This window comes from Bifidobacterium sp. FKU (genome assembly GCF_026016385.1).
Taxonomy (GTDB): domain Bacteria; phylum Actinomycetota; class Actinomycetes; order Actinomycetales; family Bifidobacteriaceae; genus Bifidobacterium; species Bifidobacterium infantis.
In genome coordinates, this window is record NZ_CP092888.1 from 1,845,105 (window position 1) to 2,075,790 (window position 230,686).

Consider the following 230,686-nt stretch of genomic DNA (forward strand, 5'->3'; position numbering starts at 1 on the left):
CTCTGCCAGAACGAATTGCACGGCGAGGCCTCTCCCGCCGCATTCCCCGCGCAGCAGATCTATCTGCGTCCGAGGCGTCTGACGGTGGAGATCATCACGTTCGTCGCCGGTGCGATCCTGTTGCTGCTCGGGTTCTTCGCCTATCTGTGGTCGTGGCCGGCGCCGATCGTCGGCGCTTCGGCGGCCGCGCTGATCATCAGCGTGCTGTTCATCAACAGTGCGATTCTGCACGCGCCACGGCCGCTTCGACTCATGTTTCGATATTTCTATATCATGCTGGCGATTGCGCTGGTCTGGTTTGTCGCGACGATGAATCATGTCGTCACCATGTTCGTCATACCGATCACGTGTCTGGTTTCGCTGGTCTTTGACGTGGTGCTGCTTATCGTGCTGCGGACCAAGGCCATTGACCAGTACGCCAAGTATCTGGCGTTCGACATCGTCGCTGGTCTGCTGCCTCTGACGTTCATTCCGCTCGGCTGGGCTCCGTGGGATGTGCTGGTGATGGTCAGCGGGCTGGTCTCCCTGCTGATGCTGCTCGGCCTGCTCGTCTTCGCCCGCCGTCAGCTCTTCTCGGAATTCGGCAAACAGTTCTCGGCCTGATTGCCTCGTGCGCTCAATCGCCCGATTTAGGATGGAAACCATGAGCGAACATGTGGAGCATGGGTTTGGGCCGGTGTGGGATGGCGAGTCGCGGGTGCTGATTCTGGGGTCGATGCCGAGCCCGAAATCCCGAGCGGCGGCGTTTTACTATATGCATCCGCAGAACCGGTTTTGGCCGGTGATGCAGGCGCTGTTTGCCAACTCCGCTGATCCTGCCGACGCCGTCGGCGATTCACCTGAGTCCCGTCGTGCGTTTGCTCTGCGCCACCACATTGCGTTATGGGATGTCATTGCTTCTTGCGATATCACCGGAGCCAGCGATGCCAGCATCCGCAATGCCGCGCCCAACGACTTGACACCAATCTTGCGCGGAGCTCCAATCGCCCACATCTTCACAACCGGCGCGAAATCAGCGCAACTTTACCGCAAACTTATCGAGCCGCGCCTGACCGAAGCCGGTATCGCCATCGGCATGACCCAACTGCCCTCCACCAGTCCGGCCAACGCCTCAATGCGTTTGCCGGACCTTATCACCGCCTATCGCGAAGCTTTTCAAAAGGCAAACGTACTAGAGAATGCGTATTGGAAAAACTAAAAGTAGATACCTAAAAGTATGGCGAGACCATCAATCTCGGACGGCAAACCCAGCATCACGAATCCTATCTTGCATCTCATTGGCAATAGCAATACAGCGCGCCCGCGAAATACCAGCCTTCACACCGACACCAGTCAAATCCGCAATAGTGATGTTCTTCCCCTTTCCGTTCACCGAAGCAGTGTGCTCGCCGTTGATTCCAGGGTTTTCCGTTAAATCATATCCAGGCGACAATCTCCACGCTTGGCGAGAACGATCATAGAGATAAGAGAAATTCTTCGCATGATCGTCGCGGTTTCCGATGAACACGTTAAAGCACATGAGACGGTACAACCGCTCGCACTCCTCTGCGCTGTTGCACACACGCATAGTCAGCCGCATCAATAGTCCGTAATCCAAATTGGGAATACGATGCGACGTTTCCAGCAATCCGCCGGCGGAAATCATATGCACCTTATGTTCGGTGCCATCGTCATCCCGCGTACGGTCAAACCGCCGGACACCAAAATATCCAGAACATTGCGCTGATGCGAACAGACGAGTTTCCGGCATATCAATGCCGCACTCGCGCGCAAGTACAGAAATTTGATACTCCTGTTCTCCGATATTCGCCGAGTCTACGGATGAGGGGAATTTGATAATCCATTCTTCTCCATCAACCTCAGTCAGAATTTTCGGCCGCGCGCCACCGGACGAGCCACCAAGGGCAAAAAGCTGATCCAAATCCTCAGAAAAATCAGTTTCCAGAAGATTCGCGCACTCTCTCGCTATATCGTCCAAGTCAGTAGCTGCAACACCATTTTCAATGACCGCCGCTGGTTCATATTCCAAGGCTCCCATACCGCTTGATCCCACAATGGACAGCCTCGTCAAGGTTCCGATAGAGTAAGGGTCTATTCCTCTCTGACGCAGAAGACGATCCGTGAGCAAACGCCCCCACCCATCCGGCATACTGTCATCGAACGCCCCAAACAAACCATGCAATGGATCTCTTTTGGCGACAAAGACCCCCTCACGCAATGGCAGACTCAGCGGACTTATGCTGAATCCACTGGACAACCACGAGCTTTCGTACGAGAACGCCACTGTTTTTGCCGGCGACAGTGTCAGCGAGCCAACAATTTCACCATCCAAAAACACCCGTACCCGATCAACCGATAAATCCAACGGCACTGTCTCGCTCATCGCGCTTCCCTCTCCCGCGCAGCAATGACATCATCGATAGTTGCATAGTACGGCTGTGAAAACAGTGTCTCAAAATCCTGCTCGCAACTCAGCGCAAACGCGATATTGATGAGCGCCGTCAACGAAATTTCGTGCTGCTGCTCGAACCGTCTGATTGAGCCAAGACTCACACCGGATTTTTTAGCCAGAGCCGTTTGCGATAACTGATGCTCTTTGCGCCTGGCAACCATGCGTTCGGCAATCGCAGCCGAAACATCCCCAGGCATAGGCTCATCTAACAAAGAAAACATACTAATATATTAGCAATTTATGCCTAAAAAGCCAATAACTACTCATATTTTAGTAGTTATCGATTGCGGCAAGTTGGTCACGGGACTACAACCGGCGTGTCGCAGTAGCCGCCAATTTGCGTCCAAGCGGGGTTGAGCTGCCTCAATAAGAATTGTTAACGCTCACGACTGGCTATGGAAAGACGGCGGTGGCGATTGGTCAGTAAGGAGCACATATGCAGTATCGCAATGTTGGCAAGTCGGGACTGAGGATCAGTGAGGTCGCGCTGGGCAGCTGGGTCACGGATCTCAAGGGCATAGCGGCCGAGGATATGGCCAAGTAGACCGTGAAGCTCGCCTACGATTCCGGCGTCAACTTCTTCGACTGCGCAGACGCCTATTCGGGCGGCGCTGCCGAACGCTTCCTCGGCGAGACGCTGAAGCAGTATGAGAGACCTGGTCGCCCAGGGCAAGGTGCTGTACTACGGCGTCTCCGAAGAGTGGGGTTCGGCTCGCCTCGAGGAAGCCCGGCGCATCATCGACCGCTACAACCTGTACCCGATCACCGTGGTTCAGCCGCAGTACAACCTGAACGACCGTTACATCGAGCACGAGATCATGGGCACCTGCCGCAAGCTCGACATCGGCATCATCACCTTCTCCCCGCTCGCACAGGGTCTGCTGACCGGCAAGTACCGCAAGGGTCAGCCGCTGTCGGCCGGTTCTCGCGCCACGTGGGCTGACGAATCTGAGACTTCCTCCAACGGGAGCGATTGTTAAGCACCGAAATCGGTATCGCCTTGGACTTCGGCCTGAGCGATGGCGGTTTCGGCGTTTTTTGCTGTTTGCTTGATGACTTGGTTGTAACCGGTCAGGGCCGCGAACGGCATGAACTGCGCGGCCCGCTGGTGGCGGGACATGTGCGGATGCTTGCGCGACTGGTGATGGGGCAGGTCGATGATGTCGTCGTATGCCCGGGTCTCTTGCAGGGTCATGCGCGATGGCCTCCGATCTGACGGTTGCGGTCCTGACCGGTGGCGCCGTCTTCCATATCCATGGCTTTGATGACGGCGTTGCGGCCGAATTTACGTTTCACATCCAGCAGCGCACGCTGGATATCATGCTCTCGAGCCAACGTCTGTGCGGCGGCATCGTCCCCACAAGCCGGCATACGCCCGCTTCCGTCGCCACCGGATTCCGTGCTATCACAGTCATATCGCATATCGCCATCATCACCGAACAAATCAAGCTGCTCATAGCGTTTGCCCGCCGCCAGTTCTTTGGGCGTGGCCACATCATCGGCAACAACCGTGAGTCGACGCACCAGCAACCGCGCATCCACAATACGCTCGTACAGCATGGTCATCGCCTCGCGAATACGTGCGGCAGACGACGTAAAATCACCCAATCCAATCGACCCCACGGCCGACTTAGGCACCCGACGACCGAAACGGTCAACGGTCACCGGCCCTTGATAGGTCTTTGCCGCGCGTTCGGCGGCACGCCTCATCGCCCGGTCTGCGCATGAATCAAGCTTCGAAGCATCGAGACTGCCAATGTCATAGCCGACCGCCAGTGTCAGCCGATTCGTCATCACCCCCTTATCGACCAAATCGAGGGCGAGCGCATCGGCCATCTCCTTGGTGATCAGCCGGGCCGTGGCATAGTCGGCGGGACCGGTGAGCACCTGACCGCTGCTGATGCTGTGCGCACCTGGCTCATAGGATTGGATGTCCGCGATTTCGCACGGCTCCCAGCCCCACGCATGGTCGATGAGCAGTTCGGCATTCACGCCGAACATGCGATATAGCAGGTCTTCGTTGTAGTAATCCGAAGCACGACCCACCGAACATCGGGCGATATCGCCCATGGTCATCAGTCCGGCATGCTCGAGCTTCCTGGCATAGCCGCGCCCAACCCGCCAAAAATCGGTGATCGGACGATGGCTCCAGAGCAGCCGACGATATGACATTTCATTCAGTTCGGCCACGCGCACGCCGTCCTTGTCGGCGGGCATGTGCTTGGCGACGATATCCATGGCGACTTTGGCCAGATACATGTTGGAGCCGATGCCGGCAGTGGCGGTGATGCCGGTTTCATCGAGAATTTCGCGCACGATGGTTCGCGCCATGGCATGCGGCCCCATACCCAGCGAGCGCAGATATGGCGTGACGTCGATGAACACCTCGTCAATCGAGTAGACATGGATGTGCTCGGGTGCGGCGTATTTGAGGTAGATGCCATATACCTGCCCGCTGACCTCCAAATAGTGCGCCATGCGCGGCTTGGCGATGACCATCGAGGCTTTGAGTCTCGGCGAGCGTTCCAGGTCGCGCGCATCGCAGGACTCCCCGATTAATCGGCCGCCGGGAGCATGGACCGCGCGCTCGATGTTGACTCCATTCAGGCGCTGTTTTACCTCGAATAGCCGCGCACGACCGGGAATGCCATAGTTCTTCAGCGAGGGTGAGACCGCCAAACATATTGTCTTATCGGTGCGGGTTTCATCGGCCACCACCAGATGCGTGGTCAACGGGTCGAGTCCGCGCGCCGCGCACTCCACCGAGGCATAGAAGGACTTGAGATCAATGGCAATATAGGTATGCTCGCGTTGCGTCGATACCGTTCCGCTGCCCATCGCCATCACCTCCTTACCACCGCCGGCCCGACCAGCATATCAATACGGTCGAACATTTGTTCGATACAACATGTCTGTTCGAAGCTGCCGAAGTCGACGCACGCAACGCGCCCAAGCATGCTCTTCACCCACACCACACGCGCAGCGGCATGCATGCGTACCATGGGAATATGAAGAAAAGCATTACGGCAGACAGCGATTTTGCGGCGTGGGCGGCAGCCCGATCCCAGAAAACGAATCGATCACTGGCAGGAGCCCGCCTCGCGATTCCGGAGCCGCAGAAGCATGCCGAAATCAAGTCTCAGGCCCAGCAATGGGGCATGACCGTCGAAGATGCCACGATGACCGACGGACACAGCGAGGAATTCCTATGTGACGGCACACAAAGCATTGATTCCATTGCCGACATGCGCACGGCAAGCGGGCTGGAGGCAATGGAGTACGCGGAACAGCACATGCCGGTATTACGCGACACCATGGATGACCTCACCACCCGCGTCGATTTCTCAGGCATTCGTATTGCCGTCTGCCTGATACTGGAGCCAAAAACCGCGATTCTGCTGCGCAAGCTCAAGGCCGCCGGCGCAATCGTCGGCGTATATTGCGGCCCGGATTCCACGGATCCCCGAGTGGCGGAACAGCTGCGCCGAGAAGGAATCACGGTCGAATCCAGCCGAGCCTGGACCGCGGAACAGGCGCACGAGGCAGCCCTGCGCCTGCTGGACAAGATACAGCCGAACATCATCATCGACGATGGTGCCAGCTTCGCCCGTCTCGCCTCGCTCGAACGCCCCGAGCTCACGGCGAATCTCATTGGAGTGGCCGAGGAAACGACCAGTGGCGTACGCGCGTTCCAGCAGATGCAGGAAGCGGGAGCCCTCACCTACCCGGTCGTAGCTGTTAACGACAGTGTGCTGAAAACCGGATTCGACAACGCCCACGGCACTGGGGAGACATGCGTGACCACCATGCAGCGCATTCTCGGCGAGCATGCATTCGACGGTAAGAACGTCACCGTCATCGGCTACGGCCCGGTCGGCCAAGGCTTCGCACGGCGTATTCGCGCGCTTGGAGCCGAAGTCACCATCTGCGATATCGATCCAGTGGCTTCACTCAAAGCGGTGTTCGACGGCTTCGCCGCACAAGACATTGACGAGGCACTCCCTTGCGCGGATATGGTGGTGTCCGCCACTGGCGTGAGACATACAGTCACACTTGAGCACATGCGCGCAATGCACGAGGGCGCGGCGCTCGCAGTGATCGGCGGCATCGCCAACGAAATCGCCTTGGACGAGGTAAGCGACTTCACCCCACAGGTCAACAGGGACACCGCGCAACTCATTGTTCCCGACGGGCCAACGCTCACGCTAATCGCCGACGGCGATGGCGTGAACTACACGGTGGGAGGCGGCAATCCAATCGAGATCATGGATCTGAGCTTCGCCGTACAGGCCAGCGCCGTCGCATATCTTCTAGAACATCGAGGCACACTGGATCACACGCTTATCAGACTTGACGCAGCGACCGACCAGCGCATCGCCGCCAGCGCGCTCAAGGCGCGCGGATACCGAGCCAGCCATGCCGTGGAGGACAACGGCTACGATTGGCGACTGACCAGATTCGCGGAAAACGACCGAGAGAACGCCGACCGATAGCCATAGACACGGCACCGAACACAACGCAGCGAGGAGAATATGACCGACAACACCTGGCCGACCGTCGATACCGAGCTTATCGATGATGTGACACTGTATTCCGCCAAACTCATCATCCCCGTGACGGGCCCCGTCATCATCGATGGCGCAGTTGCCATACATGGCGACCGCGTGGTTCATGTAGGTAAACGCCGCTGGGTGCTGGAGGCGCTGAAGCAGGAAATGACGTCTCACGGCACCATCCGTGAACGGCATTGGGATGGGGTGCTCACCCCCGGATTGGTCAACGCGCACACTCATCTGCAGTACAGCGGCATGGTGCAGGTCGGGCAAGGCACCTACGATCGGTTCCGCGCCTGGGAACTGGCATTCAACGAGGTGTACGCCGAGGCGCAGAAGACCCAGCCATGGAAGCAGTGGGCCGAGGACGGTGCTCGCCAGATGGTCGAATCGGGAACGACGGCCGCCGCAGACATCGTCACCGATTTGGACGCCGCCGGCGCGCTGGCTTCGCAGGGCATGCACGGCATCGCTTATTGGGAGGTAATGGGCTGGCACAACGACGAATGGATGGAAAAGGGCCGCACCGAGCTCATCCGGCAGTTGCGACGGATGAACGAGGAGCAGCTGCCGAACCTCGGCATCAGCCCGCATGCTCCGTATACGCTGGAGTCCGAACCGTTCGTTGATCTTCCAGACATTGCTCGTCAGCTGAACATGCGACTGCATATCCATCTGGCGGAGACCCCGCTCGAGGCCGGCACTTATCCGCCGGTGCTCACCACTTATTCGGCGTCCGACTGGCGTGACCACGATTGGGAAAGCTACCGGCAGCTCAAGGACGTGGGCAAAGGTGCCTCCGCCATCCAGTTCGTCGATCAGCTTGGCTCGCTTGGCCCGGATGTGCACATTGCACACGGCGTGTGGGCCAATGGCGAGGATCGGCGTATTCTACGTCAGCGCGGCGTGGGCGTGGCCTTGTGCCCCCGATCGAATCGCATTACCAACACCGGCAAAGATGCACCGGTGCGCGAATACCTCGAGGAAGGTAATCTGGTAAGCGTGGGCACCGATTCGCTCTCCAGCACGCCGACCCTCGATCTGCTTGATGACGTGTCGATGCTTTACGGCCTGGCCCGCGAACAAGGCTATGCCAGCGACGATCTGACACATCGCCTGATTCGTATGATGACGCTGGGCGGTGCCGCCTCCATGGGCATGCACGTGGGCCGAAACCGCATTGGACAGATCAACGCGGGCGCATTGGCTGATTTCGCGTTCTTCGACATCCCCGTCGACACATCATCTCCGGCCGGCATCGAAGAAACGCTGGAAACACTGGTGAAGCACGGCGCAGGCACGAACCGAGCCACGGTGATATCCGGGCGCGAAGCCTACAACAACATCTGGTGACACCGCTGACCTGACCTGACCTGATATCAAGAAGCCAAAACCAGCAAACCCGCCAAGAACAGGAGATCTCATTATGAGCGTCGCTTTGCAAGACATGAGTCCATACGCCCGGTCCATAGTGGAACGCCTTGGACTGGAAGCCCACCCCGAAGGCGGCTGGTACACGCGTGACTGGCAATCCCCGCACACGGATGAGGCCTCAGGCCGACCGCTATCGTCACTGATTTACTTCCTGCTGCCCGAGGGAGATGCCAGCACCTGGCATAAGGTCGATGCGGATGAGGTCTGGCTGTGGCATGGCCCGGCATCGGTCAAGCTGGAACTCGGCGGCAGCGGCGAGACTCCGGAATCCGACGAATCCAAGCGAACCGTAATCACCCTGGGTTCCGGCATCACCACCGATCAGGCCGACGTAACCGTATCGGGACATGCGGTCGTACCGGCTGGCGTCTGGCAGCGCACAGTGCCTGGCCAGGGCGATGCGCTGGTCTCCTGTGTGGTCAGTCCGGGATTCGTATTCGACGGCTTCACACTCGAACAGTGAACGCCATTTCGCTCTGCGCCAATATGAGATATTCGTTCGCTTACGCGCCAGATTGCGCGGCTCTAGCCGGCCATAAGCAATGGAGATAACCAGCATCCGAGAATATCGCCGTTTTGTAGTAACCCAATAGCCATACAATTGGCGCGCATGCATCAAGCACGACTTTGAACCGTGTGCATGACGAACACTTGAGGAGAGGAAGCCCATGTTCAATAAGCAACACATCGTCCGTACCATTGCGTCCACCGCCAGCATCCTGGCTCTGTCGTTCACCGCAGCCTGCGGTTCCGGCCAGTCCACCGCATCCAATTCCGCCGATTCGAACGACATCACCCAGCAGACGTACAAGCCGGGCAAGCTGACCATCGCCACCGGACAGCCGGCCTACGAGCCGTGGGTTATGAACGACAAGCCGGAAAGCGGTGAGGGCTACGAGGCGGCCGTCGCCTACGCAGTGGCCGACAAGCTCGGTTTCAAGAAGAGCGACGTGGTGTGGACCCGCACCGCATTCGACACCGCCATCGCTCCCGGCGCCAAGGACTGGGATCTCAACATCCAGCAGTTCGGCATCACCGACGAGCGCAAGAAGGCCGTTGACTTCTCGTCCAGCTACTACAACGACAGCCAGTCCGTCGTGGTCAAGAAAGACAGCAAGTTCGCCAACGCCACCAAGGTATCCGATCTGAAGAATGCGACCGTGGGCGTCATGGTCGGCACCCTTGCCTACGACTACGCCAAGGCGAACATCAAGGACGACATCCAGACGTTCAATGATGATGCCGCACTGGCTCAGGCACTTGACGCCGGTCAAATCGACGCACTGGTCACCAGCACCGTGGAATGCGTGTACATGGTGCAGTCCGAGCAGGTCAAGGACGCCAAGGTGCTCGGCCGTCTGCCTGACTCCGAAGACAAGAGCGGCATGGGCATCGTGCTGCCGAAGGATTCCAAGCTGACTGCAGCCGTGACCAAGGCAGTGGATGACCTGAACGCCGACGGCACCATCAAGAAGCTTCAGGACAAGTGGCTGGCCGAGTACACCACCGACCTGACCGAACTGAAGAAGTAAGTGGAGTAGGCTCACATCATAAGGTCACAACACCTTGGCCGGGCGCTGCGGAAATTTTCCTGTGACACCCGGCCATTCCGGCATTCAGGAAGCGAGCGACATTCATCACATGACCGCAGCACCAACCGAAACCAGGCAGCACAATGCCCCTGACGGACACGAGGTAAGTCAGGTCGAGCTCAAACGACGCCAATATCGTGTTCATCAGCAAATTCAATCGACGATTACCAGTCTGATCAGCACCATTGTGTTCGTTGTGGTCATCGTCATCGGCCTGAAGCTCTCCCCCGGCTGGCCACGAGTCAAGGAGACCTTCTTCTCCGGCGAATACTTCGTCAAATCGTTTCCCCATGTGCTTGACGGCCTATGGCTCAACATCCGCGTTCTGCTCGTCGCAGTGGTCGGCGTGGCGATTCTAAGCACGCTGATCGCATTGGTGCGCACCAGCCGCTCCCCTATTCTGTTCCCGCTGCGTATCCTGGCATTGATCTACACGACTGTGATGCGCGGCGTGCCTATTATCGTCGTGCTGTATCTAATCGGTTTCGGCATTCCCGGCCTAGGCTTGTTCGGCCGTATCGATCCCTCGGTACTCGGCACCATTGCAGTGGTAATGGGATACAGCGCCTACGTCTCCGAGGTGCTGCGTGCCGGTTTTAACGACGTACATCCTTCTCAGCGAGCCTCGGCCCGCTCGTTGGGCCTGACCTCCGGCCAGACGACCCGACTGATCGTCATTCCTCAGGCATTGCGCAAAGTGGCGCCCGCACTGATGAATGACTTCATCTCCATGCAAAAGGACGTCGGCCTGATTTCCGTGCTGGGTGCGGTGGATGCCGTGCGCGCCGCACAGATCGACGTGGCCAGCACCTACAACTTCACGCCGTATGTGGTCGCCAGCCTGCTGTTCATCCTGATGAGCGTGCCGTTCATCCTGCTGAACGACTGGTACACGGAACGTCTGCGTAAACGCGAACTCAGCGGAGGAACGGTATGAGCGGAATAACCAATATCACCACCGAGGCGAGTGACTCCCCCGTGAGCAACAAGACGGTGCTGCGTCTTGATGACGTGCGCAAATCCTTTGGAAACACGCAGGTGCTGCGTGGCATTTCCTTTGACATTCACCAACATGAGGTGGTGGCTTTGCTGGGGCCTTCCGGTTCGGGCAAATCCACATTGATGAAATGCGTCAACCTGCTTGAACAGGTCGATGACGGCCAGATTTGGCTGGGCAATACCGATATCACCGACCCGCGTGCCGACCAGGACAAGATTCGCGCACGTATCGGCGTGGTGTTCCAGCAGTTCAACCTCTTCCCCCACATGTCGGTGCTCAGGAACGTGACCCTTGCCGCAATCAAGGTTCACCACTGGAGCAAGGATCGCGCCGAAACCCGCGCTATGGAACTGCTTGAACGCATCGGCATGCGCGATAAAGCCAGCGCCTACCCTGATCAGCTCTCTGGCGGCCAGCAGCAGCGCGTGGCGATTGCGCGCGCACTGATGACCGACCCGGAACTGCTGCTGCTTGACGAGATCACATCTGCTCTTGATCCGATGCTGGTCGGCGAAGTGCTCAACATGGTTGCCGAGTTAAAGGCCCAAGGCACCACAATTCTCATGGCCACGCACGAAATGAGCTTCGCCCACGACGCGGCCGACCGCATCGTACTGCTCCGTCACGGCGTCATCGCCGAGAACGGCACACCCGCCGAGGTGATGGACGAGTCGCAGGATCCCGAGACCATCGAGTTTTTCAGCCATTTTAGGCACTGAGACGAAGCCGAAGAACAAGCACCGGATTCATACGCCGAAAGGCCAAAATACTAAACCACTATTCACACTCCACTGATCTGGTGCTTAAACCGCGTCCGCGAACCCCAACAAGTTTCACCACCACCCCACAACACGCGATGTAGCCGCCGATTGGTAGGGTTGACGGATAGTTAATCCCCTGTTTGAAAAAGGAGCTTTGGCTTGTCGGCTGAACTCGAAGACATTCACGAGGAATGTGGCATCTTCGGCGTGTGGGGCCACCCTGACGCCGCCCGACTCACCTATTTCGGCCTGCACGCGCTGCAGCATCGCGGTCAGGAGGGCGCCGGTATCGTCTCCAACGATAACGGCCATCTGACCGGCCATCGCGGACTCGGCCTGCTCACCCAGGTATTCAGCGACGAGCGCGAAACCGAACGACTCAAGGGAGACCGGGCCATCGGTCACGTGCGCTACGCCACGGCCGGCTCGGGCACCACGGACAACATCCAACCGTTCATCTTCCGCTTCCACGACGGCGACGTGGCCCTGTGCCACAACGGCAACCTGACGAACTGCCCGTCGCTGCGCCGCAAGCTGGAGGACGAGGGCGCGATCTTCCACTCGAACTCCGACACCGAAGTCCTGATGCACCTCATCCGTCGCTCCCTGCAGCGCACCTTTATGGACAAGCTCAAGGAAGCGCTCAACACCGTGCACGGCGGCTTCGCCTACCTGCTCATGACCGAGGACGCGATGATCGGCGCGCTCGATCCGAACGGCTTCCGTCCGCTCTCCCTCGGCAAGATGAAGAACGGCGCCTACGTGCTCGCCTCCGAGACCTGCGCCCTCGACGTGGTCGGCGCCGAACTGGTGCGCAACATTCGCCCCGGCGAAATCGTGGTGGTCAACGACCACGGCTACAGGATCGTGCAGTACACCAACAACACGCAGCTGGCCATCTGCTCGATGGAATACATCTACTTCGCCCGTCCGGATTCCGACATCTACGGCGTCAACGTGCACTCCGCCCGCAAGCGCATGGGCGCGCGTCTGGCGCAGGAGTCCCCGGTCGAGGCCGATATGGTCATCGGCGTGCCGAACTCCTCCCTGTCCGCGGCCTCCGGCTACGCGGAAGCGGCTGGGCTGCCCAACGAGATGGGTCTGATCAAGAACCAGTACGTGGCCCGTACGTTCATCCAGCCCACACAGGAATTGCGCGAGCAGGGCGTGCGCATGAAGCTGTCCGCCGTGCGCGGCGTGGTCAAAGGCAAGCGCGTGGTCGTCATCGACGATTCGATCGTGCGCGGCACCACCTCCAAGCGCATCGTCCAGTTGCTGCGCGAGGCCGGCGCCGCCGAAGTGCACATGCGCATCAGCTCGCCGCCGCTCAAGTACCCGTGCTTCTACGGCATCGACATCTCCACCACCAAGGAGCTCATCGCCGCCGAGAAAAGCGTCGAGGAGATCCGCGAATACATCGGTGCCGACTCGCTGGCCTACCTGTCGCTGGACGGTCTGGTCGAATCGATCGGCCTGAACGCCGACGCCCCTTACGGAGGCCTGTGCGTCGCCTACTTCAACGGCGACTACCCCACCGCGCTCGACGACTATGAGACCGACTTCCTGAAATCCCTCACGCCCGAAGACCGCGTGCGCCTGCCCGAATTCGCGCTGTACAAGAGCAAGTACATCGGCAACGAGTACAACACCGTGCAGCCGGAAGCCGAATAGCTCACCACCAATCCACTCAATAACAATTCTTTGAACCAGAGGCGCTTGCCTCCCCTCAGTCGGCTTTGCCGACGGCCCCCCTCCAGAGAGCGGAGCCAAAATAAGTAGAAAGGCCAACCAAATGCCAAAAGCATATGAGAACGCCGGCGTGAGCGTCGAAGCCGGGTACGAAGTCGTCAAGCGTATCAAGTCGCACGTGGCCCGCACGAACCGCCCTGGCGTAGTTGGCGGTATCGGCGGTTTCGGCGGTCTGTTCGACCTGGCCTCCCTGGGATACAAGGAGCCGGTTCTCATCTCCGGCACCGACGGCGTGGGCACCAAGCTCATGGTCGCCAAGCTGGCCAACAAGCACAACACCATCGGCATCGACTGCGTGGCCATGTGCGTCAACGACATCGCCGCCCAGGGAGCCGAGCCGTTGTTCTTCCTTGACTACATCGCCTGCGGCAAGAACGACCCGGCACTGCTTGAGCAGGTCGTGGCCGGTGTGGCCGACGGCTGTGTACAGGCCGGTTCCGCGCTGGTCGGCGGCGAAACCGCCGAAATGCCGGGCATGTACGACGAGGACGAGTACGATCTCGCCGGATTCTCGGTCGGCGTTGCTGAAAAGTCCGCCATCGTGGACGGTTCCACCATCGTTGAAGGCGACGTGCTCATCGGCCTGCCCTCCACCGGCGTACACTCCAACGGCTTCTCCCTGGTGCGCAAGGCCCTGTTCGAGCAGGCTGGCTACACCGTGGACACCAAGCTCGACGAGCTGGGCGGCGAAAAGCTCGGCGACGTGTTGCTCACCCCCACCAAGATCTACGTCAAGGCCCTCTCCCCGCTGTTCAAGGCGGGCGTGGTCAAGGGCGTGGCCCACATCACTGGCGGCGGCTTCATCGAGAACATCCCGCGCATGATCCCGGACGGCCTGGCCGCCGAGATCGAGCTCGGCACCTGGCCTGTGCTCCCGATCTTCGACGTGCTGGAGAAGGCTGGCAACATCGATCACAAGGAGATGTACAACATCTTCAACATGGGCATCGGCATGGTGCTGGCCATCGACCCCGCTCGCAAGGACGAGGCGCTGAAGCTGCTCGCCGACAACAACGAGCCCGCCTACGTGCTCGGCCAGATCACTGCCGACACCACCGGCACGCAAATCGTACTGAAGTAACTCGCTTTCCGCAGGAAAGGAACAACATGGGTCAGAAAGTATTGGTTATCGGCTCCGGTGCGCGTGAGCACACCATTGCCTACACGCTGCTCAAAGCGCCGAGCGTCGATGAGGTCACCGTGGCTCCCGGCAACCCGGGCATGCTCAAGGACGGCATCCATACCACGCAACTGAGCCAGTCGAACCACGCCGCACTTATCGAATTCGTGAAGAATAATGGCTATGACTGGGTATTCGTAGGCCCGGAAGTCCCGCTGATCGAAGGCATCGTGGACGATTTCGCCGCCGCGGGCATCAAGGCGTTCGGCCCCTCCAAGGCCGCCGCCCAGATTGAAGGCTCCAAGAACTTCGCCAAGCAGCTCATGGAGCGTCATGACATCCCGACCGCCCACTACCAGACCTTCATCGACCTGGAGATGGCGCAGGCGTACGTGCACGAGCATGGCGCCCCGATCGTCATCAAGGCCGACGGTCTGGCTGCCGGCAAGGGCGTGACCGTAGCCATGGACGAGCACACCGCCCAGCGCGCGCTCGAGGACATCTTCATCGACCACCGCTTCGGCGCCGCCGGCGCCAAGGTCGTCATCGAGGATTTCCTGGAAGGTCAGGAGTTCTCCCTGATGAGTTTCGTCAACGGCACCGATTTCTGGCCGATGCCGATCTCGCAGGATCACAAGCGCGCCCATGACGGCGACGAGGGCCCGAACACCGGCGGCATGGGTGCCTACAGCCCGGTGCCGCAGATTCCGCAGTCCGTGATCGACGAGGCCATCGAGAAAATCGTGCGCCCCACCGTCGAAGGCATGGCCGAGGAAGGCACGCCGTTCACCGGCATCCTGTACGCCGGCCTGATCGCCACCGCCGACGGCCCGAAGGTCATCGAATTCAACGCCCGTTTCGGCGACCCGGAAACCGAAGTCGTGCTCCCGAAGCTCACCTCCGACCTCGGTGCCGGCATCTCCGCCATTCTCGACGGCGAAACCCCCGAATTCACGTGGAATGAGTCCAACGCCACCCTCGGCGTGGTCATCGCCTCCAACGGCTACCCGGAGAATGTCATCAAGGGTGCCCGTGTGCCCGAAATCGAGGTCGACGAGAATTCGCATGTCTACTATGCCGACGTCACCTCCGACGACAAGGGTGGTCTGATTGCCAACTCCGGCCGTGTCCTGCTCGTCGAAACCTCCGCCCCGGACATCAACTCCGCCCAAGACAAGGTCTACGCGATCATCGACAAGCTCGAGCTGCGCGGACTGTTCTACCGCCACGACATCGGCTTCAAAGCCCTGAAGTAGCAGAAGCGGCGCATCTGCCGCATATTTTTGGCCCGGTAGCCATGTCAATCGATTGACGTGGCTACCGGGCCAGATTTTTCTGTCCCGGTAGCCGATTTCGGCTCTTTTCCGCAAACCAGGACAGTTGAACACCTCGAATATAGGAATATTTGGAATTCCCTTCCATGCAAAACCGCACTATTCCGCCATTTTCGTAATACGCGGACGATACTTTCGGCGTCAGTTTTGTCCCGGTAAGCAGAAAATGACTCGAAATCAAATACCAGGACAGAAAAATCTGGCCCGGTACACGAATCAATCGATTGACGTGGCTGCCGGGACAGCGAACGTCACTATGACAACGCCATCACCCAATATCAGCGAGCGATATCACGCTAGCTGAATTTGGCGATGATGTTGAACAGTTTGGCCTTGGCTTCATTGAAGGGCGGGTACACGAGGCGCAGAGTGTCGGGGAACTGCGGCTTGGTAACCACGGTTTTGACGTGGCTGAAGGTGAGGAAGCCTGCTTTGCCGCGGTAGGCGCCGATACCGGAATCGCCCACACCGCCGAACGGCAGTCGGCTGGAAAGCAGATGGCCCAACGGCAGCGAGTATCCAAGAGCACCGGAACTGGTCTGACGTTCGAAAGTCAGCCGCACCTCGTGATCGCGCGAGAACACGTACGCAGCCAACGGTCGAGAGCGCTTGTTGATGAATCGGATTGCGGACTCGGCATCCTCGACCACCAGAATCGGCAGAATCGGCCCGAAAATCTCCTCCTTCATTACCGGCGCATCTGGCGACGTGCCGTATAGTACGGTGGGCGCGATATATCGGGCGGCGCGATCGACCTTGCCGCCGCAAACGATTCGACCGGCCGGGTCGAACACGCCGGGCACCTTGTGAATCTCGCTCGGCTCGACAGCGGCCGAGGCAGTCGCATCACTATCAGCGGCTGCCGTATTCGAACCGGCCGCCGGCTTCGCCGCATTGTTCGCGCTACCGGCACCGCCACCGGCTGTCTCCCCCGCGCTTCCGCGTCCGGCAGCCACGACATTGAAGCGCCGCCCGACCATATCCATGGCCGCGCCTACCGCCGATGCCACCTGCACCAGCGGCGAGCTCGGCTCCTCAGGCGGCACGGTGCCGACGGGCAATAGCTTGCACAGTCGTTCAAAATGACGATCGTTGATAATACGACCAAAATCAGGCGAGGCTTTCGGATCTTCACCATAGAATTCGGTGATGGCTACGGCGATGCGCTCGGCCAGAGCCTCGGCCACATCCGGCGTGGCGAGCACATAGTCGGGTGCCACGCAGGTCTGTCCGGCATTGGTGAACTTGCCCCATGCGATACGTCGTGCGGCCACATTGATATCCACCGTACGGTCCACGAAGCACGGTGATTTGCCGCCAAGTTCCAGCGTGACCGGCGTCAGGTGCTTGGCCGCCGCCCGCATGACGATTTTGCCGACGTGACCGCCGCCGGTGTAGAAGATATGGTTAAACTGGCACTTCAGCAGTTCGCCGGTTTCCTTGGGCCCGCCTTCGACCACGCGCACGGCCTCGGGGTCAAGGTACTGCGGCACGAGTTCGGCGATAAGACGCGAGGTATTCGGCGAAAGCTCAGAGGGTTTCAGACAGATGGCATTGCCTGCGGCTAGCGCGTCGGCCATGGGCTCCAGAGCCAACAGCACCGAGTAGTTCCATGGCGAGATGATGAGTACCACGCCTTTGGGTTCGGCGATCGTCCAGCCGACGGCGGGCTGCAGCATCCAATGCATTGCCTTGGGATGGCGAGCGGCCCATAAACCGAGCCGATTACGGACGAACTTCGCCTCGCTGGCCACCAGATTGAGCTCCATCAGTATGGTTTCCGCCGCGGGTTTGCCCAAATCGGCCATGGCCGCGGATGCGAAGGCGTCGCGATTGTCCGTTACCAGCCGGCGCAGCGCATCCAATTGCGCCCGCCGCCAAGCCAATGGTCGGGTGCGGCCTGATTCATAGGCGTGACGTAGCCGGGTGAATTCCACATTGACCATGACGCTTCCTTCCCACACACCCCCGGAATGGTCTTCCCGGGTGCCGACCTACCCATCGTACGTCATCGCGCCCGCGTCCCGCCGTCGCGCCGGCGCGCGCCGCCCGGGTTTACGGCAACGTCATGAAATCAGTGTCTTTGAGGTAGTTTTTGCCGGCAGTGATGTCGTATTGGATGAGCTTGTAGTCGGCAAGCAGCTGCTTGGTTTCCTTGTCGAAGTCATCGGTGGACATCGGGTTGCCGTTCTGATCAAGGTAGATGCTCTGGCCTTCGGGGATACGGTCCCAGCCTTGGATCTTGTTGACCACGGGCGGTTCCATGGCGGCGATCTTGGAATGCATCTCGGTTAGGAACGCCAGATACGGGCTGACCTTGGCGTTCATGTGATCGGCGGCCTGCGCCACGAAGAAGTTCGGCGAGGAGTAGGCTGCATCACTTGCTTTATTGCCTTGGGAACCAGAGACCTTGTTCGACCAGATGAAGTAATCGGTCAGGTGCAGGGCCAGGGAATTATTGTCATCCTCACTGGCGGACGAGTAGATGCCCGGCAAGTGGTCGCCATAGAACACCACGGTGACGGGCTTATCCAGCGCATCCAGTTCATTCAGGAACTCCTGAGTGGCCTGATCGGTAATCTCCACGCCCTTTTGATAGGTCTCAATCGACTGCTGTTCATCATCACCCAGCGGCGTACCCGTGGTGGATTCGGCGGTGTAGTCGTTATTCTCATACCACTCGTGGTAGGGCATGTGATTCTGCATGGTGATGATCTGGATGAATTTGTTCGTCTTGCCGGACTTGATGCCTTCCAGCGCAGAATCATAGGAAGACTTATCAGAAACGTACGGCGACTCGTCGATCTTGTCCTGATACTTGATCACGTCCGGACCGGTCAACGTGTAGAAGTGCGAGAAGCCGAACTTCTTGTAGTTCGTGGCACGCGAGTACATGCTGGATTCGTACGGATGATAGCCGAGCGAGTTGGCGGGCGCGCCCCACATCTGGTTGATGGTGGGGGTCCAATGCTGGCTCGGGACCAGCTGCTGGTACGGGCTGGACAGGGAGGAATCGAAATTGGCCATGCTCAGGCCGGAAAGTCCCATGTATTCGAGGTTGGCCGTACCGCCGCCGTAGCCGGAGGAGAGCATCAGGCCGGAGGTGGTGCCCGCCTTGATCTTGCGGATGCTGGGCATCGCATCCTTGCTGGTCTTCAGTCCCGGCACGCGGCTCGGGTCGGAGAAGGATTCGGACAGCACGTACACCACTGTCGAATCAGTAAGATTATTGGTGCGGGAGGCGTTGATCGTCCCCGCTTTCTTCTGGTAGCGAGCGGCGACCTTCTTCATGGTCTCCTCGGAGTAGTTGCTCGGCTTGTCCATGATCTTCGGGTCAAGCTGGCGGGTGAAGGCCACGAGCGGGCCATTGCGCTGCGCGTCATACACGGAATCCCACATGGATGGCGTGTCTCCCAAGGCGCTGGAGAATTTGTTGGCCAGCGAATCGGTGGTGCTCACATGCATGCAGTACAACGTGAACAGGAGTATCGGCAGCAGCAGCAGAATCAGACGGGACGTGAGGTTCAGACGGCGGTCATCCGTTTGAATCATGCGGCCCTTGCGCCCGTCGACGTAACGCAGCGCCAATACCGGGACGAGCAGCACGGCGAACACGGCGAGCGCGATGAGGATGGTCACGTGCGCGCCGGCCGGGGCGAAGGTGAGCATGTTGCCGGTATTGGAGCCGAGGAACCCGAGATCGGCGGGCAGGATGGCCTCGTAGCGGATCTCGATTTTGAAATGCTCGATGACGGCCACGATGATCCCGGCCGCGAGCATCACGATGCTCGACGCCCAGAACCGGTTGAGCAGCATCAGGAGCATAAGGTACAGCAGCGCGACAAGTATCACGTTGAGCACGAACACGAAATTGCCGTCGGTCCACATCTTGCTCACGAAGCCGAATCCGACGGTCGGACTGGACAGCTGCACGCGGGTGGAGCTGGACGAAACGCCCACTTCGAGCGCCGTCACGACGATGATGTCGAAGATAACGAAGAGCACGCCGTACACCCAGCCGGGGAAGGGCTTGTGGGGGTGCTGGGGCGTGACTTCATTGGCTTCGGCCTTTTTGGCCCAAAGCTTGAAATGGGGTTTCACTGTGGTGGTACTACTAGTGTTCTCGCTCATTCGCCTGTTTCCGTATGTGACTTTTCAAGTGCATATTGTTGCCACTGAACTTTGGAAAATCCATAGTTCCACTATTTTCTTACCGTTTCCTAACTATTCACCCTAACGCAAAGGGTGCCTCGGGACATCCCCGAAGCACCCTGATATATAAGGAGCCTTCCCTGATAGCGAAGTGTTCTGTTCTCCCCTAGACAACGCCTCGCTATCTGACTTGGCTATTTCCCTTATCGCTGTTGCGGATTGCCGGCTACTGCCGCATTACTTCACGGCGGCGGCGAACTGGTCGACCAGCTCGCTCATCCAGTCGAGCAGGTTGGTGTACTGCTTCGGCATCTGCTCGGTGAGCTCCACGATCGGCACGCTGGCGTCCTTGGCGGCACCGGTGATCTGGTCAGTGGTGGAGGTGGCTTCCTGACTGTTGAAGACGAGCATCTTGATGGAGCCAGCCTTCAGGGTGTCCTGGAAGTCCTTGATGTCGGCCGGGGTCGGCTCGCTCTCGTTGGCGGAGGCCTGGGCGTAGCCCTTCGGGGTGGCGTCGGTCATCTTGAGGTCGTCGGCCAGGTACCAGGCCACGGATTCGGTGGCGGCGTACGGCAGGCCCTCGGTCTTGGCGGAAGTCTCCTTGATCTTGGACTCAAGCTGGTCTTCCTTGGCGTGCCAATCCTTGTTGAGCTTGGCGTAGTCGTCCTTGTGGCTCGGGTCGGCCTTCTGATAGGCGGCGGTGATGGCGTCGGCGGTGCTGGAGCGCACCTTGGCGGAGAACCAGACGTGCGGGTTGTCGCCTTCCTTGATGCCGGTGGTCTCGGCGGCGGTGACCAGCGTGGCCTTGGTCGACTTGGCGGCCTTGGTGGCCCACGGGTCGTAGTCGGCGCCATTGACTACGGCTACCTTGGCAGTGCCGAACTTGGCGACATCCTGGCTGGTGGGCTCGTAATCGTGCGCCTCGACGTTGGTCTTGGCCATGATGTTGGTGACTTCGACGTTGCTTCCGCCGAGGTCTTCGGCCACGGAACCCCACTGGTTGATGGAGGCGACGACCTCGATCTTGCCGGAAGACGCGGCGCTGCTGGAATCGGACTTGCTGCCGGCGGCATTGCTGGAACCGCAGGCGGCCATCGAGAACAGGGTCGCCGAGGCGGCCGCGATGGCGAGCGCGCGCTTGGCGTTGGACATGATGGACATGATTGGATTTTCCTCTCTAATTCAGCTGTTTGGCTGGGCGATGTTGCTGTTGCTGCATCATCGCTCGGCCACCCACACGACAGAATAACATGTATTGAGAATTATTATCATTTGCATTTATATCGGCGTGTTGCACGCGCACACCCGCGCTGCTGGCGGAAATCCCGCGCCCCGACGACGGCAACGCGGGATCCCGCCGTTTTCGGCAGACGAAACGGCAGTATCCCCGCGTCCGAACGATACCCGCGCGGGGTTCTGCCATTTAAGGCCTCGGAAACGACAGAAATCCCGCGCCACCTTCGTTCGGACGCGGGGGTTCTGCCGTTTGCCGCACATGTCACAACGGCATCGCGGCACAGACCGACGCCTGCACCAGGTCGACGAGCCCCACGGTGTGGGCATCCTCACAGACCAGCGCATCACGCAAGGCGATTGCACGGATGATGTCGCGGCAGGCGCACTCCCCGTCTGTATCCAAATGGCATGCCAGGCAACCGGCACCAATGACCGGCAATTCGAGCACGCACGAGGCCTCACGGATCAGGCGGGAGACCACTACGCCGGTCGAACGCTCGTCATAGACGCCGTTCTCCTCGCCCATGCCGTACAGGCACAAACGGTCGTCGTCAAAGAATCGCTCTTCGAATTCGTCAAGGCCTACGGCATTGGCCACCGCACCCACGAACATCGACTCACCCCACTCGTTGAGACGGAAGGAATCGGCCAGATACTGCGCGACCGGCGTGGCCTCAAGGCCCACAGGCAGCGAGACCAGAAACGCGCCGGCCCGCCCTTGCAGCGATCCGAGCGTCCATTCAAGGTCATGTTTGACCGTGCAGCTCATGCAGCACCCCTCGAGCCCGAACGAATCGGACTCGCCGAACACCACCCCGCTTGCCTGGGGCTTCGCGACGTTGCGCACGATATCGAGACCGGATTCCACGGCTTCGTTCGGGCGCACGTCATAAGCAATCGAGCATACGGACGGGAAGGAATCGACCAACGAGAACGCCACGGAGTCCAGGCTCAGGCGGTCGGCGCCGGCGAGCAGCACCACGGGCGTGCGCCCCTCCGCGTTTCCCTGTGATTGCAATGCCGGATGTATCATGACAGCCTTTCTGATTTGATAATGGTTATCATTATGATATAGTTGCAGGCATGTCCAAAACATGTCAAATTCTGGGAACACGCGCCGGGGTCGGCAACCGCGTCTCCCACTCGCACAGGAAAACACGCCGAACCTTCGCCCCGAACTTGCAGTCCAAGCGGTACTGGGTGCCGTCCTTGCAGCGGCACGTCACGCTTACCGTGAGCGCCAAGGGCATCAAGACCATCGACCGCATCGGCATCGAGGCGGCGATCGCCCGCATCCGCCGCGATCAGAACGTCAACTGAACCGGCCACGGCATCACCCCCATGCTCGGGCAGTCAGTAGGCCCGCCACTGTGCCGGCGCGTAACCGCGCAACAAACCGCGCTAACGAGCTGCATCACCCACATGGCACCGCGACGTACGCGACATACGTGACATAACAGCGTGACACCCACACATAGAAAGCACCACTCATGGCAAGCAAATCCTCCGCAATCCGCCCGGTCATCACCCTGAAGTCCACGGCCGGCACCGGATTCACCTACACCACCACCAAGAATCGTCGTAATACGCCGGACCGTCTTGAGCTCACCAAGTTCGATCCGGTAGTCCGCAAACGGGTGCTCTTCCGAGAGACCCGCTAATCCATCTGTTCGTTCATTGGACACCAGTCGCGAGGCGAGGAAGAGGCTTAAGCACCCGCCGAAATCGTTTCCTTGTTGGCATTCCGGCGGTTTCCTCTATCACCATTTCATGAACTCATCTTCCGAACCTTGCGGCATGCGCCCAATGAACGAATGCACTCGTCCCAGCTCCGGCCGGCGCGATTCCCGCGCCCCGGAGCCTTATCAAGGAGCCGGACATGGCCAAAACCAGTAAGATCAACCGACAATTGCAGCGCGAACGCATGGTCGCCAAGTATGCCGAACGCCGCGCCGAATACAAGCGCGACAGCGTCAACCCTCATCTGACCGCCGAAGAACGCGCCGAGGCGATGCGCAAGCTGCAGGCCCTCCCCCGCGACGCCAGCCCCACCCGTCTGCGCAACCGCGATTCCATCGACGGCCGCCCGCGCGCCTACAACCGCAAGTTCGGCCTGTCACGTATCAATCTGCGTGAGAAGGCACACAAGGGCAAACTGCCCGGCGTGGTGAAATCCAGCTGGTGATCGGGCCGGCACAACCGGCCGTCAGGCCGTCTCAGGCCATCTCAATTCACCGGATTCCACCCGCGCGTCCGACGCCATTCTCATCCATATCACCACACAACACCACACAACCAAAGGTCCATAACCATGCAAGAGGGCATCCACCCCGAATACGGCCCCGTGGTCTTCTATGACCGCTCCGCCGACAAGTACTTCCTCACCAAGTCCACACTGGTGGCCAAGGCCGTAAACCTGCCGACCATCGACTGGGAGGACGGCAACACCTACCCGCTCGTCAATGTGGAGGTGTCCAGCTACAGCCACCCGTTCTACACCGGCAAGAATGTGGTGATCGACGCCGCCGGTCAGGTGCAGAAGTTCAACGCTCGTTACGGGCGCAAGTGATTCGCCGCACATTCCGCAAAGACCGTAAGACAAGAAGAAAGGAACGGACATGAAGGTCAAGGCATCGGTCCGCTCATTGGCCCGCAAGGATGGCTCCTATGTCGTCCGCCGGCGCGGCCATCTGTATGTAATCAACAAGAAGAACCCCCACTGGAAGGCGAGGCAAGGCTGATGGCACTGCCCAAGTACAAGGCGTCCCGAGCAAACACGCATTCGCGCCGAGCCAACTGGAAGGCCAAGGTGCCTCAGCTGGCCACGGTCAGAACGCCTGAAGGCGAAGTGGTTCAGGTTCCGCAGAATCTGGCCGCAGCCGTACGAAAGGGGTATATGAAGCCATAACCAACATCGTGGATTCCGCAATCCATCAAGTCTCGTAACAACAACTCGACGGTCCGATCCACAGGCCGGCGGCGTACGTTCTTTCTCCCATTTCCTTCCGTATGCCGTCACCTGCCGGGGCGAACCGCCGTTTTATGAGGCCACCGCATCCGATCTGGCCAAGCTCGCCAAGGCAGACATCGTGGCTCAACGTCGCCGGCTACGACGGTTGGGCGGAAAGGCGCAGCTTGACAAGAAACGCCAGACCATCGTGAACGTGGGCGGCCTCATGGGCGTCACCGCCACCGACGAGCACGAGCATTCCCACGACCACGCCGAGGGCGAAGAAGGCCGCCATCACCACCATGGTGCTACGAACCCGCACCTGTGGTTCAGCCCGGAAGCCGTGCTAAAGGATGCCGAAGCCATCAACGCCGCCTACGCGGACAAGGCCGGGGCCGGTTCTGCCACCGCCGCCACCGCGCAACGTCACTTCAACGACAGGAAGAAACCCTCAAGAAAATGGACAACTGGCCCACGTATTACCCGGCATCCATGAGCAAGGAGGAAGTGGCCACCGAGATGCTGGCCCACCGATTCGCCATCGGCCCAGGCAACCATGTGCAAAGTTCCCCGCATATCGATGTGTACCATCGGTATGCGGGGAACTCGCATATTATCTCGACCACTATCATGCGTACGGTGCTAATATGACGGCGATATGGCAGGTGATATTCGCATGAAAGAACCTCGCACGCAGCGCACGGAACAGGTGAACACCGCGCAACAGGACCATTCGGCGAACTATCTGTTTCTGATTATCGGCACGCCGCTGGTGGCGTTCCTGATTGCGGCTTCCGCGATGCTCGAGTCGCGTGGGTTTCCGGTTCCGCTGGTGCGTATCGGCACCGGTGCCGCGGGGCTTATCCTGCAGGCGATTCCGTTCATGCTGCTGGGCGCGATGATGTCGGCCGCGGTCAGCACGTTCGTCAGCGCCGATTTTCTGGCCCGCCACATACCGAAATCGTTGGCCGGCGGACTGGCCGCGGCATTAGTGGCCGGTCTGTGCCTACCGGTGTGCGATTGCATGGTGGTGCCTACGTTCGCGAATCTGATGCGCAAACGCCTGTCGCTGCCGTGTGCGGTGACGTTTCTGTGCGCAGTGCCGGTGATGAATCCGATGGCGATATGGTCCACATGGTTCGCATTCACCGACAAACCAGGGATGATGGCGGCCCGCGTGGGGTTGGGCATGGTAGTGGCGATAGTCGCGGGGGTGTCGTTCGCGGTGTGGCCGCCCCGCTCCCCTGCGGTGCGCGAGAGGCCGCTGAAGATTGGGCGGTCGTTGGTTTGCGAGGATTGTGCAGGGGCGACGGGTGATTCGCCTGAGAGCCACCCCCAGTCGGCTTTGCCGACAGCCCCCGCCGGCGGGGGCACGGGGCGCGGATTGGAGCGGTTCACGCATTTCATTCGGCATACGCATGACGACTTTATGCGGATGATGCCGATTCTGCTGTTCGGCACGATCATTGCCTCCATCATGCGCACCGCATTGTCGTCGTTGACCAACGGTTCAAGCACGCTCGATGACGCTGGTGCCATCGTACTGATTCTGGCGGCGATGGGACTGGCGTTCCTGTGTTCGCTGTGCTCTACGTCCGATGCGGTGATCGCCGCCAGCATGATTGGCGCGCTGCCGGTCTCCGCCATGCTTGCCTTCCTGGTCTTCGGCCCGATGCTCGACCTCAAGAACACGCTGATGCTGGCCACGGAATGCCGGCCACGGTTCATCATCCGGTTCATCGCGACCGTGGCGGCGGCCTGCTTCCTCGCCGCGATTGCCGCCCATCTGGTGATGGGAGCGTAGCCATGAAGCGCAAAGTCACACTCCCCGACCGCGTGGAGGCGCTGTGTTTCGCGTCGCTGGGCGCGGCCATCGCCTATGCAGCGGTGGGCGGATCATACACCACGCTGACCACGCCGCGTTCGCTGCCGTATCTCATCATCGGTGCGGTACTGCTGTTCGTGCTGGCGACCGCAGCATGGCTCGGACTGTTCCACGCCACGGAGCGTTCGGTTTTACGGTTCCTGATCGCCTTGATTATTCCGGCGCTGCTGATCGCCGTGCCGTTCCAGCCCAGCAGCGGCAGCGGCGGCTTCGACGAGTACGCCGGCGGCCGCGCTATCGTCATTCCCCGCAGCTCGCACAAGCCTGATGGCTCCTCGCAGCTGCACGGACTCGACACGGCGAACAAGACCCTGACCATCAGCGACGACGAATTCGGCTCATGGTTCGAGCAGATCGACCATAATCCGCAGCGTTACGTCGGTTACCATGTGCAGGTCACCGGGTTTGTGAGCAAGTCGCGTACGTTCGACGCGGACGAGTTCGAGCTGTCCCGCCAGTTCATGTCCTGCTGCATTCTCGATATGACCCCATTCGGGTTCATAGCCAGCTCCGGCAAGGCCGGCACCCCGCACAATCACGACTGGGTCACCGTCGACGCCGTCATCAAGCAGGGCGTCTACGGCTCCGCCGGCCACGAGCGCCAAGGCCTGATACTGCAGGTCCGGTCGGTCAACAAAGCCGCAGCCGCCCCGACCGGCTACTTCTACTGGCAGTAAATGACGCGTCTCCCGAAATGGAAAGCACTGCGCTGCGCCATGACTCGCCCCATATCGGCAGAAATCCCGCGTTACAACGAAAGGTACGCGGGGGCTCTGCCTTTATAGGGCTCAAAACTGGCAGAAACCCCGCGCAGGCCTCGTTGAAACGCGGGATTTCTGCCAGTTGATTCAAATCATGTGACAACATGCCGGGCATCTGATTTGCTTTAATAACGATAATGAATATCATTTGTTAACAGAAAGGGGCAGAACGTCATGAGCATCGAGCAAACCGCGACCACTCGGCGCGTGACGCGACCCCGACTCCTCATCACCCAGGTCCTGGCGGAACTATCCCGATTCGCCACGGCCCAGGAAATCACCGACATCCTGCGCGAGCGCGGCACGCGCATCGGCACGGCCACCGCCTACCGCAATGTGCAGATGATGGCCTCCCAAGGCGAGCTCGACGTAATCCACGTCAACGGCGAGGCCCTCTACCGCGAGCGCTCGGACCAGCATCACCACCATCACATCGTATGCCACGAATGCGGGCGGACCATCGAAATCGAGATTCCCGGACTTGAGCAGTGGATCGACAAAGCCACCAAGCAGTTGAAGTACCAGACCATCGCCCACGAACTGGAGATTTTCGACCTGTGCCCCAAGTGTGCGGCGAAGCATGCCATCGAACCGCCTCTTAGCGTCGGCACCTCACCAAAGGATGGACCACTGACGACGCCAGACGATACTGGCCGTCGGCGCTCGAACAAATAATGGCGCAGTCCCGATGCTACTGGCCTTCAGCATCGGTGCCCTTCCAATCCTTGGCGCAATAGCGACGATATAAGCTCCACTCGCATCGTTAGATTGCCAACGCTTGGCGCAGCACCGACGCCAGACACGCTCATCGTCGTCGTTCCACCAATATTTGGATTGGTACCGCCACCACCTATACCAGGCGCCGGCACTTGTCCAACAATCGGCCCGTTACCGACACAAAACTGCATGAGGTCTCATTGCTCTTAATAGCAGCAATGGGCCTGATAATCACTTTCACCAACTTTCGCCGCTGCCGTCTGCCGCCCTACAGTCACAGACGAACAAACGCTGAAAGGAACAACAATGACTATCAAGACCATCGATGAGCATGCTTACGAGATCGTTACCGAAGAGGGCGCCTTCGCCGTCTGCAAGGACACGCTGGCCAAGTTCGACGCCACCAAGCACGAGCACGGCGTGGCCGCCTGTGGCCGCTGCGGCTGCTGCTTCACCGGCGACTGCTGCGACGACACCGGCTGCGAGCACAACCACACCGATGAGTGCGGGGGGCAAGGCTTGCCTGCACGCTTGCCACGAGAACCGCGAAGGCCACGAGTGCGCCTTCTGCCACCTTGCCTTCGACACCAACGAGAAGTGCCACGATGAGATCCTGGCCGACCTCAAGGAACTCAAGGCCGAGCTGGCTGTCTGAGTTTTAGGTTTCCGATTTCTCCTGCGGATTGGCTCCTCTCAGGGAGGGGAGCCAAATTCCGACACGAACCACCGCGCTTACCGTATGATGTCTACGGGCGCGGTGGTTTTGTTTTTCTCGATGATGGCGCAGATTTGCTCGGGCGCCTCCTTGCAGCCGCGCCGGATCCATAGCCAGATAATCGATGAGACGGCGGAGACCAGAATTTCCAGCGCATAGTCGTGCGGAATGCCGCTGTAGCTCAGCTCGGCACCCACACGGGCCGCCTGCCCAAGCAGCATCTGCTTCAACACATCCTTGACCCGGTCATACATCTGCATATCGTTGCCCGAACGGGACAGCGCGTCGAAGAACGCATACTCACGCTTGACATAGCGCAACGCCTCGGCTTCGTGTTCCAGTTCTACAATCTGGTGGCCAACCTCACGGCCAAGGAGAACGTGGAGCTCGCCTCCGAAATCATGAAAGACGCGCAGGAACCGACCAACCTTACGCCCGCGACCGACTCCGCAGCCGATTCCGCCACAAATTCAGCAAACGACTCCTATACCGCGCCCGGCAGAACGCCCCACGCGCACAAGGCCAAGCGCAACCGCCGACGCAACGGGTCATTCCATAAGCGCATGCTATGGAAAGACATCCGCGTCACCATGGCCAAATCCAAGGGTCGATTCGCCTCCATCGTGAGCCTGATGACGCTTGGCTCCTTTGCGCTCGTAGGCTTGTTCGTCACCGGCCCGGACATGCAAATAACCGGCACCGACTTCTTTAATCAGAACAATCTCGCTGACATAACCGTCATCAGCGATTATGGCCTGACCAAAGCTGACGAAAACATTATTCGCAGCGCGCCGAAGTGGCCAAGGCGATGAAGGGCGGGGCCGTCTCCGAGTCCGCACCGATCTACTACGAGGAGATGTCGAAAGTGGCCGGCAAGGAGAACGACAAACAGTCGATTACCCTGATCGCCACTGATGACGCCTACAATTTCGGCGACTACATCACCCTGCGTTCGCGCACCGGGCACAAGCCGCAGGTGCTCACCGACCGTGGTGCGATCATCTCCGAACGTATGGCGGAGATGATGGACGCCAAGGTAGGCGACACGATTACCGTCACCGATTCGAGCGGCACCGAGCGCAAGGTGCGCGTGGACGGCATCACCGAAATGCATATCGGGCATTTCATGTTCATGACTTCGGGTGGCTATAAGCACGTGTTCGGCGAACAGTACCAGTCGAACGCCTATATGGTGAGGCTCAAGAACCATGAGACCTCCAATGTGGAGTCGCGTAGCGCCAAGCTCATAAAGTTGGACGGCGCGAAGGGCATTGTGCAGAACACGACTTCGAAGAAACAGGTGGCCACAATCGTCGACTTGCCGGATCAGATCATGGAAGTGCTGATTCTCGCGGCTGAGCTGCTGGCCGTGGTGATCCTCTACAATCTGACGAATCTCAACGTCTCCGAACGTATCCGCGAACTGCCGACCATCAAGGTGCTCGGCGGACTCGGCGTGCTGGTCTACCGGCGGTTGAAGACGGTCGACATGCTCGGCGCCCTGAAGTCGGTGGAATAGCAGCGGAATAACAAATGGGATCGGCTTTGAAGCCGATCCCATTCAATTATTCGCTCACTGCTTTCTGAGCCTTCTGCGCTTTCTGCTCCTTTTGGCAATCAGGGCATAGTCCGAAGACCTCCAGGGTGTGGGATTCGACGGTGAAGCCGTGGCCGTCGGCCACTTTGCGCAGCCAAGCCTCGCTGGGCGGGTCGATTTCCACGGTTTTGCCGCACCGCTTGCACACCAAGTGGTGGTGATGTCCGTCGTCGCCGCATAGGCGGAACAGCTGCTGGCCGTCCAGGCGGATCGTGTCGGCGGCACCGGCATCGGCCAAGGCGTTGAGCTGGCGGTACACGGTGGCCAAGCCGATTTTCGAGCCTTCGTCCTCCAGCCTGCGGTGCAGGTCCTGAGCGGAGATGAACTCCTCACAGTCGGCCAAGGCGGCGCGAATCGCGTCCTTCTGCTTGGTCTGGCGTTCGATATGTTCAACCATCGATAAGGTCACGCCTTCTTTTTCAGGTCGTCCCAGCAGCCGGTGGCCTCAAGGTCAGCAACCGTGGCATCAGGGTTGTCGGTGAGCACGGTGATGTGGCCCATCTTGCGGTCGTGGCGCACTTCGGCCTTGCCGTAGTCGTGCACATTCCACTCCGGGTGGGTGGCGATCAGCGCGCGCGTCGGCTCCACATGCTGGCCGAGTACGTTGACCATCACGGCCGGCGAGAGCAGCTTGGGCTTGGGCATGGGCCAGCCGGCGATGCCGCGGATGTGGGCGTCGAACTGGTCCATCGAGCAGGCCTCGATGGTGTAGTGGCCGGAGTTGTGCGGGCGCGGGGCGAGCTCGTTGACGATGACCTGATCGTCCTTGGTGATGAACAGTTCGATGGCCAGCGTGCCAGCCAGTTCGAAGCCCTTGGCCAAGCGAATCGCCAGTTCATGCGCTTCGCGAGCCACATGTTCGGACACTTCGGCGGGGGCGATGGTCATGTGCAGGATGTTGTTGCGGTGCTCGTTACGCACGATGGGGAAGGTGACGAAGTCCTTGCCGTTGCCGGAGACCAGGATCGAAGCCTCGAATGCGAAGTCGACGAAGCCTTCCAGGATGCTCGGCGGGAAGCCGCCACCACGGTCGGAACGGGAGCGGATCTTCTCCAAGTCGGCGTCGGAACGCAGCACGAGCTGACCGTGGCCGTCGTAGCCGCCGGACACGGTCTTCAGCACGGCCGGATAATGAATATCATCCAATACGGCGTCAAGCTCATCGAAGTTGTTGACAGCGCGCCACGGTGCGGTGGCGGTGCCGTGGTCGTTGATGAACTGCTTCTCGTGCACGCGGTGCTGGGTCACGCGCAGCAAGTCGGTGCCCTGCGGGGTGGCGGTGATGCCGCGCACCTCGTCGATGGCGTCGGCGTCCACGTTCTCGAACTCGTAGGTGAGCACGTCGGACTGCACGGCCAGATCATGGATGGCGGTTTTGTCATCGTATTCGGCGGTGATCTGGAAGTCGGCCACCTGACCGGTCGGGCAGTTCGGCGTCGGGTCAAGCACGCCGACGCGGAAGCCCATGTAGCGGGCGGACAAAGCCATCATGCGGCCGAGCTGGCCGCCGCCGATGATGCCGATGGTCGATCCCGGCATCAGCATCGAAACACGACCGCCTGTTTCCTCAGACAAGCTGGGCATTGGATTCAGCCACCTTTTCTTTCATTTCGTTACGGTAATCCTCAAGCTTGTCGGCCAGTTCGGGCTCGAAGGCGGAGAGCATCTGCACGGCGAGCAGGCCGGCGTTGGTGGCACCGGAGTTGCCGACGGCGGTGGTGGCCACCGGAATGCCGCCGGGCATCTGCACGATGGACAGCAGCGAATCCCAGCCGGACAGGGCGTGGGAGCGCACGGGCACGCCGATTACGGGCAGTGTGGTCTGCGCGGCGATCATGCCCGGCAGGTGGGCGGCACCGCCGGCACCGGCGATAATGACCTTCAGGCCATTGGCGCGGGCGTTGTGCGCGAACTCGGCCATGAGCTCGGGCGTGCGGTGCGCGGAGATGACCTGCTTGTGGTAGGCGACGCCGAACTGGTCGAGAATATCGCAGGCGCGCTTCATGGTCTCCCAGTCGCTGGCCGATCCCATGACCACTGCGACTTCGGGCTTGGATTCATTTGCCATTATCATTTACTCCCTAGTTATTGAGAATAAGGCCCACTGTACGCTTGGGCGCTTACTTCGGCAACGCCTTGCGGTTTTCCCCGGGTCCGCCCCGCCGACCCGCTCCCCCGGCCCGTGAAGCCGGGCTCCTACAATGCGATGACGATCTTGCCGAACATGTCGCCGGCGATCATTCTGGCGAACGCCTCGGGGGCGCGGTCCAATCCGTCGACCACGGAATCGATCACCGGATGCAGGTCGGCGTGCTCCACGAAGCGCAGCAGCCGGGCGAAATCCTCGCGCGAACCCATGGTGCAGCCCTGCACGCGGATGTCCTGGAAGAACAGTCGCGTGAGCTCCGCACCGGGCTGGTCGCCGGTGGTGGCGCCGCAGATGGCGATGGTGCCGCCGGGACGCACCGACCGCACCGAATGACCCCATGTGGCTGCCCCCACGGACTCGATCACCGCATCGACCTTGCGCGGCAACCGCGCACCGGTCTCCAGCGCGGCCTGCGCGCCGAGTTTCAGCGCTTTGGCGCGCTTGTCCGCGTCGCGCGAGGTGACGAACACCTCCAGACCGGCGGCATGGGCGAGCTGGATGGCCGCAGTGGACACGCCGCCGCCCGCGCCCTGAATGAGCACGGAGTCGCCCGGCTTGATGCCGGCGGCATCGAACAACAGCGAATAGGCGGTCAGCCAGCTGGTGCCGAGTGCGGCCGCCTCAGCCGTGGTGAGGTTTGCGGGCTTGGCGAACACGTTGGCGGACGGCACGGCAGTCTTCTCAGCCATCGTGCCGGGGTATTTCTCGGAGAGGATCGTGCGGCGCTCGCCCGGGGCCACGCCCGCGCCATCGGTGCCGACGAACGTGTACAGCACCACTTCGCTGCCGGCCTTGAGCCCATGCTTGCCGGGGATGTCCTCGTCCAGAATGCCCACGGCATCGGTGCCCAGGATCATCGGCGTCTGTTCGGCGGCGAGACCCACACCCTGTAACGACCAGACGTCGTGATGGTTCACGCTCACCGCACGCACCGAGATGGTCGACCAGAACGGGCGGGCCTGGGGTTCGGGCTGCTCGCCCACCGCCAACGCGGCAAGCGGATCAGCATGGTTGACGGTGGATGCGTATACGGCCTTCATTGCGCGCTCCTTGGTATCAAGGGAATTACCGCATTCATTGTTCCACATCGCGCAGCGAACGAATCACCCATTTACGGAGATGTTGGGGGCATTGCTTCGTCATGTGGACCTCGGACAATGCCGGGCGTTAGCATTCAACTTCGGAAAGATTAGCGAAGGGAGATTCGAGGGTATGCGCAACGCGTCAGGAAACGGATTTGATTCAAGCGATTCCTTCGCCGTCTCCGGCGCCGCCGAGGGGACCGCGCGCCTTCACGACATCCCCCCGAGCATTACCCCTTCCCATGGCGACGACTCCCATCTGCTGAGCCGCATTGCCAGCCCGGCCGATGTCAAGGCCCTTGCCCCCAACGAGCTCGCCGAACTATGCCGCGAGATTCGCGCCACGCTGTTGGCGTACGGCCATCGGCACGGCGGTCATATCGGCTCCAATCTGGGCATGGTGGAGGCCACGGTGGCCCTGCACCGCGTATTCGACTCGCCGCGCGACCGCATCGTGTTCGACGTGTCCCACCAAAGCTACGTCCATAAGATGCTTACAGGACGGGCCGGCGCGTATATGGATCCGAACCGTTTCGGCGAGGTGACCGGCTTCACCAACCCCGACGAAAGCGAACACGACCAGTTCGTGCTCGGGCACACCGGCACTTCGATCTCCTTGGCCTGCGGCCTGGCGAAAACCCGCGACATGGAGGGGCCGGGCAGCGGCATCGGCAATGTGGTCGCCGTGATCGGGGACGGTTCGCTCAGTTCGGGCGTGGCGTTCGAGGGGCTGAACAACGCGGCCGAGCAAGGCGGCAACCTCATCATCGTGTTCAACGACAACGAGATGTCGATCGCCGGCGATTTCGGCGGCATGTACGGCCCGCTCGCCCGTCTGCGCGCATCCGGCGGCACCGCCCAGCCGAACCTGTTCAACGCGTTCGGTCTGGATTACCGGTACGTGGAATCCGGCAACGACGTCGCCGCGCTGGTCTCGGCCTTCGAAGAGGTGCGCGGCATCGATCATCCGGTGGTGGTCCATATCCACACGCTGAAGGGCGCGGGATACGACGGCGCCGGTCACGTGGCCGGCGCATCCTCGGCCTCGGTCGGGAACGTCCATGAGCCGGATTCGGCAGTCTCCGACACCGGCGTGCGCCCCACGAGCAACGTGCTGCACAGCGAACCGTGGCATTCGGATCACTGCAACCTGTCCGATCACGAACCGCATGAGGGCCAGTGCGAGGCCTCGCACTGGCAGAACCCGGATTCGGCCGTCGGCAAGGCGGACAATCCGCGCAAGCATTACGGCAAGATGGCGATGGCGGCCCTCGAGTCCCGATTCGCCGACGAACCGGGGCTGGTGGTCATCTCCCCCGCCACGCCGGGCTCCAACGGCATCACCCACGAATTCCGCGAACGCGCGGGCTCGCATTACGTGGACACGGGCATCACCGAATCGCATGCCGTGGCGTATGCCGCCGGCATCGCGCGGGCGGGCGGCACCCCCGTGGTGGCCACCACGGCGTCCTTCTTCCAACGCGCCTACGACCAGTTCTTCCAGGAGATGAGCCTGAATCGTTCGCGGGTCACGGTGCTTGATTTCCTGGGCGGCGTGTCCGCCTCGGACAATACGCATTCGGGCGCATATGACGTGGCGATGTTCGCCAACATCCCCGGGGTCACGATGCTGGCGCCGACCTCGGCCGACGAGTATCTGGCCGATCTCGCGTGGGCCACCGCGCCTTCCGGCGCCACGCACGCCCCCGACGGGCCGGTGGTGATCCGCGTGCCCGGAGAGCCGCTGCTGTCAGCCGAGCGAGACCCGAGTCTGCTGCCGCTGACCGGCGGTCGGTTCGCGGCGCACCCCCGGCCGGCCGCAAGGTCCCACGGCGACGACGGATACCGCATGCTGGACTGGCGCGTCAACCAGGCCGGGTCGGCGGTCGCGCTCATAGGCCTGGGCAACGCCTATCCGCTGGCCGAGCAAACGGCCGCCGCGCTGTGCGCGGACCACGGCATCATGGCGACGGTCATCGACCCGCGTCAATGCTCATCGCTGGACTGCGCCACTCTGGAATCATTGCGTGACGGCCACACGCTGGTCGTCACCCTCGAGGATGGTCAGCGTGAAGGCGGCTGGGGCGAGAAGGTGACCGCATACTACGCGAATCATCACGTGTCCGAATGCGGTGCGGCCGGCCACGATCGCAATCCGCGCGTGCTGAACTTCGGCGCGGACAAGGAATTCACCGACCGCGTGCCGCTGGACGTCTTGGACGAGCGGTATGGCCTGACGGTACATCAGGTGGTCGAATCGGTCACTCGTTGTTTTTGATGGCGTCTAGGGCCGGGATTTTAACGGCTTTATTGGCAGGGCCGAAGCCGAACAGCAAGCCGATCAGCGTGGAAAACAGTACGGCGAACAGGAACAGCCACCACGGAATCACCGAATAACGGGTCACATTCTCGCCACCAACTATCGCCTGCCAGAGTATGGTCCAGATAGATGTTCCGTCACCGGTATGGTCGCCGGAGCCCCCGCCTGCACCGCTGACCATACCGTCAGACATGCCGCCGCTCATGCCGCCCGCATACAACGCGCCGACAACGTTGATGCCCAGCGATATCAGTCCGCTCAGCACGCAGCCGATCAATCCGCCGAAGAATCCGATCGCGCCGGCCTCCGCAAGAAACATGACGCGAATGTCACGAACGTAGCAGCCAAGCGCCTTCATAATGCCGATCTCGCGCGTGCGCTCGGTTACGGACATAACCATTGTGTTGGCGATGCCGATGGCCGCGACCAACAGCGAAACCGCACCGATACCGCCCAGAATCAGCTGAATCGCGCGCGACTGTTCTTCCAACGACTTACGCATGTCTTCATAGGAGGAGGTCTCGTAGCCCAACGCTTTGATCTGTGATTCGACTTCGGGCACGGACTTGAGGTCGGCGGCCTTGACCAGCACTTGATCATAAGCGGTGGCTTTTTTGGCGGCGGCTGGATCGACTTTGGCGGCCAGTTCCTTCAACGCCTGCAAATCCATGACCAGACCGTCGGAGGTGGCATAGCCCTTGTTGTAGTCGCCCGCCACAATGCCGGAAGCCCGCACATCGAGGGTGACGTTTTCCGACTGACCCGCGGCGCTGCCGCTTGCGCCGCCCGCGCCGCCTGTGCCGCCGCCACCGCCGCCGGACATGTTCATGGTGTACTGGTCGCCCTGATAATTGGTGCCGGTGGTCAGACTGATTTGCGTGGCGAGCGGGTCGAAGAACGGATCTTCGTCCTGATCTTCCTCGCACTGGCCGGTGGCCTGGTTAAACGTGCATGAGGAATACTGACCGCCACGTGTGCTGGTGCGTTGTTCGCCGTTCTTCAGGGTGTCCATGAAACCATAGGCGAACCATTCGCCGGCAAGCACCTGGTCTTTTTTGACCGGTTTCTCGCCACCGACGAGCTTGTAGCCCATCTGGTCGAGCTGGGTCATGTCGATGCCCATGATCTGCACGTAATCATAGATGTAACGGCCGCCCGCGCCTGCTCTGGCCGTCACGTTATAAGGGAAGTTCATCATCGGCGTCACGCCGGATACGCCGCTCATCGCGCGGAAGGATTCCACGGCCTTGTCGTCGAGCTTGGTATCGCCCATCTCGGACGAACCGCCACCGCCCATCGGACCGGCATAACCGTTGGTGTACACGGTGACGATGGACAAATCGCCCATCGATTTGAGCATCTTCTCGTTCTGCTCGTTAATGCCCTGACCCAAAGAGACCATGAGCACAATCGAGCAGCAGCCGACGATAACGCCCAGCACGGTCAGAATCGTACGGGATTTACGCCGCCATAGGTTTTGTCTGCAAAGCCGCAGTATGTCGCCGAATCGCATGGTCGGGCCTTTCAGGCCTTGTGGGACGGGCCGGCCGGTGAGGCCGGTGAGACTGGTGCGATAGGAGCGGTGTCTGCCGCAGCACCATCCGTCACGCCGGTATCTGTCTTATCATCCTTGCCTTCGGACCAATCATCCCAGTCCTCATCAATATCGTTCTTCTTGGCCTTCTGCTTGCGCCTGCGACGCACGAGCAGCACAATCACCACGATAATGACCACGGCGATCACGACGATGACCACATACACCAGCACCGGCAATCCCTGATTGGCGCTCTGGTCCATGTTCGGATCGGCCGTGCCGGAATTATCCATCGGCTGCATATCAGTTACGGGTATGGTGAGCGGGAATTCCTTGGTTTTGGTCTGTCCGTCGGAATCCTCGTACGTGACTTTGAGCGTGGTCTTCAGCTCGCCTGACGCGTGCGGCGTGAAGGCGTACCCGATCGTGCCGGTGGCGCCGGAAGCCACATTGCCCACGTACTGGGTTTTCATCGTGGCATCGAAACCTTCGCCCTCCATCGTGGCCTCGACGTTGGCGATATCGCCTTTGCCCTTGTTCACATATTCCATCGTGACCGTGTTTTCCTGGCCGGCGATCACCTGGTCGGGCACTACGGGATCACTGATTTCGAACCGGTCAGGCTGGCTGATCGGCACGGAAATCTTGACGTCGGACTGGCTTGAGGAGCGGGCGCCGGCGTCCACATATTCGTACCGGAAGTTCACGGTCACGGGCTGCGCGCCGCTTTTCGCGGAGGCGAGCGCCTGCATGGGCACGGTCTGCGTCATCGCGTACCCGGCCCACAGCGCGTCGACGTAGAACGTGTTCGTGCCGCCCGCGATGGCGAATCCCTCCGCGCCGTCCACGGTGACGACCATGTTCGTCACCGCCACCTGTCCCTTGTTCTGGAAGGTGAAGTCGAGGTTGAATTTGGATCCGGCGGCCACGGAATCACCGCCATACGCGAAGTTGGTGATGATGATGTTGGGCACCGGTCCGGCGAGCGGCGTGGCGCCGCCGTCGCTTCCCTGCGCGGCGCCTCCCGCGTCCGTGCCATCGACCGCATACGCCTGGCGCGGCAGGGAGACGACGGTGAGCGTCAGCGCGAGTGAGGACAGCAACGCCACGATGATGGCGATGGTGCGGCGGGTGAGATGCTTCATCGGTCTGCTCCTTGCATGCCTTGGCTGGATGGTGTGGATGATGCGGATGATGCGGATGGGCGGGGAGGAGGGGATCCGGCACCGAGGAGCCGGTCGCCGGTGATGCGCCCATCGAGCAAGGTGACGATGCGATCGGCGTATGAGGCCATCTGCGGATCATGGGTGACCAGCACGATGGTCTGGTTGAAGTCATGGGCAAATGCGCAGATCATCGTCATGACCTCGGTTTTGGTTCTGGAGTCGAGGTTGCCGGTCGGCTCATCGGCGAACACCACCTCGGGCTTGGTCACAAACGCCCGGGCGATGCCGACGCGCTGCTGTTGGCCGCCCGACATCTGGCGCGGGTAATGGCTGAGACGATGGCCGAGCCCGACTCGTTTGAGTACGCCACGCGCCGCACGTTCGCGCTGTTCCTTGGGCACGCCGTGGAACATCAGCGGCATTGCCACGTTTTCCAGCGCGGTCAGATTGGGTAGCAGGTTGTACGACTGGAACACGAATCCGAGATGCTTTTGGCGGAAGGCCGCCAATTCGCGTTCGTCGAGCCTGCTGACGGGCACACCGCCGATGCGCACGCCGCCGCGCGTCGGTTTTTCCATGCCGGCCAACTGGTTGAGCAGCGTGGATTTGCCGGAGCCGGACTCGCCGAAAATGCAGCAGATCTGGCCTTGCGGGATACTGAGATTGACACGGTCAAGCGCCACCACCGTCTCATCCTCGACGGGGTATTCCTTGCGTAGGTTTCTTACCTCGATGATTGCTCGCGGCACGGGCCCTTCTTCCTTCGTTCGTCGCCATTGGCGGACGCGCGATAGCTGGTTATTATCCAGCACATCTCAAATCAGAGTATAGCCGTTATGCAGGAGCCGCACCCCTTAAGGGTGTTCCCGGATGGCAGTGATAAGCATATAACCGCTGAGCTCGAGGTCGACGGTTCAGGCTCCAGACGGACCCAGACCGGCATAATGCCCAAAAGCCCCTGGCCCCCACAAACGATGAGGGACCAAGGGCTTATTACATCGTGACCCCGGACGGGCTCGAACCGTCGACCTTGAGATTAGAAGTCACATGCTCTATCCAGCTGAGCTACGGGGCCAAACTCATGTAAGTCTAGCCGTAGGGGTGTAAAACACCTCGGCGTAACGTCGGCTTGCACCGGTACCATCGGCGATATGGGGACAACGGAGAGCAACATAGATCACACCGTATCGGGCCAGACCGTCGCAGGCGATAGTGGTGAGCTCACTTTCACATACGCACAGGGTCGTTTTGCCAGTGAAGGCAGGGATTGGGAAAGCCCGGTTGTGACCAACATGACTGCATCCGTCTCTGCCGATGCCGGTAATGCCCTCGCCGGCAGCATCATCAACACCGGCTCCAACAACACTTTCACCAGCACCACCGAATCGTCGCTTGCCACCCTGCTGTCCGACCAATGCCCGTTCGTTATCAAGGCCACCATTTTCGAGGGCAATGGCAAAAACGCCATTCGCGAACGTCACACATTCACCGGCTCGGTGCTGCGCCAGCTCGACCAAGCCAGCGCCCTGCTGAACGGCATCAACGAATCCGGCCAACACCCGGCCATAGCCCTGCGCGAAGCATTGGTCAACGCACTGGAACATCGCGATTACACGTACTCCGGCCCCACACTGATCAATATCTTCGATTCCCGCTTGGAGATCGTGTCGCTCGGCGGCCTGACCGATGGTTTGGAAATCAACGATCTACTCAACGGCGTATGCCAGCCACGCACCCCGCGTTTGGCTGAATTGTTCGCCGATCTGGGCCTCTGCGAGAACTGCGGTACCGGCATTCAACGCATTATGGACGCCTACGCGCAGAGCGCGGTCAGTCCGCAACTGCGCGTGGGCCCCACTTCGGTGGCAATGGTGCTGCCCATCCCGGTATCGGCCGAGGCCGCATCCTCGCATCAAACCGATACCGATGCTTCCGCCGCGCCCAGCACCACTGACGAGGCGCAGCGCGCCAAAATGTACTCATTCCCCACGATTCAGCGCATGACGGATAACGCCGCAGATGCTTTGGCCGGCGCACGCATCATCGGCTGCGCACCATTGCAGACACTGATTCTCGGCAGCGGATTCGGCGAGCGCCCGGACGGTGACGATCAGGTCAGTACCCGCCCGCTCGATACGGCAACGCTGGAACCGTCGCCTCAAACGTTGGAGCAGTTCACGCTCAATTTCCTCGCGTTCCGCGGCGTGAAGCTCAGCCGTAAAACCATGCAGAAAGCGCTTGGTCTGAACAAGGATCAGATGACGCAGCTCTTGGACCAGCTGGAGTTGAGCGGCAAGATCGAACGTCATACACACGCCAAGTCCACTACGTATTCGCTGGCACATGCCTCAGGACGGTAGCGACCAGGGCGACAACGACCAAATCGTCAACAACCCAAGCAGCAACGACCAGAGCAATACAGCCCAAGGCTCGATAAAGCAGCAGCTCAGTTCTCGAATACGCGATCGCGAATCATGCGACCGGATTCGTCGAGCGCGGTGGAGAACCGGCCGTAGTCGGACAGAATCACGCCCATGTACAGCATGTCCACGAGCGCGGTATCGGCCACGCACGAAAAAATCGCATTGCCATAAATCGTATGCGAGTCACGACCCGTCAGCAACGTCACGTCGGCCCAGCTGGCCAGCGGCGCGCCGATGGCATTGGTAATGGCGATGGTTTTCGCACCATGCGATTTCGCCAATCGCAACGCTTTGACCGTATCCGCCGAACTGCCCGAATGAGAGAAGGCGACGGCCACAGCGCCGTGGGTCAGGTGCCCGGCACCGATCTGCTGCAGGTAAGCGTCAGTATTGAGACGGCACGTCAGTCCCAGGTAGCCGAGCTTGGTGAACAGATCCATCGCCGGTGTCAACGAGTTCTCCACGCCGAAAATGTCGATGAACTCCGATTCGGCGAGTAGGGCGACCGCCTTGCGATAGGCCTTGGGGTCCAACGCACTGTGCAGCTCATCGATCAGCGCCTTCGCGCCATCGGCCGCTTTGCTGGGAATCTCATCCTCGCCATCCCACGGATTCAGATCGAATCCATCCAACGGATTGAAGGTCACTTTGTGCTCGGCGGCCGGATGGCGCAACACGTACCGCAGTTCACGGTAACCGCCGAAGCCGAGCTTGCGGGCGAACCGAATCACCGTCGGCTGGCTGACGTGGGCGATGTCGGCCATCTGACCGACGGTCAGGTCGGCCGCCTCCTCGATATGATCCCGAATATACTGGGCCACGGCGCGCTCCGCCGGACGCAGCGACGGATACACGTGGTCGATGCGCTCGCGTATTCCCACCGAGGACTGCACAGCCACGCTCCTAGTCGCCCGTATTTTCCATTCCCGTTTCGAGGGTACCGGCTGTATACCGGCGAACAGTCGACTTGGATTGACCGCAACATGAACGGTGAGCGAACTCTTCCGTTTACCTTTCCGCTCCATGCCCTCTACAATCGAAACCATGGTGCGGATTAGCGTGGGAAGCCCCACCCATCACACAAGCGGGCGGCTGTACGGCGTGTTCCTCGAGGACATCAACCATGGTGCGGATGGCGGGCTGAACGCCAACATGGTGAACAACTACAGTTTTGACGGCGTCTATCTCGACCATCACACGTGGCGTATGGCCGGCGCCGAACGATGGCGTACACAGGCCGATTCCCTGCGTTTCTGGGATTTCATCAACTGTTCCGCCGCCAGCCTCGGCAGTGAGATACGCGGGATTCACGGCCAGCGGGTGACCACCGACTGTCCCGCCCCGCCAATTCACGCACATAGCCGATACGCTCGCATCACGTCCGATGTTCCTCCCGAAACCGGCCCTGCATATCTGGAAAACCTCGGCTATAACGGAGGCGGCGACAACGGGGGCGAGCCCGCGTTCTCCATCGTCGCCGACCACACCTATTCCGTCAGTCTCGCGGTACGTCCGGTTCATGGGCGGGCCGAGCTGTCCGTCGGCGTGGTCGATAGGTATGGCCTGCCGCTCACCAGTATCACTCGATTGTCGTATATCGTGGACTCCGATCCGCTTGACGGTACGGAAGAGACCGGTCTGAGGCAGGACGATGGGGCCGATGCGCAGGATTCCGGCGTTTCGATCAGTCCGGATTCGTCGGATGATGCCATCGTCATCGGTCGTGACGGCTGGTACCGGTTCAACGCCGACGTAACCGGTCTGAACACCGATTACGGCAAGCTGCGTATCACCATTGACGCCGGCGAACGCACCACGTTCGATCTTGATCTGGTGCAGTTCATGGATGCGGACTATTGGGGCGCGGGCGACCCGAAATGGCGTTACGGCAAGCTGCGCCGCGATTTGGTGGAGACCATTCAGGCGTTGCATCCAGCGTTTCTGCGATTCCCCGGCGGCTGCATCGTCGAAGGTGTGACGCCCGGCAATGAATATCGCTGGAAGGATACCGTCGGCTCTCTGGCCGCGCGACGCCAACAGTATTCGATGTGGTCGTTCAAGATGCCGGATGGTTCCAGCTATTCGCAGAGCTACCAGATCGGTTTCTACGAATATTTCTGCCTGTGCGAGGACCTCAAGGCCAAGCCGCTGCCTACCCTGTTCGCCGGCATCGCATGCCAGTCGCCCGGCCGCGATCCGCGCCACATGGATATCAATTCGGCAACCTTCCGCAACAATGTTATTCAGGACTACCTGGACCTTATCGAATTCGCGAATGGCGATCCGGAGTCCAGCTCGTGGGCCGCGGTCCGGCGTGATATGGGCCATCCAGAACCGTTCGGCCTGGACATGATCGGCGTGGGCAACGAAAACTTCGGGGCTGACTACGTGGCCAAGTTTGACATGATCAGCGAGGCCATTCACGAACGATACCCGGATATGCTGTGTGTGATGAGCGCCGGACTGTTCCCCTTCCAGCCGGCGATGAAGCGCATCTGGGACCATGCGCGAGCGTTGGCCGCAACCGATTCCGGGGCACATGATTCCGCCACCAGTGACGCGATTATCGTCGACGAGCATTCCTACCACTCCCCCGAATGGTTTGCATCACAAGCGTCACGATTCGATACTTACCCGCGTTGCGGCGCCGGCGTCTATTTCGGCGAATATTCAGCCAACGGCTATTTTGCCGGCCAACCACAGACCGAACAAGGCGCGAACACGTGGAAGTCGGCACTTGGCGAGGCCGCGTTCCTGACCGGTTGCGAGCGCAATTCCGACGTGGTGCGCATGACCTCCTATGCGCCGCTGCTCGCGCATATCCCGGCTAAGGGGTGGGCGCAGAATCTTATCGAATTCAATCCGGCGCATGTGAACCCCACGGTGAATTATGAGGTGGAGCGGCTGTTTTCCACGCATCTGGGCGACACGACGTATGCCGTATCCATCAAGCAGACCGCGTCACGCCCCACCAAACATCTGTATGTCAGCGCCACCGGGCATGACGGGGATGACGCCTGCCGTTACATCAAAATCGTCAATACCTCCGATTCCCCGGTGGATGTGACGTTGGAAATCGCGCGCGGACTGGCCGGGCTGGGCACCTCGCTATCGCGACCGGTGCGTTTGGAGGTGACGACGTTAAGCGCCAGTCCGATGGCGAAGACCACTATCGGATACCGCGGCGAGGCTTCGGGGGCGATTGTGCCGGAACGTCAGGCTTACACATTGCCGTCGCCGTCTTCATTGCTGGCGATGAAGATCAAGCCGTACAGCGTCACGCTGGTGGTTTCGCGCTGATTGGCATCGGCCATTAGGCCGATTCCTTTGCCGTTAGAATCACCCTCAAGGATGAGGAGAATCGTACAGATTCAGGGAATAATAGGGGCTATCCCCCATAGCGAATACAAGCGCGGGAGGGCAGGATGGAAACCACGGCGGCCAGAAGACCGCCGGCCAACGATGAAGGGGTGTGCGGTATGTTTATCAATCTGTTCCGCAGGCAGCGCCCTGCGCTCGCCCGGCTGGCCCGCAACTCCAACGCCTATCGTCAGCCGATGGTTGCGGCCGTATCATCGTCCGCAGTCGGCGTATCCAGCATCACCTCTGCATCCACCACAGCCAACACAGACGGCGTATCCGGCGTATCCACGCTGGATGCCACCATCGGCCGCATTCATGACATCCCGCAGTCGGCCATGAGCCGACTGACCGGCTCCCCCACCGTATACGCGCGGTAGACCACCCCAGTCGGCTTCGCCGACATCCCCCGTCAGCGGGGGCAGAGATGGCACAGTCGGCTTCGCCGACAGCCCCCGCCAGCGGGGACAGAGATGGCTGGGCTCAGAAACTCGGCTCGATAATCCAGCTCAAGGTCAGCAATACGGCCAAAAACAGTACGTTCACGGCGGAGTAGAAGGCCAGATACCGGCCTTTCTTGTTACCGATGAAGATGAAGAACATGCAGAAGGTGAGCGGCAGTCCCCAATCCACGTATTTGAATACGCGCCGATCGGCGAACAGGAACACGACGACCACGTGGTCTGCCCCGTTCGCCCGACAACGCTATGCGCATGCCACAGCGAACTGATGATGGCTTCCTCGCTTATTCATTCGTCGAATGCACCCATCGATGTGGGTATGTAGCCACCAAAAAAACTCGACAACCGCAATGAGCCAGTCACTTGGCTACATCTGTGCTATCGTCTCGCCAATGATTCGAATGCCGGTATCAATGTCAGCAGCATCCGGGCGCACAAAGTTGAGACGGATGTGGGAATCATCCATTTCGTCAACGTCGAACACGCTGCCCGGCATGAACGTGACGCCTTGGGAACGGCAGGATTCCAATACATCCAGAGAGCGCACGCCGTCCGGTAAGGAAACCCAAATATAGTAGCCGCCTGCAGGCACGGTCCAATACACTTCATCCGGCGCATACCGCTCCAATGCTGCGATTGCTGCATCTCGTCGAATGCGGTAAGCCTTAATCAAACCGCGCAAATGTTCGGCGACACGGCCTTCTTTAAGCAGTTCCAGGCAGATGCGCTGCGATGACGTGCTCGTATGCTGGTCGACCATGCGCCGCAGAGCCGCCAGCCGGTTGATCACATGCGGGTCGGCCACAACCCATCCCGTGCGCAGGCCCGAAGTGACGGTTTTCGAGAACGTCGACAAATACATCACGTATCCCGCATTCTCCATGCCCTTAAGCGGTATGGGGCGATGTGCGTCGGATGATCCCCCGCCGTACCACAAATCGCCGTAAGCATCGTCTTCCACGATCAGACACTGATAGCGCCGCGCCACGTCGATGAGTTCACTGCGTCGTTCGGGCGGCAGCGTGGTACCGGTGGGGTTTTGGAACGTCGGGACGGTGTAGATGAGCTTGGGCCGGAATCGCGCGCAATAGCCGTCCAACAGGTCTGTACGCATACCGTGCTCGTCCACTGGAACGCCGATGATGCGCGCATCCGCCGAGCGGAAGGTCTGCAATGCCGGGAAGAACGTGGATTGTTCGACCAGCACGCAGTCGCCGGGGTTGATGAACGCGCGCACGATGAGGTCGATGCCCTGCTCGGAGCCGGAGAGCACCATCACGTTGCGGACGCCGCATTGTACGCCTCGTGTGCGCATATGTTCGGCAAGTAGCGCACGCAACTCTTCGAATCCCTCGATAGGTGATTCCGGTTGGCCGTCGAATTCCCGCGATTCGAACGCCTCGATGCTCACCTTGCGCAACAAATCGTCCGGGATATCCGCCGGGTTCGGCGAACCGGTGGCGAAGTCAATAATGGTGTCGCCGCGCTGCGCCCGCTCGGCCGAGGCGATGTCATGGTAGGTAAACCGGTTGGAATAATCAGAGAACAACACCGACCATGGCGGACGCACAACGCTCGGTTTCGGCTCCTCGTCAATCGGCTTATGTCTCACTACAGGAATCCGGGCAGTCTCAGTATGCTGCAACGGCAGCACGAACGTGCCTTTGCCGACTTTGGAGGCGATAAGACCTTCGTCCTTGAGCTGCTGATACGCCTGCAACACCGTGGTGCGATTGACTTCGAGATGTGAGGACAGCTCGCGTTCGGGAGGCAGGCGGTAGCCCTCGGCCATCGCGCCGGAGACGATCTGTTCACGCAGCCCGGCAGCCAGCTGCCGGTACATCGGCACCTTGCTGCGTCGATTCAGCTCAAGCTGCATGGCAGATCGTCTCCTTGATTCGTCAGTCGGATACCAGTCTAGCGGCAGACGAATCGACTACAGCGACAGGAAGAGCTCGTGGATGCGGGTATCGTCCGTGAGTTCCGGGTGGAAGGCGGTGGCCAGGATATTGCCTTGACGCAAGCCCACCACGTGGCCATCGACTTCGGTTTCGACCGTGGCCTCAGGGCCGACCGACACCACGTACGGTCCGCGGATGAATACCAGTGGGAAGTCCGTGATACGCTGCGGATCATCCGCTGCACCAAAATCGGCAGTGGCCTGGAAACTACCGAGCTGACGACCATAGGCGTTGCGGCGTACGACGGCGTCGAGCGCGCCAAAGTAGACATTGTCGTCATTGTCGAGCTTTTTAGCCAGCAGAATCATGCCGGCGCAAGTGCCGAATACCGGTTTTCCTGCCTTGATGTGGACGGCGATCGGCTCGAACAGTCCGGTCGAATGCAGGAGCTTGCCCTGTGTAGTGGATTCTCCGCCGGGTAGAATCACGCGGTCGATGGATTCATCGAAATCCTCGGTCGCGCGCAGCAGTTTCCACGGCGCACCGAGCTTGTCCAGCACCGCCGCATGTTCGGCGAATGCGCCTTGTACGGCCAGGATGCCGGTCACGCCGTGCTTGGCGTTTTCGGCGTCCTCGGACTCTTCTTTGGAAATATATTCAACAGCTACAACCATGTTGTCTCCTTGGGCCTTGACTCCCGCTGGCGGGAGCGTCACCTTTTCTTGGCTCCCCTCAAAGAGGGGAGCCAAGGTGATGCACTCACTCGCCGCGAGCGGCCATGATGGTCTGAATCTCGTCCTCGTTGATGCCGACCATGGCTTCGCCGAGGTTTTCGGACAGCTTGGCGAGCAGATCGGCGTCCTGCCAGTTGGCGGTGGCCTTGACGATGGCGGCGGCGCGCTTGGCCGGGTCGCCGGACTTGAAGATGCCGGAACCCACGAACACGCCCTCGGCGCCGAGCTCCATCATCAGGGCGGCGTCAGCCGGGGTGGCCACGCCACCGGCGGCGAAGTTCACGACGGGCAGACGGCCGTTGTCGTGCACGTACTTGGCCAGATCATACGGCACGGCCAGCTGCTTGGCGGCCTCGTACACCTCGTCGTCGCGCAGGCCGACGAGCTCGCGGATCTGCTTGTTCATGGTGCGCATATGACGCACGGCCTGAATCACGTCGCCGGTGCCGGGCTCGCCCTTGGTGCGAATCATGGCAGCACCCTCGGCGATGCGGCGCAGCGCCTCGCCCAGGTTCTTCGCGCCGCACACGAACGGCACGTCGAACTGGTTCTTGTCGATGTGGTACACGTCGTCGGCCGGGGAAAGCACTTCGGATTCGTCGATGTAGTCGATTTCGATGGCCTGCAGAATGCGGGCTTCGGCGATGTGGCCGATGCGCACCTTGGCCATGACCGGAATCGAGACAGCTTCCTGAATGCCCTTGATCATGGCCGGGTCGCTCATGCGGGAGACGCCACCGGCGGCGCGAATGTCAGCGGGAATGCGCTCCAGCGCCATCACCGCACACGCGCCGGCGTCCTGCGCGATTTTCGCCTGTTCGGGCGTGGTGACGTCCATGATCACGCCACCCTTGAGCATCTGGGCCAGATTACGGTTGAGTTCCGCACGATTCTGCGTCATGAGTTTCCCTTCGTTTCGACGCTGCTTGGTATCGCGCTTCATTATTGAACGAATCGGATTGGCCCCACCCAGACCAGTCCAATTTGGATGGGGCCAATCCGCAACTTCTGCACCCATCCAATCCGGCAACCGGTTGTATGGCCTTATGCATCCGGCACGTATTCGAAGATGCGCGCAATCAGTGGGAGGTATTAGCCGACGGTGTTGCCGTAGATTTGGGCTTGGAGGTCTTTACGGGCGGTTTCCATGCGGGTGATCTGGCCGAGGAGGGTTATCTTCTCTTCGCCGTCGGGCAGCTGGGCCATGCGGCGTTTGGCCAAGCCGATCTGGCGCATGAAGCCCATGTCCAGTAGCCGGGTGAGCAGTTCGGTGGCATAGCGCTGCTCTTCCGGCGTGGCAGGGCGTAGCTGCACGGCGGCCGCACCACCGCCGACTCCCCCGGGCGCGTTCGACTGCGGAGGTTGTGCGCCATTACCACCGTCGTCGCCAGGCAGTGGCAACGGCATGACGGCCAGCTCGTTGATCACCTGATTGAGCATCGGCCCGCCGGCCTTGGTGAGGTTGTGCATCCACAGCCCCTGCGGGGTATCGTCGGATGGCAGTCCGCCAGCGGCCGCGATCGCCTGAAACAGGGTGCGGAACACCGAAGTCATGAAATGCTCGATGGTCAGCTGCCCGAACATGGTGCGGTCGATGGCGCGCGGCACCTGAATCAACACGGCCATGAACTGCTGTTCGGCGATGAACACGGCGTCGTCGATCTTGAAATATGCCTGTTCGGCGGCGTCACGGCGCTCCAAAGCCTTGCGCGTGGCCGGATTGGCGTACGGGTTGGTGCCGGGTTCCACACGCGGCTCGTCACGCTCGAATCGACGTTTGGGCGCATAGGCGTCCTCATCGCGCACGTGCATCTGCCGGCGCGCGTTCATCACCTCGCGGCGCATCACCTCAAGGTCCACGCCGATACGGCCCGCGGACTTGCGCGCGTAAGCGTCCCACAGGGAGCGGTCGCGAATCTGCGCCACCAGCGGGGCCACGGCTTTCATCGCACCCACCTGTCCCGGGGTGTAGGTCAGGTCGAACCGGCCGATGGCGGCGTCGATCACGAAATCATACAACGGTTTGGCGCGGGCGATCAGCGAGCGCACCGCCTCGTTGCCCCGTTCGATGCGCAGGTCGCACGGGTCAAGATTGTCGTCGGCCACGGCCACGAAGGTTTGGGAGAGGAAGGCCGAATCAAGGCCGAAGGCATGCAGCGCGGCCTTCTGGCCGGCGGCGTCACCGTCGAACGTGAACACAATACGCGAGCTCAATGGCTGGTCCTTGACCTTCAGCGGCCCGACCAGCTGGACCGCGCCCAGCGAATCGTCGGCGATCAGGCGGCGCACGATCTTGGCGTGCTCGGCGCCGAACGCCGTGCCGCACGTGGCGATGGCGGTGTCGATGCCGGCCAAGTGCATGGCCATCACGTCCGTATAGCCTTCGACGATCACGACCTGCCGCTTCTTGACGATGGCGGATTTCGCCAAATCGATGCCGTAAAGCACCTGGGTTTTGCGGTAGAGCTGCGTGTCCGGCGTGTTGATGTATTTGGCGGCGATCTGGTCGTCTTCGTATAATTTGCGCGCACCGAAGCCGAGCGTGCGGCCGGTCGAATCGCGGATGGGCCACGTCACGCGGCCACGGAAATAGTCATAGATGCCGCGCTGGCCTTGACGGGCCAAGCCCGCGTCGAGGATTTCCTTCTGCGTGAAGCCCTTGGAGGCCAAGTGGCGCACAAGATTATCCCAACCTTGGGGCGCGTAGCCGCAACCGAAACGTTCGCAATCAGCTTGGGAGAAGTTGCGGCCTCCGAGCAGCTTGCGGGCGGGCAGCGCTTCCTTGGTCAGGATCTGGGAGACGAAGAAGCGCTGGGCTTCCTCGCAGGCTTCCAGCAGTCGCGTGCGCTTGGAGCCGGTGTTCTCACGGCTCGGGCCGTTGTCGCTGTTCTCGTAGTGCAGCTCGATATGGTACTTGTCGGCGAGCAGTTCCACGGCTTCGCGGAAATCGATGTTTTCGGATTGTTCGACGTATTTGAATACGTCGCCACCCAAGCCACAGCCGAAGCAGTGCCACACGCCGAGCGAGGGACGCACGTTGAAGCTGCCGGTTTTCTCGTCGTGGAACGGGCACAGGCCCACGAAGGTGCCGGTGCCGGAGGGCTTAAGCGTTACGGTCGCAGATACAATGTCATACAGGTCCGCGGCGGCGCGCACCTTCTCGACATCTTCTTTCTTAATCATTCCGACCATAAGTCTCTAGAGTACCGCCTCACCTGAGACACAGTAAATTTTTGCCGTTGGACACCAGTTCTTCTGGGTTCTACTCCCCTCAGACTCAGCGAGGCCCCTTCCAAGAAGTGAACCCGCAGGGCGGAGTATCGCACCCGCCTGACACAGCCTCAGCACAAGATGGAGTGCAGGGCCAGGGCGGAGTTGTCGGTCAGGCTTGCGACCTGATCGATGGCGACGCGCAGGCGCTCGTCGTCGTTGGTGGATTCGTTCCAATCGGCCAGGAACTGGCTTTCCAAAGCGTCGGAGGGGAGCGGCGAATCGGCCATAAGCACATCGACCAAATCCGATACGATCTTGAGCTCCTCCTGATGGAATGGCTCGCGCTCGCGAGGCGCCATGACGAAGTACACGGCGATGCCCTTCAACGCCACGATCTCGTAATTCGTGTCCTCGGGAATCACGATGTTCGAGGAATACCGGGTCAACGGCCCGGGCCCATACGTGTCGCGCGTGGCGGTTTCCACCGACCAGCAGAAGCGGCCGATCAAATCGGACGTAATGTTCTTGAGCTGCGCCAACGATTCGCGCGAACCATTGAAATGTGCAGGGAACAAATGCTCTCGACGCAATCGCATGAACGCGGCCAGCAGCTTGTCGGCATCCCACTTCGCCCCATACCATGCGCGCGTCTGCTCGATGATGTGGTCCAGCATCTTCGGATCGGCGAGCACAATCGGATCGAACGCGCCGGTGGCGATGGAATCCTCGACATCATGCACGGAGTAGGCGACATCATCCGAAAGGTCCATGATCTGGCATTCCATGGGCTTGGTGGCCTGGGGAGCGCCGATTTTGAGCCAGCGGAACACCGGCTCATCATCCGGGTAGACGCAGAACTTCTTCGACCGCTCCCCCTTGGGGTGTTGGTCGGCTTCGGCCAAGGTCCACGGGTATTTGACGGCCGCATCCAAGGCCGCACGGGTCAGGTTCACGCCGGCCGAACGCCCGTCCGGGTGAAAGATCTTGGGTTCGAGCCGGGTCAGGATACGCATGGTCTGCGCGTTGCCCTCGAAGCCGCCGATATTGCTGGCAATGTCGGCGAGCGCACGCTCCCCGTTGTGCCCGAACGGCGGGTGACCAAGGTCATGGGCCAGACAGGCGCAGTCGACCACGTCCGGATCGCAGCCGAGCAATGCGCCGATTTGGCGACCGATCTGGGCGACTTCCAGCGTATGCGTCAGTCGGGTGCGGGCGAAATCGTCGGTACCGGCAATCAGAATCTGGCTTTTCGCGCCCAAACGCCGCAAAGCGGACGAATGAATCAGTCGCGCGCGATCGCGTTCGAAAGCCGTGCGCGACTTGGATTTGGGCGGCTCGGGTGCCCATCGCTCCTCGTCGAAGGCGCTGTAGCCCTCATCGCTCATCACCTGTTCCCCATCCAACGTTGTTTCCATATGCCAAGCATAGGCACACATATCGGCCGTAGTAATCCCGACTTCCCGAATATGTGCCACTGACGTCAACTCAACGGCACATATTCGGGAGATTGGGGCCGATTTCCCGAATATGTGACGCTCAGCACATGTCAGTGGTACATATTCGGGAAGAAGGGATTACGGGGTGCCACCGTATGGCGGTAATGCACCTTATAGCAGCGTGGCCGGGTCGAGTTTGGCGAGGTCGGCGGCGGGCAGCACTTCGGCAGCATGCTCGTAAAGGCGCGGGATGCGGTTGCGCAGGCAGGTGAAGATCTCGTAGCTGATGGTGTCGGCGGCGCGGGCCCAATCGTCGGCGGTAGGCTCAACGTAATCCTCGCCGCGGCCCGGGCCGAACAGTTCGACCGTGTCGCCCTCGTGAACGCCGAGTTCGGCGGCGGACCCATGCAGATCCACGATGAACTGGTCCATGCACACGCGACCGCACACACGGTACAGTCTCGGGCCTTCGGCGGTCATGATGCGCACCGGGCCTCCCGGCTTCTCCACGTGCTTGGCACCTTCCATATCGAAACCGGAGGCGGAGCGGTGGATGCCGTCGGCGTACCCCAGCGGCACTATGGCGGTGGACGTGTTGTCCGGGGTCAGATAGGTACGGCCATAGGAGATGCCGTGACCCGCCTCCACGTCCTTGACCGTGCCGAGCTGCGCCTGCAGGCGCATGGCCGGGGTCAGATGCCAGTCGCGTGGGGTGCCCATCGCGGGGTCGGGTTCGTAGCCGTACAGGCCGATGCCGGGGCGGGTGAGTTCGAAATGGATCTCGGGTCGGTCCAGTGTCGCCGCCGTATTGGCCAGATGTCGGATCTCGGGCGGGATGCCGGCCAGCTCCATGCGCCTGGTGAAGTCCTTGAACGTTGCGATCTGCTGGTCAGTGGAGGCGACGAATTCGGGCACATCGGGCGAATCGGCCACGGCGAGATGGCTCCACTGGCCCACGATGCGCAGCACACCCTCCTTGGCGAGGGGCACGAGCGCGGCGAGCGCGGCGTCGAATCCGGCCGGAGTGAACCCGTTGCGACCGAAGCCGGAATCGACCTTGACGTGTACGCGGGCGGGCTTGCCGAGCCTGCGCACGGCGGCGGCCAGCGCCTCGATGCCGGACAGGGAGCCGACCGACACGTCGATGTCGGCGGCGATCAAATCATCGAACGGCGCCGCGGCGCCGTTGTATACCCAGGTCAGGATATGGCACCGGTCGGGACCGATGCCAAGCCTGCGCAACAGGAGCGCCTCATGCGATTGCGCGGTGCCGAGCCATGTGGCCCCGCCGGCGAGCGCGGCCAGGGCGGTGGGCAGCAGGCCATGGCCGTATGCGTCGGCCTTGACCACGCCCATCACCGCCGTGCCCGATGCGGGGCCGCCCACCACGGAGACCAGATGGGCCATGTTGTCGCGCATGGTTTTAAGGTTCACGATGGCCTGCGCGGGGTATTGCCGGCGGGCGGCCTCGTAATTGGCTTTGCCCCGCTCGGAGGAGAATGCGATTTCCGGTGCTGCGTTCATGCTCATGGATATCTATTGTTGCGCGGGAATATGACGTGCGGTCGTTTCGACCGCATGACGTCGTCCCGGCGTGCGGAACGGCGGGCACCGTTTTCGCCGGGCAGTCGTACACTGATGTCCAATGTGCGGTTTTCAACACAGGACCGCCTATGATTCCCGGCGTTGAGGCGTGCCGGGATCCCGGAAATCCGTCCGGTTCAGCCCCATAATCCTAGATTTCATGAGAGAAGAACATGGATCTGTTTCGTAAGAAAAGCGTGGATCAGCTTGTCGCCGAATCCACTCCCCTGAAGCGCACGATGCGCACCTTCGATCTGACGATGCTCGGCATCGGCGCGATCATCGGCACCGGCATCTTCGTACTCACCGGCAAGGGCGCGCTGACCGCGGGACCGGCCCTGTCCGTATCGTTCCTGCTGGCCGCCATCTGCTGCGGTTTCGCCGGCCTGTGCTATGCCGAGTTCGCCGCCATGGCTCCGGTCTCCGGCTCGGCCTACTCCTACGCCTATCTGGCGTTCGGCGAACTCGTCGCCTTCGTGATCGGCTGGGATCTGATCCTGGAATACGCCCTGCAGGCGGCCACCGTGTCCGCCGGCTGGTCCGGATACTTCAACAAGCTGCTGGAAGGCTTCGGCCTGCATCTGCCGGTCGAACTGACCGCCGCCTACGGCACCAACCCGGACGTCACCACCTACTTCAACCTGCCCGGCTTCGTCATCGTGCTGATCATCACGTGGGTGCTGTCCATCGGCATCAACCAGACCAAGCGCACCAACGACGTGATGGTGCTCATCAAGCTCGCCATCATCGTGCTGTTCATCGCATGCGCCGTGTGGTATGTGAAGCCGTCCAACTGGCAGCCGTTCTCCCCGTATGGCGTCTACACCTTCCAGCCCGGCTCCACCCAGCCGTACGGCATCGTGCCGGCCGCATCCATCGTGTTCTTCAGCTTCATCGGATTCGACGCCGTGTCCTCCTCCGCCGAGGAGACCATCAACCCGAACAAGACACTGCCGCGCGGCATCCTGCTGTCCCTGGCCGTTTCCACCGTCCTATACATCATCATGACCCTGATCATGACCGGCGTGGTGCCCTACAAGGATTTCGCCAAGTACATCGACGCCCCAGTGGCCGGCGTGATCCTGGAGACCGGCATGAACTGGCTCGCGGTGATCGTGAACCTGGGCGCCCTCATCGGCATGACCACGGTGATGCTCGTACAGCTGTACGGCCAGTCCCGTATCTGCTACGCCATGAGCCGTGACGGCCTGTTCCCGAAGTTCTTCGGCCACGTGCACGAGAAGTACCGCACCCCGTTCAAGGGCACCTGGTTCTTCGGTCTGCTGACCGCGTTCGCCGGCGGCTTCATCAACATCAACGTGCTGTTCGAGCTGGTGAACATCGGCACGCTGTCCGCGTTCATCATCGTGTCGGCCGGTATTCTATGGATGCGCAAGACCCAGCCGAATGCGCCCCGCGGCTTCCGCGCGCCGGGCGTGCCGGTCACCCCGATCCTGTCCATCGTATTCTGCTTCGTGCTCATCGCCGGTCTGAACTGGGAGACCTGGGTGCGTTTCGCCATCTGGTTCGGTCTGGGCCTGATCGTGTACTTCGGCTACAGCCGCAAGCGCTCCAAGCTCGGCCTTGAGCAGAAGGCCGGGGCTGACGCCAAGGTCGCTGCGACTGAGGACTGAGGTCTATCGGCTGACCGATAGGCGATGGCTGCTTTCGTGAAAACCGTACGCTGAGTTACTTTCAGCGTACGGTTTTTGCGATATGCACGAGTTTGAACGGGCGGCCGACGGACCGTACGTGCGCGACGACGTGGACCTTACCTGACCAGCTCCACCGCGGAACCGAACACGCTGGCGACAGCCACACTCACCACTCGTGGCGCTGATAGGCGATTCTGGTGGTGTCGACCGGCCGGTCGAGCAGCTGGATCAGGCCGCAACGGGCGAAGCCGGAGCTTTCGAGCACGTGCTGCATGGCCTTGTTATTGGGGTGGGTGTCGGCGCGCACGTTGCCGTAGTGCTTCAGGGCCCACCTGATGCAGTCGCGGGCCGCGTGGCGCACCAGACCGGATGCGGCGATGCGGTGGATGGTCACATAGGTGTCGTTGTCCAGCCAGGCGCCTTCGATTTTGGCGTAGGTCGGATCCTTGCCCGGGCACAGGGCGAACTGGGCCAGAATGCGTTCGTGGCCATTGCAGGTGTCGACCAGCAGCATCGTACGCTGGTTGGCGATGTCGTCCTCAATCACCGATTCACGCGGAAATTCGTTGCCCCACTGGGTGGGGTTGCCGTTGGCGGCCATCAACGCGCGTGCGCGTGCGTAGATTTTTTGCATCTGCGGCAGATCGCGCATGGTGGCGTGGCGGAAACGGCGGCCTGTCGCCTTGTTTGCAGCGTTCGACTGAGTCACTTCTCACCTCTCCGACATGCCGGGTTGCCGGCACGGTGACCGGCGACTAACTGACGGCCAACCTACCATGCCGTAGGCACAAGAAATCCCCTCCGCGTTGCATGACGGACACTAATAAACAATGGCTTCCGTCCGCAGGAGCCGGACAGTCCAGCCGAGTTGAGGACAGCCACCCTCAGTCGGCTTTGCCCCCAGCTCCCGCCAGCGGGAGCCGAATCAGAATTGGATCGAATCAGACGAATCAGACGACCTTGCGTTCGAACGGGTCGGAACTGATGCCTTCCTCAAGGATCTGCTTGGCCCATTCCTTGGCGGCGAACAGGCTGTGGTCGCGATAGTTGCCGCAGCTCTTCTCAGTGGTGGCGGGCACGTCATCCCACGTGGCCTTGTATGCGATGAACTCCAACGATTCCTTCAACGCCTTGGCCACATCCTCGGTGGAGTGGGTGCCCCAGGTCAGCAGGTGGAAACCGGTGCGGCAGCCGAACGGCGAGCAGTCGATGTAGCCCGGGATACGTTCGCGCAGCAGCACGGCGATGGTGTGTTCGATGGTGTGCAGGCCGCCGGTGGGGATGGCCTGCTTGTTCGGCTGGGTCAGGCGCAGATCGTAATTGGAGATCACGTCGCCGTGAGGGCCCGTTTCGGTGTCGATGTAACGCACGTACGGTGCCTTGACCTTGGTGTGATCAAGCTGGAATGATTCGACGACGGGCTTTTCGGCCTTGTCCTCTGCCATGCTGTTGCCTTTCTACTTGCTGACTGTTCGGTCATGAAGTATCGAACAGTCATCGTAGTCGCGCCAGCCCAAGAACGCCCGCAAATACTCCGCGGTTCGCTATAGGAGATTGTTATGACGCACTCCCGGCATTGAACGAGGCGATGGTTTGCATGAAGCGCTGGCCGTAGAGGTCGAGCTTGTGTTGACCGACGCCGTTGACCGCCAGAAATTGCGCGTTGGTAACCGGCTTGATGCGGGTCATGTCGCGCAAGGTCTTGTCGGAGAACACGATGTACGGCGGCTTGCCGATTTCCTGGGCGATGGTGCGTCGCAGTTCGCGTAGCTTCTGGAACAGCGATTCCTCATCATCGTCCGGGATATACGAGCCCAGCGCATCGCCGGGAACATTGGCGGAATCGGCAGTATCAGCCACTCCCCCGCTCCGACCGGAACCGGCCGCCGCCGACTTGCGTTCCACCCGTTTGATCTCATAGTGGAAGTCGGGAGCGGCGGTTTCGGCCGCCCGCGCACCGAACATGACGATTGGCATACGCCCTTCGGCGATTGACAGGTACCCGTCCGTGGCCATCTGGCTCAACACGTCGCGAACGCGAGCCTCGTTCACGTCCTTGAGCATGCCGAAGGTGGGCATCCGCTCCGGGTTCAGCCATGCCAGATCCTGTGCCCGCGAACCGCGCAGGATCTTGACGATCTTGCCGGAACCGACGCGCTGCCCCACGTCATGCACGCAACGGCTGATCGCCTGCGCCACGCGGGTCACGTCGATGGTCTCGAACGTGCTTTCGCAGTTCGAGCAGGCACCGCATCTGCCGGACTGCGAAGAGTCCGCCGCAATGTCTTCACCCGCCGTGGAACCAGCATTCGACGACAATTCCTGACCGAAATACCGGGTCATATACCGGTGCAGGCAGTCGGTGGTGCGGCAGTAGCCGACCATACCGTCCAGCAGCCGGCGCTTGGACTGGCGAACGATTTCCTGCTCTTCGGGAGTCAATCGCTCGTTCTCATAATCGTTATCCAGCAACCGACGCCGGGTGACGATGTCTGACTCATTCCACAGCAGCGTGCATCGGCTGGGCTCGCCGTCACGGCCCGCGCGGCCGGCCTCCTGATAGTAGGCCTCAATGGATTCGGGCAGATTGTGGTGGATGACGTAACGCACGTTGGACTTATCGATGCCCATGCCGAAAGCGTTGGTGGCCACGACCACCGGCACCTTGTCGGTGATGAAGTCGCGCTGGGCCGCCTCACGCGCGTCCGGCGACATGCCGCCATGGTAGGCGACAGCCGGATGCCCCATCTGGTTCAGCGTGTCGGCGAGTGCTTCGGTGGTCTTGCGGGTGGCGCAGTAGACGATGCCGGATTCGTCCGGATGGTCGGCCACATACCGCGCCACCCATGCGGCCTTGTATTTGGTCTCCAGTTTGACCACATCAAAATACAGGTTCGGCCGGTCGAATCCGGTAACGGTGACGGCCGGATTCCGCAATCCCAGCAGTCCCACGATGTCCCGGCGCACCCGTTCGGTGGCGGTGGCGGTGAACGCACCCACCGGTGGACGCTGCGGCAGCCCGGCGATGAAATCGCCGATACCTAAGTACGACGAGCGGAAGTCCTGACCCCACTGGGAGACGCAGTGGGCTTCGTCCACGGCGATCAGCGAGATCGGCGTACGGGCGGCAAAGTCGCGGAATCGCCCGGTTTCCAAGCGTTCCGGGGCCACGTACAGCAGTTTGATCTGTCCGGCGGCGGCTTGGGCGAACACCATCGCCTGCTCGTCGGGAGTTTGAGTGGTGTTGATGAACGCGGCCGGCAGACCGAGGTCGTTCAGCGCATCGACCTGGTCGCGCATCAGGGAAATCAAGGGAGATATGACCAAAGTCGCACCCGGGCTGAGCGCGGCGGGAATCTGGTAGCACACGGACTTGCCTGCACCGGTGGGCATCACGCCCAAGACATCGCGTCCGGCAAGCAAAGCCTCGACAATTCCTTGCTGTCCGGGCCTAAACGAGTCATAGCCGAAGTATCGTGTGAGCGCCTCCAGCGCCGCCTGATGTGCTGTCATAAACGACCAGTGTAGGCCGACCGCGGATGGATTTCATCGTATAACGGAATACCTCGTAACGATGTACGTAGCCCTTCCGTATTATTATGCGTCGAGGAACGTTATTCCCGGCATATCGCACGATATGCCGCTTTGAGAGAACTAAGACGGGGCATTTTATGGCCAACGATACATTTTCCTTCTCCTCTCCTGACGATCAGGAGACGGCGGTGCTGCAGCCTGTGGCCGCCGATGGGCTGTTCGCAGCCGCGGCCACAGGTACCGCCACACCACAGCAAAGTGACAATGGCACCAATAACCATGCCGACAATACAGCCTATGTGGGTGAACATGTCATGGCATCTACCACCGCTAAATCACATGGCAAGGCCGCACGGATCGCCATCATAACCATATTTGCAGTGTTGCTTGCCGCATTAATAGCCTATTTCTTCGTCGGACGTTGGTACTTCCAAGACAAGGCTGCGCCCGGTGTTCATTTGGGCAATGTCTCTGTCATGGGCCAGACCCGCGAAGAACTTGCGAATACTGTGAAGCAGCAGCAGAATAACACCACGGTGACGTTCACCGCCGAAGGCAACAGCGTCAAAGCCTCGCTGAAGGACCTTGGTGTCACCGTCGACACGGATAAAACCGTAGATGCGCTGTTGAACGCGAAGACCGGCGACGTGGCCAAGCTCAATATTTTCGATCAGCCGCATATCGCTCTGACCGCCACCACGGACAAAGAGACTGCCGAACAATTCGTCACCGCCGGCCTGGTCGACGAGACCGACCGAGCGCAGATTGCCACCGTTGTCTACAACAAGAGCACCAAGCAGTTCGATTACACCGCGGGTCAGGATGGCAAGGGCCCGGATATCAATGTTGTCAATGCTGCAGTCAAGGAGGCCGTCGCGACCCCGGGCGAAAATGCGACGGTGCCGGTCAAGATACAGACTGTAAAGAATCCGATTGATGAGGCGAGCGCACAGCAAACACAGTTTGACGCCAATGCCAAGCTTGGCCTCAAACTGACCGTGGACAACGGCGTGAACAAGAGCGTCACCATCCCGGCCGATACCATTGCCTCATTCCTCAAGCCCACGGTGAATAAGGCGGATGACACCATGAGTCTGGTAGTCGACCGCGATGCCATCACCAAGTACGTCACCAGTGACAGCGTAACCAAGGAACTGACTGTTCCCAAGGTGACACGCGAGGTCTACATCACGCCGAAAGACGAAGGCGGCGTGGAAATTGGTGCCGATAAGACACTCGGCGTGGATGGTATTGAAGTGACTGGTGCCGGGGACGCCCCCGAACGTCTGGCTACCGCCATCGAGCAGAACCAGTCCACTGATTCCACTGTGGCTGTGAAAGACAGCCCATATGATGTCAAGCAGGTCGAGGTGCCTCATAACTTCGATACGGCAAATGGCGATAAGTGGGTTCATGTTGATCTGACGAACCAGACTGCCACTGCATATCAGGGCACCACGGTGGTCAGGAAGTTCAACATCGCTTCTGGCAAGCCCACCGCCGATGGTTCCATGCTGTCCGATACCGGCACGTTCTACGTGTATCTCAAGTACGAATCGCAGACCATGGTTGGCGAAGGCTACAACCAGCCAGGCACGCCGTGGATTTCCTACTATAACGGCGGCGAGGCCCTGCACGGTGTTCCTGCATACATGTGGGGCGAGCACCCCATCTATGTGCAGCAGGGTATCCCAGGCTCGCACGGCTGCATCAACATGCAAGTGGCCGACGCCAAGTGGATGTACGACTTTGCCACCATCGGCACTCGTGTGGTCGTTGATGGCACCACACCGACTTCCGGTCAGGCGTTGCGCCCAGCTGGTGCGGATGCCACTGGATGGCAGGGCGGCGACGCCAGCTGATTCAATCCATGTTTAATCGATAACGAAAAAATCCCCGACCCTTGTGGGCCGGGGTTTTTTGTAGGTACCAATCGATAGCGAGTCCGCCGATAAGCGTGGTGGCACCGTCAATACGGTGCCACCAGTACCGTCAGTACGGTCAGATACGATCCAACGCCTGCTTGAGATCGGCGATAAGGTCGTCGGCGTTCTCGATACCGACCGAGATACGCACCAGGTTGGCGGGCACCTGCAGGGTAGTGCCGGCCACGGAGGCGTGGGTCATGGCGGCGGGCACCTCGATGAGGCTTTCCACACCGCCGAGCGATTCGGCCAGTGTGAAGATCTGCGTGTGGTCCACGAAGTGCTTGGCTGCCTCGGCGCCGCCCGCGAGCTGCACGGAGACGATGCCGCCGAAGCCGCCGTGCATCTGGCGGGCGGCGATTTCATGAGCAGGGTGGGACTCGAGGCCCGGGTACCAGACGCGCTCAATCACATCAGAGGGCTGGGATTCGAGCCATTCGGCCACCTTCAGGGCGTTGGCACTGTGGCGCTTGACGCGCAGATCCAGGGTCTTCAGGCCGCGGATGTCCAGCCAGGAGTCGAACGGGGAGGGCACTGCGCCGGCGGCGTTCTGCAGGAAGGCGACCTTCTCGCGGGTCTCCTCGTCGTTGACCACCACGGCACCGCCGACCACGTCGGAGTGGCCGCCGATGTACTTGGTGGTGGAGTAGACCACCACATCGGCGCCATCGGCCAGCGGGTGCTGAAGGGCGGGCGAGGCGAAGGTGTTGTCGACCGCGACCTTGGTGCCGTACTTGTGGGCAACTTCGGCGGTGGCCGCGATGTCGGTGATGTTAAGCAGCGGGTTGGACGGGGTCTCGACCCACACATACTGGTAGTGCTTGGAGGCCAATGCGGTTTCCACGGCTTTCAGATCGGTGATGTCCACCACGTCGAGGCCCACATCCCACGGCACGAACACCTTGGAGAGCAGGCGGTAGGTGCCGCCGTACACATCGTTGCCGAGCAGGATGTTGTCGCCGGGCTTGATGGTGGAGCGCAGCAGCACGTCGATGGCGGCCAAGCCCGAGGAGAAGCTCAGCGCGTACTTGCCGCCTTCCACGGCGGCGAGCTGCTCGTCGAAGCTGGTGCGAGTGGGGTTGATGGAGCGGGAGTAGTCGTGGCCTCCCCTGAGGCCCAACACGCCATCCTGCTTGAAAGTGGAGGTGGCGAAGATCGGCGTGACGACCGCACCGGTGGTCGGGTCGGGCTCCTGGCCGGCGTGGATGGCGCGGGTGGCGATGTCGGTGTTGGCGAACTTGGCGTTGTATTCAGCGGACATGATATCGGGTTCCTTTCGGGATTGTTCCGTATTCGAAGGTAAAACAGGTGCGGTTGGCCAGTGCGGATATTGGTATTGATTCTTTTGATAGCTAGTTATGGAGTCCGTCCCCAGCTCCCTCATCAGAGGGAGCTCCGTCAAGGTACTGCTCGGCGAGGGAGGGTTTGCTGGTGCGCTCCACAATATCGCCGTAGCCGTTGGCGCGCATCCAGTCGTCATTGAAGATCTTCTCCAGATAGCTGCGGCCGGAATCAGGGGCGAGCACCACCACGATCTGGTTCTCGTCCAAATCATTGGCGAGCGCGTACTTGATGGCGCTGGCCACGGCCATGCCGGACGAGCCGCCGACCAGCAGCGCCTCCTCGCCGGCCAGACGGCGGGTCATTTCAAAGGCTTCGGCGTCGGATACGCGCACGATGTCGTCGGTGATGTTCCGGTTGAAGGCCTTGGGGTAGAAGTCCTCCCCCACGCCCTCGATGTCGTACTGGTGGACTTCATCGCGTGAGGAAGCGGAGTAGATGGAGCCTTCCGGGTCGGAGCCGATGACTTTGACCGCGCCGTTGGAGGCTTCCTTGAGGTACTTGCCGGTGCCGGAGATGGTGCCGCCGGTGCCGATGCCGGCCACCTGCGGGATGTGGTTGAGTTTGACGAGTGGGGCGTTGCCGATGAGTTCTGCGAGGCTGTTGTGGATGGTCATGTGAAGTCCTTCGTTGCTGGGGTTGTGGCGTTTTGCTGCGTTGCGTTCGTGAACCGACGTTCCCAGACGAATGGACTGTGGCTTTGGTTTGAAATCGAGTATTCCCACTCACTGTACGGTGAAGCCGAAAAGTGAACCGGTTTTTCATGTTAACCACGGCTCGCGCGTTACACGGTTACGCTCGTGCCATCAATTCCATGAAAATTCATGCGACAGATTTGCCGCGATTCGAATGCTCTATCTCAAGTTATGCGTCACTGACCGCTCGCCCAGGGGCGTCGGTTAGCGACAACAACATGAGATAATCTGCATGTCCCACACCATAGCACAACCCGCGACAAGCGCGTGTCGCCGGCGTTCATATGGTGGCCAAGATTCTTTGACAACGATTCCGCCACGCCTTCAAGCAGAACGCTTCCATACCGCCAATCATGCTCTTGTAATGGCAGAATCGTCAATCCGAAGTGATGGCAAAATACAACAGTTCGGGGCATAGACAACGATGAGGGCCGGCACAAGCCGGCCCTCATTTCACTTCGCCACGACCTGACGGCCCTGCACCCACACTGCGCGGATGTTCTCGGGTACGGCAAGATTGAGGATCTTCTGGAAGATGTCGGCGGGTGGCTCCTGCTCACCGTCCGGGATGCGGCGGTATACGCCATGCCGCCGAGCTTCGTCCCGCTCGACGGCATACCGTTCGGCATCCGGCTGGAGCACGGACGTGATGATGCCCCGGCCATCAATCAGGAACAGGGCGTTGTGGAAATACGCGACCTCGTCGCACGTGCGCGCGGTGAAGCCGGATCCTTCAATGGCCAGGGGCAGCGTCATGGCATCAGTCCTGCGCGTAGATCTTCTTGCGGAACACGAGGAACACGATCAGGCCGAGCGTCATGACGCCGGCGCCGATGAGCAGCAGGTTCGCGTATCCGGCCGCGGCACCGGTGGTGCCGGTGATGCTGGAACCGGCGAGCGCCTGCGATCCCATGAGTCCGCCGATGATGGAGATGCCGATGGAGGCGGTCACGTTCATCAGCAGATCGTTCATGCCCACGCCACGGCCGGACTCCTCCTGCGGAATCGTGCTCAGCACGGTGGAGACCACGGGCGAATACATCAGACCCACGCCGCAGTAGAACACGCATGCGGCGATCGTCAACGCCAGGAAGCCGGCGTTGACGGCCAGGGCGGCGGACACGAAGCCGGCGATCATGAGGCATGCGGCGATGATCAGCGCGGCCTGCTTGCCGATCCTGCCGATGATCAGGCCGGAGCAGGTGCCCACGATGGCCGCGCACACGAACGCCCACACGACGTACGTGGACACCTGGGCGGTGGTCATGCCGTACACGGTGGTGCCGATGCCGTTGAACAGCGGGGAGATGCAGTAGTTGGTGAAGTAGAACACGAGGATCAGCGACATGGCCGCCAGCCAGCGCGTGTTCTTGAAGAAGGCGGGGGTCACGAACGGATCGGAGGCCTTGGCGATGTACACGGCGAAGACCGCGAACAGCGCGACGGCCACGATGAGCATCCACCATGCCATGTAGGAGAAGAACAGGGTGAGGAACGCGCTGGCCAGGCCGAAGATGGTGAAGCCGATCCAATCGACCTTGTCGCCGCTGCCCTGACGTCCGGGCAGGCTCTTGAGCAGGGTGGGCAGGAAGAGGATGGTGACGGCGGGGATGAGGAACAGGTACTGCCAGGCGATGGAGCTGAGCGCGCCGGCGGCGAACACGCCGATGGAGGCGGACAGCTGGTAGCCGGCGGTGTACAGGCCGAAGAACACGACCTTGAGCTCGTTCTTCAGATATTTGGTGGTGATGACCAGATACACGGAGCCGGCCACCTGTTCGCCTGCGGTCTGCAGCACGCGGGCGACGATGACGGTCCACAGGTTCGCGGGGAAGAAGAAGTTGGCCACGAACCCGAAAACGGAGCCGACGAACAGCATGATCAGGCCGACGATGACCAGTCGCTTCAGGGAGACGAAGTCGCCGAGCGAACCGTAGATGAAGCACACGATGCCGAGCACGATGCTCGGGAAGGCGGTGATCAGCGAGGCCTGGGCCGGGGCGCCGACGTCTTCGCCCACCTGGGTGAACACGAGGTTGAAGCCCTGCAGGCACAGGGTGCCGAGGATGAAGGTGATGAGCAGCAGCACCAGGGCCTTGACGGCCGTTTGGGTGGTGACCTGCTCGTCGGCGGACTTGACGTCCGCGGTGTTGGTCGATGATGTCATGGGATTCCTCTCTGTTCTCTGTTTGCTATGCTCTGTTTGCGGTGTTCGGCATGTTCCGTGCGCCGACGCCGTTACCCGGCGTGCTTGGCGAGCGCGGTGATGCGGGTCATGAACTCGTGCAGGAAGCGCGGCACGTCGACGCCGACCGCGGCCTTCATGGTCTTGACCGGATCGTTGAGGCGCGTGTTGTCGCCGATGGTGCGGCCGCGCGTGGGGCCGTCCACATCCACCTTGAGGTTCATGGACAGGGTGTCGACCAGCGTGGGATCCACGGCCACGCCGACCGCCAGGGGATCGTGCAGGCCGCAGCCGCCCAGATGCGGGGAGGTCGTCTCGTATGCCTTGATGTAGAAGTCGGTCATGTCCGCCAGGAACGCACCGGCCTTGGTGCCCAGATCACGCCACTGCCGGGTCTCCCGGTAGGTGAGCAGGGTCTGGAGCGTCACGTCGAGGCCGATCATCGTGGCCGGGGCGCCCGAACGGAACAGGTAATCGGCGGCGTCGGGATCCTGGGAGATATTCGCCTCCTCCCAGGCGTTCACGTTGCCGCAGACGGTCAGCGCACCGCCCATAAGCACGATGCGGCCGATCTCGTCCTTGATCTCCGGCGCCTTGCGCAATGCGGCGGCGATGTTGGTCATCGGGCCGGTGGGCACGTAGACGAGCTCCTTGCCGTACGTCTTGGCCGCGTCGATGATGAAGTCGACCGCCGGCTCGGATTGCGGTTCGCGGTTCGAATCGGGGATCGAGACGTCGCCTATGCCGTTGGCGCCGTGGATGAACTTGGAAATCTCCAGCACCTCGAACGAGTCGGTGGTGCTGGAGTGCGGCAGACCCTTGTACACCCCGACTTCCGGGTGGCCGAGCAGATCGGTGATGGCCAGCGCGTTGCGCACGCCCTGGTCGAGCAGCACATTGCCGTATGTGCCGGTGATGCCGATCAATTCCACTTCCGGACTGCCCAATGCGTATGCGATGGCGAGCGCGTCATCCACACCGGTGTCAAGGTCGAGAATGAGCTTTGTCATGAAACACCCTTCCCTTGGGGGGCGAGACCGAATGGCCGTCACTGATTCCCCCGCAAGCATCATCTATGATAGCCGCCATGCCGCGATGGTGCGCGTCAGAGCGAGGCGGCCTCGATAAGCCGTCTGGTGTAATCGGATTGTGGGTCGCCGAGCACCGCGGAGGTGACGCCCGTCTCCTCGACCCGCCCGTCATGGAGCACCACGATACGGTCGGCGATGTGCCGTACCACGCCGAGATCGTGGGAGACCATGATGATGGCGGTGTCCGGGCGGGCCGCACGGATGGCGGCGAAGGTGTCGAGTATCTGGATGCGGGCGGCCACGTCGATGGCGCTCATCGGCTCGTCGGCGAGTATCACTTTGGGTTCGTTGATGACGGCGCGAGCGATGGCCACACGCTGCGCCTGTCCGCCGGACAGGTCGATCGGGTATCGTTCCAGGAAGTCCGCCGGTTCGAGGCCGGCCATGGTCAGGGCCGAGGCCACCCGTTCGGCGATGGCCGCGGATCCAAGGTCACGCCGTTGCAGGGTCAGCGGTTCGGCCACCGATCTGGCGACCCGCCATCGTGGGTCGAGCGAGGAGAACGGGTTCTGGAACACCAGACCGGATTCGCGGCGCAGGGCCCGCCCTCCCGGCGACCTGCGGCCCGGGGCCACGGATTGGCCCTCGTAGTCCACGCTGCCGGCGTCGGCGGGTTCCAGGCCCAGCATGATGCGGGTCAACGTGGATTTTCCAGAACCGGAGCCGCCGATCACGGCGAGGCATTCGCCGGCATGGACGTCGACGGAGATGTCGAAGAGGACTTGGTGGCGTGCGGCGCGCGGGCCGAAGGATTTGGTGATGGAGTGGGCGGAGAGGAGCGGCACACTGCTGTTACTCATGCGAATCCTCCTTGGGAGTGTGGAGGGTGAGGGTTTGGGCGGCGGCGACCAGGCGCTGGGCTTGTGGTGTGGTCGGCGCGGCGAGCAGATCGGCGGTGGCCCCTGATTCGATGATGCGGCCGGCGTCCAACACGTAGCATCGTTCGGTGGCCCGCGCGAGCACGGAGAAATCGTGGGTGATGAACAGCATGGATGCGCCGGCGTCGTCCACCAGCGAGGTCAGCAGGTCCACGATCTGGCGTTGCGTGATGGAGTCGAGCGCCGTGGTGGGTTCGTCGGCGATGATGAACCGCGGCGAGGTGATCAGCGCCGTGGCGATGCCTACGCGCTGCTGTTGGCCGCCGGAGAGTTCATGCGGGTATTTGCCGGCCACGTCACGGCCCAGTCCGACCTTGTCCAACATGAAGGCCACCCGGTCGGCGCGTTCGGCTTTGCTCAGATCGTAGTGCATGCGCAACGGCAGGGCGATCTGCTGCGCCGCGGTCATCACCGGATTGAGCGCATGGGCCGGATTCTGGAATACCGTGCCCACATACCGGCCTCGCAGGTCGGCGAGGACATGCTCGTCGGCGTATGCGCAACGCGCGTTCCCCGCCAGCCCGTCCGCGCCGCCGTCTTCGCCGGACAGCACGGAGGCGTCCCCCATCGTGATCTCGCCGGACGGCACGGCCTCATGCGGCAACAGGCCGAGCAGCGATTTGGCGATCATCGACTTGCCGGAGCCGGAGGCCCCTATCAGGCCCACCCGTTCGCCGTCCGCGATGGACAGGTCGACGTCCCCGATAATCGGCGTGCCGCCGATGACGATGCGCAGTCCACGGATCTCAACGCTCATCGTCTGCCTCCTTCGCCGCCGACGCGGCGTCTGCGCGCACGGCGCGGCCGACCCCGGCCGATCGCCGCAGCGCGGGGTTGGACACCGGGTCGGTGGCGTCGCGCAACGCGTCGCCGAACAGGTTCAGCGCGACCACCACCAGGGTGACGATCAGACCGGGCCACACCACCGTCAGCGGAAACACGTTGATGAGTTTGACCGAGGTGGCCAGCGAATGGCCCCAGCTCGGCACCCCCGCGCCGACGCCCACGCCCAGATAGGTCAGACCCGCCTCGGCCAGCACCGAGGTGCCCGCCGACATCGACGATTGCACCATCAGCACCGGCGTGATGTTCGGCACGATGTGTCTGACCAGTACGCCGAACCCGCTGGCGCCGTTCGCCCGGGCCGACTGCACGTATCCCGAGCGGGCGGCGAGCAGGGCGGCCGGACGGGCGACGCGCGCCAGATGCAGCCCGTAGCCGATGGAGCATGCGCCGATCACCACGGCCGCGGATGCGCCGAACGGCACGGCGAGCAGCAGGGCGATGAGCACGGTGGGGATGGAGATCAGCGCGTCGACCACGGCGACCGACGCCGAGGCGAGCACCGCGGAACGGGCGACCATAAGCCCGACCAGCAGCATGCCGATGCAGGCCGAGCAGATGACGGTCAGCAGGGCGATGGCAAGGTTCGTGCGTGAGCCGGCCATCAGCCAGCTCAGCACGTCCGCGCCGGTGCCGTCGGTGCCCAGCCAATGCGCGGACGACGGCTTGTCCCACACGTGGTAGCCGTCGGTGGCCAGCAGCGACTGCGGGGTCCAGAACAACGACACCAGGGCGACGACCATCCACAACCCCAGCACGATCAGCGAGTAGCGGCCGGTGCCACGGGACCAGATGGTGCCCAGAACCACGCCCGAACGACGCCATCGACCATTGCGATCAACCATCATTCCTCCTTTCCGGCGGCCAGACGCGGGTCAAGCAGCGCGTGCAGCAGATCCACCGCCAGGCCGATCAGCAGGAAGAACGCGGCGAGCAGGAACAGCTCGCTTTGCACGGCCACCAGATCGCGGTTGCCGACGTCGCCCACCAGCAGGGCGCCCAGACCGGGCAGGGCGAACAGGTTCTCCACCACCATCACGCCGGTGATCATCGAGGCGAACGCCAGTCCCACCACCGAGACGAGTTGCGGAGCCGCCAACCGCAATCCCACGCGCACCAACGCCTGGGTGCGGGTCATGCCGCAGGACATGGCCATATCGATCGGACCTCCCTCATCGGCGATGCCTTCCAGAATGGAGCGCGTGTAACGCATGATGCCCGCACCGGACACGAATCCGGTGGCCAGCGCCGGCAGGATCAGGGACGAGACCGCCCGCCCGGGAGCGCCCCACCCAGCGGCGGGGAACCCCTGCGAGGGCAGCAGACCGACAAGGCCCACGCCCCGCGCGAACAGGAGGATGAGCAGCAGGCCGCTCCACAGGGCCGGCACGGCGCCGCCCACGATGGACAGCACGCGCAGGAAACCGCGCACGGCCGGCGACCGGGAGATCACGGCGGCGGCGCCCATGGACAAGCCGAGGGTGAGCGCGATGGCCAGACTCATCACGATCAGCGGGAACGTGATCGTCGCACGTTGGCCGACCTGGGAGGTCACCGCCCGTCCGGTCAGCGCCGACACGCCGAGGTCACCGTGCAGCAGCCCTCCGGCCCAGTCGAGATACTGCACGACATACGGCCGGTCAAGGCCGAATTCGGCGCGCAGGGCCGCCACACGCGCCGGTGATGCGTTCATGCCGGCCATCACGACCGCCACGTCGCCCGGCAGGATGCGCAGCATCGCGAACACCAGCACCGAAATGCCGAACAGCGCCGCCGCGAACAGCAGCAAGCGTTGCATCAAGAACCGCATAACGCCTCCCTTATCGATTCCCTCGGATTCCCTCGCCACCGCCCGTGGCGTCACCGGCCGGATGGGCCGTCCACGGTCGGGCGCGCCACGGAATCACTCCCGCGCCGCGCCCGACCGATGGATTCCGGGACTACTTGGTGTAGGTGATCCGCCAGAGGGGCAGCACGGTCTGGCTCAGGTTCTGCGGGAAGCCGTCCACGCCCTTGGCGTAGGCGATGGTGACCTTCCAGCTGAACAGCCAGTCGGCCGGCGCGTCCTCGGAGACGATCTTCGCGGCCTTGGCCAGATACTTCGAGGCCTCGTCGTCGGAGGTGGCCTCCAGCGCCTTGGCGTACAGGGCCTGCACGTCCTTGTTGTCGTAGTGGAAGTAGTAGCTCGGCGTGGTCCATCCGTAGAAGTCGTGGCTTTCGGCATGGTCCACGAGCGAAAGATCATAGTTGCCGTTGGCGTGCACGTCCTGCAGCCAAGTGGAGAACTCCACGTAGTTGATCTTCAGGTCGATGCCGATGGGCTTGAGCTGGCTCTTGAGCTGGTCGCCGAGCTCGGTGCCGTACACGTTGGCGTAGGTGAGGGTCAGGTCCAGCGGCTTCGACTCGGAGTATCCGGCCTGCTCCATGAGCTTCTTGGCCTTGGCCACGTCATGCGGGTACAGGCCGCTCAGATCCTCGTAACCGGGATCGACCTTGGGGATCGGACCGCCGAGGGGGGCGTCCACGCCGCCGCGCGAGGCGATGATCTGCTTATGGTCGATGGCGTATCGGATGGCCTGGCGGACGCGCTTGTCGGAGAGCTTGTCGTTGGCCATGTTGAAGGCGAGCACGAACTTGTCGGAACCGTCACCGGACTTGACCACATAGTTCGGATCCTTGCGGAACGGATCGGCAAGGGTGGCGGAGATGGGCGAAAGCACCTGCACGTCGCCGCTCTTGAGGGCGTTGATGCTGGCGTTCTCGTCCGGCAGGAACCGGACGATCACGTTCTCGGTCCTCGCCTTGTGCTCGGTGCCCCAATACTTGGGGTTCGCCTTGAGCACGATCTTGTCGTTCGGGTCGAAGGAGACCACGGTGTACGGGCCCGAGCCCAACGCGCCGTTCTTCTGATCCCAGGTGGCGTCCTTGTCGTAGACCAGGCCGGGACGGCTGGTGAGGTACCACAGCATGTTCGAGTTGGGCGCGGAGAGGGTGAGCCTGACCGTGTTGGCGTCCACGGCTTCGGCTTTGTCCAGGCTCTTGACCTGCTCGTAGTCGTAGTACTTCTGGGCCTTGAGCTCGTTGATGGACCACGCCACATCCTCGGCGTCGAGCTTGTCGCCGTTGGAGAAGTTCATCTTCTCGTTGAGGTGGAACGTGTAGGTCAGGCCATCCTTGGAGATCTCCCAGCTCTTGGCCAGACCGGGGTGGACCTTGTTGTCCGAGCCACGCGAGACGAGACCCTCGTACACGTTGCCGATGAGGATCTGCTCAAGGGCCGAACCCGACTGGTGGCGGATGTCAAGATTGACCGGGGCGAGTTTGAGGCCGACGGCCACAGTGTCGGATCGGCTGGCCGAGCCGGAGACGTTCGCGTCCTTGCCCTTGCCTTTCCCGCCGAAGACGGTGACGCCCACGATGAGCGCCGCGGCCACGACGACCGCGATCAGCGTCCACAGCCACCATTTCGGGCCGCCGTTCTTCTTGTTTGATGATTTCGCGCGCGCGTTCAGGCTCGCGTCGGTGCTGGCGGCCTGATTCGCGCCGTCGATGTTCCTGTCTTCGGTTGCGCCGGACTCGCCGTGCACACCATTGTTCTGGGACATGGATACTCCCTGATGCATTCGGGCATGCTTACGCCCGAATATGGTTTCGTTGTTATCTTGCGTGGTTGACCGCCCATTCGGGTCGATCACCACGTTCTACTATATCCCCGGACACGCCGGAGGCAATGGCTATACTGGATTGCGGCGCCGACGGAGGGTCCGCGGCGACCACAACACGCGGCGCATCGTCGGGCAACGACGCGGGAAGCGCTGGCGTGGGCACACGTGCGGCCTTGGCATAAGGCCGGGAGGCAGCTATGGCACATATTCTTCTGGGCGTCACCGGCAGCATCGCCGCATTCAAGGCCTGTCATCTGGCATCCGATTGGACCAAGGCCGGCCACGAGGTGCGGGTTATCGAAACCACAGCGGCCGAAGGTTTCGTCACTCCCCTGACCTTCACCGCGCTGACCCATCAGCCCACCCGTACCACGATGTTCCCCGTTTATCCGGCCGCGCACGGCGACGTGACGGCCAATCCGACCGTGCCAACGACCATCAATCATGTGGCCGATGCGGCCTGGGCCAATCTGCTGGTGGTGGCCCCGGCGAGCGCCGACGTCATCGCCCGCATCGCCTGTGGATTGGCGAACGATACGCTGACGTCCACCATTCTGGCCTATGAGGGGCCGAAGATCCTATGCCCGGCGATGAACGTGCATATGTGCAACAATCCGGCCACGCAGCGCAATCTGAAAACCTGCGCCGAATTGGGCTGGCAGATTGTGGAGCCGGAGGAAGGCAATCTGGCTTGCGGCGACGTGGGACGAGGCCGTATGGAAGAGCCGGCGCGCATCGAGGAAGTGGCCGCTCGGTTGCTGGCGGATGCGCAGGATGACCAGGCTCCCTCATCTTCCCCGCTCAAGGGGCTGCGCGTGCTGGTCACTGCCGGGCCAACGCAGGAGCCGCTAGACCCGGTCCGCTATCTGACGAACCATTCCACCGGCAAGATGGGGTATGCGATTGCCTCGGCCGCAGCCGAATTTGGTGCCGACGTAACGCTGGTCTCCGGTCCAGTCGCCTTGACTGCGCCCGATGCGGTGGATGTGGTGCGCGTCACGACCGCGCAGGATATGTTCGATGCGGTGGCCGACGCCTTCCCGGCGGCGGATATCACGATTATGGCCGCCGCCGTGGGCGATTTCCGCGTGGCCGAGATTGCGCCGGAGAAAATCAAGAAGGCCGGCCGCAGCAGCATCACCGTGGAGCTGGTTTCCAACCCGGATATTCTGGCGTGGGCCGGCGAACGCAAGCGCGACGACGGCTCGCAGATCCTGTGCGGATTCGCGATGGAGACCGAGCATCTGATTCGTAATGCGGAGAAGAAGCTGACGTCCAAGCATTGCGACATGCTGGTGGCCAACAATCTGCGCGACGCCGGTGCCGGGTTCGGCACCGACACCAACGTTGTCACCGTGCTCACGTCCGGAGCGGAGGATGCCGGTACCCCGAAGATCGAGCATTGGGACAAGATGGACAAAACCGTGCTTGCGCAACGACTGTTGCTGCGGCTCGCAGCGTTGCGTTCCGGCGGCGCGAGCAATGTCGATGACGAGAACAAGGAGGCCTGACCCATGCTGATGGCGGTCGATATCGGCAATACGAATATCGTGATCGGTTTTCTGGAGGGCGACCGCATCGTCGGCTCCTACCGCATCACCACCAAGGCGACGCACACCTCAGACGAATACGGTCTGATGATCACGCAGTTCCTGGCTTTGAGCGATTACACGGCCGACGATGTGGACGATGTGATCGTCTGCTCGGTGGTGCCGAAGGTGATGTATTCCTTCCGCGCCTCGCTGATCAAATTCCTCGGATTGGAACCGATGGTGGTGGGCCCTGGCGTCAAGACCGGCATGAACATTCGTCTCGACGACCCCAAAACCTTGGGCTCTGACTGCATCGCCGACTGCGCCGGCGCCTACCACACCTATGGCGGCCCGGTGCTGGTGGCCGACTTCGGCACCGCCACCACGTTCAACTATGTGGACAGTTCCGGCACGATTCGTTCCGGCTTCATCACCACGGGCATCCGCACCGGGGCCGAGGCGTTGTGGGGGCAGACCGCCCAGCTGCCGGAAGTGGAGATCACGCAACCACAGTCGATTCTGGCCACCAATACGCGCACTGCTATGCAGGCCGGACTGTATTACACGTTCCTCGGTGGCATTGAACGCACGATTCAGCAGTTCCGCAAGGAAATCGATGAGCCGTTCCAAGTGGTAGCCACGGGAGGGCTCAGCCGCATTTTCAAGAACAACACCGACATGATCGACGTCTACGATTCAGACCTGATCTTCAAAGGCATGGCATACATCTACTCGCGCAATGTGAAGTAACGCGGCGTGCAGGAATCAGCCGCGCATAGCGCAGTCGATTCCGTCCCTCCCCGAAAACCAACTCAAAACCCTACTTAATCGTAAAGCCCTGATTGAAGCCGTATTCTCGGAGGTCTTTCTGCCATCGGGCCAGGCCGTCGGAGAGACTGACTTTCTTGCCGGGCTTCTCCAACGGTTCGAGCGGGTTGCCTTTCTCGTCCTTCATGCCCATCTCAATGGCTTCCTGTCGCTGCTGATAGTCGTGGAAACTGCTGGACCATTCGTATGCCTGGCCCACCGTCGATTTGAAGTCACTGCGCGCATACACTTCGAACGGCAGATACTGGTATCCGATCGGCACATCCTCGGCGGCCTCCGACAGTACACGGTTGAACTTCTGCCCGCCGAAATACGGGATTTCAATGCCACGGTCATTGGTAACCGTGGTTTTATCCAAAAAATCAGCGGAATTCAGGGTGGCATAATCGGCCGGGAAAGCACCGCCATCCACACGCGCGCTAATGCCTTGGGCGTTATGCGCCACAAAGTCCACGAAACGATAGGCCGCATCCGGCTTACGGGTCAGCTGCAACACGGTCAGCGCCGATCCGCCGTTTTCGGCATTGGCGGGCTGCCCACCATAGGTGGGCATGGGAGCCACGCGCCACAGACCGGCCGCGCCCGGCACATTGGACAGCAGCAGCGACGGCATCCAAGCTCCGGAGAACACGGAGGCGATGGTGCCGGTGCTCACGCTGCTTTTCCACCGATCCGACCATGTGGCGGAGGTGGTATCGACAAGCCCCTCATCGATCATTTTCTGCCAGAATTCGGTGAACCGTTGGGTGCCGGCATCCTCATCCAAATCGATGGTCACGGTTTTACCGTCGGCCGACGTGTGGAACGGCTGACCACCGGCAAGCCAGACCATCGCGTCATAGAAACTGCCATCACCCGAGTCGGCGGCGATGTACACGCCGATCTCCTTGAGCTTTTTGGCGGCCTCATAGTAGTCATCCCAAGTCTTGATCTTGGTGGCGTCCACGCCGGCTTGGCGGAACACGTCTTCGTTGTAGAAGAAGCCCATCGGGCCCGAATCCATGGGTAGCCCGTAGATACGGCCGGCGAGCTGCACGGACGACCATGTGCCGAGGGTAAAGAAGTTGGAATAATCCGAGCCGATCTTGTCGGTCAGATCAAGCAATTGGCCGGAGACCGCGTACTGCAACAGTGCGTAGTATTCGATTTGAGCCACGTCCGGCGTGCCGTAACCGTCCTGAATGGCGGTATTGAGATTGTCGTAGCCGGAGATGTTGGTCCATTTCACGCGGATGTCCGGATTGGCTTTTTCGAAGCGGCGGATGACCTCCCCCATGCTCGGTTCCCAGCTCCATACGCTGATCTCCGTACGGTTGTCGTCCGTAGCCTGCCCGCACGAGGCCAGGGATACGGAAAGGATGGCAGTCACTGCTATGGTTGCCATTCTTTTGATTCGCTGTCCGATCACTCGCATGGTGACGAGTGTACTAGGCGGGGCTTAAAACGGTAGATGCATCCTGCTCATGACCACCCTACCCGACTTTGCTGCCCGGATTCAACTTGTAAGTGCAACGGCTGGTTTCGGGTCGGCTTGTTTTGATTGTAGCTTGGCCATCTCCTCGTCCCATACCTCGTTGGGCGTTTTGTAGCCGAGGAGCTTCATCGGGGTGTCGTTGATCTCCCCGACGATCGCGTCGAGGTCCTCCTGGGCCAAGTCCTCGAAACTGGTTCCCTTGGGCAGGTAGCGGCGGATCCTGCCGTTCCTGTTCTCGTTGCTGCCACGCTGCCAGGAACTGTACGGGTCGGCGAAGTACGTGAGCATGCCCAGCGCCTCGTCCACCAGCATGTGCAGGCTCGCCTCCGTGCCGCTGTCCCACGTGCGGTCGACGCGCGCGGCCGGCGGCATGTCCTTGAAGATCTCGTATTCGGCCCTGGCCGTGGCGGACGCGCTCTTGTCGTCGACGAGCCGGGCGAACAGCCTGCGGCTCCTGCGCTCCACCTGCGTGTTCACGCAGCGCCTCGACGGCGCGGCGCCGACCACCGTGTCCGACTCGAAATGGCCGAACCCCTTCCTGGATCCGACCGCCTCGGGCCGGTCCGCGATGGGCACGCGCATCGGGATGCGCGGCCCCTTCGCCTTCCTACCCTTTCTCCTCGTCCGGCGTTTCCTGCCGCGCGCCAGATACTGGCGCAGGTCCAGCGCCCGCTGCGGCTTGGCGTAGATCCACTGGTAAAGGCACTCGTGGCTGATCCGCATCGACGGGTCGCCGGCGTGCCGGGCCTTCAACCGTCCCTCGATCAGTTCCGGGCTCCACCCCCTGCGCAGCGCGTCAAGCACCCAGGCGCGCAACGGGCCCGAATCCATGCGACGCGGTTTCCTGGACTCGCGCCGACGCCGGTCGGCCTTTCTCTGCGCGGCCAGCGCCGAATAGAACGGACCCGAGGTCCACGGCCCGGTCTTCAGCCGTTTCGGCCGGTAGGGCCGGTACGACCCGTTCTCGTTGGACGCGAACCACAGGCCGCGCCTCAGCTCGCGGCTCACCGTGGACTTGTCCCGGCCGATCCTCTCCGCGGTCCGCCGAATGCCCGGATGCCGCTCGCAATGCAGCTTCTCGATCAGGATCCTCTCCTCGGACGACAGGTGCGAATACTGTTGACCCATGAGTGCAACACCTTCTTAAGTTAGAAACTGAACACTTCCAACCCTAGACAAGGTGTTGCACTTCTATCTAGAACCCGGGTCGGAGAAACGAAAACGACTCCCCTGCTACGATGAGCAGCAAGGGAGCCGTTGAGTAATTAGGCGCTATGCGCGGTTTTACAGCTTGACGACGAGTACGCCGTTGGGCTGGATGGCGGCCGTGTGCTCGGACTCGTTGACCTGGGCCAGCGAGGCGACCAGCGGTTCGCCTTCCACGTCCACGACCGCAACATCGTGGGTGCGGTTGAACAGGAACACGAAGTGGTTCTCGCCAGTTTCGTCCGCACGCTCGACGCGCAGCACTTCACCGCGATCGTCCTCAGCCGAAGTCTCGATGCCGAGTTCCTCCAGCAGCGCGGGCAGGCTCTTGGCCAAGCCCTCACGGCCGAGACGGGCACCGACGTATGCGGCCTTGCCGTCGCCGAAGTCGTTGACGGTGATGGCGGGAGCGCCGTCAAAACCGGTCCACTTATCTGCCTTGAAGGAGGCGACCACGTGAGCGGTATCGGCCACGGAGGTGATCACGTCGGCGAAATCGTGCGCCACGGTTCCGTTGTCCAAGTCAAGGTGGTCCATGGTGCCGGGGGCGTCGGTGCCCATCGGGGCGAATTCCTCGACGCGCACGCCCACCACGTCGCGAATGGAGCCGGGGTAGCCGCCCAGCCAGACGTGATCCCTGTCGTCCACCAGACCGGTATAGTAGGTCACGAACAGCTTGCCGCCGTTCGCCACATACTCGCGCACGCGGCGCGTGGTCTGCTCGGACAGGATGGCCAGGCTCGGCAACACGACGGCCTCGTACTCATCCCAAGGACCGCGGACCGGCACCACGTCGGCGGTCAGGCCATTGTCCGCCAGCGCGCGGAACCAGTCCAGCGGCTCGGTCCAGTGGCGCACCTCCTGCGTGGGGGTGGCGGTGTGCTCGGTGGCCCACTGGGACTCGTAATCGAAGACGACGGCGACCTTGGACTTGACCAGCTTGGTGCTCAGCAGGCCCTCGTCAGCAAGCTTGTTGAGGTCGGCACCCAGCTCGCACACATCGCGGAAGATCTGGGAGTCGGGGCCCGCGTGGGGCACCATGGCGGAATGCCACTTCTCGGCGCCGGCCTTGGACTGACGCCACTGGAAGTAGCAGATGGCGTCGGCGCCCATGGCCAGATGGGCCAGGGAGTCGCGCACCAGCTCGCCGGGCTCGAGCCGGTAGTTGGTCGGGCGCCAGTTGACGGCGGACGTGGAATGTTCCATGAGGAACCACGGGTTCTTGCGGGCGATGCCGTCGGTGAGGCAGGCCGCGTAGGCCATCTCGTCGAAGTGGGCCTCGCCGGGCGAGAAGTAATGGTCGTTGGACACGAAGTCCACGTCGTGGCCCCACTTGTCGTAGTCGAGGACGGTGCAGCCCGCGGAGACCATGAAGTTGGTGGTCTGCGGCTTGGGGGCGATCTCGAGCAGGGCGTCGCGCTCGGCCTTGTAGAAGTCCAGCAGCGCGTCGGAGCTGAAACGCTTCCAATCAAGCAGCTTGCCCGGGTTCATGAAGTTGCCGTCGCCGATGAATCGTGGCGGGATGATCTCGGAGAAATTGTTCATGCGCTGCGCCCAGAAGGCGGTGCCCCAGGCGTCGTTGACAGCGTCGATGGTGCCGTACTTCTTCTCGCACCACTTCTGGAAGGCGCGCTCGGCGTCTTCGGAATAGTCGAAGCGGTTGTGGCAGCCGTACTCGTTGCTCACATGCCAAGAGACCACATAGGGGTTGTCCTTGTAGTGCTCGGCCATCTTGCGGCACAGGTTGAGCGCGTAGTCAAGGAAGACCGGGCTGGTGGCGCGCCAGTGCTGGCGGGCACCGGGCTGGCAGACGTCGCCGCGGTAGTCGACCCAGAGGATCTCCGGGTGGGCCTGGGTCATCCACATCGGCGGGGATGCGGTGCCGGAGGCGAGATCGACGGCGATGCCGGCCTTGCCGAGCTTGTCGATGACGCGGTCGAGCCAATCGAAGTCGTACACGCCTTCTTCGGGCTCAAGCTTGGCCCAGGAGAAGATGGCTACGGAGACGAGGTTGACGCCGGCCTGCTGCATGAGGGCTACATCTTCGTCCCACACTTCCTCAGGCCATTGGTCGGGGTTGTAATCGCCGCCGTACCAGATGCGGGGCTTGTTGCCCGCAAGTGGCTGCGGCCACTTGAACGCTCTATGTTCCATGATGATTCGGTTCCTTTATTGCATTGCATCGATAGTGTGCATGTACGCGAGTGGATTTTCTCATGTCACACAGACACACGGGACGACGCCGGACGGGGCGTCGCGGTCAGATCAGCAACGGTTGCCGGGAAACGAATTCCCGCTCCTGCCCCGTCACCGGATCGGTGAACCGCAGCACACGCGCCACCAACTGCAGCGGCTGGCTGAAATCGTCGTACCGGCGCGCCTGGATGCATGGATAGAAATCATCGCCCACGATGGGCAGCCCCAACGCATTCATGTGGACGCGCAGCTGATGGGTTTTGCCGGTATGGGGGCGTAGCGTGTAGCGGCAGACGGGCACGGCCGACGGACGGGGGCCGCCCGCCATCGGCATGCACGGCTTCACACCGGGGAAAGGGGACACGGGTTCGCCGCGTTCGATAAGGGTTTCGGCGTTGACCAAGCCCGGCGTCTCGAAGGCGGCCAGAACGCCACGCTCCTTGACGATATGCGAGCGGCGCAGCAACGGGAACGGACGCGGCGGGTCGATCCGGGTCACGGTGCCGTATCGAGGCCGCACGATCGGCCGGCATGGCGCCAGACACTCGTAGACCTTGACCGCCAGCCTGTTCTGGAACAGCATCTGATACGCGCCGCGGCAGGCCGAATCCCGCACGAACACCAATACGCCGGCGGTCATGCGGTCCAATCGGTGCGCTGGCGTGATGTCCGGCTCCCCCAGCCGCTCACGCAATCGGATCAGCGCGGTCTGCCGATACCACATGCCGCGTGGCATGGTGGCCAGAAAATGCGGCTTGTCCACCACGATGATCCGCTCGTCCTCATACAGCACGTCCATCTCAAACGGAATATGAGGCTCGTCAATCACATACCGATGTGGCTTACTCAACGGTCACGGACTTGGCGAGGTTGCGGGGCTTGTCCACGTCGTAGCCCTTGAGCTTTGCCATGTCCATGGCGAACAGCTGCAGCGGCACCACGTCAACCAGCGGGCTCATCAGCGTTGGGCAGGCGGGGCGCCAGAACACCACGTCAGCGTACCGTTCCACATCCGGGTCGCCCTGCTCGGCCACGGCGATGATGTACGCGCCACGAGCCTTGACCTCCTCGATACCAGAGATCACCTTGGCGTGCAACACATTGCGGCCGCGCTGCGGCGGCACGATGAACACCACCGGCTCGCCCTCGTCCACCAGCGCGATCGGTCCATGCTTGAGCTCGCCGGCCGCGAAGCCCTCGGTGAACGTGTAGGCGATTTCCTTGAGCTTCAACGCGCCCTCAAGCGCCACCGGGTACCCCACGTGGCGGCCGAGGAACAAGAAGGAGTTGGCGTTCACCATGCGCTCGGCGGCCGCCTGGATGGTCTTGGGCTGGGTGTCGAGCACCCACTGAATCTTGCGCGGCATGTCTTTCAGGGAGTCGAGCATCTGATGAATCTCATCGCGGAACATCGCGCCCTTGACCTGCGCCAGATACAGGCCCAGCAGGTAGGCGGCGGTAATCTGCGCCACGAACGCCTTGGTGGATGCCACGGCAACTTCCGGGCCGGCGTGTGTGTAGAGCACGGCGTCGGATTCGCGCGGAATGGAGGCACCCTGCGTGTTGCAGATGGCCAGCACCTTGGACCCCTGTTCGCGCGCGTGGCGCAGGGCCATCAGCGTATCCATGGTTTCGCCGGACTGAGAAATGGCCACCACGAGCGTACGCGGGGTCAGAATCGGGTCACGGTAACGGAATTCGTGCGCGAGTTCGATTTCCACGGGGATACGCACCCAGTGTTCGATGGCGTATTTGGCTACCTGGCCGGCGTAGCTGGCGGTGCCGCAGGCCACGACGATGATTTTGTCGATGGCCTTGAAGTCGTGTTCGTCGATACGCACTTCATCAAGGGTGATGTCGCCATTCGTGTCGAAGCGGCCAAGCAGGGTGCGCTGCACTGCGGCAGGGTCTTCGTGAATCTCCTTGTCCATAAAGGAATCCCAGCCGCCCTTTTCGGCGGCCGAAGCATCCCAATCCACGGTGTAGGTCTTCGGGTTTTCGACCACGTTGCCGTTGAAATCGGCGACGATGACTTTGTCGGCGGACACGCATACGGCCTGATCCTGGTCGACTTCCATGGCGCGCTTGGTGTAGGCCACGAATGCGGCGACGTCGGAACCGAGGAAGTTCTCCCCCTCGCCAAGGCCCACGACCAGTGGCGAATCATGGCGGGCTCCGACCACGATGTCCGGCTGGCGGCAGTCGGTGGCCAGAATGGTGAACGCGCCTTCAAGCATGCGGGCCATGCGGCGCACAGCCTTGAACAGGTCTGGCTTGCCTTCATCCGCGATAATCTTGTCCACGATCTTGCCGAGCAGCTTAGCGGCCACCTCAGTGTCGGTGGCAGAGGCGAATCGGTAGCCTTCGGCCTGCAGGTCGAGACGCAGCTGAGAGGCGTTTTCGATGATGCCGTTATGGATGATGGCCACCTTGCCGTCCATGCTGGTGTGCGGGTGGGCGTTCACGTCGCTCGGCTCGCCATTGGTGGCCCAGCGCGTGTGGCCGATGCCCACCGTGGCAAGCGGCATCGGCTTACGCTCGATGTCTTCGACCAGGTTCTTCAAACGGCCGGCCTTCTTGCGCACGACCACCTTATCCATGCCGGGCGCGGTCAGCGCCACACCGGCCGAGTCATAGCCTCGGTATTCCAGACGTTCCAGGCCTTGCAGGCAGACCTCCAAAGGCCTACCGCATGCCGTTTCAATATTTCCCGCGTATCCAACGATTCCACACATGGCTCACCAGCCTAGCGGACGATTATTGCGCAAAGCGAATCCAACCCGCCGTATTCGCGCGATCGGAGCATGCGGCGCGGGCGAAACACCCGGCGTGTCCGCCCGGCTTGGCATGGCCTACAGCACGTGCTGTAGGCGGAGCCGTAAAGCGGGGAGCCCAGTGGGCTCCCCGTAGGCGACGCCGAAGCACGACAGTGCTGAGGTAATATAACAGCCTTCCTACAGCACGTGCTGTAGGAAGTCCTTAAACCTAGGCTCGGTGGGGTGGTCGATGATGTCGGGGCCGCCCTGCTCCACGACCACGCCGCCGTCCATGAACACGATCTGGTCGGCGACTTCGCGGGCAAAGCCGATTTCGTGGGTCACGCACACCATGGTCATGCCTTCCTTGGCCAAGGAACGCATGACGTTAAGCACCTCGCCCACCAGTTCGGGGTCAAGGGCGGAGGTCGGCTCATCGAAGAGCATGATCTCCGGCTTCATGGCCAGAGCACGGGCAATGGCCACGCGCTGCTGCTGACCACCCGACAGCTGGGAGGGGTAATAGTCCATGCGATCGCCCAGACCGACGCGCTGAAGCTCGGCCACGGCCAGGTCACGGGCGGCTTTCTTGGACTGGTGCTGCACGTGAATCGGGGCTTCCATCACGTTTTCCAGCGCGGTCATGTGCGGGAACAGGTTGAAGCGCTGAAACACCATGCCGAGGCGAGAGCGCTGTGCGGCGATCTCCTTATCGTCCAGGGTCTGCAGCATGTCCTGGCCGTTTTTGGTCACGTGCTTGTAGCCGATGAGTTCGCCGTCGACCTCGATGGAACCGCCGGTCAGGGTTTCCAGCTGGTTGATCAGACGCAGGAACGTGGACTTGCCGGAACCGGAGGGCCCCAGAATCACGGTCACAGTACCGGGCATAACGGTTAGATCGATGCCCTTGAGCACATGCAGCGGCCCAAACGCCTTGTGCACCTGCACGGCCTTGACAGCAGGAATCACGGAACCGTCAGCCGCCTTGCGCACGACCGGGGCAACACTGGTGATGTCATTCGTAGTCATAATCGCGCTCCCGCCTTATGCATTCAATCCGACAAATGTGGTCTGGTTGAGCTTGTCCACGTCATCCTTCGGTTCACCGTCGGTCTTACCCGGCAATGGCGCCTGCTTGCCCTTGGTGCCCACCGGTCGGGCATCGAAGCCCTTGCCGAAGTGCGCCTCGAGGCGGGACTGCACAACCATCAGAATGGAGGTGATCAGCAGGTACCAGAAGCAGGCCACGAGAAGCAGCGGAATCGGCTTGTAGATACGGTTGGCGATGGCGTTGGTGGCGAACTGCAGTTCGAGGGTGAACGGCACGGCGGTGACCAGCGAGGTGGTCTTCAGCATGCCGATGGTCTCGTTGCCGGTGGGCGGGATGATGATGCGCATGGCCTGCGGCAGCACGATGCGGCTCATGATGAGCGTGCGGTTCATGCCCAATGCCTTGGCCGCCTCGGTCTGGCCGGGGTCCACGGCTTCAAGGCCGGCACGCACGATTTCGGACAGGTAGGCGGCCTCGTTCAGAGCCAGACCGATCCATGCGGCGTTGAATGCGGTGACCACCACGTTGGAGTCGATGCTCCAGAACTCCACCGAGGTGAACGGAATGCCGAGGCTGATCTTGGGAATCAGCACGGCGAACAGACCCCAGAAAATGAGCTGCGTGTACACAGGCGTGCCGCGGAAGAACCAGATGAAGAACCAGCTGACGCCGCGCAGCACCGGATTGATGGATTTGCGCATGATGGCAAGAATCACCGACAGGATGATCGCCACGACCATGGAGATCACGGTAAGCTCCAAGGTATAGCGAATGCCTTCAAGCACGTTCTCGTTGAACAGGTACTTCCAGACGGTGGGCCAATCCAGTCGCGGATTGGTAATCAAGCCTTGAATGAGCATCGCGGCGAGCAGTACCACGATCACTGCGGCCACAATCGGGCCGGGGCGCTTGACCGGCAACGCCTTGATGCGGTTGGGGATGTTCAGCCCCTCACCGTCGACTTCTTTCTTCGCCATAATCTGGTTCCTTGGATGTGTTGGGCAGCCTGAACTGCAAGTTGCAACTAGCGTTGAACCTTAGTGCACGAATGGGGCGACTGTGTTACAAACAGTGCGCCCCATCTGGATTGCTGGGCGTCGTGTGGACCACCCTCAGTCTCGCTCCGCGAGCCAGCTCCCGCAAGCGGGAGCATTCTTGGGGTGACTATTCGACGGCCGGGTTGATTTCGGCCTTGTCCAGTGCGCCGGATTCGACGCCCCAGTGCCGGAGGATCTTGGTGTATGTGCCGTCGTCCATGAGCTTTTGCATGGCCTTCTGCACGGCTTCGGTGGTCTGGGAATCGCCCTTCTTGATGGCGATGGCGTTCGGCACTTCATCGAAGTCCTTGCCGAGCTGTTCCAGCTGACCATCGGTCTGGGCGATGGCGTAGCCGACAACCGGGGAATCGGCGAAGAAGACGTCGGCCTTACCGGTCACCACAGCGGTGGTGGCGTCGGTCTGCTGCTTGGAGGACTGGATGGTGATGTCTTTCTTGCCGTCCGCCTTGCACTGCTTGGCGGTCTTGTTGATGGCCTCTTCCTCGACGGTGCCGGTCTCGACGGCAACGTTCAGACCGCACAGGTCGTTCTCGTCGACATTCTTGGGGTTGCCTGCGGCCACTGCATAGCCCATGCCTGCGGTGAAGTAGGAGACGAAGTCGACGGATTCCATGCGCTCCTTGGTGATGGTGAAGGCGGCGATGCCCAGATCGTACTTGGAGCCGATGGCTGGAATGATCGTATCGAAGTTGGAGGAGACGATTTCGGTCTCGAGACCGAAGATGTTGCCCATGGCGCGGGCGAGATCCATGTCGTAGCCGATCTGGGTCTTGCCGTCGGCGTCGAGGAATTCGGCCGGGGCGTAGGAGGGGTTGGTGCCGATGGTGAGCTTGCCGTCCTTGGTCACGGATTCAGGCAGCAGTGCGGCGATTGCATCGTCCTTCTTCACGGAGCTCACGTCGTAGCTGGTGATGGTGACCGACTTGGAGGAAACGCCCTTATCGGAACCGGAGTCGCTCGCCTTGTCGGAGGTGCCGCAAGCCGCGGCGGAGAACAGCATGGCCACGCTCAAGGCGGCGGCCGCAATGGTCTTCAGCTGGTTGAACTGCATGATCTCTCTTCTTCTCTGTGGAGCCGCCCTATAGCGGCTATCAATGATCAGGTATAAATATACATTATAGCGTATACATATACGAATGCTCCCGCTGGGAGGCCGTCGCATAAGAACACAACTGCTGGTGGCTGTTATGCTACAGCCCACCCTCAGTCGCCTTCGGCGACAGCTCCCGCCAGCGGGAGCGAACAGGGATACCTGGCAATCAGGCGGCGTCGGCCGGGTTGATCTCAGCCTTGTCGATGGCACCGGAGCCAACACCCCAAGTGTCGAGGATCTTCTTGTAGGTGCCGTCGTCCATCAGCTTTTGTATGGCCTTCTGCACGGCTTCGGCGGTCTTGGTGTCGCCCTTCTTGATGGCCACGGCCTCGGGCACCACACCGGTGTTTTCACCGAGCACCTCCAAGGTGTCGCCGGTCTGCTTGATGGCGTAGGCGGACACCGTGGAATCGGCGTAGAAGATGGAGGCCTTGCCGGAAGCCACGGCGGTGGTCACATCGGTCTGCAGCTTGGAGGACTGGATGTCGATGTCATCCTTGCCGTCCGCCTTGCACTGCTCGTTGGCCTTGTTGACTTCCTCTTCCTGCGTGGTGCCGGTCTGCACGGCCACCTTCACGCCGCACAGGTTCGAGGAGTCGACCTTGTTCGGGTTGCCCTTCTGCACCACGTAGGTGGAGCCGGTCTTGAAGTAGGTGACGAAGTCGACGGCCTGCATGCGCTCCTTGGTCACGGTGAAAGAGGAGATGCCAAGGTCGTACTTGGAGCCCACGGACGGAATGATGGAGTCGAAGGTGGAGGAGATGGTTTCTCCCTTCAGGCCGAATACGGCGGCGATGGCCTTGGACAGGTCGACGTCGAAGCCAACCGGGGTCTTGCCGTCTTCGGCCAGGAATTCGGCCGGAGCGTAAGAGGTATCGGTGCCGACGGTCAGCGTGCCGTCGCTGGTGACGGAATCAGGCAGCAGTGCGGCGATCTCGTCGTCCTTCTGGATGTTGCTGGTGTCGAAGCCTTGAATCGAAGTGCTGGACGAGTCCTTGGATGAATCGCCGCTCTTGGATGCGGTGTCGGTACCGTCAGTCGTGCCACAGGCCGCCACGGCGATCAGCATGGCCGCGCTCAGGGCGGCGGCCGCAGCGGATTGTATTCCCTTGCTTAGAGACATTGGATTTCCTCTCTCCGGATAGTCAGCTGGGCGGGTATGTTTCCCAGATGGTTCCAGAGCGTAGGAGTGCAATGCTACGGAAGCGTTAATCGTGGGCGAAATGGCCCACAACGTGGATATCCTACTCTTGGCTCCCCCTCCGGAGAGGAGCCAAGAGGCGGGACTAGTGGCGCATGTTGGCGTAGCGCATGGCGCGTAGGGCTTCACGCTTGTCCTGCTCTTCGCGCAGGGCCTGGCGTTTGTCGAATTCCTTCTTGCCTCGGGCCAGTGCGATCTCCGCCTTGACGCGACCGTCCTTGAAGTACAGGCTCAGCGGCACAATCGTGTATCCCTTGGCCTCGATGCCGCGGGCGAGCTTGGTGATCTGCAGTCGGTGCAGCAGCAACTTGCGCTTGCGCTTGGGCGCATGGTTGTTCCATGTGCCGTTCAGGTATTCGGGGATGTTCGCGCCCTCCAGCCACATTTCGCCGCGGCGGTCGATGGAGATGAACGCCTCGGACAGCGATGCGCGGCCTTCGCGCAACGACTTGACCTCGGTGCCGGTCAGGGCCAGCCCTGCCTCATACTTGTCTTCGATGGCATAGTCATGCCGGGCCTTCTTGTTCTGGACGATGAGTTTCTCACCGGTTTCCTTGGGCATGTCTCCTCCTTTCGTGGGCAACAACTCGTGGGTAGCAACTCGTGGGTAGCAACGCAACATCCGACGATATCACGGACCGGCATCGAATACGAAAAAGGGTTCCTCTTCAAGAGGAACCCTTCAACCGTATATATCGGCCGAACCAACCGATCAGTGGACAAACCAGTACTGACCCAAATTGGTCAAGGTGCGGTAGTTCATCATCCACAGGCCGCCCACGTTCATCTCGGAGATCTGGAATGTGCCGTCGCCATACACGGCTTCAACCACGGCAACATGGCCCCAGGTACCGTCGGCACCGTCCTGACCAGGCAGGAAGGAGAGCGCGGCGCCGACCTGAGGGTTGTGGTCCACGCGCAAGCCGTACGAGGGGGCGCTGCGCCACCAGTCGCCGCCATTGCCGAGATAGGACGGCGTGCCAATGCCCATCTGCCTACGGCGTTCATACGCCCAGTACGTGCACTGGCCAGCGGCATAGGCGTTGCCGTAATCACCGTTCGACGTGCCTTGGCCGCCGACGCTGGGGGCGGGGGCGGGAGCGGGGGCGGGCGCCGGAGCCGGCGCCGGAGCCGGAGCCGGAGCCGGAGCGGGGGTCACCGGAGTGGACGGCGTGCCGCCCTGGTTACCGGTATCCACCCGGTTGGCGGCGTCCTGCTGCTCCTTCTGGAACTGACGGTTGTAGGAATCGACCTGGGAGGCGATCAGTACGGTCCGAGCCGCCTGCTTGGCGGATTGGGAATCCAGACTGTCGATCATGGAAGACAGTTCGTCACGCCTTGTTTCACCCTCCTGGCGTAGCTTGTCCAAAGCGTCACGTTCGCTTTGCGCGGTTTCGGCGGCGGTCTGTGCGGAAGCGGCCTTCTCATCGGACTGGGTCTTGAGCACAGCGATCTGCTTTTCGATGGCCGCCAGACGTTCGCCACGGTTCTTCGACGTGCTCAGTGAGGTCGCGGCGGAGGAAGCCGCATTCGCCTCGTTGCGGGACAACGCGTCCCGGGACTGCATGGAGTTGACGAAGTCCTGTGTGCTGGTGGCACCCGTCACCACGCTCATCACGTCGGAAGCATTCGAGCCGTGCATCTCGTCACGGGCCAGCTGGGCCACGGCGGCGTGCGCGTCATCGTAGTCCTTGCCGGTCTGCTTGATCTGTTCCTCGAGCGTCTCCTTGTCTTTCTGCGCGGCGGAAAGACGTTTGGATGCGGCGTCGGCCTCGTCCTGAGCGGTGGCGGCATCCTCGTTGGCCTGCGTGACCTTGTTCTGGGCGGCGACAATCTTGTTGTTCGTCAAATCATCCAGCTCAAGTACCTTATCCGCCAGTTCCTGGCTGGCACCGGCCAACTGCTGCTTGAGTTCGGCCTCGCGCTGTACCGACGCGGTGTGCTGGTTCTGCGCAGTAATCAGGTCGGAATAGGTGTCTGCCTGGGCAGGCTGTGCCGAGCTGAACGCCAGACCTCCCGCACAGGCTGCGGCGGCCACCAATGCCGCCAGTGCGGGCTTGATCACACGTACATTCGTCATATGTGAATAGTCCTTTCGCTCACTTAAGCCAATACCATAACATGTGAACCTGAGAGGCTTGCACACGATATCATCACATTTCTTGCGGGTAAGCTGGTCGCGTTACGCCCTCAAATAACGCCGCAACGAGATGGTTGAAGCGATGATGGACAGCAGTATCGCGCCCACAACCAGGAACGGCGATATCACCAGTACCGTGAACTGATTCACATAAGGAATCCAGGTAATGGATTTCGCCAGCCAGCCGGTGATGAACACATTCACAATGGCCGAAAGCATCAGGCACGAGAGCACCGAGCCGATCAGCGAGGCGATGGCGCCCTCCAGAATGAACGGCAGACGAATCGTCCAATTCGAGGCACCCACGTACCTCATGATTTCGGTTTCGGTTCGTCTGGATGCGGCGGACATGCGAATGGTGGTTCCGGTCAGCAGGATGGCGACCACCACCATCACGCCGGCGAGCACGGCCGTAACCGCCGTGGCTCGGTTGAGCACGGCGAACACCGGGTCGAAGATCTGGCGCTGGTCGGTGACGTCCTCCACGCCCTCCTTGCTGGAGAGCACTTCGGAGACCACCTGATATTTGGTCGGATCCTTCAGCTTGAGCCAGAGGGAGTCCTGCATATCGTCCGCGGTCAGCGTACGGCCTTGGAATTCGCCATTCGGGTACTGCTTGGTGAATGTGTTGTCGTAGAAGTCCTGCTTGCTGACGTAGTCAATGTTGGAGACCACGTCGTTGAGTTCGTCGCGAATGGTTTTCTGCAGTGCCGTGATCTCATTGGCTGAGGGCGATTTGCCGGAAGCGCAGTTCGCGGATTGGCTGGTGCCGTCGGGGCATAGCCATACCACGACCTCGACCTTGTCGTACCAGTCGCCCTTGGCTTTGGTGATCTGCGCCTGAGTAAGCACCGAAGCGCCGATGAACAGGAACGAGATGAAGGTGACCAGCGTCAGAGACAGCAGCATCGACAGGTTACGGGTGAGGTTGGCCCACGTTTCGGACAGAATGAATCGTGCTCGCATGATGATCCCCCTTACTCCTTAGCGCCCTCAGCGGGTTGATCGTCGGATGTTTGGTCTGCGGCGGACTGCTCGCCGGCGGACTGCTCGTTGGCCGGCGGTGCGGGCGGTGCGGGCGGTTCCGGCGGTGCGGGCAGTTCCGGCGGTTCCGGCAGTTCCGGCGGTTCCGGCGGCTCGGCGGCGGATGACACGGACGTATCGGCAACCGCGGCGGTCTCGCCGGACTCGTCCTTGAACGGGTCGAACGCCTGGGTGCTTTCCAGGGCGGCGGCCTGCTCGTCCAGCGGAATGCCCTTGCCCCAGGTCAGCGTGTTTTCCAGCGGCGCAAACGTCTCGCCATAGCGGCCGGTGCGGCCGGAATGCACGGAATTGGCCAAACGGGCGATGCCTTCGGACGGCTCGTCACCGCCCTCGATGGCCTTGGTTGCCGCCGCCAGCACATGATGGGCGGCGTCGGACTTGGCTTCGACTTCGGCATCCGGGAAGAACAGGGCGGAATCATAGGATCCATGAGCCTCGTCACGCACGATCTTGCCGTTGTGCAGTTCGACCACGCGCTTGCGCATCGAGTTGACGATCTCTTCGTTATGCGTGGCCATGACGATGGTGGTGCCGGTGCGGTTGATGGCGTCCAGCACTTCCATGATGCCCAGCGAAGTGGTCGGGTCGAGGTTGCCGGTGGGCTCGTCGGCCAGCAGAATCTGCGGGTGATTCACGTAGGCGCGGGCGATGGCCACACGCTGCTGCTCGCCACCGGAGAGCTCATGTGGGTAGTTCTTTTCCTTGCCGGTAAGCCCCACGGTATCCAGCACCTTGGGCACCAACGATTTGATGGTGGACCGCCGCGTGCCGATCACCTCAAGGGCGAACGCCACGTTCTCCCATACGGTTTTGTTATTGAGCAGCTTGTAATCCTGGAACACGAAGCCCAGCGAACGGCGGTACTGCGGCACTTGACGGTTGGTGATGCGCCGCAGATCGTTGCCGGCCACGCGAATCTCGCCGTTGGTGGCCTCTTCCTCGCGCAACAGCAGGCTCAAGAGCGTGGTCTTGCCGGAGCCGGACGCACCCACAAGGAACACGAAATCACCGCGTTCGATATCGAGGTTGATGTCGTCAAGCGCCGGTCGGGTGCCTTTGGGATAGATCTTGGACACATTGTCCAGTGAGATCAGTGCCATAATGCTACTTACTCCTCGGTTTCGGCGGCGCGGCGCTGTTCATGGCGCCAGCGGATGCCGGCCTCGATGAACGCGTTGATGTCGCCGTCGAACACGGCCTGGGTCTGGCTGGTTTCGTAGCCGGTGCGCAGATCCTTGACCATCTGGTAGGGGTGCAGCACGTAGGAGCGCATCTGATCGCCCCAGCTGGCCTTGATGTCGCCGGCGAGCTCCTTCTTCTTCTTGGCCTCCTCCTCGTGGCGCAGCACGAGCAGTCGGGACTGGAGCACGGCCATGGCGGAGGCACGGTTCTGAATCTGCGAACGCTCATCCTGCATGGTCACCACGATGCCGGTGGGAAGGTGGGTGATGCGCACGGCCGAGTACGTGGTGTTCACGCCCTGGCCGCCGGGGCCGGAGGAACAGTAGGTGTCCACGCGGATGTCCGTATCCGGAATGTCGATGTGATCGGTGGCCTCGACCAGCGGCACCACTTCCACGGCGGCGAAGCTGGTCTGGCGGCGGCCCTGGTTGTCGAACGGGGAGATGCGCACCAGACGGTGGGTGCCGCCCTCCACGGACAGTCGGCCGTAAGCATAGGGGGCGTCCACCTGGAAGGTGGCGGACTTGATGCCCGCCTCTTCGGCGTAGGAGGTGTCCATGACCTTGGCCTTGAAGCCGTTACGCTCGCAGTAGCGCAGGTACATGCGCAACAGCATCTGTGCGAAATCGGCCGCGTCGACGCCGCCGGCACCGGAGCGGATGGTCACCACGGCGGAACGTTCGTCGTATTCGCCATCGAGCAGGGTCTGAATCTCCATCTGGTCGAGATCCTTCTGAATCTCGCCGATTTCGCTTTGCGCCTCGTCCAGAGAGTCCTGGTCGCCCTCCTCGTGGCCGAGTTCAACGAGCGTTTCCACATCGTCGATGCGCTGGGAGGCGGAGTTCAGACGCTTCAGCTGCGATTCCGCGGCGGACAGCCGGCTGGTGATCTTCTGGGCGTTTTCCGGATCATCCCACAGGCCCGGGGCCGCGGCCTGCGTTTCGAGATCCTTGATAGCGGCCTTGAGCCGGTCGACGTCCAGCGCCTTGGCGATGGATTCGTATTTGGCGCGGGCTTCGCCGATCGCCTGGGTAAAGTCAAATTCTGCCATCGTGGTTTACCTTACTGTTGGTTCTTTGAGATTCCTTGGGAAGTCACGTCCTTGTTGGCAGCCTTCGCACATTCCTCTGGCGTTGGCGGGCACTGCCGCGCCACACACGCATTCGCCTGCAATCCATGCTGCCAGAAGGTTCCGGGGCCTGCCTTGCCGATAGCCGGCCGGGCGACCTCACGAATCCCTCGCATCAGACGTGTTCAACTGCGGGCACGAATATGCGAAGGCAACGTCAAAGCCCCGCGTAGATCGCCGGGATAACCAAGGAGCCGAGCATGGCCACAGCTATGACGACGCACACCACACGCACGATGGTGCGGCGGCGGTTCTCACGCTGCTGTCGGCTGTCCTGATAGTCACTCACGAAGCCAATAGTGTACTCACCGCTTACGACCGACTACAAACCGATACAATCCGTTCACGGCGTAAACGCCTATTCAGATACCGATGCAAATCTGCACGACCGCCACGCACGAAATGTTCTTTTAACTTGACCAATCAGTACGCGGGCTTCACCGCACGTATGTCGCACCATGTTTAGAACTCAAAAAGGCGTGTTTACCCCAAATATAAAACCTTAGAAACGTGCAATTTAGTGATATGATAAAACCTTAGAAACGTGCAATCAAGGAGTGTTGATGTTCCGGAGGAAGGCGTACGACAGACTACTGGCATGGAAGGGAGCTGATGACAGGACCGCCATGCTAATCGAGGGTGCCCGCCGCGTGGGCAAGTCCACAGTCGCCGAAGAGTTCGCCAAGAACGAATACGAGTCATATGCTCTTATTGATTTCACGCGAGTGGACGCCGAGTTCAAACAGACGTTCCTGGACCTACGCAACGACCTCGACGGCCTGTTCCTGTACCTGAGCGCGGCGCTTGGCGTAACGCTCACGCAGCACCAGTCACTGGTCATCTTCGATGAGGTCCAGATGTTTCCCCCCGCGAGGGAGTTCATCAAACATCTGGTCGCCGATGGACGGTTCGACTACATCGAGACCGGTTCGCTGATCTCCATCAACGCCAACGTGAAGGACATCCTGATCCCCTCCGAGGAGGAGTCCATGCGCATGGGACCGATGGATTTCGAGGAGTTCTTGTGGGCGATGGGCGAGGATGCCCTGGTTCGGATGATCCGCCACGCGTTCGATTCCGGCGTGGCATTGCCGGACTCATTGCATCGTAAGGCATCGCGTCTATGGCGCGAGTACATGCTGGTCGGAGGCATGCCCCAGGCGGTGGCGGCCTACGCTCCCGCCCGCAACATGGCCGCGGCGGACAGGGCCAAGCGCCTGGTACTCAAACTGTATCGGGAGGATATTGGCAAGTACGGCGGACTAGCAGCGAAGCGCGTGCGCGCAGTGTTCGACGCGATTCCCGGACAGCTGGCGAAGCACGAGAAGAAACTGGTCTACACCCAGGTCGAGGAGGGGTCACGCTCACGTGACTTCATGACGGCCTTTGCATGGATGCGCGAGGCCGCGACTGTCAACCTGTGCACGCTGGCCGAGGACCCGTCGCTGGGATTAGCACTCAGCGCCGACGACACGGTCGTGAAATGCTATATGGCCGACACCGGCCTGCTGTCTACCATGGCGTTCTCCGCGGACGGCCCGTCGCTGCCGGATGTGTACCGTCAGGTGCTGCTGGGTGCCGACGGCGTGAACGAGGGCATGCTCGCCGAGAACGCGGTCGCCCAGCAGCTGGCCGCGGCCGGCCATGACCTGTATTTCTATGCGAAGTCGTCCAACGTGCGTGAAGAGCGCATGGAGATCGATTTCCTGATCGTGCGCCCGTACCCGGACGCCGCGATGAAACCGCGGATCAGCCCCATCGAGGTCAAGTCCGGCAAACGATACTCGACGATATCCCTCGACAAGTTCCGCGCGAAGTTCGCCAGCAGAACGGGAGAGGAATACGTGCTCCACCCACGCCCCATGGCGAAGAAAGACCATCGCCGTTTGCTTCCCCTGTACATGTCGTTCTGTCTGTAACTGCTGCTCCACATGTTCAGCGAGAACGGCAAGACTTGCCGCCGACGCCAGCCCTGCCGGCGGGCCCCCACGGCCCTTTCCCTTGCGCTTTCAGCGCCGCCAGATGGTGTTTCATGGCCACCAGCATGATGTGCGAATCCTCAAGGCCCAAGTGGCGTTCGTTGTGGGCGGAATCAAGCGCACCCTGACGTTTGGCGTAGGCGTCGAGCGTGTTGTCTCCGTAAGGATGCTCGTTGGTGGGTACCGCGCCGGGGTCCCACTGCCGGCTCATCGGCAGGGTATCGATGATGGTGATGCGCCCGGCACGGTAGCTTTCCGCGTATCCGGCGACGTTCAGCATGAACCAGCTATGTTCGAAGGTGGCGTTATGCGCCACGTACGGCTGCTGGGTAAGCCGCGCGAGCAGGCCGGCCTGGGCTTGGGGCCATTCGTCGAAGAGTCGGTACCCGGCCTCGCTGCTGCGGCCGCGTACATCGATGCCGGTGAGTTTGGCGATGAGGGCGTTGCCGAGCGCCGCGTTTTCCGGCGGCACGCCAAAAGCGAGACGGGACTGGCCGTAGGCGTCGCCGGCGGCGTAATAGCCCTGCTCATAGGCGTATGTCTCGGGTTCGCCGGCCGGGCGCGGACTGGCCATGTTCATGAACTCGAAGCCGACGTCGATGATGTAGTCACGCGCCGGATCGATGCCGGTGGTTTCGATGTCGATGCCCATCACCGCGTCCACGTCGCGGCCGGGCAGATAGGCGTCGCGCCAGTCGGGCTTGGGATGGTGTCCGGTAGCGTTGCCAGACGCGGCGGCACCACCCGGCAGAGCGGCACCACCCGGCGAAGTCGCGCCGGAGAGATTGGCGCGGGCCATCGCCGCATCGCCCGCACGCTTCTGGAAGCGCTGGGCCTTACGCCGTTTGGCGCGTGCGTCAAGAATCGCCGCCGTACGATCTTGGATATCGTCCAAGGCGACTGTTGTGGGGAACTTGACATCGCTGTTTTCGGCGGCAGTATTTCCGGCAGATGCGCCACCGGCTTCGCCGCTCAGATCCAGCATGCCTTGGTCATCGTTCGACGGGCCGCTGCCGGAGTACGGCTTGAGCACGGCAATGGTGGCCCTCCCCCGCCGTTCGCGACTGACCGCCCATAGGTGTTGCTGTTCGCCCAGATGCAACATCGTGTTGATGTTGTCGTTGAGCCGGCGATTGGCGTAGGCGAGCGCACGAGGCAGACGATAGGAGCCGATGAGCCGGTCGAAATCGGTCATGAATGCGCTGTTGCATTGGGCGATGATCGATTCTAGACACTCGCGTGTGGCGTAGTCGGCCTTCAATGCGTCGTGGATGGACTGTGGGGTGGATTCCGGTATCGTGCCGACGCCATGCGCCAGGTCCAGAGAACGCACCCAGTCCCAGTCGATGGTGGTGCCATCGGCGTCCTTGGGCATGGACGCCGCCCATTGGGGAATGTCTCCCTTGGCGGCGTCGAACCATGCGCGGTCGGTCATAGTGCGAAACCGAGCTCTTCAGCGGCCTCGGTGGGCACCGGGTCGTCGCACCAATAGTCCTCGAGGTTCTCGTTGGTGGTCAGCGAACGGATTTCGGCGCGATCGATATACAGCTCGCCGCTCAAATGATCGGTTTCGTGCTGGAAGATGCGTGCGGGCCAGCCGTGCAGCGGCTCGCTGTGGTGTTTGCCGTCTTCATCATCCCATTCGGCGGTGATGTCGAGCCAACGCTTGCGCACGGCTTGGTATCCGTCGAAGCTCAGGCAGCCTTCGTAGAACGAGGCGGTTTTGTCGCTGGTGGGTTTGTAGCTCGGATTGATGATCACGTGGAAGGGGAATTCCGCGATTTCGCGCGGATCATCCTCGTCGTCGCGCACGTGGTCTTCGACCACGGCGAGCGCGAGCCCCAAGCCGATCTGGGTGGCGGCGAGCCCCACGCCGGGTGCCTCCAGCATGGTGGTGTGCATCGTATCGATGAGTTTGGCGAGCGTACGCTTGGAAAGCTGGCCATTGAAGGCCACTGTCCGTTGGCGCAACACCGGTTCGCCGGCCTGCACGATGGGCAGAATCTTCTCCTTGCCGCCGGTTTTGATGAGTTGTTCGACGTCACGGTTGAGTTCGAGGTCGACTTTGGCGTTCTTTCCAAACATTGTTTTTCCTTAGGGAAGGGTGCTACAGCGCGAGTTCTTCGGCGACGATCTTGGCGAGGCGGGTGCAGACTTCGTCGGCGTAGGCCTGGGTGGCGGCCTCGGCCATCACGCGCACGAGCGGTTCGGTGCCGGAGGGGCGCAGCAGCACACGGCCGGTGTCCCCCAGCAGTTCCTCCTCGTGCGCCACGGCATCCTGGATGCGCTTGTTGGTGGCGGCGGCTTTCTTGTCCACGTTCGGCACGTTGATGAGGGTCTGCGGCAGCTGTGGGAAGTCGGCGGCGAGCTCCTTCAGGCTCTTGCCGGACTTGACGACCTCGTTGCACAGGGTCAGTGCGGTCAGGGTGCCGTCGCCGGTGGTGGCGAATTCGCGGTTGATCACGTGGCCGGACTGCTCGCCGCCGAGCGAGTAATCGCCCTTGAGCATCTCCTCAAGCACGTAACGATCGCCCACGGCGGTTTCCACGGTCTTGATGCCCATGTCTTTCAGGGCGAGCTTCAGACCGAGGTTGCTCATCACGGTGACCACGAGGGTGTCGTGGTTGAGCTTGCCTTCGCGCTGCTTGGCGCGGGCCAGAATGCCCATGATCTGGTCGCCGTTGATCATGTTGCCGTCTTCGTCCACGGCGAGGCAACGGTCGGCGTCACCGTCGAAGGCCACGCCCATCACGGCGTCGGTGGCCTTGACCATGGCCTGCAGCTGCTCGGGGTGGGTGGAACCGGCGTTCTTGTTGATGTTGTAGCCGTCCGGCGAGGCGTTGATCACGATTACATCCGCACCGGCACGGCGCAGGGCTTCGGGAGCCACCACGGAAGTGGCGCCGTTGGCGCAGTCGGCCACGATCTTCAGGCCCTTGAGTGGCTTGGGCTGGGTTTTGTCATCGTTCAGCGGAGCGATGGTGGACACCAGATGATCGATGTACAGGTTGGTGGCGGTGGTCTGGTCGTGGCTCACGCGGCCCACGCCGGCACCGGTCGGGCGGTCCCAGTCCTGGCCGAGCACGGCCTCGATCTCATCCTCCTTCTGGTCGGGCAGCTTGAACCCGCCGCGCGCGAAGAACTTGATGCCGTTGTCGGGCATCGGGTTGTGGGAGGCGGAGATCACGGCACCCATCTCGACGTTGAGCACGGAGGTCAGGTAGGCCACGCCCGGAGTGGGGATGATGCCGGCGTCGATCACATCAAATCCGCCGGCAGACATGCCCGCGGACAGGGCGGAAGCCAGAAAATCACCGGACACACGGGTGTCACGGCCCACGAGCGCGCGGCGGCGTCCCTCAGGCTGATCGTCTTGGGTGCCGGCGTCGCCGAGCACGCGCACGGCGGCATCGCCCAGATCCAGCGCCAGACGTGCGGTCAGATCCCTATTGGCCAGTCCTCGAACACCATCGGTTCCAAACATCTTCGGCATATGAAGTTCCACTCCTTGTATCGCGTTACCCGCACCATCGTAGTCGTTGTACCGCGGCGCGGGGCGCGACTCGGCGAAAAACCGCCACGGAATCCACTCCGGGGCCGCGCGGGGACGATACGGGAACGCCCGACGTATACGTGATCGAGGCAACCGTTAATAAGCCATGAAAAAAAAAGAATACTCCGTTAATCAGCGAAATGACCGCAATTCAGCTCAATACCATTGACCCGGGAAACACAAGAGACTTCAGAAAAGGATTAATCCCATGCGGGATGAAAAACCTCCGAAAGGATTTACGCATATGGACAAAACCAGAATGCGCACATCGGAAATACAGGTACGCACACGCAATCGGATAGCCGGCGCACTGTTGCTGACGCCAGGTCTACTTCTGCTTACGGTGTTCGCCTTTGTGCCGTTGGTGAAGGTCGTGGTGATGAGCCTCCAGAGCACCGACCTCTTCGGCACGCCCACCGGCTTCGTCGGCCTTGCAAACTATGTCACCGTGCTCACCGATCCCTCGTTCGTCAGCGTGCTGGTGCGTACCATGGTGTACGCGATCGCCGTGGTGCTGGGACGATTGGTGTTCGGCACGCTGCTCGCCATCCTGCTGACCCGGCAGTTCCATGGCAGCAAGCTGTTCCGCACGCTCATGACCTCCACCGTGAGCGTATCCGTGGCGGCCGCCTCTCTGGGCTTCCTCGCCGTGCTTTCCCCCACGGGCATCGTCAACATGCTGCTGGGCAGGCTGGGAGCGCCGGCCGTCGGCTGGCTCACCGACGCCAAGTGGGCGTTCCCCACCATCATCATGGTCACCATCTGGACGGGGCTCGGCTTCGACCTGATCCTGATCTGCTCCGCCATCGACGGCGTGGACCCGGAGATTCTCGAGGCGGCGCGCGTTGACGGTGCCAGCGAGGCCCGCATCCAGTGGTCGATGGTGGTGCCGCTCATCGCACCGACGCTGTTCTACGTCGCCATAACGGCCTGCATCGGGACGCTTCAGGCCTTCGCCCAGATCAGCATCCTCACCAAAGGCGGCCCCGGCTCGGCCACCACCACCATCACCTACAACATCTACACCGCGGCGTTCAACGCCGGCAGCGCCAACTTCGGCATCGCCTCGGCCCTGGGCGTCGTGCTGTTCGTGTTCGTGTTCGCGTTCACGCTCCTCCAGTTCAAGTTCCTCGACAAGAAGGTGGATTGCTGATGCCGCACCGTTCCCGTATCTCCCATGCCGCGTTGTGCGTCGTGTCCTTGGCGCTGACGCTGGTGATCCTGCTGCCCGTGCTCTACATCGCCGTCGGGGCGCTGTCCTTCGACGCCAGCGGCGGGATGCACGCGCCGTCCCTGCGCAATTTCGCGCAGGCCGCGAACTCCATGCCGTTGGTGCGTCAGGTGTTCAACTCCATCCTGGTGACGGTATGCCAGACCCTCGGCCAGATCGTCACCGCCATCCTGGCGGCGTACGCCATCGTGTTCTGCGATCTCAAGCGTCCGCAGCTGTGGATGATGGTGTTCCTGGTGAGCATGATGATACCCGGCGAGACCACGCTGCTGTCCAATTATCTAAGCATCACCGACTGGGGGCTGATCGACACCATCCCCGCCATCTTCCTGCCCTACCTGGTGCAGGGCTTCACCGTGTTCCTGTTCCGTCAGGCGTTCCAGACCTTCCCGAAGGAACTGCACGAGGCGGCGCTGCTCGACGGCGCCGGGCATCTGCGCTTCCTGCTTTCTATCCTGCTGCCGGTCACGCGTTCCACGGTGATCGCCGCCACGATCAACGCCGCGGTGGCCGCCTGGAACGGTTATTTCTGGCCGTTGCTGGTCACCAACTCACCGGAGAACCGGACCATTCAGGTGGGCATCACGCAGCTTTCCGGAACCGAGTCGTCGAACATGGGCGTCGTGCTGGCCGGGTCGGCCATCGCGATCATCCCCACCTTGGCGCTCACCCTGATCTTCAACCGTCAGCTACGCGGCATGAACGTCGCGAGCGGCATCAAATAAACATTCATCCCAACATGATGATAATCACTGAAAGGAAAAAAGAGATGCATAAACATCGCTTCGCCGCCCTCGTCATGGCGGCATCGATTTCACTACCTGCTCTGAGTGGATGCGGCGCAAAAACAAATTCCAATACCACTGCCACCTCGGGAGAACAGGAAATCACCTTCTGGTATTCGAATTCCGGCTCAGGAAAGGACGCCATCAACCAGCTCGTCAGCGAGTTCAACGCCGCCAACAAAGGCAAGATCAAGGTGAAGGCCTCCTACCAAGGCTCCTACGCCGACGTGCAGCAGAAGTTCTCCGCGGCCGTGCAATCGAAGTCCACGCCAGCCATCCTGCAGATGAGCGACATCTCCACAGGCTTCATGCTGGACAGCAAAATAACCACACCAATCTACAAGCTCGACGAAAAAGGCAGCGATTCCGCTGAATCCGATATTCCCAAAGTCATCAGAAAATACTACAGTGACGACAAAGGCTTATTGTCCATGCCTATGGCGGTTTCTGAACCGGTGATGTACATCAACAGGCAGCTGGCAGAACAGTCCGGGCTCGATGTCGCCAACCCACCCAAAACCTTTGATGAGGTCGTGCAGTGGGCCAAGACGATCCACGACAAGACCGGCGCCTACGGTTATTCCATGATCATGACAGATTCATGGATCCTCGAACAGCTCAGCGCCAATGCCGGCATCGATATCTGCACCCCGGGCAACGGGCGCTCGGGCAAACCCGTGAACGGCATCATGATGAGCGACGCCAGGCAGGTGAAGGCCTTCGAGCAGATCGCCGACATGTTCCGCTCCGGCGTGGGGCTCAACCCCGGTAATGGCTCCAGCGCCATAAGCTCCGCGTTCACCTCGAATCAGCTGGGACTGGCGTTGGCTTCGTCCGGCGGCTACACCACCATGCAGCCGGGAAGCTCACCCGACAACGTCGTGGTCGCCCGTTTCCCCAAGCTCGACGACTCCAAGGCCGCCGGCACCCCCATCGGCGGCAATTCCCTCTGGGTCGTGTCCGCCGAGCACAGCGAGGCCGAGCAGAAGGCCGCCTATGAGTTCGCGAAGTTCATGTTGACCCCACACGCCCAGGCGGTGTTCTCCAAGGCCACCGGCTACCTGTTCGCCAATGGGAAGGCCGCGCAGGAGAAGGAGGGCAGGGAGGAACTCGCCGATCCGAATGTCAAGGTGTTCTACGATCAACTGAACGCCAACCCCGCCTCCAGCGCATCCCTGGGCTGCCGCACCGGCGCCTTCCCCTCGATCCGCAAGGATGTGATCGCCGCCTTCAACGAGGCGTTGAACGGCAAGGACATGAAGACGGCCATGAAGGACGGCGAGGCCAAGGCCGCGCAGGACATCGCCACCTACAACAAGGCGGTGACGCGATGAGGAGCTTCGGACGGGAGCGGTATGCGACGGTAAACGCCTTCCTCAACAAGTCCCTGGCGAATCATCCCTTCGCCATCGCCGCCCATCGCGGCGCGCCGCGCGGCGACATCAGGGAGAACACGCTGCGGGCCGTCATCGCGTCGAAGGTGGTGGGGGCCGATATCGCGGAGATCGACATCATACGTTCCTCCGACGGCGAGTATTTCGCCTTCCATGACGGTTTCGAGCCGTCCCGGCTCGGCGACGTCGGCAGCCTGCTCGGCAGGACGGGGGAGGAGATCGCCGCACTACGGTACAGCGATTATCCCGACACATACTATGGTCATGTCGAGCGTGCGGGAGACATCCTGAAAGGGATTCCGGACATCGTCGTGAACATCGACCGCTCCTGGCGGTACTGGGACACCGGTTTCCTCGACTGGCTCGACGGGCTGCATCTGGAGGACAGGCTGCTGCTCAAGTGTCCGGCGGAGCCCCGGTATCTGTCGGCGCTGGCCGATCACGCGGTCAAGTACATGTTCATGGGCATGATCGAACGAACGGAGCAATTGGAACTGTTCGTGGAAGATGAGCGGATCAACACCGTCGGAGTGGAACTGATTGCGAAAACATGTGATACGCCGTTCAACGATTCATCCGTGTTCACACGGTTGCACGAGCGCAACCTCTTCGCCTTCGTCAACGCACTAGATTTGGGCAACGAACAGAACGGTCTATGCGGGTATGATGACACCACATCCATTATTCGTGGTCCTCAGTATGGGTGGGGAAAAATGCTGGCTCTGGGCGTCGACGTCATCCAGACCGATTGGCCCGAAATGTGTAGTCTGTACCGTCAACGTATTTCCTGAATACGATTGGACGCAGCAGTAAGGAAATAATAGAGAACCGGCGGAGTTCGTGCGAAATTCTCACAAGGATTTCGCACGAACTCCGCCGGTTTGCATGCCCGACGAGGTAAACCGCATTGACGACACGGGGCGAGTGTCCCATGGCCGATGAAGTCGGCGCTCACCGGTCAGAGGGCGTCGTTGTATTCACGAACCTTGAGGGTGCGGTGGGAGGAGGCCACGTTCTCGATGATCAGACGCCTCAGGGCGTTGTCCGCGGCGCCATGCTCGTCCAGCCATGCGTCACCGAGCCGGACCAGCGTGGCGGGATCGGCGTAGCCCGGGTACAGGCCGTTGAGCAGGGCCTCGGCCATGTGGTAGGTCTTGTTCGCCCAGATCCAGTCGACGGCCTCGAAATACCGGGCGGCGAATGGCTCGGCCAGGTCGTGGCGCGGGGTGGCGGAGAAGCCACGGGCCACGGCCTCAAGCTGGGAGTTGGTCAGCTCGTCGTTGTGAAGCGCCTGATCCCACGCCCATTCCTTGGCTTCGATGGTGGCCATGGAGGCGCGGGCGCCGTAGGCGAACTCGCGGTTTTCCGTGGTCTCCTTCCTGGCGAGCTGCGCGTCCACGTCGTCGTTGGTCATCTCATTGACGGAGGTGAGCGCTTGGACGATGGTCCACGTGAAGTTGTTGTCGATTTCGAGGCCTTCAAGACGCACGGTGCCGTCCAGCAGACCGTGTGCGTTGGCGGCGAATGCGGCGTCGCCCTCCTCGCCATAGCCCAGATAGGCGGTGGCGAGCTGGAACTGGGTGTCCGAGCCGGCTTCGGCGGCGTTGGCCAGGGTCCACAGTTCTCGGGCCACGTGGCGCAGCACGTCGTCGCGGCGGGCGGACGCCACGTAATGATGGGCGGTGGTGCCCATGCAGGCCAGCGCGTAGCGGAAGGTGGTGGACTCGGTTTCGGTGGACAGCAGGCGCAGGGTCATGTCCACGAAACGCTCGGCCGGGAACTCGCCGTCCCGGGTCATGTCCCAGAAGGCGAGCCAGGTCACGGCGCGGGCCAGGGCATCGTCGAAACGATGCAGGTTGGCTTCGGCGAATGCCTGGGATTCGGCGTCGAAACGGATCTTGGTGTAGGTCAGGTCATCGTCGTTGACCAGCACGAATGCCGGGCGCGGCTTGCCTGCCGCGGCCTCGACGATGGTGGTTTCGCCATCCACGTCGAGTTCGAACTGCTCGGTGCGCACGATCTTGCCGGTTGCGGCGTCTTCATTGTAGAAGCCGACGGCCAGGCGATGCGGGCGCAGCACCGGGTGTTCGGCCGGCGCGCTCTGGGTGAGCTTCAGTTCGGCGATGGTGCAGTCCGCGTTTACGGTCAGGTCGGTGGCGATCGTGTTGATGCCGGATTCCTCCAGCCACTTGGCGCTCCAGGCCTTGAGATCGCGGCCGGAGGTCTTCTCCAGTTCGCTCAGCAGGTCGGCCAGGGTGGCGTTGGAGTAGGCGTGGCGGTTCAGGTAATTGTGGATACCTTCGAAGAACTGCGTGCGGCCCACATAGAATGCCAGCTGCTTCAGCACGGAGGCGCCCTTGGCGTAGGTGATGCCGTCGAAGTTGACATAGGTGTCATTGAGGTCGTTGATCGGGGCGACGATCGGGTGCGTGGTGGGCAGCTGATCCTGGCGGAGCGCCCAACTCTTCTCGCCGGAGCAGAAGGTGGCCCAGGCGTCGTGCCATTCGGTGGCTTCGGCGGTGGCGAGCGTGGAGGTGAATTCGGCGAAGGACTCGTTGAGCCACAGGTCGTTCCACCACTTCATGGTCACGTAGTCGCCGAACCACATGTGCGCGAGCTCGTGCAGCACGGTCACCACGCGGCGCTCGGCCAGCGCGTCGGTCACCTTGGACTCGAACACGTAGGAGTCGCGGATGGTGACCATGCCGATGTTCTCCATGGCGCCCGCGTTGTATTCGGGAACGTAGATCTGGTCGAACTTGGCGTACGGGTAGGGCACGCCCCAGGTCTTGGCGTAGAACGCGAAGCCCTTCTTGGTGATGTCGAACAGGTAGTCGACGTCCTTCGCGAAGGCCTTGGCCAACGACTGGCGGCAGTACTGGGCCATCGGCACGACGCGGCCGTCCTCGTTGTGGTATTCGGTGTGCCATTCGGCGTACGGGCCGGCGCAGATGGCGGTCAGGTAGGAGCTCATCACCGGGGTCGGCTCGAAGTCCCACAGGCGGGTGCTTTCGTTCGGCTTGTCGCCGAGGGTGCCGTCGAGGGTTTCGCGCGGATCGTCCTCGATGGTGGCGACCGGCATGTTGGAGGTGACGATCCAGCTGGCAGGAGCGAGCACTTTGAAGTCGAACGTGGCCTTCAGGTCAGGCTGGTCGAACACGGCGTAGACGCGGCGAGCGTCCGGCACCTCGAACTGGGAGTACAGGTAGATGTTGCCATCGGACGGGTCGACCGAGCGGTGCAGGCCCTCGCCGGTGTTGGAGTAACGGCACTTGGCTTCGACGGTGACCTCGTTCTTCTCCTTGAGGTCGGTCAGTTCGATGCGGTTGTCTTGGAAGGCCACGGCCGGGTCCAGGGACTTGCCGTTGAGGTCGATGGAGGTCACTTCGTCGGCGATCAGGTCGAGGAAGGTCGACGAACCGGGCTTCGCGTTGAAGCAGATGAGCGACTTGGAACCGAAGTTCTTCGCGCCGACCGTCAGGTCAAGGTCGACGTGATAGTGAATCGGCGCTTCGATAACGGCCTTACGTTCTTCGGCTTCAATACGAGTGAGATTCGAACCGGGCATGACTTCAATTACTCCTTACGGTCGTCCCTGGATAATCCGGACTACTTGGTTTCTACGGTTTCGACGTCCTGGGCGATGTCGGCCACGACGGGCACGATCATCGGCTTGCGGTGCAGCTGGCGTGCAACCCAGCTGCCGAGCGTGCGGCGCATGGTCTGCTGCAGCTTGTAGGTGTCGCGCGTGCCCTGCATCATCTGGTCGTTGAGCTGTTCGACGATCTGGTGACGGACCTTGTCGAACTCGCTTTCGTCCTCGGCCACGGCGTTCAGGTAGATCTTCGGGCCGGTGACGACCTCCTGGTTGTCGGTGTCGACCACCACGAACGCGGAGACGAAGCCCTCGGTGCCGAGAATGCGGCGCTTCTCCAGCTCCTCGTCGGTCAGCTCGCCGACGGAATCGCCATCGACGTACACGTAGCCGCACGGCACGGAGCCGACGACCGCGGCCTTGCCGTGGTAGAGGTCGACCACGTCGCCGTCTTCGGCCAAGACCACGTTCTGCGGGTCCACGCCGGTCTTGACGGCAATCAGGCCGTTGGCCACCAGGTGGCGGTTTTCGCCGTGGATCGGCATGGCACACTTGGGCTTGACGATGTTGTACATGTACAGCAGCTCGCCCTCGTTGCAGTGACCAGACACGTGCACGGCCGCGTTGTCGCGGTTGACGACCTTGGCACCGAGCTGCACGAGCTTGTTGATCACCTTGTAGACGCCGTGCTCGTTGCCCGGAATCAGGGAGCTGGCGAGGATCACGGTGTCGAATTCGTTGATGTGGATGTCGCGGTGGTTGCCGTCGGCGATGCGGCCGAGTGCGGCCATCGGCTCGCCTTGGGAGCCGGTGCACATGAAGACGAGCTTGTCGTCCTGAATGTCGTTGGCCTGCCTCAGGTCCACGACGGTGCCTTCGGGGATGTGCAGGTAGCCGAGATCGGCGGCGATGGACATGTTGCGCACCATCGAACGGCCGACGAACACGACCTTGCGGCCGTACTTGTGGGCGGCGTCCACCACCTGCTGCACACGGTGCACGTGGGAGGAGAAGCTGGCGACGATGATCTTGCGGGTGGCCTGGGCGAACGCCTGGTCAAGGGCCGGGCCGATGGAGGTCTCGGGCTTGACGAAGCCGGGCACCTCGGCGTTGGTGGAGTCCATCATCAGCAGGTCCACGCCCTTTTCGCCGATCTTGCCGAATTCGACGAGGTCGGTGATGCGGTGGTCGAGCGGCAGCTGGTCGAGCTTGATATCGCCCGTGTCGATCAGGGAGCCGGCCGGGGTCTTGACATAGACGGCCAGGGCGTCCGGGATGGAGTGGGTGACGTTGACGAATTCGAGGTCGAAGGGGCCCACCTTGAGCTTCTCACGGCCGGCAACCTCAACCTTGGTGGGGTTCTGGTGGTGTTCCTTGCACTTGGCGTCCACGAAGGCGAGGGTCAGCTTGGAGCCGATCAGCGGGATGTCCGGGCGCAGCTTGAGCAGGTAGGGCACGCCGCCGATGTGGTCCTCGTGGCCGTGGGTGAGCACCAGGGCGTCGACCTTGTCGAGACGGTTCTTGATGTAGCTGAAATCGGGCAGGATGAGATCCACGCCCGGCTGCTCCTCCTCGGGGAAGAGCACGCCGCAGTCGATGAGCAGCAGGTGACCGTTGTATTCGATCACGTTCATGTTGCGGCCGATTTCGCCCAAGCCGCCGAGCGGCGTGATGCGCATGGAGCCCTTGCGGTACTTCGGCGGGGCGATCAGCACGGCATCCTGCTGAGGTGCGGTGGCCTGCCGGGTGGCGTTGATCTTACGGGACGGCGTACGGCTGTTGGATCCGTTGGCGTTGCGGCCGCGCGCGGAACCGCGACGGCGAGAATTCGTGTTCTTGCTTGTTTTCTTTTGTTCTTGTGCCATAACCTTTTTGGGATTTCTGTTGTGGTGCCTCTGCTCTGTCATGCAGGGGCGGCGGGCTGGCAACCCGTATGCAGCGTTTCGGGCTTACAGCAGTCCGGCAGCGCGCATGCCCTCTTCAGCCTTGTCAAGCTGAGTGGCGTCGGGACCGATGTTCGGCAGACGCATGGTGGTGGAGGGGATAACACCCTTGACCTTGAGCGCAGCCTTGGCCATGACGGCCTGATAGCCGTCGCCATTCAACGCGTGGACAAGGGGGGCGAGCTGGTTGGCGAGGCGACGGGCGGTGGTGATATCGCCGCGATCGAATGCCTGGACAAGCTGCTGCATGGGGTTGGAGGCGACGTGGGCAATCACCGAAATGATGCCGACGGCACCGATGGAGAGGAACGGCAGGAACAGGCCGTCATCGCCGGAATACCAGGCGAGGCCGGTGCGCTGCTGCTTCTCCACTGCGGCTGCAAGATCGCCGGTGGCGTCCTTGACAGCCTTGACGTGTTCAAGTCCGGCCAATCGGTCGTAGGTTTCGACCTTGACCTTCAAGCCGGTACGGCCGGGAACATCGTAGACGATGATCGGCTTTTCGGCGGATTCGTCGACGGCCTTGTAGTGGCCGACGATACCGTCCTGCGAGGGGCGGGAATAGTAAGGCATGACGACGAGCACCGCGTCGGCGCCCGCTTCCTGAGTCTGTTCGACCATACGCACGGTGTGTGCGGTGTCGTTGGAGCCGGCGCCGGAAATCACCGGAACGTCGACGACCTCCTTGACGGCCCTGACCAGCTCGACCTTCTCATCCATATGGGTGACGGGCGATTCACCGGTGGTGCCATTGACCACCAGACCATCCGCGCCATCGGCGACGAGGTATTTGGCGAGCTTCTGCGCGGCGGCGAAATCGACGCTGCCGTCGGATTTCATCGGGGTGACCATAGCCGGCAGAATGCGGCCGAAAGGTGCTGGCTCAAGAAGGTGCATGTCATGCTCGCTCATAGTGTTCACCGTACTTCCCATTGTGGACTCTTATATTACGTACCTTGATTGTTGCTGAATGCGTGGCATTATGACCGGAACCGGCGGCAATGCCGTGATGCGCGTCCCGGCGCGCTTCCCTGACCGAATTGCGGGGTCGACTGCGGGTCGATTACAGGTCGAGGAAGTGGTCGAGGCCGATGGTCAGGCCGGCCGGAGCGTCGCCGGCGAGCTTGCGCACGGCAAGCAGGACGCCGGGCATGAAGCTGGTACGGTCGAAGCTGTCGGCCCGAATGGTCAGCTGCTCGCCGGCGTTGCCGAAGAGCACTTCCTCGTGGGCGTTAAGGCCGCGCAGACGCACGGCGTGCACGTGGATGCCGTCGACCACCTGGCCGCGTGAGCCGCCATCGGTCTCGGTGGCGTCCGGCACGGGGGCGAGTCCTGCGGCCTTGCGTGCTTCGGCGATGCCGTGGGCGGTGTGGATGGCGGTGCCGGAGGGGGCGTCCACCTTGGTGGGGTGGTGCAGTTCGATGACTTCGGCGGATTCGAAGTATTTCGCGGCCTTGGTGGCAAAGTAGTCGGCCAGCACGGCGGAGATCGCGAAATTAGGTGCGATGAAGACCTTCTGGGTTTCGGGCTTCGGGCCGTTGGCGATGGCGGATTTGACCTGGGTGAGTTTCTCGTCGGTCCAGCCGGTGGTGCCGACCACCACGTCCACGCCTTGGCCGATCAGGGTCAGCACGTTGTTCAGGCTGACGGACGGCACGGTGAATTCGACGACCACATCGGTGTTGTCGGTGGTGACCTGGGTCAGGTCGTCGCCGGCATCCAATGCGAGCGCCAGCTGCGTATCCTCGGCCTTGTTCACCGCTTCGACCACGTGCGAGCCCATGCGGCCCTTTGCTCCGACCACCGAAACCTTGATCATGTCTTCTTCCCTGTCTACCCGTACCTGCCCGGCAATGTACCCGGGACGTTTTCCAATCGGCAATCAGCCTATCACCGCCAAGCCGTCACGCCAATATCCCGTCCACAGAATCAAGCTCCCTCTGATGAGCCGAACCGTGAAGAAAACGCCGGAGGCGTTTTTAGGTGAGGGCGAACGACAGTGAGCAATAATTCAGTTGGCTGAAAGCCATCATTTAATTGCGTTCGAGCTGGCCGTGAAGCGGACTGAGGGAGAGACCCCGGCGAAGCCGCCAACCATCCATCGGGCGTAGCCCGATCCCGTTTCACCCACGCCGCTTGGCCAAGGCCCATCCGGCCAACGCCAATGGCACGGACGCCAGCGTGAAGATGAATGGCAGCATCATGCCCACATGAGGGTTGGAGGCGTCAAGCACAATACCGGCCACGGACGAGCCAATCGATGTGCCGACCGTGCCTGCGGTGGTTACCCAGCTCAGTCCTTCGGTCAGGGATTCCGCCGGCACCAGATCCTTGACGATGAGGTTGCCGGTGGCGAACGTCGGCGAGACGGTCAGGCCGGAGAGAATTTCGAAGACGCCCAGCAGGATGAGATTGTCCATTGACAGCCGGAAGAACACGTAGCCGACGGTCAGCAGCGACAGGAACATCACCATATGCGCCCAATGGGAGCCTTTGAGTTGGCGAGAGCCGAACACCAGCGCGCCGATGCACGAGCCGACCGCGAACATCGCCAATTGCAGACCGAGGAAGGGCTCAAGTCCCATGGATTTCATGGTGGCGGTGATGGACACGTCGAAGGACGTGAAGCTCATATTGAACACGATGAACACGGCGAGCAACGGCAGTACGCCGGTATAGAGCAATACGCTTTTGGGCTTGGCACCGCTGCGTTTGAGCTGGCGCAGGGTCAGCTGGTCGGCATCTTCGCTTGCAGCGGGGCTGCCGTCATCGTGCGCGGCCACGGTGACCTGTTCCACGATGACCGGCGGCTGGGTGGATTTCAGCGAGAAGAATATGGTGCCGCCGATACCGCATGCCACGGTGGGCACGAACAGTTGGGATACCGGATGCACGGAGGTGGCCAGCCAAGCCGCCAGAATCGGCCCCAGAATAAAGACGATCTCGTCAATGGCGGCTTCCATGGCGTAGGCCGTGTTGAGCAGCTGTTCACCATCTTCCACACCGCGCAACGCATAGGACCAGCGTGTTCGGACCAATACGCCGAATGAGAACTGCGTCAGACCCATGATGATGGCCAGGACGAACAGCAGCGGAATCGGCACGCGCACCAACGCCGCGAAGGCGAAGGCGAGCATGGCCACGATCTGTACGGCGAGCGCAAGCCGGCCCACGCGGGCTTGGCCGAAACGGTCGAAGGCGCGGGCGTAGAACGGGGTGACGCAGCTCATGGCCAGCACATAGGCGGCGCTCATGGTGCCGGCGATGGTCCAATTGTCGTAGAGATGGTTGAGCGCCAGAACGATGCCGAGACTCATCATGGAGATCGGCAATCGTGCCACCGCGCCGGACAGGCAGAACGCCTTGGCTCCGGGCAGCATGAACAGGCGCTGGTAGGGCGAGTGGGCAGCGGACGACTTCGAAACCGCGCGAGTCGTGGACACAATAACTCCTTACTGGTGCGTTGTCCGGCACGTGCGCCCGCCCACACGTGCCATCCGAGGGTAGCGGTTCCCGAGCAACGTCACGCGGCGCGTTTCAACCGCGGACCGGTACGTGGCCAGTCGTCTTCATCGTCGGAGATGCCTTGCGATGCATAAGGTCTCTCCGCCGGTGAAGGCCGTCCGATGGTGCACAGGTCATGAGCCTTTGGGCTCAGTCGTTGTCAGATTGTTCGGGAATGCCGGAGCTCAACTCGGTAAGGATTTCCTGTTTGGTTTTCGCACGGGCGTGAAGCTCGCGCAAGCCCTCGTCGGGCTCACTGACATAGTAGAGAGTGGCGTCGATACTGTCCAATTCCACACCTTCGACCGCTGCCAGCAGCAGTCGGTACATGTCGAGCTGGGCGAGTTTGCGGGTGATGTCGTCTGGCTTGGTGGGCCGACGACCGGTTTTCCAGTCGACCACGGTAAAGCGTGCGGTGGTGCTGGACGGGTCAAGTCCACCGATGAATACCGCATCGAGTTTGCCATTGACCAGGCCCACGCCCGGCACGTCCACGACGATGGCACGCTCCGTCCACGCCGGGATGCGCTTGGCCCACGATGATTCGGCCAGTCTGCGCTGCCACGCCACCAGCTTGGACTCGGTGGCATTGTCGCTACTTATGGAAGTGGCGGAGGCGGCGGATGCGGATTGTTGAGCCGTGGACTGTGGGACAGCGGGCTGCCGTGTGGATGGCTTGCGACATTGCCGCTCCCGTTCGGCCAAATCGGCCAACATGGCTTCCCGGGAAACGAATCCAGCATCCTGACCTGTATGCGGCATACTTGATTCGGCTTCATATGCCAGTACCGCTTCATCCGGTTTACCGGCATTGATGAATTGCTCGGCCCACGCATGGAACTGCGTGCCGGCTTCGGCCGCCGGAGACGATATTCGTGGAATCGGACGGATAATGCTACGCCAGTAGAGGCGCTCCTCCCGTTCGCTCATGCCACCTACGCGGGCTTGCAGGCTTGTCACGTTCTGGCGTCCGGCGGCCAGAATGCGTTGCGCCTTGGCTTTGACTGCCTCATCAAGCGACTGGCCGCTGGTGGCATCGGCCATCAAATCGGCGTCGTCCACCAGCAATTGCGCCCGTTGCAGCAGTGGGCCGACGTCTTGGTGCTGCTCAAGTGACGAGGAATCCGCGGCGATGACATCGATGCCACGTGACAACTGTTCATGCACCGCGTCGCTGAGGGTAGCCGGCCACGGCAATTCGACAGCGGCATCCGTCTGCGTAATCGGCGTTTGCCATGACTCCCCCACCACGGCGTCACCGTATGCCGCGGCATGCTCTCCGATAAAGAACCCTTCGGGAGGGGCAATCGCTTCGCCTTGCGCCGAGATCAGCATGGGCTTCCCGGCATTGGCGGGTTGCAGCCGTTCCACACAGTCCTGAGCCGATATCGCATGTTCACGGGCTTGGAACGCGTCATGCACTTCAAGCCAGAAATTGGATGGCTGAGCGGCGCGAGAGCCTTTGGGCACCACTGACGGGTCCCGCCCGGATTCGCCCGTATAGGCGCAATAGGTCATCAGGGCATCTTCCCGCGCACGGGTAAGCGCCACATACATCAATCGACGTTCGTCGGCATGCAGCCGGCGCCCATATTCCTCCGCCTGCGTCAAATACCAGCCGGATGCATCCACTTCTTCCACGCCATCGCCGAATTCGCGCATGGAGCCGAACACTTCATCATCGATAAGCTCCACCTCATCCAAAGCCGCCAACGATGCGATGGGGTTGGCTTCCACATCGGCATCATGGGGGAATCGCGGCAGAATGCCGGCATCGGCGCGCATAGGCACGGGTACGGCGGTGGGGTTGGTGAGCCAGGAGTCGGCGGTCTCATGATATTCGGGTGCGGTCCAGCGACCTTGCTCGGCACCTCCCGTATGGTGTTCGTCCAGCACGATCTTGAGATGGTCGCCCTGGTTGCTGGGGAATCCGCCGGCGGTAAGCCCCACTACCGCAACGGCATCCCATTCCAACCCTTTGGACTGGTGTACGGTCATCAGTTCCACATCCACCGGAGCGTCGGGGAGACTGGCGGCTTCATCCTCCACCGAAGCCAGATGATCCACCCATGTGATGAACCCATGCAACGAGGGAGTTTGCTCAGCGGCAATCTCTTGCGTGTATGTATCCACCAAATCCACAATCGCATCCATAGGCATATGCGCCAAAGCGGGATTGGCGCGGTGCTGCGGATTATGCAGCACACCGGCCAATACGGTGTCGATGTCAAGATCCAACGCTTCTATGCCGGCGCGAATCACGTCGCCCAGTGGCCGCCCGACGGCATCATGCACCTGACTGAGCATCACCGCGGCCCGGGTTATGGCGTTGCGCCCGTGTGCGCTCAACCGTTCAAGCAGTTTTACCAGGTCGCCGCGTAGCAATACGTCTGGCAGGAATACCGCATTGGCCACCTGATCGCGGTACTCACGCACCACAGCCGCCCATTCATTCGCTGGTGTATCCGGTTGGGCAAGGCCGGCCTGCACCAATGATTGGAAGCGTTGTTCCGTGTTCTGTTCTTCAGCGAAACGGGCCGACATGGTCAAATCCGCTGCGGACATGGTGAATCGTGGCGTGGCCAGCAAGCGCATCAGCGATCCCGTATCGGTGTGGTCGGCGGCCACGTGCAGCAACGCCATCAGATCGCGGATTTCCGGACGTTCCAGCAGCGCGGAATAGCCGACCACGAATGTGGTCAATCCGGCCTGTTCCAATGCCGCCTGATATTCGGGCATATGTGATTTGGACCGAAACAGCACGGCGACCGGCGCTTTCTGTTCGCCCGGCATCTGTTCCTGTTGTTCGGCTGCGGAACGGTGCCGTGTGATGGCCGTCTTGCAGAAACGCACTACGGCGTCGATCTCCTGCCCGGCCGTGGCGAAGCCCAGTACTCCCAATGTTCCTTCGGGGGCATCAGGCATGGGGTCGAGCGATGAGACATCGACCTCACGCATCAATGAGCTGGAGGGACGCGACGGATTGGAGCGCAACGGCAGCGTGAGATTATTGGCGGCTTCAAGTACTATACGGCTGTTGCGCCTGGTGACGGACAACGGGAATGGCTTGTATCCGGCAGGCAGGTGGAAATCTTGCTGGAACATACGGAATGCACCAGGGCTGGCACCACGCCATGCGTAAATCGACTGGAACGGATCACCCACCGCGTTGACGGCGGACCTCCGTGACGCATCCACATGGAACAGTGCTGCCAGCAGAGCGGCCTGCGTGGTGGAGGTGTCCTGATATTCGTCGAGCAGCACATGGCTGTACCTGCGGCGCGTGCGCTCTCCGATGGAGGGGAAGCGCTCGATAAGCTGATACGCGGCAATGGTGAAGTCGGAGAATTCGGCCATATTGCGTTCCCGCTTGGCTTGGGCATAGGCCTCCACCAGCTGGAGCAGAATATCGCGTTTGCGCGTGGTCTCCAGCAGCGCACCGCAATGATAGGTGCAACGGGCGTGCAGATGTTCGGCACGGTCATCGAGCTTGGCTTGCCAGCTGGCGTCGGTATCTTTCTTCAGTCGTTTGATCTTGGGGATTTTCGGCTCGTCCTCGGGCATGGGTTCGTCTGCGACGGCTTGTTGCAATCGATTGATGAATGCCGAATCCCATTGCCGTACTCGATTGATCGCATCATCGAAGCTGGTGCAGCCGGCACCGATCATGGCACTGCCAATGGCATCCGACAACGCCAGAACACGGTTCGCCAAACTGGAGAAGGCGCCAAAATCCTCACTGAACGCCAGATCCATGTGACTGTCGATGACTTCGGTGGCCAGTTGAAGCGCTCCGGCTGCGCTCAATGGTTGCGTGTTCTGATCGAATCCGACAAGCAGTCCATATTGGCGCACGATGGTCTGGAAGAAGGCGTCATACGTGAAAATGGCCGGCTTGAGGAATGCCCGATCAGACACCGTGGCGGTCGTAGAGCCCGCCATATCACCGGCCACTGCGGCGGAGACGCGTTCCAGCAGTTCGCCTGCGGCCTTGCGTGTGAAGGTCAGGCCAAGGATGCGTTCAGGTGCCACACCTCGATTGATAAGCGCGATGATGCGTTGGGTCATCGTAAAGGTTTTGCCGGAACCGGCACCGGCAACCACCAGTACGTCAGCATCGACTGGCGCATCGATGATGGCGGCCTGTTCCGCACTGGGAGTGAACGTGCTCATGCTTGCCTCGTTTCGAAAATCGTGTCGATCTGGCCCGCACAGGCAGGGCAGACGTTCTTCATACGGCAGAATCCGATATGGGTGTCTTGCGGATGGGCCTCGATGATGGCCGACCTGCTGGCCGCCGCGGCATAGAATACGCGGGCGATCATGGTCAGCGACCATAACGTCTGCGTACCGGCGAGCGCGGCGAATTGCGCCCACGCTTCGGCACTCACACCTTCGGGAGGAGTAGCCGGATCTATGGCGGGTATGTCGAAGAAACGGTTGGGGTCCTTATACCAGTATCGTGGCGTGAACGGTTCGGCATTCAACGAACCATCAGTGAACAGCGGCGGCTGGAAGGCACCTTCCGGAGCATAGCTTCTGGCTGGTGCCGTATTCTGCCCGACATGGAACAGCGCGCTTTGGCTGATATGCGGCATTGCGGCAAGTGCCTTGGCACCGCGCGACCCGTCTTCGGGGAATACGAGGCCAAGCTGATAGCATACGAGCTGCAAATCATTGAAAATCTGTTTGACCGTGGGCGTTCTGCCTGTTTTGTAGTCAATGAGGCGAATGCATTCGCCGCCGTCTGCGAGTACGCGGGTTTCCATACGGTCGATGCGCCCGGACAGTCTCACGGTCAGATGCTCGTCCATGCCTTCCGGCCATCCTCCGACCAGTGCTCCCATCAGACGGACCAGCGTGTTCCGATCAATCGGGTGCATGCCGGGCACGGCATTGTATGCGTCGAGTATGTCACGCACATCGAATCGTGCGGCAAACTCCCGTTCGCATTCGGCACCGGCCAATGCGCCAATGCTGAAGTTGCTGGAGTTCTTGCCAAGATACGTTTCCGGATCGGCGTCGCTGCGCACAAAGTAATCGGCGATGTTGCGCAGGGCATCCGCCGCGGACTCGTCCTTACGGGTGGCCTCATAGCGGTTCCGGGTGTCGGCTATGGCATTCGGATCAGGACGTTTGCTCTGATAGATGGCATTAAGCCGTGCCGTGACAGCCTCGATGCGGCGTTCCGTGCCGGCCGTGGAGTCCAAGCCCAGTGTGGCCAACGACTGGGCATTGTGGGAAAGATGGTCCAGCCCTTCCTCGCTGCCTTGCTGCGCAACCGCATGGATGAGGGTTCCGAAACTGGTGGCCACGGAGCTGGGGCGAGGACCGGCGAACCGGTTCTCCAGCATCCAGCACACCGGGCACGCCCATAGGCTGTCGACCGCCGATGGAGACAGGGTGACCATGGGTGCGGCCTGCGCATCCGTCTTGCCTTTCCCCGTTTGGATACCGTCAGACTGTACACCGCCAGATGACGCGCTGTCGGATGAGGCACTGTCAGATGAGGCACTGTCAGATGAGGCACCGCCAGATGACGCACCGCCAGATGACGCGCTATCCGATTGGGCCGGCGATTCCACGAACGCCCAGCTCTGCGGATTTGCGGCGCGCACACCATGCTCCGACAGGAGTGTCAACGCAACCGCGGCGTCCTTTGCGGCAGCCTGCTGCGGTTGAGCAGTGGCCAGAACCGCGCGGGCGGCGCTGACCAACCCACGTGGGTCGGCGTCCAATCCGGCCAGATCATATTCGGCGGATCCTGTATGCGCCCCCACTGTGGTGAAAGGCGCCTGTTGCCGGTTGCGCGGATAGTATTCCGGCAGATACCCGAAAAGAAAGTCCGATGGGCTCATGCTGTCGTTCCATACCGCGCTGATCATGATTCGCCGTGCACGGGTCAGCGCGACCAGGAAGCTCTTCTTCTCGCCCGACAGCACAGCCGCGAACCGCGGATCATGACCGGTTTTGTCGCTTTCTTCAAGCGCTCCCCTCAGCACGAGCTCGGCAAGGTCTTCACCACCGAACATGGTGTTGCGCCCGGCGAGGTTCGGCCACACGTCTTGCTGGACCACCGGTATCCACGCATATTCCCAGTGGCGTCCGGCCGCGCCTGCCGGCGTGGTCAATGTCACCGCGTCTTCCACCGGCCCTATTTGGGCCAAGGAATCGGCCTGCACTTCCATGCCCCGAACCTGTGCCATGAATGACGTGACGTCTCGGCTGGCGGTGGAATCATCGGCGAACTGGAACAGGCGCATTGCCGCGTCCAGCCGGTCATTGGCCGTACGCCCTTCTGCCGTGTTGAATAATGCCGCACGCTGCCAGACCGGCGCCAGACCGGTGGCGTTCCACGCAACAGACAGCGCATAGCGCGGCTGTACGCGCTGGCTTGCCGGCAGCCGCTCCAAGCCGGAAGCAACACTGCCCACCAGATGCCACAGATTCGCAAAAGCGCGGGCCTGAGAGTCGTTGCCGAGCACCGCGTGGATGGATGCGAGCGCAGCCTGAGCCGGCGCGGCGGCATCATCAACGGCAAGCATCACGTACAGCGCGTCAACGCCAAAGGCCAAGTCATCGTCGGAGGGCTCACCGAGTATTTCGACAGACACTGGCGACGAAGTCACTGACGACGAAACCGCTGACGAGGATGTGTCACGACCTGTTTCATGCCGTGTTTCACGGTATGTTTCACGCAATGTTTCCCATGCCGTCGTCAGGGAGGTCAGCATGGCATCATCCGTGGCGAGATGCGCCAGCGACTCCAACGACCCCATGGCCGATTCGATCGGCGCAAGCCTTGCGGGACGCCCCTGACCGGGTCTGGCCCCGGCACTCACCAACGGGCCGTCCATCAACGTGGCCACTCTAGTCCTTACATATGCCGCGCAGGAAGCCAACGTCATCTGACATTCCGCCATTCCCTCGGCACGCAATCGGGCAAGCTCCACAAGCGCGAACAACCCCTGCACGAAAGTCTCGTCCTTCAAAGGACGGGTAACCGACGAATACCGCACCGGCACACCATCTCGGCGCAGTCGTTCGCCGAACAGCCGCACGGCGGCGTTGTCGTGGGCGATGACCGCCATGTCGTTCCACCGAATATGCCGGTCAAGATGCGCCCGCTTGATGCGCCAGACCACATCATCCAGCTCCTCACGTGAGGATCGGTACAGGCCGGCGGTCACTGTGCCGTCCGACTGATAATTCGCTGCATCGACTCCGCCCAGTATGGCGGTCAGCTTGCCGGGACGCTCGGCCGGAGGCAGCGGCTCGTCTTCCGGCGAGGGAATCGACAGCGAAATACGAGACGCGATCACACCAGCCATCGTCATGTGCGACTGATCAGCGCCGGTACTGCCGCCAACCAGCTGTTCTTCCTTGGCTTTCAGCCGCCCTTCCACGGCACGGCGCATCAGATATTCCGGATACGATCCACGGAAGGTCTGCACCGATTCATCCGAGTTGCCGACCAGCACCAACTTGACGCCGGCATTCCCCAACTCCTCCAAGAAGCGCATGCCGGCCAGCGTGGTGTCTTGAACATCATCCACAACCAGCAGCCGGGGCAAGCCCAACGCCTCCATACGCATAGGCCGGCCGGAATCATCCGCGTGATCGGCGGCGAATGCCTCATGCACCACACGAGCGCCTGCCACCAGCAAATACGAGGCATCCAAACGGTATTGCCCCGGATATGCCGCGCTTTGGGCTGCAATATATTCACGGCGCAACGCAAAAGCCAAACGCCATTGCACCGACAATCGCGCGTCCTCCGTCACGGCGTCCAAAAGACGTGGCTCTTCGTGAACGCCTACACCGAGCTCATCCAATCGGGCCAGCATATCGCGCAACTGGCTGATAAACGCATCTGAAATACCTCGAGTGAACCTATCCGCGCTGGTCGAGCCGCCTGCCGACGTCGGAGACGGTGAATCCGACCCTTGTTTCAAGAGGCTTGATTGTGCGGAAGCGGCCGAGCCGGGCATCTCGCCGGCACCGGCATCGCGTATGAGTTTCGCCCAGTCATCCTGGGCAAAGTAGATGCGTAGCAGATCACAGGTGCCGCAATCATCTCCCGCTACGGCATGGCGCAGATGCACGGCCATGACTTGACGCAGCAAAGCATCCTGTTCCGCACCGTTCAACAATCGAGGCGACGGCAATCCAGTTCCCTCGCGCGAAGCTGATATGGCCCGGAATGACACGGCACCCAGCGTGGTGACCGGCCTGGCCTGCACGGAAAACCCGAGCTCACGAATCACCCGATTGCCCAATGCGTCGGCGGCCACACGGCCGGATACGGCCATCACCACCTGCGCGCCACCGTAGCGGCGCAGCCCCGCCATCAACACCGATAAGGCGAATTCAGTTTTGCCGCTTCCAGGCGTGCCGACAATCAGCCTCGCCGCTCCATCACGGTCGATGCCGTCCAGCACTGTTCCAGGTTCAAGTCTCGTCATCATGGCTCCAGCCTAAACCCGACCGTCACAGAGGGAAAAATTTTACCGAACCCAACGAAGAATCGTACCCTTGACGGTATCCTGTAGAACGAATGCAGGGAGAGTGCATTTTCCAAGGAGGGAGGGAACAGATGGCCAATATTCCGATGAGGCCGCCGAAACTGCCCGGATATGATTTCGTCCAGATGTTGGGAAGCGGTGCCACCGCCACGGTGTACCTATATAACCAGCGTATGCCCGCACGCCCGGTGGCGGTAAAGGTCAGCGCCAAAACCCTTGACCCACGGGCCGCTGCCCTGTTCAACCGCGAGGCCAACTTCATGGCCAAGCTGTCATCCCACCCGTACATTCTGCCGGTATATGATGCCGGCGTCACCTCCGATGGCCATGGCTACATCGTCATCGAATATGCGCCGGGCGGCACCTACAACAGCATCATGAAGGCCCGGTCCATGACCTGCGAGCAGGTACTCGACCTCGGCATCAAGCTGTCAAGCGCGCTGTTCACCGCGCATCGCAGCAATATCATCCATCACGACATCAAGCCCAGCAATATTCTCATCACCTCGAAGGGCTTGCCTGTTCTGGGTGATTTCGGTATCTCCACCGATGTGTATGACCGTACCGAAACCGGATTCTCGCCGCCGTGGGCACCGCCTGAAGTGCTTCAGCATCTGACCAATGGTTCGGAAGCCGCCGACATCTATTCACTGGCGGCCACCCTGTACGCCATGTTCGTCGGCTGCTCGCCATTCCAGCACGAATATCATCCGCGTTCGCAATCAGAACTGATTTCGCTGATCGTCAACCAGCCATTGCCTCGCCTCAACCGCCCCGATGTGCCGGCCGATGTGGAAGCGGTGCTGCGCCGGGCCCTGAACAAGGACCCCGACCAGCGGTACTACTCCGCGTTGGAGTTCGCACGTGCCATGCAGCGTGTGCAATTCGCATATTTCGGGCATGCCACTCCCGTTACCGTGGAAGGGATGCCGGCCTATCCCAAAGACATCGAGCGTCGGCGCCGGGCCACGGACCAGCGAGATCAGATCACCCATTCGTCACGGCGATGGGTCAAACCGGTGGGCATTACCGTCGGTATACTTGCGGCGATCACCGCGGCGGCACTGATATTCGCCTTCGTGGTCGTTCCCCGCATGGACAGCGCCACCGGATCAGATACCAAACAGGTGGCTACGCCCGGCACCAAGGACGATGACAACAACCGCAATAATCAGGATGACGTGATCACCGATACCGCGAACGCCCAGATTCCTTCCCCGGAGAATCTGAACGGCACCTATGCGGCGGATGGGTCATCCGTGACGTTCACCTGGACGAATCCAGACCCGCAAAGCGGTGATACCTATGCGTGGGCCATAGTGCAGGGCAGCAATACCGACCAGAGCGCGCAAACCGTCACAACGTCAGATCCCACGGTGACCGTCAACGCGCAGGAAGGCTCGCAGACCTGCATTCAGGTGTCCATTGTGCGCAAGAACCGCCAGATGTCCGTCAGCCCCGCCATCGCCTGTGCGGCCAAACCGCAAGAGTGATCCGCTCGCCACTGCCGGGCATGCCACCTTGGCATTGCGTATCGCATCAGGCATGCGCCCGGCAGTGGCGAATTCACCAAATGGACAACAGGAACGGCAGGTATTGGAACCGTAAAGCGTTGTCATTACACCAGCAACCAGAGAAACCAGGGTTCAGGGAGTTCAGATGGCCACATCATCCCAGTCATACGGTCGTCGCCGACGCATCAGCGCGGCTCTGCGCCGCCTTATGCCCTCTGGAGGGCATACGTGGACGGTTCCCGCAATCACGCTCCTGCTGCTTCTGGGACTTGTTGCCGGCGCGGTGATCATGAGCACCGTCACACGCCGCCAGGTGCAACTGGACGATGGCACCGTATGGGTCACTTCGCTGAAGAACCAGAAGGCCGCACGATTCAACGTAAAGAACAAGGAGGCCGACGCCGGCGTCTCCTCCTCCGCCCCACGATTCGACATCGCACAGCATAATGGCGACACCATCCTGACCGAAACGACCAAAGCCTCCACCATCAAGGCATCCACGGTCAGCACCGGTGTCAAGACCGACATCAAAGCCAACACCACCACTGTGGTCGGCGGGGATACCGTAGCCCTGATCAACGAGAAGACCGGCAATGTGTGGACCGGCTTGTCGGAAAACCTTGATTCCGTGACTCCCACCACTTCCGATCCGAAAATGAAGCTGGGCGAGGGCGGGCGCATCGTAGTAACCCACGATGGCAAGATCTACGGATACCGTCCATCCGACGGTATGGTGCTGCGTCTTGACAATCCCAGCAGCGCCAAGGCCAGAACCCTCGAATCGCTGACCGACGGCAAGCAGAAGACCGTTGAAAGCTTTACCGTCATCGGGAGCACGCCGGTAATCGCAACCGGCAAAACCGTCATATTCAAGGGCGGCCGCGTCGATGTCGACACGACCGGCACCCTCACCCTTCAGGAGCCTCCCACCGATGACGTACAGTCCGATTGGGTGGCCGCGGCATCACCGAGAGGCCTTGCGCTTATCCCGTTGAAATCCAATGCCAAGGCGAATTTCATAGCCAACGGGGGCAAGGCGAATCCGGCACGACCGGTATCGTCCAAGGGCTGCGTGTACTCGGCTTGGAGCCAGAAGGCCAGCAACTACATTCGCGCCTGCTCCCCCACGGATACCAGCGTCAAGCCGCAAACCCTCGAATCCGTCAATGCCACTTCCGAATTGGTGTTCCGCACCAACCATCGCCTTGTGGTGCTCAACGACACGGTTAACGGCAATGTGTGGAACCCTGAGGATTCCACCACAGTCATCAAAATACAGTGGAACAAAATACAGACCGAGCAGACCGGGAAAGAACAGCAGAACAACGACTCAGCCAACAACCACCACGACTTCTCCAAGACCTGTTCCGCGCAATCCGGCCAAATCAAAGCCGAGGATGATGAAATCGGCGCGCGAGCCGGTTCGGAACAGATTCTCGACGTGCTGCGCAATGACGAGCAGACCGATTGTTCCGTACTGAAAATCACCAAGGTTGGCGCACCAAACGACAAAGACGTCACCATTTCGCCGATTTACGATGGCCGGTATCTGCAACTCGATGCCTCCGCCGCATCCGCAGGCACCGTTACCTTTACTTACGATATTTCCGATGGCCGCGGCCAGACCTCTTCCGCCACGGTGACCGTAACCCTGAATGATGGCGGCAACCACGCTCCCGTACAGTTCGACACTCCTCCCGAGATCGATGTGGAGCAGGGAGCCAGTTATACCGCCAATGCGCTGAGCAGCTTCAACGATCCGGATGGAGACCCGCTCACTCTGGTCTCCGCTGTGGCCCAGAACACCGACCAGGTGCAGGTGTCCACCCGAGCCGACGGCCAGCTTACGTTCAACACCGGTGCGCTGGCGTCGGGACGTGTGGGCGTCGAGGTCACCGTCTCCGACGGCACGGCGACCGGCACCGGCATGGTGTATTTCTCGGTCAAGCCCGCGAACACCTTGGCCGCGGTCATCGACCCGGTAGCGAAAACCACCGTTCCCAACACGGATACCGTCGTCAAGCTGTCCTCTTACGTGCATGGCACTTCCTTGCAGCCGGCACAACTGACTCAGGTGGATACGCCCAACGGCGCTTCGACGACCACCAATGCGGCGGATATGTCGCTGACGTTCAAGGCCACCAATCCCGGCACCTATTATGTGCCCTACACCATTACTCAAGGCTCGATTCCGGCCACCGGATTGGCTCGCGTCGAGGTGCAGCCCGCCACCGGCGAAGCCGCCAAACCGGTTGCCGCCAACGATGTCGCCCTGCTTGGCGCGGATAATACCGCCATTGTGGAGCCGCTCACCAATGATGTCGATCCGATGGGCGGCGTGCTATCCGTCACCACGGTGAACGCACCGGCCGGCTCCGGCATCAAGGTTGGTCTCGTCAGCCATAAGCGCGTGTATATCACCGCGCGTCAGGTGCCCACGAAACCCGTCGCCCTTACCTACACCGTGGCCAACGCCTCCGGAACCGCCAAGGGCACCATCGTGTTGCAGCCACCGGCTCTGACCACCTCGAATTCAGTGCCCAAGGCCAGCAATATCAATGCCCAGGTACGTACCGGCGGCATCGTGTCCGTGGATGTGCTTGACCATGTGTCCTACTCGGATGGCACCACGGTCAAACTCAAGAACAACCTGCAATACGACAAGGAGACGTTCAAGGGCCTGGCTTTCGTCTCTGGAGACACGGTCCGTTACCAAGCATCCAGCGAGACCGGCAACTTCCCCATCACCTATACGGTTGAAGACAATCTGGGCAATGTGGCTTCCGCCAATATCACCATTACCGTGCATAAGAGCGACGCAGCGAGCAAGGCCATGCCAACCCCGCATGACGCCGAAGCGCAGGTTGCCGCCGGGCAGAAGGTCCGCATCCCCATCATGCTGACCGGCATAGACACGGATGGCGACGACGATCAGCTGTTGGGTCTGGGCAACAAGGCACCCACGCTGGGCCGCATATCCGAAGTCGGTTCCGACTACTTGGTCTATGAAGCGTATCCGGATTCGTCCGGCACCGACACCTTCTCCTATGCCGTGGAGGATTGGACCGGTCAGCGCGCACAGGCGCAGATCCGCGTGGGCGTATTCCAAGGATCGTCCGACTCCGGCGTATACGCCAGGGATGACGAAATCACGTTGAGGCCCAATACAGCCGCAACCGTGCCGGTCGCGCAGAACGACATCTCCGGCGACAACACCAATCTGACCGTCGACAAGCATGTCGAGGTCCAAGGTCTCGACGGGGTGAGCGTGAAAGACAATATGATCTCCTTCACCACGCCCGGCAGCGCCACCACCGCCTATATCGCCTATACGGTCAAAGACAAGGCCGGCTTGTCCGATACGGCCACCCTCACGGTAAACGTGGATCCGAATGCCGCCATCGAGCCGCCTACCGCCTACGACTATCGTGTGCCGTCCGCCGCCACCATCGATAAGAAGTCCGTGGATGTGGATGTTTCCCAGTGGATCGCCAATCCTTCCGGCACAGCCAATGAGCTCAAGGTCGGCGTGCATCCCTCCGCCAGCGCTCACGCTCACGTCAAGGGCGGCGAGCATTCGACCACCATCACCGTCGACCTGACGTCACAGGCGCGAGCCGTGCCTTACACGGTGACCAATACGAAATACAACATCACCTCCACCGCGTTCATCCAGGTACCGGCCTATGGTGTCTTTCCGCCCACGTTGCGTCCCAAGGCACCGGAATTGAAGGTCAATTCGCGCGAAACCATTGAAATCAACATCAATGACTATGTTCGCGTCGGCGCCGGCAAGGAACCGTATATCAAAAGCACTGATTCCATCAGCGCCACCAAGGCTTCCAACTCCGATTTCTACGTGAACGACAAGACCCTGAAGTTCACTGCTGCAAAAGACTACGCAGGCCCCGCCTCCATTACCTTTACCGCTGTGGATGGCAAGCAGGGATCGGATAAGACCAAGATCATCAATTCCGCAGTGATCACTCTCCAGATCACAGTGATAGGCCGCGATGTGCCGCCGCCCACGTTCTCGTCCTCCACTATTGATGTCGAGGCGGGCGCGGACCCCAAGACCGTTGATCTGGCGGCGCTCACCCATGCACCGTCCGGCGTGTATGACGACGAAAAGCAATACACGTATTCCGGCGGAAGCTCATCGTCCAGGCAAATCACCGCAAACCTGTCCCGTTCCGGTAGCTTGCAGGTTTCCGCCACCAAGGATGCCGCTCCTGGCACCACCGCGTCCATTCCCGTGCAAATCGCATACGGCGCGGGCACCGTGAATGCCGGTGTGACCGTGCGCGTAGTGTCTTCGACCCGTCCGCTGGCACACGTCGGCGACAAGACGTTGAAGATCATGGCCGGTGCCAGCGATGTCGTGAACGCGCTTACCGGCGCGTACAATCCGTTCCCCGATTCCTCGCTGACCGTCATCAGCTGCAAGGCGGATGACGCCGCCAAACTCACCATCGCCGGATGCGATGCCTCCGGAAACGTCACCATCGCCGTCGCATCCGATGTGGGTGCTTCCACGAATACCGTGCTCGTCACCGTGCAAGACGGCACCAAGTCCAAGGATCGTGAAGTCACCGCATCGATTACCGTGTCCGTGATCGACAAGCCCGAGCCGCCACTGCTCTCCCCCGTAGCCGGGGAACCGCAGAACAGCGCGGTCAGCCTCACATGGACGCCCGGTGCCGCCAATGGCAGCCCGATCACCAACTACAAGGTCAGTTGGACCGGTGCCGCCACCGGAGAGAAGGATTGCGGTGCCGTCACCTCATGCCAGGTCACTGGTCTGAAGAACGGCAAAACCTATTCCTTCACCGTCGCCGCGCGAAATGACGTCGGCTGGTCCAAGCCGTCCACCGCCGTCGAAGCCACACCGGACAAGGTGCCGTCCGCTCCCACCGATGTTACGGTCACGGGTGGCAATAAAACCGCCAAGGTGACATGGAAGGCACCGAGCGGTGATTTCAGCGCCGTCGACAACTATTCGGTGACCGTCACCGGTGCAGGTGCTCCGCAGACCAAGGAAACCGGCAATACGGCCACCGAGCTGTCGTTTACGTTCAACAACAACGACATTTCCGATGGCACCGCCATCACGGCGACCGTCAAAGCCCATAACAAAATCAATTGGAGTGCCGAGTCCGCCGCATCGCCGTCAGAGAAGATCTGGGGAGACCCGGATGCGCCGAACATTGCGTTGTCGAACAACGACACCACAGTAACGGCGAAAGTCACTCTCGGCAACAACCGCAATGCCGGCTGCCGGAAGATATCCTTTGGTGGCGACGCTGGCGGCGAAGCCTCTTGCGAGTCACCGAGCTCCCGGTCGTTCTCCATCGATGAGTCATTGCTCAACACCACAACAATCACCGTAACGGCCACCGTGGTGCCGCAGCGCGATGCTTCCGCCGGCACGGGCGAGAGCAGCTTTGTCCCGCAGTACAAGGTCCAGCCGCCCACTGACGTCTACACCACCGGATCCGGCAGTACATGCACCGTGCATTGGACCAAGCAGGGGCATGCGCAGTCCTACAGCGTGACTGCCGATGGCATCGATTCCGGTACAGCTACTAACCGGAACTCACTCGACTTCCGAATGAGTCCTTGGGCCAGATGCAACACCGCATCGGTGCAACAGGTGTTCAACGGCGCTACCAGCGATGCCGCCACCGGAGGCCCGCGCAATGGCGCTCCCTACACCTATGAGAAGAAGGCTGTAATCAACAAACCGCAGGGGCTGCGCTGGTCAGACAACGCTCACGTCATTAACGTCACCGGCGGTTCGGTTGATGTCTATGGCAAGCCGGCCACTGTACAAATCATCATCAATGGTCAACCGTTCACGTGGAACTCCGGCCAGCCATTGGACGTCACCGACTTGGCCGTGGCCGCCGATGGCAACTACGCGTGGAGCGTCAAAGTCACCGGCGGGCCGGGATACTCCGGTCTCGACAACACTGCGGACGGAGACAGCGTCGCGGGCACACGCCCCTCTGGCTCCTCGGAGGGGACCGAATCGCTCAAATCCGGTACCGGTGTCATCACTTTGGCCAAGAACCCCTGGATTCTTGGTTTCGGCAATACCCCAATATCGTCAACCACCATTCACAAGCAGTAGGAGAACATCCATGAGCGAGAACATCGACGACGCGACGCAGTTGTCTGACACGACCCGTCTGTCCGACAGCACGCAGCTATCCGACGCCACGCACTTGTCCGACGCCACGCACCTGGCATCCGCACCACACACCGGCACGACCCCAAGCACCGCGTCGGTGCCGCAGCCCGTTGCGCTGCCTAACCTGCCGCAGTGGCCGTCACAGGCGTCGTCAGAAAAGCCGTCTCCTACTACTGATGCCGCCTCCATCCCTGCGGGCGATGACAGCACACCTCAATCCCAACCGCAGCGTCAGTCGAGCAAAGCCGCGCAAGCAGCCGCATCGGCACTGCCCGCCAACATCAATTCCGGACTACTGTCCCAGCCCATGGCTCAGGTCCGGGATTTCCAGCAGTCCTTCAATGCGCTGGTCGAGAATGTCTCCAAGGTGGTTATCGGCAAGACCATCCCCATCAAGCAATGCGTCACCGCACTGATGGTCGGTGGCCATATTCTGCTTGAAGACAACCCCGGCACCGGTAAGACCCAGTTGGCCCGAGGCTTGGCCAACTCCATTTCCACCGGTTTCAAGCGTATTCAGTTCACGCCCGATCTGCTGCCTTCGGATGTGGTGGGTGTGACTTTCTACGATCAGAAGCGCGGAGAATTCGAGTTCCGCGAGGGCCCGATTTTCGCCTCCATCGTGCTGGCCGATGAGATCAACCGCGCATCGCCGAAGACGCAGTCCGCACTTCTGGAGGTTATGGAAGAGCAGAAAGTCACCGTTGACGGCGTCACCTATGATGTGCCGCAGCCGTTCATCGTGATCGCAACCCAGAACCCCATCGAGCAGCTCGGTACCTATAAGCTGCCTGAGGCGCAGATGGACCGATTCCTTATCAAGACGTCGATTGGCTACCCGGGCCATGATGTGTCCGTCGATATTCTCAAGCAGGTCGATATCACCGACCGTGCGCAGACCATTTCCCCGGTGCTGAGCGGTGACGATGTCATGCGGCTGCGTCAGGTGGCCACCGAAATCTATGTGGATGATGCGATTCGTGAATACATCGTCAGGCTCGTCGAGGCGACCCGCCACAACGAGAAGATCACGGTCGGCTCCTCCATGCGTGGAGCTTTGGCACTGACCCGATGCGCCCGTATCTGGGCCGCGGCCGATGGCCGTGCCTACGTGGTGCCGGATGACGTCAAGGACCTTGCAGTGGCCGTGCTCGCACACCGTATCACGCTGACTCCGGAAGCCACCTTCGATGGCGCGACTCCGGAAAGCCTGATCGCACAGGTGCTCGAAGACGTTCCCTCCCCCACCATCGGTTCCTGATAGGGCCTGGAAAGGTATCCGACCATGGCATCTGCATCCGCCTCATTACGCCGTCGCCGGCGCGCTGAACGCATGTTCAAGCGCGCGGTAAGACGCATCAGACGGTTCTTCGCATCCTACGTCTCGCCCTTGGGCTGGGCGGTAACGGGCACAGGCATCGCATGTCTTATTGCGTTCCTGCCTCTGGGCTGGCATGAGCTGCTCGTATTCGGCATCGTGGCGATGGTGATGATGCTCGCGGCAATCGCGCTTTCCCTCGGCAACACACGCTTCCACGCGTCCATCGCCGTATCCAATCATCGCGTGACCGTGGGAGACCCCGTATCCGTTATCGTCGGCATCGACAACACCGGCAGAACGCCGACGACCACGGCACGCGGATATCTGCCAATCGGCGATGCGCGTGAACGATTCAACATCCCCATGCTGGCTCCCGGGCAATCCAAGCAAACCGATGTGGAGTTCCGTACCGTATCGCGCGCAATACTGCCCATCGGCCCGTTGCGCATCCGCAAGGGAGACCCGTTCGGCCTGGTGCGTCACGAAAAGGAGTTGGCCGACCGCATCACCGTATTCATCCATCCTCGTACCGTGCGTCTCGATACCCTGAATGCCGGCGTGCCCCGCGATCTGGAAGGCCAACCATCCGGCCAGATCGTGGATGATGATCTCGACTTCTACGGATTGCGCGAATACGAGCCGGGCGACGACGTGCGTAACGTCCACTGGCTGAGCTCCGCGAAAACCGGCACGTTGATGATTCGCCAATATGAGGCCACGCGCCGCACCGACACCTCGGTGACCATCAGCGTGAACCCGGATGAGTACGTCAACGGCGAGGAATTCGAGATGGCGGTGTCCATCCACTCCTCCATCGGCGTCAAATGCCTGCTGCAGAATCGCCCGCTGGTCTGTCACGCGGGCAACGCGCATGGCCAACCGCGCAACGCCATGGAGTTCCTCGACAACGCCAGTGCCATAGAGCCTGATCGTGAGGATAATCCGAATCTCGCCGAGGGCACGCTGAAGCACAGTCCTGATGCTTCGTTCTATTTTTTCACTGTTGGATCGCTGAAAGACATCGAGCAAATCAAGCGCATGACCTTGGCCTTGCCCCGATCGGCCAGCTGCGTGGTATTGCAGGCCAGCGCCGGCGCCAATCGCGGCATCAGAAGATTCGCCAATTTCACATTGGCCACCATCGGCGAACTCGATGATCTCCCGCTGATCATGGGGGTGCTCGCATGACCTTCGACCAGTCCAGTATCACCACTACCAATACCGCTGCGTACGCCGGATCGAGCGGCACATACACCGGCACTTCCTCCGGCACGTACACCGGAACCTCCACCACCACCGGCTCCTGGGCCGACTCCACACATTCGGTTATCTGGATGACCAGAGGCAATGTGCTTCGCGGCATGGGCCTCAGTCGCCAGCCGTGGGGCAAACGAATCGCCAGCCTTGTACTCATAGCGGCGATGATGTTGCTGGCGCAAGCCAATCTCATCGACGTGTACGGCGGCGTGGCCACTTGGACGATCGCCGCCGTACCGGCCACCTTGCTGGGCGCGATCATCGCTCTGGCGGGCATGTTGCCGGCGTTGCGACTGTGGTGGCAAATCGTGTTTCTGGCGTTTGCCCAATTCATCATCGGTCCGGTGGTAACGCTGAGTTCCACCACGTCCCGTTACGTGATTCCCACCTTGAAGACCTTGAGTTCAGGTTGGGAAATGACGTTTGGCTCGTTCAAGTACATTATTTCCGTCGATCCGCCTCTGGGCACGCAAGACGGCGTACTGATGGCGGTATGGACCATCGGCCTGTGGCTTACGTTCCTCACCGGCGTGTTTGCCATTAATGCCAACGCATGGTTGTCTCTGGTGGGAGTGCCGCCCCTTGCGGCGGCCGTGGCCGTATGTGCTCTGCTGGGTACGGACAGCGGCTGGCAACGTGCCATCTGCGGCATTGCCTTTGCCTTGCTGCTGATTATCTGGCTGTCTTGGCGTCTTGAACTGCTGGAATGGGGGCGCTGGATATCCGCGCTGATCATCGTCGTGCTCGCTGCCGGCCTTGCTTTCGGGGGCACGTTGCTGGTGTCGCAGGACCGTTTCGTGCTGCGTGACCGCTACGATCCGCCGTTAAGCCCCTACGATTACACCAGCCCGCTCAGCGGCATGCGATCCTATATCAAGGACCACAAAAAAGACGTGTTGCTGACCGTCCATAATCTACCGGCCGGAACACCGGTCAAACTTGCGGTGATGGATCGATTCGACGGCACAGTATGGAACCTGTCCGATTCTTCCGAAGCCACGGACTCCTCGAATTATCATCGCGTGGGCACCACGATCAAGGCGGATGAGCAGGGTAAATCCTTCACTGCGACCTTCACCGTCGATCAGGGACTGACCGACACCTGGCTGCCGCTGGCGGGAGCGGCCGCTGGCGTGAGCTTCGCCAACGATGCCGACAACGGCAATGACACGTTCTACTACAACACGGATACCGATTCCGCCATTATTCCCGCCGGCACGCGCAAGGGACTCACCTATACCGAATCCGGCATCATAGCCCACAAGCCCACCGATAAGCAGATCAGCAGTGCGGCCGCGGCCCGCATCACGCAGCCTTCAGCCCAGGATGTTCCCGATTCGGCCAGCAAACTGGCCACGTCCATTGCCGGCGGGCAGTCCTCGGGCGGTGCCGCCGCCACGGCCTTGGCCGACACATTGAAAGACTCCGGATGGTTCTCACACGGTCTGGAAGGCGATTATCCTTCCGATGCGGGCCATGGCAATTACCGTATCAACAAGCTGCTGGCAGGCACGGCCATGGTGGGTGATTCCGAACAATATGCCTCCGCCATGGCACTGATGGCTCGTGAGCTGGGACTGCCCTCCCGTGTGGTCCTGGGATTCCTGCCGAAAAACGAGGATGGCGAAATCACCGATGCCCGCACGGAGAAGACTTCAGGCAATGGCACCAAAATCGAATTCACCGGCAATGATGTGACCGCTTGGGTGGAAATCAAATTGCAAGGCCTGGGATGGGTGGCGTTCTATCCGACGCCCAAGGAGACCAAGGTGCCTGATGAAAACCAGAACCTGACGCCGCCGAATCCGCAGACACTGGTCCGGCAACCACCAGTGCCGTTGACCGACCCGCTGCGCGATCAGACGCAGGCCAAAGGCCAGAGTTCGTTGGCCGGTACCGACGCCGATGATTCGCCGTCCAACCTGTTCTGGGTGCGGTTCTGGCGAGTTACTCGTGCGGTAGCCATCTATGGAAGCCCCCTGTGGACTCTGCTCATCGTTTGCGGACTAATCCTGATATTTAAAGCTGCATTGCTGGCACGTGCACGACGGCACGGCAGTCCGAAAGCCCGTGTGGCAGCGGGGTGGAATGCCATACACATACTTGCCGAGCAAAGCGGCATCACAGCCAAAGGCACTCGTCGCGATCAGGCCGGCGCAATCGCCAGTCAGCTCGGCACGGACGATCAGGCACTGATTCAACTCGGTCGGGAAGCCGACTACGCCACGTTCTCGGGGCAAGACATTGCATCGGGCCAAGCCACCACATATTGGAATGGAGTCGACCGGTTGCGCAAGGCAATGCTCGCTTCTTTGCCGCGTTTCAGGAGGATACGTACACGGCTTTCGCTGAAAAGCGTGTCTATATTGGCAAATAGACACGCAGCAAAGCCTCATACAGCGCGAGTCAAGCGCAAGCATAAGAAGGGGAAAACGTCATGACCACAGGTTCCATCCGTGTCGCGATGACCAGTGACGTGGGTCTTAGGCGCAACAACAACCAAGACAGGAAGCCGTGGACGCCTTGGTGGCGGCCGCGCTCGATGCGGGCGGAACCGACAATATCACTGTGATTGTGGCCGATATGCCACTGACCGAACCCGAACATCACGCGTTCAGCGCTTTTAGACTGGACGAGGGCGAGGACATTGGCGCCATTGAAGACGCAACACTGCAAACACTACGGACCATACGTTCGGCATAACCGAGCGAACATAAGGAGGTAATCCCATGGTTGATTATGATGCTGCGGTCGCTGCCGTACAGGATCCGAACGCGGACCCGATTCTGTTGGCAAAAATCGCCTACGAGAATCCGGAATTCGGCGCAAACGTCGCCGTGAATCCGCGTTGTTATCCCGGCTTGAAGCGTTGGATCGCCGAATTCGGCGATGAGCGTGCCCGCGAAACCCTGGCACAATACGGGTTCACCGCCGACGCATTCGGCGGCCCGGTTCAGGATCAGGAGGCTCCGGAACAGGCGGCCCAGCAGGCTGCCGAGCAGCAGCCTGCAGACGCTTACGCCGCCGCCCAGTACGCCGCGGCTCAGCAGACTGCCGCCGCCCAGCCCGCCGCCGACCAGTACGCGGCCCAGCAGCCCGCAGCTCAGGCGGCATTCGAGGAGCCTGTGGCCACCAATCCTTATGGCTTCACCGCCGAACAGGCCCTGACCACCACCGACCAGATGCAAATCGCCCAGATTGCCCAGTACGCGCCTGAACTACGCGCCTGCATCGCACGTAATCCCAACACCTATCCGGCACTGATCGAATGGCTGGGCCAGCTCGGCGACCCGGCAATCAACGCCGCTCTGGCTTTTCGTCAGTGAAAGGACGGCATCATCATGGCCAAACTTCCCTACCCTCCAGCACCTGAACTGGGTTGGTATTCCGACGATCCGGTGGAAGGCACCACGGATTCCGCAGTTGGCACAGCCGAACCGCAGAACGACTATGGGCAGCCCAGCTCTGCGGAAACCGCGGCCAATACCGCTTTTGCGGCAGAGCCTGCCGCCACTGCCGCTACCGCCGCCGCTGAGCCCGCTGCCACCGCTCCGGCAGACACCACACTGCACGCCGCCGAAAACGACATCGAGGATTGGGACGGCACCGTGCTCTCCTCCTCGTTCACGTCCAAGGCACCGAAGAAGACGTACCTGCTGCATAACGATGTCACCGGCCAGACCATTGTGATCGATAAGAGCACGTTGCTGGGCCGCAAGCCTTCCATGGATGTGCCGCAAGGTGCCAAGGCGGAGCGTATCAAAGACCCGACCCGCACCACGTCCCGCAACCATGCCGCCATCAGCATCGACACCGATGGCGCGCTGTGGATCGAGGACTACGGCTCGTTGAACGGCACCTACATCATCACCAATGGCCAGGAGACCCAAGTCACCAAGGGCACAACGCTCAAGCTCAGTGCACCTTCAACGGTGCGTATTGGTGATCAGTTCTTCCAGTTCACCGAAAAACAGGCCTGAGTGATCAAGCAACGAGCGGCTGCCTGCTCTTGTTCAACAGGAAAATCACAATGGCAAATATACGGATGGCCCGGAACTGATATAGTTCCGGGCCATCTTATTGCGATTAACGCAAGATCTGAGTCCTAGAAAGGACATCCTTTCTAGGACTCTCTCGCTTACTCCTCGATGTCAGGCTGACCGCCCTGATCGGAGTAGAAATCATCCGGGTTGAAGTCGTCGCCGAGCTTCAGATCACCGAACTCGAGATTCGAGAAGTTCAGGTCAGACAGGTCGGCATCGGAGAAGCTCGCGTCGCCGAGATCGCCATCGCCGCCCAGACCGAAGTTCGGGTAGATGGTGTCGCGGATGGCCTTGTCGGGCTCGACCACGGCGTTGCGGTAGCGGGCGAGGCCCGTACCGGCCGGGATGAGCTTACCGATGATGACGTTCTCCTTGAGGCCCTTGAGGTCGTCGACCTTCTCGGAGAGGGCGGCTTCGGTGAGCACGCGGGTGGTCTCCTGGAAGGATGCGGCGGACAGCCAGGAGTCGGTGGCCAGCGACGCCTTGGTGATGCCCATAAGCGCCGGACGACCGACGGCCGGACGGCCACCGTTCTTGACGATGTTGCGGTTGATCTCGCGGAAGCGGGCATTGTCCACCAGCTCACCCGGCAGCAGGTCGGTGTCGCCGGAGTCGATGATGGTCACGCGGCGGGTCATCTGGTGCACGATGACCTCGATGTGCTTGTCGTGGATATCCACACCCTGGGAGCGGTACACGGTGTGCACTTCCTCCACGATGTTGACCTGGGCGGCGCGCTTGCCGAGGATGGTGAGGATCTTCTTGGGATCCACAGAACCTTCGACCAGCTGGGTGCCGACCTTGATGTGGTCGCCGTCGGCAACCTTGAGCGGCACGCGCTTGGAGACCTGGTAGGTGATCGGCTTGATCACGCCGTCTTCCTTCGGCGCGCCGGAATCGGCGTCCGGGGTCAGGATGATCTGGCGACCGCGATCGTTCTCCACGATCTTGATGCTGCCGGCGAACTCGGTGATCGGGGCCTCACCCTTCGGGGTGCGGGCCTCGAAAAGCTCGGTGACACGGGGAAGACCCTGGGTGATATCGGAGGCCGCGGCCACACCACCGGAGTGGAAGGAACGCAGCGTCAGCTGGGTACCAGGCTCACCGATGGACTGGGCGGCGACGATACCGACGGTCTCGCCGACATCGACCAGCTTGTTGGTGGCCAGGGACCAGCCATAGCACTTGGCGCACACACCGCGCTTGGACTCGCAGGTCAGCACGGAACGGCACTTGACTTCCTCGACGCCGTGGGCCACGAGGTCGTTGAGCACGTCCATGGACAGGGCGTCGTCGCGCTTGTACAGCACGGTCTGTCCGTCGGCCGGGTCGATGACGTCGGCGGCGAGCAGACGGGAGTACGGGCCACCGTCGGCGGCCTTGACGAGCACCAGGTTGCCGTCGTTGTCGCGCTCGGCGACACGGATGGGCAGACCGGCCTTGGTGCCGCAGTCCTCTTCGCGCACGATGACGTCCTGGGAGACGTCGACCAGACGACGGGTCAGGTAACCGGATTCTGCGGTACGCAGTGCGGTATCGGCCAGACCCTTACGTGCACCGTGCTGGGAGATGAAGTACTCCAGCACGGACAGGCCGTCGCGGTAGTTGGACTTCACCGGTCGGGGAATGATCTCACCCTTCGGGTTAGCCACGAGGCCTCGCATACCTGCGATCTGGTTGATCTGCATCATGTTGCCTCGTGCACCGGACTGCACGATGATGGCCAGGTTGGAGGTCGGGTCGAACTTCTCCTCGACTTCCTTGGACACCTCGGCGGTGCACTCGGTCCACAGGTCGATGAGTTCCTGACGGCGAGCTTCCTCGGTCAGCAGACCCATCTCGTAGTTGGCGTTGACCTTGTCGGCCTTGGCCTCGTACTCGGCGATCTTCTCGTCGCGCTCGGGCGGCTCGTTCACGTCGGAGAACGCGAAGGACACACCGGACCACGGTGCGCGGGTGAAGCCAAGATCCTTCAGGGCATCCAGCGTGGCGGCCACCTGCTGGGTGGAGTAACGCATGGCGATGTCATCGACAATCTTGGACAGACGGCCCTTGGCCACCTGCTCGTTGACGAACGGGTAGTCGGTCGGCAGGGTCTCGTTGAACAGGATGCGGCCGTAGGAGGTGGCGAACAGCACGGTGCCGTCGTGGAAGCGCTCTTCCTTGACGACCTCGTCCTCACCTTCGCGCGGGTCGAGCACCTTGACCTCGCCGGGCTCCCAGTTCTTCGGCAGAACGAAGCTCTCGGGCAGGCGGATGAGCACCTTGGCCTGCATGTCGATCTCGTGGCGGTCGAGGGCCATTTCGGCCTCTTCCAGCGAGGAGAACACGCGGCCCTGGCCCTTGGCGCCTTCCAGCACGGTGGACAGGTAGTACAGACCGAGGATCATGTCCTGGGACGGCATGGTCACGGTGTGACCGTCAGCCGGCTTCAGGATGTTGTCGGAAGCCATCATCAGCGAGCGGGCCTCGGCCTGGGCCTCGGCGGACAGGGGCAGGTGGACTGCCATCTGGTCACCATCGAAGTCGGCGTTGAAGGCGGCGCAGGCCAGCGGCGGCAGGTGGATGGCCTTGCCTTCCACCAGGATCGGCTCGAATGCCTGAATACCCAGACGGTGCAGCGTAGGTGCACGGTTGAGCAGCACGGGGTGCTCGGAGATGACCTCCTCGAGCACGCCCCACACTTCGGCGTCGCCGCGGTCCACGAGACGCTTGGCGGACTTCATGTTCTGTGCGTAGTTGAGGTCAACCAGGCGCTTGATGACGAACGGCTTGAACAGCTCGAGGGCCATCGGCTTCGGCAGACCACACTGGTGCATGCGCAGGGACGGGCCGACCACGATCACGGAACGGCCGGAGTAGTCGACTCGCTTACCGAGCAGGTTCTGACGGAAACGACCCTGCTTACCCTTGAGCATGTCGGACAGGGACTTCAGCGGACGGTTGGAGGCACCGGTGACCGGGCGACCACGACGGCCGTTATCGAACAGGGAGTCGACGGCTTCCTGAAGCATGCGCTTCTCGTTGTTGAGCATGATTTCAGGGGCGCCGAGCTCGATCAGTCGCTTCAGACGGTTGTTACGATTGATCACACGGCGGTACAGGTCGTTGAGGTCGGAGGTGGCGAAGCGGCCACCGTCGAGCTGGACCATCGGGCGCAGGTCCGGCGGGATGACCGGAATCACGTCAAGCACCATGGCCTCCGGCTTGTTGCCGGTGGTCAGGAAGGCGTTGACGACCTTGAGACGCTTCAGGGCCTTGGTCTTACGCTGTTCGGAAGCGTCCTTGATCTCCTCACGCAGTTCCTTGGAGATGGTGTCCAGGTCAAGGGACTGCAGGCGCTTCTTGATGGCTTCGGCGCCCATGCAGCCGTCGAAGTAATCGCCGTAGCGGTCCTGCATCTCGCGCCACAGGTCCACGTCGTCGACCATGTCGCCGGGCTTGAGCTTCTTGAACTTGTCGAAGACGGCGTCCACACGGGCGATCTGGTCGTTGTAGCGGGTGCGGATGGCGGCCATATCGCGCTCGGCACCGTTACGCAGCTTGGTGCGGGCCGGGCCCTTGGCCTCGCCGGCCTCCTCAAGGGCGGCGAGATCCTCTTCGACCTTCTTGGCGCGGGCTTCGATGTCGGAGTCACGGCGCTGCTCAAGGCGTTTGATCTCGGAATCGAACTCGTCCTGCAGGCCGGGCAGATCGTTGTGACGCTCGTCCTCGTTCACCTCGGTGACCATGTAGGAGGCGAAGTAGATCACGCGCTCCAGATCCTTCGGGGTGACGTTCAGCAGGTAGCCGAGGCGGGAAGGCACACCCTTGAAGAACCAGATGTGCGTCACCGGGGCGGCGAGCTCGATGTGGCCCATGCGCTCACGGCGCACGCGGCTGCGGGTCACTTCGACGCCGCATCGCTCGCAGACGATGCCCTTGAAGCGCACGCGCTTGTACTTGCCGCAGGCGCATTCCCAGTCACGGGTCGGACCGAAGATCTGTTCGCCGAACAGACCGTCCTTCTCAGGCTTCAGCGTACGGTAGTTGATGGTTTCAGGCTTCTTGACCTCACCGTGGCTCCAACCACGGATGTCATCGGCGGTGGCAAGGCCGATGCGAATCTTGTCAAATGCGTTGACGTCCAGCACTTGTTAATCCGTTTCTGTTCTTGAGACCTTCCCGAGCTCCCCTTGTCAGGGGAGCTGTCAGCCAAGGCTGACTGAGGGGTAGTGCAAACCGGAAAGGTCTCTGTACGTTATCTATTTCACGTTGGCGGGGCTACACGCGGCGTATTGACCGCATGCAGCCCGAGGGATCACTGGTATTCGGGCTCTTCGGCCTTCTGGTCTTCCTTGGCGGCCGCGTCGGAGCGGGCGCCAATGTTGAAGCCGAGGTCGTCAGCGGAGCTGGCCGGATCGTCATCCTCATCCTTCATGTCGATGGCCACGCCTTCGGCGTTGAGCACTTCGACGTTCAGGGACAGGGACTGCATTTCCTTCAGGAGCACCTTGAACGACTCAGGGATGCCTGCCGGCGGCAGGTTATCGCCCTTGACGATGGCACCGTAGACGCGCACGCGGCCGTCGACGTCATCGGACTTGGTGGTCATCATCTCGTGCAGCGTGTAGGCGGCACCGTAGGCCTCAAGGGCCCACACCTCCATCTCGCCGAAGCGCTGGCCACCGAACTGGGCCTTACCACCGAGCGGCTGCTGGGTGATCATGGAGTACGGGCCGGTGGAACGAGCGTGAATCTTGTCGTCGACCAGGTGGTGCAGCTTCAACATGTACATGTAGCCAACGGAAATCGGCTTGGTGTACGGCTCACCGGTACGGCCATCGAACAGGGTGGCCTTGCCGTCGGGGCCGACCAGACGGTCGCCGTCACGGTTCGGCAGCGTGGTGGACAGCAGGCCCTTCAGGACCTCGGGCTTGACACCGTCGAACACCGGGGTGGCGACCGGGGTGTTCGGCTCGGCCTTCTCGGCACCGGACGGAACCAGCTTCTTCCACTCGGCTTCCATGTTCGGGTCAAGGGAGATATCCCAACCGGAGTGGGCGATCCAGCCAAGGTGCAGTTCGAGCACCTGACCGAGGTTCATTCGGGAAGGCACACCCAGCGGGTTCAACATGATGTCGACCGGAGTACCGTCAGCCAGGAACGGCATGTCCTCTTCCGGCAGGATGCGGGAGATGCAGCCCTTGTTGCCGTGGCGGCCGGAGAGCTTGTCGCCCACCGTGATCTTGCGGTGCTGGGCGATGTAGACACGGATCATCTGGTTGACGCCGTTGGGCAGCTCGTCACCGTCCTCCTCGGCATCCTCGCGGGTGATCTCCTTGACGCCGATGACGGTACCGGTCTCGCCGTGGGGCACACGCAGGGAGGTGTCGCGCACCTCGCGGGACTTCTCGCCGAAGATGGCGCGCAGCAGGCGCTCCTCCGGGGTCAGCTCGGTCTCACCCTTCGGGGTGACCTTACCGACCAGGATGTCGCCGGCCTCGACCTCGGCGCCGATGCGGATGATGCCGCGCTCGTCGAGGTTGGCCACGGCGTCCTCGCCGACGTTCGGCAGATCGCGGGTGATCTCTTCGGCGCCCAGCTTGGTTTCGCGGGCGTCGATCTCGTACTCCTCGATGTGGATGGAGGAGAGGGTGTCGTCCTGCACGAGGCGCTGGGAGATGATCACAGCATCCTCGTAGTTGTAGCCGTTCCAAGGCATGAAGGCGATGAGCAGGTTCTTGCCCAGGGCCAGGTCGCCCTTCTGGATGGCAGGACCATCGGCCAGCACCGAGCCGGCCTCCACACGTTCGCCATCATGGATGATCGGGCGCTGGTTGTAGCAGGTGGTCTGGTTGGAGCGCTGGAACTTGGCCAGCTTGTAGGAGCTGGTGGTGCCGTCGTCGTTCATCACGCGGATCAGGTCGGCGGACACGTAGGTGACCACACCGTCCTTCTCGGACTTGATGACGTCGCCGGAGTCGTTGGCGGCGCGCCATTCGGAGCCGGTGCCCACCAGCGGGCGCTCGGATTCGATCAGCGGCACGGCCTGACGCTGCATGTTGGTACCCATCAGTGCACGGTGGCCCTCATCATGCTCCAGGAACGGGATCAGGGAGGCGCCGAGGGAGACCATCTGACGCGGGGAGACGTCCATGTAATCCACGGAGCTCACCGGCACATCGACCGCCTCTTCCTCGCCGACTCGGGCAAGGGCGGACTTGGAGACGAAGTTGCCGTTCTCGTCAAGTTCCTGGTTGGCCTGGGCGATGACGTGGTCGAGATCACGGTCAGCGGTCATGTACTCGACCTCGTCGGTCACGTGGCCGTTGACGACCTTGCGGTACGGGGTCTCGATGAAGCCGAACGGGTTGACGCGGCCGAAGGTCGCCAGGGAGCCGATCAGACCGATGTTCGGGCCTTCAGGAGACTCGATCGGGCACATACGGCCGAAGTGGGACGGGTGCACGTCGCGCACTTCCATGGAGGCGCGGTCGCGGGACAGACCGCCGGGGCCCAGTGCGGAAAGACGACGCTTGTTCGTCACACCGGACAGTGGGTTGTTCTGATCCATGAACTGGGAGAGCTGGGAAGTGCCGAAGAACTCCTTGATAGTGGCGTTCACCGGGCGGATGTTGATCAGGGACTGCGGGGTGATGGCCTCGGCGTCCTGAGTGGTCATGCGCTCGCGCACCACGCGCTCCATACGGCTCAGACCGGTACGCAGCTGGTTCTGGATCAGCTCGCCGACTTGGCGGATACGACGGTTGCCGAAGTGATCGATATCGTCGACGTCCACGCGCAGGTCAACGTCTTCGCCGTTGCGCTTGCCCGGGAAGGTCGCCGCACCGTCGTGCAGGGCCACCAGATACTTGATCGTGGCGATGATGTCTTCCTGGTGGAGGGAACGGTCGTTGAAATCGGCCTCGACACCCAGCTTGCGATTGATCTTGTAGCGGCCGACGCGGGCCAGATCGTAGCGCTTGGTGTTGAAGTAGAAGGAGTCCAGCAGGTTCTTGCCGGCCTCGGGGGTCGGGGTGTCGGCCGGACGAATCTTGCGGTAGAGGTCGACGAGGGCCTCGTCCTGGGTCTCGAGGGTTTCCTTCTCCAGGGCGTCGAGCACCAGCGGGTAGTCCTTGAAGGCCTGGGCGATCTCGGACTTGGTCATGCCGATGGCCATGAGGAACACGATGGCGGACTGCTTGCGCTTGCGGTCCACGCGCACCTGCGGCTGGTCCTTCTTGTCGATCTCGAACTCGAGCCATGCACCGCGGCTCGGGATGATCTTCGCGCCGAAGACCTCCTTGTCGGAGGTGCGATCCTGCTGGCGGTCGAAGTAGACGCCCGGGGAACGCACGAGCTGGGAGACGATGACTCGCTCGGTGCCGCCGATGATGAAGGTGCCGTGCGGGGTCTGCAGCGGGAAGTCGCCCATAAACACGGTCTGGGACTTGATCTCGCCGGTGTCGCCGTTCTCGAATTCGGCGTTCACGTACAGCGGAGCGGAGTAGGTGTAATCCTTCTCCTTGCACTCCTGCACGGTGTGGCGCGGCTCCTCGAAGTACGGGTCCGAGAAGGTCAGGGACATGGTCTGTGCAAAGTTCTCGATCGGGGAGATCTCGTTGAAGACCTCGTCGAGACCGGAGGTGTGGGCCACGGTGTTGGTGCCGTTGGCCTCATCCTCTTCGACGCGCTTCTTCCAGCGGTCGGAGCCGATCAGCCAATCGAAGCTGTCGGTCTGCACGCCCAGCAGGTAGGGCACATCGATGGGTTCCTTGATGGAACCGAAGTTCACGCGATCCGACGCCTTGTGCAGGTCAATGTCATGCTGGTCGGCGCGTGCGATGATGGTGGTGGTGTTCGTCGTAGACTCAGTAGCCAATGGACGTTCCTTATCGCTCGCTAATATGTGGTAATTCCCCTGGGAGCGCCGGCATGGCCACCATATGCCTATGCGGACGCTTCATTGTCGACGGCATGCCCGCAATATGACACACCTCATGCAAAGTCAAAAGAATACTGATATGCGAGGACATCTTTAGCTCCCGCTGACGAGGGAGCTGTCGAGCGGAGCGAGACTGAGGGAGAGACCCAGCGTCCAAGCACCAACCGCAGGTCCTACCCCACCGTAAACGTCACCGGATCGCTCTTCACCTTCGGATGATCTTTCAAACTCAACTGCGCCACGTACGTTCCCGCATTGACCTTGGCCCAACCCGACTCATCCGTGCATTCGGTGAGTGTGGCGTTCGCATTGGTATTCCACGTGACCTTCTGAACGTCCTTATCACCCTTAGCCATCAGCAGCAGACGCGAATCCGCCGGACACACATCGGACTTGTAAATCGTTTCCTGACCGGAAGTAATGGTGAGCATACGGCCGGAATCGGACCCGTCCACCAAACAGTTGCCTGACCCCTCGTGCACGATGGTCGCGGTGAAATCAAGCGATCCTCCTACCGGCACGGATTGGGAGGCCGCGGAAAGCTGCAATGTCACATCACTGGCCGAGCAATCCTTGACGTTGCTGACTTTCTTCGGCGCCGGCGTGGCGTCGCGGGAAATCGCATACACCTCGTCATGGTGAATCATCGTGTTCACGGCACCGATACCCCGGCCAAGGCTGTACACGCAGAATACAATCAGCGCGATTATCAGCAGCAACACCGTACCGGCCACGATACGCCGACGACGATAGATGGCCTGCTGCTTTTTGCTGATCTTGCGCTTGCGCGGCTTGCCGGAACGGTCGTTTCGGGCGGGCCCGCCGGATGGCCCATTAGCCCCGGCACCGGCTCCGCGTGCCGTTCTCGCGCCTGATGTGTTCCTCTGCACTGCCATAACTCTTCCAGTCTACGGTCACCACACCCATACACGCTTGGGGAGCCCACCATTTTTCACAATGTCAGTTGGGTAGTCGCAGTCCGCCGTCCAGAATCTCGATTAGGCCATCATCGTCAAGGCTGGTGATGCAGGCGGCAAGCTGAATCTGGTCCTTCCAAAGCTTGTCGGCATCTTCCCTGGGCAACGTGACTCCAGCGGGAAGCTCGCGCAGCGCGGCGAGCACCAGACCGCGCACCTGACGATCAGTGCCTTGGAATCGCTGCCGCGGGCGGGTGCGCCGCTCCCCCAGTCCGGGGCGACCGGCTTTGAGAAATGCACAATCATCCGCAATCGGGCAAATCTCGCATAACGGCGTCTTGGCTGTGCAAACCACCGCGCCCAATTCCATCACCGACTGATTCCACGTGACCGATGGAGGTTCGCTGCGCTGCAGGAAAGTGTGTTCGCCGGATCGATATGCATGGTCCGTGCAATCGGCACCGTCCCCACAAACCCTGTCTTGGGGCAACATGCGGTTGGCGAGCGCGCGTTCGGCCGGGCTCGCCGCTCCCCCGCGAGATTCGGTGCCGAGGAATACGCGGCTCAGCACGCGGCGAATATTCGTATCGATTACCGCAATGCGCTCACCGAATGCAAAGCTCAGCACGGCGGAGGCGGTGTAGTCGCCGATACCGGGCAGAGCGACGAGCTCGTCGTAGGTGCGAGGCAGCTCATCGCCATATTCTTCCGCCACCACGCGGGCGCATTCCTGCAATCGCAGCGCACGGCGAGGATAGCCAAGCCGGCCCCATGCGGTGATCACATCGGCTTTAGGTGCTGCGGCAAGAGCACGGGCGTCAGGCCAGCGTGCCATCCAATCGTGCCAATACGGCACCACACGACTCATCTGCGTCTGCTGGCTCATCACCTCACTGACCAGCACGCCCCACGGCGTGGCTCGTCCGAAGCGCCATGGCAAGTCACGCGCATTGGCCTCCCACCATGCGCCGAGCCGTAAAGAAATTGCTGTGTCGTTCATCGTTCTTATTCTTAGCAGCTATGACGAACGAGGCAGAACAGAATTCGCAGAACGCGCAGAATCCCGAAACAAAAGTCGAGAAGATGTTCGAGTACGGGTACCGTAAATCGAATTACGGACCGGACGAACTCGTAACCGACGCGCATGGCAACCCCATCTCCGTGGTGGACGCGATGCTTTCCGCCGAGAAGGCCGCCGCCACCGAAACCGTGACGCCGCACCTGTGCTATTACTCGCCGCGTATTCCCGGCAACACCGGTTCGGCCATCCGCCTGTGCGCGGTGACCGGCACCATCCTGCATTTGGTGGAGCCGTTGGGTTTCAACCTGCGCGACACCAAGCTGCGCCGAGCAGGCCTCGACTACCACGACATGGCCCACGTGGTGCTGCACCCGAATTTCGACAACCTGGTGGAGTCCATGCCCAATTCGCGCATCATCGCGTTCACCGCACATGCCACCAAGCTGTACACCGAAGTGGAATACAAGCCGACCGACATCCTGCTGTTCGGCCCCGAACCCGGCGACATCCCCGACCCGATGGACATCATGGAAGGCCCGCATGTGGCCGAACAGGTGCGACTGCCCATGCGCCCGTCCTTGCGTTCCCTGAACCTCACCAATTGCGCGTCCATCGCCATCTACGAAGCCTGGCGCCAACTGAATTTCAAGGGCGGAGCGTGAGGAGAAGGCCCGGTGGGCCTTCGAGTAGCGACGCCGAACGAACACCGACAGGCATGAGAGAGGAAACCCTGAGCCTCGCGCAGCGAGACCACAATTGCAGGACGGAGCGTGAGGAGGAAGCGCAGTGCGCTTCCGAGTAGCTCCGCCAAGTGAAGGCCGATAGGCCTGAACGAGGAAAAGTGACAGTCCGGCCGCAAGCCGGTCAATAATTGCAATCGGAGCGTGATGCATAAGCGCCCAGTGGGCTTATGCATAGCCCCGCCGAACGAGACCCGATAGGGTCGAACACGGCAATTTCTCCCATCCGCTGGTTTCTCACCGGCAGAGCCAACGGAACCTTGGTGCAGCAATCAGCAACGCTTGTACACCTTGCTCCTGTGCGCGACATCAATCACAAGAATCAGCAGAACCTCATCCTCTATATCGCACACGATACGATAGTCCCCGACACGGTAACGCCACAGCCCTGCCAGATTACCGGCAAGAGCCTTGCCGGTGCTTCTCGGATCTTCCAACTGTGAAATTTCCCTAAGCTTTGCGATGATTCTCTTGGCAACATTACGATCCAGCTTCTTCATCGAACGCTGGACGCCCTTGTCAATCTCAATCCTCCAAGCCAAGGCTTTCCTCCAGCTCGTCGAGCGTCACGGTTTCGAGTCTGCCGGCACGCCAATCCTCGACCTTTTTCATAATGCCGTATTCATACTCAAACCTATCGATCGATTCGGTAAGGGCTTCGTTCATGTAAAACGTCTTCGTACGACCAGTCGCTTTCGCCAGACAATCGTAACGAGCCGCCAATTCGACAGGCATCCTTAATGCTGCAGTAACCGTGGCCATAGTGCACCTCCCAAACGTTTACGTGTTATACATGTTAACACTTTTGTGATTCTCACAAAGTGCCTCGAAGACTGTTGCTCTCCTAACTTGGGGAAATAAGCAAAAAGAGCAGATGCTGAAACGCATTCGCAAGGCTCCGAAGGAGAGCGGCGCAAGGACGTGCTTGCCGCTGCGGTTGAACATTACTGGCGTCGCAAGAAGATCACCGAAAAACTCTGATGGCAAGTACTTTGCGACCTATCCAATGAACAGATTGACATACCAGTTGCCGAGCAGCGAACGGTTGCCGGCCATCGTGGCCTCTGAGCGACTAATTTGGAGAAGTATGAAAACCATCGAGTCATGGTGCACAAGACTATTAAGATTCTGATTATATGTACGTGTTCATGGACGGTGGATAAGGGGCTGCGGACGGTGTGGGAGATGCCTATCAGGCTTTGCTTTCATCACTTCAAAACTGCGTAGAAAACATCTGCAGCTTCTTATCCTTCAGTTGCTGATAGTTGTAGATATATGATGTACAGAATATTGCATCATATGCTTTTAAGCCCCTAACATTGCAATTTGGCATCTCATCGATGTTCATGCTGTTTGAGAGTTGTTATGCATGCATGCTGTCGTTAGTATGAACTGTTTCCTATGCTCTTTGTCTTGCAGTATTCTCCATTCACCAGTGACAGAAGGAATCGGTCCATTTACCGTTGTACCGTAAGAACTTCTAATTGATTTCAGACGAAATTTGCGAATAGGTAACAGAGAAATTTCTATATCCGTAAAGGGTATAGCAGTATTTTCTGCGTATGAGATTGCCTTGTATACTGCTTCTTTTGCAGAAAAGAATAGTCTATCCCAAGCAACAGTAGGATTGCTATTTTTTAACCTACTGATAGTTTTAATTTCATTATCAAACAAAGAAAAATGTATAATTTCTATTGGTAAAAAATAATTTTCTTCGATATCGATTCCTATAGATCGATAATAATAGGTATGAGCTATAGCTGCTCCCACGCACCCTTCGCAATGAGATAGACTGCCGATTATCCCTTCCGGCCAAACAGGTTTTCCATATATGTCAGAAAGAATCTCACTTCTTGTAATGTTGTACTCGCTAAATGCATATCGAGCGCAAGTTCGGGCGTCTAGAGACTGCTGGTAGAAACGTTGGGTATAGCCATTCTTTCCTTCGACAGCTTCAAACTCATGTGATCTAGGAAGATTTTTCACATACGTATAAATGGTAGTAATATTTCCTGTATGAATTATGCTATAGGGATTATCTGTGTAAGATGAGATCATTTTTGAACATTTACCGTAATTTACGATGAGAGGTTTCAGGGCCAAAGAAGATAACAATTACCATTGCGGCTATAGCTAAACCACTAATGCTTACATATATCAGTCCTTCTTGTTTCTCTGCTAGGAGAAAAGCTATAAACAGTGGCATAAAAACATTTCCTGATTTTGCCGCAGCGTTTACTATGCCGACGCAGCGGAAACGGATTCGTGTTGGAAATAATTCTGGAACATAAACAGCCGTAACAGCAGCAGTAAGTATATACAAAAACAATACCAAAAAGAACCCCAGTATTATCGCTGAAATTGTTGTTGCTTGCTTTGCATAAGCTATTCCTAGAATCGCTGTCATCAGAAAAGCCAATACAATCATCTTTTTTCGACCTATTTTATCAAGTAAAAGCAGGGCCATTAAGCAGCCAAAAGGTGCCCCAAACATCATTAAGCTACTTGTTAAAAGTGAACTCGATAAGCTAATTCCTTTTGAAACTAAGATTGTTGGTACCCAAGTTGTGAAAGTGTAGGAGCATACGTTTGCTGCAACCGCTGCTACAACACCTACAGTAAGCATAACGAATAAATTATCCTGTTGATCGGGATTCTGCAACGCAGTCCTTTTTAACTTATCGTTATTTCCATAATTTGTTGCTGTGGATGCACTGCTCAACTGTTCCACGATAAGAGCTGCTTCCCTATACCGTCCTTTGCTGATTAGCCACCTGGGTGATTCAGGAATGTCCTTACGAAAAAACCAAAGCACAATGGCCAATATGCCCACGGCAAAGAAAACTACGCGCCAAGAAGTGTTTGGGATTATCACAGCTGATAAAAGAATCGATGTAGGCAACCCGCAATTAGCGCCAAGTGAGACTAGTCCACACCACCTTCCCCGTCTTGCTACAGGTGCAAATTCGTTAATGAAAGCAAACCCTGTCACTATTTCTGAGCCAAGACCGATTCCCGCAAGGAACCTGCAGACTATCAGCATGTCCATGTTAGGAGAAAAAGCACCGAGTACAGTAAATCCACCGAAAAGCAACAAATTAATTTGATATGCTACTTTTCTTCCTTTGCAGTCTCCTATTAGGCCAGCAATTAGAGAACCGATGAGTAGTCCTAAAAAGTTCGCTGAAAGAAACATGCTGGTTTCTTGAGATGTCGACCATTTTGATGCAGTCAGACTACCTGCTACTGCACTTCCCATATAGACGTCAATACTGGCTTCCAACATCCCTAGCGATACTAGTATCACTATTTTACGGAAGAGTCTAGATTCAGTAGAATTATCAATTCTACATAATAATTCGTCATATATAGAACCTGCTGCAGAATTAGTCACAATTACCCCTCTGTAAAAAGTTAATTTTACTCATTATATTGACTATTTATAAGATAATTAGAACGTTGAATAATCTCAGATTCATTATTGCCGGAAATAAGGAATTTCCTGTCAGAATCAACAGAGTTATGAGCGATACCTTTTTTCTTGCCCACAGATTCCAAAACCGCCCAATCCGGGATTTCTTTTTCCTTTGGCCAGTTCAATCCGGCGGTTTCCAGCAGTATGCCATACTGAGATGATCGCGTAATATTCGCATCCGCATCGACAAGACCAAGTTCCAATAGGAAGTTGGCCTTGCTTTGGTCTATGCCATAGGCGGCTGCCAGCTCCTGCTTGATGAGACCGCCTCCTCTGCGTGCCGCCATTTCCCCGAATACGAAATCACCGGTTTCATTCTTATAGAATTCGATATGCATCACATTCGGAATTGTCTGATCGCTGAAAGATGCAATTAATTGCTTTGTCAGTCGGAGCAGCTCGGAGTAGTCGGCATCGTTCTCATCCAACATCACGGAACCGGTGTTTTGTTTCTCGAAATCCAGTGGCGGGACAAGATACCGTGATGGTGAGATCAGAATCGAACCGGAATTGATATAGACTACATCCACATGGTAGACGGAAACGGAACAATATTCCTCTAAGTAATACTGGTTTGAATGCACGTTTCGTATGAATTCCGGCTTGGTAGCTAAAGCGGGCAGGTCATCTTTCGAATGCAATATCGTAATGCCTGCAGACCCTGCGCCCCATCGAGGTTTGAGAACAACCGTCTCCCAATGATCGAACGCCGAAATAATATCTCCAAAGCCTTGGCAGGTGGTATAGGGAATAATCTTTAATCCGGCATCAAGGGCCGATTGTTTCATCGTGACTTTATCTCGACAGCTTAACGCCAGTTCATGCTGTAAACCGGGAATTCCAAATAAACTTCTCGCCTCTGCAACCCTCAGTACGTCTTCCTCTGAGCTGGAAACTATCCTATCTGGTTTAAATTTCCTGACAATATCAAAGAATTTTGCGGTAGCGCTATCAGAGGAATAATCGGAAACCTCGATTTCCTTGATGACGGAGCTCGGCCAACTATGGTGTGCGGCTCGATCGTTCGAGGTGAAGACCATAACTTCTAAACAATCGAAACGTTCTTGGCCCTCTTCGATCCATTTTGGATAATTCGAGAAAGATTTGGGTTGTTGCATTAGTAGTACTTTCATATTATTCCCTTTCTAGTGCATTTGCTAAAACATGAGATACTAAAAGGATATGCTCCTTAAAAAAATCTAAAAATTGTTCTATCGTCTCCTTGCTAAAATATGCGTTGTTATACGAGATTCTAACTTTGGCCTCATCATTAAAATATTGTATCCTCACTTCAATTGGATAACCATATGAATACGGATACGTGCTTCCTCGGATTAAGCTTGTTGAAAGTGGAGATGCTTCGTTCTTATGGGAAGAGCGCGTTACGTTCAGAAAGAATGTGGGGCAAGCTTCTGGATATACATGAGGAGAGTTTGAACGGAATGAGTTCCAAGCAGTCTCTTGCTGCAACATTTCTTCATACTCTGTATTAAGGGCAAGCAGCTCTTCATCGACTGAATTAAATCTGCAGTGTTTGTGGAAAAATGGAACTGAGCTGCTAATCCACCCTGTCATTGAAGGAAGAACAGGACAGTCAGCTTGTTCGCGCCCATTTCGAGTTACGTCGACAACAATGTTGTCGAGGTTGAGGCATTCTGAAGCTGCATTAGTCAACGCCGCTAAGGATAGCTTATCTAATAATCCATATTGTCCATCATCTCTTTCTTGCAACAAACGAATAGAGTGATCTCTAATATATAGTGGTGGTAAAATTTCAGGATTACTTCCGTTGCTTTCGCGATACCAAGAAGCAGAGAGACTGTCGTGTCTTTTAATATCAGGAAGTTGCTCTATCTTTTTTCTTCCTTTGTCTGAGTTATAAAAATCCTCCAAGAACCCAGCATACTGCAGGAATCCGGGAATCTCTTCTACCGGTTCAGATATGCCGATTCCTGCTCTTTTTGTTTCTGCTAACTCTTTTAATGCAGACTCGTATTCATGAATAGTCAATGCATCGCATGCCCAGTGATGGATAACTAGCACTAATAAATGAGTATCACGCTTAGTGAAATAATGGAGCACGGCAATGGGGCCGTTCTTGATGTTTAAATTTGAAGCTGACGTTTCAAGAGTCTCATCGATCTTTGACTGGATATCATCAGTTGGGCTAAGCTTAATAGTTTTAACCATAATAGGCTCATCAATCTTGACGAGATTCGGATGTTGTTCTCGACCTTTGAAAGATAACCCATATGAAATTTTCGGGAACTTTTTTACCAGCATTTCAGCGCAAACTTGCAAATCAATCATTGTATTCGCTTGAACGCTAGCTGCGACACTTTCCACAAAGCTATGTGAAGCAGTTATATTGTGGCTCAGAAATCGTCTTTGAGATGGAAGAACTCTGAACTCCTTCCGACCAAGTATGCAGGTTTTAGGTGCGATAAATACGTTATCTGTTTCAATAATGATTTTTTTCAGCTGATTTACAGTAGGGTTTTGATAAACATCTCGTACATTTAGGAATTGTCCCAGGCGACGCATCCTCGAAACAAACTGTACAACTTTAAGACTATTCATTCCATGGGCAAAAAGATTGTCATCGTCACCAATCTCTTCATCCAATAAATTAGATAGAAACTGAGTCATTGTAGGTTTTTTCAATTCTCGCAACTGTGCAAGTTTATTATTTCTATTACTTATGTTCACTTTTTCCAAATAATTGTTTTTAAGCAAAACTCTATTGATCTTTCCATTACTGTTAATTGGCAGTTCGTCCAGTAGTAAAATATTTGAGGGAATTGCGTAGTTTGGCAGCACAAGCTTTAAGCGATTTCTGAGAGCGTCGATACTATCAATCGGAGATTGGAGAGCGTTTTTAGGCAAGAAAGCTACAAGTCGGGTTTCGGATTCTGACTTAATCGCGCTCACACAGGATTCATGACCACCCAGAAAAGCGTTTATATGGTTTTCAACTTCTTCTGTCTCAATTCTGTAGCCATGGATTTTTATCTGATTGTCAGCTCGCCCGATGAAAGACATCTCTCCAGCAGATGTCAGCGATACGAGGTCGCCTGTTCTATAACCTTGAAAGCCAGTAGAGCTATCAGTAAAAAAATTACTTTTTGTTAATTCGATATTATTTATATAACCAAATCCAACGCTAGGACCCACAACATACAGCTCACCAGTGCGCTCATTCTTTTTCGTTGTTTGCACCCAGACTTTGGTTCCGGGGAGTGGTTTGCCTAATGTGATTTCTTCACCTAGTTTTAGCTTTTTTGAAAGACAATAGATAGTGGTCTCGGTAGTGCCGTAAATATTCCATATTTGGTTGGCTGTGCTTAAGTTTTTGAGTAGTAGATTTGACACATTTTCGCCACCTAATATCAGAGTGGCGTTCGTTTGTGGTATCCAACCTCCCATTGTCATCATCGTAAACATAGTTGGTGTTCCAGTGAAACAATTAATCTACCATTTTTTACTAATCTGCTCAAAATAATCCGGATTTTTGGGTATTGATTTGTCGGCGATGCAAACAGTGCCGCCAGCTACAAGAGGTAGTAGCAGCTCGAAAATAGAGAAATCGAATGCAGGAGATGCTACGGCTAATAATTTTGTGCTATTGGACACATTAAAACGTTCAATACTATTTTTAAGCACGTAATCCAATGAAGATGCGGCAATAACAACGCCTTTGGGAGTTCCTGTTGACCCTGAAGTAAAAATAAGATATCCACCGCCCGAAGGCACAGGGTCTTTTTTAGGGCGGTTTCCATCATTGAGCTGTGGAACTATTCGAAGAGTAGAGTTTTCGGTTAGTTTCGCACTTGCACTGATATGCGCTTGGTTGCAGACTACTTGTTTACGCTTTCCGGGCCATTCTTCTTCTAATGGGAGATAGAATGATCCGGACATTAAAATTCCCAGTAGAACGACCACTCGTTCTTTACATCTACCGACATCTACATTTATCACCGAGCCACAAAGATGCTGCTCTTCTATTTGTGTTGATATACGTTTGGCTTGTTCAACTAATTGCGAGTATGTAAAAGTTCCATTTCCATCCTTAACAGCCTCACTATTGGGATGTTTAAGGGCATTTGTTAATATCTTCTCGAGTATGAATAATCTTTGTGGATGCATGTGACTTCCCCTTTAACGACGAATGATTCTTTGTCCACGTTTTCTAATTTGATTAGTGACGACTGCAGGCATTATTCCCACTAACGCCAGTGCACACCAATACCAAGCCGTCAATCCTGCAGGACGTAGTACCGGAACGATCCAACCTCCAAGGAATGAGCCTGCCGATTCACCAATGGCTGCAATTATCAGCCGATAGTTCAGAATGTCCACCAAAGGCTTATCTGGCTGTGCCTCTACCAGAGCAATATTGATTAATGGCGCATAGATGCATTCTGCAATGGAGAACACAACCAAGGAAATGATGCATATCCACCAGTACGACGAGACTCCGCAGGCGAATAGTGCGAAGGAAATTCCATAAATCCCCAGGCTTTTGACTATGAATGAGGTGGCATTATGTTCTTTGGTCATATTGCGCGAGATGATCTTACTTACCGGCATTTGCAGTGCTATGACCGATATGGCATCAATGGAATAGAACAATCCTCTTATGACTGGACTATCGGATAACGAGTGGAATTCCAATGCCATTCCGGCAAAAAGCTGACCATTCATGATACTGCCCACGAACACCGCCAGGATGGCAAGAACCGTACCGGGACTTTTCAGCGAGTCTGTAATGGTTTTCACGATGGAGGAAGTGTTTTCCTTGCCGCTTTTCTCATTGCGTATGAAGACATGATGAGTCAGCGCTATTGGAGCTAGTAAAGCAGAAAAAGCATAGAGTCCGACGATGATTGCAATAAAGAGCGTTTGTCCGAAAGCCTTATATATGTAATTCGAACCCAGAGGTCCAATCGCGGATCCAAGATTGGCTGCCATGGTCACTAAAGCAAACAAAGAAGCCTGAATTTTTTTATCCTTTACTGTAGCGATGATATGCCCTCGTAGGGCAAAATTAACCAATGAAAGACCGAGTCCCAGCAAAGCCAAATCCGCAAAAAGGAAGCCGATAAAACCACCCATTGCCGGTTGTAGCAGCAAAAGTGAAAAAACCATGAATCCGAAACCGGTCTCAGTGAGGGATACCGTTGAGAAACGCTCAATCAAGCTACCTATAAAAACAGTACTGCCTCTAGAAAAAAGAGATAAAATTCCGAGCGCCAGTCCAACATATAGCGATGACGCCGCAGAAACTTGGCCGGTGAGAATAACCGAAAGAAGGGAGAAGAGACCGCTGTACGCAGCAGTATTCAAAAAGTAATTCACTGATATGGAGTCTCTTTTAATATCGTTCAGCTTCTCCATTTGAATGGACCTTCTTTTATGCTTTACAAATAATGTCTCCCCATGCTAGTTGTCATAGGGGAATTGTTCATTGCTGCGTCCACGTTTTGGCGTACCTGAGGGCACCAAGCCTCGGACAACGCAAACAATGCAACGTTCCACAGTCCGAATTCAGCAACGAAGCGGAAAAGAACGACTACTCGTCCATCTCTGTCTCGTCTGGCTGGATGGGTCGCTGCACGGACGATCCGCCGGAGAGCATTTCCAAGTAAACCGGAATCGGACGAGCACATGCTGCTAAGTAAGCAGCTACAACGTGCTATACAGCTCATCGACTGATTCGGCGATGAGTTCGGGATATTTAGCTCGTGTGGCTTTGCTCAGCGGTTTTTTGGTGAATACCGCCAAATGGGTGGCGGCAAATCCACGAACCAATCCGACACGGTCGCGTAAGGACTCGATGGTCTCGGTCTCGTCAAGATTGTTGCGCCATTTGCATTCGCCAAGCAATATGGTTTTTGATGAGGCGTCGGCTGCAATCACGTCGATGTCGGTCTGTTCGTGTTTTGCCGGGTTGGTTCCCACCATTTCCCGAAGGAGGTGGCGAGGAACGGAAGTTTTCCAGCGGCGTTGGCATAGGCCAGCCATTGGGCGCAAATCGCTTCGAATTGCTGACCGACATAGGTGGCGAACGCTTCGCCGAGAGCCAGTCTACGCGCTGCGATACTGCCCGCATTCTGTTCCACGGCTCCCATGTTGGGGGCCTACGAAGCGGAACCAGTATGCGAAGAAGGGGTCTTTGATGATGTACATGCCGCGGCGCGAGCGCTCCGGTTTTTCACTGAACGGCACTCGCTTTCCGACAAGGCCGAGGTTATTGAGTGTTTGCAGGTACAGGTTAACATTGCCGTGCTCGACTCCGGAATGCTCCGCGATTACCTTGGGCGTCGATTCGCCGTTTGCAATGGCCTGCATCACCGAAAAATAGATTGCAGGCTCGCGCAACTCCTCGCGCAACAGCATCATCGGTTCCTCGTACAGTGTGCCGAGTTTGTCGAAGCAGAGGTTGATGACGTTGGACTGGTAGCCGGCCGATTTGTCAAGTTGGCTCAGATAATATGGCATGCCGCCAAAGGTAGCGTAATAGTCTACCTGCTCAATCGGCGGGGTGTTCGGCAAGAATTTCGCGACTTCCAGATAGTTGAGTGGCTGCAGCCGGATTTGCGCGGTGCATCTGCCGAATAAGGGACTTTTGGAGCCAAGCACCTTGCTTTCCATGAATCCTTCGTTGCTGCCGGAAACAATCAGCATCACATTGGTTCGTTTGAGATCATGGTCGATGGCGATCTGGAGGACCGAGGGAAGGGAGTTGTTGGCGAGTGCTGCATAAGGAAACTCGTCGAATACCAATACCATCGGTGTACTGGATTCCCGTTCTCGTTTGGCTATGTAGTCAAAGGCTTGCTGCCATGTGGCGAAGGGCGGCGTTTCTGAAGGCTGCCCGTAAAATTCGGCGATGGTCGGAGCGAAAGCTCCGCCGAAGATTGCAGCAAGGTTGTAGCTCAGACCGGTGCCGGAGTAGCGCACATGGGTCGGGAACAGCTCAGGCAGGTAGGCGCCGCACGGTCCGAACAGGCCACCCATGATGACAAAGCCGACGCACAGGAAGATCATCACACGCGGCACACTGTGCACCAGCAGCACCGGAGTGAAGAAGCTGAACGCCATAGCTCAACGACCAAGTACTAAGCACGTAGAACAACGTGTAGGTGATGCCCATGGCGAGCGTACCAAGCACGACTTCCTTCCGGTACGGAAGCAGTGAACGCAGCGGATGCTTGACAACGCGGTGTTCATCCCCGACCTTCCGGAAAAAGGTAACAAAAAGCCCGAAGGCAGAAACCTCCAGGCTTAGAGAGAGAAGAGAAGAAGGAATTCAATTATCGGAAACCTTGCGGTTCGGGGCTTTTGCAGCTGAGACATAGTTAACCTCTCTAACCTTCAGGAACCACCATGTTTTTCTGCGAGTTTCCTGTGAATCCGCACTCACCGACACACGCGAGCAGCCGTGTATCCGAAACCCACATACTCCCCACAATCCGCATGCCCAAAATCCGCACTCCCCCGCCAAGCTCGCATCTCACATCCATATGCAAACACAACGGTCCCTCTGCGGAGGGACCGAAGCAATGTACTAATGCGCAGAATGCTCTAGTTCTTGAAAGAGTGAATCGGTGCCGGAATACGGCCGCCTCGGGTTACGAAAGCTTCGCAGCTGGTCTGGTTGACCGGCATGATGGGCGCGTAGCCCATGAGGCCGCCGAAGTTCGCCATTTCGCCGACGCCTTTGCCCGCCACGGGGATCACGCGCACGGCAGTGGTCTTCTGATTGACCATGCCGATGGCGGCTTCGTCGGCGATCAGGCCGGAGATGGTGGAAGCAGAGGTATCGCCCGGAATGGCGATCATGTCGAGGCCCACCGAGCATACGCAGGTCATGGCCTCAAGCTTCTCGAGGGTCAGGCAACCGGAAGAAGCCGCGTCGATCATGTTCTTGTCTTCGGAGACCGGGATGAACGCGCCGGACAAGCCGCCCACGTAGGAGGACGCCATGATGCCGCCCTTCTTGACCTGGTCGTTGAGCATGGCGAGCGCCGCTGTGGTGCCGGGAGCGCCGACCTGCTCGAGGCCGATCTTCTCCAGCACTTCACCCACGGAGTCGCCCACGGCCGGGGTCGGGGCGAGCGACAGGTCGATGATGCCGAACGGGATGCCGAGGCGGCGGGAAGCCTCCTGAGCCACAAGCTGACCCACGCGCGTGATCTTGAACGCGGTGCGCTTGATGGTCTCGCACAGGAATTCGAAGTCCTTGCCCTTGGCCGCATCGAGCGCGCGGGAGACCACGCCGGGGCCGGAGACGCCGACGTTGATGACCGCGTCGCCTTCGGTGACGCCGTGGAAGCCGCCGGCCATGAACGGGTTGTCGTCAGGCACGTTGCAGAAGGCCACGAACTTGACGCAGCCGTAGGAGTCGTTGTCGGCGGTGCGCTCGGCAACGTCCTTGATGATGTGGCCGAGCAGTTCGACCGCGTTCATGTCGATGCCGGTCTTGGTGGAGCCGACGTTCACGGACGAGCAGACGATGTCGGTCTCGGAAAGGGCTTGCGGCAGGGAGCGGATGAGCAACTCCTCGGCCGGGGTCATGGACTTGGAGACGAGTGCGGAGTAGCCGCCGATCAAGTCGACGCCGACCTCCTTGGCCGCCTTGTCAAGCGCGTGGGCGATCTTGACGAAGTCCTCGCTCGTCTTGCAGGAGCTGGCACCGACCAGCGAGATCGGGGTGACGGTGATGCGCTTGTTGACGATCGGGATGCCGTAGTCGCGTTCGATGGCCTTGCCGGTGGAAACGAGGTCCTTGGCATAGGTAGTGATCTTGCGGTAGATGTTGCCGCAGGTCTTGTCGACATCGTCCGAGGCGCAGTCGAGCAACGAGATGCCCATGGTGATGGTGCGAACGTCGAGCTTCTCCTGCTCGATCATCTGATTGGTCTCGTGGACCTCCATGATGTTCAGCATGGTTTGTTCCTTACAGGATATTTAAAGACTAGTTTGGCGGTCACCCTCATCAGAGGGATAAGGATGGCTCCGTCAGCGGAAAGCCCACCGGGCTTTCCGCCTCCTCGCGTGCGGCGGCCTGCTGAGCGGGCCGCCTCAAATACGGTGCATCTTGGTGAAGATTTCCTCACGCTGGCAGCGGATGCGCACACCGATGTCGTCGCCGAGGTCCTCAAGGTTGCCGACCATCGCGCCGAAGTCCTTGTCCGCGTTGGCGTAGTCGACAATCATCATCATGTTGAAGTAACCGTCGATGATGGTCTGCGAGATGTCGAGCACGTTGACGTTGTGCTGGGACAGGTAGGTGCAGACTCGCGCGATGATGCCGACGGTGTCCTGACCGACGACGGTGATGATTGCCTTGTTCATGGCTCTCCCTGGTCGTATACAAAAAGCGGGTGACTACCCAAGTATAGGGAAGACACCCGCCATTATGTTCATTACCGATTCATGTATCGTTTGCCGCTCTTGAACATGAAGGAGAACACCAGCACAACGCCCGAGTTGACGCCGATGGTAAAGAACAGTGCGCCGCCGATCGCGGTCATCACCACGCCAATGGCCAGTATGCAGCCGACGACCATCCACTGGGCGGTACCGGAGGATACGGAGAACTCGTCCATCAAATCGGGCAGGGCGATGTTCATGGATGTCTCGGACAGCATGCCGAGGAATGCGCCGATGTACAGGCCGAGCATCACCTTATGTGGATGGTCGAAATGCCTGGTTTCAGGAGCGTTATGGGGGTTATGGGGAATAAGTGGTGCCGGATTCGCCGGCGGGCATGGTGGTGGTGCGGGATAAAACGAAGCTCCCTCGTCAGAGGGAGCTTGCAATGGCTCAGGCCTCGCGCGAAGCGCTTGGCGCTGCGTACGCGGTCCTGCAATTACGGACGACCTACGGCCGACCCAGCATTACCTCGGCCTCGCCTATTGGCTCGACCTCGACCGCATCCGCCGGGCAACCCACCGGGTTGTCCTAGGCCTCGTGCGAAGCGCTCGGCGCTGCGCACGCGGCCAGGGCGCGCGGTGCGTGGAAGCCTTGATTTTCGAATTCGTCGGCGATCTTCTGAGCGACTTCCTGAGAACGACCCTTGTCGACCAGGGCGATGATGGAACCGCCGAAGCCGCCACCGGTCATACGCGCACCGTAGGCGCCGTTCTTGCGGGCCACGTCTACGGCGATGTCCAGCTCGGGGACGGTGACCTCGTAGTCGGCGGCCAGCGAATCGTGGGAAGCGTTGAACAGACGGCCCGCAGCCTTGATGTCGCCGTTGGCGAAGGCACGCACGAAGGAACGCACGCGCTCGATTTCGGTGACGACGTGGCGCACGCGCTTCTTCATGGTCTCGTCAGGCAGGGCGTCAAGCGTTTCCTTGAGGGCCTGGAACTGGTCATCGGCCTTGGAGATGCCGTCGGCGGTAACGCGCAGGTTGGCCACACCGAGAATCTTGGCGGCTTCCTCGCAGGTGGCGCGACGCTGAGCGTACTGGCCATCGTTGAGCTGGTGCGGAGCCTGGGTATCGACCACAAGCAGCTCGAGGTTGTACTTGTCGAGGTCGAACTCCTGCTGGGAGACGTTCTCCAGCGGGGTCAGCTCCGGACGGCAGTCAAGCAGCAGCGCGTGGCCTTCGGTGCAACGCATGGAAGCGTTCTGGTCAAGACCGCCGGTGGAGGCGCCGGCCATCTCGTTCTCGGACTTGATGGCGGCGTTGATCAGGGTCACACGGCCGGCGTCGGAATCGCCGTAGCCAAGGCCGTACACGTCGTCCAGAGCCAGAGCGGTGGAGCAGGTCATGGCGGCGGAGGAGCTCAGGCCGGAGCCCAGCGGCACGCAGGAGACGAAAGCGGCATCAAAGCCCTTGACCTTGTCGAAACCAGCCTGACGCAGCGCCCAGGCCACACCGGTCGGGTAGGCGGACCAGCCGTCCACGCCACGGGCCTTGAGGCCATCGAGATCAGCTTCAGCGACCTTGTCGGGAGCCACGCCGGAGACGACGCGAACCTTGGTGTCTTCGCGCGGCTTCAGGGCGATGAAGGTGCGATGCGGCAGAGCAATCGGCAGGCATAGACCGGCGTTGTAATCGGTGTGCTCACCGATCAGGTTCACACGGCCCGGAGCAGCCCACACGCCCTCGGGCGCAGCGCCGTAGGTGTCCACAAACAGCTTGGTAGCTTGCGAGACGCCTTCCTCATGGGTCAGCGGCTCAATGAATTCAACAGCAGTCATTGATGTTTTCTTTCTATCAGTCGGCGATGTCGATGGAGCCGAGCTCATGGAAGCGCTTGGCGATGAGTTCCGGCGTGGTGTCGGAGATCCAGGCGGCCATGCCGGATTCGGAGCCGGCGAGGTACTTGATCTTGTTGGCGGCGCGGCGGAAGGAGAAGAACTGCAGGTTCAGGCGGTAGTTCTCGCGGCGGGCGTCGTGGATCGGGGCCTGGTGCCAGGCAGCGATGTACGGCAGATCCATGCCCTTGCCGTCGCCCTTGTCGAAGAAGGCGTTGCCGCGCTTCAGGAGGTGCGAGTACATGGAGGCAAGGTCCCAACGCTCTTCGTCGTTGAGCTGGTCGAGGGTGAGCACGTCGCGCACCGGAGCCACGTGGACCTCGAGGGGCCAACGGGCGGCGGCCGGCACGTAGGCGACCCAGCTGTGGTTGCGCATCACGATGCGTTCGCCGGCTTCGAGCTCGGCGTTCATGATGTCCTTAAGCAGGTTGCCGCCGGTCTTCTCGTGGTAGGCCTCGGTGTGCTGGAGTTCCTTCTCCATCTTCGGGGCGATGAACGGGTAGCAGTAGACCTGGCCGTGCGGGTGGGCGAGGGAGACGCCGATTTCCTGGCCGTGGTTTTCGAACGGGAAGATCTGCTCGATGCCTTCCATCTTGGAGATTTCGGCGGTACGGAAGGCCCAGGCCTCAACCACGGTGCGCAGGCGGGAGACCGGCAGATCGGCCGGCAGGCCGTCCTCGTTCGGGTCGAAGCAGATGACTTCGCAGCGGCCGGCGGCGAGCTTCTTCTCCCACAGCGGGTTGCCGTCAACGTAGGTCACGTCCTCGGAGACACCGGGTACGCGCACCATCGAGGGGAAGCGGTTCTCGAACACCACGACGTTGTAGTCGGTGTCCGGCACTTCGCCGTCCTGGTACGGGTCACCGGGCTTGCGGGCGGCCAGCGGGTTGCCCTTGGCGGTGGCGCCGGGACCGGCGGTGATCGGGCGGTTCATACGGGCGGTGGCCATCGGGATCCAGTCGCCGGTCAGCGGGTCGCGGCGCATCTGCGGGGCGGCGTACGGCACTTCGTTGCCGTCGGCGTCCAGGTGCGGGGCGAAACGGTAGTCCAGCGGGCGCGGGTCCTTGAGCTCGCGGGTCTTGGCACCGGAAACGAACTCGGGGTCGTCGTCCAGGTAGAAAAAGTCACGACCGTCGGCAAGCGTCGTCGGCGTGATGCGGATGTGCTCCTTCGCATACTCCCCGGGGGTGTAGTTGGCGAAATCAGCCATAGGTTTACTCACTTTCCTCAATGATCTCGCTCTGGTGGGCCAGCACGAGTTCCTTTACCAAATCCTTGGTTTTGGCGGCGGAGTCGGGGTCGAGCCCGTCGTCAGTAATGACCGTGTCCACTTGGTCGAAGCGCGCAAACAGCGACAGCGATGTGCAGCTCCACTTGGTGTGATCGGTCAAAACTATGGTGCGATCGGCGATGTCCATCATCGCCATATCGGTTGCGGCTTCCAGCGAATTCGGCATCAGGAAGCCACGGGGAATCGACACCGAGTGGGTGCCGAGGAATACGGTGTTGACACGCAGCGAGGCGACGACCTTGTCCGCGATCGGGCCGACAAGCGAGTTCGATCGGGTGATCACGCCACCGGTGACGATCACCTCCACATCCTTGGATTCGAGGGCCTGGACCAGCTCGGCCACGGGAATCGAATTGGTGAGGATGGTGATGCCGCTGGACTGCTGCGATTCGAGCAGATGCTGGGCGAAGACATAGGCCGTGGTGCCGCCGCCGATGGCGATTACGTCGCCGGGAGCCACATATTGGATGGCTTCCTGGGCGATGGCGCCCTTCAGGCCGATATCCATCTGGGACTTGACAGAGAACAGGGGTTCGCTGAGCAAAGTACTGGTAGTCACCGCGCCGCCATGGACGCGCTTCAGCAGTCCCTTGTCGGCAAGTTCGGCGATATCGCGGCGGATGGTCATCGCTGACACACCCAGTTCCTTCGATAGCGCCGTAATGCGCACTGCCCCGCGTGTGCGCAACCTGCTCAAGATGAGGTGCTGACGTTGTGACGAAATCATGTGAACATTATCGCACACAAAAGCTCACAAACCAAACCGGCTTGAGCGTTTTGGGGACAATTTCTCGAAAATTCCAGGCAATTCAGGTGTTCATTTCCGCAAAACCACGCAAAATCGCACATTGCGCGAACCGATATTCTCACAGCGGCCACTAGCGCGATAGCTCACGACCGACGACTCTCCCGCGCGCGTTGCTCAGCGGAGAGTCACGCCTGATACCTGGTGCGTCCCGATTCATGTATCTTCTGCCGAGCCTACGCCTGCGTGTGCCCCGACACGCGGTAGCCCCTTCCCCAATTCGCCTAGGTAGGGATCGCCTAGCCGCACCGGCCCAAGCGTGAGACAATAGGCGGTATGACTTACGTTTCTGAAAGCTTCTGGCACGACGCCGTCAACAAAGCCACCACCGATCTGTTCACCTTCGGCTACAAGCACATCATCAAACCGAACTTCGTGTTCAACCACCGCCCCGATGAGGCACACGATCAGATGATCGAGTTCTGCCATGTCGTCAAGAACGTCCCGCCGCTGCTGCTCGCCGAGCAGCTTATGCTCGACTACACCGACCCCATTCTGGAAACGAATGTGATGGGCGTCGATTTCACCAACCCGTTCGGCCTGTCCGCCGGCCTCGACAAGAACTGCGACATGCCCGTGGTGCTGGACCACGCCGGCTTCGGCTTCGAAACCGTAGGCTCCACCACCTCGCGTCCCTGCTCGGGCAACGCCAAGCCGTGGTTCCACCGTCTGCCTGAATACGATTCGATGATGGTGCACGTCGGCCTCGCCAACATCGGTTCGGACAAGGTCATCGAGCGCGCCGAGAAGGCTTGGACTCAGGCCCGCCAGATGCAGCTGTCCGTGTCGATCGCCCGCACCAACGACGACCAGTGCGGCGATTTGGACGAAGGCATTGAGGATTACTGCATTTCAATGCGCCGCGCCGTCGGCCGCACCGCGATGGTGGAGGTCAACGTCTCCTGCCCGAACACGCACGTCGGCGAACCGTTCACCACGACTCCGGAAGCGCTCGACCGTCTGTTTACGGCGCTCGACAAGATCGACCGCCCGCAGCCCACGCTGGTCAAGATGCCGTTGAACAAGCCGTGGGGCGAGTACAAGGAGCTGCTCGATGTGCTGGCCGAGCACAATGTGCAGGGGCTGTCCATCGCCAATCTGCAGAAGGACCGCACCGGCCTCGAGATTCCGCGCGATTGGGAGGGCGGCCTGTCCGGCGGCCCGTGCACCAACGCCAGCACCGAGCTGATTCGCAAGGTGTACAAAGAGTATGGCGACCGGTTCGCTATCGCCGGCATCGGTGGCGTCTTTACCCCCGAGCAAGCCTATGCGAAGATTCGTTCCGGCTCCAGCTTGGTCATGTTCATCAGCGCGCTGATGTACCGAGGCCCGCAGCAGATTACCGTGTTGAAGCGCGGTCTGGCCCAGCTGCTGCGCCGTGACGGATTCGAGCACGTCTCCGATGCCGTCGGCGTAGACGTGGAGTGAACTCACATATTGCCCTATTACCCATGGGGCGGTAAAACCCTCATGGGGCGGTGATTGTCCCATGAGGCGGTTAGCCAAATTTCACATTCCGCAGAATACCGCCGTTTTGGGTTACCGCCCCATGAGGGTTTTACCGCCCCATGGGAAAGTCACCGCCCCATGGGAAAGTCACCGCCCCATGAGGATTCAGTACGCACCGGCCACGTATTGCGGGGCGTAGGGGACCTCTGTGGACGGTATGCCCAGCTTGTTGGCCGCACGCAACGGCCAGTACGGATCGCGCAATGCGGCGCGGCCAATTTCCACGGCATCGGCTTCGCCACGGGCCAAAATCTTGGCCGCCTGCTTCGGCTTGGTGATAAGACCCACCGCGGTCACCGGAATATCGGCCTTGGACTTGACCTGCTCGGCGAACGGCACCTGATAGTTCGGCTTGACCGGAATCGACACTCCCGACATGATGCCGCCAGTGGACACGTCCATCACATCGACGCCATGCTCCTTCAGCACCTTGGATAGTGCAATGGTCTGATCCAAATCCCAACCGCCAGCGGCCCAATCCGTGGCCGAAATGCGCACCAGAACCGGCACGCCCTCGGGGACGGCCCCGCGCACGGCATCCACAACCTCGACCAGGAAACGAGAGCGACCGGTCAAATCGCCACCATATTCGTCATCACGCTCATTGCTCAGCGGGTCAAGGAACTGAGAAATCAGATAGCCATGCGCGGCATGAATTTGTATCGCTTGGAAGCCGGCGGCCGACGCCCGGCCCGCCGCCGCGGCGAACGCGCCGACCAGACCATGAATCTCATCCACGGACAGCGTGCGCGGCGTACGCAGCCCGCCGAATGCGATTTCAGACGGTGCCATGGTGGGCCAGCCGCCCGCCTCCTCCGGCACACTCTGACCGTCGTAGCCAACGGCAAAACAACCAGTCGAAGCCTTACGCCCCGCATGGTTGAGTTGGATGGCAGGCACCGCACCCGCCTCGCGAATACCGTCCACGATCCAGCGCCAAGCATCAATCTGCCCGTCTTCCCACAGGCCCAGATCGCATGGCGTGATACGCCCCTCAGGAGCCACGGCGGTGGATTCGACGATCACCATGCCGAATCCGCCGAACGCGCGAGACACGTAATGCTGGTAGTGGAACGGCGTGGGCCTACCGTCGCGGGCGAATGATGAATACGTGCACATCGGAGGCAACCAAATACGATTACGCACGGTCACCTCGCGCAGCGTCATTGGCGCAAACAGCCCAGGACGGTCCTTGCTGGCTTTCTTATCTGCCTTGCCCACAGCTTCCCTTCCCTCATAATCCTCATAATCCTCATAATCATCGAACGATTCGCTTGTCTTGCCCGTGCCGGCCCGCTTCTTGGACCGTGCGTCGGATTTTGACTTCTTCTTACCGTGCTTACGGTTCCTCGATGCATCCTCGTGCTTGGTCTTCGGCTGCTTGGACTGATCGCCGTCCGAAGACGAAGCCATCGTCACCGCTTTGAGATCCGGCACGTCGAATCCACGAAAATCAAAATTCTCATGCGTCAGATCGTCGTTGCTCATCGTTCCCCTTTCCGATGCGCGTTCATGGCGAATATTCGATGAACGCGCTGGCGTTGTCATTAAGTATTGTAAAACGGGCGTCACCTGAAACAGGTAACGCCCGCAAACTACGTAATCTGGGTATCGCAGTCGGCCATGTTACGTAGACTCAGCCGGCCTGCAATCACCAAATGTCAAACGCCAATCACCAATCACTGGCCATCATTCACAACTGCTCTGAATCAGTGCCCCTGGGTTTGGGTGTTGTTTTGCCCAGTGTTCTGCGACTGAGACTGATTGTTGTTGCTCTGCGATTGGCTGTTGCCATTCGCAGTGGTCTGCGGCGCGCTGAACGTTCGTCCGCCAATGCCCAGATACTTGCCAGTCGTGGTGTACTTCGAGACGGGCTGGCCGTAATCGTTGTCAATCGGTATTTTCTTCTTGGAAATGTAGCTATTGAAGAAGTTGGTAACGGCCGGAGCTGCGATTGTCGAACCATCCCAATAGCTGTTGTACCGGCCGTTGATGGCAATGTTGGAAATACGGTTGGTGTACGGGTTCTGTGCGTCGCCGACCACAGCGAACGCCGCGATCTGATTAGGAATGAACGATCCACCGGACACCGCGAGATCCTCACTGGTACCGGTCTTACCAAACGACTTACGCCCGTCAGCCAATCTGAATGACCAACCGGCACCATCCGGCCGCACCGTACCTTGGTTCAGGGTATAAGCGAGTGTTTGGATGATGTCCTTATCCACCGCCTGATGGCAGTTCGCGGACGGGACCTTGAACTCCTTGCCGTCCCTGCCGGTCACCTTGTTGATGGCGATCGGGTTGCACTGCACGCCGTTCGAGGCGTATACGGCGAAGATGCTCGCCATGGTCAGCGGGGACACGTTCACCGAGCCGATCATCATGGACGGCGTGTACACCGGGGTCTTGTCGATGGTCTCGCCGGTGGCGGCGTCATGGTATCCCAGTTCGGTCGCGGTGTCCGCCACCTTGCACAGTTTGAGGATGGCGCCCATGGAGGCCTGGGTGGTGTTGTGCGATCGCACCAGACCGAGGAACGGGCTTTCCGGGTTCACCGTGCCGGCGCCCATGGCGTTCGACACGTTCCACGAATCGGCGCCGCCCTTGTAGTTGTCGCAGGCGAAGTCGGTCGTGGGGTACGTCGTGGTGGTCTGCAGGTTGTCGTTGATCGAATGGCCCGCCTCCATCCATGCGATGAGGTTGATGGGCTTCCAGGACGAGCCGATGGTCCAACCGGAGCCGCCGCCGTCCACCAGATCGACGGCGTAGTTCTGGCTCGTCTTGGTCGGGTCGTTCGCGGCCGCCGGGGTGGCGTCGTAGTGGCGGTTCAGGCCGAAGCCCAGCACCTCGCCGGTCCCCGGTTTGACCGCGGCCATGGCGATCTCCATGCCGCTGGGATCATCGGGCGGAATGGTGCGGCGCGCGGTGTCCATCATCATGGAGTTCGCCTCCACATCCAATGTGGTGACGATCTTCAGGCCGCCCTCCTGCAGCAGTTTGTTGCGTTCGGCGCGGGTCTTGCCGAATTCCTCGGAGTTCTGGATGCGGCGCACCACGAAGTCGCAGAAGTACGCATAGTCGCCGGTGTCCTGGCAGCCGACGTTCACGGACTGCACCTTCAGCGTGTCCTTCAGCGGCGTGTTCACGGCTTCGGTGTACTGGTCCTGGGTGATGTACCCTTCCTGCAGCATCAGCTTGAGCACGATGTTGCGCTGGTTTTCGCTTTCCTTCTGGTTCTCCTCGACCAGCGGATCGTACTGGCTCGGGTTCTTGGTGATGGCCGCGATGGTGGCGGACTGCACCACGTTCAGGTCGGCGGCGGACACGCTGAAGTAGCGCTGGGCCGCGGTCTCCACGCCGTACAGGTTGTTGCCGAACTGGGCGATGTTCAGATAGCCCTGCAGGATCTCGGCCTTGGAATACTTCTTCTCCATCTGCACGGAGATCAGCATCTCGCGGATCTTGCGGGCGACGGTGTCTTCGGTGGCATGGTACTGGGCGATCGGGTCGTCGTCCTCGATCGCCTGCATGAGCAGCACGTTCTTGACGTACTGCTGGGTCAGCGACGAACCACCCTGCTGGGAGCCTTTGACGAGGTAGGTCTGCACGAACGCACGCATCACGCCTTGCACGTCGACGCCGGCGTGAGTCCAGAATCGACGGTCTTCGCGCGCCACCACTGCCTGCTGCATGGTTTTGGAAATCTTCTTCAGCGGCACGACGATACGGTTTTGGTTGTAGAACGTCGCGATAACGGTGGAACCGTCTCGCGCGTACATCGTCGACTTCTGAGGCAGACTGGTCACATCGAAGTCCACATTTTCTACCTTGAGCGACGGGATCACCGCTTTGGCGGCTTTATTGGCACCGACCACACCCGGTACAAACAACACACTGGCCGCCACGCCACCGCATACGGCAAGCATGATATAGGCCAAGAGGAGAACAAGCACACGTTGGAGAGTGAGGGACTTCTTTTTGGGCATGGGCCCCATTCTAAATGGGGTGCCCTACCAACCGGGCTTACGGTCAGCTCCCGTGAACATATCATCACAAGAACCGCACTAGCGTAACATCGGCTGGAAGTCAGCCGAACGGTCAGCGCCGCGAGCGTCGAATCAGCATACCTGGCTGGAAGATGATGATTGATCGGCCGTCACGTGCGATCCATCCGCGGTTGGAAAAGTCCATCAACGCCTTGTTCACGGTCTCACGACTGGAGCCCACCAGTTGGGCCAGCTCTTCCTGAGTCAGGTCATGCGGCACTTTGAGACCCTGTTCCACCGGCTCGCCGAAACGTGAGCCCAAGTTGAGCAATATCTTGGCCAGACGCGCCGGCACATCCATGAATACCAAGTCGGAGATGCGTTCGTTGTTGCCGCGCTGGCGGTTGGCCATGACCTGCAACATGTCGATGGCCACACGCGGATGCTCATCAAGCCATGCGAACAGGGCATCATGCTCCAGCCAGACCACGCGCGTTCCATGGCTCATGGCCACTGCTGACGCGGTGCGCGGGCCACCATGGGGGTCGAATACCGGAATCTCGCCAAGCACTTCGCCCGGCGCGTGGATGGACAGCAGTTGCACGCGGTCATCGGAAGAAGTGCGAATCAGCTTGACGCGCCCCTGCTCCAGTAAATACATGCGCTGGTCGGTATCGCCTTCGGAGAAGATATAGTCGCCCTTATCGAACGTCGCACGCTTCAAATGCGGCAACAGCTCCTCGGCTTCGGCTGGCGATACCTGCTTGAACAATGCCGTATGCAGCAGGATGTTCTCCTCGTCAGCAAAAGCGTTTGGCGTTTCCAAGCTCATCGCACCATCCTTATCGATCGTCCCGTGCCTGACCTCGACTGTCATATTGTAACGCGCCCGTTCGGCGCGGACGCTCATGCGGAGAACCAGTCGATGAGGTGTTCGACGATCCGCGCCCGGCTGAGGCCGGTCTGGCTTTTCATCGGGTCCACGCGTTTGACCGCTGATTTCACCGCTTTGTCTGACATCTTCTCGCGACTGGTGTTGAGCACACGGCTCATCTTGGCCGCATCGATGTCATATGCCATGGTCACATGGTGCAGCACCGCGCCGCCTGAGCCTACGGGGAAGCGCCGCTGCGCCGCTCCCCCGATCTTGCCGTACTGCGAGGCGATATCATTGAGGCCCGTGAACCGCACATCCAAACCAAGTTCGCGCAGCGCTTCGACCAGCCACCAGTCACAGAGCCGGTAGGATTCTTCGATGCTTACGCCCTGAACGAAATCGAGCGGTGCATACAGAGAATAGGTAATGGTGTTGCCCGGTTCGATAAACATCGCTCCGCCACCCGTGCAACGGCGTACCACGTCGAAGCCGAGCTGCTTGGCAATGTCCAGATTCACCTCGTCCTGGGCCGATTGGAAACGGCCGATGACCACAGCCGGGCCCGCCCACTCCCATAATCGGATGGTCGGCTGTCGTGTTCCTGCTGCGACTTCACGCGCCCAGGTCTCGTCAATGGCCATTTGTTCGTCCGGAGTACGCGGATGGTCGTGGATCACGGTGAGTTGAGGCTTGAGGGCGTTCCAACGCTCCCGGTATTCAGAGCTTTCGTCGGACTGTTTGGTTTGTGTATTGATGGATGCTGGGATGTTCGGCGCATCGGGGCTGACCACCCCCACCCGCTGCGCGGGAGCCCCCACCAGCGGGGGCAAGTTGCTGCTTACGGCTCGGCTGTATGCGGTTTTGATGGCAACTTCATCGGTGCCGATAATTCGGCAACTTGGATGAGCGTCCAATACGGACCGCAATGAATCATCGCTAATTAGAGCTTGTTCCAGGTCATGCAACAAAGCATGAGATTCGGCATCCGAAACTGATTCAATAAAGAAATCACCACTGATATGGCATGGCTGTGCGGTGCCGTCATCATCGACGGATACGGTCACGGCGACTAGTTTGCCGCCAACGGTTTTGCATTCCCCATGTCGTATTTGCATGCAACTCAGTATAGAGAGTTTTCTGGCTCCCCTCTGAAGGGGAGCCAAGTTTGAGGTCACATGCGGGCCAGAATGTCCTTGCCGACCTGGTCGGTGGAGCGCACGGTGGAGCCGAGCTCCTCGATGTCCGCTTCGACGGCGGTATGGATCTTCTTGGCCGCATCATCAAAGCCGAGATGCTCGAGCAGCATGGCGGCTGAGAGGATGGCGGCGGTCGGGTTGGCCTTGTTCTGACCGGCGATGTCCGGAGCGGAACCGTGAATCGGCTCGAACATGGACGGGAACTCGTCGGAGGCGTTGATGCAGCCGGAGGCGGAGTAGCCCACGCCGCCCACCACGGAGCCGGCCTCATCGGTCAGAATGTCGCCGAAGAGGTTGTCGGTGAGAATCACATCGAAACGGCTCGGGTCGGAGACCAGGAAGATGGTGGCCGCATCGATGTGCTGGTAGTCGTGGGTGACCTCAGGGTATTCCTCGCCGACCTTGTCGACGATGCGCTGCCACATATCACCGGCGTTGACGAGCACGTTCTTCTTGTGCACCAGGGTGACGTGCTTCTTGCGCTTCATAGCAAGCTTGAAGGCGTAACGCACCACACGCTCCACACCGTATGCGGTGTTGATGGACACCTCGGTGGCCACCTCCTGCGGGGTGTTGCGGCGCACCGCGCCGCCGGCACCGCAGTACAGACCTTCGGTGCCTTCACGCACCACCACGAAGTCGATGTCGCCGGGGTTGGCGAGCGGCGAGGTGACGCCCTTGTACAGCTTGGAGGGGCGCAGGTTCACGTACTGGTCGAGGTCGAAGCGCAGCTTCAGCAGCAGGCCGCGTTCCAGAATGCCGGCCTTGATGCGCGGATCGCCCACGGCACCGAGCAGAATCGCGTCGTTGGCCTTGATGCGCCCCTCTTCGTCCTCGGGCAGGATCGCACCATCGCGCAGATAGCGCTCGGCACCCAAGTCGAAGTTCTCGTACTCGAAGTCAGCTACGCCTTCAGCGGCCTTTTCCAAAGCCTTCTGAGCCCACGGAGTGACTTCCTTGCCAATACCGTCGCCGGGAATAACGGCGATTTTATATGTCTTTGCCATAGTTCAAGGAGCCTACTCGCGCGACCACCTGCCGGCCCGAACCCGCTCAGCTAGTGGACACAACCAACATGCGTATCGTGTCGAGACATTCATTAGGTCATTTTAGTGTTCATTAGGTCGGTGTGGGTTCATTTCAGGGACTGAAATGGCGGCATTTCAGTCTCACATAGAAGAGGACACCGACCTAATGAACGACAGAATGACCTAATGAGCGAGCCCCATCACATCCATGCACCAAGCGTTCTCATAGGAAACCTCTTCCCATTGCTTGTAACGCCCGGATAGACCGCCGTGACCGGCCTCGACCTCAATCTTGGCCACCGCGTCCACGCCGGCGGACTGCAGACGGGCCAGCCATTTGAGCGGCTCGACGTACAGCACGCGGGTGTCGTTCATCGAGGTGGTAATGAAGATTCTCGGGAATTGCGCGGCGGCGAGCGCGCCGGTGGCAGCCCCATCAGCACTGCCGTCACCGGCAGCCTCGTCGTCGCCGCCCTCGAGCACGGTGACCGGCACATTCTCGTATGGCGTGTACGACTTCATGTACTGATACACCTCAGGGTCATGCAACGGGTCTCCCCATTCGTCCCATTCGGTGACGGTCAACGGCAAGTCCGGGTCAAGAATGGAGGTCAACGCGTCCACGAACGGCACATCCGCCTCAACACCGGCGTAGCATTCGGGCGCCATATTGGCAATCGCGCCCATCAGCAGGCCGCCAGCGGATCCGCCGTTGGCCACGGTGCGCCAAGCATCAGCCAAATGCGCCTTCTGCAGCGCGCGTGTGGCGTCCACGAAGTCTTCAAAGGAATGCTTCTTGTTCAGTCTGCGCCCCTGTTCATACCAGGCACGTCCCATTTCGCCGCCGCCACGAATATGCGGCACGGCGTACAGCACACCGCGATCCAACATGCTCAGACGAGAGACCGAGAACCCCGGATCGGAGGAAATCTCGTATGCACCATATCCGGTAATGAACATCGGCGAATCCTGCGCCGGGCAATCGCGGTGCCAGACGAGGGAAACAGGAATGCGTTCGCCGTCGCGCGCGGTAATCCACACACGGCGTTCCATGTAATCGCGTGGATTGAAGTTGCCCAACACGGTGGCTCGCTTCAGCAGCGCATCTTCACCGGTGGCGGGATCGATTTCGTGCAGCTCGCCCGGGCGGGTGTAGCTGGCGAACGAGTAGCGCATGCGCGGCGCCTCATACGATGGGTTGCCGCCGACGCCGATGGTGTACAAGCGCCGGGTCTCACCGGGCAGGTGGTCGTCGCTGGCACCATCGGAAGATGACGTGTGATCCGTGGGGGCCTCATCTTCGGTCCACAAGATTTCGCCATGATCGCCGGTGAAGCCTTCGCGATCGGCGGCAACCATGTCCCAGTCGTCCTCCAGGGCAGGCGGCAGCAGTTCCGTAAACCGCCACGGCCGTCCGGCCAGGAAGTCGGCGGCAGCCGCGCTCTTGGTCATGTATGCCACGTGCGGCTGGCCGTCGGCACGGTAGCTCAGGGACACAAAGTTGCGATGCAACGCGATGCCTTCGATGCCCAGACCGTGGGCACCCTGCAATATCGCCGGATTGGTGGCGTTGAAGTATGCCTCGGTAATCGGCTTATCCGGCTCACCATGTTCACAGCCGTACGGCGACCCGGCGGCAATGCACACGCCTTCGCCGAGTTGGTACGGCGGCTCATGGCCACGCATGTCAATGACGTCGACTTCGAAATTCGGATTGGCGGCGTTGTGATAGACCACGGCGAGTGGCACATCCGCACCGTTCTCCCCCGCGCCTTCAAAACAGGCAAAGCTCACATCATATTCAATATCGTTCTGACGTGGAATGAAGGCTTGGAATTCGCCTTCAGGCGTGGCCACCGGCAGCATCAGCACTTCGGTGGTGGTTTTGGAACCGGTGCCGATCACGATATTGCGCTCATCAAAACTGATGCCAACGCCCACCCAGAACCGTTCATCGGTTTCTCGGTACACGCACACATCCGATTCGGCCGCCGTGCCAACACGATGCCGCCACACGGCGAGCGGCCGCCAGGAATCGTCCAATTCCACCCAGAACACCCATTGGCCGTCCGGCGTGAAGCATGCGCTGCCAATGCCGGTGAACTGTTCGGGCAGTTCGCTGACCGGCTCCCCGGTCTCCAGCCCGGCAAGGTCGCGAATGCGGAAATCATATCGTTCGTCTCCCGCAACATCCACGCCGTACAGCATCCAACGGCCGTCCTTGCTCAGATCCAAGCCGCCGAGCCGGAAGAAGTCATGCCCCTCGGATTCCTTGTTCGCATCAAAAACGACCTGTTCACCGGGCATGGAGCCGGGCGCGCCTTGCGGATCCACGACCGGCGGGTCCCAGTCATCGGCATCGCGCACGGGGATGCGGCATTGCACGCCATACTGTTTGCCCTGCTGCGTGCGGGTGAAGTACCAGTAATCATTGACGCGCGTGGGAACCGACATATCGGTCTCTTCCACATGCGATTTCAGCTCTTCAAACAACGTATGCCGGAAATCCGCCAGATGCGCCATGCGACGCTCGCAGTACTGGTTTTCGGCAGCTACGTAGCTGCGCACATCATCGGAGTCTTTGTCTCGCATCCACTCGTAATCGTCTTCGAAAACGTCACCGTGGAATTCGCGGCGCTTCGGCTCGCGCTTGGCGTAAGGCGGCATCGCGGCCGCGGCGTTTGTGCTATCGTCAGTCATACCACGCGATTATAGGCGAGGCACCACACCGGGACGCATTCGGCGTTCATCACGCCGCGCTTATCGCAACACCGTCTTCAGATACGGCAGCATGGTCTTCAGAATGTTCGAGCCGGTGGTGCCGGTGAATACTGGTACATCGGTTACCGGAGTCGGCTGGGTCGAGGTGAGCCCCGTCACCGACGCCAATCCGGTTGATTCGCGCGGGCTCAACTCACGAATGACGATCGCCAGTACACGTCCGGGATATCTGCGGGCGATGGTGGCGTACGTGGTCGGGTCCTTCTGCCCGTCATCGCCCACCAGAATGAACTTCATGTCCGGGAAGTCGGCCATAAGTTGTTCAGCAAACTCAAGTTTGTGCTGGGGGCCGGTGGGCACGAAGGTCTTGGGCCTCGGGTCGAGGTCGCGCAGCAGCAGCGGGCCTTCGGGAAAACCATGGTCAGTGATGAAGTTGCGAATCGAACTCTCCACATTCCAAGGCGATGTCGAAAGATAGAAGAACGGTGCGCCGGGGAACAAGTCGGCGATGCGGGTGAACAGCACGCTCATGCCCGGCACGGAGGCTTTCTTCTTGGGGTCGAGGAACAGCAGGTTGTACGCGGCCTTCCATGGCACCGGGGCCTGTGTGATCATGATGGTGTCGTCCACATCGGAGATGATGCCGACTTTGGCACTGGCGGGGATGGTGTACAGGTTGGCACTCACGGGTTTGCGGTTGGCCACGCTGTAGGAGACGCGATGGATGCCGGGCACCAGACGATGCTCGGCCACGAGGTCGAGGTATCCGGCGGAATCGGAGATGGCGTATTCGCTGCCGAGATCGCGCGTGCGGTCCACCTTGTCATAGACCTCGGAGACGCCGATCTGCACGGTGTTCAGCGGCATGTCATCAATGCTGGCCTGCACGTGGGTGCGCGGTGCGGGCACGGCAAGCATGCCGCGGATGCCGCGGATCAGTTCGCCGGATTGCGCATGCTTGGGGGCGTATACCGTGCGGCAGATCAGGCGCGAGTAATCGCCGGTGCCATAACCCACATAGGGTTCCACTCGCGGATACCAGCCCCATTGGCGCACCACCTGAGTGGAGATGTGTGACCATACGCCGAACACGCGGGTGATGGCACGACGTATGAATCGGGTGATCGGCGGCTTGACCTCGATGCGCTCATGCTTGGAGGGGGTGTCGAACGTCGTGGCAGCCTTGCGTGCGGGAATCGGCACGGTGGGCATGTCATCGGAATGTTCAGCATTGCTGGCATTGTCGGCGCCATTGGCGGATGCCTTGACGTCAGAGACTGGCGCAGTGGCGGACAGCGCTGCATTGCGAGCAGCAGCATCCCAAGGCAGTCGCTTGCCTGCCGCCTCAAAATCCTCGCGTGGGCTTCTCATAGACACCAATATAGGCCATACACCTCATTTTCTTGGCTCCCCTCTCTGAGGGGAGCTGTCACCATGGGCGACTGAGGGGAGTCCCCAACATATGGAAACTCCCCTCAGTCCGCTTCATAGCCAGCTCCCCTCAGGGGGGAGCCATGGGTAGAACTACCGCACGACATTCGCGTATTCGTCGGCGCTCAGCAGCTCCGGCTCATCGTCGTCAAGCTCGACCTTCAGCAGCCAGCCTTCGCCGTACGGATCGCCGTTGACCACGGACGGGTCGTCCGCCACGTCACGGTTCACATACTTGACCGTACCCGCCACGGGGCTGATCAACGGCTGGACGGCCTTGGAGGATTCAAGCTCCACGATCTCGTCGCCGGCCTCCACACGGGCGCCAGGCTCAGGCAGATCCACGAACACAAGTTCGCCAAGCTGGTCGGCGGCGTATTCGGTGATGCCGATGATTGCGGGGTCGACCGAACGGTCCACCCACGCATGCTCCTCGGAGTATTCGAGATGGTCGGGAATGTCGAGGTTCAGCGGCTGTTCGTTTTCGTTGTCATCACTCATAGTCATAAGCCTAACCTATCTTCGCGGTCCGTCACAGCTCGCGACCGAGCCATTCCTCAATCATGTAGCGGGCGATGGTGGCGCGGCCCGGCGCCGCCATACGGCCGGCGATGAGCTCGGCCGTGTATTCGTCGCGTGTGACCCATCGCGCGGTCATGGTCTCCTCGCCGTCCACATGCACGTCGGTGGTGATTGCATGTGCCTTGAACGCCATCATCAGCGAAGCCGGGAACGGCCACGGCTGCGAGCCCAGGTACCGCACCTCGCCGAGCTTGATGCCGGTCTCTTCCATGGCCTCGCGGCGGCAGGCGTGTTCAAGGTTCTCCCCCGCCTCCACAAATCCGGCGGACACCGAATACAGCCTCGAATCATTCCATGCCGCGTTGTGTTGCAGCAGCAGACGGTCGTGCCCGTCCACGATGGCGGTGATGACCGCCGGCTCCACACGCGGGAACAGCACACGGTTGCCGTCCGCCTCGTTGGTGCATCGCTGCGCCCATCCGGCGAGCGCCGGCCGGACTGCCGCGCCACAGGTGGGGCAGAACCGCTGGCGGCTGTGCCAGATGCTTAAGGTGATGGCACTGGTGGCTTGCCCAGCCTCGCGCGCGTTGGCGTGAGGGGCGAATCCGCGCAGGTCCACCCAGTCGAACCGGGTCACGGCCTGTTGCAACAGCGTGGGCTTCGGGACCAAGGGTTGTACGGGCGCGCCGACCGAATCATCGAAGGCATCGTCCGCACCTTGTCCGGCCGAATCCGGTACACCGAGCGGCCCGGCGATTTTGGCTGCGGCTACGCCGCCATTGCCCTTGGTATTTCCCGGCTGCCGTATTCCGGCGGCAGCACCTCCGCTGATGCCGTTCTTGCCCAGCGCGCCGTCCACGGTGCCGGAATCCTGGGTGCCGAGCACGCCGTCGGCAGCACCGGAAACATCAGCAATCCCGTCAACACCGGGAACACCGGCTTCCGGCACGCGCGTGATATCCACGGCGACCACGGATTCGCCGCGCGCCCCGACATAGGAGCCGAGGAACATGGCGACCGCTTCGGGGTAGCGTGCCAGTTCGGCGGACACATAGGCGCCCGGCAATGTGGCGAGCCGCATTTTCACGTTCTCATAGTCCACGAGCTCGCCTTGGCCGCGCGGTACGGCGACAAGTCCGCCGCGCGTAAGCACGACTTTGGTGGTCGGCTCGGCCAGCAGCTCGTCGATCAGGCCAGGTTCACTTCGCCGGTCCACCTGATAGTCGATGTCACCTTGCGCGAGCGGCAGGAACGGCAGCGCATGGGTCAGTGCCAGAGGTGAGAAATGAATGTCAGCGGTCATCGAGGTCTCCTATGCGTTCTTCTGCGCGCTCTGCACACGCCTGACAAGCGAGAGCAGCGCCCGCGCCACGGTATCCGGATGTTCGACGGCACTGAAATGGCCGCAGTCCGGAATGTCGATGAATTCAGCGCCGGTGATTCGTTCGGCGAGCGGACGCATCACGCTCGGGTTGCTGGAGGGGTCCAGTTCGCCGGATACCACCAGGCTCGGCGCGCTGATCGTTTCCGGCACCGCCCCCAATTCGGGCCGGCCATAGGTCATGCGCTGACGCCAAGCCAGACCAGCCGGGTTCTGTTCGTTGATCCAGCCGGTCATGGTCGCGATGAATTCAGGAGTCTTCTTGACGGTGGAATCGCCATCGGCCGGTTGCGCGAAGTGCATGACCGGTTCGACCGAGTTCGTCTGTTCGGCGGCGTCCGCCATCTTCAGTCGGTTCTCTCCGCCCACACCGTCGGACGCGGCCATCGTGTCGCACAAGGCCAGTCCGGCCACCGTTTCGGGGTACAGGCGCTGGATGTCCATCGCCACGTAGCCGCCCATCGACAGCCCGACCCAGATCGCCTGCTCATAGCCGGCGGCCTTGATCAGGTCCACGTAGGCTCCGGCCAGGCGATCCAGCGCCTCGCTGTACGCGCCGTTGGCCATACGCGGGCCGGAATCGACCTCGCTGGGAACCGGGGATGCGCCGGAGCCGGCCATATCCGGCGCCCAAATCGGGAAGTCCGGCACATCGTTCAGGTCGGCGAAGTCGGCGAGCGCCTTCGCGCACACGTCCCACATGCGGTGGTCCACCGGGTAGGCGTTCATCAGCACCACCGGCACGCCTTCGCCATCGCGATAGATATGATTGGCCAATTCGATTGCCATTGTCGTTACTCCTTCACATTCACACCCCACTGGCGGAGCTGTCGGCTCAGTCGGCTGGGAGCGGTTTCAACGCGGACCGCCCTCCGTCGCCACGCGCCATCCCCACCAGCGGGAAGCAGAACAACTGTCAGATTCCGGCCCAGGCCAACGCCTGCCGCACGATGCGACCATGACCGTTGACCATCTGCGCCACGAACGTGTTCATTACGTCGCTCTTGGGATCCACCCATTCCACATCCAGCGTCTCGTCCTGTGGCTTGCAGTCGCCAGCGATAGGTACCACGTAGCACAGTGCGATGGCGTGCTGGCGCGGATCGTAGTATTCGCTTAGTCCCGGCGTCGGGAAGAATTCGGCCACGGTGAACGGCTGGAGCCCGACCGGCAGCAGCGGCAAGGCGATATCGCCCAAATCCTTGGCCACATTGCGGGCGATGGCCTCGCGCAACGTTTCGTGATACAGCACACGGCCGGTGATCAGCGTACGCTCGATCGACCCGTCTTCGGCGACGCGCAGCAACGAGCCGACCTGGGCAATGCGGCCCATCTCATCGGTGCGCACGGGCACGATCTCCACGTACGCGATGGGCATCTGGTGGCGGGCCCGGTTGATGTCGGCCGGTCCCAGCCATCCCGGCGGGTTGCCGTGGCCCGAACCGCCGCCGTGAATGAAGTCCTCGGGCGTGATGTTGTCGAATTCGCCGCGGCCACGGCCGGCATCGTAATCGCCCTCGTCGGGCACTTCATCATTCATGACTGGCATGGTCTCATTATCGCGCGCATTGATGAACATGGGCACAATTCACCGAAAAATTGTCTGTGAATTCTCAGCAAAGCGCCTCATCGCCTCCATGCGCCCGCAATCCATTCAGCTTGGGGCACAAACTTTTGCCGAAATGTTGGGTGGTGCTGGGAAACTGGTATACAGCATCAAGCACTGTGTTTGAGGAAGGAACTTCAATGGCCACCACCGCCATCACTTCAGCTGAGTTTGAGAAGACCATTACCGACAACGAAATCGTGTTCGTTGACTTCTGGGCCACTTGGTGCGGTCCGTGCCGAGCATTCGGCCCGATTTTCGAGGCTGCGTCCAACGAGCCGGAGAATGCGAACATCGCTTTCGTCAAGGTGGACATCGATGCCAATCAGGATCTGGCTCAGGCTGCCGGCATTCAGGCGGTGCCTACGCTGATGATTGCCAAGCAGGGCGAGGTCATTTTCCAGCAGGCCGGCGCGCTGCAGGCCTCCGATCTGGACGACCTCATCGCCCAGGCCAAGGCGCTGGATCTGGCCGCCGCCAAAGCGCAGCAGGCAGCGCAGGAGCAGCAGTAAGCCTTATCACGCTGCGGCAGCGGAAGCACGGAAAAAGACCATATATAGCGCTTCCTTGCACTGCTAGCTACTACATATGCCATCCGTGGCGGGTCGAACACCCACCACGGATTTTTTATTCATCCACTCAACGTCCTATGATGGAGAGCAGTGTGTACCCAACCAAGGAGCGCAATGTCGAAGCACGCTGAGCGAACCTCAATCGTCAAGACCCTATCTCGGGGTCAGTGGGCGAAGATCGCAGCGGCCGTAGCCGCAGTGGGTCTCATTGCCACTGCAGGCGTTATATCTCGCGACTTCTATCAGTCGAGCACCGCTACACCTTCCATCGCCCCAACCTCATTCTCCGCCACCGACGGCGCAGCTTCCCGCTCGGCCTCCCGTGGTGCGCTCAAGAGCACCACTTATGTGACCGTCAAGGTCAACGGCAAGTCCCGCGTGGTTCTCGGCGAAAAAGATAACATGACCACCGTCAAGGATGTGCTGGAAACCGGCGATATCGTTCTCGATCCGGAAGATAGCGTGAGCCCAAGCCTGGATTCCAAGGTCACCGAGTCCACGGTCATTTCCATCGACCGCGCCAACACCACGGTGGAGACCACTGACACCGATATCGCTTTCAATGAAGTACGCAAGGAGACCTCGAGCCTGCCCAATGGCCAGGAGAAGGTCGAGACCGAGGGTGAGAAGGGTGTGCTGGAGACCACGTCTCTGGTGACCCGCTCCGGCGATAAGGTCGTCTCCTCCAACGTGTTCACCTCATGGGTCAAGAAGGCACCGGTCGACAAGGTGATTCTGGTGGGCACCGCCACCGTGTCTTCGCCCAGCGCCGCCAGCCTCGGCACCACCACGCCGGCCGGCTGGATTCAGTCCTGGGCGCATGACTACCTGATTTCCAACGGCTACTCCGAGGCCGACTTCACCGCCGCCAACTTCATCATCAGCCACGAATCCGGCTGGAGCCCCACCGCCACGAACCCGTCTTCAGGTGCTTATGGCCTGCCGCAGGCGCTGCCGGGCAGCAAGATGGCTTCCGCAGGTGCAGACTGGCAGACCAACTACCAGACCCAGTTCAAGTGGTTTGTGAATTATTGCAAAGACCGCTATGGTTCGATTTCCGGCGCGTACGCGTACTGGCAGGCACACAAGAGCTACTAAGCCAGCCAAATCAACACGTACACAACAGGTTCCGCGCCGCAAGAAGGCTGAGTGAAACCCGGCCCAAACGCCGAGCGAACTCATGCGCATGATGCCGGTTCCCAATCATCGGGGACCGGCATCGGCATTTCTGCGCCTTATCAGCCGAATAATAATTGTGTTGTCTATCTCTAACATTTTATAAAATGTTAGAGATAGACAACACAATATTCATATGTAATGTTAGAATGATCGAACAATGACAGTAATGTTCGGTATTACTAACATCGAGGTGGATCAATGAAAGCTTCTAGTATCATACGGTCGACCCGCCAGCTCGCTATCAGCCTACGTGACGCACGCATCGCCAAAGGACTCACGCAGACAGCGCTCGCCCAACAAACCGGTCTCGGCCGTCCTTGGATCAACCAATTAGAACAAGGAAAAATCGAAAACGCCAGCCTCAGCCGAATCCTTGCATTATGCAACGCCCTAGAGGTCACTTTTACCGTGTCATACGAAGTGCCCTCCACACAGGACATAGCCCCGTACCCATCAGCGCATGCATCTCTCGCAAGCAATCAGAATACGTTCGCAGAAACATCAGATGCATTGAGCCAAACCAATACACCAAGCATGGCAAAACTGGCCAAGCAGATTGCGGAACAAGCGACCTCGTTACCATCATTCCAAGAGCAGCTCAAACAATATCAGCTTCAACTGAAATCCATATCTTCGCTGCCAGTGCGACAATATCTCGACACATTGCATGACCTATCCTCAGCATCCGACGCATATGACCTTACAGGGGCAGACGAACCGAACGACAACGAGGAATACGATGACAAAAATCAAGATGCTTAACGTTTTTTTGGAAGGCATCCACTTAGGAGTCCTCCAAGAGGATCTTTTCGGCAATCATACTTTCACCTATGACTTATCAAGCCCCAGCAATGCGCAGTTATCATTATCGATGCCGCGCCGCGCAGCACCATGGAAGGGCATTGCAGTCGAAGCGTATATTGATGGGATCCTTCCTGATGACCCAGCAGTCAGGCAACGCATAGCACGTTTACATGGCGTTAATGCGCGCAATCCTTTTTCGCTACTCACCGCCGTTGGCCTTGACTGTGGTGGAGGGGTGCAATTCATTCCCGAAAAATCAGACTCTCTAATCACAGAAACGATTACGCCAATCAGCAAAGAACAAATCGGACAACGACTCGAAAAAATAACAGGGGAACAGCCGCCTTCCTGGCAAAGCCCCGATGAACATTGGTCTTTAAACGGCGCACATGACAAACTCGCCGTCAGATTCACCAATGGACAATGGTATGAGGCCGAAGGCAAAGCCGCCACTACTCACATCATCAAACCCGGAGTAAGTAGTCTGCACGAACAGGCATTCAATGAATACATATGTCTTAATACCGCAAAGAAACTCGGAATTCCCGTTGCACAATCCGACTATTGTCTTTTCGGCGGCATTCCGGCAATAGTCAGCGAACGATGGGATCGCATTGTCGACAACAGCGTCGCACCCGCAATCGTGAAGCGCATTCATCAGGAGGATTTATGCCAAGCGATGAGTGTTATGACCGACCAAAAGTATGAATCAGAGGGAGGCCCAGGAGCCACTGACATCGTGCATTTCATGCGCGACAATGGTTTGCCAGAGGACAGCGTACATCTTTTCTTCAAAGCGTTGGTTTTCAACTACATCATTGCCGGCGGAGATGCACATGCCAAGAATTATGCTATTTTGGAACCAATCGGCGGGACACCCCATCTTGCACCGCTATACGATATCGCATCGTATTTTGCCTACGATACACAGCGCAAAGAACGTAAACTTGCGATGCACATTGGAGGAGAATATTCATGGGAACGTATCGATTTACGTCACTGGCATCGATTTGCCGAAGCATGTACAGGACAATCCGATTGGGAGACGCTCGGTAATATACTTCTCGAATATGCATTGAGCACATTGCCAGCATTCCTACAAGTTTCTGAGGAAGCTCTTGCACTGGCACAACAGCTGGAGCAATCCGCCACCGGCGAACAAACCGCAAATAAATTCGAACTGATTATGCGAATCCGTGACGGCATAGCGGCACAAAGCACGCGTATATTGAGCTGGTTCGCAACAGCAAATGGTGGAAATGCGCGCTACTGTTATTCGCGGTTCCTTTGACAATTAGGCTAGAGCACAATCACTTACGGCTTCGGCTCATCTTTCGGTTTCGTCTCCTGACCAGCCACCGGGTCACCTGTCCCCTCATCGTCTGGTTGCTGCTGCAACAACTGCTGCTGCCTTAATCGTGCATAATAATCATTCAGAGCTTTCTGCCGCGCTGCTTCTTGCTGAGCCTCAACAGCTGCGCTGTAGTTGGCCATGGACGTGTTTACTGCATCCATGGACGCAGTCAGCGTGTTGACGGCATCCTGCATGGCCTTTACGTCAGTGCCCTGCTGGGACAGCACGGTATTGGCGTTGGCGATGTCACTTTCCAGCGTCACTCGCGTTGAATTATCGTCGACGGCATACAGGCTGTTGTCCAGCAAAGTCTGTGCCTCGGCGATCTTGCCTTGCAACGCCTGCTGGGCGTTAGCCTGATCCTTGGCGTTCTTGCTGTCCGTCACGGCCTTTGCCGCGGCAGTAATCGCAGTGGCGTTCTTCTTGGCGGTCTTGGTCTGGCTAGTGGCCGTCTTGGCATATTCCTTGAGGTCCGACGTAGAAGCTGAAGTCTTGCACTCCACCGCTTCCACGTTCTTTACCGCAGCAACTGCCTTCTTCAACGCATCCACGGTCGCGCCGTCAGCCACCTGATCAGCTGTAATGCTTTGAGCACTCTGGGCGTCGGCCAACGCCTTGGCCAGCGCCTTCTGAGCGGTGGAATTCTGGTCCACGGCCTCAGCACATGCTGTCAACGCATCCTGATGCAGCTGATGGCTTTCCTGACGCTGCTCGCTGGAACGCCAGTACCATACACCACCAATGATCGCTGCAATCACCACCAGCGCAGCAATCACCGAAATGATAATGCCCTTGGTCTTCTTCTTGCCGCCCTTGCCACCGCGAGACACCTCTGCCGCGCGGTCTCCCTCCGGCTCCTCCACCGGTTCAGGGTTCTGCTCGATGGCACTGAAATCGATGCTCAGATCGTCTGTGGCACTATCACGTTGCGGCTTGGCTTCAGGAACTGGCGCAAAAAGCGACAGCGTCGCATTGTCATCCCGCTGAGGCGACTGAGCGCTCTCCGCAGTATCAGGCGCCGCAAAAGTCATCGGGGCAGTAGCCACAGCATCGGAAGGGGAAGAGGCACCGCCATCAGTATTCGCCGCGCCCGCAGCGGGCCACTCCATTACTTCGTCAAAGCTGGGGAATGCAAATTGAGAGCCATCCGCAACAGCACCAGTACTGTTGCCGTCACCCGACGCAGCGCTGCCTGCGTTATCGACAAACGAGATAGGCGGTATGTCCCAGCAGGTATCGACGATATCGCCGTGAGCCGGAGACGTAGAGGAACCAGATTCCGCGTTCAGTTCAGGGCGTTCGTCTGTTCCCATGCTCTTCTCATTCCTTTGCGTCATTGAAGTCATTCCAAACTGTCAGTTTATACAGCCCCATGCCAAGTGTGCCAGCTGGTACTCAAGAACGTCACAATTCTTTACTATTCGATATACAGCCAGCATCATGCACCCAAACAACTCAGTCCTTTAACAGTAAAACCGGGGTTATAGGCCAAAATGTGTGTCCGTTTTGGCTTGTGTTCCTTTGTGGCGGTGGGCGTTCCTCCTGTTCGAGTTGTATGGGCGGGGAACTCGAGGTCGGCCAGAATGTGTGTCCGGAATGGCCGGTCAGGCCTTGCGGCACAACGGTTGAGTGACTTTCGAGTTGGCGTGGCAGATTGGGTGGATGAACACACCTTGTTGCGCCGTGTGCGGCGAGCCGATGAAGCGGAACGGAAGGACGAGCTCGGGACGGATCAGGTGGCGGTGCCGGAACGCCGGCTGCGGGAGCTCACGCACCCAGTCGCGCGACAACAGCGCCCGTGATCTGCGGTGCGGTCTGGATTGGCTGTTCTCGAAACAATCGCAGGCCGAGCACCGGCTGCCGGCACGCACGCTGCGCCGCCGGTGCGAGCTCATGTGGAGCCTGTGGCCGCCCGTGCCCCTGGTGGACGAGGTGCATCATGTGGTGCACGTGGACGGCATCCACCTGCACCGCGACGCGGTGGTCCTGATTGTTTTTGTTCAATAGGAAGTTGAGGTTTTAGTCACGAAGGTTTTTCGGGTTTAGGCGGAAAGGCATGCCGACCACCCGTGGGCCTTAGCCTGATGGTGCTTCTAGTTCCATTCGGGAAAGGTCCGGAAAGGCAATGATCAGCATGCCCCAAATACAGTCTATCCGTTCGCGTCGCAGGAACGGTGAGTCCATCGCCTCGATAGCGCGCAGCGAGAGGGTCAGCGAGCCGACCGTGCGCAAGTATCTGAGGGTCGACGACCTATCGGCCAGGCCGCCCGTGAGGCGACGTCGTGGTTCGGTGATCGACGAGTGGCTGCCCATGATCGAGGGCATGCTCGCCGAGGACCGGGAGACCTGGCGCAAGCAGCGGCATACCGCGACCCGCATCCATGAGCGGTTGCGCGACGAGTACGGGGCCGGGGTGTCGTTGTCGACGGTGACCCGGACCGGGGCGCGGCTCAGGCGCGAGGCCGCGGCGGAGCGGGAGGCCGGTTTCCTGGACCTGTCGTGGCATCCGGGCGAATGCCAGGCGGACTTCGGCCAGGTCGACGTGCGCTACCGGGGCGTCGTGACGCGAATGCGGCATTTCGTGTTGGATTTCCCGTACTCGAACATCGGGCCGAGCCGGCTGATGCCCGGGGAGAACGCGGAGTGCACGTGCCAGGCCCTCAGGAACCTATTCGAATGGCTGGGCGGGGTGCCCGAACGCATCGTGTATGACAACGCCGCCGGCGTCGGACGCAAATGGTTCGACAGGATCCGCCTGACCCGCCTGTTCCAGGCGTTCCAGGCGCACTACGGGTTCGAGTACACGTTCTGCAACCCGTACTCGGGACACGAGAAGGGCGGCGTCGAGGCCCGGGTCGGGGCCGTGCGCCGCAGGCTGTTCGTGCCGGTGCCCGGCGTATGGAACCTCGACAGCTTCAACCTGCGCCTGCCCGGCCGCTGCCTCGAACTGGGGGACAAGGACCACTACAGGAAGGGCGAGAGCCAGACCGGCCTGTTCGACGAGGACCGAAAGGCGCTGCTGCCCCTGCCCGCCAAGCCGTTCGACGTGGTCACGTGGACGAGGATGAAGGCCGACAAATACGGCAACATCACCGTCCAGGGCCGCCACCGGTACGCGGCCGGACCCGAACACGCCGGCCATGAGATGATCGTCGGCCTGAGGGCCCTGGAGGTGGAGATCCTCGATGCCGAAGGCAAACGCGTGATCACGCATCCGAGGTCCTACGGGGACAAGCCGACCGACAGCGGCGACCCGTCGAGCCAGCTCGGGCTGTTGTGCGACCGGCCGGCGGCCTGGCGCAACAGCCGGGTGCGCGACGCGATGCCCGACCCGCTTCGCGAATGGATCGACGCGCAGGACGAGGCCACGCGGCGCGACAGCCTGCGTGCCCTGCTGCACGCCGACGGCGAGAGCGGCTGGCGGGCGGCCGTGGCCGGCATGCCCGGTGATCCTCGAATCCACCGGAGGCACGGACCGGGCCGGGGTATGTCTGGCCGCGGCACGCTACGCCTCGGGCCTGGGACCCGTGGCCTACGACGACCCCGTGGACCTGAGCGAATACGACATCGCCTACACCAAGGAGGACGAGTGAACCAGAAGAACGGACGGACCGACCCCGGCCCGCTGCGCGAGCGGGCGAGGAGCCTGTTCATCTCGCAGGCCACCATCGACGAAACGCTCGAATGGGCCACGCCCCGCCAACTGGACGCCATCGACCGCATGCTCGCCACGGAACTGGCCAACAGGGAGGCCTCCAAACGGGCAAGGCTCATGCGCCAGGCCCGGTTCCCGGTGCCCAAAAGCCTCGACGGCTACGACTTCGCGAACGTGCGCCTGCCCGACGGATACACCAAGGAGCAGCTGACCGGCCTCGATTTCGCGGCCAAGGCGCAGGACCTCGTGTTCTACGGCAAGACGGGACGCGGAAAGACCCACCTGGCCACCGCCCTGGGCATGCTCGCCATCAAGCAAGGCAGGAGCGTGAGGTTCCGGCAGACCGCGGAGCTCGTGCTCCAGCTCGGCAAGGCCAAACGCGACGGCGCCCTCGACAGCCTGCTCAGGGACCTCGCCCGTGCCGACCTGATCATCCTCGACGAGTTCGGCTACGCGCCCGTGCGCCTCGACGGGGCCCGTCTCCTCTACCAGATCATCGCCGGCAGCTACGAACGTCGCAGCATCATCTTCACCACGAACATCGAGTTCAGCAAATGGGGGACGATCTTCGCCGACGACAAACTCGCCGCCGCGATCATCGACCGCATCGTCCACCACGGACGCCTCATCGAATTCACCGGCCCCAGCCGACGCGTCAGCCAAGCCCTCATGTTCGGCAAGACGGACAACCAGTAAAACAAACCACCGGCCGGCACTCCTCATGCCGAAAACCGAAAAAAATTAGTGACGAAACACGAAACACCGACTTGACTAAAAACACCTGATCGCGGTGGCCGGCGGGCACGTGATCGGCTGGCACGTCGCCAAAAGCGAGAAAGCGGCGGCATGGCAGTGCCTGATGGCGCGCATCGCGCCGCCCGACGTGCTCGTATGCGACGGCGGGGGCGGCGTCCTCAAGGCCGCGAAGGCCACGTGGCCGGATACGAGGATCCAGCGGTGCCTGTTCCACGTGCAGGCCAACATCCTCGAGCTGACCGGCAGGCGGCCCAGACTCGAGGCGGGCGGACGGCTGCGCCGGGTGGCCCTGTCCCTGCCCCGCGTCGGGGACGCGGGCGGCGCGGCCGAATGGCTGGTCTCCTACAACCAGTGGGAGCAGGACTTCGCCTCGTTCCTCGACGAGAAGAGCGAATACGCCGACGGCGGCGTGAACGACATGCACCAAAGGCTCGTCAAGGCACGGCGCATGATCCGCAGACGCATCCGCGAGGGCCACCTGTTCACGTTCCTCGACGAGGGGCTCGCGTCCGTCGGCCCGGTGCCGTCCACCAACAACCTCGTCGAATCATGGAACGCGCGCCTGCGCGACATGCTGCGCCGCCACCGCGGACTGCGGCTGGTCAGACGGCTGAAGGCGATCTGCTGGTGGTGCCACCAGCACACGGAACGTCCCGAGACCGACGCGTGGCTCGCGGCCAACGCGATGACCGACGAACGACTCGAGCGCCTCTACCGGCAGGCATGGGAAAGGAGCCCGCAAGGCCAGTACGAGACGTTCGGCATCCCCGCAAGATACGGCACCGGCATCGACTGGAACGAGTTCCACACACGGGTCGAATGGCAGTCGAACGACTAGACCGCCGGACACACATTTTGGCCTATAACCCTAAAACCGTGCGGCACAGAAGCACCGCACGGTTCATATTGCAAGACAATAGGCAAACGCCGAAACTACTACTTGTGGCCTTCCTTCTTGCCCTAGCCCTTGCTCTTGGCACCCTTATGAGAGCTGCGCTTGTTGCCGTCCTCGTAATAGTAGTAGTAATAGTTCTTCGAGTGTATCTTCTTCGGATCAGCGAAGTTGAAGACGAAGCCGAGAATCGGCACTTCGGCGGTCTGCAGAGCCGTAGCGGTGCTTCTCAGCTCCTTCTTCTCCACAACGCCCTTACCGGTCACGAGCACCAGACCACCGGCCATACGACCGAATACGGTGGCGTCGCTGGCAACGGACAGCGGAGCAGTATCGATGATCACGTAATCGTACTGGGTGAGGGCCTGATCGACCATTTCCTTCATCAGGTCGGAGTTCAGCAGAATGCTGGCATTAGCCGGACGCTTGCCGGCCGGCATGATGTGCAGGTTCGGCTTCCAGTACTTCTGAATGACATCGGCCGGGGATGCCTGGCGAGACAGCACGTGAGACAGGCCCACGTGGCCTTCGATGCCGAGTTTGTGGGCCACGGACGGGTGGCGCAGATCGGCGTCGATAAGCAGCACGCTCTTGCCTTCCTCGGCGAGAGCCACGGCAACGTTGGAGGAAACCGTCGTCTTACCTTCGGACGGATCGGTAGAGGTGATGACCAGCAGTCGGCCATGACCCTGCGTGGCGGTGGTGGTAAGGAACGACAGGTTCGTACGAATACGACGGAATTCCTCAGCCTCGCTACCGGCCGGCTGAGCGACCACGACCGGACGGCTGTCGTCAAGAATCGCAGCCTGCGGCACGGTACCCAGCGAAGAGGCGTGGGTCAGTTCGCGCACGTCATCGGTGGAGTCCACCTTGGTGTTGAGGATGTCCTTCAGCAGGGCAACGCCAATGCCTACGATGAGGCCGAGAATCAGGCCCGCGGCCAGATACAGCGGAATGTTCGGGGAGCTCTGCCCGGTAGGAGTCTGAGCCTTCTGCACTACCGTGAGCTTGATGGGAGAGCCGCTGGAGGAGGAGTTGTTGTACAGGTCGGAAGAAATCTGATCGGTCAGGTTCTTCGCCACGCTGTTGGCGATGTCGGCCGCTTGCTGCGGATCGCCGACTTCCGCCGAGATGTCCACCATGAATGTGTTCGTGGGGTTCGTAACGGTCACCACGCCGGCAAGATCGGTCGTGGTCATATCCAGGCCGAGGTCCTTAATGACGGGCTGGAGCACGGCTTCGGTCTTCACCAGTTCCGGATACGTCTTGATCTGGGTGTTCAAATAATTGGCACCATAGCTCATATCGTTGGCGGTCTGCGTCTCGCCGGACTGACCGGCATACGTGGCGAACACTTCAGCCGTAGCCGTGTACTTCGGCGGCATGATGAACGTGACAGCTGCGACCGCAGCAAACACCACCACGAACGAGATAATCGCAGACGCGAGATGCTTGCGAACGATCTGCAGCAAATCAGCGATGGTCAATGTTCTTCCTTACCTCTTCGGGAAATTTTCACAGATGGTCTATAATTTAGCACCTACCGGGGAACTTCTCGAGACCATGGATATCGTCTGAAACCCTTGGAACAGCCGCAAAAATTTGAAATATTGCGCACAACAGGCAATGAGTATATGTCAGATTGCACTTAATGAAAGTTATCGATCTCGTAGCCAGACCCTCATACAGTCTTCGAAGTTATCGCCAGGAAATCCAACAATGATAATTTCATACAAGAAAAGTTGCGCATTCAAAAAGGTGATGAAAAATCTGATTCGTTAATCTCATGGAATGACTTGGAGCATGTGACGGTAATGCCCGATATCTTGCTCACTTTGGTCTTCGCCCGTCCTTGTGGCGATAATCAGTCTGCCCATACGCTCTCACTGAGCCCTGACATGCCGAGACAGCGTCGTGTCGGCCGCTCGTTGAAGATCCGACCCGATCAACGGTACGCAGTGTGAACTCGTGATTGGGCGAGTCGGATTAGAGTTCCGAAAGGAAGGCCGTCTTTACCGGCAGGATATCGCCATCGCCTACATACCGGTTCAGCGAGGCGAGGATACGGTCGGTCTTGTCCCGACTTGCTTTGCGGCCCGCGGGCCGTTTAGTCACGCGAGTGTACGTGCTGCTGTTCCTCTCGGTTTTGACGATGGCGAGAACTTTGTGCGCGTTAGTCCAACGCCTTTCCAGATTCAACGCCGTATCGGGAACCATCCGAGTCCTGTGCTCGATGAAGCCCATCACTGCATTCATGTTGATGGCTACGCAATCCGCTTTGGTCTCCCCCGGCAAGGACGGATGTCGTTCGAACATCGAGGCCTTGGAATCCAACCTGACCAAGAGCCCGAGCACCGAAATCTTCAGATCAGTGCAGTGGTCGTATGTGTACTCAAGACGCGTCGCATCAATGGATTCGTTGACAGCGATATCGAGGAAATCCCGCTTGCTGGTGACCGGGTATTTCATGCCGCACAGATGCATGAAATTATCCGCGCCGAAGAAGACCTCCAATGGCGTGGTGCGGTCGTTGGGTATAAACAGAACCCTTCTGCCGCACAGTTCCTCTTTGTAGACCTTGGCGGCCGCATATACGATGTCGAGATCCTCGGCAACACCCATTCGCGCGACCTTCCCGTCAAAAAAGAAAAAAGAATGAAAGCCGGCGCCCTTGAGCAGCCGGCGGTTTCATTCAGCCGTTTAACGTCCTCTCGCGACGACAATCCGCGTTCCTCGGAGGGAACGTGTTTTCCATGAGATTTTCGGTCTCCATGGCGGGACCAGTTGCACGTTCAAAGGGCTTTGCAACCCTTTACGCCATATCGTGCGTCATCGCGTACGGCCAGATACGCGACAAAGCGGCGAGATCCTTTTTTACGTGAGGAGGCCAAAACACGGCACGGACGGACCGGAACCATCGTTTGCGGTATCTACTATACCGGCTCGGCCCAAAAGGAAGCAAGACAATCCCGCGTTTCGACGAACGAGCCTCGACCCAGTGGAAGGAATGGTCTGTGATTTTCACTTACATACACGTACGGCGTGCCGGTGGACCTTCACGCTCGTGGAGTCCAGGGCGGGCACCCGAACCTCGACGGCGATGATCCGCTCCTCCTGCAATGCCGTGAACAGGCGCTCCATCGCGCCGTTCCTGGACCAGCGGTTGAACCGCTGGTAGACGGTGATCCACTTGCCGTAGCACTCCGGCAGGTCCCTCCACGGGCCCCCGTGCGGCACATCCACAGCAAGGCGTTGACGAACGTGTAGTTGTCGACCGCCACGTTGCCGCGCTGGCGCGGCAACAGGTGCGCAATCCTCATGAACTGATCCAGCGTGATGTCATACCTCGGCGTACATATACGCCAATTATCACACAAAACCTAAATAGTGTAAACACACCCTAGCTCATCATCGCCACTCCGCACATCCTTGAGATGCATATGCAGCCCCCCACCACATCAATTAAATAGGCTTCCCTCGCCACTGATAATTCACGACACACCCTCTCACACAACGACTGTCCACAATCACCCCTCCCCGGTCACGAAACACAAACCGCAACATCGCAGTTTCGACTATTGTACAGGTACGTTTCAAGTGCCACAGCCTTCTAAATAGACAGCGGGAAGAGAATAATTTACTTCTTTGCCGGTAAAATGGTATGTCGATATCTCGTTGTTTTCCGGTTGAGCGAGGCTCTACGATGTTGGAGGTGATTGGAGTTGCGGTTTGATGATAGGAGACAGCTCGATGTTGAAAACGCTGCTCTGATCGCATTGATTGAGTGCTGCGAACGGCCTGATACGTGGTCTTCATTGGCCAACGAGTGTCTAGTTGAAGGCAGTGCTGTGCGTGTGCTCAGGCATCGGATGGATCCGTTGCATAATCCGCTTCGTGAACACGAATATGTGCCGACGAATGAACAGGGCTCACTGTTTGAGGTGGAGGACATGCCATCCGTCGAATACACGGCGAAAGCGAATGCCGCGTGGAATCAAGCCAACCAGAAGGTGACGCAGTGGCGAGAGCAAAGTCTTGACTTGGTCACCGTGTTCGACGACCGGTTCCCCTCGCGGCTGCGATCGGTCGTAGACGTGCCGCCATTCCTGTTCGCCAAGGGTTCTCTGCTCTCGAACGATTTAGGTGTTAGTGTCGTGGGATCGCGCAAATGCTCACCGGAGGGTGCCACGTTCGCCCATGACACGGCTTGCATGCTGTGCGAACGTGGATTGACTGTAATCGCAGGACTGGCTGAAGGCGTCGACTCGTTCGCCCACCGTGCAACATTGGAAGCAGGCGGACGAACGGTCGCATTCATTGGCACGGGCATTAACCGTTGCTATCCCGCATCCAACCGTGAACTGCAGAAAAGCATCGAAAAGCGGGGACTGGTGCTATCCCAGTTCTGGCCTGACAGTCCGCCAACCAAACAGACATTCCCGATGCGCAACGCGCTGATGTCGGGATATGGTCTGGCCACTGTGGTGGTTGAGGCATCGGAACATTCCGGCACACGTATTCAGGCCCGTCAGGCGCAACGTCACGGACGCCCGTTGATTTTCCGTGACGTCGTACTGGAACGCACCGAATGGGCGCAGGAATATCGTAACAAGCCAGGCGTGTTCGTCGTGCACAGTGTCGAAGAGGTCGGTAAAGCACTTGATAGGATCTCATTCCTCGACAACGATGTAGACACATTGCTGGGAAACATTCTCGACGCGAAGGCGCAATATGCTTGACTCTACGCTGAATCTAAATCTGCTGGCTGCATACGCCCGCTTTGAACAGAGTATGGGGTGGAGGTTGGGCAGCTATGCCAAAACAGTGATATACCGCAGTGCTAAGCATCATGTCTGTCCTACCTGCGGCGGTCCCAAGCTGGACAGCGCATCGCTTTGCTACAGCTGCACTAGTCTGCGCCAACAGGCTGAGGCTCTCGGCGTCGCACATCTGATGGCGGATCGGGTCAGGATTGCCAACTACGCTATTAAATTCGATCAGATGTACCGCGTCATGGATGGATACAAGCGCAACCGCCCTGAATCCAAGGAGGATTACTGCGAGACGCTGAAATATGTGCTTGGTGATGCGCTTGTCGTCCATTGGAGTTGTCTAACTCATACGTCTGATGGAGTGATGCCGAGCGCATGGGCTACCATACCGTCGACCACAACCAGCGAACGCTATGGTCAGCCACACCCACTCAACGGATTGGTCTCGCCGATGCTGAATAAAACCATCCCGGAGGTGAAATTGCTGGCTAATGAGCAGAAACATCGAGCGATTGCACCATCCACGTTCTCGCTGGATGGCTCGTATTCGGATGAGACACTAAGACATGTACTGCTCATCGACGATACATGGACGTCGGGAGGCACCGCCGAATCAGCCTCCATCATGCTTAAACAGTCTGGAGCGCAACGAGTGACCATCTATTGTCTGGAGAGAATCATCGATCTGGATTATTGCTCACGCATGATCGGGCAGAGCGTCTCTGACGGTTATAAGCAGTTGACCTATCGTAATGGATGCCCGTGGGATTATGACCAGTGCCCGATGCGGAACAAGTGATGATTTTTTACTTTTTCAAATTCCAGCTGTCTTTACACGGTTCGTGTTGCCTTTGCCGTCCACGATGGCGGTCCAGTCTCTCCATCGGGGCTTGAAACGATGGATAGGTCATCGTTGTAACGTTGGCTTTCGGATTCATATAATGAACACGCACCTGCACACGACGGATACGGCGTCAAGCTGGTAAAGCAAGTACGAGTCGTGCCCTGACCGATCGCCATTGGCACACGACTCATTCGCTATGCGTCTGTCAGTTTCCGGCCAGTTCCAGTTCGCCTTGAGTGGGCGGGAGCATGGGCGGGTTGCATGCGATGATATCGGTCTGGCCTTGCTCGCGGGCCTGCTGCACCGTGCGGATGAATTTGTCGTCCCAAGTGTAGACATGGGTGGCGTGGGCGTACTTCGCGCTGGCAAGAATCGCCGCGTCGCCCGGCCGGAGGTTCTGAACCGCCGGTGTTTCGCTGAACCAGCCAGCGGCGTCGGCCGTCAGATCGACCATGGGCAATTCACAGTCATAGCACCATTTGATCAGCCGTTGCTTGTGGTCACGTGCCCGACTGCGTGTCTGTCCGGATTGGCCGGAGCGGATGACGAAGTTGCAGGACAGTTCGATCATCACCATCGAGGGCAGCAGCAATTCCAGCTCCCCGGCGATGCCGTCGTTGAGCAGTCGTTCGGATCGGGGCAGGAATGACGGGTCGGTGGTGTCGTCCTTGCCGAGCGCCACGTTGACGATGACGTTGGTGTCTACCACGGCGCGTTCGGGATAGCGCCGTGAAGATTCGCTCTCATTGATTTTCATCGCCCGCCTCCCATGGTGGTGCCGTGGTCATGGGTCTCGCGCAGCGTGGAGACGAAATCGACGGAGCCGAGAGCGCCAGTGAAGTCGAGGCTGATGATCCCTTCCAGGTCTTCGGCAGTAGCCGGGGCGCGGTGGCCGTCGGCGATGATCTCCAGGTCCTCGGCGTCCACGGACACCAGTTCGCCGTCGTCGGCGCGTACGAAGCCGCGCGCATCGACCTCCATGCCCACTTGGATGCGTTTGACGATCGGGTCGAGTTCGGGGCCGAATCTCACGTCGACGCGGCTGCGGGTGACGTGGTCGACCAGCCCGAGCGTGCGGTGCGTGCGCTGCAGGATGACCTTATCCACCATGCCGCGCACATGACCGAACGAGCGGCGTGATCCACGGATCAGCAGACGGTTGATGCCGGTGAGCACGCCGGGCGTGAACGTGCCCTCCGCCTCGTGCGAGGAGACGGTGATGTTCGCGTTGGTCTCCTTGGCCAGATCACTCAACGCGGAAAATACGCCGGAGAACCGGAATGCCTCGTCCCGATTCACGTCGTCTCGTGTGGCCAGGCGGGTGATGGTGTCCAGTGTGGCGAACGAGCGTTCCGTTCTCTCGTCCACCACCACGGGTTTCGCGGCGAGGTCGATGCTGTGCAGTTCCATGCGGGAGATGCGCCAGTCGGACGCATCCGCTGCGAACAGTATCCTTGCGAATGCGGACACAGCCTGGCTCAACGCCTTCGGGGTCACGTCCCGCGGGGCGCAATCCAGTTTGAATCTGAAGTCTCTGTCGCCCATGGCACACCTCCTTCCCGTATACGCAGTATCGTCCCGTCGTCTGCGGGCGGGTCGCCGTGCCCAGTATTCCTGTGCTACTGGGTATCAGTGTACGTGGAGTGGATTTCAGTGTAAAGCACGAGCATGTCTGACGGTAATATGCCCATGGTCCATTCCCGTACGCCTCGTCGCAATAGCACACAGGCATACGCAACAGAGTGAGCCTCTGGAAAAAGACAGGATGCATCGGCTCGCATATCGCAGGCAGTTATGCCCATCATCGGAGAGTTCCGACACCCGTTTTACCTAATATTCGGCTATGGATACGTGGCTTACCAGTCCGTCAACGGTGCTGCCTATCCGGAAAGCAAAACCGTGATTTTCGATGCCGCCAATGCCACCTCCGAAACTATGAAGCGCCGCGGCCGCAAAAAGGCAGAATAACCACCAAGGTACAGGAATTCGCGTTATTGCACGCTATAGGGGGCTGCTGCATACTGCAATGCAGCAGCCCCTTTTACTATTGATGAACAATGTCGTCATATACATCGGCAAATGCGTAATCTGCTATCGCACTCAGCATTAATCTCAAAATACTATGTCGTTTCCGCATTCGTCCGAGTCAATCAGTCGTTAGGAACAATCACGACTTTGCCTTCGGCCACATCCTTGAGATGCTTGCCATAGGGGCTCTTGCCGTAACGTTCGGCCGATTCGAGGAGCTCCTCCTTGGAAATCCACCCATTTTCGTAGGCGATTTCCTCCACGATGGCGATGGGCAGGCCCTGGGCGCGCTGTACGGTGCGCACGAACTCGCCCGCCTCGTACAGGGAATCCATCGTGCCCGTATCCAGCCACGCGTACCCGCGGCCCAGCGTACGCACGTTCAGGGAGCCGTCCTCCAAATACATCTTGTTCAGGTCCGTGATCTCCAGTTCGCCACGAGCCGACGGCCTGACCCGCTTGGCGAACTCGACCACACGCTCGTCGTAGAAGTACAGACCCGTCACCGCGTAATGCGACTTCGGCTTCTTCGGCTTCTCCTCGATGGACACGGCCTTCTTATGCTCGTCGAACTCGACCACACCATAGCGTTCCGGATCGTCGACATAGTAGCCGAACACACTTGCGCCCCCGCCGCCTTCGGCCTTGGCGACGGCCTTGCGCAATGTGGTGCCCAGACCGTTGCCGTAGAAGATGTTGTCGCCCAGCACGAGCGCGCACGGCTCGCCGTCGATGAACTCCTCTCCCAAGAGGAATGCCTGCGCCAAACCATCCGGGCTGGGCTGCACCTTATAGGAAAAGTGCACGCCGTAATGCGAACCGTCGCCGAGGAGCTTTTCGAAGTTCGGCAGGTCCTTCGGCGTGGAGATGATCAGGATGTCACGGATACCCGCAAGCATGAGCACGCTGAGCGGATAGTAGATCATCGGCTTGTCATACACCGGCAGCAACTGCTTCGACGTCACCGTCGTCAACGGATACAGACGCGTACCGGAACCACCAGCCAAGATAATGCCTTTCATGGTGTTTTCCTTCACTTCCTGTTTCACCGCTTGTTGAGTTCGCGGGTGACGTATTCTTTGAGGGTTTCCTCCCAGTCGGCGGGCGTGTATCCGGCCGCCTCAATCTTCGCTAGGTCGAGCGCGCTGTGCACGGGGCGCGTGCTGACCGGGCTGGTCGCGTTCGCGAAATACTCGGCCGTCGAGATGGGCTTGACCTTGTCGCCGTTACCGTTCGTCAAATCGAACACCTCACGGGCGATCTCCGCCCACGACTTGACCGCACCGGATCCGGTCAGGTTATAGGTCCCGTACGGGGCATGGCTGTCGAGCAGATGGAAGATCGCCTCCGCCATGTCACGGGTGAACGTCAAGCGCCCGTACTGGTCGTCCACCACCGTCACCCGGTTCAGACCGTCGTTCCCGTCGGCGACGCGGTCCGACAGGCCCATCATGGTCTTGACGAAGTTACGCCCCTCGCCGATCACCCACGAGGAACGCAGGATGTAATGCTCCGGCGCGTTTCCGACGGCGATGTCGCCCGCCGCCTTCGACTGCCCATACACGCCCAACGGGGCGAACGCCTCGGATTCGGTATGCTCCTCGGCGGTCCCGTCAAACACGTAATCGTTCGACACGTGCACCAGCGTGATGTGATGCTCCCCCGCCACCTTGGCCAATAGGGCGGGGCCTTGGGCGTTGGCCTTCCACGAGACCGGACGCCCCTCCGCGGTCTCCGCCCTGTCCACCGCCGTATAGGCGCCCGCGTTGATGATCGTCCCGTACAACGACCAGTCGTACTTGTCGTACGCGTTCGGGTCGGAAAAGTCGAACTCGTCGATGTCCGTGTACTCGAACCCCTCCAGACCATGCGCTTCCGCGTACGCGCGGATCGCGTGCCCCAACTGGCCGTTGCAGCCCGTCACCAAGGTGCGCTTGGAGGCCATGGGCTTGGCATCCTTGAGCATAGGGTGATGCAGATCAGCCTCGGAGCGCTCGGACTCTTTCAGCGGAATCGGCCACTGGATGTTCAGTTCCGGGTCTGCAAGGTTTACGAACGTGTAGGTCTTCTTCTGCTCGAGCGACCAATGCGCGTTCACCAGATACGTGTACACGGTGCCGTCCTGCAGAGCTTGGAAGCTGTTGCCCACACCACGCGGCACGTAGATTGCGCGGCTCGGGTCCAGACGGGTGGTGAACACCTGGCCGAAGCTCTCGCCCGGCCTGAGGTCCACCCACGCGCCGAAGATCTCGCCGGCGGCGATGCTGATGTACTTGTCCCACGGCTCCGCGTGAATGCCACGGGTGACGCCCTTGGTCGCGTTGTAGCTGATGTTGTTCTGCACCGGGCCGAAGTCCGGCAGTCCCAGACCCATCATCTTGGCGCGCTGCCAGTTTTCCTTGAACCAGCCACGGTTGTCGCCGTGCACCGGCAGATCGAACACCAGCAGGCCCGGGATGTTCGTCTCCTCGACCTTCAGTTCTTTCTCGAATTCAAATGCCATGATCGAATCACTGTCCCTGCTGCTTGTACCTGGCCTCGGTGGCGGCCTTCGCCGGCTCCCACCAGGCACGGTTGTCCGTGTACCACTTGATGGTCTGCTCCAGGCCCTTCTGGAAGTCCGTGTGCGTCGGCTTCCAGCCAAGCTCGGTCTGAAGCTTTGTGCTGTCGATCGCGTAGCGGCGGTCGTGTCCTGGACGGTCCTTGACCCAGTCGAAGTCGTCCGGGCTCTTGCCCATCACGGTCAGGATGTCACGCAGCACCGTGATGTTGTTGCGTTCCCCGTCCGCGCCGATCAGATACGTCTCGCCCAGGCGGCCCTGGGTCAGGATGGTCCACACGCCCGTGGAGTGGTCGTCCGTGTGGATCCAGTCGCGCACGTTCTCCCCGTTGCCGTACAGCTTCGGGCGCAGGCCCTCAAGGATGTTCGTGATCTGGCGCGGGATGAACTTCTCCACATGCTGGAAGGGGCCGTAGTTGTTCGAGCAGTTGGAGATGGTGGCGCGGATGCCGAACGTGCGGTGCCATGCGCGCACCAGCAGGTCCGAGCTGGCCTTCGTCGAGCTGTACGGGCTGGACGGATGGTACGGGGTCTGCTCCGTGAACTTGGCCGGGTCGTCCAGGGCCAGGTCGCCGTACACCTCGTCCGTGCTCACGTGGTGGTAGCGCACGTCGTACTTGCGGGCCGCCTCCAACAGGCGGAACGTGCCCTCCACGTTCGTCTTCAAAAACGGCTCCGGATTCGCGATCGAGTTGTCGTTATGCGACTCCGCCGCGTAGTGCACGATTGCGTCATGCCCCGGAACGATCCTGTCGAGCAGCTCGGCATCGCAGATGTTGCCGTGCACGAACTCCACACGGTCGCCCAGAATACCCTTGATGTTCTCAAGATTGCCCGCATACGTCAACGCGTCCAGGACCGTGACATGCACGTCGGGATGATTGTCATACACGTAATGCACGAAATTCGAACCGATGAAACCACAACCACCAGTCACAATAATATTCTTGGGAGTGAAAATCTCTTCTGCCATGATTCACAGCGTACAGCCACGTACCCCTAATTGACATGGTAAACATTTGGCTGGCACTGTATTGTCTCGGTGCATGGTTGACGTTTGCAGCGGTTTTCGATATTGGTATTCGCACGTTATATCGAGTGCTTGGCCGGCGAGAATCCCGCCGATGACGGGGACGACGACGATGATCCGGGATTCACTCCGAGTTCCACTATTTACTGATATTGTCTCTATCGATGTTGACGATGATGCGACGCAGACGCGCCACACCCTACTGGCAGACCCACCCACGACAGTCGACCTTATGCACGCGCCGGAATGGTCCCGTCCGCGGGTTCGACATACAACAGGTTCGGTATGCCGGCGTGGAAGTCCCGTTCCACGAGGTTCGCGGGCGCCTCGCCGATCTCGCCGGCGTAGGAACTCCGCCGCTTCGGGCGTTTCAGGTACACGGCCGCAGGCCCTCCTCGCTGTATGGGTTCAATTAGAAGTTGAAGTTTTAGTCACGAAGATTTTTCGGGTTTAGGCGGAAAGGCATGCCGACCACCCGTGGGCCTTAGCCTGATGGTGCTTCTAGTTTCATTCGGGAAAGGTCCGGAAAGGCAACGATCCGCATGCCCCAAATACAGTCTATCCGTTCGCGTCGCAGGAACGGTGAGCATGCGCTTGAGCGCGCCGGCTGATATGGTGGGCACAGGCGTTCCTCTGCTTTTCGGTTCTATTTCTTGGCGGAAGCAGACCTAACGGGAGAACGCCCCTTCCATACCCGCACACAGGACCCCTGGCAACGACGCCGAAGCCCAACCCCTCACCACACAAACTGGCGAAGACTCCTTTTTCTCATTCAGAAACGTCCGGAAAACCGACAGGATCAGATTTCAAACACAGTTTTAAGTCACGAACAAGCAAAGTGTTCATGGAAAACCCGTGAAGAATAACCTCCTAAGTGCGCGACGGGGGGGCTGAGTGTGTCTGAGGGGGATGCAAAAATCGACTTTGGCAGATAATGAATAGGATTTGGCAGTTCCTGCGCGGTTCGTATTGCGCTTGAAAAAACACCAATTCGGGGTTCATTTGGAGGGAAAGGACGGGGTTCGCATGCTGACCACAGGTCGATTGATTGCAAATAAGGACCGTTATGTCAGTTTTTGGTTGGCGTGATTTTCTCCAGGACGTCGGGCATGAAGATCGCGTTTATTGGGCATAAGAGGATTCCGTCTCGTGAGGGCGGGGTCGAGATTGTGGTGGACGAGCTGGCCACGCGCATGGCCGCGTTGGGCGAGCAGGTCGTGGCGTATAGCCGCAAGGGGCATAACGTCGCCGGCGCGGAGTTTGACAACGAGTCGAACATCTCGGACGCACCTTATTTACATAAGGGTGTGCAGGTCGTGCCCGTCACGACCATCGAGGCCAAGGGGCTGGCCGCGCTATCGTCCTCGTTCTTCGCCACGTTGAAGGCCATCAAAGCAAGGCCGGACGTGATTCACTACCACGCGGAAGGCCCATGCGTTCCCCTTCGTCTCGCACACTGGGCCGGCATTCGAACGGTCGCCACGATTCACGGCTTGGACTGGCAGCGAGCCAAATGGGGCAGGCTCGCCTCTCTGTATTTAAAGCTTGGCGAACAGACTGCGGCCACGTGCGCGGACGAGGTAATCGTACTGAGCCGTGGTGTGCAGCAGTATTTCAAAGACACATACGGGCGGGAGACGCGTTTCATTCCCAACGGCATTGCGCCGGTAGAATCCGTTTCTCCTAACGTGATTGCTGACAAGTGGAGTCTGGAGAAGGATTCCTATATTCTGTTCTTGGGACGCATCGTACCGGAAAAGGGCGTGCATTACCTCATCGAAGCGTTCAAGCGATTGGACACTGACAAGAAGCTCGTGATCGCGGGCGGCGCATCGGATTCCGCCGAATATTACGAGTCGATTAAGCAGGCCGCTACCGGAGATCAGCGCATTATTCTGACCGGGTTTATTGAAGGACGTGAACTCGAAGAACTGTATAGCAACGCATACATATATGTATTGCCCAGTGATTTGGAAGGTATGCCGATGAGCCTATTGGAGGCATTGGCTTACGGCTGCTGCTGCCTGACCTCCAATATCGCTGAATGCGCTGATGTGCTGTGTGATGAGTCCGGAATGATGCATGGAGTTACGTTCCGACATGGCGATGTGAATGATTTGGCCGACAAACTTGGTGAGTTGCTCGTAGACGTGGGTAAGGTACGAAAAATCAAGACCGGCACGGCCAGCTATATCACTGGCCGCTATAGCTGGGACAAGGTTGTTCAAGCGACCCTCAAGCTCTACCGAGGAGCAGATAAATGAGGATTTTACTGGTCAACAAGTATTTCTACCGCAAAGGCGGCGCTGAAACATATTTCTTCGCGCTTGCGGAGGGATTGAAAGCACTCGGCCATGAGGTTGCGATCTTCTCCATGCAGCACCCAAACAATGAGCCGAGTTATTGGAGCAAGTATTTCGTATCCGAAAAGGACTATGTCGGCAAGATTTCCGCGTTCAAAAAAGTGAAGGAAGCGGCGACGCTGGTGTATTCCTTCGAAGCGAAGCGCAAGTTTGAGGCGCTGCTCGAAGAATTCCAGCCAGACATTATTCATATAAATAATGTGCATCGCCAGCTCACTTTGTCGATTCTGGATGCGCCTTATTTGAAGAAGCACCGTGTTCCGGTGGTGTATACAGCGCACGACTATATTCTGCTGTGCCCGGCTTACACGATGGTGGACGGTTCCGGCAAGGTTTGCGACGATTGCCTTGACCGTCACTTCTCCCATGCGGTGAAGAAAACTTGTGTGAAAGGATCGAAAGCGAAGAGTGGTCTGGCGTTCCTTGAAGCGGAATTCCTGAAGAACCATCATTCTTACGACAAGATCGACAAAATCATCGCCCCCAGTGAATTCATGAAGCACAAGCTGGATGAGGGTGGATATGTCGGCAGAACCGTGGCCATGCAGAACTTCCTGACCACCAGCCAAATGGACATGGCACATAAGGTAGCCAACACGAATAAGTTCAATACCGTTGAGCCGTATTTCTTGTTCTTTGGTCGACTTTCCAAAGAAAAAGGCATCCTTACATTGGTGAGGGCGTTCCTGCGAGCTGCAGACTTGATGAATAGTGGGGTTGCGGGCAGCAAACTCCCAGCCAATTGGACCTTGCATATCGTCGGCGATGGTCCTGAGCGCCAGGCTATCGAGAATCTCATCAAATCAGCCGGCCCTGAAGCTGAACGCCGTATCAAACTCCATGGCTACAAGACCGGAGAGGATCTTCAGCGCGAGGTCGGCAATGCCCGCTTCAGCGTGCTGTGCTCCGAATGGCGGGAGAACATGCCTTATTCAGGTTTGGAATCCCTGGCAGCGCAGACTCCAGTAATCGGCGCAAATATCGGAGGAATTCCCGAGCTTGTGGTGGAAGGGAAAACCGGATTCAGGTTTGAATCCGGGCAATTAGATGATTTGGCAAACCATCTATTGCAAGCGTCAGCACTCAATGGTGATGAATACGCAGTCATGCAACAGGAATGCAGCGACTATATCAATCGCAGAGCTCAACAAAGCCTTTATATCCGTTCTCTTGGGGAACTATACATGCGTTGTTTGCAGATTCCAACCCAGCAAGGGATGTCAAGGAGAAGAAATGAAGAACACAATTGATTTGCATAATGCCGCTGTGCTGGTCACTGGCGCTGCGGGATTCATCGGCTCGAATCTTGCAAAGCAACTGCTTGATTCCATTGAAGGGATTCATGTTATCGGTTTCGATAATGTAAATGATTATTACGATGTGCGTCTTAAAGAATATCGCCTTAACCAGCTCTCTCATTATGAAGGGTTCACTTTCATCAAAGCTGATTTGGCAGATAAAGACGCAGTAAATGATGTATTCGAGCAATACCGCCCTACCGTTGTGGTGAATCTTGCCGCTCAAGCTGGTGTGCGATATTCCATCACGCATCCCGATGCTTATATTCAGTCGAATCTGATTGGTTTTTATAACATTCTTGAGGCTTGCCGCCATCATCCGGTGGATCATCTTGTGTATGCGTCTAGCTCCTCCGTATATGGGTCCAATAAGAAGGTTCCATATTCCACGGATGACAAGGTAGATAATCCAGTGAGCCTATACGCTGCTACGAAAAAGTCTGATGAGCTGTTGGCACATGCCTACTCAAAGCTGTATGACATTCCTTCTACAGGCCTGCGTTTCTTTACCGTGTATGGACCTGCCGGACGCCCTGATATGGCGTATTTCGGTTTCACCAATAAGCTTCGTGCAGGAGAGACAATCAAGATTTTCAACTATGGCAATTGCCGACGTGACTTTACTTATGTTGATGACATTGTTGAGGGCATTCTGCGCGTGATGCAAGGTGCGCCTTCGAAGCAGACAGGAGAAGATGGTCTGCCGGTTCCGCCTTATGCGGTGTACAACATCGGTAACGGGCATCCGGAAAACCTGCTCGAATTCGTCACTATTCTGCAGGAGGAGCTTCTACGAGCCAAAGTGCTTCCTGCGGATTACGACTTCGAATCTCATAAAGAGCTGGTTCCCATGCAACCAGGCGATGTGCCGGTCACGTATGCGGATACTGCGGCCTTAGAACGCGATTTTGGCTATAAACCTTCGACTCCGCTGCGTGAAGGCTTGCGTCGATTTGCCGAGTGGTACAAGACCTTCTACCTCGATGACTCTGATAAATAGGACATTCGATTCGTTATTCCAGTCATTCACGTAGTTCATAATACATTTTGCAAGAAAGGATGAAAAAAAAGAGATGAAGGATTTTGATTCATTGAAAATTGCCGTTGCTGGTACCGGTTACGTTGGCTTGAGCTTGGCTACGCTTTTGGCGCAGCATCATCAGGTTACCGCGGTGGATATTGTTCCTGCGAAGGTCGACATGATCAACGCCCGTAAGTCCCCGATCCAGGACGATTACATCGAGAAGTACTTTGCGGAGAAGGAGTTGGACCTCACTGCCACGCTGGATGGTGAAAGCGCATACCGCGACGCCGATTTCGTGATCATCGCGACTCCCACCAACTACGACAGCACGAAGAATTTTTTCGACACCTCTGCGGTGGAGGCCGTCATCAACCTGGTGATGAAGGTGAATCCGACCGCGATCATGGTCATCAAGTCTACCATCCCGGTCGGCTACACCAAGTCGATTCGTGAGAAGACCGGTTCCAGGAACATCATCTTCAGCCCCGAGTTCCTGCGTGAATCCAAGGCTTTGTACGACAATCTGTACCCGAGCCGTATCGTTGTCGGCACCGACCCGGAAGACGAGCATCTCGTGGAGGCCGCGAAGACCTTCGCCAAGCTGCTGCAGCAGGGTGCCATCGAGGAGAACATCCACACGCTGCTCATGGGCTTCACCGAAGCCGAGGCCGTCAAGCTGTTCGCCAACACGTATCTGGCACTGCGAGTCTCTTACTTCAACGAGCTCGATACCTACGCCGAGTCCAAGGGCTTGAACACCCGCGAGATCATCGATGGTGTGTGCCTCGACCCGCGCATCGGCACCCATTACAACAACCCGAGCTTCGGTTACGGCGGCTACTGCCTGCCCAAGGACACCAAGCAGTTGCTCGCCAACTACCAGGATGTGCCGGAGAACCTCATCCAGGCCATCGTGGAATCCAACGCCACCCGCAAAGACTTCATCGCCGACCGCGTACTCGAGCTTGCTGGTGCCTATGGCCCCAACAGCGAATGGGATGCCAGCAAGGAACATGAGACCGTGGTTGGTGTGTATCGCTTGACCATGAAGTCCAACTCCGACAACTTCCGCCAGAGCTCCATTCAAGGTGTGATGAAACGCATCAAGGCCAAGGGGGCGACGGTTATCATCTATGAACCCACGCTCGAAAACGGTTCTACCTTCTTTGGCTCCGAAGTGGTCAACGACCTTGATGAGTTCAAGAAGCGCTCGCACTCCATTGTCGCGAACCGTTATGACTCTTGCCTCGATGACGTAAAGGACAAGGTCTACACCCGTGACCTGTTCCGCAGGGACTAAACAGCACATATACCAATATAAGCAAGGACGTATCGATATGGGTGAGAGTATATGTTTCGTCATGCCAACTATGGACGGTGGCGGCGGCGAACGAGTGGTCTCTATTCTCTCTGGCGAATTCGCTCGTAGTGGATGTGATGTGACGCTGTTCTTAACTAACAGCACTCATACCGCGTATGCTTTGGACAAGCGCGTCCATGTCGATACATCCTGCGCGGAAAGCGACCCGAATTTCCTTGATCAGATTAAAGCTATTCGGGCGAAGATGAGAGCGATGCCGAATACGGTATTTATTTCCTTCATGGATGATCAAAATTTGTTCACCCTAATAGCGGGAATTGGTATGCGGAACCGCATAATTATCTCCCAACGTAATGATCCACACCGTGCTTTTGGAAAGCGTCGGCTGGTTAGGGCTATTCATCCGTGGCTATACGCTCTTGCGGACTGCGTGGTATTCCAAACACAGGATGCACTTGAGTATTACCCCAAATATGCAGCTGGTAAGTACCGTGTGATTCTTAATCCTCTCAATAATAGCATGCTGCCACGCTATGAAGGTGAACGATCCAAGCGAGTGGTTACCGTTTGTCGTTTGAATGAGCAGAAGAATTTGCCGCTCGCCATTGATGCGTTTGCAGAATTCCGCACACGGTTCCGCGACTATACCTTCGAGATTTACGGCGAAGGCGCACTGGAAAATGAGCTAAAGCGTTATGCAGTTTCCCGAGGGGTTGGCGATAGCGTTCATTTCTGCGGCTTCCGGAAGGATGTTCATGCCTGCATTTTCGATGCCGCCATGTTTGTTATTTCCTCGGATTTTGAGGGACTCTCGAATTCAATGATTGAAGCTATTGCGTTGGGAATTCCGACGATTGCTACGGACTGCCCAATCGGTGGGGCCCGCATGGTCATTGACAATGGCGTAAATGGATATCTTGTTCCGGTTCGGAACAAGGAGCGCATGGTTACGGCTATGTGCAGTATTGCAGGCGATACCGGTGTGCAGGAACGCTTTAGCAAAGCTGGCGTGCGGTTGCGTGAGCGTTTGTCGGTTGACTCTATTTCGAAGCAGTGGCTTTCGGCCATTAAAGAGAAATAAAACATCAAGAATATCAAGGAGAAAATCATGAAGATTTTGGTTACCGGTGCTAATGGATATTTAGGGCGCGGTGTGGTTGATGAGTTGCTTAAGCGTGGAAACGAGGTAATCGCCACAGACTTCGCCTGTGACCATGTGAATTCTGCGGCTCATTGCGTGCCCGGAGACATCTTTTCGATTGAAGATCCCTATACGTACTTCGGCGAGCCCGATGTGGTGTTGCATCTGGCTTGGCGCGATGGTTTTGTACACAATTCGAATGCGCACTTTGAGGATTTGCCTAAGCATGTTGCATTCCTGAAAAAACTGTGCGAATCCGGAATCCAGCAAGTGGCATGCATGGGATCGATGCATGAAATCGGATTCCATGAAGGCAGCATCAACGCTCACACCCCATGCTGGCCGATGAGCATGTATGGAATCGCCAAGGATGCGCTCCGTAACGCATTGCAGACCATAGCGTTGCAGAACAAAGTAAAGTTCCAGTGGCTTCGTGGATATTACATCGTCAGCGATACGCAATATGGCAGCTCCATTTTCTCAAAAATCGTTGCGGCGGAGATCGAAGGCAAGAAAGAGTTCCCGTTCACCACAGGTCAGAACCAGTATGATTTTCTAGATTATCCCGATTTCTGTCATCAAGTTGCCGCGGCGGTGAATCAGGATGAAGTGTTGGGGATTATCAATATCTGTTCCGGTAAGCCCGAAAAACTTGCTGATAGGGTGGAACGGTTTATTGCCGAGAATGGGTTCTCCATCAAATTGAAATATGATGCATTCCCTGATCGGCCCTATGACTCCAAAGCCGTGTGGGGCGATGCTTCGAAGATTACCCGAATCCTCGATACAGAACATTGATTTTCCATTTTTTCGCAAAGGATTGAGGATAACAATGGGTACTTTGCTCGAGCAGGATAAGTATCGATACGCCGTTGAGAAAATGCCTAGATTCCAGCGGTTATTTCGTTGTTGCCAAGAGTGCAGGTTCAAGCCTATGCAGTTGGTGTATCGACTGCTATTTCGCTGGTGCCGTCAGAGGAATTTCATCGAGTTAAGCCATCAAACGGTTATCGGTGGTGGCCTGTATATCGGACACCCTTATTGCATCACCATCAATCCTCAAGCCATTATTGGGCGGAATGTCAATATCCATCGAGGGGTTGTTATTGGCCAAGAGAATCGTGGAAAGAGAAAAGGTGCTCCCACGCTTGGTGATGATGTTTGGATTGGAATCAATGCGTCAATAGTGGGAGGAGTGAAGGTCGGGAACGACGTAATGATTGCTCCTGGGGCCTTTGTGAATCGCGACATACCAAGTCACTCGATAGTATTTGGCAATCCTTGCATTATCAAGCATAAGGATCATGCCACCGAGGGATATCTCAATCATAAAAGTCAGTGACGTGGTATTGCAAAAAGCAGGGAATGAAATGGAAGCTCACAATAGCATTAGACGCTATCTTCATCGCATTGGTGAGGAATGCAGATCGACTGCAGAAATCGCCCGCTTCACATCGTGGCCGGAGGCCCTGGAGACCTTCAGGGCCAAGGTGGATATTCAAGTCATGAATCGTAACGGTTTCAAGGAGCAGCCGTCTGTTCGCAAGCGCTTGATACACAAGCATGAGATCCTGATGAAGTATTTTGAGAAGCGCTACGGCGACTTCTATGGGAAATACGATTTCAACGCCCCTATGCCTGTAAGTGACCCGGCCTTGGAAAATAAAATCTGGGTGTGCTGGTGGCAGGGATTGGATAATGCACCGTTGATTGTGCAACGATGCGTGGAATCCATTAGGCGGAATGCCGGTAATCGTGAAGTGATCGTCATTACTGACGAGAACTATGAACAGTATGTGCATATTCCGGATTGGGTGAAGGCCAAGCAGGAGGCCGGTATCATCACAAGAACCAACCTTTCGGATTTGCTGAGACTCTCGCTGCTGGCGGAACATGGCGGTCTCTGGTTGGATTCCACCTTCTATTGCTCAGGCCCGCTAGAAAAGATGGTATTTAGCAAGCCGCTATGGTCCATCAAACGGCCTGATTACCTGCATTGCTCGGTCGCACAAGGTTATTTTGCCGGTTATTCTCTGGCATGCGATGTTAAGCATCGATGGATTTTCCGAGCCATTCGGGACTTCTTTCTTGAATACTGGAGGACGAGTAATTTCATGGTCGATTATCTAATGGTTGATTACATGATTGCGCTCGCGCAACGATATGACGAGCAGGCCAGGCGTGACTTCGGGGCTATTGAGCCCAACAATCCACAATGCGATGACCTGTTCAAGTGTTTAGGTGATGTCTTTAATGAGCGTCATTGGGAGTCATTAATCGCCGATACATCATTGTTTAAATTGACATGGAAGCAAGAGTTTCCCATCGAAATTAATGGTGTCGAAACTTATTATGGAAGATTGCTCAACGGCAATTTACGTCGAAATTAGTTTTTCCAGAGGTGTTGATGATTCGCATAACGAAGACCAAAACATTCCAGTACGCGTGGCTGTACCTTATGTTATTGATTCCGGGCAGCTGCGCGATGTCACGCTATCTGAATACCACATTGGTGTATGGCGTGATTATTGCTATATATGCCCTGCTTGTGTTGCTGAGCGCAAAATATAGGAATGTTTATGTGCTGTCGTTTTGCCTTTTGCTCGCATTGGCAACGATTGTTATCCGATTGAAAACAGGAGGTGTGGGGCCCCTAACTTTTCTTTCCAACGCAGCGATGCTGGTTGTCACCTATATCGCAATGACTATTGATCGGAGAATGTTTCTTACCCGATTCATAAGAATTGTTTGTTTCTTTGGCATCATCAGTGTGCTATTTTGGGCGGCGTTTTGTATTAACCCTTCGCTGGTGAATGCATGGCCTGCAACATCATTCTGGACGCAGAACTTGGGAACGGGTCAATGGGCCACTGTGCTTCATGGAAAAGGACTCTGGCTTTACTCGTATCTTGAAATACACGCAACCCGTAATTGTGGTTTCTACACTGAACCTGGCGTGTATCAGATTGTACTCAATGCTGCTTTATTCGTCCTGTTATTTTGGAAAGAGAAATTATATTTTGATAACGAGAAGCAATATCGTACGGCGGCCGTCATTGTCTTGCTCACACTGATTACTTGCCAGTCGACGACCGGTTATCTTTCTATGATGGTCATCTTGTTGTGCTTCTTCTTTATGCGTGGCAGAGAGCGAGACACACGTACGCTGAAGCAAAAGATTGCAGTGCTAGTGGTCGCCATCACGGCGGTGCTGATCACTGACTACTGTCTTCGCGGGGAAGAGAGTATCCTTTATGTTCAAGTGCTGAACAAACTATTTGGTGGAGACATTGGCGGTGGTATCAATTTAGAGGATAGCACGGGACAATATCGTTGGATGACAGTGATGGCTAGTTTGAAGGCTCTTTCCATGGACCCGTTCGGTATCGGTTTTGACGCATTCTATGCGATACGAGACTCATTTGGCCCAGCTGCAGTTGCCGCTAGCATTGCGACCTATGCCGCAGTGTATGGAGTGATTTTCTGGCTGGCGATGATGATTATGATTTTCTATCCAATGATTCGACGGGAACCAAAGAAAATACTTATTGCCGTATTTGCTTTTATGTTTATCAATTCCACGGTTAGCGAGACGTATTTGTTCTATCCGGGTCTCATGATGTTCCCAATTTATCTCAGCTCCTATTCCACGCATAAGCAGTCCAGTGTTGTTGGACATGCGATTGCTACATATAATCCTCGCCATTCGCTAATGGTTTCCAATCCGATGAATGCTAAAGAGGTGATGTAATGGAACGGACTCTGCTACTTGTTCCCAGCGGCAGCTTCTATTATTTCAATAGTATGCAACTTCCTAATGTGGTGGTTTTCCCTGTGTTCCGCGAAGTTCATGGCGCGTCCGAAATGGTTTGGAAAGCAATGAGGAAGCTGAGGCTTGCTGCCAGCTCACTGTTCTATACTGATTGGTACAAGGATTTGCAGTCGTTTTCCAAGATCATTGTTTTTGATCTTACGGCATGGCTGGATCCGGCGTTATTGCGCAACATTAATAGACATAAAAATCCTGACGCGAAATGTTATCTATATTCCTGGAATATTGTTCGCGATAAGCAGGTTGTCCTTGGCCATCTTGCGGCGTGCAGGAAGTATGGTTTCTCATATTATTCGTATGACGAAAATGACTGCAAGCAATATGGATTCCGCTTCAACACCATCATGTATGACGAGAACTTGCGTCTCCCGGAACGTGCTCTGACGTCAGATATGCTGTTTCTTGGTTTTCTCAAGGATCGCAAGGCAAAAATGCTTGCTTTGCATCAAATTATCTCCGATGCTGGCATGAAACCGGAATTCGTAATTGTTGAAAACGGTAATCAGCATGAAGATTTGCCATTCACCATTCGTCACTCATATGTTAATTATGCGGATTATCTCGATATGGTTTCGCAAAGCAAGGCGATTTTGGATATCACGCAGCAAGGTCAGAACGGATTCTCTATGCGCGTGATGGAATCCATTTTCCTCAACAAGAAACTCGTTTCGACTAACATGGCTCTATTGTCAGCGAATTTTTATGATCCCAATAATATTCTGGTCATTGATTTGCAGAACCCTGATGAAGAAGAGCTTACCGTGTTCCTGCGTTCCGAGTTTCACCCATATTCTCAAGAGACAAGACACTACTATTCCGTCGGCTCATGGATCAATCGTTTCCAACAATGATGGTGCAGACGAATAATGGCAAAACACATTAAAAAACATTTTTGGAATAGGCGGCCATCCGAGGGTATGAAATCGGCGGTAGCATACACATTTGCATCGCTGTTTTCTAAAGGTTTGGCTTTTGTTACTGTGCCGATTTTTACCCGAATCATGTCAACTTCTGAGATGGGCACAGTCAATCTGTATAATTCTTGGCAGTCGATACTGACGGTCGTGGCGACGCTCTCGTTGACTTACGGCGGATATATGGTCGCGTTGAAGGAATATGAGCATGAGCGCGATAGGTACGAATCTTCAGTGCTGACGCTCACGACATTCACATCAATCGTATTCTTTGCCGTATATTCCGTTGCTCCCAATTTTTGGAGTCGCATACTTGGCCTAGACAAATCGCTGTTGCTGCTGATGCTAGTTGGTTTCCTATTGCTGCCGGCTACGGAGTTCTGGCTGGCAAGACAGCGTTACGAGTATAAGTACAAGGCAGCAACACTGGTGACGATTGGCTCCGCCATTGTGGCATCAGTACTTTCCATTGTCGCTGTATTGTATATGCGAGGAAGCGGAAAAGCGGCCGAAGGACGATTGTTCGCGAATTATGCCGTGCTATATGCTGTTGCTCTTGTGCTATGGGCATACATCATGGTGCGGGGGCGCAAGTTCATTTCCATGCGGTATTGGAAATTCTCACTTGCTCTGAGTGTGCCTCTTATTGCGAATCAGTGCGCTACGCAGATTCTGAATAATTCCGGTCGCGTGATGATTGGTTGGTTCGTTGATAATTCCGCTGTGGGCATTTATGGCACACTTTCCTCGGTGAGTACCGTTTCCACAATCATATGGTCGGCAATTAATTCTTCGTTTGTCCCATTCCTCTATCGGAATATTGATGATTCCGAAGGCAAGAAAAGAGTTCGGAGCCTCGCTTCGATTCTGCTACTCACCTATGCTGCGGTATGCGTATTGATGACTTTCCTAGCTCCTGAGGTGGTCAAGATAATCACAACTGATGAATATATGGCAGCGATTTACATCATGCCGCCAATTTCTGCAGCCATTTTCCAGAACGCTATTTCCAATATGTATGCAAACGTGTTGTTGTATCACAAAAAAACTTCATACATAATGATTGCCTCTATTTGTGGCGCAGTACTGAATATTGTACTGAATGCAGTACTGATTCCTCTATTTGGATATCAGGCAGCGGCCTATTCGATGTTGATTGCATTCGTATTCTTGTCGTATGTGCAAATGCGTGTGTCCAAAAAACTGCACTTCACTATCACGGGAACCAAGGAAACCGTATATGATGACAAAGCCATTATCGGTATACAATGGCTGGTAATTGTGCTTTCCGCCATTGCGATTCCTCTATATAACTTCACGATTATTCGTTATATAGCAGCATTTGTCCTGATGATTACCTCCTTGTTCCTCTACAAAAAGAGCAAAATATCTGTCTGATATAGAAAGGAACCGCATTGTTTGAGAAATTAATGAATCATTTCCGTAATGCTAAGAAAAATGCTGCTCATTACCGAAAGCTGGGTTTAAAGCTGGGGGGGCTTCGAGATTCTCAATGGCTGGGATTTTGGAAGTGAACCGTGGTTGATTGAGATCGGCGATAATGTCAGGATTACATCTGGTGTTAGATTTGTGACTCATGACGGTGGCGTGTGGGTATTGCGTCATAAGTATTCTGAGCTATCCGATATCGATCTCTTTGGGAAAATTCGAATCGGCAATAACGTGCATATTGGTTTTAATGCCATTATTATGCCGGGGGTAACAATCGGAGATAATTGCATTATCGGATGCGGCACTATTGTTACGCATGATATTCCTGCAAATTCCATCGTAGTGGGTGTGCCGGGTAGGGTGATCGAGTCCGTTGGTGAATATGCGGCTAAACATGATGACGATTTTATGCATACTAAAAAGATGGCTACTGATGAGAAAAAAGCTTTCGTTCTTGGCCATCTAAAATGATGGGAATATTTTTAATGTGATTGTTCTTGGGACTGGCCGAAGCAATATAGCATTATGCTTCGGCCAAGGTTCTAGATGCTTATTTTCGAATAAACATTCCTGAACGTTCCATCTCTGTAAGGGATTGTTCGTAACGACTGTTGTCGGTCTCTTGTCCCAGTACCCATTTGCAAAACTCGGTCAAACCTTCCTGCAAGGAAATCGACGGAGTGAAATCAAGCAGCTTTCGTGCCTTTTGGGTATCAGCGACATTATGTGCGATGTCTCCGATACGGAAATCACCGGTAACGTCCAGATTACTGGTACTGCCATAGATTCGTTTCAATGTCTCAGCTATTTCGATGACACTTGTTCCGATTCCGCTGCCTAGGTTGATGATTTCTCCGTTCGATGCGACCGTATTGATAGATTTGATGACCGCGGAAGCAACATCCTTTACGTGGATGAAGTCGCGGCTTTCCTTGCCGTCTTCAAAGATATTGATGTCTTTATTGTCCAAAAGCAATGAGGAGAAGATGGAAAGAATGCCAGTGTAAGGATTCTTCAATGATTGGCCTGCTCCGTACACATTTTGGAAACGGAAGATGGTGTAATCAATATCCATCGCAGGGCACATTGTCTGAATCATCATCTCTTGTGAAAGCTTGGTGAACGCATAAAGAGAATTTGGGGTGGTTTTACTGTCTTCGGTGGTGGGAATTAAGGTCAAGGCGGTATTGCACTTGTCGCAATGCATAGTGAAATCGCCTTGCATCATATCTTTAGTTTTGCGTCCACGGGGGTAGACTACGCCACAGTTTGGGCATTGATACTTGCCTTCGCCATACACAGAACGCGATGACGACAGGATGACTTTGCGTATAGTGTTGCTTTTCCCCTTGAGCGATAGTGCTTGAAAAATATTTGACAAACCCATGACATTGATCTCGTTGTACTGGTTGATCATGTACATGGATTGCCCGGTACCGGTTTCTGCCGCAAGATGCAAAACAACATCTACCCCTTCAAGGGCTTTCTGGACTGTTGTGAAATCACGCACGTCTCCACGGATGAAATCACAACAATCTTTTATAGATTGGAAAAGATATGACTTTTCAGGATTGTTGCCATGAATTTGTTTGGTCAATGCATCTAGAACGCGAATTTCGTATTCATCATGAGCGCTCAGTTGTTTTACGATCTCGCTACCAATAAAACCTGCGCCGCCTGTTACCAGAATCTTCGTTGTCATATGTCTTGAACCGTTCTTTTGTAGAAACTTTCCCTAGAAGGAGGGTATGCTTTCAGTGTAGTTCAAACTATCTCATTTGGTATTTACCTTCATAGGCGAAAATTAGGTCACATTAGACATCGACTATAAATCGAACCGCTACGTCTTCCTCTCTGATTATGCTGTTTTCATCAATCGAGAGCGCTCATGAAGTTTGGATTACAAAGGAGTCGTCATGTTTGGACTAGGCCGCATTCGAGACAGATACTACAAATGGTGTGAATCCGTGAAGTTCCTTTCGCGGAACAAAGGGATGCGTGCCGGCAAAAACCTGGATCTGCGACTATCTCAGTATATTCACTGTGCTGGTTCCGTAGTTCTTGGTGATAATTGTCGTCTCTATTGCTGGGATGCTTCGCACGGTAAGCCCTTCGATCGTGAACCTGAAATTCGCATTGGAGAACGAGTACATGTGACTAGAAATCTCACTTTGCAATGTACCTCAGAAATCATCATTGAAGATGACACACTGCTTGCTTCTGACATTGTCATGATTGATTACAACCACGGTATGTCTCCGTTGCCAGATTCCTATCTGGACAACGACCTTGAACTCACCTCGGGAATCCATATTGGCCGAGGTGCATGGATTGGGAATAACGTGATTATCTTAGGCGGCGTTGAAATCGGAGAAAAGTCAATTATCGGGGCGGGATCCGTCGTCACTAAATCTATTCCTTCATATTCAATTGCGGTAGGTAACCCTGCTCATGTTATTAAGCAATATAACCCCTCTACCAATCTTTGGGAATCCATCAGAACAAACAACGAGGTCGATAGAGCTGCTTCGAAAACGATGTGAATTCGATTGGTTTTGTCGTAAGCCTTTATGTCCATCAAGAGAATTCAACAGACTGTCCCCTTGCGGAAATATATGCTAGTGTCCTGCGTTGGAAGTTCGTTGTTGAATTCGGTGGTCTAGATGCCGGTGGTGCGCTGGAGGAATCAGGCGAGGGAGGAGAGGATCTGGTCGGCGGTCTTGGTCCACTTGAACGGCCGGGGTTCTCGTTCCATGCCCTGGCCCACTCGAGCACGTCCCTCTCCAATGCCTGGACGCTGCGGTGGTCGCTGCGTTGGAGCATCCGGCGGGTGATCTCCTCGAACAGGCGCCCGACCTGGTTCAGCCAGCTCGAATAGGTCGGCGTGAAGTGCATGTGGAAGCGCGGGTGGCGTTTCAGCCATGCGTTCACGCTCGGCGTCTTGTGGGTCCCGTAGTTGTCGCACACCACGTGCACGTCGAGCCCGTCGGGCACCTCGGCGTCGATCTTCCCGAGGAACGAGACGAACTCGGCGGCCCGGTGCCGGCGGTGCGTGACGCCGATCACGGTCCCGTCGGCAACATTCATCGCGGCGAATGGGCTCGTGGTGCCGTGCCGCACGTAGTCATGGGTGCGCCGCTCGGGCATTCCCGGCATCATCGGCAAGGCCGGCCGGGCCCGCCCGAGCGCCTGGATCCGGCTCTTCTCGTCCACGCACAGCATGACCGCGCTCTCGGGCGGGTCCAGGTGCAGTCTGACCACGTCATGCACCCTGTCCGCGAACAGCGGGTCGTTCGACGGCTTGAACCCGTCCTCCGGATGGGGCTTGAGGTTGAACGCGCGCCAGATGCGGCCCGCGCTCGACCTGCTGATCCCGATGCGCTCGGCCATCAGCCGCCGGATCCAGTGCGTCGCGTCCCTCGGCGTCTCCTCCAGCGTCGCCGCCAGCAGGTCCTCGACCATCCGGTCGGTGATCGTCGCCGGTCTGCCCGGCCTCGGCTCGTCCGGCAGGCCGTCCAGCCTCGACTCGAGGAACCGGCCCCGCCACTTGCCCACCGTCGGCAGGCTCACGCCGACCCGTTCGGCGACCTCCTTGTTCGACAGTCCCTCCGCACACGCCAGCACGATCCGGCAACGCAACGCCAAAGCCTGCGACGACCTGCGGCACCTGGCCCAACGCTCCAACTGGCCGCGTTCCCCGTCGCTCAATGTCAACCCGACCCTGGGCCGCCCCGTCCTCGCCATACGCCAGCCATACCAGAATCAGTAAACGAATTAAAGACGCAGGATACCAGGCTTTCTTTTCTCCCATCCTCATCGACTTCACCGGCGGAATCGCAACGGGAACGTGACCAGCGACAAACACCACCACGCTGAATCTCGCGCCCTCTGCAACTCGCATCTGCGGAGCGACTAAAACTTACGAAAAGGATAGTAAACGATACCCCCCATACCTAGCAAAAGTGGTGTCTCTCATTAAGAAACACCCTTTCAGCCACTCTGATCCGACGCCTTACACGACTGGTAACGGCACCAATTGAACGCATCTTGGGCCTCGTGCTCAGATTGGCAACAGACAGCGTTGCTCATTGCTGAGCAGCTCACCCAATACGCGTTTTTCACCAATCCGTCACAACACGGGCGGCAACGCGGAACAACATCGTGCATCCTTGTTTATTTGCACCGACTGTGGACTTGCCCTCTGAGTTGCTTAGAACATGGCGGCATACACGAATTCTCTTTTGCCTGCCATTTGCTTCTCTTTTGATTCTCTTTTGCATCTAAAAGCAAAACCAAGCTGGACGTGGATTGGTACCGCCAAGAATTCGACATACCCCAGACGGCATCAACTCAACAGACGCTCCATTTACTTGCCAGCGAACAGCTTATCATCGCCCAAGATGCGGGGAACTACGCCATCACCAATCTTGATGCTCTCCTATTCGCTCGCGATTTCAATGATTTCCCAACCGTGGCGCGTAAAGCATTGCGCGTTATTCGTTACGATGGTCCATCACCAATCTCCCCATCTCGCAGCAAAACTTTTTCTCAGGGTATGCCAAGTTGGATCAAGCGTTGGAATATGTCGAAGCACTGTTGCCTGAGCAGGAAGTCATTCAAGGTGTACGACGTGTCACCCTGAGGATGTTCCCACATATGGCACTTCGTGAATTGATGGCAAATATGCTTATTCACCAAGATTTTTCTATTACCGGTACCGGACCTATGATCTGTATTTTCGATGGCCGTATCGAATTTACTAATCCAGGAAGTTCTCTTGTAGATGTCGCCAGATTGCTTAATGATCTTCCGCATTCGCGCAACGAGAAAATGGCAGCTATTTGCCGATGACTAACGCCAGCCTTCGCAAAAGATTTGATTTGCCGGCGAGTGGAGCCTCCCAAGTATCCAAACTTATTAAAACCTGCATCAGTAGTAATCTATTGAAAATAGCAGATCCCGATGCCGGTAAGCGATATGTCAGGTATCTGCCATATTGGGCTTAATGAGGCTATTCTTCACACGAGCAAGAATAACTTCGAGTAAACCGCCGAAATAAGCCAATGCACAATCACCATGATCGGAATACTCCAAATATATGAGTCATCAGAATTCTCATTTTGATTTAAGCCTTGGCACGGCAGCCACTGCCCATAGGAGTAGTGGAAGGGCATAAAAGGCATATCCTTCGAACTGCACATACAGGTATATGGTCAACAGCAGCCAGCAGACAGTGGTCTTGTTCCAGGCATGGTTATGGCTAATCCACCACAGCACTAGTACCACGAGAATTACAGAAGCAATCAGGCCGAACTCCACGAAAAAGCTGGTGTAGGCGCTCATCGTGAACATGTTTGCTGGTGTCACTTGTGCGTACCAGCCCTTCGGTGCCGAAGCGTTCAGGCCCAGACGTTCCAGAGACCGCACTGCGGCATCGGCACCCTGATGGGTGGCATCGGATAGATTGCCTGCGCCATAGCCGAGCAACAACTGCTTTGGATGCTTCAACGCACCCGCACCTGGTCCCAGTGACTGCCATAAACGGGCATAGAACGAACCGTCACCGTCAAAGCCAAGCTCGGCTATGGAGCTCAACCGATGGTTCACTGCCACGCTGCATGCGCCGAGACCGACCGTGACCACCAGTTCCCCGAACGCCACAAGCCGGCCGCGCCACGTGTGCCAACCGTTCATCTCGATAATCACAAACACCAACGCGATAATCGAGTCAAGAATGATGCGCACGCCTGCACCCATGATCACCGAGCCTGCAGCGAATACCATGATAAGGACGCGCAGTTGGTTTGCACGCTTGTGGTCACGACCACGCACCAGCCAGATCAGCGGCAGCAGCACACCGAACAGGTGCATACCTATATAGCTCGGTTCTGCGAACAGAAACTGCGGGCGGCCACCGCCCCAATGCGAAGTGCTGCTGATGTACTGGCGGCTCATCAGATGAATGAAGAAGTTCTTTACGGAAGTCCAATCAAACATGATTGACAACCGCTGCACCACGCCGACTGCGAAGGCGAACCAATATACGAGAATCAGCAGATCCAACATGCGCCGCCAAGACAAGCGCTTGATACGTAATGCCATGTCCAACGCACACAGGCAGGCGAGAGCCCCAGCCACGCCGGCCAGCGACACCAGCGCCGGAAGCCGATGGAATGCTACCAGCCACCAATCCACTGCAGACAGCGCGATTAACAGCACCGGAAACAGGAAGAATGCGCGGAAACGGTGCCAAACCTGCGGCAGCAAACGCCAGTTCGCTACCGCATATGCCATAAACAACCACGGAGAAAGCGGCGTCCAAAACGGCATGTATGGGCCTGCTACTGTGCCGTCAATCGGCAGCATGGCGAGCGCCGCATAGAACAAAAAATCTGAGGAATCGACCAATATCGGTCGATCATTATCAAACGAGACGCCGGCTTTCCCGAAATCCGCCTCGGCGATGCCGGCAATATTAGAATCAGTCATTCATTACTCCCACTGTCATCACCCAACAGCATGCCACTGTAACGGACAAATCATATCGGGAGATGAAACCGGCGTGAGAATGACGTGAATACTTACGTCTTACGTCAGCTTGATGTCAGACCGTTGTAAGCATACTGCCGCGTGATTTGAGGGCGCACCGGAGCTTCCTCAACGCGGTAGTGCTTGCGCATGCTGGTCAGGATGGTGCGCAGCGCCTTGTTTGTCTGCTCGGCGGCAGCGCGGAATTTTGCGTATTCCTTGCCGTGCGGATCTTCAATATCCTCGGGTTCGGGAAGCATGGGCCGAATAATGGAAGCAGAGTCAATCACTGACTGCAAGCGTTCCTGAATGGTCAAGCCCTTGACCAGCCCGTTGCGTGCGCAGTACTCGCACATGTTTGCGAAGTCACCCAATAGGAACGTGTATCTCACAGCAGTGGGAGCCAACGTGACGATGTCTTTGCGCTGATCCTTTTCAAAGCACAGGATCAGATCAGCTGACTTGGCCATCGGCTGTGTCAGGCGTCGAGAGCGGAACCCACTCGGTTCGATGCCCACGCTCTCCATGAGCAGGGCGCTGTTGGGGTCAATCTGGTGCATGGGCAAGCCATGCGTGCCCGCGCTGGAAACCTGCACTGTGGTACCGGAAAGGTAGCGGGTGAGTAGCAGCTCGCCCATGGGAGAACGACAGATATTGCCGGTGCAGACGAACATAATGTGCATGGGCTCAGTCCTTCTTCATACTTACAACGCTACCTTGCGGGCCTGCGTACAAACCACTAGCGCACCATTCTAGTCCGATACACCGGACTGCGGCCAATCCTCGTCCGCCCACCACCACTTCATCTTCACATGAATGTTACAAGGGATTCGCTTTTTGGGCGGATTTTGCTATAGGGGGGGGGGGTGGCATTCGTGCTAGGGTGGGCGAGAGTAAGAAAAAGGAATGAATGTTCCTTGCGATTTTTGGGGAACGATGGAGGAAGAATTCAGTATCATGTCGAAGGACAGAGGCACAGCAGCAGAGTCGCAGGCAACAAGCACCGCGACCATGGCAATGCCCAAAGTACGGGTGAGCGGGAGCCGGTCCTCGGCTTCGTTCTCCCCCGTTGCCGAATGTGACATTGCGCCGACATTCTTTGACGGCACCTACTTCTCCTCTACACCGGACGGCAGCTCCACACATAACGACACCACGAACATACGTCCATTGATGGGCCATTCTGTGCCGAAGTGGCGATATCTCTATAACACGACCTTGGTCGTGCTTGATCTGCTGATGACCATTGTGGCCACGTACATCGTGTTCCTGCTCCGACCTTTCGCTTATACCTATGTGCAGAGCATTGGTCCCGGCGAATACGGCGTTTTTAGCTTCCTGCTGTTGACCTGCGTATCGTGGCTCATCAGTCTGTATTCCGCACGCTCCTATGAACGGCACACCATGGGTGAGGGCTATGCCCTGTACGCCAAGCTGTTGAACGCTGCGTTCATCGATTTCATTATGCTGTGCACGTTGGGGTACCTGTTCCACCTCAATCTTCCCCGGTCGTTGAATGTGTTCATTCCGCTGGTTTCACTGGTGTTGGTTATTATCGAGCGTTGGATTATGCGCCGTGCGCTGCACCGCAACCGCATGAATGGCGAATTCAACTACCCGACTGTGGTTATTGGGTCTCCGGAAGGTATCCACCGGACGGTCGAACAATTGCGCCAGTGCCGTGGCCTCGGCTACGCGCCAATTGCGGTGTGCCCAGTGGCTTCAGTCAAGAACGAGGATGACCCGGATTCGGCGCAGCATTTGGTGTCGGTGCCCTTCACTCCTGCCAACGATGCTGAGGCACGACTGAAGGTGTTGCCACTCAACTCGCATTTGCCGCAAACCGCGAAGCGTATGAAGGCACGTACCGTATTGGTAGCTGATGTACTTACCCGTGATTCTGAGACCATGCGTACATTGTCCCTGGCCGTGGAATCCATGGGCATTGAATTGGCCCTCGCTACCTCTGTGGCTGATTTGAGCGGCGCTGACCTGCATTTCCGCAACGATCCGACGATGCCAGTAGTCACTGCACGACTGACGCAGTACTCAACCGTTACCCGCATCCTCAAGCGTGTGTGCGATATCGTGCTTTCCGGTATCGCCATTATCTTGAGCTCGCCCATCATGCTATGGGTGGCATACAAGGTCAAGCGGGAAGACGGCGGCCCTGTGTTCTATTCGCAGACGCGCATCGGCATTTACGGCAAGCCGTTTACCATGTACAAGTTCCGTTCCATGCGCACTGATGCCGACGAGATCAAGGCGAAACTGGCTAAGGAACGCGGCATTGAGGATCGTTTTATCTTCAAGCTCAAGGACGATCCACGCGTGACTAAGATCGGTCACTTTATTCGTAAGACATCGCTGGATGAGTTCCCGCAGTTCTTTAACGTGTTCAAGGGCGATATGAGCTTAGTTGGGCCTCGCCCGCCGCTGCCTGAAGAAGTCGCGCGATATGACATGCTGTATTCCACGCGACTGCTGGTTAAGCCTGGTATTACTGGACCGTGGCAGATTTCCGGACGCAGCGATTTGACTCAGGAACAGTCGGAGTATGCGGATGTGTCGTATATTCAGGATTGGTCTATTACGGGAGACATCGTGATTCTGTTGAAGACTGTGGTGGCAGTGTTTAAGGGGACTGGATCGTACTGAGTTTTCTTTGAGAATGTTGAAATGTTGAGAGGGCGTCAGCTTTTTGCTGACGCCCTTCTTTTGTCTCTCCCTCAGAGCCTGTGGCTGACGTCCTCGTCAGAGGGAACTTTTTTTAACCGGTTCTATTGTGGAGGTTCGAAGTTATGAAGAAGAAGATTATGGCCGTGCTGGCCGCTATCGCCGCGGTGTGGACATTGCGTTGCTTGCCGCCGCGGGCATCGCCCTGTTCGCCGTCCGCAAGAGCACCACTCGTCGCTGACGTGACTGACATAATAGACGGTAGACGCTGAAGCATAGTTCGCGAATACCACTGAACCGGGAGTCGATGATTCCCGGTTTTTCCATGTTATCGCTACGGTAATTACCCGGATTCAACTTGTAAGTGCAACGGCTGGTTTCGGGTCGGCTTGTTTTGATTATAGCTTGGCCATCTCCTCGTCCCATACCTCGTTGGGCGTTTTGTAGCCGAGGAGCTTCATCGGGGTGTCGTTGATCTCCCCGACGATCGCGTCGAGGTCCTCCTGGGCCAAGTCCTCGAAACTGGTTCCCTTGGGCAGGTAGCGGCGGATCCTGCCGTTCCTGTTCTCGTTGCTGCCACGCTGCCAGGAACCGTACGGGTCGGCGAAGTACGTGAGCATGCCCAGCGCCTCGTCCACCAGCATGTGCAGGGACGCCTCCGTGCCGCTGTCCCACGTGCGGTCGACGCGCGCGGCCGGCGGCATGTCCTTGAAGATCTCGTATTCGGCCCTGGCCGTGGCGGACGCGCTCTTGTCGTCGACGAGCCGGGCGAACAGCCTGCGGCTCCTGCGCTCCACCTGCGTGTTCACGCAGCGCCTCGACGGCGCGGCGCCGACCACCGTGTCCGACTCGAAATGGCCGAACCCCTTCCTGGATCCGACCGCCTCGGGCCGGTCCGCGATGGGCACGCGCATCGGGATGCGCGGCCCCTTCGCCTTCCTACCCTTTCTCCTCGTCCGGCGTTTCCTGCCGCGCGCCAGATACTGGCGCAGGTCCAGCGCCCGCTGCGGCTTGGCGTAGATCCACTGGTAAAGGCACTCGTGGCTGATCCGCATCGACGGGTCGCCGGCGTACTGGGCCTTCAACCGTCCCTCGATCAGTTCCGGGCTCCACCCCCTGCGCAGCGCGTCAAGCACCCAGGCGCGCAACGGGCCCGAATCCATGCGACGCGGTTTCCTGGACTCGCGCCGACGCCGGTCGGCCTTCCTCTGCGCGGCCAGCGCCGAATAGAACGGACCCGAGGTCCACGGCCCGGTCTTCAGCCGTTTCGGCCGGTAGGGCCGGTACGACCCGTTCTCGTTGGACGCGAACCACAGGCCGCGCCTCAGCTCGCGGCTCACCGTGGACTTGTCCCGGCCGATCCTCTCCGCGGTCCGACGGATGCCCGGATGCTGTTCGCAATGCAGCTTCTCGATCAGGATCCTCTCCTCGGACGACAGGTGCGAATACTGTTGACCCATGAGTGCGACACCTTCTTGAGTTAGAAACTTCGAACACTTCCAACCCTAGACAAGGTGTTGCACTTCTATTTAGAACCCGGGTTATGCAATCATGCATGCATGGATTTGTATAATACGGAATTAGCTGGCTACAATTAGCGACGTAAAAAGACACGTGACCAATGCAATAAGGAGAGCAATCATGGCTTCATTGCTTCAGGGATTCGAAGAGGTTCAGCTGGTCAAGCCGGTGGGCAAGACCGTTCTGACCGTCACCGATTCCGCCATTCGTTTCAACAAAGCCACCGCTGAAGCGCTCGGATTCCCGGCGTACGTCAAGGTGCTGATCAACGACAAGACCAGGCAGATCGCCGTGACCCCGACCACCGCCAAGGCCGGCAACGCCATCAAGTTCAGCAAGCCCGAAGGCAAGCAGGCCGCTTCGGTAAGCGTCAAGGAAGCCACGCTCATTGAAGCAGTGAAGGCATACCTCACTCTGCCCGAGGCACCGGAAGGCGAAATCGCCTACCAGTCCGTCAACGGTACCGCCTACCCCGAAAGCAAGACCGTGATCTTCGACGTGGCCAACGCCACCGCCGGCACCATGAAGCGCCGCGGCCGCAAAAAGGCCGCCTGATTCTTCTGCCTTGAAATGGTGCCCTGATTGAAGACGAACAGCCGGAACCCGTAAAAGATTCCGGCTGTTCCGCTGAGGTGCCACGTCAACAGCTCCTTGGTTTGGTCTGTCCAGTGTATGGGAAAGGTTCGATGGATACTGGTATGCTGTCTTCTAGCAGAAAGGTCGCGTCAACTTCGGAGCAATCTTCTAGGCGGCGCCACAGACTTTCGCCCCGTTGGACCCAACTGCCGAGGTTTCCTCAACCTCAGTTGTTACCAGAAAGGTCCCTGGCTGGTGAACTCAGTCAGGGACCTTTTACTTTTTCAGATTCCGGGTTAAGGGCCAGTTCCCTTACCTCGATTTGCAAGGAAAGCCCGATGCCATAAGGCACCACCGCTAAGAATCGTGTCGCAACCGCGCTTTGCGACCCGCCCAAGCAAATACCAGGCAAATAAAATTTTGGCGGAATTCCAACGTTTCGCACATGTGGAGTGCAGAATACGCAGTAACGAAGCAAATAAGAAAGTCCATTAGAGCTACGGCAGCACTATCACCGAATCAGCATAAACGATTGCTCACTCTCGTACCCATGCCGGTATATACCGCATCTTCTTATTGGCGGCATCCGCATCCACCGGGCGAATCAACCTGTCAGATATGGCGTCAGCAATCAGCCTTGAGATTTGAGAGCTGGATGATGTGGATAGTCCGAACCTCTCACGCAAAGACGCATTAGTCAGCGCATTACCATTGGCGTACTGCAGACAAGCATGCCAGTAGCATGCCTGCAATCTTTCATCAACCGTAAGATCCCGATATGGGCGCCGCTGCATTAAACGGACCCGCATACTCGGCGCATCACCGCGAGACTCCTGAATCTCTGGCGCAGGCAACTGCATCAGTTCACAGGAACGAATAATCTTATCCCAGCCAGACCCAGCTTCTTCACATATATGCAGCCTACGAGCCAATTTCGCCAGTCGCGGATTGCGTGACTGAGGAGGATCATTAACCAGCCTCGGCACCTGAATCAGTGATGCACCTGGATTAGAAAATTCAACACGATCATCAAAAACCTCCACGAGAGGACCACCGCCTCGTATCGTAAGATCCTGATGAATGAGCATATTGCCCACGAGTTCACGAATCGCCAATTCAGGATAACCGTTCATGGTTACACGCAATCCCTTATCAATCACTTCTTGCTCCGGCAATAACGCCTGAATGTAATCCATGACACCGTCAATATAGGCATATCCACCTAGGAAAATCTTGGAACGAGTCGCCGCAATCCGATCTTTGCCCGAGTAGCGAATAATGCGAATGGCCTTACGCGAGACGGTCTCGAAATCATCCATATTCGCTGCGAACAACAACGCCCCGAGATTGGTTACAGCGTATTGCCCGCTATCTAACGTCTTAACGATGTTATCTGTAACGAGATACTGAAGTATGGACGACCCACCTTCCGGTACTGGAATACCGGTCTGAGTAAAGTAACGAGCCCAATCGATTTTATGCAGCACTTCATCGCGGCTTAGCCAGCGCGATGCTATCTGATCCTCAAATGCTCCTGATCGAGTCAAATCCCACAATCGTTGTTCACGTTGGGAATTTTTCTGCAGAGGTTGGGTCGAGGTTCCTGAACGAATATATTCGACATTATCGAACGACACCGGATAACCGACTGCCGGCCAAATACGCAGCACAACGACATGTTTGCCATCTACATCGACTGAGAGGAATCGGAACTCAGCATTGCTGGAGAGTTTTACACGGAGCCAAATTTCTAGTTCCTGATTGCCCCTTTTTGCCGTCAGCGGATCGAATGATGTCCCGATAATGGCATGCGTCGAATCCTCAACACCCCATACCATATACGCATAATCTTGCCCCTCCACAATTGCGGAATTAGCAAGTGCCGCAATATCACGGCCAATCATCTCGAATCGGGCATTGGAATCCTTGAACTCAATCGTCTGCGTCTCTGAAACGTGACCGATGAGTTGTTTCACCAGTTCAACGTAATCTTCCGGCATGATGCTTATCCTTTCCGCGGCCCCTCTGCCAAATCGTTATCTCAAGTTCTTTTCCATCCAGTGTACCCCACCCAAGCAAATACCAGGCAAATAAAATTTTGGCGGAATTACAACGTTTCGCACATGTGGAGTGCAGAATACGCAGTAACGAAGCAAATAAAATCATCAGGAGGGTCGCACAATCGATAGCTGGAGTCGGTCCCATACAATCACAAAGCGGACCACGTGGCCAACACTTGGGAACGGCCTTACGGATCCGACGTGCATACTCACCCATGATTAAAGGGGCTCTTCGGGTGTTTGTGTGGGTGTGAATCATCTGTCTTGCTTACTGTCTATTGGCGTCCGGGGAGTTGGAGGTTGAGTCCGCCGCATTTGAGCATGACCAGGGCGATGAGGTTGTCGAGGTTCCGGTAGCCGTAGCCGATCTTGATGGTGGTCTTGATCCTGTTGTTCACGGCCTCGAGCCTTGCGTTGGACGGTCCGCTGACATGCTTAGCCGCGAGCGCCCTGTTGTCGATGATGAGCAGGCGCGAGTGGCTGAAACATTCAAGAAACTCCATCGAGGCGATATGGGCATCGTTGCCTACGAGGATGAGCACAAGTTTGACGGGGACGGGGACGAGCCGGCGTAGCATCAGTTCGCTTGAACTCACATATTCATGTATATATGTGTATATAAGTGTATATTTTTACCTAGAACTTATGGAAGGCCAAAGGAACCGCACATGAACACCGTGGATTCAGCCAGACGCAAAGAAGCGATGCACGCCCTCAATCCATTCGCGCCCGGAGCGGGAAGACAACCCAAGGAACTCGTAGGACGCGAGCAGGAACTCGAAATCATGGACAGAATCATCGCCAGAACAAAAGCGGGATACTCCGACCGCGGACTGGTCTACAGCGGGCTGAGAGGCGTCGGCAAGACCGTGCTCCTGCTGAGAATGAAAGACATGGCCGCCAGCCAGGGACTCATTACCGTCCGCATGGAAGCCACGGGAAACGAGACCCACGACTACGAACTCCTCTTCGACGGCATCTCCAAAGCAATACTGCGCGAGAGAAGAGGAACGCTCCGACAGAAAATGCTCGACTCCCTCAAACACGTCAACGAGGTTTCCCTCGAACTCGGGGTAATCAAAACGTCAATCGGGTTCGGCAACGAGGACAAAGGCATATCCAGCGACTCGCTGCGACTCGAAATGATGGTCGAGGAACTATGCCGCGAACTCAAAAAGGAAGGATCGGGCCTGTTCCTGTTCATCGACGAGTTCCAAGTGATGTCCAGCGACCTGATGGGCACCATCATCGGACTGCAGCACAGCATGGGACAGGAGGATCTGCCCTTCTACGTCATCGCGGCGGGACTGCCCAACCTTCCCGGCGTTCTTACCAAATCACGCTCCTACGCCGAACGCCTGTTCCAGTACAAGCGAATCGGACGGCTCCCTGAAGACGAGACCAGGGAATGCTTCGAAAAGACCATCAGCAAGATCAATGTGCGATTCGACGACGATGCCCTGAACCGTCTCATAGAGCTCTCCAAGGGGTATCCGTATTTCATCCAAGCATATGGTTCTGCAGCCTTCGATGAATCCGAATCATCGCCAATCCCATTGTCCGCCGTCATCAAGGGCGAACCCATAGCGCAGGCATCACTGGACAGCGGCCTATACGAATCACGCTGGCAACGGGCCCGCCCACTGGAACGGGAATACATGCGGGCCATGGCCTCGCTCGAAAAAAGCGTGTGCAGCTCGGCGGAGATCGCGGAACGACTGGGACGGACGCCTACGGATGTCGTACGGGTCAGAAAAGGCATCATCGATTCCGGGCTGGCATATGCGCCAGAACGTGGGCTCTTGGCATTCACCGTTCCCGGCATGGGTGATTTCATTCGCAGAGCCGCACCGTCGGAGGAACAGACCTATGACGACCGAGCATAGAGAAAACAGAAGCCTAAGGACTACAGGAACCTATTACACGACCACATCGTGGCATGACGCAGGGGATATGAAACGTACCCGGTCGCTCGTTATGAGCGCCGGGGCGTTTGTGGTTGTTTGACGAAATCGTCCGACGGGGTCTTGAATTCGTCGGAGACGGCGCGTTTCAGGACTCCGTCTATCTCGAGCCGAAGCCGTATCCGCAATATCTTCGATACCATTCCTTGTATCTTTTCCCTACCTTTTCCTCCGGAAAAGCAATCTTCCCATAAGCGTCCGAGATGGTGAGAGCAAGTACCAGGGCGGCACCACAGCATTCCGCCCGCAGCGCCTTCCTCACTTCATCGGCAAGGCATATCTCCATGGGATTCGTCATCTGCGGCGCAAGTCTTCTATTCCCTGTCGGCATCCCCCCTCCGGTCCTTGTGCCCGTTCAAGGTCAAGATCGACGAGAAGATGCACGCGCATATCGTTGACGAGCTCGAAGCCAAGCTCGCTTCCGGCGAGATCGTCGACGATGAGGCGCAGACCGTGGAGGCCGCCGAAGCCGGAGTAGACGGTACGTCCACAACACGGCAACTCGACCGGTACAAGGACAATCCGTAACAAGTCCATACGGTTCATCGCACGTTGAACATCAGCCGAACGGCGAATGATATTTGATGCGCGCACCATGAACAGTGCCTGAATCAGCCCTCGTTTCCCAAAAGCGGCGGATAGCCTTACAAAGGCCATATGCGTAGGTGCATTGCAACGGCACATTCGCATCGTCGTTGAAATAGGTGCTAAGGAGAACCTGGTCATGCATATAGGGAGAATACGCAATATCATCAAACCAGCGGTGGCGTGCATAGCGCTTGCCGTGTTCACAGCGCCGGGTACGGTAGCCTCCGCCGCAGCGTTTGAACGTGAAGGCGCCCCATTGGATGTGGTGGCCGATTGGAAATTTCAGCAGGCGCATTCCACCGGTTCCATCGACGGTGGCAACCTGATCATCAAGGATATGTCGGGCAACGGCAACGATCTGCATATGCAGACCTACGGGAAAGACGATTACAAGCTCAGCGACTATGTCAACTGGTCGTCGAATTCGATGAACGGTGACGGTGGTGGCAGCCTGAAACTCAATGGCGACAGCGATCTGGCGCATAAGAAGGATCATCCCGAGCAGCGAGACCCCAAAGGCGCGGATTTCATCACCGCAAGCGACGCTCCCATCAACAAAGAGCAATTTGCCAACGGATACACCATGGAGTTCGTGTACTACCTTCCCGATGACTTCAACGCCGGCACCGATTCGTGGATGGGGCTTGCGGCCAGGCAATCCACAAACAGCAACATGGATGAACACGAGATGGGGTCGATGAGCCTGTCGGTCTCCAACTGCAAGGAAACCCAGTTCAAGGCCGCCAACAAGGACAATGAGTCGACCATGAACACCGATGATCCCAACAACGGCGTCACCAGCTGGGGTGTCACTATGGATCACGGTGGCGTTTGGTATCACATCGCCGTCGTATCCGATGGCACGAACGTGGTGACATACACCAACGGTGCCAAAGCATTCCGCAATATCAACAAGAACGGCAACGGTCTGTATGCCGATCCGACCGATGGTCGCTTCCGTATCGGCTCGTCGTATTACAACGATACTTTCGACACCAGCCAATACAACAAGGACGACTTTGACAAGTTCCTGCGCGGCAACCTGCAGGAGGTGAGATTCTCCCGCGGTGCGTTGGCACGGGGCAACTGGATCGTGCCCAACCCGACCGATTATCTCAAGGATTATGGTACCAACGATCGTTTTGTGCTGGACAACCCCAGCGTACATACGATGGCTTTCTTGCCGGACACGCAGAATGCCATCCGTTGGGTGCCTACGGTGATGGACCGAGCCATCAACCAGTTCGATTCGGAAGCCTCCAGTCTCAACTTGACCAACATCGTGTCCCTCGGTGACGTGGTGGACAACTGGGACAGTGACGCGCAATGGCAGGCATCGTCCAAGGTGTTCGGGCGTATGCAGAAAATAGGTGTCCCCTTCCTGGAGCAGCCAGGCAACCATGATTACAATGGAGGCCGGCATGGCTATGGAGTGCCCAGCTTGCGCAAGGCGGACAATTACCTGAAACACTTCGGACCCGACTCCGATTTCGGCAAGTATCAAAAGGAACACGGTTTTGCATACTCGCCCGATGGCCTGTCCTCATACCATCTGGTCGACAACGGCTCCTACAAGTATCTGGTGATGAACATCGACATGGGCGCGGTGGTCAGCAACTCGTCCTCGGCAAGCAATGACGATATGCGATGGTTCGAGCAGGTGCTCAAAGAGCACCCGAACAACCCGACTGTAGTGGTGAGCCACGATATCTTCAAGTGCTCCGATTCACGTCCGAATGAAATCTCCCTCGATGATGATTCCGGATACAACGGTGAAGCCGGTGACGATGAAGGTGCCGGCTCAAAAATATGGAACATCGTGAAGCGGTACAACCAGGTATTCATGATGTACTCCGGTCACAATCACGGATCCGGACAAATGACCCTGACCAATGACGCCGGCAATCCGGTGTTGGGGCTGTTGTCCGACTATCAATTCGCGTATAACGGCGGCAATGCGTTCTTCCAGTACGTCGGCATGGATGAAGCGAACAACAAGATCACCATGCGTACGTATTCGCCATACTCGGCATCGCTATCCACGACCGAGCGTTCGTTCTTCGATGTCAACTTCCTGACCGGTATCGGCAACACCTATGACGGATCGTTCGATTTCACCAAACGATTCGCCGGCTACGAACATTCCTCCGGTTATGACACGCAGCAGTCGGTGATTTCCTTGGTGCGCGGTATCGGTGCGTTGAACGGTCAGACGCCGGCGAGCGAAGTACGGAAACTATATACTGCTCTGGCCGCATTGCCGGATAATGTGAAAGCGCAATTCGGCGATCCGTCGGATAGTGGCTCTCTGGCAGGCAGACTCGCCGCCGCATACAATGCCGCGTTCCCCAAGCCGGAACAGCCCGACACCAAACCCGGTGCCGACAACCAGACTGGAAGCCAAGGCGGGCAATCCGGAAGCCAGCAAGGGCAGAAGGGCGATGGCCATGGCAAGGGGCAGACGAATGCCGGCCCGGAGGCAACGGCCTCCACTGGTGCCGATGTGGTCCCGGTCGCCGTTATCGCAATGATGACGATCTTGTTGGCCGGCGTGCTTGTGCTCATAAAGCGTGAGCATCACCTTTCGCACTAACCGATTACCGGTGCACAACCTGTCGACGAGCGAGCAGCCAATAGCTGGGCCCGATGCAGAGCCCACGGTACTGGTTGCTCGCTTGTCGAATCAAAGTCACGCCGATGCTTTTCTATGTTTCCGGTATGTCTACGTTTCCGGTATGTTCATCATGATAACGGTCATTCTTTCCCTGACCGACTCCATCGAGTATGGTTAGGAAGATCGGCAAGTAAACAAGGCCGGAACCGGCGGTGTGTCGACTATCGGCCAGGAGTGTCCGTCAGCTAATATCGGCTGGTATCCGATATGGGCCGTGGCCCTGCACCACCTGCCAAAGGAGGTAACCGTGCGTGCGCGACGTGACTTCGCATGGCCAAAACTGCTGACCGCGGACGGACGCGGCATCGCTTTCGGCGGCGACTACAATCCCGACCAATGGCCGGAGGACGTCTGGGATGACGACATCCGCCTGATGGGCCAGGCCCGCGTCAACACCGTGGCCCTTGCCATCTTCAGCTGGGATCGCCTCCAGCCCACCGAAGACCATTGGAATTTCGACTGGCTCGATCGCGTCATCGACAAGCTCGGCCAGGCCGGCATCGCGGTCGATCTGGCATCCGCGACGGCGACCGCGCCCCTGTGGCTCTACGAAAACCATCCCGAGGTTCTTCCGCGAGACAAGTACGGTCATCCGGTCAACGCCGGTTCGCGCCAATCCTGGAGCCCGACCAGCCCGGTGTTCAAGGAATACGCGCTAACCCTATGCCGCAAACTCGCCGAACGCTACGGCACCAACCCATATGTGACGGCATGGCATATGGGCAACGAATACGGGTGGAACAATCGCGACGACTACTCCGACAATGCGCTCGAAGCCTTCCGCGCATGGTGCCGCCGCAAGTACGGCACCATCAGCGCGCTCAACCAAGCGTGGGGCACCACGTTCTGGGGACAGGAGATGACCGGTTTCGACGAAGTGCTCATCCCACGGTTCATGGGCGCCGATTCCATGGTCAACCCCGGACAGAAGCTTGATTTTGAACGGTTCGGCAACGACATGCTGCTTGACTTCTATAAAGCCGAACGTGACGCGATCGCCGAAATCTGCCCCGACAAGCCGTTCACCACGAACTTCATGGTCTCCACCGACCAATGCTGCATGGACTACGCCGCTTGGGCGGAGGAAGTGAATTTCGTGTCGAACGACCACTACTTCCACGAAGGCGAATCCCACCTCGACGAGCTGGCCTGTTCCGATGCGCTCGTGGATTCGCTGGCGCTCGGCAAACCATGGTACGTCATGGAACATTCCACTTCGGCGGTGCAGTGGAAGCCTCTGAACACCCGCAAACGCAACGGGGAAACGGTGCGCGACTCCCTGGCCCACGTGGCCATGGGCGCCGACGCCATCAACTTCTTCCAATGGCGCGCATCCGCATTCGGCGCCGAAGCGTTCCATTCCGCCATGGTTCCGCACGCCGGCGAGGACACGAAACTGTTCCGTCAGGTATGCGAACTGGGCGCGACGTTGCAAGCGCTCGCCGATGCCGGTGTCCAGGGAAGCGAATTGGCGCATGCAGACACGGCGATCCTTTTCAGCGCCGAATCGGAGTGGGCCACCCGCTCCGAGACGTTGCCGAGCATGAAACTCAACCATTGGCATGACGTGCGTGACTGGTACCGCGCGTTCCTGAACGCGGGTGCCCGCGCCGACATCGTGCCGCTTGCCTACGACTGGAGTTCATACAAGACCATCGTCCTGCCGACCGTGCTGATGCTGAGCGACGCCGATACGCGACGGCTGGCCGGTTTCGTGCAGGACGGAGGCCGCGTGGTGGTCGGTTACGCGACCGGCCTGCTCGACGAGCGCTTCCACACGTGGCTCGGCGGATACCCCGGTGCGGGCGATGGACTGCTGCGCTCGATGCTGGGCGTTCGTGGCGAGGAATTCAACATTCTCGGTACCGAGGCGGAAGGCGAGCCGAGCGAGATTCGGCTGGCATCCACCGGGGATTCGTCCACGATGGACGGTGCCGTGACCCGCCTGTGGCAGAACGACGTGACCATCGCCGGACCGCATGTGCAGGTGCTTGCCTCGTATGCCGGCGAAGAAGCGGATGAATGGGAGCTTGACGGCACGGCCGCGATCACCCGCAACACGTACGGCGAAGGGGAGGCGTATTTCCTCGGCTGCGATCTGGGCGTGAGCGATCTGACGCGATTCGTTGGAGGCTGGCTTGCCGCGCGACCACAGGATGGCCGGCAGCCGGAAGCCAACCTGCGGTCGCCCGCCAGCGGCGTGACCTCTGACGTTCTGCACACCGTGCGTCAATCCGACGACGCCATATTCGACTTCTATCTGACACGTGGCAAATCGGATGTCGAACTGCGCGACATCGCAGGGGAGCCGATCGTCCTGTTCCGGGCGGAACGGGGCAGTGACGGCGGCGCGTATACGGTGCATCGCAATGGCGTTCTCGTGATGAAACGCCCGAACCCGTCGGTGTAGTCAGTTGCGGCGAAACAGGAGGGCTGCAGGACGGTGCCGACGTACATGGTTGCCCGGATTCTCCCTTTGCCGCTGCGCTGCCTGCCTCAGCAGATGTTCCACGGCCGCATCAACGGAAAGCGAGTTGTCGGACTCCAGCTTGAATGGTTTGCTGGTGAAGAACGCCTGTAGAATCTACAGCGCTTCCATAAGCTGCTCGAATTCCGGGGTGGGCTCGGCCTCGAAGGGATCGAGGAGTATGGCTTCCCGGCGTTCGGGGGCGGTCAGGGTCAGGT

Annotated in this window: 184 protein-coding genes, 1 tRNA gene and 12 pseudogenes (2 of these 197 only partly in view); 83 read left to right on the forward strand and 114 right to left on the reverse strand. The window is 58.9% G+C overall.

The genetic code is table 11. The features are described from left to right. Nucleotides 1-603: the 3' portion of a DUF6320 domain-containing protein gene (locus MMB48_RS08415; protein ID WP_032744445.1), read on the forward strand. It extends 57 nt beyond the left edge of the window; 603 of the gene's 660 nt are visible here — the last part of the coding sequence; the start codon falls outside the window, past its left edge; it ends in the stop codon at nucleotides 601-603. Nucleotides 604-634: 31 nt separating this feature from the next. After that, nucleotides 635-1,198: a DNA-deoxyinosine glycosylase gene (locus MMB48_RS08420; RefSeq protein WP_172664382.1), complete on the forward strand. Its 564-nt coding sequence runs from the start codon at nucleotides 635-637 to the stop codon at nucleotides 1,196-1,198. A gap of 30 nt (nucleotides 1,199-1,228) precedes the next feature. Here MMB48_RS08420 and MMB48_RS08425 read toward each other — a convergent pair whose 3' ends face one another. Together MMB48_RS08425 and MMB48_RS08430 are read right to left on the reverse strand one after the other, a co-directional pair. Then, entirely contained in the window at nucleotides 1,229-2,383 is a 1,155-nt protein-coding gene (locus MMB48_RS08425) for a type II toxin-antitoxin system HipA family toxin (protein WP_032744447.1), read from the reverse strand. Further along, on the reverse strand, nucleotides 2,380-2,673 hold the full coding sequence (locus tag MMB48_RS08430) for a helix-turn-helix domain-containing protein (protein ID WP_230581241.1): 294 nt from the start codon (nucleotides 2,671-2,673) through the stop codon (nucleotides 2,380-2,382). The genes MMB48_RS08425 and MMB48_RS08430 overlap by 4 nt, the downstream gene beginning before the upstream one ends. A 326-nt stretch (nucleotides 2,674-2,999) precedes the next feature. Here MMB48_RS08430 and MMB48_RS08435 point away from each other — a divergent pair. Further along, a pseudogene (locus tag MMB48_RS08435) lies at nucleotides 3,000-3,087 on the forward strand (aldo/keto reductase); the annotation flags it as partial. A gap of 12 nt (nucleotides 3,088-3,099) precedes the next feature. Next, entirely contained in the window at nucleotides 3,100-3,432 is a 333-nt protein-coding gene (locus MMB48_RS08440; RefSeq protein ID WP_050496267.1) for an aldo/keto reductase, read from the forward strand. Here MMB48_RS08440 and MMB48_RS08445 read toward each other — a convergent pair. Both MMB48_RS08445 and MMB48_RS08450 read right to left on the reverse strand, forming a co-directional pair. Further along, nucleotides 3,429-3,647 (reverse strand): hypothetical protein, encoded by a 219-nt coding sequence (locus MMB48_RS08445; RefSeq protein WP_032744449.1) that lies wholly within the window; start codon nucleotides 3,645-3,647, stop codon nucleotides 3,429-3,431. The genes MMB48_RS08440 and MMB48_RS08445 overlap by 4 nt on opposite strands. Next, the gene (locus MMB48_RS08450) at nucleotides 3,644-5,290 is read right to left on the reverse strand and encodes a Y-family DNA polymerase (protein ID WP_265074939.1); all 1,647 of its coding nucleotides are present in this window, start codon (nucleotides 5,288-5,290) and stop codon (nucleotides 3,644-3,646) included. Before MMB48_RS08450 ends, MMB48_RS08445 begins: the two co-directional genes overlap by 4 nt. A gap of 170 nt (nucleotides 5,291-5,460) precedes the next feature. On the opposite strand from MMB48_RS08450, the gene MMB48_RS08455 reads away from it, so the two are divergent. The 9 genes from MMB48_RS08455 to purD all read left to right on the forward strand — a co-directional run bounded on the left by MMB48_RS08455 (nucleotide 5,461) and on the right by purD (nucleotide 15,917). Then, nucleotides 5,461-6,945, forward strand: coding sequence for an adenosylhomocysteinase (locus MMB48_RS08455; protein ID WP_032744450.1), 1,485 nt, complete (start codon nucleotides 5,461-5,463; stop codon nucleotides 6,943-6,945). 39 nt (nucleotides 6,946-6,984) lie between these two features. Beyond that, nucleotides 6,985-8,358: an amidohydrolase family protein gene (locus MMB48_RS08460; RefSeq protein WP_032744451.1), complete on the forward strand. Its 1,374-nt coding sequence runs from the start codon at nucleotides 6,985-6,987 to the stop codon at nucleotides 8,356-8,358. A gap of 73 nt (nucleotides 8,359-8,431) precedes the next feature. Next, nucleotides 8,432-8,902 carry a cupin domain-containing protein gene (locus tag MMB48_RS08465; protein WP_032744452.1) on the forward strand — a complete coding sequence of 157 codons (471 nt, stop codon included), beginning with the start codon at nucleotides 8,432-8,434 and terminating at the stop codon, nucleotides 8,900-8,902. Nucleotides 8,903-9,107: 205 nt separating this feature from the next. After that, nucleotides 9,108-9,971 (forward strand): ABC transporter substrate-binding protein, encoded by an 864-nt coding sequence (locus tag MMB48_RS08470; RefSeq protein ID WP_012578230.1) that lies wholly within the window; start codon nucleotides 9,108-9,110, stop codon nucleotides 9,969-9,971. 109 nt (nucleotides 9,972-10,080) lie between these two features. Beyond that, nucleotides 10,081-10,968 carry an amino acid ABC transporter permease gene (locus MMB48_RS08475; protein WP_032744512.1) on the forward strand — a complete coding sequence of 296 codons (888 nt, stop codon included), beginning with the start codon at nucleotides 10,081-10,083 and terminating at the stop codon, nucleotides 10,966-10,968. Next, nucleotides 10,965-11,750 (forward strand): amino acid ABC transporter ATP-binding protein, encoded by a 786-nt coding sequence (locus MMB48_RS08480; RefSeq protein WP_032744453.1) that lies wholly within the window; start codon nucleotides 10,965-10,967, stop codon nucleotides 11,748-11,750. Before MMB48_RS08475 ends, MMB48_RS08480 begins: the two co-directional genes overlap by 4 nt. Nucleotides 11,751-11,951: 201 nt before the next feature. Next, nucleotides 11,952-13,463: an amidophosphoribosyltransferase gene (gene purF / locus MMB48_RS08485; protein WP_032744454.1), complete on the forward strand. Its 1,512-nt coding sequence runs from the start codon at nucleotides 11,952-11,954 to the stop codon at nucleotides 13,461-13,463. Nucleotides 13,464-13,584: 121 nt separating this feature from the next. Next, the gene (gene purM, locus MMB48_RS08490) at nucleotides 13,585-14,622 is read left to right on the forward strand and encodes a phosphoribosylformylglycinamidine cyclo-ligase (protein ID WP_032744455.1); all 1,038 of its coding nucleotides are present in this window, start codon (nucleotides 13,585-13,587) and stop codon (nucleotides 14,620-14,622) included. Between the two features lie 26 nt (nucleotides 14,623-14,648). Then, nucleotides 14,649-15,917: a phosphoribosylamine--glycine ligase gene (gene purD / locus MMB48_RS08495; RefSeq protein WP_032744456.1), complete on the forward strand. Its 1,269-nt coding sequence runs from the start codon at nucleotides 14,649-14,651 to the stop codon at nucleotides 15,915-15,917. 374 nt (nucleotides 15,918-16,291) lie between these two features. Here the strand turns inward: purD and MMB48_RS08500 are convergent, their stop codons facing one another. The 4 genes from MMB48_RS08500 to MMB48_RS08515 form a co-directional block, all read right to left on the reverse strand. After that, nucleotides 16,292-17,941: an aldehyde dehydrogenase family protein gene (locus MMB48_RS08500; RefSeq protein ID WP_032744457.1), complete on the reverse strand. Its 1,650-nt coding sequence runs from the start codon at nucleotides 17,939-17,941 to the stop codon at nucleotides 16,292-16,294. Nucleotides 17,942-18,050: 109 nt separating this feature from the next. After that, entirely contained in the window at nucleotides 18,051-20,126 is a 2,076-nt protein-coding gene (locus MMB48_RS08505; RefSeq protein WP_032744458.1) for an LTA synthase family protein, read from the reverse strand. A gap of 258 nt (nucleotides 20,127-20,384) precedes the next feature. After that, nucleotides 20,385-21,308: a metal ABC transporter solute-binding protein gene (locus MMB48_RS08510; RefSeq protein WP_032744459.1), complete on the reverse strand. Its 924-nt coding sequence runs from the start codon at nucleotides 21,306-21,308 to the stop codon at nucleotides 20,385-20,387. Nucleotides 21,309-21,645: 337 nt separating this feature from the next. Further along, nucleotides 21,646-22,416, reverse strand: a complete 771-nt coding sequence (locus MMB48_RS08515; protein ID WP_032744460.1) for a hypothetical protein — start codon at nucleotides 22,414-22,416, stop codon at nucleotides 21,646-21,648. A 50-nt stretch (nucleotides 22,417-22,466) separates the two neighbouring features. On the opposite strand from MMB48_RS08515, the gene rpmB reads away from it, so the two are divergent. The 12 genes from rpmB to MMB48_RS08570 all read left to right on the forward strand — a co-directional run bounded on the left by rpmB (nucleotide 22,467) and on the right by MMB48_RS08570 (nucleotide 28,351). Beyond that, on the forward strand, nucleotides 22,467-22,703 hold the full coding sequence (rpmB, locus tag MMB48_RS08520) for a 50S ribosomal protein L28 (RefSeq protein ID WP_012578240.1): 237 nt from the start codon (nucleotides 22,467-22,469) through the stop codon (nucleotides 22,701-22,703). 170 nt (nucleotides 22,704-22,873) lie between these two features. Beyond that, a complete protein-coding gene (gene rpmG, locus MMB48_RS08525) occupies nucleotides 22,874-23,044 on the forward strand; it encodes a 50S ribosomal protein L33 (protein WP_012578241.1) in 171 nt (56 codons plus the stop codon). 218 nt (nucleotides 23,045-23,262) lie between these two features. Further along, nucleotides 23,263-23,568, forward strand: coding sequence for a 30S ribosomal protein S14 (gene rpsN / locus MMB48_RS08530; RefSeq protein ID WP_012578242.1), 306 nt, complete (start codon nucleotides 23,263-23,265; stop codon nucleotides 23,566-23,568). A gap of 126 nt (nucleotides 23,569-23,694) precedes the next feature. After that, a complete protein-coding gene (locus tag MMB48_RS08535) occupies nucleotides 23,695-23,952 on the forward strand; it encodes a type B 50S ribosomal protein L31 (protein WP_012578243.1) in 258 nt (85 codons plus the stop codon). Nucleotides 23,953-24,001: 49 nt separating this feature from the next. Beyond that, the gene (rpmJ, locus tag MMB48_RS08540) at nucleotides 24,002-24,124 is read left to right on the forward strand and encodes a 50S ribosomal protein L36 (RefSeq protein WP_012578244.1); all 123 of its coding nucleotides are present in this window, start codon (nucleotides 24,002-24,004) and stop codon (nucleotides 24,122-24,124) included. Beyond that, complete coding sequence (rpmF, locus tag MMB48_RS08545; protein ID WP_012578245.1) at nucleotides 24,124-24,291, forward strand: 50S ribosomal protein L32; 168 nt, start codon at nucleotides 24,124-24,126, stop codon at nucleotides 24,289-24,291. Before rpmJ ends, rpmF begins: the two co-directional genes overlap by 1 nt. 181 nt (nucleotides 24,292-24,472) lie before the next feature. Continuing rightward, nucleotides 24,473-24,829, forward strand: a complete 357-nt coding sequence (locus MMB48_RS08550; protein ID WP_230581242.1) for a metal ABC transporter solute-binding protein, Zn/Mn family — start codon at nucleotides 24,473-24,475, stop codon at nucleotides 24,827-24,829. Continuing rightward, nucleotides 24,793-24,984 (forward strand): ZinT/AdcA family metal-binding protein, encoded by a 192-nt coding sequence (locus MMB48_RS11720; RefSeq protein ID WP_077424208.1) that lies wholly within the window; start codon nucleotides 24,793-24,795, stop codon nucleotides 24,982-24,984. Before MMB48_RS08550 ends, MMB48_RS11720 begins: the two co-directional genes overlap by 37 nt. 25 nt (nucleotides 24,985-25,009) lie before the next feature. Beyond that, complete coding sequence (locus MMB48_RS08555; protein WP_050496270.1) at nucleotides 25,010-26,137, forward strand: permease; 1,128 nt, start codon at nucleotides 25,010-25,012, stop codon at nucleotides 26,135-26,137. Between the two features lie 2 nt (nucleotides 26,138-26,139). Further along, on the forward strand, nucleotides 26,140-26,895 hold the full coding sequence (locus tag MMB48_RS08560; protein WP_032744462.1) for a TIGR03943 family putative permease subunit: 756 nt from the start codon (nucleotides 26,140-26,142) through the stop codon (nucleotides 26,893-26,895). Between the two features lie 258 nt (nucleotides 26,896-27,153). Continuing rightward, the gene (locus tag MMB48_RS08565; protein WP_032744463.1) at nucleotides 27,154-27,654 is read left to right on the forward strand and encodes a Fur family transcriptional regulator; all 501 of its coding nucleotides are present in this window, start codon (nucleotides 27,154-27,156) and stop codon (nucleotides 27,652-27,654) included. 541 nt (nucleotides 27,655-28,195) lie between these two features. Then, complete coding sequence (locus tag MMB48_RS08570; RefSeq protein WP_230581243.1) at nucleotides 28,196-28,351, forward strand: hypothetical protein; 156 nt, start codon at nucleotides 28,196-28,198, stop codon at nucleotides 28,349-28,351. Between the two features lie 77 nt (nucleotides 28,352-28,428). Here MMB48_RS08570 and MMB48_RS08575 read toward each other — a convergent pair whose 3' ends face one another. Beyond that, on the reverse strand, nucleotides 28,429-28,731 hold the full coding sequence (locus MMB48_RS08575) for a TetR-like C-terminal domain-containing protein (protein WP_032744464.1): 303 nt from the start codon (nucleotides 28,729-28,731) through the stop codon (nucleotides 28,429-28,431). A gap of 3 nt (nucleotides 28,732-28,734) precedes the next feature. Here MMB48_RS08575 and MMB48_RS08580 point away from each other — a divergent pair. The 3 genes and pseudogenes from MMB48_RS08580 to MMB48_RS08590 form a co-directional block, all read left to right on the forward strand. Continuing rightward, a pseudogene (locus tag MMB48_RS08580) lies at nucleotides 28,735-28,833 on the forward strand (ABC transporter ATP-binding protein); the annotation flags it as partial. Further along, nucleotides 28,813-29,223, forward strand: coding sequence for a hypothetical protein (locus MMB48_RS08585; protein WP_032744514.1), 411 nt, complete (start codon nucleotides 28,813-28,815; stop codon nucleotides 29,221-29,223). The pseudogene MMB48_RS08580 and the gene MMB48_RS08585, both read left to right, overlap by 21 nt. After that, nucleotides 29,208-29,930 carry an ABC transporter permease gene (locus MMB48_RS08590; RefSeq protein ID WP_230581244.1) on the forward strand — a complete coding sequence of 241 codons (723 nt, stop codon included), beginning with the start codon at nucleotides 29,208-29,210 and terminating at the stop codon, nucleotides 29,928-29,930. The genes MMB48_RS08585 and MMB48_RS08590 overlap by 16 nt, the downstream gene beginning before the upstream one ends. A gap of 46 nt (nucleotides 29,931-29,976) precedes the next feature. On the opposite strand, the gene MMB48_RS08595 is transcribed toward MMB48_RS08590, so the two are convergent. From MMB48_RS08595 to MMB48_RS08610, 4 genes are all read right to left on the reverse strand, one after another. Then, nucleotides 29,977-30,405: a Fur family transcriptional regulator gene (locus tag MMB48_RS08595; protein ID WP_003828581.1), complete on the reverse strand. Its 429-nt coding sequence runs from the start codon at nucleotides 30,403-30,405 to the stop codon at nucleotides 29,977-29,979. 8 nt (nucleotides 30,406-30,413) lie between these two features. Next, nucleotides 30,414-31,592 carry a 5-(carboxyamino)imidazole ribonucleotide synthase gene (gene purK / locus MMB48_RS08600; protein ID WP_032744466.1) on the reverse strand — a complete coding sequence of 393 codons (1,179 nt, stop codon included), beginning with the start codon at nucleotides 31,590-31,592 and terminating at the stop codon, nucleotides 30,414-30,416. Continuing rightward, nucleotides 31,576-32,076: a 5-(carboxyamino)imidazole ribonucleotide mutase gene (gene purE, locus MMB48_RS08605; RefSeq protein ID WP_019727900.1), complete on the reverse strand. Its 501-nt coding sequence runs from the start codon at nucleotides 32,074-32,076 to the stop codon at nucleotides 31,576-31,578. The genes purK and purE overlap by 17 nt, the downstream gene beginning before the upstream one ends. Nucleotides 32,077-32,204: 128 nt before the next feature. Next, on the reverse strand, nucleotides 32,205-33,197 hold the full coding sequence (locus MMB48_RS08610; protein WP_032744467.1) for a zinc-binding dehydrogenase: 993 nt from the start codon (nucleotides 33,195-33,197) through the stop codon (nucleotides 32,205-32,207). 172 nt (nucleotides 33,198-33,369) lie between these two features. On the opposite strand from MMB48_RS08610, the gene MMB48_RS08615 reads away from it, so the two are divergent. Continuing rightward, nucleotides 33,370-35,517 (forward strand): 1-deoxy-D-xylulose-5-phosphate synthase, encoded by a 2,148-nt coding sequence (locus MMB48_RS08615; RefSeq protein ID WP_032744468.1) that lies wholly within the window; start codon nucleotides 33,370-33,372, stop codon nucleotides 35,515-35,517. Here the strand turns inward: MMB48_RS08615 and MMB48_RS08620 are convergent. The 4 genes from MMB48_RS08620 to MMB48_RS08635 all read right to left on the reverse strand — a co-directional run bounded on the left by MMB48_RS08620 (nucleotide 35,501) and on the right by MMB48_RS08635 (nucleotide 39,334). Next, complete coding sequence (locus tag MMB48_RS08620) at nucleotides 35,501-37,072, reverse strand: ABC transporter permease (RefSeq protein WP_032744469.1); 1,572 nt, start codon at nucleotides 37,070-37,072, stop codon at nucleotides 35,501-35,503. The two genes, MMB48_RS08615 and MMB48_RS08620, sit on opposite strands and share 17 nt — an antisense overlap. An 11-nt stretch (nucleotides 37,073-37,083) precedes the next feature. Continuing rightward, entirely contained in the window at nucleotides 37,084-38,238 is a 1,155-nt protein-coding gene (locus MMB48_RS08625) for a COG1361 S-layer family protein (RefSeq protein ID WP_032744470.1), read from the reverse strand. Further along, complete coding sequence (locus MMB48_RS08630; RefSeq protein ID WP_032744471.1) at nucleotides 38,235-39,008, reverse strand: ABC transporter ATP-binding protein; 774 nt, start codon at nucleotides 39,006-39,008, stop codon at nucleotides 38,235-38,237. Before MMB48_RS08630 ends, MMB48_RS08625 begins: the two co-directional genes overlap by 4 nt. Before the next feature lie 252 nt (nucleotides 39,009-39,260). Continuing rightward, nucleotides 39,261-39,334, reverse strand: a tRNA-Arg gene (locus MMB48_RS08635). Nucleotides 39,335-39,410: 76 nt separating this feature from the next. Here MMB48_RS08635 and MMB48_RS08640 point away from each other — a divergent pair. Next, nucleotides 39,411-40,619 (forward strand): ATP-binding protein, encoded by a 1,209-nt coding sequence (locus MMB48_RS08640; protein ID WP_032744472.1) that lies wholly within the window; start codon nucleotides 39,411-39,413, stop codon nucleotides 40,617-40,619. Nucleotides 40,620-40,705: 86 nt separating this feature from the next. On the opposite strand, the gene MMB48_RS08645 is transcribed toward MMB48_RS08640, so the two are convergent. Beyond that, the gene (locus MMB48_RS08645; RefSeq protein WP_012578262.1) at nucleotides 40,706-41,575 is read right to left on the reverse strand and encodes a MurR/RpiR family transcriptional regulator; all 870 of its coding nucleotides are present in this window, start codon (nucleotides 41,573-41,575) and stop codon (nucleotides 40,706-40,708) included. A 208-nt stretch (nucleotides 41,576-41,783) separates the two neighbouring features. Between MMB48_RS08645 and MMB48_RS08650 the strand changes: the two genes are divergently transcribed. Next, nucleotides 41,784-43,982, forward strand: coding sequence for an alpha-L-arabinofuranosidase C-terminal domain-containing protein (locus MMB48_RS08650; protein ID WP_032744473.1), 2,199 nt, complete (start codon nucleotides 41,784-41,786; stop codon nucleotides 43,980-43,982). 179 nt (nucleotides 43,983-44,161) lie between these two features. After that, on the forward strand, nucleotides 44,162-44,422 hold the full coding sequence (locus MMB48_RS08655; RefSeq protein ID WP_013140385.1) for a hypothetical protein: 261 nt from the start codon (nucleotides 44,162-44,164) through the stop codon (nucleotides 44,420-44,422). 103 nt (nucleotides 44,423-44,525) lie between these two features. Here MMB48_RS08655 and MMB48_RS08660 read toward each other — a convergent pair. From MMB48_RS08660 to alr, 7 genes and pseudogenes are all read right to left on the reverse strand, one after another. Next, nucleotides 44,526-44,720 (reverse strand): annotated as a pseudogene (locus tag MMB48_RS08660) (hypothetical protein); the annotation flags it as partial. 150 nt (nucleotides 44,721-44,870) lie between these two features. Beyond that, complete coding sequence (locus MMB48_RS08665) at nucleotides 44,871-46,382, reverse strand: PLP-dependent aminotransferase family protein (protein ID WP_032744475.1); 1,512 nt, start codon at nucleotides 46,380-46,382, stop codon at nucleotides 44,871-44,873. A 57-nt stretch (nucleotides 46,383-46,439) separates the two neighbouring features. Next, nucleotides 46,440-47,078 carry a pyridoxal 5'-phosphate synthase glutaminase subunit PdxT gene (gene pdxT, locus MMB48_RS08670; protein ID WP_032744476.1) on the reverse strand — a complete coding sequence of 213 codons (639 nt, stop codon included), beginning with the start codon at nucleotides 47,076-47,078 and terminating at the stop codon, nucleotides 46,440-46,442. A gap of 85 nt (nucleotides 47,079-47,163) precedes the next feature. Next, on the reverse strand, nucleotides 47,164-48,039 hold the full coding sequence (gene pdxS, locus MMB48_RS08675; protein ID WP_007053677.1) for a pyridoxal 5'-phosphate synthase lyase subunit PdxS: 876 nt from the start codon (nucleotides 48,037-48,039) through the stop codon (nucleotides 47,164-47,166). 191 nt (nucleotides 48,040-48,230) lie between these two features. Continuing rightward, nucleotides 48,231-50,330, reverse strand: coding sequence for a DNA primase (gene dnaG / locus MMB48_RS08680; protein ID WP_032744477.1), 2,100 nt, complete (start codon nucleotides 50,328-50,330; stop codon nucleotides 48,231-48,233). A 149-nt stretch (nucleotides 50,331-50,479) separates the two neighbouring features. Next, a complete protein-coding gene (locus MMB48_RS08685; protein WP_032744478.1) occupies nucleotides 50,480-51,766 on the reverse strand; it encodes a deoxyguanosinetriphosphate triphosphohydrolase in 1,287 nt (428 codons plus the stop codon). Nucleotides 51,767-51,958: 192 nt separating this feature from the next. After that, complete coding sequence (gene alr, locus MMB48_RS08690; RefSeq protein WP_032744479.1) at nucleotides 51,959-53,317, reverse strand: alanine racemase; 1,359 nt, start codon at nucleotides 53,315-53,317, stop codon at nucleotides 51,959-51,961. Between the two features lie 227 nt (nucleotides 53,318-53,544). Between alr and MMB48_RS08695 the strand changes: the two genes are divergently transcribed. Then, nucleotides 53,545-55,005, forward strand: a complete 1,461-nt coding sequence (locus MMB48_RS08695; protein WP_032744480.1) for an APC family permease — start codon at nucleotides 53,545-53,547, stop codon at nucleotides 55,003-55,005. A gap of 187 nt (nucleotides 55,006-55,192) precedes the next feature. On the opposite strand, the gene MMB48_RS08700 is transcribed toward MMB48_RS08695, so the two are convergent. The 3 genes from MMB48_RS08700 to recQ all read right to left on the reverse strand — a co-directional run bounded on the left by MMB48_RS08700 (nucleotide 55,193) and on the right by recQ (nucleotide 58,539). Next, nucleotides 55,193-55,735 (reverse strand): histone acetyltransferase, encoded by a 543-nt coding sequence (locus MMB48_RS08700; protein WP_012578272.1) that lies wholly within the window; start codon nucleotides 55,733-55,735, stop codon nucleotides 55,193-55,195. A 241-nt stretch (nucleotides 55,736-55,976) separates the two neighbouring features. After that, nucleotides 55,977-56,471 carry an S-ribosylhomocysteine lyase gene (locus tag MMB48_RS08705; RefSeq protein WP_032683462.1) on the reverse strand — a complete coding sequence of 165 codons (495 nt, stop codon included), beginning with the start codon at nucleotides 56,469-56,471 and terminating at the stop codon, nucleotides 55,977-55,979. Between the two features lie 112 nt (nucleotides 56,472-56,583). Next, nucleotides 56,584-58,539 (reverse strand): DNA helicase RecQ, encoded by a 1,956-nt coding sequence (recQ, locus tag MMB48_RS08710; RefSeq protein WP_032744481.1) that lies wholly within the window; start codon nucleotides 58,537-58,539, stop codon nucleotides 56,584-56,586. Nucleotides 58,540-58,697: 158 nt separating this feature from the next. Here recQ and MMB48_RS08715 point away from each other — a divergent pair, with 158 nt between their 5' ends. After that, entirely contained in the window at nucleotides 58,698-60,422 is a 1,725-nt protein-coding gene (locus tag MMB48_RS08715; RefSeq protein ID WP_032744482.1) for a L,D-transpeptidase, read from the forward strand. A gap of 139 nt (nucleotides 60,423-60,561) precedes the next feature. Here MMB48_RS08715 and MMB48_RS08720 read toward each other — a convergent pair whose 3' ends face one another. The 10 genes and pseudogenes from MMB48_RS08720 to MMB48_RS08765 form a co-directional block, all read right to left on the reverse strand. Next, nucleotides 60,562-61,746 carry a cystathionine gamma-synthase gene (locus tag MMB48_RS08720; protein WP_032744483.1) on the reverse strand — a complete coding sequence of 395 codons (1,185 nt, stop codon included), beginning with the start codon at nucleotides 61,744-61,746 and terminating at the stop codon, nucleotides 60,562-60,564. Between the two features lie 91 nt (nucleotides 61,747-61,837). Beyond that, a pseudogene (locus tag MMB48_RS08725) lies at nucleotides 61,838-62,371 on the reverse strand (pyridoxal-phosphate dependent enzyme); the annotation flags it as partial. A gap of 603 nt (nucleotides 62,372-62,974) precedes the next feature. Beyond that, nucleotides 62,975-63,277 (reverse strand): hypothetical protein, encoded by a 303-nt coding sequence (locus MMB48_RS08730; RefSeq protein WP_032744485.1) that lies wholly within the window; start codon nucleotides 63,275-63,277, stop codon nucleotides 62,975-62,977. A 4-nt stretch (nucleotides 63,278-63,281) separates the two neighbouring features. Beyond that, nucleotides 63,282-64,688 (reverse strand): MFS transporter, encoded by a 1,407-nt coding sequence (locus MMB48_RS08735; RefSeq protein ID WP_032744486.1) that lies wholly within the window; start codon nucleotides 64,686-64,688, stop codon nucleotides 63,282-63,284. Nucleotides 64,689-64,759: 71 nt separating this feature from the next. Next, nucleotides 64,760-65,716: a nucleoside hydrolase gene (locus tag MMB48_RS08740; protein WP_032744487.1), complete on the reverse strand. Its 957-nt coding sequence runs from the start codon at nucleotides 65,714-65,716 to the stop codon at nucleotides 64,760-64,762. 95 nt (nucleotides 65,717-65,811) lie between these two features. Next, nucleotides 65,812-66,597, reverse strand: coding sequence for an ABC transporter ATP-binding protein (locus tag MMB48_RS08745; protein ID WP_032744488.1), 786 nt, complete (start codon nucleotides 66,595-66,597; stop codon nucleotides 65,812-65,814). Next, nucleotides 66,590-67,432, reverse strand: coding sequence for an ABC transporter ATP-binding protein (locus MMB48_RS08750; RefSeq protein WP_032744489.1), 843 nt, complete (start codon nucleotides 67,430-67,432; stop codon nucleotides 66,590-66,592). The genes MMB48_RS08745 and MMB48_RS08750 overlap by 8 nt, the downstream gene beginning before the upstream one ends. Continuing rightward, nucleotides 67,422-68,363, reverse strand: a complete 942-nt coding sequence (locus tag MMB48_RS08755) for an ABC transporter permease (RefSeq protein ID WP_012578283.1) — start codon at nucleotides 68,361-68,363, stop codon at nucleotides 67,422-67,424. The genes MMB48_RS08750 and MMB48_RS08755 overlap by 11 nt, the downstream gene beginning before the upstream one ends. Beyond that, on the reverse strand, nucleotides 68,363-69,328 hold the full coding sequence (locus MMB48_RS08760) for an ABC transporter permease (protein ID WP_032744490.1): 966 nt from the start codon (nucleotides 69,326-69,328) through the stop codon (nucleotides 68,363-68,365). The genes MMB48_RS08755 and MMB48_RS08760 overlap by 1 nt, the downstream gene beginning before the upstream one ends. A gap of 130 nt (nucleotides 69,329-69,458) precedes the next feature. Beyond that, a complete protein-coding gene (locus tag MMB48_RS08765) occupies nucleotides 69,459-71,123 on the reverse strand; it encodes an ABC transporter substrate-binding protein (protein WP_032744491.1) in 1,665 nt (554 codons plus the stop codon). A 257-nt stretch (nucleotides 71,124-71,380) separates the two neighbouring features. Here MMB48_RS08765 and coaBC point away from each other — a divergent pair, with 257 nt between their 5' ends. Next, nucleotides 71,381-72,694, forward strand: a complete 1,314-nt coding sequence (coaBC, locus tag MMB48_RS08770; RefSeq protein ID WP_032744492.1) for a bifunctional phosphopantothenoylcysteine decarboxylase/phosphopantothenate--cysteine ligase CoaBC — start codon at nucleotides 71,381-71,383, stop codon at nucleotides 72,692-72,694. 3 nt (nucleotides 72,695-72,697) lie between these two features. Then, nucleotides 72,698-73,465, forward strand: coding sequence for a type III pantothenate kinase (locus MMB48_RS08775; protein WP_012578287.1), 768 nt, complete (start codon nucleotides 72,698-72,700; stop codon nucleotides 73,463-73,465). 70 nt (nucleotides 73,466-73,535) lie between these two features. On the opposite strand, the gene MMB48_RS08780 is transcribed toward MMB48_RS08775, so the two are convergent. The 15 genes from MMB48_RS08780 to MMB48_RS08850 all read right to left on the reverse strand — a co-directional run bounded on the left by MMB48_RS08780 (nucleotide 73,536) and on the right by MMB48_RS08850 (nucleotide 91,362). Further along, nucleotides 73,536-74,957 carry an ABC transporter substrate-binding protein gene (locus MMB48_RS08780; RefSeq protein WP_032744493.1) on the reverse strand — a complete coding sequence of 474 codons (1,422 nt, stop codon included), beginning with the start codon at nucleotides 74,955-74,957 and terminating at the stop codon, nucleotides 73,536-73,538. Nucleotides 74,958-75,038: 81 nt separating this feature from the next. Next, the gene (locus MMB48_RS08785) at nucleotides 75,039-76,145 is read right to left on the reverse strand and encodes an IS30 family transposase (protein ID WP_176338722.1); all 1,107 of its coding nucleotides are present in this window, start codon (nucleotides 76,143-76,145) and stop codon (nucleotides 75,039-75,041) included. A gap of 156 nt (nucleotides 76,146-76,301) precedes the next feature. After that, entirely contained in the window at nucleotides 76,302-78,377 is a 2,076-nt protein-coding gene (locus MMB48_RS08790) for a beta-galactosidase (protein ID WP_032744778.1), read from the reverse strand. A gap of 106 nt (nucleotides 78,378-78,483) precedes the next feature. Beyond that, a complete protein-coding gene (locus MMB48_RS08795; protein WP_050496303.1) occupies nucleotides 78,484-79,218 on the reverse strand; it encodes a pseudouridine synthase in 735 nt (244 codons plus the stop codon). 43 nt (nucleotides 79,219-79,261) lie between these two features. Next, a complete protein-coding gene (gene glmS / locus MMB48_RS08800; protein ID WP_032744780.1) occupies nucleotides 79,262-81,154 on the reverse strand; it encodes a glutamine--fructose-6-phosphate transaminase (isomerizing) in 1,893 nt (630 codons plus the stop codon). A gap of 219 nt (nucleotides 81,155-81,373) precedes the next feature. Further along, a complete protein-coding gene (locus MMB48_RS08805) occupies nucleotides 81,374-82,204 on the reverse strand; it encodes an amino acid ABC transporter ATP-binding protein (protein WP_032744781.1) in 831 nt (276 codons plus the stop codon). 15 nt (nucleotides 82,205-82,219) lie between these two features. After that, entirely contained in the window at nucleotides 82,220-83,203 is a 984-nt protein-coding gene (locus MMB48_RS08810; RefSeq protein WP_032744782.1) for an amino acid ABC transporter permease, read from the reverse strand. 187 nt (nucleotides 83,204-83,390) lie between these two features. Continuing rightward, on the reverse strand, nucleotides 83,391-84,335 hold the full coding sequence (locus MMB48_RS08815; RefSeq protein WP_032744783.1) for an ABC transporter substrate-binding protein: 945 nt from the start codon (nucleotides 84,333-84,335) through the stop codon (nucleotides 83,391-83,393). Nucleotides 84,336-84,543: 208 nt separating this feature from the next. Then, nucleotides 84,544-85,500 (reverse strand): ABC transporter substrate-binding protein, encoded by a 957-nt coding sequence (locus MMB48_RS08820; protein WP_032744784.1) that lies wholly within the window; start codon nucleotides 85,498-85,500, stop codon nucleotides 84,544-84,546. A 163-nt stretch (nucleotides 85,501-85,663) separates the two neighbouring features. After that, a complete protein-coding gene (gene smpB, locus MMB48_RS08825) occupies nucleotides 85,664-86,140 on the reverse strand; it encodes an SsrA-binding protein SmpB (RefSeq protein WP_007051292.1) in 477 nt (158 codons plus the stop codon). A gap of 150 nt (nucleotides 86,141-86,290) precedes the next feature. After that, complete coding sequence (locus tag MMB48_RS08830) at nucleotides 86,291-87,658, reverse strand: CHAP domain-containing protein (protein ID WP_032744785.1); 1,368 nt, start codon at nucleotides 87,656-87,658, stop codon at nucleotides 86,291-86,293. A gap of 102 nt (nucleotides 87,659-87,760) precedes the next feature. After that, nucleotides 87,761-88,684, reverse strand: coding sequence for a permease-like cell division protein FtsX (gene ftsX, locus MMB48_RS08835; protein WP_012578297.1), 924 nt, complete (start codon nucleotides 88,682-88,684; stop codon nucleotides 87,761-87,763). A gap of 11 nt (nucleotides 88,685-88,695) precedes the next feature. Continuing rightward, a complete protein-coding gene (gene ftsE / locus MMB48_RS08840; RefSeq protein ID WP_032744786.1) occupies nucleotides 88,696-89,862 on the reverse strand; it encodes a cell division ATP-binding protein FtsE in 1,167 nt (388 codons plus the stop codon). 8 nt (nucleotides 89,863-89,870) lie between these two features. Beyond that, a complete protein-coding gene (prfB, locus tag MMB48_RS08845) occupies nucleotides 89,871-90,995 on the reverse strand; it encodes a peptide chain release factor 2 (RefSeq protein ID WP_032744788.1) in 1,125 nt (374 codons plus the stop codon). Between the two features lie 235 nt (nucleotides 90,996-91,230). Continuing rightward, nucleotides 91,231-91,362, reverse strand: a complete 132-nt coding sequence (locus MMB48_RS08850) for a hypothetical protein (protein ID WP_013140351.1) — start codon at nucleotides 91,360-91,362, stop codon at nucleotides 91,231-91,233. A gap of 274 nt (nucleotides 91,363-91,636) precedes the next feature. On the opposite strand from MMB48_RS08850, the gene MMB48_RS08855 reads away from it, so the two are divergent. Continuing rightward, complete coding sequence (locus MMB48_RS08855; protein WP_032744790.1) at nucleotides 91,637-92,992, forward strand: ATP-binding protein; 1,356 nt, start codon at nucleotides 91,637-91,639, stop codon at nucleotides 92,990-92,992. A gap of 16 nt (nucleotides 92,993-93,008) precedes the next feature. Here MMB48_RS08855 and MMB48_RS08860 read toward each other — a convergent pair whose 3' ends face one another. The 3 genes from MMB48_RS08860 to glmM are packed head-to-tail and all read right to left on the reverse strand — an operon-like array spanning nucleotide 93,009 to nucleotide 96,545. Beyond that, on the reverse strand, nucleotides 93,009-94,487 hold the full coding sequence (locus tag MMB48_RS08860) for a DNA polymerase III subunit epsilon (protein WP_032744792.1): 1,479 nt from the start codon (nucleotides 94,485-94,487) through the stop codon (nucleotides 93,009-93,011). Next, entirely contained in the window at nucleotides 94,484-95,137 is a 654-nt protein-coding gene (locus MMB48_RS08865) for a peptide deformylase (protein ID WP_032744793.1), read from the reverse strand. The genes MMB48_RS08860 and MMB48_RS08865 overlap by 4 nt, the downstream gene beginning before the upstream one ends. 22 nt (nucleotides 95,138-95,159) lie before the next feature. After that, a complete protein-coding gene (gene glmM / locus MMB48_RS08870) occupies nucleotides 95,160-96,545 on the reverse strand; it encodes a phosphoglucosamine mutase (protein WP_032744795.1) in 1,386 nt (461 codons plus the stop codon). 304 nt (nucleotides 96,546-96,849) lie between these two features. On the opposite strand from glmM, the gene MMB48_RS08875 reads away from it, so the two are divergent. The 4 genes from MMB48_RS08875 to MMB48_RS08890 are packed head-to-tail and all read left to right on the forward strand — an operon-like array spanning nucleotide 96,850 to nucleotide 100,806. Further along, entirely contained in the window at nucleotides 96,850-97,758 is a 909-nt protein-coding gene (locus MMB48_RS08875) for a carbohydrate ABC transporter permease (protein WP_050496294.1), read from the forward strand. After that, complete coding sequence (locus tag MMB48_RS08880) at nucleotides 97,758-98,561, forward strand: carbohydrate ABC transporter permease (RefSeq protein ID WP_050496295.1); 804 nt, start codon at nucleotides 97,758-97,760, stop codon at nucleotides 98,559-98,561. Before MMB48_RS08875 ends, MMB48_RS08880 begins: the two co-directional genes overlap by 1 nt. Nucleotides 98,562-98,605: 44 nt before the next feature. After that, nucleotides 98,606-99,955, forward strand: coding sequence for an ABC transporter substrate-binding protein (locus MMB48_RS08885; protein ID WP_032744797.1), 1,350 nt, complete (start codon nucleotides 98,606-98,608; stop codon nucleotides 99,953-99,955). After that, nucleotides 99,952-100,806 (forward strand): glycerophosphodiester phosphodiesterase family protein, encoded by an 855-nt coding sequence (locus MMB48_RS08890; protein ID WP_032744799.1) that lies wholly within the window; start codon nucleotides 99,952-99,954, stop codon nucleotides 100,804-100,806. Before MMB48_RS08885 ends, MMB48_RS08890 begins: the two co-directional genes overlap by 4 nt. Before the next feature lie 167 nt (nucleotides 100,807-100,973). Here MMB48_RS08890 and pepN read toward each other — a convergent pair whose 3' ends face one another. From pepN to MMB48_RS08925, 7 genes are all read right to left on the reverse strand, one after another. Next, entirely contained in the window at nucleotides 100,974-103,583 is a 2,610-nt protein-coding gene (pepN, locus tag MMB48_RS08895; protein ID WP_032744801.1) for an aminopeptidase N, read from the reverse strand. Nucleotides 103,584-103,624: 41 nt separating this feature from the next. Next, nucleotides 103,625-105,475 (reverse strand): ribonuclease J, encoded by a 1,851-nt coding sequence (locus MMB48_RS08900; protein ID WP_014485106.1) that lies wholly within the window; start codon nucleotides 105,473-105,475, stop codon nucleotides 103,625-103,627. A gap of 84 nt (nucleotides 105,476-105,559) precedes the next feature. Beyond that, nucleotides 105,560-106,465 carry a 4-hydroxy-tetrahydrodipicolinate synthase gene (dapA, locus tag MMB48_RS08905; protein ID WP_012578306.1) on the reverse strand — a complete coding sequence of 302 codons (906 nt, stop codon included), beginning with the start codon at nucleotides 106,463-106,465 and terminating at the stop codon, nucleotides 105,560-105,562. Nucleotides 106,466-106,616: 151 nt separating this feature from the next. After that, nucleotides 106,617-107,372, reverse strand: coding sequence for a 4-hydroxy-tetrahydrodipicolinate reductase (gene dapB, locus MMB48_RS08910; RefSeq protein WP_032744803.1), 756 nt, complete (start codon nucleotides 107,370-107,372; stop codon nucleotides 106,617-106,619). Nucleotides 107,373-107,676: 304 nt separating this feature from the next. Beyond that, the gene (locus MMB48_RS08915) at nucleotides 107,677-108,996 is read right to left on the reverse strand and encodes an MFS transporter (RefSeq protein WP_032744805.1); all 1,320 of its coding nucleotides are present in this window, start codon (nucleotides 108,994-108,996) and stop codon (nucleotides 107,677-107,679) included. 211 nt (nucleotides 108,997-109,207) lie between these two features. Beyond that, a complete protein-coding gene (locus MMB48_RS08920; RefSeq protein WP_032744806.1) occupies nucleotides 109,208-113,230 on the reverse strand; it encodes an ATP-dependent DNA helicase in 4,023 nt (1,340 codons plus the stop codon). After that, a complete protein-coding gene (locus MMB48_RS08925) occupies nucleotides 113,227-117,522 on the reverse strand; it encodes a PD-(D/E)XK nuclease family protein (RefSeq protein WP_032744807.1) in 4,296 nt (1,431 codons plus the stop codon). The genes MMB48_RS08920 and MMB48_RS08925 overlap by 4 nt, the downstream gene beginning before the upstream one ends. Nucleotides 117,523-117,653: 131 nt before the next feature. Between MMB48_RS08925 and MMB48_RS08930 the strand changes: the two genes are divergently transcribed. The 8 genes and pseudogenes from MMB48_RS08930 (at nucleotide 117,654) to MMB48_RS08965 (ending at nucleotide 131,847) form a co-directional block, all read left to right on the forward strand. Beyond that, nucleotides 117,654-119,075 (forward strand): serine/threonine-protein kinase, encoded by a 1,422-nt coding sequence (locus tag MMB48_RS08930; RefSeq protein WP_012578311.1) that lies wholly within the window; start codon nucleotides 117,654-117,656, stop codon nucleotides 119,073-119,075. Nucleotides 119,076-119,241: 166 nt separating this feature from the next. Then, nucleotides 119,242-125,229, forward strand: a complete 5,988-nt coding sequence (locus MMB48_RS08935) for an Ig-like domain-containing protein (protein ID WP_032744808.1) — start codon at nucleotides 119,242-119,244, stop codon at nucleotides 125,227-125,229. A gap of 10 nt (nucleotides 125,230-125,239) precedes the next feature. After that, nucleotides 125,240-126,550, forward strand: a complete 1,311-nt coding sequence (locus MMB48_RS08940) for an AAA family ATPase (protein ID WP_032744809.1) — start codon at nucleotides 125,240-125,242, stop codon at nucleotides 126,548-126,550. Nucleotides 126,551-126,574: 24 nt separating this feature from the next. Further along, nucleotides 126,575-127,798, forward strand: coding sequence for a DUF58 domain-containing protein (locus MMB48_RS08945; RefSeq protein WP_032744810.1), 1,224 nt, complete (start codon nucleotides 126,575-126,577; stop codon nucleotides 127,796-127,798). Then, entirely contained in the window at nucleotides 127,795-130,308 is a 2,514-nt protein-coding gene (locus MMB48_RS08950; RefSeq protein ID WP_032744811.1) for a DUF3488 and transglutaminase-like domain-containing protein, read from the forward strand. Before MMB48_RS08945 ends, MMB48_RS08950 begins: the two co-directional genes overlap by 4 nt. Before the next feature lie 64 nt (nucleotides 130,309-130,372). Then, nucleotides 130,373-130,570, forward strand: a pseudogene (locus tag MMB48_RS08955) (serine/threonine-protein phosphatase); the annotation flags it as partial. 26 nt (nucleotides 130,571-130,596) lie between these two features. Next, nucleotides 130,597-131,193 (forward strand): hypothetical protein, encoded by a 597-nt coding sequence (locus MMB48_RS08960; protein WP_032744814.1) that lies wholly within the window; start codon nucleotides 130,597-130,599, stop codon nucleotides 131,191-131,193. Nucleotides 131,194-131,208: 15 nt separating this feature from the next. Then, nucleotides 131,209-131,847: an FHA domain-containing protein gene (locus MMB48_RS08965; protein WP_032744815.1), complete on the forward strand. Its 639-nt coding sequence runs from the start codon at nucleotides 131,209-131,211 to the stop codon at nucleotides 131,845-131,847. Nucleotides 131,848-132,005: 158 nt separating this feature from the next. Here the strand turns inward: MMB48_RS08965 and MMB48_RS08970 are convergent, their stop codons facing one another. The 4 genes from MMB48_RS08970 to MMB48_RS08985 form a co-directional block, all read right to left on the reverse strand. Then, nucleotides 132,006-136,043 carry a DNA-directed RNA polymerase subunit beta' gene (locus MMB48_RS08970; RefSeq protein WP_032744816.1) on the reverse strand — a complete coding sequence of 1,346 codons (4,038 nt, stop codon included), beginning with the start codon at nucleotides 136,041-136,043 and terminating at the stop codon, nucleotides 132,006-132,008. Nucleotides 136,044-136,210: 167 nt separating this feature from the next. Further along, nucleotides 136,211-139,774, reverse strand: coding sequence for a DNA-directed RNA polymerase subunit beta (locus MMB48_RS08975; RefSeq protein ID WP_032744817.1), 3,564 nt, complete (start codon nucleotides 139,772-139,774; stop codon nucleotides 136,211-136,213). 236 nt (nucleotides 139,775-140,010) lie between these two features. Beyond that, nucleotides 140,011-140,733 carry a hypothetical protein gene (locus MMB48_RS08980; protein WP_032744819.1) on the reverse strand — a complete coding sequence of 241 codons (723 nt, stop codon included), beginning with the start codon at nucleotides 140,731-140,733 and terminating at the stop codon, nucleotides 140,011-140,013. A gap of 64 nt (nucleotides 140,734-140,797) precedes the next feature. After that, entirely contained in the window at nucleotides 140,798-141,754 is a 957-nt protein-coding gene (locus MMB48_RS08985; protein WP_032744820.1) for an A/G-specific adenine glycosylase, read from the reverse strand. A 20-nt stretch (nucleotides 141,755-141,774) separates the two neighbouring features. Between MMB48_RS08985 and MMB48_RS08990 the strand changes: the two genes are divergently transcribed. Further along, nucleotides 141,775-142,437: a tRNA (cytidine(34)-2'-O)-methyltransferase gene (locus MMB48_RS08990; protein ID WP_136527151.1), complete on the forward strand. Its 663-nt coding sequence runs from the start codon at nucleotides 141,775-141,777 to the stop codon at nucleotides 142,435-142,437. 350 nt (nucleotides 142,438-142,787) lie between these two features. On the opposite strand, the gene MMB48_RS08995 is transcribed toward MMB48_RS08990, so the two are convergent. The 18 genes and pseudogenes from MMB48_RS08995 to MMB48_RS09070 all read right to left on the reverse strand — a co-directional run bounded on the left by MMB48_RS08995 (nucleotide 142,788) and on the right by MMB48_RS09070 (nucleotide 159,285). Then, nucleotides 142,788-143,015, reverse strand: a complete 228-nt coding sequence (locus MMB48_RS08995; protein ID WP_229773994.1) for a type II toxin-antitoxin system RelE family toxin — start codon at nucleotides 143,013-143,015, stop codon at nucleotides 142,788-142,790. Between the two features lie 25 nt (nucleotides 143,016-143,040). Further along, nucleotides 143,041-143,277, reverse strand: coding sequence for a ribbon-helix-helix domain-containing protein (locus MMB48_RS09000; RefSeq protein WP_032744823.1), 237 nt, complete (start codon nucleotides 143,275-143,277; stop codon nucleotides 143,041-143,043). Nucleotides 143,278-143,859: 582 nt separating this feature from the next. After that, the gene (locus tag MMB48_RS09005) at nucleotides 143,860-144,573 is read right to left on the reverse strand and encodes a 4'-phosphopantetheinyl transferase family protein (RefSeq protein WP_080714860.1); all 714 of its coding nucleotides are present in this window, start codon (nucleotides 144,571-144,573) and stop codon (nucleotides 143,860-143,862) included. Between the two features lie 10 nt (nucleotides 144,574-144,583). Then, a complete protein-coding gene (locus MMB48_RS09010; protein WP_230581269.1) occupies nucleotides 144,584-145,909 on the reverse strand; it encodes an MFS transporter in 1,326 nt (441 codons plus the stop codon). Nucleotides 145,910-145,935: 26 nt separating this feature from the next. After that, nucleotides 145,936-147,123 (reverse strand): ATP-grasp domain-containing protein, encoded by a 1,188-nt coding sequence (locus MMB48_RS09015; protein ID WP_032744825.1) that lies wholly within the window; start codon nucleotides 147,121-147,123, stop codon nucleotides 145,936-145,938. Nucleotide 147,124: 1 nt separating this feature from the next. Then, nucleotides 147,125-149,032, reverse strand: coding sequence for a phosphopantetheine-binding protein (locus MMB48_RS09020; protein ID WP_320109844.1), 1,908 nt, complete (start codon nucleotides 149,030-149,032; stop codon nucleotides 147,125-147,127). Between the two features lie 117 nt (nucleotides 149,033-149,149). After that, nucleotides 149,150-150,136 (reverse strand): annotated as a pseudogene (locus MMB48_RS09025) (AMP-binding protein); the annotation flags it as partial. Between the two features lie 12 nt (nucleotides 150,137-150,148). Next, on the reverse strand, nucleotides 150,149-151,387 hold the full coding sequence (locus MMB48_RS09030; protein ID WP_032744827.1) for an MFS transporter: 1,239 nt from the start codon (nucleotides 151,385-151,387) through the stop codon (nucleotides 150,149-150,151). Between the two features lie 288 nt (nucleotides 151,388-151,675). Beyond that, the gene (locus MMB48_RS09035) at nucleotides 151,676-151,954 is read right to left on the reverse strand and encodes a DUF234 domain-containing protein (protein WP_050496296.1); all 279 of its coding nucleotides are present in this window, start codon (nucleotides 151,952-151,954) and stop codon (nucleotides 151,676-151,678) included. Continuing rightward, entirely contained in the window at nucleotides 151,906-152,121 is a 216-nt protein-coding gene (locus MMB48_RS11725; RefSeq protein WP_080714863.1) for a DUF234 domain-containing protein, read from the reverse strand. Before MMB48_RS11725 ends, MMB48_RS09035 begins: the two co-directional genes overlap by 49 nt. After that, nucleotides 152,078-152,884, reverse strand: a complete 807-nt coding sequence (locus tag MMB48_RS09040) for an ATP-binding protein (protein ID WP_318156033.1) — start codon at nucleotides 152,882-152,884, stop codon at nucleotides 152,078-152,080. Before MMB48_RS09040 ends, MMB48_RS11725 begins: the two co-directional genes overlap by 44 nt. Then, nucleotides 152,879-153,239: pseudogene (locus MMB48_RS11635) on the reverse strand (MFS transporter); the annotation flags it as partial. The pseudogene MMB48_RS11635 and the gene MMB48_RS09040, both read right to left, overlap by 6 nt. Nucleotides 153,240-153,577: 338 nt before the next feature. Further along, a complete protein-coding gene (locus MMB48_RS09045) occupies nucleotides 153,578-154,942 on the reverse strand; it encodes a PFL family protein (RefSeq protein WP_032744829.1) in 1,365 nt (454 codons plus the stop codon). A 135-nt stretch (nucleotides 154,943-155,077) separates the two neighbouring features. Continuing rightward, nucleotides 155,078-155,350 carry an ACT domain-containing protein gene (locus MMB48_RS09050; protein ID WP_007053740.1) on the reverse strand — a complete coding sequence of 91 codons (273 nt, stop codon included), beginning with the start codon at nucleotides 155,348-155,350 and terminating at the stop codon, nucleotides 155,078-155,080. A 71-nt stretch (nucleotides 155,351-155,421) separates the two neighbouring features. Then, nucleotides 155,422-155,679 (reverse strand): hypothetical protein, encoded by a 258-nt coding sequence (locus tag MMB48_RS09055; RefSeq protein ID WP_230581270.1) that lies wholly within the window; start codon nucleotides 155,677-155,679, stop codon nucleotides 155,422-155,424. Nucleotides 155,680-155,959: 280 nt separating this feature from the next. Further along, nucleotides 155,960-157,210 (reverse strand): galactokinase, encoded by a 1,251-nt coding sequence (galK, locus tag MMB48_RS09060; RefSeq protein ID WP_032744830.1) that lies wholly within the window; start codon nucleotides 157,208-157,210, stop codon nucleotides 155,960-155,962. Between the two features lie 16 nt (nucleotides 157,211-157,226). Beyond that, complete coding sequence (galT, locus tag MMB48_RS09065; protein ID WP_007053742.1) at nucleotides 157,227-158,477, reverse strand: galactose-1-phosphate uridylyltransferase; 1,251 nt, start codon at nucleotides 158,475-158,477, stop codon at nucleotides 157,227-157,229. Nucleotides 158,478-158,481: 4 nt separating this feature from the next. Next, nucleotides 158,482-159,285, reverse strand: coding sequence for a DeoR/GlpR family DNA-binding transcription regulator (locus tag MMB48_RS09070; RefSeq protein WP_032744831.1), 804 nt, complete (start codon nucleotides 159,283-159,285; stop codon nucleotides 158,482-158,484). Nucleotides 159,286-159,639: 354 nt separating this feature from the next. Here MMB48_RS09070 and MMB48_RS09075 point away from each other — a divergent pair, with 354 nt between their 5' ends. Next, a complete protein-coding gene (locus MMB48_RS09075) occupies nucleotides 159,640-160,791 on the forward strand; it encodes a quinone-dependent dihydroorotate dehydrogenase (protein ID WP_032744833.1) in 1,152 nt (383 codons plus the stop codon). A gap of 186 nt (nucleotides 160,792-160,977) precedes the next feature. On the opposite strand, the gene MMB48_RS09080 is transcribed toward MMB48_RS09075, so the two are convergent. The 11 genes from MMB48_RS09080 to MMB48_RS09130 form a co-directional block, all read right to left on the reverse strand. After that, nucleotides 160,978-162,360, reverse strand: a complete 1,383-nt coding sequence (locus tag MMB48_RS09080) for an NADH:flavin oxidoreductase/NADH oxidase (RefSeq protein ID WP_032744834.1) — start codon at nucleotides 162,358-162,360, stop codon at nucleotides 160,978-160,980. Nucleotides 162,361-162,581: 221 nt separating this feature from the next. Beyond that, on the reverse strand, nucleotides 162,582-164,870 hold the full coding sequence (locus MMB48_RS09085; protein ID WP_032744835.1) for a transglycosylase domain-containing protein: 2,289 nt from the start codon (nucleotides 164,868-164,870) through the stop codon (nucleotides 162,582-162,584). Nucleotides 164,871-164,973: 103 nt separating this feature from the next. Further along, nucleotides 164,974-165,693 (reverse strand): Crp/Fnr family transcriptional regulator, encoded by a 720-nt coding sequence (locus MMB48_RS09090; protein WP_032744837.1) that lies wholly within the window; start codon nucleotides 165,691-165,693, stop codon nucleotides 164,974-164,976. A gap of 74 nt (nucleotides 165,694-165,767) precedes the next feature. Beyond that, nucleotides 165,768-166,853 carry a biotin/lipoate A/B protein ligase family protein gene (locus MMB48_RS09095; RefSeq protein WP_032744839.1) on the reverse strand — a complete coding sequence of 362 codons (1,086 nt, stop codon included), beginning with the start codon at nucleotides 166,851-166,853 and terminating at the stop codon, nucleotides 165,768-165,770. Nucleotides 166,854-166,909: 56 nt separating this feature from the next. Continuing rightward, on the reverse strand, nucleotides 166,910-167,941 hold the full coding sequence (locus tag MMB48_RS09100; RefSeq protein WP_012578339.1) for a 3-isopropylmalate dehydrogenase: 1,032 nt from the start codon (nucleotides 167,939-167,941) through the stop codon (nucleotides 166,910-166,912). 204 nt (nucleotides 167,942-168,145) lie between these two features. Next, entirely contained in the window at nucleotides 168,146-170,662 is a 2,517-nt protein-coding gene (locus tag MMB48_RS09105) for a S9 family peptidase (protein ID WP_032744841.1), read from the reverse strand. A gap of 60 nt (nucleotides 170,663-170,722) precedes the next feature. Further along, nucleotides 170,723-172,054 carry an App1 family protein gene (locus MMB48_RS09110; protein ID WP_014485115.1) on the reverse strand — a complete coding sequence of 444 codons (1,332 nt, stop codon included), beginning with the start codon at nucleotides 172,052-172,054 and terminating at the stop codon, nucleotides 170,723-170,725. Between the two features lie 153 nt (nucleotides 172,055-172,207). Continuing rightward, nucleotides 172,208-172,621, reverse strand: a complete 414-nt coding sequence (gene gcvH, locus MMB48_RS09115) for a glycine cleavage system protein GcvH (protein ID WP_012578342.1) — start codon at nucleotides 172,619-172,621, stop codon at nucleotides 172,208-172,210. A gap of 25 nt (nucleotides 172,622-172,646) precedes the next feature. Continuing rightward, nucleotides 172,647-173,939, reverse strand: coding sequence for an NAD(+) diphosphatase (nudC, locus tag MMB48_RS09120; protein ID WP_032744843.1), 1,293 nt, complete (start codon nucleotides 173,937-173,939; stop codon nucleotides 172,647-172,649). A gap of 9 nt (nucleotides 173,940-173,948) precedes the next feature. Next, on the reverse strand, nucleotides 173,949-174,806 hold the full coding sequence (locus MMB48_RS09125; protein ID WP_032744844.1) for an alpha/beta fold hydrolase: 858 nt from the start codon (nucleotides 174,804-174,806) through the stop codon (nucleotides 173,949-173,951). Between the two features lie 127 nt (nucleotides 174,807-174,933). After that, a complete protein-coding gene (locus MMB48_RS09130; protein WP_013140295.1) occupies nucleotides 174,934-175,596 on the reverse strand; it encodes an NUDIX hydrolase family protein in 663 nt (220 codons plus the stop codon). Nucleotides 175,597-175,763: 167 nt separating this feature from the next. Between MMB48_RS09130 and trxA the strand changes: the two genes are divergently transcribed. The 4 genes from trxA (at nucleotide 175,764) to MMB48_RS09150 (ending at nucleotide 179,469) form a co-directional block, all read left to right on the forward strand. After that, entirely contained in the window at nucleotides 175,764-176,135 is a 372-nt protein-coding gene (gene trxA / locus MMB48_RS09135; RefSeq protein WP_003828388.1) for a thioredoxin, read from the forward strand. A 174-nt stretch (nucleotides 176,136-176,309) separates the two neighbouring features. Beyond that, nucleotides 176,310-177,293, forward strand: coding sequence for a G5 domain-containing protein (locus MMB48_RS09140; RefSeq protein ID WP_032744845.1), 984 nt, complete (start codon nucleotides 176,310-176,312; stop codon nucleotides 177,291-177,293). A gap of 279 nt (nucleotides 177,294-177,572) precedes the next feature. After that, a complete protein-coding gene (locus MMB48_RS09145; protein WP_032744846.1) occupies nucleotides 177,573-178,136 on the forward strand; it encodes a helix-turn-helix domain-containing protein in 564 nt (187 codons plus the stop codon). Next, nucleotides 178,114-179,469 (forward strand): type II toxin-antitoxin system HipA family toxin, encoded by a 1,356-nt coding sequence (locus tag MMB48_RS09150; protein ID WP_032744847.1) that lies wholly within the window; start codon nucleotides 178,114-178,116, stop codon nucleotides 179,467-179,469. Before MMB48_RS09145 ends, MMB48_RS09150 begins: the two co-directional genes overlap by 23 nt. A gap of 23 nt (nucleotides 179,470-179,492) precedes the next feature. Here MMB48_RS09150 and MMB48_RS09155 read toward each other — a convergent pair whose 3' ends face one another. Continuing rightward, nucleotides 179,493-180,869: a hypothetical protein gene (locus MMB48_RS09155; RefSeq protein ID WP_080714865.1), complete on the reverse strand. Its 1,377-nt coding sequence runs from the start codon at nucleotides 180,867-180,869 to the stop codon at nucleotides 179,493-179,495. Between the two features lie 325 nt (nucleotides 180,870-181,194). Here MMB48_RS09155 and MMB48_RS09160 point away from each other — a divergent pair. The 4 genes and pseudogenes from MMB48_RS09160 to MMB48_RS09175 all read left to right on the forward strand — a co-directional run. Next, nucleotides 181,195-181,524: pseudogene (locus tag MMB48_RS09160) on the forward strand (IS256 family transposase); the annotation flags it as partial. 142 nt (nucleotides 181,525-181,666) lie between these two features. After that, a pseudogene (gene istA / locus MMB48_RS09165) lies at nucleotides 181,667-183,125 on the forward strand (IS21 family transposase). Then, complete coding sequence (gene istB / locus MMB48_RS09170; protein ID WP_032744850.1) at nucleotides 183,122-183,883, forward strand: IS21-like element helper ATPase IstB; 762 nt, start codon at nucleotides 183,122-183,124, stop codon at nucleotides 183,881-183,883. The pseudogene istA and the gene istB overlap by 4 nt, the downstream one beginning before the upstream one ends. Nucleotides 183,884-183,968: 85 nt before the next feature. Continuing rightward, nucleotides 183,969-184,781: pseudogene (locus MMB48_RS09175) on the forward strand (IS256-like element ISBlo17 family transposase); the annotation flags it as partial. A gap of 122 nt (nucleotides 184,782-184,903) precedes the next feature. Here MMB48_RS09175 and MMB48_RS09180 read toward each other — a convergent pair. From MMB48_RS09180 to MMB48_RS11730, 3 genes and pseudogenes are all read right to left on the reverse strand, one after another. Further along, nucleotides 184,904-186,322, reverse strand: coding sequence for a polysaccharide biosynthesis tyrosine autokinase (locus MMB48_RS09180; protein WP_032744851.1), 1,419 nt, complete (start codon nucleotides 186,320-186,322; stop codon nucleotides 184,904-184,906). Between the two features lie 499 nt (nucleotides 186,323-186,821). Then, the gene (locus MMB48_RS09185; RefSeq protein ID WP_050496299.1) at nucleotides 186,822-187,457 is read right to left on the reverse strand and encodes a PBECR4 domain-containing protein; all 636 of its coding nucleotides are present in this window, start codon (nucleotides 187,455-187,457) and stop codon (nucleotides 186,822-186,824) included. Between the two features lie 399 nt (nucleotides 187,458-187,856). Next, nucleotides 187,857-188,099 (reverse strand): annotated as a pseudogene (locus tag MMB48_RS11730) (transposase); the annotation flags it as partial. A gap of 686 nt (nucleotides 188,100-188,785) precedes the next feature. Here MMB48_RS11730 and MMB48_RS09195 point away from each other — a divergent pair. Together MMB48_RS09195 and MMB48_RS09200 are read left to right on the forward strand one after the other, a co-directional pair. Continuing rightward, the gene (locus MMB48_RS09195) at nucleotides 188,786-189,574 is read left to right on the forward strand and encodes a DNA-processing protein DprA (protein WP_080714869.1); all 789 of its coding nucleotides are present in this window, start codon (nucleotides 188,786-188,788) and stop codon (nucleotides 189,572-189,574) included. Continuing rightward, nucleotides 189,567-190,406, forward strand: a complete 840-nt coding sequence (locus MMB48_RS09200) for a hypothetical protein (protein ID WP_032744852.1) — start codon at nucleotides 189,567-189,569, stop codon at nucleotides 190,404-190,406. The genes MMB48_RS09195 and MMB48_RS09200 overlap by 8 nt, the downstream gene beginning before the upstream one ends. A gap of 250 nt (nucleotides 190,407-190,656) precedes the next feature. On the opposite strand, the gene MMB48_RS09205 is transcribed toward MMB48_RS09200, so the two are convergent. Together MMB48_RS09205 and MMB48_RS09210 are read right to left on the reverse strand one after the other, a co-directional pair. Then, entirely contained in the window at nucleotides 190,657-191,208 is a 552-nt protein-coding gene (locus MMB48_RS09205; protein ID WP_032744853.1) for a type II toxin-antitoxin system VapC family toxin, read from the reverse strand. After that, nucleotides 191,205-191,996: an OB-fold nucleic acid binding domain-containing protein gene (locus tag MMB48_RS09210; RefSeq protein WP_032744854.1), complete on the reverse strand. Its 792-nt coding sequence runs from the start codon at nucleotides 191,994-191,996 to the stop codon at nucleotides 191,205-191,207. Before MMB48_RS09210 ends, MMB48_RS09205 begins: the two co-directional genes overlap by 4 nt. Nucleotides 191,997-192,245: 249 nt before the next feature. Here MMB48_RS09210 and MMB48_RS09215 point away from each other — a divergent pair, with 249 nt between their 5' ends. After that, nucleotides 192,246-192,419 (forward strand): hypothetical protein, encoded by a 174-nt coding sequence (locus MMB48_RS09215; protein ID WP_155237327.1) that lies wholly within the window; start codon nucleotides 192,246-192,248, stop codon nucleotides 192,417-192,419. Nucleotides 192,420-192,601: 182 nt separating this feature from the next. Here the strand turns inward: MMB48_RS09215 and rfbA are convergent, their stop codons facing one another. Genes rfbA through rfbB form a run of 3 tightly spaced genes read right to left on the reverse strand, consistent with a single transcriptional unit; the run spans nucleotide 192,602 to nucleotide 196,012 of the window. Continuing rightward, a complete protein-coding gene (rfbA, locus tag MMB48_RS09220; protein WP_032744855.1) occupies nucleotides 192,602-193,501 on the reverse strand; it encodes a glucose-1-phosphate thymidylyltransferase RfbA in 900 nt (299 codons plus the stop codon). Between the two features lie 23 nt (nucleotides 193,502-193,524). Beyond that, nucleotides 193,525-194,982: a sugar nucleotide-binding protein gene (locus MMB48_RS09225; protein WP_032744856.1), complete on the reverse strand. Its 1,458-nt coding sequence runs from the start codon at nucleotides 194,980-194,982 to the stop codon at nucleotides 193,525-193,527. 7 nt (nucleotides 194,983-194,989) lie between these two features. After that, complete coding sequence (gene rfbB / locus MMB48_RS09230; RefSeq protein ID WP_032744857.1) at nucleotides 194,990-196,012, reverse strand: dTDP-glucose 4,6-dehydratase; 1,023 nt, start codon at nucleotides 196,010-196,012, stop codon at nucleotides 194,990-194,992. Between the two features lie 1,166 nt (nucleotides 196,013-197,178). On the opposite strand from rfbB, the gene MMB48_RS09235 reads away from it, so the two are divergent. The 12 genes from MMB48_RS09235 (at nucleotide 197,179) to MMB48_RS09290 (ending at nucleotide 209,885) form a co-directional block, all read left to right on the forward strand. Then, nucleotides 197,179-198,333, forward strand: coding sequence for a glycosyltransferase family 4 protein (locus MMB48_RS09235; protein ID WP_032744858.1), 1,155 nt, complete (start codon nucleotides 197,179-197,181; stop codon nucleotides 198,331-198,333). Next, nucleotides 198,330-199,682 carry a glycosyltransferase gene (locus MMB48_RS09240; protein WP_032744859.1) on the forward strand — a complete coding sequence of 451 codons (1,353 nt, stop codon included), beginning with the start codon at nucleotides 198,330-198,332 and terminating at the stop codon, nucleotides 199,680-199,682. The genes MMB48_RS09235 and MMB48_RS09240 overlap by 4 nt, the downstream gene beginning before the upstream one ends. Then, the gene (locus MMB48_RS09245; RefSeq protein WP_032744860.1) at nucleotides 199,666-200,730 is read left to right on the forward strand and encodes an NAD-dependent epimerase/dehydratase family protein; all 1,065 of its coding nucleotides are present in this window, start codon (nucleotides 199,666-199,668) and stop codon (nucleotides 200,728-200,730) included. The genes MMB48_RS09240 and MMB48_RS09245 overlap by 17 nt, the downstream gene beginning before the upstream one ends. Before the next feature lie 91 nt (nucleotides 200,731-200,821). After that, nucleotides 200,822-202,054: a nucleotide sugar dehydrogenase gene (locus MMB48_RS09250; protein ID WP_032744892.1), complete on the forward strand. Its 1,233-nt coding sequence runs from the start codon at nucleotides 200,822-200,824 to the stop codon at nucleotides 202,052-202,054. Between the two features lie 37 nt (nucleotides 202,055-202,091). Next, nucleotides 202,092-203,156, forward strand: coding sequence for a glycosyltransferase (locus MMB48_RS09255; protein ID WP_050496300.1), 1,065 nt, complete (start codon nucleotides 202,092-202,094; stop codon nucleotides 203,154-203,156). A gap of 27 nt (nucleotides 203,157-203,183) precedes the next feature. Continuing rightward, nucleotides 203,184-204,014, forward strand: coding sequence for an NAD-dependent epimerase/dehydratase family protein (locus tag MMB48_RS09260; protein WP_023658088.1), 831 nt, complete (start codon nucleotides 203,184-203,186; stop codon nucleotides 204,012-204,014). 34 nt (nucleotides 204,015-204,048) lie between these two features. Continuing rightward, a complete protein-coding gene (locus MMB48_RS09265; protein ID WP_032744862.1) occupies nucleotides 204,049-204,558 on the forward strand; it encodes a serine acetyltransferase in 510 nt (169 codons plus the stop codon). A gap of 28 nt (nucleotides 204,559-204,586) precedes the next feature. After that, a complete protein-coding gene (locus MMB48_RS09270) occupies nucleotides 204,587-205,606 on the forward strand; it encodes a capsular polysaccharide synthesis protein (RefSeq protein ID WP_032744864.1) in 1,020 nt (339 codons plus the stop codon). Between the two features lie 17 nt (nucleotides 205,607-205,623). Further along, complete coding sequence (locus MMB48_RS09275; RefSeq protein ID WP_032744865.1) at nucleotides 205,624-206,967, forward strand: O-antigen ligase family protein; 1,344 nt, start codon at nucleotides 205,624-205,626, stop codon at nucleotides 206,965-206,967. Further along, on the forward strand, nucleotides 206,967-207,899 hold the full coding sequence (locus MMB48_RS09280; RefSeq protein ID WP_032744867.1) for a hypothetical protein: 933 nt from the start codon (nucleotides 206,967-206,969) through the stop codon (nucleotides 207,897-207,899). The genes MMB48_RS09275 and MMB48_RS09280 overlap by 1 nt, the downstream gene beginning before the upstream one ends. 15 nt (nucleotides 207,900-207,914) lie before the next feature. Further along, entirely contained in the window at nucleotides 207,915-209,360 is a 1,446-nt protein-coding gene (locus MMB48_RS09285) for an oligosaccharide flippase family protein (RefSeq protein ID WP_032744868.1), read from the forward strand. A 144-nt stretch (nucleotides 209,361-209,504) separates the two neighbouring features. Next, a complete protein-coding gene (locus MMB48_RS09290; protein ID WP_050496301.1) occupies nucleotides 209,505-209,885 on the forward strand; it encodes an acyltransferase in 381 nt (126 codons plus the stop codon). A gap of 79 nt (nucleotides 209,886-209,964) precedes the next feature. Here the strand turns inward: MMB48_RS09290 and MMB48_RS09295 are convergent, their stop codons facing one another. Next, the gene (locus tag MMB48_RS09295) at nucleotides 209,965-211,116 is read right to left on the reverse strand and encodes an NAD-dependent epimerase/dehydratase family protein (RefSeq protein WP_032744870.1); all 1,152 of its coding nucleotides are present in this window, start codon (nucleotides 211,114-211,116) and stop codon (nucleotides 209,965-209,967) included. Nucleotides 211,117-211,330: 214 nt separating this feature from the next. On the opposite strand from MMB48_RS09295, the gene MMB48_RS09300 reads away from it, so the two are divergent. Next, entirely contained in the window at nucleotides 211,331-211,957 is a 627-nt protein-coding gene (locus tag MMB48_RS09300; protein ID WP_050496302.1) for an acyltransferase, read from the forward strand. A gap of 143 nt (nucleotides 211,958-212,100) precedes the next feature. Here the strand turns inward: MMB48_RS09300 and MMB48_RS09305 are convergent. Next, nucleotides 212,101-213,158 (reverse strand): annotated as a pseudogene (locus tag MMB48_RS09305) (IS630 family transposase). A 559-nt stretch (nucleotides 213,159-213,717) separates the two neighbouring features. Between MMB48_RS09305 and MMB48_RS09310 the strand changes: the two are divergent. Together MMB48_RS09310 and MMB48_RS09315 are read left to right on the forward strand one after the other, a co-directional pair. Then, nucleotides 213,718-214,056, forward strand: coding sequence for a hypothetical protein (locus tag MMB48_RS09310; protein WP_136527153.1), 339 nt, complete (start codon nucleotides 213,718-213,720; stop codon nucleotides 214,054-214,056). A 14-nt stretch (nucleotides 214,057-214,070) separates the two neighbouring features. Then, nucleotides 214,071-214,265, forward strand: coding sequence for an ATP-binding protein (locus MMB48_RS09315; RefSeq protein ID WP_136527154.1), 195 nt, complete (start codon nucleotides 214,071-214,073; stop codon nucleotides 214,263-214,265). Nucleotides 214,266-214,529: 264 nt separating this feature from the next. Here MMB48_RS09315 and MMB48_RS09320 read toward each other — a convergent pair whose 3' ends face one another. Both MMB48_RS09320 and MMB48_RS09325 read right to left on the reverse strand, forming a co-directional pair. Continuing rightward, nucleotides 214,530-215,903, reverse strand: a complete 1,374-nt coding sequence (locus tag MMB48_RS09320) for a hypothetical protein (RefSeq protein ID WP_032744872.1) — start codon at nucleotides 215,901-215,903, stop codon at nucleotides 214,530-214,532. Nucleotides 215,904-216,007: 104 nt separating this feature from the next. Continuing rightward, nucleotides 216,008-216,625: a protein-tyrosine-phosphatase gene (locus MMB48_RS09325; protein ID WP_032744873.1), complete on the reverse strand. Its 618-nt coding sequence runs from the start codon at nucleotides 216,623-216,625 to the stop codon at nucleotides 216,008-216,010. A gap of 253 nt (nucleotides 216,626-216,878) precedes the next feature. Here MMB48_RS09325 and MMB48_RS09330 point away from each other — a divergent pair, with 253 nt between their 5' ends. After that, nucleotides 216,879-218,600 carry a sugar transferase gene (locus tag MMB48_RS09330; protein ID WP_032744874.1) on the forward strand — a complete coding sequence of 574 codons (1,722 nt, stop codon included), beginning with the start codon at nucleotides 216,879-216,881 and terminating at the stop codon, nucleotides 218,598-218,600. A 416-nt stretch (nucleotides 218,601-219,016) separates the two neighbouring features. Here the strand turns inward: MMB48_RS09330 and MMB48_RS09335 are convergent, their stop codons facing one another. After that, nucleotides 219,017-220,078, reverse strand: a complete 1,062-nt coding sequence (locus MMB48_RS09335) for an IS30 family transposase (protein WP_176338723.1) — start codon at nucleotides 220,076-220,078, stop codon at nucleotides 219,017-219,019. A gap of 181 nt (nucleotides 220,079-220,259) precedes the next feature. Between MMB48_RS09335 and MMB48_RS09340 the strand changes: the two genes are divergently transcribed. After that, a complete protein-coding gene (locus MMB48_RS09340; protein WP_012577072.1) occupies nucleotides 220,260-220,694 on the forward strand; it encodes a hypothetical protein in 435 nt (144 codons plus the stop codon). A 557-nt stretch (nucleotides 220,695-221,251) separates the two neighbouring features. On the opposite strand, the gene MMB48_RS09345 is transcribed toward MMB48_RS09340, so the two are convergent. Beyond that, nucleotides 221,252-222,715, reverse strand: coding sequence for an ATP-binding protein (locus MMB48_RS09345; RefSeq protein WP_032745396.1), 1,464 nt, complete (start codon nucleotides 222,713-222,715; stop codon nucleotides 221,252-221,254). Nucleotides 222,716-223,050: 335 nt separating this feature from the next. Then, nucleotides 223,051-223,371 carry a transposase gene (locus MMB48_RS09350; RefSeq protein WP_136527165.1) on the reverse strand — a complete coding sequence of 107 codons (321 nt, stop codon included), beginning with the start codon at nucleotides 223,369-223,371 and terminating at the stop codon, nucleotides 223,051-223,053. A gap of 72 nt (nucleotides 223,372-223,443) precedes the next feature. Between MMB48_RS09350 and MMB48_RS09355 the strand changes: the two genes are divergently transcribed. Both MMB48_RS09355 and MMB48_RS09360 read left to right on the forward strand, forming a co-directional pair. Next, nucleotides 223,444-224,661 (forward strand): ATP-binding protein, encoded by a 1,218-nt coding sequence (locus tag MMB48_RS09355; protein WP_032745398.1) that lies wholly within the window; start codon nucleotides 223,444-223,446, stop codon nucleotides 224,659-224,661. A gap of 423 nt (nucleotides 224,662-225,084) precedes the next feature. Next, entirely contained in the window at nucleotides 225,085-225,267 is a 183-nt protein-coding gene (locus MMB48_RS09360) for a hypothetical protein (protein WP_032745399.1), read from the forward strand. Nucleotides 225,268-225,298: 31 nt separating this feature from the next. Here the strand turns inward: MMB48_RS09360 and MMB48_RS09365 are convergent, their stop codons facing one another. Continuing rightward, nucleotides 225,299-225,622 carry a hypothetical protein gene (locus MMB48_RS09365; RefSeq protein ID WP_227484987.1) on the reverse strand — a complete coding sequence of 108 codons (324 nt, stop codon included), beginning with the start codon at nucleotides 225,620-225,622 and terminating at the stop codon, nucleotides 225,299-225,301. Here MMB48_RS09365 and MMB48_RS09370 point away from each other — a divergent pair. After that, nucleotides 225,584-227,920: a LamG-like jellyroll fold domain-containing protein gene (locus MMB48_RS09370; RefSeq protein ID WP_234896721.1), complete on the forward strand. Its 2,337-nt coding sequence runs from the start codon at nucleotides 225,584-225,586 to the stop codon at nucleotides 227,918-227,920. The genes MMB48_RS09365 and MMB48_RS09370 overlap by 39 nt on opposite strands. Nucleotides 227,921-228,248: 328 nt before the next feature. Continuing rightward, the gene (locus tag MMB48_RS09375) at nucleotides 228,249-230,411 is read left to right on the forward strand and encodes a beta-galactosidase (RefSeq protein ID WP_032745402.1); all 2,163 of its coding nucleotides are present in this window, start codon (nucleotides 228,249-228,251) and stop codon (nucleotides 230,409-230,411) included. 174 nt (nucleotides 230,412-230,585) lie between these two features. Here the strand turns inward: MMB48_RS09375 and pafA are convergent, their stop codons facing one another. After that, nucleotides 230,586-230,686 carry the end of a Pup--protein ligase gene (gene pafA, locus MMB48_RS09380; RefSeq protein WP_032745404.1) on the reverse strand. 1,357 nt of this gene lie beyond the right edge of the window, so the window shows 101 of its 1,458 coding nt (coding positions 1,358-1,458); the start codon falls outside the window, past its right edge — the gene reads right to left on this strand; it ends in the stop codon at nucleotides 230,586-230,588.

Coding starts and splice junctions, on each gene's coding strand:
- MMB48_RS09240 (WP_032744859.1), top strand. CDS start 198,330: ATGAGGATTTTACTGGTCAACAAGTATTTCTACCGCAAAGGCGGCGCT.
- rpsN (WP_012578242.1), top strand. CDS start 23,263: ATGGCCAAAACCAGTAAGATCAACCGACAATTGCAGCGCGAACGCATG.
- MMB48_RS09315 (WP_136527154.1), top strand. CDS start 214,071: ATGGCACTTCGTGAATTGATGGCAAATATGCTTATTCACCAAGATTTT.
- MMB48_RS09105 (WP_032744841.1), bottom strand. CDS start 170,662: ATGACTGACGATAGCACAAACGCCGCGGCCGCGATGCCGCCTTACGCC.
- ftsE (WP_032744786.1), bottom strand. CDS start 89,862: ATGGCACTGATCTCACTGGACAATGTGTCCAAGATCTATCCCAAAGGC.
- MMB48_RS09345 (WP_032745396.1), bottom strand. CDS start 222,715: ATGCCGGAAGATTACGTTGAACTGGTGAAACAACTCATCGGTCACGTT.
- MMB48_RS09090 (WP_032744837.1), bottom strand. CDS start 165,693: ATGAGCTTGGAAACGCCAAACGCTTTTGCTGACGAGGAGAACATCCTG.
- MMB48_RS08890 (WP_032744799.1), top strand. CDS start 99,952: ATGAGGAGCTTCGGACGGGAGCGGTATGCGACGGTAAACGCCTTCCTC.
- MMB48_RS08815 (WP_032744783.1), bottom strand. CDS start 84,335: ATGCAGTTCAACCAGCTGAAGACCATTGCGGCCGCCGCCTTGAGCGTG.
- MMB48_RS08785 (WP_176338722.1), bottom strand. CDS start 76,145: ATGGGTCAACAGTATTCGCACCTGTCGTCCGAGGAGAGGATCCTGATC.
- MMB48_RS09325 (WP_032744873.1), bottom strand. CDS start 216,625: ATGCACATTATGTTCGTCTGCACCGGCAATATCTGTCGTTCTCCCATG.
- MMB48_RS08875 (WP_050496294.1), top strand. CDS start 96,850: ATGGACAAAACCAGAATGCGCACATCGGAAATACAGGTACGCACACGC.
- alr (WP_032744479.1), bottom strand. CDS start 53,317: ATGAGCATGAACGCAGCACCGGAAATCGCATTCTCCTCCGAGCGGGGC.
- MMB48_RS08805 (WP_032744781.1), bottom strand. CDS start 82,204: ATGACTACGAATGACATCACCAGTGTTGCCCCGGTCGTGCGCAAGGCG.
- MMB48_RS08855 (WP_032744790.1), top strand. CDS start 91,637: ATGTTCCGGAGGAAGGCGTACGACAGACTACTGGCATGGAAGGGAGCT.
- MMB48_RS08720 (WP_032744483.1), bottom strand. CDS start 61,746: ATGTCCGCTGAATACAACGCCAAGTTCGCCAACACCGACATCGCCACC.
- dapA (WP_012578306.1), bottom strand. CDS start 106,465: ATGAGCGAGCATGACATGCACCTTCTTGAGCCAGCACCTTTCGGCCGC.
- MMB48_RS09195 (WP_080714869.1), top strand. CDS start 188,786: ATGCCATCCGTCGAATACACGGCGAAAGCGAATGCCGCGTGGAATCAA.
- MMB48_RS08570 (WP_230581243.1), top strand. CDS start 28,196: ATGAGTGCGGGGGGCAAGGCTTGCCTGCACGCTTGCCACGAGAACCGC.
- MMB48_RS09030 (WP_032744827.1), bottom strand. CDS start 151,387: ATGGAGAAGCTGAACGATATTAAAAGAGACTCCATATCAGTGAATTAC.
- MMB48_RS08715 (WP_032744482.1), top strand. CDS start 58,698: ATGGCCAACGATACATTTTCCTTCTCCTCTCCTGACGATCAGGAGACG.
- MMB48_RS08655 (WP_013140385.1), top strand. CDS start 44,162: ATGTTTATCAATCTGTTCCGCAGGCAGCGCCCTGCGCTCGCCCGGCTG.
- MMB48_RS08810 (WP_032744782.1), bottom strand. CDS start 83,203: ATGGCGAAGAAAGAAGTCGACGGTGAGGGGCTGAACATCCCCAACCGC.
- MMB48_RS08930 (WP_012578311.1), top strand. CDS start 117,654: ATGGCCAATATTCCGATGAGGCCGCCGAAACTGCCCGGATATGATTTC.
- MMB48_RS08900 (WP_014485106.1), bottom strand. CDS start 105,475: ATGGCACAAGAACAAAAGAAAACAAGCAAGAACACGAATTCTCGCCGT.
- MMB48_RS08640 (WP_032744472.1), top strand. CDS start 39,411: ATGGGGACAACGGAGAGCAACATAGATCACACCGTATCGGGCCAGACC.
- rfbB (WP_032744857.1), bottom strand. CDS start 196,012: ATGGCAGAAGAGATTTTCACTCCCAAGAATATTATTGTGACTGGTGGT.
- MMB48_RS09260 (WP_023658088.1), top strand. CDS start 203,184: ATGAAGATTTTGGTTACCGGTGCTAATGGATATTTAGGGCGCGGTGTG.
- MMB48_RS09055 (WP_230581270.1), bottom strand. CDS start 155,679: ATGCTCGGCCTGTACATCGGCGCATTCCTCGGCATGCTGTCCGAGACA.
- MMB48_RS08945 (WP_032744810.1), top strand. CDS start 126,575: ATGGCATCTGCATCCGCCTCATTACGCCGTCGCCGGCGCGCTGAACGC.
- MMB48_RS09265 (WP_032744862.1), top strand. CDS start 204,049: ATGGGTACTTTGCTCGAGCAGGATAAGTATCGATACGCCGTTGAGAAA.
- MMB48_RS08730 (WP_032744485.1), bottom strand. CDS start 63,277: ATGACGCTGCCCCTGGCCATTGAAGGATCCGGCTTCACCGCGCGCACG.
- MMB48_RS08865 (WP_032744793.1), bottom strand. CDS start 95,137: ATGTTTGGAAAGAACGCCAAAGTCGACCTCGAACTCAACCGTGACGTC.
- MMB48_RS09245 (WP_032744860.1), top strand. CDS start 199,666: ATGAAGAACACAATTGATTTGCATAATGCCGCTGTGCTGGTCACTGGC.
- MMB48_RS08745 (WP_032744488.1), bottom strand. CDS start 66,597: ATGAGTAACAGCAGTGTGCCGCTCCTCTCCGCCCACTCCATCACCAAA.
- MMB48_RS09045 (WP_032744829.1), bottom strand. CDS start 154,942: ATGCTGAACATCATGGAGGTCCACGAGACCAATCAGATGATCGAGCAG.
- rpmB (WP_012578240.1), top strand. CDS start 22,467: ATGTCCAAAACATGTCAAATTCTGGGAACACGCGCCGGGGTCGGCAAC.
- MMB48_RS09015 (WP_032744825.1), bottom strand. CDS start 147,123: ATGAAAGTACTACTAATGCAACAACCCAAATCTTTCTCGAATTATCCA.
- MMB48_RS09095 (WP_032744839.1), bottom strand. CDS start 166,853: ATGCAAATACGACATGGGGAATGCAAAACCGTTGGCGGCAAACTAGTC.
- MMB48_RS09235 (WP_032744858.1), top strand. CDS start 197,179: ATGAAGATCGCGTTTATTGGGCATAAGAGGATTCCGTCTCGTGAGGGC.
- MMB48_RS08990 (WP_136527151.1), top strand. CDS start 141,775: ATGACGAACGAGGCAGAACAGAATTCGCAGAACGCGCAGAATCCCGAA.
- MMB48_RS08860 (WP_032744792.1), bottom strand. CDS start 94,487: ATGACCGACCGCGCATGGTTCGACGCCGCCAAGGGAGACATTCCCCAA.
- MMB48_RS09110 (WP_014485115.1), bottom strand. CDS start 172,054: ATGAGAAGCCCACGCGAGGATTTTGAGGCGGCAGGCAAGCGACTGCCT.
- MMB48_RS08595 (WP_003828581.1), bottom strand. CDS start 30,405: ATGGTTGAACATATCGAACGCCAGACCAAGCAGAAGGACGCGATTCGC.
- MMB48_RS09000 (WP_032744823.1), bottom strand. CDS start 143,277: ATGGCCACGGTTACTGCAGCATTAAGGATGCCTGTCGAATTGGCGGCT.
- MMB48_RS08965 (WP_032744815.1), top strand. CDS start 131,209: ATGGCCAAACTTCCCTACCCTCCAGCACCTGAACTGGGTTGGTATTCC.
- MMB48_RS08995 (WP_229773994.1), bottom strand. CDS start 143,015: ATGAAGAAGCTGGATCGTAATGTTGCCAAGAGAATCATCGCAAAGCTT.
- gcvH (WP_012578342.1), bottom strand. CDS start 172,621: ATGACTATGAGTGATGACAACGAAAACGAACAGCCGCTGAACCTCGAC.
- MMB48_RS08565 (WP_032744463.1), top strand. CDS start 27,154: ATGAGCATCGAGCAAACCGCGACCACTCGGCGCGTGACGCGACCCCGA.
- purM (WP_032744455.1), top strand. CDS start 13,585: ATGCCAAAAGCATATGAGAACGCCGGCGTGAGCGTCGAAGCCGGGTAC.
- MMB48_RS09270 (WP_032744864.1), top strand. CDS start 204,587: ATGGAAGCTCACAATAGCATTAGACGCTATCTTCATCGCATTGGTGAG.
- MMB48_RS09205 (WP_032744853.1), bottom strand. CDS start 191,208: ATGAAAATCAATGAGAGCGAATCTTCACGGCGCTATCCCGAACGCGCC.
- MMB48_RS09365 (WP_227484987.1), bottom strand. CDS start 225,622: ATGCGCCTGCTGAAATTTCCAATCGGCCACCACATCCAATGGGGCGCC.
- MMB48_RS08465 (WP_032744452.1), top strand. CDS start 8,432: ATGAGCGTCGCTTTGCAAGACATGAGTCCATACGCCCGGTCCATAGTG.
- MMB48_RS08750 (WP_032744489.1), bottom strand. CDS start 67,432: ATGAGCGTTGAGATCCGTGGACTGCGCATCGTCATCGGCGGCACGCCG.
- MMB48_RS09215 (WP_155237327.1), top strand. CDS start 192,246: ATGCCCATCATCGGAGAGTTCCGACACCCGTTTTACCTAATATTCGGC.
- MMB48_RS08505 (WP_032744458.1), bottom strand. CDS start 20,126: ATGAGCGAGAACACTAGTAGTACCACCACAGTGAAACCCCATTTCAAG.
- MMB48_RS08585 (WP_032744514.1), top strand. CDS start 28,813: ATGAAAGACGCGCAGGAACCGACCAACCTTACGCCCGCGACCGACTCC.
- pdxS (WP_007053677.1), bottom strand. CDS start 48,039: ATGACGCAGAATCGTGCGGAACTCAACCGTAATCTGGCCCAGATGCTC.
- MMB48_RS09320 (WP_032744872.1), bottom strand. CDS start 215,903: ATGACTGATTCTAATATTGCCGGCATCGCCGAGGCGGATTTCGGGAAA.
- dapB (WP_032744803.1), bottom strand. CDS start 107,372: ATGATCAAGGTTTCGGTGGTCGGAGCAAAGGGCCGCATGGGCTCGCAC.
- MMB48_RS08885 (WP_032744797.1), top strand. CDS start 98,606: ATGCATAAACATCGCTTCGCCGCCCTCGTCATGGCGGCATCGATTTCA.
- purK (WP_032744466.1), bottom strand. CDS start 31,592: ATGCCCAGCTTGTCTGAGGAAACAGGCGGTCGTGTTTCGATGCTGATG.
- galK (WP_032744830.1), bottom strand. CDS start 157,210: ATGACTGCTGTTGAATTCATTGAGCCGCTGACCCATGAGGAAGGCGTC.
- prfB (WP_032744788.1), bottom strand. CDS start 90,995: ATGGCAGAATTTGACTTTACCCAGGCGATCGGCGAAGCCCGCGCCAAA.
- MMB48_RS09005 (WP_080714860.1), bottom strand. CDS start 144,573: ATGATCTCATCTTACACAGATAATCCCTATAGCATAATTCATACAGGA.
- MMB48_RS09210 (WP_032744854.1), bottom strand. CDS start 191,996: ATGGGCGACAGAGACTTCAGATTCAAACTGGATTGCGCCCCGCGGGAC.
- MMB48_RS08515 (WP_032744460.1), bottom strand. CDS start 22,416: ATGATACATCCGGCATTGCAATCACAGGGAAACGCGGAGGGGCGCACG.
- rpmF (WP_012578245.1), top strand. CDS start 24,124: ATGGCACTGCCCAAGTACAAGGCGTCCCGAGCAAACACGCATTCGCGC.
- MMB48_RS08925 (WP_032744807.1), bottom strand. CDS start 117,522: ATGACGAGACTTGAACCTGGAACAGTGCTGGACGGCATCGACCGTGAT.
- galT (WP_007053742.1), bottom strand. CDS start 158,477: ATGGCTGATTTCGCCAACTACACCCCCGGGGAGTATGCGAAGGAGCAC.
- MMB48_RS09150 (WP_032744847.1), top strand. CDS start 178,114: ATGACAAAAATCAAGATGCTTAACGTTTTTTTGGAAGGCATCCACTTA.
- ftsX (WP_012578297.1), bottom strand. CDS start 88,684: ATGCGAGCACGATTCATTCTGTCCGAAACGTGGGCCAACCTCACCCGT.
- purE (WP_019727900.1), bottom strand. CDS start 32,076: ATGGCAAATGAATCCAAGCCCGAAGTCGCAGTGGTCATGGGATCGGCC.
- rfbA (WP_032744855.1), bottom strand. CDS start 193,501: ATGAAAGGCATTATCTTGGCTGGTGGTTCCGGTACGCGTCTGTATCCG.
- MMB48_RS08935 (WP_032744808.1), top strand. CDS start 119,242: ATGGCCACATCATCCCAGTCATACGGTCGTCGCCGACGCATCAGCGCG.
- MMB48_RS08555 (WP_050496270.1), top strand. CDS start 25,010: ATGAAAGAACCTCGCACGCAGCGCACGGAACAGGTGAACACCGCGCAA.
- MMB48_RS09085 (WP_032744835.1), bottom strand. CDS start 164,870: ATGGGGCCCATGCCCAAAAAGAAGTCCCTCACTCTCCAACGTGTGCTT.
- MMB48_RS08760 (WP_032744490.1), bottom strand. CDS start 69,328: ATGCGGTTCTTGATGCAACGCTTGCTGCTGTTCGCGGCGGCGCTGTTC.
- MMB48_RS09200 (WP_032744852.1), top strand. CDS start 189,567: ATGCTTGACTCTACGCTGAATCTAAATCTGCTGGCTGCATACGCCCGC.
- MMB48_RS08440 (WP_050496267.1), top strand. CDS start 3,100: ATGAGAGACCTGGTCGCCCAGGGCAAGGTGCTGTACTACGGCGTCTCC.
- MMB48_RS08450 (WP_265074939.1), bottom strand. CDS start 5,290: ATGGGCAGCGGAACGGTATCGACGCAACGCGAGCATACCTATATTGCC.
- MMB48_RS08740 (WP_032744487.1), bottom strand. CDS start 65,716: ATGACAAAGCTCATTCTCGACCTTGACACCGGTGTGGATGACGCGCTC.
- coaBC (WP_032744492.1), top strand. CDS start 71,381: ATGGCACATATTCTTCTGGGCGTCACCGGCAGCATCGCCGCATTCAAG.
- MMB48_RS08830 (WP_032744785.1), bottom strand. CDS start 87,658: ATGACGAATGTACGTGTGATCAAGCCCGCACTGGCGGCATTGGTGGCC.
- recQ (WP_032744481.1), bottom strand. CDS start 58,539: ATGACAGCACATCAGGCGGCGCTGGAGGCGCTCACACGATACTTCGGC.
- MMB48_RS08445 (WP_032744449.1), bottom strand. CDS start 3,647: ATGACCCTGCAAGAGACCCGGGCATACGACGACATCATCGACCTGCCC.
- MMB48_RS08625 (WP_032744470.1), bottom strand. CDS start 38,238: ATGAAGCATCTCACCCGCCGCACCATCGCCATCATCGTGGCGTTGCTG.
- MMB48_RS08430 (WP_230581241.1), bottom strand. CDS start 2,673: ATGTTTTCTTTGTTAGATGAGCCTATGCCTGGGGATGTTTCGGCTGCG.
- nudC (WP_032744843.1), bottom strand. CDS start 173,939: ATGACCGCTGACATTCATTTCTCACCTCTGGCACTGACCCATGCGCTG.
- trxA (WP_003828388.1), top strand. CDS start 175,764: ATGGCCACCACCGCCATCACTTCAGCTGAGTTTGAGAAGACCATTACC.
- MMB48_RS08425 (WP_032744447.1), bottom strand. CDS start 2,383: ATGAGCGAGACAGTGCCGTTGGATTTATCGGTTGATCGGGTACGGGTG.
- pdxT (WP_032744476.1), bottom strand. CDS start 47,078: ATGGTTGTAGCTGTTGAATATATTTCCAAAGAAGAGTCCGAGGACGCC.
- MMB48_RS08455 (WP_032744450.1), top strand. CDS start 5,461: ATGAAGAAAAGCATTACGGCAGACAGCGATTTTGCGGCGTGGGCGGCA.
- MMB48_RS09280 (WP_032744867.1), top strand. CDS start 206,967: ATGGAACGGACTCTGCTACTTGTTCCCAGCGGCAGCTTCTATTATTTC.
- MMB48_RS09130 (WP_013140295.1), bottom strand. CDS start 175,596: ATGTTCATCAATGCGCGCGATAATGAGACCATGCCAGTCATGAATGAT.
- MMB48_RS08685 (WP_032744478.1), bottom strand. CDS start 51,766: ATGGAAACAACGTTGGATGGGGAACAGGTGATGAGCGATGAGGGCTAC.
- MMB48_RS09300 (WP_050496302.1), top strand. CDS start 211,331: ATGTTTGGACTAGGCCGCATTCGAGACAGATACTACAAATGGTGTGAA.
- MMB48_RS08475 (WP_032744512.1), top strand. CDS start 10,081: ATGACCGCAGCACCAACCGAAACCAGGCAGCACAATGCCCCTGACGGA.
- MMB48_RS09070 (WP_032744831.1), bottom strand. CDS start 159,285: ATGATTTCGTCACAACGTCAGCACCTCATCTTGAGCAGGTTGCGCACA.
- MMB48_RS08790 (WP_032744778.1), bottom strand. CDS start 78,377: ATGGAACATAGAGCGTTCAAGTGGCCGCAGCCACTTGCGGGCAACAAG.
- glmM (WP_032744795.1), bottom strand. CDS start 96,545: ATGCCGAAGATGTTTGGAACCGATGGTGTTCGAGGACTGGCCAATAGG.
- MMB48_RS08950 (WP_032744811.1), top strand. CDS start 127,795: ATGACCTTCGACCAGTCCAGTATCACCACTACCAATACCGCTGCGTAC.
- MMB48_RS08535 (WP_012578243.1), top strand. CDS start 23,695: ATGCAAGAGGGCATCCACCCCGAATACGGCCCCGTGGTCTTCTATGAC.
- MMB48_RS08615 (WP_032744468.1), top strand. CDS start 33,370: ATGCGCAACGCGTCAGGAAACGGATTTGATTCAAGCGATTCCTTCGCC.
- pepN (WP_032744801.1), bottom strand. CDS start 103,583: ATGCCCGGTTCGAATCTCACTCGTATTGAAGCCGAAGAACGTAAGGCC.
- MMB48_RS11725 (WP_080714863.1), bottom strand. CDS start 152,121: ATGGGAGCCGTGGAACAGAATGCGGGCAGTATCGCAGCGCGTAGACTG.
- MMB48_RS09145 (WP_032744846.1), top strand. CDS start 177,573: ATGAAAGCTTCTAGTATCATACGGTCGACCCGCCAGCTCGCTATCAGC.
- MMB48_RS09080 (WP_032744834.1), bottom strand. CDS start 162,360: ATGAGCAACGACGATCTGACGCATGAGAATTTTGATTTTCGTGGATTC.
- MMB48_RS08880 (WP_050496295.1), top strand. CDS start 97,758: ATGCCGCACCGTTCCCGTATCTCCCATGCCGCGTTGTGCGTCGTGTCC.
- MMB48_RS08780 (WP_032744493.1), bottom strand. CDS start 74,957: ATGCGAGTGATCGGACAGCGAATCAAAAGAATGGCAACCATAGCAGTG.
- MMB48_RS09050 (WP_007053740.1), bottom strand. CDS start 155,350: ATGAACAAGGCAATCATCACCGTCGTCGGTCAGGACACCGTCGGCATC.
- MMB48_RS09355 (WP_032745398.1), top strand. CDS start 223,444: ATGAACACCGTGGATTCAGCCAGACGCAAAGAAGCGATGCACGCCCTC.
- MMB48_RS09035 (WP_050496296.1), bottom strand. CDS start 151,954: ATGGTGGGAACCAACCCGGCAAAACACGAACAGACCGACATCGACGTG.
- MMB48_RS08795 (WP_050496303.1), bottom strand. CDS start 79,218: ATGGACGTGCTGTATGAGGACGAGCGGATCATCGTGGTGGACAAGCCG.
- MMB48_RS09330 (WP_032744874.1), top strand. CDS start 216,879: ATGGAGGAAGAATTCAGTATCATGTCGAAGGACAGAGGCACAGCAGCA.
- MMB48_RS08920 (WP_032744806.1), bottom strand. CDS start 113,230: ATGAGCACGTTCACTCCCAGTGCGGAACAGGCCGCCATCATCGATGCG.
- MMB48_RS08985 (WP_032744820.1), bottom strand. CDS start 141,754: ATGAACGACACAGCAATTTCTTTACGGCTCGGCGCATGGTGGGAGGCC.
- MMB48_RS08705 (WP_032683462.1), bottom strand. CDS start 56,471: ATGGCAGAGGACAAGGCCGAAAAGCCCGTCGTCGAATCATTCCAGCTT.
- MMB48_RS09335 (WP_176338723.1), bottom strand. CDS start 220,078: ATGGGTCAACAGTATTCGCACCTGTCGTCCGAGGAGAGGATCCTGATC.
- MMB48_RS08470 (WP_012578230.1), top strand. CDS start 9,108: ATGTTCAATAAGCAACACATCGTCCGTACCATTGCGTCCACCGCCAGC.
- MMB48_RS08960 (WP_032744814.1), top strand. CDS start 130,597: ATGGTTGATTATGATGCTGCGGTCGCTGCCGTACAGGATCCGAACGCG.
- MMB48_RS09125 (WP_032744844.1), bottom strand. CDS start 174,806: ATGGCAATCGAATTGGCCAATCATATCTATCGCGATGGCGAAGGCGTG.
- MMB48_RS08980 (WP_032744819.1), bottom strand. CDS start 140,733: ATGGCAGTGCAGAGGAACACATCAGGCGCGAGAACGGCACGCGGAGCC.
- MMB48_RS08820 (WP_032744784.1), bottom strand. CDS start 85,500: ATGTCTCTAAGCAAGGGAATACAATCCGCTGCGGCCGCCGCCCTGAGC.
- dnaG (WP_032744477.1), bottom strand. CDS start 50,330: ATGGTCGGAATGATTAAGAAAGAAGATGTCGAGAAGGTGCGCGCCGCC.
- glmS (WP_032744780.1), bottom strand. CDS start 81,154: ATGTGTGGAATCGTTGGATACGCGGGAAATATTGAAACGGCATGCGGT.
- MMB48_RS09255 (WP_050496300.1), top strand. CDS start 202,092: ATGGGTGAGAGTATATGTTTCGTCATGCCAACTATGGACGGTGGCGGC.
- MMB48_RS08695 (WP_032744480.1), top strand. CDS start 53,545: ATGGATCTGTTTCGTAAGAAAAGCGTGGATCAGCTTGTCGCCGAATCC.
- MMB48_RS08620 (WP_032744469.1), bottom strand. CDS start 37,072: ATGCGATTCGGCGACATACTGCGGCTTTGCAGACAAAACCTATGGCGG.
- MMB48_RS08665 (WP_032744475.1), bottom strand. CDS start 46,382: ATGCAGCTTGAGCTGAATCGACGCAGCAAGGTGCCGATGTACCGGCAG.
- MMB48_RS08610 (WP_032744467.1), bottom strand. CDS start 33,197: ATGAAGGCCGTATACGCATCCACCGTCAACCATGCTGATCCGCTTGCC.
- MMB48_RS08765 (WP_032744491.1), bottom strand. CDS start 71,123: ATGTCCCAGAACAATGGTGTGCACGGCGAGTCCGGCGCAACCGAAGAC.
- MMB48_RS08500 (WP_032744457.1), bottom strand. CDS start 17,941: ATGGTCAATGTGGAATTCACCCGGCTACGTCACGCCTATGAATCAGGC.
- MMB48_RS08510 (WP_032744459.1), bottom strand. CDS start 21,308: ATGTCCATCATGTCCAACGCCAAGCGCGCGCTCGCCATCGCGGCCGCC.
- smpB (WP_007051292.1), bottom strand. CDS start 86,140: ATGCCCAAGGAAACCGGTGAGAAACTCATCGTCCAGAACAAGAAGGCC.
- MMB48_RS09285 (WP_032744868.1), top strand. CDS start 207,915: ATGGCAAAACACATTAAAAAACATTTTTGGAATAGGCGGCCATCCGAG.
- MMB48_RS09225 (WP_032744856.1), bottom strand. CDS start 194,982: ATGGCATTTGAATTCGAGAAAGAACTGAAGGTCGAGGAGACGAACATC.
- MMB48_RS08755 (WP_012578283.1), bottom strand. CDS start 68,363: ATGGTTGATCGCAATGGTCGATGGCGTCGTTCGGGCGTGGTTCTGGGC.
- MMB48_RS09275 (WP_032744865.1), top strand. CDS start 205,624: ATGATTCGCATAACGAAGACCAAAACATTCCAGTACGCGTGGCTGTAC.
- MMB48_RS08480 (WP_032744453.1), top strand. CDS start 10,965: ATGAGCGGAATAACCAATATCACCACCGAGGCGAGTGACTCCCCCGTG.
- rpmJ (WP_012578244.1), top strand. CDS start 24,002: ATGAAGGTCAAGGCATCGGTCCGCTCATTGGCCCGCAAGGATGGCTCC.
- MMB48_RS09155 (WP_080714865.1), bottom strand. CDS start 180,869: ATGACGCAAAGGAATGAGAAGAGCATGGGAACAGACGAACGCCCTGAA.
- purD (WP_032744456.1), top strand. CDS start 14,649: ATGGGTCAGAAAGTATTGGTTATCGGCTCCGGTGCGCGTGAGCACACC.
- MMB48_RS09020 (WP_320109844.1), bottom strand. CDS start 149,032: ATGTCTTTCATCGGGCGAGCTGACAATCAGATAAAAATCCATGGCTAC.
- MMB48_RS08460 (WP_032744451.1), top strand. CDS start 6,985: ATGACCGACAACACCTGGCCGACCGTCGATACCGAGCTTATCGATGAT.
- rpmG (WP_012578241.1), top strand. CDS start 22,874: ATGGCAAGCAAATCCTCCGCAATCCGCCCGGTCATCACCCTGAAGTCC.
- MMB48_RS09295 (WP_032744870.1), bottom strand. CDS start 211,116: ATGACAACGAAGATTCTGGTAACAGGCGGCGCAGGTTTTATTGGTAGC.
- MMB48_RS09140 (WP_032744845.1), top strand. CDS start 176,310: ATGTCGAAGCACGCTGAGCGAACCTCAATCGTCAAGACCCTATCTCGG.
- MMB48_RS08775 (WP_012578287.1), top strand. CDS start 72,698: ATGCTGATGGCGGTCGATATCGGCAATACGAATATCGTGATCGGTTTT.
- MMB48_RS09075 (WP_032744833.1), top strand. CDS start 159,640: ATGACTTACGTTTCTGAAAGCTTCTGGCACGACGCCGTCAACAAAGCC.
- MMB48_RS08560 (WP_032744462.1), top strand. CDS start 26,140: ATGAAGCGCAAAGTCACACTCCCCGACCGCGTGGAGGCGCTGTGTTTC.
- MMB48_RS08940 (WP_032744809.1), top strand. CDS start 125,240: ATGAGCGAGAACATCGACGACGCGACGCAGTTGTCTGACACGACCCGT.
- MMB48_RS09100 (WP_012578339.1), bottom strand. CDS start 167,941: ATGGCAAAGACATATAAAATCGCCGTTATTCCCGGCGACGGTATTGGC.
- MMB48_RS09185 (WP_050496299.1), bottom strand. CDS start 187,457: ATGGGTGTTGCCGAGGATCTCGACATCGTATATGCGGCCGCCAAGGTC.
- MMB48_RS11720 (WP_077424208.1), top strand. CDS start 24,793: ATGGACAACTGGCCCACGTATTACCCGGCATCCATGAGCAAGGAGGAA.
- MMB48_RS08735 (WP_032744486.1), bottom strand. CDS start 64,688: ATGACATCATCGACCAACACCGCGGACGTCAAGTCCGCCGACGAGCAG.
- MMB48_RS08420 (WP_172664382.1), top strand. CDS start 635: ATGGAAACCATGAGCGAACATGTGGAGCATGGGTTTGGGCCGGTGTGG.
- MMB48_RS09340 (WP_012577072.1), top strand. CDS start 220,260: ATGGCTTCATTGCTTCAGGGATTCGAAGAGGTTCAGCTGGTCAAGCCG.